The 230,686-nt window shown below is 67.4% G+C and carries 181 protein-coding genes and 2 pseudogenes (1 of these 183 cut by a window edge); 75 read left to right on the top strand and 108 right to left on the bottom strand.

From position 1 onward, the window contains the following. The 19 genes from pcaF to pcaQ form a co-directional block, all read right to left on the bottom strand. Positions 1–542, bottom strand: partial view of a 3-oxoadipyl-CoA thiolase gene (pcaF, locus tag BLT78_RS08200; protein ID WP_090348502.1) — the 5' end (the start) only. 664 nt of this gene lie to the left of the window's left edge; only the first 542 of its 1,206 coding nucleotides appear in the window; its start codon is at positions 540–542; its stop codon lies off the left edge, out of view. Beyond that, positions 539–1,324 carry a CoA-transferase subunit beta gene (locus BLT78_RS08205; protein WP_090348503.1) on the bottom strand — a complete coding sequence of 262 codons (786 nt, stop codon included), beginning with the start codon at positions 1,322–1,324 and terminating at the stop codon, positions 539–541. The genes pcaF and BLT78_RS08205 overlap by 4 nt, the downstream gene beginning before the upstream one ends. Then, positions 1,321–2,178, bottom strand: coding sequence for a CoA transferase subunit A (locus tag BLT78_RS08210; RefSeq protein ID WP_090348504.1), 858 nt, complete (start codon positions 2,176–2,178; stop codon positions 1,321–1,323). Before BLT78_RS08210 ends, BLT78_RS08205 begins: the two co-directional genes overlap by 4 nt. A gap of 333 nt (positions 2,179–2,511) precedes the next feature. Then, entirely contained in the window at positions 2,512–3,738 is a 1,227-nt protein-coding gene (locus BLT78_RS08215; RefSeq protein WP_231975797.1) for an OprD family porin, read from the bottom strand. A gap of 182 nt (positions 3,739–3,920) precedes the next feature. Further along, positions 3,921–5,126, bottom strand: coding sequence for a benzoate/H(+) symporter BenE family transporter (locus BLT78_RS08220; protein WP_090348506.1), 1,206 nt, complete (start codon positions 5,124–5,126; stop codon positions 3,921–3,923). A 187-nt stretch (positions 5,127–5,313) separates the two neighbouring features. After that, positions 5,314–6,261, bottom strand: coding sequence for a catechol 1,2-dioxygenase (gene catA / locus BLT78_RS08225; RefSeq protein ID WP_090348507.1), 948 nt, complete (start codon positions 6,259–6,261; stop codon positions 5,314–5,316). Between the two features lie 52 nt (positions 6,262–6,313). Next, positions 6,314–6,604, bottom strand: a complete 291-nt coding sequence (catC, locus tag BLT78_RS08230) for a muconolactone Delta-isomerase (RefSeq protein WP_090348508.1) — start codon at positions 6,602–6,604, stop codon at positions 6,314–6,316. Positions 6,605–6,623: 19 nt separating this feature from the next. Continuing rightward, positions 6,624–7,745, bottom strand: a complete 1,122-nt coding sequence (locus BLT78_RS08235) for a muconate cycloisomerase family protein (RefSeq protein WP_090348509.1) — start codon at positions 7,743–7,745, stop codon at positions 6,624–6,626. Between the two features lie 31 nt (positions 7,746–7,776). Then, the gene (locus tag BLT78_RS08240) at positions 7,777–9,117 is read right to left on the bottom strand and encodes an MFS transporter (protein WP_090348510.1); all 1,341 of its coding nucleotides are present in this window, start codon (positions 9,115–9,117) and stop codon (positions 7,777–7,779) included. A 119-nt stretch (positions 9,118–9,236) separates the two neighbouring features. After that, positions 9,237–10,013 carry a 1,6-dihydroxycyclohexa-2,4-diene-1-carboxylate dehydrogenase gene (locus BLT78_RS08245; protein ID WP_090348511.1) on the bottom strand — a complete coding sequence of 259 codons (777 nt, stop codon included), beginning with the start codon at positions 10,011–10,013 and terminating at the stop codon, positions 9,237–9,239. Between the two features lie 73 nt (positions 10,014–10,086). Then, positions 10,087–11,097 carry a benzoate 1,2-dioxygenase electron transfer component BenC gene (gene benC, locus BLT78_RS08250; protein ID WP_090348512.1) on the bottom strand — a complete coding sequence of 337 codons (1,011 nt, stop codon included), beginning with the start codon at positions 11,095–11,097 and terminating at the stop codon, positions 10,087–10,089. Between the two features lie 126 nt (positions 11,098–11,223). Then, on the bottom strand, positions 11,224–11,712 hold the full coding sequence (gene benB / locus BLT78_RS08255) for a benzoate 1,2-dioxygenase small subunit (protein WP_090348513.1): 489 nt from the start codon (positions 11,710–11,712) through the stop codon (positions 11,224–11,226). Beyond that, a complete protein-coding gene (gene benA, locus BLT78_RS08260) occupies positions 11,713–13,074 on the bottom strand; it encodes a benzoate 1,2-dioxygenase large subunit (RefSeq protein ID WP_090348514.1) in 1,362 nt (453 codons plus the stop codon). Positions 13,075–13,296: 222 nt separating this feature from the next. Then, positions 13,297–14,247 (bottom strand): helix-turn-helix transcriptional regulator, encoded by a 951-nt coding sequence (locus tag BLT78_RS08265; RefSeq protein ID WP_090348515.1) that lies wholly within the window; start codon positions 14,245–14,247, stop codon positions 13,297–13,299. Between the two features lie 369 nt (positions 14,248–14,616). After that, positions 14,617–15,456: an IclR family transcriptional regulator gene (locus BLT78_RS08270; RefSeq protein WP_090348516.1), complete on the bottom strand. Its 840-nt coding sequence runs from the start codon at positions 15,454–15,456 to the stop codon at positions 14,617–14,619. Positions 15,457–15,507: 51 nt separating this feature from the next. Further along, positions 15,508–16,584, bottom strand: a complete 1,077-nt coding sequence (gene zapE, locus BLT78_RS08275) for a cell division protein ZapE (protein WP_090348517.1) — start codon at positions 16,582–16,584, stop codon at positions 15,508–15,510. A 226-nt stretch (positions 16,585–16,810) separates the two neighbouring features. After that, positions 16,811–17,401 (bottom strand): protocatechuate 3,4-dioxygenase subunit alpha, encoded by a 591-nt coding sequence (pcaG, locus tag BLT78_RS08280; RefSeq protein WP_090348518.1) that lies wholly within the window; start codon positions 17,399–17,401, stop codon positions 16,811–16,813. A 14-nt stretch (positions 17,402–17,415) separates the two neighbouring features. Further along, positions 17,416–18,135, bottom strand: a complete 720-nt coding sequence (gene pcaH / locus BLT78_RS08285) for a protocatechuate 3,4-dioxygenase subunit beta (protein ID WP_090348519.1) — start codon at positions 18,133–18,135, stop codon at positions 17,416–17,418. 133 nt (positions 18,136–18,268) lie between these two features. Beyond that, on the bottom strand, positions 18,269–19,198 hold the full coding sequence (gene pcaQ, locus BLT78_RS08290) for a pca operon transcription factor PcaQ (protein ID WP_090348520.1): 930 nt from the start codon (positions 19,196–19,198) through the stop codon (positions 18,269–18,271). 261 nt (positions 19,199–19,459) lie between these two features. On the opposite strand from pcaQ, the gene BLT78_RS08295 reads away from it, so the two are divergent. Next, positions 19,460–21,031: a hypothetical protein gene (locus tag BLT78_RS08295; RefSeq protein WP_157719507.1), complete on the top strand. Its 1,572-nt coding sequence runs from the start codon at positions 19,460–19,462 to the stop codon at positions 21,029–21,031. 46 nt (positions 21,032–21,077) lie between these two features. On the opposite strand, the gene BLT78_RS08300 is transcribed toward BLT78_RS08295, so the two are convergent. The 5 genes from BLT78_RS08300 to BLT78_RS08320 all read right to left on the bottom strand — a co-directional run bounded on the left by BLT78_RS08300 (position 21,078) and on the right by BLT78_RS08320 (position 25,660). Continuing rightward, the gene (locus BLT78_RS08300; RefSeq protein ID WP_090348522.1) at positions 21,078–22,082 is read right to left on the bottom strand and encodes an ArsJ-associated glyceraldehyde-3-phosphate dehydrogenase; all 1,005 of its coding nucleotides are present in this window, start codon (positions 22,080–22,082) and stop codon (positions 21,078–21,080) included. Positions 22,083–22,261: 179 nt separating this feature from the next. Further along, the gene (gene arsJ, locus BLT78_RS08305; protein ID WP_090348523.1) at positions 22,262–23,491 is read right to left on the bottom strand and encodes an organoarsenical effux MFS transporter ArsJ; all 1,230 of its coding nucleotides are present in this window, start codon (positions 23,489–23,491) and stop codon (positions 22,262–22,264) included. A 245-nt stretch (positions 23,492–23,736) separates the two neighbouring features. Beyond that, positions 23,737–24,741 carry an ArsJ-associated glyceraldehyde-3-phosphate dehydrogenase gene (locus tag BLT78_RS08310; RefSeq protein ID WP_090348524.1) on the bottom strand — a complete coding sequence of 335 codons (1,005 nt, stop codon included), beginning with the start codon at positions 24,739–24,741 and terminating at the stop codon, positions 23,737–23,739. Between the two features lie 30 nt (positions 24,742–24,771). Beyond that, a complete protein-coding gene (locus BLT78_RS08315; protein ID WP_090348525.1) occupies positions 24,772–25,269 on the bottom strand; it encodes a phosphatase domain-containing putative toxin in 498 nt (165 codons plus the stop codon). 34 nt (positions 25,270–25,303) lie between these two features. Beyond that, complete coding sequence (locus BLT78_RS08320) at positions 25,304–25,660, bottom strand: metalloregulator ArsR/SmtB family transcription factor (RefSeq protein ID WP_090348526.1); 357 nt, start codon at positions 25,658–25,660, stop codon at positions 25,304–25,306. A gap of 226 nt (positions 25,661–25,886) precedes the next feature. Here BLT78_RS08320 and arsB point away from each other — a divergent pair, with 226 nt between their 5' ends. Continuing rightward, positions 25,887–26,966, top strand: a complete 1,080-nt coding sequence (gene arsB / locus BLT78_RS08325) for an ACR3 family arsenite efflux transporter (RefSeq protein ID WP_090348527.1) — start codon at positions 25,887–25,889, stop codon at positions 26,964–26,966. Between the two features lie 14 nt (positions 26,967–26,980). Further along, positions 26,981–28,744 (top strand): arsenical pump-driving ATPase, encoded by a 1,764-nt coding sequence (gene arsA / locus BLT78_RS08330; protein WP_090348528.1) that lies wholly within the window; start codon positions 26,981–26,983, stop codon positions 28,742–28,744. A 93-nt stretch (positions 28,745–28,837) separates the two neighbouring features. On the opposite strand, the gene BLT78_RS08335 is transcribed toward arsA, so the two are convergent. After that, on the bottom strand, positions 28,838–29,515 hold the full coding sequence (locus BLT78_RS08335; RefSeq protein ID WP_090348529.1) for a phenylalanine--tRNA ligase beta subunit-related protein: 678 nt from the start codon (positions 29,513–29,515) through the stop codon (positions 28,838–28,840). Between the two features lie 347 nt (positions 29,516–29,862). On the opposite strand from BLT78_RS08335, the gene BLT78_RS08340 reads away from it, so the two are divergent. Next, positions 29,863–31,698: a sulfatase-like hydrolase/transferase gene (locus BLT78_RS08340; protein ID WP_090348530.1), complete on the top strand. Its 1,836-nt coding sequence runs from the start codon at positions 29,863–29,865 to the stop codon at positions 31,696–31,698. Between the two features lie 40 nt (positions 31,699–31,738). Here the strand turns inward: BLT78_RS08340 and BLT78_RS08345 are convergent, their stop codons facing one another. Together BLT78_RS08345 and BLT78_RS08350 are read right to left on the bottom strand one after the other, a co-directional pair. Then, complete coding sequence (locus BLT78_RS08345; RefSeq protein WP_090352213.1) at positions 31,739–33,109, bottom strand: heavy metal sensor histidine kinase; 1,371 nt, start codon at positions 33,107–33,109, stop codon at positions 31,739–31,741. Further along, positions 33,109–33,786 (bottom strand): heavy metal response regulator transcription factor, encoded by a 678-nt coding sequence (locus BLT78_RS08350; RefSeq protein WP_090348531.1) that lies wholly within the window; start codon positions 33,784–33,786, stop codon positions 33,109–33,111. Before BLT78_RS08350 ends, BLT78_RS08345 begins: the two co-directional genes overlap by 1 nt. A gap of 199 nt (positions 33,787–33,985) precedes the next feature. On the opposite strand from BLT78_RS08350, the gene BLT78_RS08355 reads away from it, so the two are divergent. Then, positions 33,986–37,636 carry a CHASE domain-containing protein gene (locus BLT78_RS08355; RefSeq protein ID WP_090348532.1) on the top strand — a complete coding sequence of 1,217 codons (3,651 nt, stop codon included), beginning with the start codon at positions 33,986–33,988 and terminating at the stop codon, positions 37,634–37,636. A 16-nt stretch (positions 37,637–37,652) separates the two neighbouring features. Further along, complete coding sequence (locus BLT78_RS08360) at positions 37,653–38,843, top strand: EAL domain-containing response regulator (protein WP_090348533.1); 1,191 nt, start codon at positions 37,653–37,655, stop codon at positions 38,841–38,843. A 22-nt stretch (positions 38,844–38,865) separates the two neighbouring features. Here BLT78_RS08360 and BLT78_RS08365 read toward each other — a convergent pair whose 3' ends face one another. Next, complete coding sequence (locus BLT78_RS08365) at positions 38,866–39,258, bottom strand: hypothetical protein (protein WP_157719508.1); 393 nt, start codon at positions 39,256–39,258, stop codon at positions 38,866–38,868. Between the two features lie 208 nt (positions 39,259–39,466). Between BLT78_RS08365 and BLT78_RS08370 the strand changes: the two genes are divergently transcribed. The 6 genes from BLT78_RS08370 (at position 39,467) to nadE (ending at position 44,505) form a co-directional block, all read left to right on the top strand. Beyond that, the gene (locus BLT78_RS08370; protein ID WP_090348535.1) at positions 39,467–39,706 is read left to right on the top strand and encodes a DUF2933 domain-containing protein; all 240 of its coding nucleotides are present in this window, start codon (positions 39,467–39,469) and stop codon (positions 39,704–39,706) included. Continuing rightward, positions 39,703–42,072: a heavy metal translocating P-type ATPase gene (locus BLT78_RS08375; RefSeq protein WP_090348536.1), complete on the top strand. Its 2,370-nt coding sequence runs from the start codon at positions 39,703–39,705 to the stop codon at positions 42,070–42,072. Before BLT78_RS08370 ends, BLT78_RS08375 begins: the two co-directional genes overlap by 4 nt. A 91-nt stretch (positions 42,073–42,163) precedes the next feature. After that, a complete protein-coding gene (locus tag BLT78_RS08380; protein WP_090348537.1) occupies positions 42,164–42,433 on the top strand; it encodes a heavy-metal-associated domain-containing protein in 270 nt (89 codons plus the stop codon). 16 nt (positions 42,434–42,449) lie between these two features. Next, positions 42,450–42,896 (top strand): DUF411 domain-containing protein, encoded by a 447-nt coding sequence (locus tag BLT78_RS08385; protein WP_090348538.1) that lies wholly within the window; start codon positions 42,450–42,452, stop codon positions 42,894–42,896. Positions 42,897–42,997: 101 nt separating this feature from the next. Beyond that, a complete protein-coding gene (locus BLT78_RS08390; RefSeq protein WP_090348539.1) occupies positions 42,998–43,417 on the top strand; it encodes a VOC family protein in 420 nt (139 codons plus the stop codon). A gap of 260 nt (positions 43,418–43,677) precedes the next feature. Next, positions 43,678–44,505 carry an ammonia-dependent NAD(+) synthetase gene (nadE, locus tag BLT78_RS08395; RefSeq protein ID WP_090348540.1) on the top strand — a complete coding sequence of 276 codons (828 nt, stop codon included), beginning with the start codon at positions 43,678–43,680 and terminating at the stop codon, positions 44,503–44,505. A gap of 11 nt (positions 44,506–44,516) precedes the next feature. On the opposite strand, the gene BLT78_RS08400 is transcribed toward nadE, so the two are convergent. After that, positions 44,517–45,581, bottom strand: a complete 1,065-nt coding sequence (locus BLT78_RS08400) for an HD domain-containing phosphohydrolase (protein WP_090348541.1) — start codon at positions 45,579–45,581, stop codon at positions 44,517–44,519. Between the two features lie 348 nt (positions 45,582–45,929). Beyond that, positions 45,930–46,418 carry a cupin domain-containing protein gene (locus BLT78_RS08405; RefSeq protein WP_090348542.1) on the bottom strand — a complete coding sequence of 163 codons (489 nt, stop codon included), beginning with the start codon at positions 46,416–46,418 and terminating at the stop codon, positions 45,930–45,932. A gap of 380 nt (positions 46,419–46,798) precedes the next feature. Here BLT78_RS08405 and BLT78_RS08410 point away from each other — a divergent pair, with 380 nt between their 5' ends. From BLT78_RS08410 to queD, 5 genes are all read left to right on the top strand, one after another. After that, positions 46,799–48,619 carry a copper resistance system multicopper oxidase gene (locus BLT78_RS08410; RefSeq protein WP_090348543.1) on the top strand — a complete coding sequence of 607 codons (1,821 nt, stop codon included), beginning with the start codon at positions 46,799–46,801 and terminating at the stop codon, positions 48,617–48,619. Positions 48,620–48,633: 14 nt separating this feature from the next. Beyond that, a complete protein-coding gene (locus tag BLT78_RS08415; protein ID WP_231975757.1) occupies positions 48,634–49,023 on the top strand; it encodes a hypothetical protein in 390 nt (129 codons plus the stop codon). Beyond that, positions 49,013–50,122: a copper resistance protein B gene (locus BLT78_RS08420; protein WP_172830775.1), complete on the top strand. Its 1,110-nt coding sequence runs from the start codon at positions 49,013–49,015 to the stop codon at positions 50,120–50,122. The genes BLT78_RS08415 and BLT78_RS08420 overlap by 11 nt, the downstream gene beginning before the upstream one ends. A 9-nt stretch (positions 50,123–50,131) precedes the next feature. Further along, positions 50,132–50,857, top strand: a complete 726-nt coding sequence (locus BLT78_RS08425; protein ID WP_090348544.1) for a c-type cytochrome — start codon at positions 50,132–50,134, stop codon at positions 50,855–50,857. 188 nt (positions 50,858–51,045) lie between these two features. Beyond that, a complete protein-coding gene (gene queD, locus BLT78_RS08430) occupies positions 51,046–51,402 on the top strand; it encodes a 6-carboxytetrahydropterin synthase QueD (protein ID WP_090348545.1) in 357 nt (118 codons plus the stop codon). A 221-nt stretch (positions 51,403–51,623) separates the two neighbouring features. On the opposite strand, the gene BLT78_RS08435 is transcribed toward queD, so the two are convergent. Both BLT78_RS08435 and BLT78_RS08440 read right to left on the bottom strand, forming a co-directional pair. Beyond that, entirely contained in the window at positions 51,624–52,535 is a 912-nt protein-coding gene (locus BLT78_RS08435; RefSeq protein WP_090348546.1) for a general secretion pathway protein GspB, read from the bottom strand. Between the two features lie 4 nt (positions 52,536–52,539). Beyond that, entirely contained in the window at positions 52,540–54,405 is a 1,866-nt protein-coding gene (locus tag BLT78_RS08440; protein WP_157719509.1) for an ExeA family protein, read from the bottom strand. Positions 54,406–54,611: 206 nt separating this feature from the next. Between BLT78_RS08440 and BLT78_RS08445 the strand changes: the two genes are divergently transcribed. The 3 genes from BLT78_RS08445 (at position 54,612) to BLT78_RS08455 (ending at position 59,165) form a co-directional block, all read left to right on the top strand. Continuing rightward, entirely contained in the window at positions 54,612–55,973 is a 1,362-nt protein-coding gene (locus BLT78_RS08445) for a sigma-54 dependent transcriptional regulator (RefSeq protein ID WP_197673166.1), read from the top strand. 135 nt (positions 55,974–56,108) lie between these two features. Beyond that, positions 56,109–56,345 carry a hypothetical protein gene (locus BLT78_RS08450; protein WP_090348548.1) on the top strand — a complete coding sequence of 79 codons (237 nt, stop codon included), beginning with the start codon at positions 56,109–56,111 and terminating at the stop codon, positions 56,343–56,345. A gap of 516 nt (positions 56,346–56,861) precedes the next feature. Then, entirely contained in the window at positions 56,862–59,165 is a 2,304-nt protein-coding gene (locus BLT78_RS08455) for an Ig-like domain-containing protein (protein WP_157719510.1), read from the top strand. A 116-nt stretch (positions 59,166–59,281) separates the two neighbouring features. Here the strand turns inward: BLT78_RS08455 and BLT78_RS08460 are convergent, their stop codons facing one another. Next, entirely contained in the window at positions 59,282–62,302 is a 3,021-nt protein-coding gene (locus tag BLT78_RS08460; protein ID WP_157719511.1) for a DUF7507 domain-containing protein, read from the bottom strand. A 908-nt stretch (positions 62,303–63,210) separates the two neighbouring features. On the opposite strand from BLT78_RS08460, the gene BLT78_RS08465 reads away from it, so the two are divergent. Further along, positions 63,211–65,475 (top strand): Ig-like domain-containing protein, encoded by a 2,265-nt coding sequence (locus BLT78_RS08465; protein ID WP_090348551.1) that lies wholly within the window; start codon positions 63,211–63,213, stop codon positions 65,473–65,475. 86 nt (positions 65,476–65,561) lie between these two features. On the opposite strand, the gene BLT78_RS08470 is transcribed toward BLT78_RS08465, so the two are convergent. The 12 genes from BLT78_RS08470 to gspE form a co-directional block, all read right to left on the bottom strand. Further along, entirely contained in the window at positions 65,562–67,835 is a 2,274-nt protein-coding gene (locus BLT78_RS08470; RefSeq protein ID WP_157719512.1) for a hypothetical protein, read from the bottom strand. A gap of 872 nt (positions 67,836–68,707) precedes the next feature. After that, the gene (gene gspD / locus BLT78_RS08475; protein WP_197673156.1) at positions 68,708–70,912 is read right to left on the bottom strand and encodes a type II secretion system secretin GspD; all 2,205 of its coding nucleotides are present in this window, start codon (positions 70,910–70,912) and stop codon (positions 68,708–68,710) included. 19 nt (positions 70,913–70,931) lie between these two features. After that, positions 70,932–71,510: a hypothetical protein gene (locus tag BLT78_RS08480; RefSeq protein ID WP_157719513.1), complete on the bottom strand. Its 579-nt coding sequence runs from the start codon at positions 71,508–71,510 to the stop codon at positions 70,932–70,934. Continuing rightward, a complete protein-coding gene (gspM, locus tag BLT78_RS08485) occupies positions 71,507–72,100 on the bottom strand; it encodes a type II secretion system protein GspM (RefSeq protein ID WP_090348555.1) in 594 nt (197 codons plus the stop codon). Before gspM ends, BLT78_RS08480 begins: the two co-directional genes overlap by 4 nt. Next, on the bottom strand, positions 72,097–73,263 hold the full coding sequence (locus BLT78_RS08490) for a PilN domain-containing protein (protein WP_090348556.1): 1,167 nt from the start codon (positions 73,261–73,263) through the stop codon (positions 72,097–72,099). Before BLT78_RS08490 ends, gspM begins: the two co-directional genes overlap by 4 nt. A gap of 41 nt (positions 73,264–73,304) precedes the next feature. Further along, complete coding sequence (locus BLT78_RS08495; protein ID WP_090348557.1) at positions 73,305–74,201, bottom strand: type II secretion system minor pseudopilin; 897 nt, start codon at positions 74,199–74,201, stop codon at positions 73,305–73,307. Then, the gene (locus tag BLT78_RS08500; protein WP_090348558.1) at positions 74,179–74,841 is read right to left on the bottom strand and encodes a prepilin-type N-terminal cleavage/methylation domain-containing protein; all 663 of its coding nucleotides are present in this window, start codon (positions 74,839–74,841) and stop codon (positions 74,179–74,181) included. Before BLT78_RS08500 ends, BLT78_RS08495 begins: the two co-directional genes overlap by 23 nt. Further along, on the bottom strand, positions 74,838–75,230 hold the full coding sequence (locus tag BLT78_RS08505; RefSeq protein WP_090348559.1) for a type IV pilus modification PilV family protein: 393 nt from the start codon (positions 75,228–75,230) through the stop codon (positions 74,838–74,840). Before BLT78_RS08505 ends, BLT78_RS08500 begins: the two co-directional genes overlap by 4 nt. Continuing rightward, positions 75,223–75,804 carry a GspH/FimT family pseudopilin gene (locus BLT78_RS21580; RefSeq protein WP_090348560.1) on the bottom strand — a complete coding sequence of 194 codons (582 nt, stop codon included), beginning with the start codon at positions 75,802–75,804 and terminating at the stop codon, positions 75,223–75,225. Before BLT78_RS21580 ends, BLT78_RS08505 begins: the two co-directional genes overlap by 8 nt. Continuing rightward, the gene (gspG, locus tag BLT78_RS08515) at positions 75,785–76,240 is read right to left on the bottom strand and encodes a type II secretion system major pseudopilin GspG (RefSeq protein WP_408003098.1); all 456 of its coding nucleotides are present in this window, start codon (positions 76,238–76,240) and stop codon (positions 75,785–75,787) included. Before gspG ends, BLT78_RS21580 begins: the two co-directional genes overlap by 20 nt. Before the next feature lie 10 nt (positions 76,241–76,250). Beyond that, positions 76,251–77,471, bottom strand: coding sequence for a type II secretion system F family protein (locus tag BLT78_RS08520; RefSeq protein ID WP_090348562.1), 1,221 nt, complete (start codon positions 77,469–77,471; stop codon positions 76,251–76,253). Position 77,472: 1 nt separating this feature from the next. Beyond that, complete coding sequence (gene gspE, locus BLT78_RS08525; RefSeq protein WP_090348563.1) at positions 77,473–79,200, bottom strand: type II secretion system ATPase GspE; 1,728 nt, start codon at positions 79,198–79,200, stop codon at positions 77,473–77,475. A 181-nt stretch (positions 79,201–79,381) separates the two neighbouring features. Between gspE and BLT78_RS08530 the strand changes: the two genes are divergently transcribed. From BLT78_RS08530 to BLT78_RS08540, 3 genes are read left to right on the top strand one after another with little or no spacing between them, the layout of a single operon-like run. Further along, a complete protein-coding gene (locus BLT78_RS08530; protein ID WP_157719514.1) occupies positions 79,382–80,182 on the top strand; it encodes a TraX family protein in 801 nt (266 codons plus the stop codon). 20 nt (positions 80,183–80,202) lie between these two features. Beyond that, positions 80,203–81,426 (top strand): exonuclease SbcCD subunit D C-terminal domain-containing protein, encoded by a 1,224-nt coding sequence (locus tag BLT78_RS08535; protein ID WP_090348565.1) that lies wholly within the window; start codon positions 80,203–80,205, stop codon positions 81,424–81,426. Further along, positions 81,423–85,058, top strand: coding sequence for an AAA family ATPase (locus BLT78_RS08540; protein ID WP_090348566.1), 3,636 nt, complete (start codon positions 81,423–81,425; stop codon positions 85,056–85,058). Before BLT78_RS08535 ends, BLT78_RS08540 begins: the two co-directional genes overlap by 4 nt. A 251-nt stretch (positions 85,059–85,309) precedes the next feature. Here the strand turns inward: BLT78_RS08540 and BLT78_RS08545 are convergent, their stop codons facing one another. The 5 genes from BLT78_RS08545 to BLT78_RS08565 all read right to left on the bottom strand — a co-directional run bounded on the left by BLT78_RS08545 (position 85,310) and on the right by BLT78_RS08565 (position 95,623). Next, positions 85,310–85,531 carry a formate dehydrogenase subunit delta gene (locus BLT78_RS08545; protein ID WP_090348567.1) on the bottom strand — a complete coding sequence of 74 codons (222 nt, stop codon included), beginning with the start codon at positions 85,529–85,531 and terminating at the stop codon, positions 85,310–85,312. Further along, positions 85,528–88,401, bottom strand: coding sequence for a formate dehydrogenase subunit alpha (gene fdhF / locus BLT78_RS08550; protein ID WP_090348568.1), 2,874 nt, complete (start codon positions 88,399–88,401; stop codon positions 85,528–85,530). Before fdhF ends, BLT78_RS08545 begins: the two co-directional genes overlap by 4 nt. Continuing rightward, entirely contained in the window at positions 88,398–89,957 is a 1,560-nt protein-coding gene (locus tag BLT78_RS08555; RefSeq protein WP_090348569.1) for a formate dehydrogenase beta subunit, read from the bottom strand. The genes fdhF and BLT78_RS08555 overlap by 4 nt, the downstream gene beginning before the upstream one ends. Further along, complete coding sequence (locus BLT78_RS08560) at positions 89,951–90,433, bottom strand: formate dehydrogenase subunit gamma (RefSeq protein ID WP_090348570.1); 483 nt, start codon at positions 90,431–90,433, stop codon at positions 89,951–89,953. The genes BLT78_RS08555 and BLT78_RS08560 overlap by 7 nt, the downstream gene beginning before the upstream one ends. A 339-nt stretch (positions 90,434–90,772) precedes the next feature. Beyond that, entirely contained in the window at positions 90,773–95,623 is a 4,851-nt protein-coding gene (locus BLT78_RS08565; protein WP_090348571.1) for a DUF4011 domain-containing protein, read from the bottom strand. Between the two features lie 284 nt (positions 95,624–95,907). On the opposite strand from BLT78_RS08565, the gene BLT78_RS08570 reads away from it, so the two are divergent. Further along, positions 95,908–96,825: a LysR family transcriptional regulator gene (locus tag BLT78_RS08570; protein ID WP_090348572.1), complete on the top strand. Its 918-nt coding sequence runs from the start codon at positions 95,908–95,910 to the stop codon at positions 96,823–96,825. 146 nt (positions 96,826–96,971) lie between these two features. On the opposite strand, the gene BLT78_RS08575 is transcribed toward BLT78_RS08570, so the two are convergent. Both BLT78_RS08575 and BLT78_RS08580 read right to left on the bottom strand, forming a co-directional pair. Beyond that, on the bottom strand, positions 96,972–97,385 hold the full coding sequence (locus BLT78_RS08575; RefSeq protein ID WP_157719515.1) for a hypothetical protein: 414 nt from the start codon (positions 97,383–97,385) through the stop codon (positions 96,972–96,974). A 192-nt stretch (positions 97,386–97,577) separates the two neighbouring features. After that, a complete protein-coding gene (locus tag BLT78_RS08580) occupies positions 97,578–98,069 on the bottom strand; it encodes a hypothetical protein (protein WP_090348574.1) in 492 nt (163 codons plus the stop codon). A gap of 201 nt (positions 98,070–98,270) precedes the next feature. Between BLT78_RS08580 and BLT78_RS08585 the strand changes: the two genes are divergently transcribed. After that, the gene (locus tag BLT78_RS08585) at positions 98,271–98,666 is read left to right on the top strand and encodes a DUF6306 domain-containing protein (protein ID WP_090348575.1); all 396 of its coding nucleotides are present in this window, start codon (positions 98,271–98,273) and stop codon (positions 98,664–98,666) included. 57 nt (positions 98,667–98,723) lie between these two features. On the opposite strand, the gene cysS is transcribed toward BLT78_RS08585, so the two are convergent. Both cysS and BLT78_RS08595 read right to left on the bottom strand, forming a co-directional pair. Next, a complete protein-coding gene (gene cysS / locus BLT78_RS08590) occupies positions 98,724–100,109 on the bottom strand; it encodes a cysteine--tRNA ligase (protein WP_090348576.1) in 1,386 nt (461 codons plus the stop codon). Further along, on the bottom strand, positions 100,110–101,780 hold the full coding sequence (locus BLT78_RS08595; RefSeq protein WP_090352218.1) for a glutamine--tRNA ligase/YqeY domain fusion protein: 1,671 nt from the start codon (positions 101,778–101,780) through the stop codon (positions 100,110–100,112). A 141-nt stretch (positions 101,781–101,921) separates the two neighbouring features. Here BLT78_RS08595 and BLT78_RS08600 point away from each other — a divergent pair, with 141 nt between their 5' ends. Continuing rightward, complete coding sequence (locus BLT78_RS08600; protein WP_090348577.1) at positions 101,922–102,419, top strand: peptidylprolyl isomerase; 498 nt, start codon at positions 101,922–101,924, stop codon at positions 102,417–102,419. Between the two features lie 4 nt (positions 102,420–102,423). After that, a complete protein-coding gene (lpxH, locus tag BLT78_RS08605) occupies positions 102,424–103,149 on the top strand; it encodes a UDP-2,3-diacylglucosamine diphosphatase (RefSeq protein WP_090348578.1) in 726 nt (241 codons plus the stop codon). A gap of 149 nt (positions 103,150–103,298) precedes the next feature. Here lpxH and BLT78_RS21380 read toward each other — a convergent pair whose 3' ends face one another. Then, complete coding sequence (locus BLT78_RS21380; RefSeq protein ID WP_157719516.1) at positions 103,299–103,490, bottom strand: hypothetical protein; 192 nt, start codon at positions 103,488–103,490, stop codon at positions 103,299–103,301. A gap of 13 nt (positions 103,491–103,503) precedes the next feature. Here BLT78_RS21380 and BLT78_RS08610 point away from each other — a divergent pair, with 13 nt between their 5' ends. The 5 genes from BLT78_RS08610 to BLT78_RS08630 all read left to right on the top strand — a co-directional run bounded on the left by BLT78_RS08610 (position 103,504) and on the right by BLT78_RS08630 (position 126,685). Further along, positions 103,504–105,024, top strand: a complete 1,521-nt coding sequence (locus BLT78_RS08610) for a TolC family protein (RefSeq protein ID WP_090348579.1) — start codon at positions 103,504–103,506, stop codon at positions 105,022–105,024. 2 nt (positions 105,025–105,026) lie between these two features. After that, entirely contained in the window at positions 105,027–105,797 is a 771-nt protein-coding gene (locus tag BLT78_RS08615) for an efflux RND transporter periplasmic adaptor subunit (RefSeq protein WP_090352220.1), read from the top strand. Positions 105,798–105,877: 80 nt separating this feature from the next. Further along, entirely contained in the window at positions 105,878–123,211 is a 17,334-nt protein-coding gene (locus tag BLT78_RS08620) for an Ig-like domain-containing protein (protein ID WP_090348580.1), read from the top strand. Positions 123,212–123,221: 10 nt separating this feature from the next. Next, positions 123,222–124,583 (top strand): efflux RND transporter periplasmic adaptor subunit, encoded by a 1,362-nt coding sequence (locus BLT78_RS08625; protein ID WP_090348581.1) that lies wholly within the window; start codon positions 123,222–123,224, stop codon positions 124,581–124,583. 2 nt (positions 124,584–124,585) lie between these two features. Beyond that, positions 124,586–126,685 (top strand): efflux RND transporter periplasmic adaptor subunit, encoded by a 2,100-nt coding sequence (locus tag BLT78_RS08630; RefSeq protein ID WP_090348582.1) that lies wholly within the window; start codon positions 124,586–124,588, stop codon positions 126,683–126,685. Positions 126,686–126,696: 11 nt separating this feature from the next. On the opposite strand, the gene miaE is transcribed toward BLT78_RS08630, so the two are convergent. Next, positions 126,697–127,299, bottom strand: coding sequence for a tRNA-(ms[2]io[6]A)-hydroxylase (miaE, locus tag BLT78_RS08635; protein ID WP_090348583.1), 603 nt, complete (start codon positions 127,297–127,299; stop codon positions 126,697–126,699). 141 nt (positions 127,300–127,440) lie between these two features. Here miaE and BLT78_RS08640 point away from each other — a divergent pair, with 141 nt between their 5' ends. Then, positions 127,441–128,325: a universal stress protein gene (locus BLT78_RS08640; protein WP_090348584.1), complete on the top strand. Its 885-nt coding sequence runs from the start codon at positions 127,441–127,443 to the stop codon at positions 128,323–128,325. Here BLT78_RS08640 and BLT78_RS08645 read toward each other — a convergent pair. Further along, positions 128,313–128,789, bottom strand: a complete 477-nt coding sequence (locus BLT78_RS08645) for a DUF1289 domain-containing protein (RefSeq protein ID WP_090348585.1) — start codon at positions 128,787–128,789, stop codon at positions 128,313–128,315. The two genes, BLT78_RS08640 and BLT78_RS08645, sit on opposite strands and share 13 nt — an antisense overlap. Before the next feature lie 331 nt (positions 128,790–129,120). Between BLT78_RS08645 and acnB the strand changes: the two genes are divergently transcribed. The 3 genes from acnB to BLT78_RS08660 all read left to right on the top strand — a co-directional run bounded on the left by acnB (position 129,121) and on the right by BLT78_RS08660 (position 133,743). After that, positions 129,121–131,730 carry a bifunctional aconitate hydratase 2/2-methylisocitrate dehydratase gene (gene acnB / locus BLT78_RS08650; protein WP_090348586.1) on the top strand — a complete coding sequence of 870 codons (2,610 nt, stop codon included), beginning with the start codon at positions 129,121–129,123 and terminating at the stop codon, positions 131,728–131,730. Between the two features lie 207 nt (positions 131,731–131,937). Then, the gene (locus tag BLT78_RS08655) at positions 131,938–133,149 is read left to right on the top strand and encodes a CmpA/NrtA family ABC transporter substrate-binding protein (protein ID WP_090348587.1); all 1,212 of its coding nucleotides are present in this window, start codon (positions 131,938–131,940) and stop codon (positions 133,147–133,149) included. Between the two features lie 15 nt (positions 133,150–133,164). Then, positions 133,165–133,743, top strand: coding sequence for an ANTAR domain-containing response regulator (locus tag BLT78_RS08660; protein ID WP_090348588.1), 579 nt, complete (start codon positions 133,165–133,167; stop codon positions 133,741–133,743). A 102-nt stretch (positions 133,744–133,845) separates the two neighbouring features. Here the strand turns inward: BLT78_RS08660 and BLT78_RS08665 are convergent, their stop codons facing one another. Further along, positions 133,846–134,145 carry a hypothetical protein gene (locus tag BLT78_RS08665; protein ID WP_090352222.1) on the bottom strand — a complete coding sequence of 100 codons (300 nt, stop codon included), beginning with the start codon at positions 134,143–134,145 and terminating at the stop codon, positions 133,846–133,848. Between the two features lie 197 nt (positions 134,146–134,342). On the opposite strand from BLT78_RS08665, the gene alaC reads away from it, so the two are divergent. The 12 genes from alaC to cobA all read left to right on the top strand — a co-directional run bounded on the left by alaC (position 134,343) and on the right by cobA (position 151,622). Beyond that, positions 134,343–135,566, top strand: a complete 1,224-nt coding sequence (gene alaC / locus BLT78_RS08670; protein WP_172830776.1) for an alanine transaminase — start codon at positions 134,343–134,345, stop codon at positions 135,564–135,566. 348 nt (positions 135,567–135,914) lie between these two features. Continuing rightward, on the top strand, positions 135,915–137,285 hold the full coding sequence (locus BLT78_RS08675; RefSeq protein WP_090348590.1) for a CmpA/NrtA family ABC transporter substrate-binding protein: 1,371 nt from the start codon (positions 135,915–135,917) through the stop codon (positions 137,283–137,285). Positions 137,286–137,344: 59 nt separating this feature from the next. Continuing rightward, positions 137,345–138,337, top strand: coding sequence for an ABC transporter permease (locus BLT78_RS08680; RefSeq protein ID WP_090348591.1), 993 nt, complete (start codon positions 137,345–137,347; stop codon positions 138,335–138,337). A 10-nt stretch (positions 138,338–138,347) separates the two neighbouring features. Further along, positions 138,348–139,142: an ABC transporter ATP-binding protein gene (locus BLT78_RS08685; protein WP_090348592.1), complete on the top strand. Its 795-nt coding sequence runs from the start codon at positions 138,348–138,350 to the stop codon at positions 139,140–139,142. A 113-nt stretch (positions 139,143–139,255) separates the two neighbouring features. Beyond that, positions 139,256–139,741 carry a cytochrome C gene (locus BLT78_RS08690; protein ID WP_090348593.1) on the top strand — a complete coding sequence of 162 codons (486 nt, stop codon included), beginning with the start codon at positions 139,256–139,258 and terminating at the stop codon, positions 139,739–139,741. 850 nt (positions 139,742–140,591) lie between these two features. After that, on the top strand, positions 140,592–141,206 hold the full coding sequence (locus BLT78_RS08695; RefSeq protein WP_090348594.1) for a helix-turn-helix transcriptional regulator: 615 nt from the start codon (positions 140,592–140,594) through the stop codon (positions 141,204–141,206). A gap of 455 nt (positions 141,207–141,661) precedes the next feature. Beyond that, the gene (locus BLT78_RS08700; protein WP_090348595.1) at positions 141,662–142,873 is read left to right on the top strand and encodes a nitrate/nitrite transporter; all 1,212 of its coding nucleotides are present in this window, start codon (positions 141,662–141,664) and stop codon (positions 142,871–142,873) included. Between the two features lie 118 nt (positions 142,874–142,991). Beyond that, entirely contained in the window at positions 142,992–144,662 is a 1,671-nt protein-coding gene (locus BLT78_RS08705) for a bifunctional protein-serine/threonine kinase/phosphatase (protein ID WP_090348596.1), read from the top strand. A 322-nt stretch (positions 144,663–144,984) separates the two neighbouring features. After that, entirely contained in the window at positions 144,985–147,450 is a 2,466-nt protein-coding gene (nirB, locus tag BLT78_RS08710) for a nitrite reductase large subunit NirB (RefSeq protein WP_090348597.1), read from the top strand. Positions 147,451–147,562: 112 nt separating this feature from the next. Beyond that, on the top strand, positions 147,563–147,880 hold the full coding sequence (gene nirD / locus BLT78_RS08715; protein ID WP_090348598.1) for a nitrite reductase small subunit NirD: 318 nt from the start codon (positions 147,563–147,565) through the stop codon (positions 147,878–147,880). An 83-nt stretch (positions 147,881–147,963) separates the two neighbouring features. After that, entirely contained in the window at positions 147,964–150,666 is a 2,703-nt protein-coding gene (locus BLT78_RS08720) for a nitrate reductase (RefSeq protein WP_090348599.1), read from the top strand. Positions 150,667–150,851: 185 nt separating this feature from the next. Then, positions 150,852–151,622, top strand: coding sequence for a uroporphyrinogen-III C-methyltransferase (cobA, locus tag BLT78_RS08725; RefSeq protein ID WP_090352224.1), 771 nt, complete (start codon positions 150,852–150,854; stop codon positions 151,620–151,622). A gap of 404 nt (positions 151,623–152,026) precedes the next feature. On the opposite strand, the gene BLT78_RS08730 is transcribed toward cobA, so the two are convergent. Next, entirely contained in the window at positions 152,027–152,914 is an 888-nt protein-coding gene (locus BLT78_RS08730; RefSeq protein WP_090348600.1) for an AEC family transporter, read from the bottom strand. 100 nt (positions 152,915–153,014) lie between these two features. Between BLT78_RS08730 and BLT78_RS08735 the strand changes: the two genes are divergently transcribed. Both BLT78_RS08735 and BLT78_RS08740 read left to right on the top strand, forming a co-directional pair. Continuing rightward, positions 153,015–153,815: a c-type cytochrome gene (locus BLT78_RS08735; RefSeq protein ID WP_090348601.1), complete on the top strand. Its 801-nt coding sequence runs from the start codon at positions 153,015–153,017 to the stop codon at positions 153,813–153,815. Positions 153,816–153,898: 83 nt separating this feature from the next. Continuing rightward, positions 153,899–154,282: a rhodanese-like domain-containing protein gene (locus BLT78_RS08740; RefSeq protein WP_090348602.1), complete on the top strand. Its 384-nt coding sequence runs from the start codon at positions 153,899–153,901 to the stop codon at positions 154,280–154,282. A 21-nt stretch (positions 154,283–154,303) separates the two neighbouring features. On the opposite strand, the gene BLT78_RS08745 is transcribed toward BLT78_RS08740, so the two are convergent. The 6 genes from BLT78_RS08745 to selD form a co-directional block, all read right to left on the bottom strand. Then, positions 154,304–155,110 (bottom strand): BPSS1780 family membrane protein, encoded by an 807-nt coding sequence (locus BLT78_RS08745; protein WP_090348603.1) that lies wholly within the window; start codon positions 155,108–155,110, stop codon positions 154,304–154,306. Between the two features lie 117 nt (positions 155,111–155,227). Beyond that, complete coding sequence (locus BLT78_RS08750) at positions 155,228–155,512, bottom strand: hypothetical protein (protein WP_090352226.1); 285 nt, start codon at positions 155,510–155,512, stop codon at positions 155,228–155,230. A 78-nt stretch (positions 155,513–155,590) separates the two neighbouring features. Beyond that, entirely contained in the window at positions 155,591–156,703 is a 1,113-nt protein-coding gene (modC, locus tag BLT78_RS08755; RefSeq protein ID WP_090348604.1) for a molybdenum ABC transporter ATP-binding protein, read from the bottom strand. 20 nt (positions 156,704–156,723) lie between these two features. Further along, a complete protein-coding gene (gene modB, locus BLT78_RS08760; RefSeq protein ID WP_090348605.1) occupies positions 156,724–157,404 on the bottom strand; it encodes a molybdate ABC transporter permease subunit in 681 nt (226 codons plus the stop codon). A 539-nt stretch (positions 157,405–157,943) separates the two neighbouring features. Beyond that, positions 157,944–159,044, bottom strand: a complete 1,101-nt coding sequence (gene mnmH, locus BLT78_RS08765) for a tRNA 2-selenouridine(34) synthase MnmH (protein WP_090348606.1) — start codon at positions 159,042–159,044, stop codon at positions 157,944–157,946. Further along, complete coding sequence (selD, locus tag BLT78_RS08770) at positions 159,044–160,078, bottom strand: selenide, water dikinase SelD (protein WP_090348607.1); 1,035 nt, start codon at positions 160,076–160,078, stop codon at positions 159,044–159,046. The genes mnmH and selD overlap by 1 nt, the downstream gene beginning before the upstream one ends. A 186-nt stretch (positions 160,079–160,264) precedes the next feature. Here selD and BLT78_RS08775 point away from each other — a divergent pair, with 186 nt between their 5' ends. After that, on the top strand, positions 160,265–161,248 hold the full coding sequence (locus tag BLT78_RS08775; RefSeq protein ID WP_090348608.1) for a patatin-like phospholipase family protein: 984 nt from the start codon (positions 160,265–160,267) through the stop codon (positions 161,246–161,248). A 60-nt stretch (positions 161,249–161,308) separates the two neighbouring features. Here the strand turns inward: BLT78_RS08775 and BLT78_RS08780 are convergent, their stop codons facing one another. The 7 genes and pseudogenes from BLT78_RS08780 to BLT78_RS08810 form a co-directional block, all read right to left on the bottom strand. Beyond that, positions 161,309–162,901: a YdgA family protein gene (locus BLT78_RS08780; protein ID WP_090348609.1), complete on the bottom strand. Its 1,593-nt coding sequence runs from the start codon at positions 162,899–162,901 to the stop codon at positions 161,309–161,311. Between the two features lie 44 nt (positions 162,902–162,945). Then, positions 162,946–164,016, bottom strand: coding sequence for an AI-2E family transporter (locus tag BLT78_RS08785; RefSeq protein WP_090348610.1), 1,071 nt, complete (start codon positions 164,014–164,016; stop codon positions 162,946–162,948). Positions 164,017–164,071: 55 nt separating this feature from the next. After that, positions 164,072–164,839 carry a DUF4892 domain-containing protein gene (locus BLT78_RS08790; RefSeq protein ID WP_090352227.1) on the bottom strand — a complete coding sequence of 256 codons (768 nt, stop codon included), beginning with the start codon at positions 164,837–164,839 and terminating at the stop codon, positions 164,072–164,074. A 158-nt stretch (positions 164,840–164,997) separates the two neighbouring features. After that, on the bottom strand, positions 164,998–165,861 hold the full coding sequence (locus BLT78_RS08795) for an alpha/beta hydrolase (RefSeq protein ID WP_090348611.1): 864 nt from the start codon (positions 165,859–165,861) through the stop codon (positions 164,998–165,000). A 6-nt stretch (positions 165,862–165,867) separates the two neighbouring features. After that, positions 165,868–166,335 (bottom strand): phosphohistidine phosphatase SixA, encoded by a 468-nt coding sequence (sixA, locus tag BLT78_RS08800; protein ID WP_090348612.1) that lies wholly within the window; start codon positions 166,333–166,335, stop codon positions 165,868–165,870. 158 nt (positions 166,336–166,493) lie between these two features. After that, positions 166,494–166,838 (bottom strand): annotated as a pseudogene (locus BLT78_RS21710) (DUF4389 domain-containing protein); the annotation flags it as partial. A 12-nt stretch (positions 166,839–166,850) separates the two neighbouring features. Beyond that, entirely contained in the window at positions 166,851–167,873 is a 1,023-nt protein-coding gene (locus tag BLT78_RS08810) for an NAD(P)H-dependent glycerol-3-phosphate dehydrogenase (RefSeq protein WP_090348614.1), read from the bottom strand. A 146-nt stretch (positions 167,874–168,019) separates the two neighbouring features. Between BLT78_RS08810 and BLT78_RS08815 the strand changes: the two genes are divergently transcribed. From BLT78_RS08815 to BLT78_RS08840, 6 genes are all read left to right on the top strand, one after another. Further along, a complete protein-coding gene (locus BLT78_RS08815) occupies positions 168,020–170,170 on the top strand; it encodes a TonB-dependent receptor plug domain-containing protein (RefSeq protein WP_090348615.1) in 2,151 nt (716 codons plus the stop codon). Between the two features lie 20 nt (positions 170,171–170,190). Continuing rightward, entirely contained in the window at positions 170,191–171,084 is an 894-nt protein-coding gene (locus BLT78_RS08820; RefSeq protein WP_090348616.1) for an ABC transporter substrate-binding protein, read from the top strand. Further along, entirely contained in the window at positions 171,084–172,991 is a 1,908-nt protein-coding gene (locus tag BLT78_RS08825) for an ATP-binding protein (RefSeq protein ID WP_408003111.1), read from the top strand. Before BLT78_RS08820 ends, BLT78_RS08825 begins: the two co-directional genes overlap by 1 nt. Before the next feature lie 203 nt (positions 172,992–173,194). After that, positions 173,195–173,710: a 3-hydroxyacyl-[acyl-carrier-protein] dehydratase FabA gene (gene fabA / locus BLT78_RS08830; RefSeq protein ID WP_090348618.1), complete on the top strand. Its 516-nt coding sequence runs from the start codon at positions 173,195–173,197 to the stop codon at positions 173,708–173,710. 11 nt (positions 173,711–173,721) lie between these two features. Then, a complete protein-coding gene (gene fabB, locus BLT78_RS08835) occupies positions 173,722–174,939 on the top strand; it encodes a beta-ketoacyl-ACP synthase I (RefSeq protein WP_090348619.1) in 1,218 nt (405 codons plus the stop codon). Between the two features lie 135 nt (positions 174,940–175,074). Then, positions 175,075–175,509 carry an OsmC family protein gene (locus BLT78_RS08840; RefSeq protein WP_090348620.1) on the top strand — a complete coding sequence of 145 codons (435 nt, stop codon included), beginning with the start codon at positions 175,075–175,077 and terminating at the stop codon, positions 175,507–175,509. A 50-nt stretch (positions 175,510–175,559) separates the two neighbouring features. Here BLT78_RS08840 and BLT78_RS08845 read toward each other — a convergent pair whose 3' ends face one another. From BLT78_RS08845 to BLT78_RS08855, 3 genes are all read right to left on the bottom strand, one after another. Continuing rightward, on the bottom strand, positions 175,560–176,024 hold the full coding sequence (locus tag BLT78_RS08845; RefSeq protein ID WP_090348621.1) for a DUF3859 domain-containing protein: 465 nt from the start codon (positions 176,022–176,024) through the stop codon (positions 175,560–175,562). A 147-nt stretch (positions 176,025–176,171) separates the two neighbouring features. Beyond that, complete coding sequence (gene htpG / locus BLT78_RS08850) at positions 176,172–178,091, bottom strand: molecular chaperone HtpG (RefSeq protein ID WP_090348622.1); 1,920 nt, start codon at positions 178,089–178,091, stop codon at positions 176,172–176,174. Positions 178,092–178,179: 88 nt separating this feature from the next. Next, entirely contained in the window at positions 178,180–179,424 is a 1,245-nt protein-coding gene (locus BLT78_RS08855) for an MFS transporter (protein ID WP_090348623.1), read from the bottom strand. Positions 179,425–179,810: 386 nt separating this feature from the next. Between BLT78_RS08855 and BLT78_RS08860 the strand changes: the two genes are divergently transcribed. Next, positions 179,811–180,110, top strand: a complete 300-nt coding sequence (locus BLT78_RS08860) for a hypothetical protein (protein ID WP_090348624.1) — start codon at positions 179,811–179,813, stop codon at positions 180,108–180,110. Positions 180,111–180,189: 79 nt separating this feature from the next. Here BLT78_RS08860 and BLT78_RS08865 read toward each other — a convergent pair whose 3' ends face one another. From BLT78_RS08865 to sdhC, 11 genes are all read right to left on the bottom strand, one after another. After that, positions 180,190–180,924: a DUF599 domain-containing protein gene (locus BLT78_RS08865; protein WP_090348625.1), complete on the bottom strand. Its 735-nt coding sequence runs from the start codon at positions 180,922–180,924 to the stop codon at positions 180,190–180,192. 53 nt (positions 180,925–180,977) lie between these two features. Continuing rightward, on the bottom strand, positions 180,978–182,276 hold the full coding sequence (brnQ, locus tag BLT78_RS08870; RefSeq protein WP_090348626.1) for a branched-chain amino acid transport system II carrier protein: 1,299 nt from the start codon (positions 182,274–182,276) through the stop codon (positions 180,978–180,980). A 101-nt stretch (positions 182,277–182,377) separates the two neighbouring features. Further along, a complete protein-coding gene (gene sucD / locus BLT78_RS08875) occupies positions 182,378–183,259 on the bottom strand; it encodes a succinate--CoA ligase subunit alpha (RefSeq protein WP_090348627.1) in 882 nt (293 codons plus the stop codon). Then, on the bottom strand, positions 183,259–184,425 hold the full coding sequence (gene sucC, locus BLT78_RS08880; RefSeq protein ID WP_090348628.1) for an ADP-forming succinate--CoA ligase subunit beta: 1,167 nt from the start codon (positions 184,423–184,425) through the stop codon (positions 183,259–183,261). Before sucC ends, sucD begins: the two co-directional genes overlap by 1 nt. A gap of 208 nt (positions 184,426–184,633) precedes the next feature. After that, positions 184,634–186,070: a dihydrolipoyl dehydrogenase gene (gene lpdA, locus BLT78_RS08885; protein WP_090348629.1), complete on the bottom strand. Its 1,437-nt coding sequence runs from the start codon at positions 186,068–186,070 to the stop codon at positions 184,634–184,636. A 69-nt stretch (positions 186,071–186,139) separates the two neighbouring features. Beyond that, the gene (odhB, locus tag BLT78_RS08890) at positions 186,140–187,360 is read right to left on the bottom strand and encodes a 2-oxoglutarate dehydrogenase complex dihydrolipoyllysine-residue succinyltransferase (RefSeq protein ID WP_090348630.1); all 1,221 of its coding nucleotides are present in this window, start codon (positions 187,358–187,360) and stop codon (positions 186,140–186,142) included. An 82-nt stretch (positions 187,361–187,442) separates the two neighbouring features. Then, positions 187,443–190,274 (bottom strand): 2-oxoglutarate dehydrogenase E1 component, encoded by a 2,832-nt coding sequence (locus BLT78_RS08895; protein WP_090348631.1) that lies wholly within the window; start codon positions 190,272–190,274, stop codon positions 187,443–187,445. Positions 190,275–190,526: 252 nt separating this feature from the next. After that, on the bottom strand, positions 190,527–191,246 hold the full coding sequence (locus BLT78_RS08900) for a succinate dehydrogenase iron-sulfur subunit (RefSeq protein WP_090348632.1): 720 nt from the start codon (positions 191,244–191,246) through the stop codon (positions 190,527–190,529). 11 nt (positions 191,247–191,257) lie between these two features. Continuing rightward, positions 191,258–193,030 (bottom strand): succinate dehydrogenase flavoprotein subunit, encoded by a 1,773-nt coding sequence (sdhA, locus tag BLT78_RS08905; RefSeq protein ID WP_090348633.1) that lies wholly within the window; start codon positions 193,028–193,030, stop codon positions 191,258–191,260. A 3-nt stretch (positions 193,031–193,033) separates the two neighbouring features. Then, positions 193,034–193,402: a succinate dehydrogenase, hydrophobic membrane anchor protein gene (gene sdhD / locus BLT78_RS08910; RefSeq protein ID WP_090348634.1), complete on the bottom strand. Its 369-nt coding sequence runs from the start codon at positions 193,400–193,402 to the stop codon at positions 193,034–193,036. Then, positions 193,396–193,782: a succinate dehydrogenase, cytochrome b556 subunit gene (gene sdhC / locus BLT78_RS08915; protein ID WP_172830777.1), complete on the bottom strand. Its 387-nt coding sequence runs from the start codon at positions 193,780–193,782 to the stop codon at positions 193,396–193,398. The genes sdhD and sdhC overlap by 7 nt, the downstream gene beginning before the upstream one ends. Positions 193,783–194,145: 363 nt before the next feature. On the opposite strand from sdhC, the gene gltA reads away from it, so the two are divergent. Continuing rightward, positions 194,146–195,432: a citrate synthase gene (gene gltA / locus BLT78_RS08920; RefSeq protein WP_090348636.1), complete on the top strand. Its 1,287-nt coding sequence runs from the start codon at positions 194,146–194,148 to the stop codon at positions 195,430–195,432. 89 nt (positions 195,433–195,521) lie between these two features. Here the strand turns inward: gltA and BLT78_RS08925 are convergent, their stop codons facing one another. Next, complete coding sequence (locus BLT78_RS08925; RefSeq protein WP_090348637.1) at positions 195,522–195,773, bottom strand: YkgJ family cysteine cluster protein; 252 nt, start codon at positions 195,771–195,773, stop codon at positions 195,522–195,524. Between the two features lie 125 nt (positions 195,774–195,898). On the opposite strand from BLT78_RS08925, the pseudogene BLT78_RS08930 reads away from it, so the two are divergent. Continuing rightward, positions 195,899–196,240: pseudogene (locus tag BLT78_RS08930) on the top strand (DMT family protein). Between the two features lie 9 nt (positions 196,241–196,249). Here BLT78_RS08930 and BLT78_RS08935 read toward each other — a convergent pair. Then, positions 196,250–197,128: an NAD(P)-dependent oxidoreductase gene (locus BLT78_RS08935; protein WP_090348638.1), complete on the bottom strand. Its 879-nt coding sequence runs from the start codon at positions 197,126–197,128 to the stop codon at positions 196,250–196,252. A gap of 97 nt (positions 197,129–197,225) precedes the next feature. Between BLT78_RS08935 and BLT78_RS08940 the strand changes: the two genes are divergently transcribed. Continuing rightward, complete coding sequence (locus BLT78_RS08940) at positions 197,226–197,813, top strand: exonuclease domain-containing protein (protein ID WP_090348639.1); 588 nt, start codon at positions 197,226–197,228, stop codon at positions 197,811–197,813. Between the two features lie 65 nt (positions 197,814–197,878). Continuing rightward, positions 197,879–198,160 carry a pyrimidine/purine nucleoside phosphorylase gene (ppnP, locus tag BLT78_RS08945; protein ID WP_090348640.1) on the top strand — a complete coding sequence of 94 codons (282 nt, stop codon included), beginning with the start codon at positions 197,879–197,881 and terminating at the stop codon, positions 198,158–198,160. 94 nt (positions 198,161–198,254) lie between these two features. Here ppnP and cysB read toward each other — a convergent pair whose 3' ends face one another. The 4 genes from cysB to BLT78_RS08965 all read right to left on the bottom strand — a co-directional run bounded on the left by cysB (position 198,255) and on the right by BLT78_RS08965 (position 201,766). Then, complete coding sequence (gene cysB, locus BLT78_RS08950; protein WP_090348641.1) at positions 198,255–199,229, bottom strand: HTH-type transcriptional regulator CysB; 975 nt, start codon at positions 199,227–199,229, stop codon at positions 198,255–198,257. 119 nt (positions 199,230–199,348) lie between these two features. Continuing rightward, the gene (locus tag BLT78_RS08955) at positions 199,349–199,849 is read right to left on the bottom strand and encodes a universal stress protein (protein ID WP_090348642.1); all 501 of its coding nucleotides are present in this window, start codon (positions 199,847–199,849) and stop codon (positions 199,349–199,351) included. A gap of 51 nt (positions 199,850–199,900) precedes the next feature. After that, positions 199,901–200,797, bottom strand: a complete 897-nt coding sequence (locus BLT78_RS08960; RefSeq protein ID WP_090348643.1) for a 5'-nucleotidase — start codon at positions 200,795–200,797, stop codon at positions 199,901–199,903. An 18-nt stretch (positions 200,798–200,815) separates the two neighbouring features. Continuing rightward, a complete protein-coding gene (locus BLT78_RS08965) occupies positions 200,816–201,766 on the bottom strand; it encodes a putative 2-dehydropantoate 2-reductase (protein WP_090348644.1) in 951 nt (316 codons plus the stop codon). A gap of 266 nt (positions 201,767–202,032) precedes the next feature. On the opposite strand from BLT78_RS08965, the gene BLT78_RS08970 reads away from it, so the two are divergent. Beyond that, positions 202,033–203,109 carry a 3-deoxy-7-phosphoheptulonate synthase gene (locus BLT78_RS08970; protein WP_172830778.1) on the top strand — a complete coding sequence of 359 codons (1,077 nt, stop codon included), beginning with the start codon at positions 202,033–202,035 and terminating at the stop codon, positions 203,107–203,109. 67 nt (positions 203,110–203,176) lie between these two features. On the opposite strand, the gene BLT78_RS08975 is transcribed toward BLT78_RS08970, so the two are convergent. Next, on the bottom strand, positions 203,177–203,461 hold the full coding sequence (locus tag BLT78_RS08975) for a GNAT family N-acetyltransferase (RefSeq protein ID WP_090348646.1): 285 nt from the start codon (positions 203,459–203,461) through the stop codon (positions 203,177–203,179). Positions 203,462–203,830: 369 nt separating this feature from the next. Between BLT78_RS08975 and BLT78_RS08980 the strand changes: the two genes are divergently transcribed. Beyond that, a complete protein-coding gene (locus BLT78_RS08980; RefSeq protein ID WP_090348647.1) occupies positions 203,831–204,082 on the top strand; it encodes an Lpp/OprI family alanine-zipper lipoprotein in 252 nt (83 codons plus the stop codon). 152 nt (positions 204,083–204,234) lie between these two features. Here BLT78_RS08980 and BLT78_RS08985 read toward each other — a convergent pair whose 3' ends face one another. The 3 genes from BLT78_RS08985 to BLT78_RS08995 form a co-directional block, all read right to left on the bottom strand. After that, positions 204,235–205,191 (bottom strand): L,D-transpeptidase family protein, encoded by a 957-nt coding sequence (locus BLT78_RS08985; RefSeq protein WP_090348648.1) that lies wholly within the window; start codon positions 205,189–205,191, stop codon positions 204,235–204,237. A gap of 64 nt (positions 205,192–205,255) precedes the next feature. Continuing rightward, the gene (locus BLT78_RS08990) at positions 205,256–205,537 is read right to left on the bottom strand and encodes a hypothetical protein (RefSeq protein WP_090348649.1); all 282 of its coding nucleotides are present in this window, start codon (positions 205,535–205,537) and stop codon (positions 205,256–205,258) included. 60 nt (positions 205,538–205,597) lie between these two features. After that, on the bottom strand, positions 205,598–206,203 hold the full coding sequence (locus BLT78_RS08995) for an arylesterase (RefSeq protein WP_090348650.1): 606 nt from the start codon (positions 206,201–206,203) through the stop codon (positions 205,598–205,600). 10 nt (positions 206,204–206,213) lie between these two features. On the opposite strand from BLT78_RS08995, the gene BLT78_RS09000 reads away from it, so the two are divergent. The 3 genes from BLT78_RS09000 to greB are packed head-to-tail and all read left to right on the top strand — an operon-like array spanning position 206,214 to position 209,928. Next, entirely contained in the window at positions 206,214–206,894 is a 681-nt protein-coding gene (locus tag BLT78_RS09000; protein ID WP_090348651.1) for an ABC transporter ATP-binding protein, read from the top strand. 1 nt (position 206,895) lies between these two features. Further along, positions 206,896–209,400: an ABC transporter permease gene (locus BLT78_RS09005; protein WP_090348652.1), complete on the top strand. Its 2,505-nt coding sequence runs from the start codon at positions 206,896–206,898 to the stop codon at positions 209,398–209,400. 30 nt (positions 209,401–209,430) lie between these two features. Continuing rightward, a complete protein-coding gene (greB, locus tag BLT78_RS09010; protein WP_090348653.1) occupies positions 209,431–209,928 on the top strand; it encodes a transcription elongation factor GreB in 498 nt (165 codons plus the stop codon). Here greB and BLT78_RS09015 read toward each other — a convergent pair. From BLT78_RS09015 to BLT78_RS09025, 3 genes are all read right to left on the bottom strand, one after another. After that, complete coding sequence (locus tag BLT78_RS09015) at positions 209,919–210,242, bottom strand: hypothetical protein (RefSeq protein ID WP_090348654.1); 324 nt, start codon at positions 210,240–210,242, stop codon at positions 209,919–209,921. The two genes, greB and BLT78_RS09015, sit on opposite strands and share 10 nt — an antisense overlap. Before the next feature lie 188 nt (positions 210,243–210,430). Next, on the bottom strand, positions 210,431–210,871 hold the full coding sequence (locus BLT78_RS09020; protein WP_090348655.1) for a DoxX family protein: 441 nt from the start codon (positions 210,869–210,871) through the stop codon (positions 210,431–210,433). Positions 210,872–210,968: 97 nt separating this feature from the next. Next, on the bottom strand, positions 210,969–212,396 hold the full coding sequence (locus BLT78_RS09025) for an MltF family protein (RefSeq protein WP_090348656.1): 1,428 nt from the start codon (positions 212,394–212,396) through the stop codon (positions 210,969–210,971). Positions 212,397–212,473: 77 nt separating this feature from the next. Here BLT78_RS09025 and BLT78_RS09030 point away from each other — a divergent pair, with 77 nt between their 5' ends. Next, positions 212,474–213,277, top strand: a complete 804-nt coding sequence (locus BLT78_RS09030; protein ID WP_090348657.1) for a TatD family hydrolase — start codon at positions 212,474–212,476, stop codon at positions 213,275–213,277. A gap of 19 nt (positions 213,278–213,296) precedes the next feature. Here the strand turns inward: BLT78_RS09030 and BLT78_RS09035 are convergent, their stop codons facing one another. From BLT78_RS09035 to BLT78_RS09050, 4 genes are read right to left on the bottom strand one after another with little or no spacing between them, the layout of a single operon-like run. Next, positions 213,297–214,058: a CHAD domain-containing protein gene (locus BLT78_RS09035; RefSeq protein WP_090348658.1), complete on the bottom strand. Its 762-nt coding sequence runs from the start codon at positions 214,056–214,058 to the stop codon at positions 213,297–213,299. Positions 214,059–214,105: 47 nt separating this feature from the next. Beyond that, a complete protein-coding gene (locus BLT78_RS09040; protein ID WP_090348659.1) occupies positions 214,106–216,133 on the bottom strand; it encodes a transglutaminase TgpA family protein in 2,028 nt (675 codons plus the stop codon). Next, positions 216,130–217,110 carry a DUF58 domain-containing protein gene (locus BLT78_RS09045; protein WP_090348660.1) on the bottom strand — a complete coding sequence of 327 codons (981 nt, stop codon included), beginning with the start codon at positions 217,108–217,110 and terminating at the stop codon, positions 216,130–216,132. The genes BLT78_RS09040 and BLT78_RS09045 overlap by 4 nt, the downstream gene beginning before the upstream one ends. Next, complete coding sequence (locus BLT78_RS09050) at positions 217,110–218,027, bottom strand: AAA family ATPase (protein ID WP_090348661.1); 918 nt, start codon at positions 218,025–218,027, stop codon at positions 217,110–217,112. Before BLT78_RS09050 ends, BLT78_RS09045 begins: the two co-directional genes overlap by 1 nt. Before the next feature lie 420 nt (positions 218,028–218,447). Here BLT78_RS09050 and BLT78_RS09055 point away from each other — a divergent pair, with 420 nt between their 5' ends. Together BLT78_RS09055 and BLT78_RS09060 are read left to right on the top strand one after the other, a co-directional pair. Beyond that, on the top strand, positions 218,448–219,212 hold the full coding sequence (locus BLT78_RS09055; protein WP_090348662.1) for a 4-hydroxy-tetrahydrodipicolinate reductase: 765 nt from the start codon (positions 218,448–218,450) through the stop codon (positions 219,210–219,212). A 66-nt stretch (positions 219,213–219,278) separates the two neighbouring features. Next, complete coding sequence (locus tag BLT78_RS09060) at positions 219,279–221,957, top strand: HAD-IC family P-type ATPase (protein ID WP_090348663.1); 2,679 nt, start codon at positions 219,279–219,281, stop codon at positions 221,955–221,957. Between the two features lie 184 nt (positions 221,958–222,141). On the opposite strand, the gene BLT78_RS09065 is transcribed toward BLT78_RS09060, so the two are convergent. The 4 genes from BLT78_RS09065 to BLT78_RS09080 form a co-directional block, all read right to left on the bottom strand. Beyond that, positions 222,142–222,948 carry a transglutaminase family protein gene (locus BLT78_RS09065; protein WP_090348664.1) on the bottom strand — a complete coding sequence of 269 codons (807 nt, stop codon included), beginning with the start codon at positions 222,946–222,948 and terminating at the stop codon, positions 222,142–222,144. Beyond that, positions 222,945–223,889, bottom strand: a complete 945-nt coding sequence (locus BLT78_RS09070; RefSeq protein WP_090348665.1) for an alpha-E domain-containing protein — start codon at positions 223,887–223,889, stop codon at positions 222,945–222,947. The genes BLT78_RS09065 and BLT78_RS09070 overlap by 4 nt, the downstream gene beginning before the upstream one ends. A gap of 13 nt (positions 223,890–223,902) precedes the next feature. After that, positions 223,903–225,342 (bottom strand): circularly permuted type 2 ATP-grasp protein, encoded by a 1,440-nt coding sequence (locus tag BLT78_RS09075; protein WP_090348666.1) that lies wholly within the window; start codon positions 225,340–225,342, stop codon positions 223,903–223,905. Between the two features lie 262 nt (positions 225,343–225,604). Then, the gene (locus tag BLT78_RS09080) at positions 225,605–225,943 is read right to left on the bottom strand and encodes a ribonuclease E inhibitor RraB (RefSeq protein WP_090348667.1); all 339 of its coding nucleotides are present in this window, start codon (positions 225,941–225,943) and stop codon (positions 225,605–225,607) included. A gap of 775 nt (positions 225,944–226,718) precedes the next feature. Here BLT78_RS09080 and BLT78_RS09085 point away from each other — a divergent pair. The 4 genes from BLT78_RS09085 to BLT78_RS09100 all read left to right on the top strand — a co-directional run bounded on the left by BLT78_RS09085 (position 226,719) and on the right by BLT78_RS09100 (position 229,504). Then, positions 226,719–227,342: a DUF922 domain-containing protein gene (locus tag BLT78_RS09085; protein WP_090348668.1), complete on the top strand. Its 624-nt coding sequence runs from the start codon at positions 226,719–226,721 to the stop codon at positions 227,340–227,342. Between the two features lie 175 nt (positions 227,343–227,517). Beyond that, complete coding sequence (locus BLT78_RS09090) at positions 227,518–228,000, top strand: GNAT family N-acetyltransferase (RefSeq protein ID WP_090352228.1); 483 nt, start codon at positions 227,518–227,520, stop codon at positions 227,998–228,000. 39 nt (positions 228,001–228,039) lie between these two features. Further along, entirely contained in the window at positions 228,040–229,104 is a 1,065-nt protein-coding gene (locus tag BLT78_RS09095) for an NAD(P)H-dependent flavin oxidoreductase (protein ID WP_090348669.1), read from the top strand. Between the two features lie 181 nt (positions 229,105–229,285). Beyond that, positions 229,286–229,504: a DUF1059 domain-containing protein gene (locus BLT78_RS09100; RefSeq protein ID WP_090348670.1), complete on the top strand. Its 219-nt coding sequence runs from the start codon at positions 229,286–229,288 to the stop codon at positions 229,502–229,504. A gap of 155 nt (positions 229,505–229,659) precedes the next feature. Here BLT78_RS09100 and speE read toward each other — a convergent pair whose 3' ends face one another. Continuing rightward, positions 229,660–230,520, bottom strand: coding sequence for a polyamine aminopropyltransferase (gene speE, locus BLT78_RS09105; protein ID WP_090348671.1), 861 nt, complete (start codon positions 230,518–230,520; stop codon positions 229,660–229,662). Between the last annotated feature and the right edge of the window lie 166 nt (positions 230,521–230,686).

A 230,686-nucleotide genomic window follows, 5' to 3' on the forward strand; every position in this document is an offset into this window, starting at 1 on the left:
TCGGCGCGCGAGATGCCGAAGTCCTCGGCCACGTTGTCGGCGGTCTGCGGCATGGCCTCGACGCCGTACTGGGCTTTCAGCAGCGGGTTGACGAAGCGCCAGCCCATGGTGGTGTCTTCGATCTTCTGGCTGCGGCCGAAGGCGCTGTCGGCCTTGCCCATCACATAGGGCGCGCGGCTCATCGACTCGACGCCGCCAGCGATGGCCACCTCGATCTCGCCCAGGGCGATGGCGCGGAAGGCGCTGCCCACCGCGTCGAGGCCCGAGGCGCACAGGCGGTTGAGGGTCACGCCCGGCACGCTGGCCGGCAGGCCGGCGAGCAGCAGCGACATGCGCGCGACGTTGCGGTTGTCCTCGCCGGCCTGGTTGGCGCAGCCGTAGAACACGTCGTCGATGGCCGCCGGATCGAGCTGCGGGTTGCGCTCGAGCAGGGCCTTGAGCGGAATCGCACCGAGGTCGTCGGCGCGCACCGCGGCCAGTCCGCCGCCGAAGCGGCCGATGGGCGTACGGACGGCGTCGCAGATGTAGACGTCGCGGCTCATGCCTCACCTCCGACCTGGCCGCCGTGGGCGGCCGCGGTGCGGGCTTCCAGGGCGCGCAGGGCGTCGAGCTCGACGGCGGTCGGCTCCGGGGTGACGGTCACGTTGTCGGCGAAGCGGATCGCCCAGCCGGTGTTCTCGATCACCTGCTCGCGGGTCACGCCCGGGTGCAGCGCGGTGACGATGAACTCGTTGGTGCCGGCTTCCGGCTCCATGATGCACAGGTCGGTGATGATGCCGACCGGGCCCTTGCCCGGCAGGCCGAGCTGCTGGCGATGGTCGCCGCCCTCGCCGAAGCCGACCGAGGTGATGAAGTCGAGCTTGTCGACGAAGCTGCGATGACCCTGCTTGAGGATGATCAGCACCTCTTTCGCCGAGCCGGCGATTTCCGGGGCGCCGCCGGCACCGGGCAGGCGCACCTTCGGCGAGAAGTAGTCGCCAACCACGGTGGTGTTGATGTTGCCGTACTTGTCGACCTGCGCCGCGCCGAGGAAACCGACGTCGATGCGCCCGCCCTGCAGCCAGTAGCGGAAGATCTCGCCGGTGGGCACCACGGTGTCGGCGGTCTCGGCCAGCTCGCCGTCACCGATGGACAGCGGCAGCACGCTCGGCTTGGCGCCGATCGGGCCGGATTCGTAGATCAGCACCACGTCCGGGGACGAGGTCAGGCGCGCCAGGTTGGCGGCCTTGGACGGCAGGCCGATGCCGACGAAGCATACGGCGCCGTTCTTCAGGCGGCGGGCGGCGGCCACGGTCATCATTTCGTTGGTGGTGTAGCTCATCACTGGGCCTCCTGCTGCGCGGCCAGCTTGGCCTTGAATTCGGTGAAGTCGGCGGTGCCGCGGATGTAGGTGTCGATCCAGGCGGTGAAGGTGTCGCGGTTGCGCGCGATCGGATCCCAAGCCTGGTAGAAGCGGTTGTCGCGCTCGTAGTAGCCGTGGGCGTAGGACGGATGGGCGCCACCCGGCACCACGCAGACCGCGGACAGCGCCCAGGTCGGCAGCACGCAGGCGTTCATCGGCGCGTTGAGGTCGTCGACGATCTCCTCGACGGTGACGATGGCGCGCTTGGCGGCCAGCACGGCTTCCTTCTGCACGCCGAGGATGCCCTGCACCAGCACGTTGCCCTTGCGGTCGGCCTTCTGCGCGTGGATCACGGTGACGTCCGGGCGCACGCTCGGCACGGCGGCCAGCTGCTCGCCGGTGAACGGGCAGTTGATGAACTTGATCAGCGGGTTGACCTTGGGCAGGTCGGAGCCGGCGTAGGCGCGCAGCACGGCGAACGGCAGGCCGGAGGCGCCGGCGACGTAGGCGTTGGCCAGGTCGGCGTGGCTGTGCTCCTCGATCTCCAGGGCGTGCGGCCACTGCTTCTCCACCGCATCGCGCAGGCGGTGCAGCGAACCGACGCCGGGGTTGCCGCCCCAGGAGAAGATCAGCTTCTTCGCGCAGCCGGAGCCGATCAGCTGGTCGTAGATCAGGTCGGGGGTCATGCGCACCAGGGTCAGCTCTTTCTTGCCCTGGCGGATGATCTCGTGACCGGCGGCGGTCGGAATCAGGTGGGTGAAGCCTTCGAGGGCGACGGTGTCGCCATCGTTGACGAAGCGCTGGACGGCTTCGCGCAGGGTGAGGATTTCGGCCATTGTTTCTGCTCTAGCTCGTTGACGGTGCCCGACGCTGTGGCGCCGGCCAGTGCGTCAACATTAGGACGCGGGCCGAAGCGAAACAATCCGATAATCGAATCTTAGTTCGATAATCGAACATTAACGCATGCACGAATCCGCCGCTCGGAGCCGGAAAAAAATACCGCCCGTACCGAAAGGTGACGGGCGGCCAAAGGGGAGGAAGGTTGCCCACCCCCACCAGCGCAGAAGTGAGGGCGGACTCTCTCTGTAGAGGCGAATTCATTCGCCAGCGCGGCCCGGTCAGGCGAATGAATTCGCCCCTACCGGGTTACGCCGGCGACACGGGAAGACTCAGAACAGGGTGACGGTGTAGCTGAGGATCAGGCGGTTCTCGTCGATGTCGGTGCGGTAGTTGGAACGCGCGGTGACGTTGCGCACGCGGATGCCGAAGTTCTTCAGCGGGCCGCTCTGCACCACGTAGGCGAGGTCCAGGTCGCGCTCGAACTCCTCGCCTTCGAAGCCGCGGCCGGTGTCGACGTTGTCGCCCTCGATGTAGCGCACGGTGGCGGTCAGGCCGGGCACGCCGAGGGCGGCGAAGTCGTAGTCGTAGCGCAGCTGCCAGGAGCGCTCGTCGGCATAGGCGAACTCGTAGGTCGGCACCTCGTTGCCCAGCGGCGAGACGTTGGCGAACACGCGCGGGAAGGCGTCGTCGCCGTAGATGCCCTGGTAGCCGACGAGGAAGGTGTGGCCGCCGCGCTTGGCCGAGAACTGCGAGTAGAACGCCTGGTTGTCGATGTCGCCGATCAGCGCCTCGCCGTCCTCGGCGGAGTCGAAGTAGCCCAGGTTGGCGCCCAGGGTCCACAGGCCCAGCGGCTCGCTGTGCTTGAGGCTGAAGAAGCGCTGGTTGTAGATGTCCTCGAGCTGCGCGTACCAGACCCCGACACTGGTGCGGTTCTGGTTGAACGCGTAGTCGGCACCGGCGTAGTTGAAGCGGTCCGTGCTCGCCGCCAGCTTCGGCACGTGGCCGAGCATGGCCGACATCTCGCCGTCGCCCGCCTCGTTGCGCAGGTGGCTGGAGCGCAGCTGGCCGCCCTGCAGGGTCAGGCCGGCGATCTCGGCCGAGGTGAGCGAGGCGCCCTGGTAGGTCGGCGGCAGCAGGCGAATGTCGGAGAAGGTCAGCACCGGCAGGTTGGGTTGCAGCTCGCCGACCTTCAGCTCGGTCTTCGACACGCGCACCTTGGCGGCGACGCCCAGGCGGCTGTACTCGTCGGCGGCCTCGCCATCCTGCTGCACCGGCAGCAGGCCGGTGCCGGTACGATCCGGGCTGGAGTCGAGCTTGATGCCGAGCAGGCCGATGGCGTCGACGCCGAAGCCCACGGTGCCCTGGGTGTAGCCGGACTTGTAGTTGAGGATGAAGCCCTGCGCCCATTCCTCGGCCTTGGATTTGCGCTGCGCCGCCGGCGGGCCGACGATGTCGGAGAAGTCGCGGCTGAAGTAGTAGTTGCGCGCGCTCAGGGTGGCGGTGGAGTCCTCGAAGAAGCCCCCTTCGGCTGCCAGGGTGGTCAGCGGAATGGCCATGGTGATCGCGGTGGCGAGGGCCAGACGCTGGAAGTGCGGATACTGATTCATGCGGTTTCTCTTGTTGTTATCGTTGCTGAGAGCACCCTCGCCGCCTCGCTTCTCCGGCGGGCACGCAGGCAGGGTGAGACTTACCGCCGCCCTGCCCGGCCCACGGCTGGCAAGGCGGCAATAACGGTTGGTCAGCGCGCCACCGGCTGGGCCGCAGGCGCAGCGACCGGTGGCCGGCGGGCGCTTATCACCCAGTGGGTGACCAGGCCGAACAGCAGCCCCCAGAAAGCCGCCGACAGACCGAGGAAGGACACCCCCGAGGCGGTGACCAGGAAGGTGAACAGCCCGGCGTCGCGCTCGGCCGGTTGCGCCGTGCTGCGCGCCAGCGCCTCGCTGATCGCGCCGAACAGGGCGAGGCCGGCCAGCGCGGCGACCAGCTCGGCCGGGAAGGCGGCGAACAGCGACACCAGGGTGGCGCCGCCGACGCCCAGCACCAGGTACAGCACGCTGCCGGCCAGCGCGGCGACATAGCGGCGACCCGGCTCCTCATGGGCCTCGCGGCCGGTGCACAGGCTGGCGGTGACCGCGGCGAGGTTGAGGCCGTGACAGCCGAACGGCGCGAGCAGCGCGCTGCCCACCGCGCTGGCACTGACGATGGGGCTGGCCGGGGTCTGGTAGCCGGCGGTGCGCAGCACCGCCATGCCCGGCATGAACTGGCCGGTGAGCGCCACCAGCACCAGCGGCAGGGCCAGGTTGAGGGTGGCGGCGAGACTGAATTCGGGGACGATCCACTGCGGGGTGGCGAGGCCGAGCACCAGGGCGTCGGCGCGGAAGTCGCCGCCGGCGATGGTCAGCGCGGTGCCGACCAGCAGCACCATCATCACCGCGTAGCGCGGCAGCAGGCGGCGGAAGATCACGTAGGTGGCGAACATCGCCAGCACCAGCAGCGGCTTGGCCGGCAGCGAACGGAACAGCGCGGCGCCGAAGGAGAACAGGATGCCGGCCTGCATGCCGGCGGCGATGGAGCCCGGCAGGCGGGCGATGATGCGGTCGAAGGCGCCGCTCAGGCCGATCAGCAGGAGGATCAGGCTGGCCACCAGATAGGCGCCGATTGCCTGGTTGAGGCCGATCTCGGGGAGCTGGGAGACCAGCAGCGCGGAGCCGGGGATCGACCAGGCGATCACCACCGGCACCCGGTAGCGCAGGCTGAGCAGGATGCCGAGCACGCCGCTGCCGATGGCGATGGCCCACACCCAGGAGGACAGCGCCTCATGGGACAGATCAGCGCTTTCCGCAGCCTGGAAGATGATCACCAGCGGGCCGGCGAAGGAAATGATGGTGGCGATGCAGCCGGCGACGATGGCCGACAGCGAGAGGTCCCTGAACAGGTCTTTCATGGTGCCTCGCAAGGTATCGATGGCGCCCGTCGAGGGACGCTCTTGTTGTGGGTGACCGCGGGGCGCCGACCGCCCGCGCGGTTACAGCTCGCCGCCTCGCCGCCGAGGCGCGCACGGGGGCGTTCGTGCGCGATCCGGCGGTGACGCAGCGGCGGGCCTGCCCTCCCGGCAAGCCCGCCCAGCCCGCTTAGGCGCCTTGCACCTGCAGGGCGCGCGGACGCAGGCTGCGCAGCTCGGCCTCGGGGCTGACGGCGTTCTGCAGCTGGAAGTCGAAGTCCAGCTCGGCGAAGCGGCTGCCTTCCACGCCGCGGGCGCGGGCGGCGGCGGCGTCTTCGACGAAGCGGATGTCGCCGACCAGGCCATCACGGGTGGCGTAGGCGAAGTCGTCCCACAGGTACTGATCGCCGGCCAGGTTGATCTGGGTGGTCAGCAGGCGGTAGCCCGGTGCGGAGATGAAGAAGTGGATGTGCGCCGGGCGCTGGCCGTGGCGGCCGAGCAGGTCCAGGCATTCCTGGGTCGGGCCCTGCGGGTCGCAGCCGTAGCCGGACGGCACGATGCTGCGCGCGCGGTAGCGGCCTTCGGCGTCGGTGACGATGCGGCGGCGCAGGTTGTACTCGGACTGGCTCTTGTCGAAGTACGAGTAGTTGCCCTTGGTGTTGGCGTGCCACAGGTCGACGGTGGCGCCGGCCACCGGCTTGCCCTCGGCGTCCAGCACGCGGCCCTGCAGGAACATCACGGTGGCGACGTCCAGCTCGGTGCCGTCGTCCATGCGGGTCTCGCCCTGGCTGATCGGCGCGCCGGCCACGTACAGCGGGCCTTCGATGGTGCGCGGGGTGCCGCCGGTCAGGCCGGCCTGCTCGTCCTTGGCGTCCTGCAGCAGGTCGAGGAAGTGCTCGAGGCCGAGGCCGGCGACCAGCAGGCCGAACTCGTGGCGGCCGCCCAGGCGGTTGAGGTAGTCCACCGCCAGCCAGAACTCGTCCTGGCTCACTTCGAGGTCTTCGACGATCTTCGCGATGTCGTTGACGATGCGCAGCATCAGCTGCTTCAGGCGCGGGCTGCCCTGGTCGTTGTTGAAGCCGCTGACTTCCTCGAAGAACTTCTGGACTTCGGCAGTTTGGGAGACTTTCACGGTCATGGTGATCAACCTCGGATTTCGGATTGTTGTTATCGAATGAAGCGGCTGGCGATCAGCGATCGTCGGCGTGGATGGACGAGGGATGGCGGCACAGGCCGTTGACCTCGATATCCATGTAGGGGAACAGCGGCAGCTGCATCAGGGTGTCGTGCAGCTCCTCGACGCTGGCCACGTCGAACACGCTGTAGTTGGCGTAATGCCCGGCGATCCGCCACAGGTGGCGCCACTTGCCCTCGCGCTGCAGGCGCTGGGCCAGTTCCTTCTCGTCAGCCTTGAGACGGGCGGCCTGGGCCGGGTCCATGTCGGCCGGCAGCTTCACAGTCATCTTCACGTGGAACAGCATCGGAACTTCCTCCTCGGTATCACTGGCGGGCGAAGCGCTTGACGCGCTCTTCGTCCAGGGTCAGGCCCAGGCCCGGGGTGCGCGGCACTTCCAGGTGGAAGTCGCGGTACACCGGCGCCTCGGTGACGATTTCTTCGGTGAGCAGCAGCGGGCCGAACAGCTCGGTGGCCCAGGTCAGCTTGTTCAGGGTGACGAAGGCGTGCGCCGAGGCCAGGGTGCCGACCGAGCCTTCCAGCATGGTGCCGCCGTACAGGGCGATGCCGGCCGCCTCGGCGATCTGCGCGGTGCGCAGCACGGCACGCGGACCGCCGTTCTTGGCGATCTTCAGGGCGAACACGCTGGCGGCGCCGTCGGCGGCCAGGCTGAAGGCGTCCTCGACGCTCTCGATCGACTCGTCGGCCATGATCGGCGCCGGGCTGCGCTGGTTGAGGCGCACCTGGCCGCCGCGGTTGATGCGCGCGATCGGCTGCTCGATCAGGTCGATGCCGTTGTCGCCGAGCACCCGGCAGCCGCGGATCGCCTGCGACTCGTCCCAGCCCTGGTTGACGTCGACGCGCACGCTGGCACGGTCGCCGAGGGCCTGCTTGATCGCCACCACGTGCCTGAGGTCCTGCTCCAGCGGGTTGGCGCCGATCTTCAGCTTGAAGATGCGGTGGCGGCGCAGGTCGAGCATCCGCTCGGCCTCGGCGATGTCCTTGGCGGTGTCGCCGCTGGCCAGGGTCCAGGCCACTTCCAGGCTGTCGCGTACGCGGCCGCCGAGCAGCTCGCTGACCGGCAGGCCGAGGCGCTTGCCCTGGGCGTCGAGCAGCGCGCTCTCGATGCCGGACTTGGCGAAGGTGTTGCCCTTGGCGATCTTGTCCAGGCGCAGCATGGCGGCGTTGATGTTGGCCGCGTCCTGACCGACCAGCACCGGGGCGAGATGGCTGTCGATGTTCTGCTTGATGCTCTCCGGGCTTTCGTTGCCGTAGGAGAGCCCGCCGATGGTGGTCGCCTCGCCGATGCCCTGGATGCCGTCGCTGCAGTGCAGGCGGATGATCACCAGGGTCTGGTGCTGCATGGTGTGCATGGCCAGTTTGTGCGGGCGGATGGTCGGCAGGTCGACGATGACCGTCTCGATGCGTTCGATCAGGGCGTGGCTCATATCAGTTTCCGAAAGTTGCTGGGCGATGGGCTCAGGCCTTGGCCGGCGCCATGGCGACAGCCGGGGCGCTGGCGCGCTGGCTGCTGACGGCGAACACGGTCATGGCGAGGGCGGCAATCGCACCGGGGATGGCGAAGGCCATGAAGTTGAGTTGCAGCGGCAGCTCGATGCCGAGCAGCGCGCCACCGAGCAGCGGGCCGACGATGGCGCCGTTGCGGCCGACGCCGGAGGCCCAGCCCAGACCGGTGGAGCGGATCGCCAGGCCGTAGAACTGCGCGGCGCAGGCGTACAGCAGGATCTGCGTGCCGATGGTGGTGGCGCCGGCGATGGCGATCAGGGTGTAGAGCACCGGCGTCGGGGTCTTGAAGCCGAGCAGGCTGATCGACACGGCGGCGATGACGAAGAACGCCACCAGCACGCGCGGCAGGTTCATGCGATCGCCCAGCCAGCCGCCGAAGATGGCGCCGACCACCGAGCCGCAGTTGAGCGCGACGAGGAAGGTCAGGCTGGAACCCAGGCTGTAGCCGGCGTTGGCCATCAGCTTCGGCAGCCAGGAGCTCAGCGCGTAGACCATCAGCAGGCAGCAGAAGAACGCCACCCAGATCGCCAGGGTGCGCACCGCGCGGCCCTCGCGGAACAGTTCCAGGACGGCGACGCCCTTGCCCTTCACGTCGGCCATTTCCAGCTCGTCGTCGGCCTGCAGCGCACGGCCCGGTTCGACACGGTTGAGCAGCGCACGAGCCTCGTCAGCACGACCCTGGCGAACCAGGAAGCCGATCGACTCGGGCAGGTAGAGCATGATCACCGGCAGCAGCAGCAGCGGCACGGCGGCGGCGTAGAACATCGCCTTCCAGCCGAAGGCCGGCAGCATGTAGATGCCGATGCCGGCGGACAGCATGCCGCCCACGGCGTAGCCGCTGAACATGATGGCGACCAGGGTGCTGCGCAGGCGCTTGGGCGCGTACTCGTTCATCAGCGCCACGGCGTTGGGCATCAGGCCGCCGCAGCCGAGGCCGGCGATGAAGCGCAGGATGCCGAACTCAGTCGGCCCGCTGGCGAAGCCGTTGAGCACGGTGGAACCGCTGAACAGCACGAAGCAGATGGCGATGCCCTTCTTGCGGCCGATCTTGTCGGCCAGGCTGCCGAAAATCAGGGCGCCGAACATCATGCCGAACAGCGCGTAGCTGCCCAGGGCACCGGCCTGCAGCGGGGTCAGGCCCCACTCCTTCATCAGCACCGGCAGGACCACGCCGTAGATGAACAGGTCGTAGCCGTCGAAGATCAGCAACAGCGCGCACAGGCTCATGACCATCCAGTGGAAGTTCGTGAAGCGCGCGTTGTCGATGATCTGGTGAACGTCGATTTTTCGCATGGCGTTTCTCTCTTGTTGTTGTTGTGAAGACTCGTATGCATTGCTAGTGGCCCGTAGGAGCCAGCTTGCTGGCGATGCCGTTGCTGATCGCCAGCAAGCTGGCTCCTACGCACGCGGTGTCAGCCCAGGTCGCCGCCGCCCACCGGCAGGGTCACGCCGGTGATGTAGGAGGCCTCGTCCGAGGCGAGGAACAGGATGGCGCCGACCTGCTCGTCGATGGTCCCGTAGCGCTTCATCAGGCTGCTCTGGATGGTCTGGTCGACGATCTGCTGGTACCAGACCTTTTCCTGCGCGCTCTGCTCGGCGGCGTTGCGCGGGATGCGCCGCGGCGGGGCTTCGGTGCCGCCCGGCGCGGTGGCGTTGACGCGGATGCCGCGCTCGGCGGTCTCCAGCGCCAGGCAGGCGGTCAGCGCGTTGACGCCGCCCTTGGCCGCGCCGTAGGGCACGCGGTTGACGCCGCGGGTGGCGATGGAGGAAACGTTGACGATGGCGCCGGCGCCCTGCTCGAGCATGTACGGCAGCGCGGCGTGGCAGCACCACAGGGTGGGGAACAGCGAGCGGCGCACCTCGGCCTCGATCTCGTTCTCCTGGTAGTGCTCGAACGGCTTGGCCCAGATGGTGCCGCCGACGTTGTTGACCAGGATGTCGAGGCGGCCGAAGCGTTCCACTGCGGCGGCCATGACACTCGCGCAGTCGGCGTGCTGTTCGAGGTCGGCGGTCAGGGTCAGCACTTCGGCGACGCCGGCCAGCTCGCCCTGCAGCTCGTGGACCAGTTCGGAGCGGTCGACCAGCACCAGGCGACCGCCTTCGGCGGCCATGCGCAGGGCGACGCCGCGGCCGATGCCTTGGGCCGCGCCGGTGATCACGGCGACCTTGTCTTGGAAACGCTTGTACATGGCGAAGAATCCGTTAAAAAGGGGCCCGCAGGGCGGGCCCAAGGCCTCTCATGCTTGCATCAGGAACCAGGCGTCAGGCGCTGGCGGCGAACTTCTCGTAGTAGAAATTCGCCGGCTGGATGCCGCGCTGGCGCAGGTCCTGGCTGACCGCCTCGACCATCGGCGGCGGACCGCACAGGTAGATGTCGACGTCGCCGTCGTTGAGCTGGCCGGGGGCGATGTGCTGGGTGACGTAGCCCTTGTTCGGGTAGCTGCTCTCGGGGTTGGCCACACAGGCGGCGAAGGTGAAGTTGGGGATGCGCGCGGCGAAGGCTTCGAGCTTGTCCATCTCGACCAGGTCGAAGTCGTTGGTCACGCCGTAGATCAGGTGCACCGGGTGGGAGCTGCCCTCGGCGGCGATCTTCTCGAGCATGGCGAGGAACGGCGCGAGACCGGTACCACCGGCGAGCAGCAGCAGCGGGCGCTTGATGTCGCGCAGGTAGAAGCTGCCCAGCGGGCCGGTCAGGGTCATGGCATCGCCGGCCTTGGCCTGGTTGCCGAGGAAGCCGCTCATCAGGCCGCCCGGCACGTTGCGGATCAGGAAGCTGACCACGCCGCCGCTCTGCAGCGAGCTGAACGAGTAGGCACGGGTTTCGCTGGTGCCCGGCACCTGCAGGTTGACGTACTGGCCCGGCAGGAAGGCCAGGCTCTCCAGTTCGGCGCCGGCGATGGTCAGGCCGATGGTGCTGGCCGACAGCGCGCGGACTTCGCGGATCTCGGCATTGAAGCTGGCCTGCTGGGTCTTGCACACGGCGGAGGATGCCGGCACGCGCACCACGCAGTCGCTCTCGGCGCGCATCTGGCAGGTCAGCACATAGCCCTGCTGCAGCTCGTCGTCGCTCAGCGCGTCTTCGATGAAGTTGTCACCCATGTCATAGCTGCCGGCCTCGGCGAAGCACTTGCAGGCGCCGCAGGCGCCATCACGGCAGTCCAGCGGAATGTTGACGCCCTGGCGGTAGGCGGCATCGGCCACGGTCTCGCCGACCTTGGCGTCGATGAAGCGGGTAACCCCGTCTTCGAAATTCAGTGCGATCTTGTGCGACATGCTGCACCTCGCTTGGAGCAATATTCAGCGCATGGCCTGGGCCACACGCGCACGCAGGAAGGAAGTGGCGCCGGTGGCGCCCTTCCGGCCCAGCCTGGGGCGCCAGTGGCGCCCCGGCCGAGTCGATTAGATGTGGTACACGTCGATGACCTGGCGGACGTAGTCGTTCTTCAGCACGACCTTCTTCTCCTTGATCACCGGGTTGGAACCGCGGGTGTCGAGGGTGTAGAAGCTGGTGCCGTAGAAGTGGTCGACGGTCTTGTAGCGGAAGCTCAGGGTGTGCCAGTTGAAGCGCACCTTCACGAAGCCCACGCCCTGCTCGACGATTTCCAGGTTGCTGATGTTGTGCGAGGTGCGGGTGTCCGGGATGGTGGCACTCGAACGCTCGGTCTTGATGCGGAACACGCGGTCTTCCAGACCACCGCGGTTGCCGTACCAGATCAGCGAGATTTCGCGCTGCGGGTCCTGGGTCAGCTGGTCCTGGTCATCCCAGGCCGGCATCCAGAAGCTGGCGTCCGGGGCGTACAGCTCCAGCCACTCGTCCCACTGCTTGTCGTCCAGGAGGCGCGCTTCGCGGTAGAGGAAGTCGCGCACTTGCTCGTAGGTCATGCTCATTTACGCGCCCTCCACGTGGATCAGCTGGTCCTTTTCCTTCTTGAGTGCCTTGATCATTTCCTGCTGCCAGTAGTGGTGCTGCAGCACGAACAGGCCTTCGTCCTCGGTGCGCACGCCGCTCAGTTGCGGCTGCAGGTCGATTTCCTTGGCGGCGTCATCGGCGCCGTCGACCCAGTGCTTGGCACCGCGGGACATGTCGTTCCACGGCATGGCGCGGCCCTGGAAGCCTTCCTGGCAGGCGCGGAACTCTTCCAGATCGTCCGGGGTGGCCATGCCGGAGACGTTGAAGAAGTCTTCGTACTGGCGGATGCGGCGGGCACGCGCTTCGGCGTTCTCGCCCTTGGGCGCGATGCAGTAGATGGTCACTTCGGTCTTGTCGACCGACAGCGGACGGGCGATGCGCAGCTGCGAGCCGAACTGGTCCATCAGGTACAGGTTCGGGTACAGGCACAGGTTGCGCGAATGGCCGATCATCCAGTCGGCGCGGGCCTCGCCGAACTCGCTGACCAGGCGCTCGCGCTGGGCGAACAGCGGACGGTCTTCCGGGTTGTCCCAGCGGGTCCACAGCAGCAGGTGGCCGTTCTCGAAGGAGTAGAAACCACCGCCCTTCTTGCCCCAGCCGCCGGCGCTCATGGCGCGGATGTCGTCGCCAGCTTCCTTGAGCTTGCGCTGCTGCTGGGTGGCGGCGTAGTTCCAGTGCACGGCGGTGACGTGGTAGCCGTCGGCGCCGTTCTCGGCCTGCAGCTTCCAGTTGCCGTCGAACACGTAGGTGGAGGAACCGCGCAGTACTTCCAGGCCGTCCGGCGACTGGTCGCAGACCATGTCGATGATCTTCTTCGACTCGCCGAGGAACTCTTCCAGCGGGGCGACGTCGGCATTCAGGCTGCCGAACAGGAAGCCGCGGTAGGACTCGAAGCGGGCGACCTTCTTCAGGTCGTGGGAGCCGTCGCAGTTGAAGCTGTCCGGATAGCCGGCTTCGGCCGGGTCCTTGACCTTGAGCAGCTTGCCCGAGTTGTTGAAGGTCCAGCCGTGGAACGGGCAGGTGTAGGTGGCCTTGTTGCCGCTCTTGAAGCGGCACAGGGTAGCGCCGCGGTGGCTGCAGGCGTTGATGAACGCATTCAACTCACCATCCTTGTTGCGCGCGATGAAGATCGGCTGGCGCCCCATGTAGGTGGTGTAGTAGTCGTTCTTGTTGGGGATCTGGCTCTCGTGGGCCAGGTAGATCCAGTTGCCCTCGAAGATGTGCTTCATCTCCAGGTCGAACAGGCGCGGATCGGTGAACATCTCCCGCTTGCAGCGGTAGACGCCCTTTTCCTTATCTTCTTCCAGCAGGCTTTCGAGGTATTCGAATTCCAGGGTCATCGCCTTGGCCTCCGTTGTTATTGTTCGTTGCAGTGAGATGAAGGCTAAGGCTCGGACGGCGTCGGCAATATCCACTTTGCGCGCGAGCTTTATCCGTTTTTTGCAATGTGACAAAAACGCGCAGGCAGCCGAACGCGCCCCGCGCCGCCAGGCGGCGCGAGGTGGGTCAGCGGGGACGGGAAAGCAGGTGGGGACGCCGGGCGCGAGCCGCCCGGCCGGGAATCAGACGCGGCGACGCAGGGTGTCGGAGGGCAGCTCGCCGAAGGCGTTCTTGTAGGTTTCCGAGAAGCGGCCAAGGTGCAGGAAGCCGTAGTCGAGGGCGATCTCGGTGACGTTGCGTACCGTGGTGCGCGGATCGCTCAGGCGCTGGCGGATGGATTCCAGCTTGCGCTGGCGGATGTAGTTCTTCGGCGTGGTACCGGTGCTCTTCTCGAACAGCGCGTACAGCGAGCGCGGACTCATGCGCGCCAGTTGGGCCAGTTGCTCGAGGCTGATGTCCTGCTTGAGGTTGTCCTCGATGAACTGGGCGATGCGCTCGAACGACGGGTTGCCGGAGAGCGGGTCGAAGCTGATGTTGTTCTTCAGCAGGGCAAGCAGCTTGCTGGCGATGATCCGTGCGTACTGCTCCTGGATCTGCGGGATGGCGTGCTCACTTTCCGCCTCGTCGCAGACCAGACCGAGCAGGCCGGTGAAACCCTCGAGTTCGCTGAGCGCATGGCGCGGGGTGAAGCGGATGCCTTCGCCGGGCCGGCGCCACTGGTTGTCGCTGCAGGCCTTGTCGAGAAACGCCGCCGGCAGCTTGACGATGAACTTCTCGCAGTCGTCCGAGTAGGTCAGGTCGACCGGATCGTCCGGGTTGATCAGCAGCAGCTCGCCGGGGGTGAAGTGGTGCTCCTCGCCACGGCCACGCCACAGGCAATGGCCCCTGAGCAGGATCTGCAGGTGGTAGATGGTTTCCAGCGCCGGCGAGGTGACCCGCACGCTGCCGCCGTAGCTGATGCGGCACAGGTCGAGGCTGGCGAGGGTGCGATGGCTGAGGCTGGCCGCCGGCGTGCCGGTGTTCGGCAGGCGGATGCAGTGGGAGCCGACGTGCTGGTTGACGTACTCCGATACCGCATAGGGATCGGCATTCGCGAAGATGCGGCTCTTCTCGTTCAGCAGACGACAGTCCATGACTCTGGGTGCTCTTGTAGTTGTTTTTGGCAACTGGCGGTGGAGCGCACACAAGGCATCCACCGTCGTTTCCCCTCTATTGATGCACAACCGCCGGCCGGGCAGAAGGGGGTTGCGGATCAACGGTCATGCCCGATTCGCGCGCCGTCTTCTTGTCGAAGATCTGGATTGCGCGGCAAATCCGAGCGAACCGATAAGATATTCACCTTTTCCAGAATAGGGGATTCGACCAAGGCCGGACACGCTGGCGCGCGATAACCGCCCACATTTTCTGCGCCCCACTTGTCATGCAGGCCCGCGAAAAGTGCCGGCCGCCGCTCTGCGGCGCGCCTTGCAGGCCACTCATCGGGTAGCACAACGCCATCAGGTTCAGTGGAACAACTGCAGGCTCAGCTCGCGGCTGGCGGCGAGCAATGCGGGCAGGTAGCGGGTCTCCAGCTCCTGGCGACTGACCCGCCCGGCGTGGGTGCTGACGTTCATCGCCGCCAGCACGTGGCCGGCGGCGTCGCGCACCGGCACCGCCACCGAACGCAGGCCCTGCTCCAGCTCCTGGTCGACGATGCACCAGCCCTGCGCGCGCACCTGCTGCAGGCATTCCCACAGCGCCTCGGGGGTGTGCAGGGTGCGGCTGGTCTTGGGCAGCAGCTCGGCGTGCGCCAGGTAGTCCTGCAGGCTGGCGTCGTCGAGGGCGGCGAGCATGATGCGGCCCATCGAGGTGCAGTAGGCCGGCAGGCGGCTGCCGACGCTGAGGTCCACCGAGATGAGCCGCTGCGGGATGGCCGAACGGGCGATGTACAGCACCTCCTCGCCTTCCAGGGTGGCCAGGTTGCAGGCCTCGTGCAGCTGCTCGCTGATGCGGTCGAGGAACGGCTGCGCCGATACCGCCAGCGGCGTGGACGACAGGTAGGCGTGGCCGAGGGTCAGCACCTTGGGCAGCAGCGAATAGGTGCGCCCGTCGGTGGTGGCGTAACCGAGCTTCATCAGGGTGTGCAGGCAGCGGCGCACGGCGGCGCGCGGGATGCCGGTGCGGTGGCTGATCTGGGCGATGGTCAGGTGGCGCTTGCGCTCCTGGAAGGCGTTGATCACCGCCAGGCCGCGGGCCAGCGAGGTCATGAAGTTGGGGTCGCCGCTCAGCTCCTCGATGCGCTGGGCCGGCGAGATGTAGGGCGGTGGAGCGAGGGGCGAAGGCGTCGGTCGGGCGTCGGTCATGGGAGCTTCCCTGGCGGTGATGGGCCATCCCCGGGCGGAGCGGCGATCCGATTATCGAACCGAAGTCCGATTATCGCAATCCTCCGCGCGCAGCTGCGCTAGCCGGCTGCGGGTGCGGGCGAAGTCGGCCGGCGCGTGCGCCACGCACAGCTCGTCGAGAGCCACCGCGCTGCCGAGCAGCAGCTGCACGCCGCTGTCGTAGGCGATGTCGACGAAGTTGAGGAAGCGCTGCTGCACGTCCAGCGAGCGCTGGTCCAGCGGCGGGATGCCGCTGATCGCCAGGCAGGCGAAGTGCCGGCACAGCCACAGGTAGTCGGCGGTGGCGCTGGGCACCTCGAACAGCTCGGCGAACTCCAGCCACAGGCAGTCCTGGCTGCGCGCCAGCGGCCTCAGGCGCAGGCGGTTGACCGCCAGTGTCTCCCCTGCCCCGTCCTTCGCCAGGCCCAGCGCCGCGGCCAGATGCGCCTCGGCGCCGGCGGCCGGCCAGCAGTAGCGGCCCCAGTCGCGCGCACTGAGCGGCCGGTAGTCGCGGCCGCCGTCCAGCTCGATAACCGTGAGGCGTTGCTGGAGGAGCCGGATGAACGGCTTGAAGCGCTCGTGATACAGCGGATTCGGGCAGAGCGCGGCGGGCGCGTAGTTGGAAGTGAGCACCACGCCGACCTGCTCGTGGAGCAGGTGCTGGAGCAGGCGGCCGAGCAGGATGGCGTCGCCGATGTCGTGGACGTGGAATTCGTCGAAACACAGCAGGCGCACCTCGCCGGCCAGCTCGCGGGCGACCAGCGCCAGCGGGTCGGGCTGGCCGGTGAAGCGCAAGAGGCGCTGCTGCACGTCCTGCAGGAAGGCGTGGAAGTGAACGCGGCGCTTGGCCGCCAGCGGCGCGGCGGCGAAGAAGCAGTCGAGCAGCAGGCTCTTGCCGCGCCCTACCCCACCCCACAGGTAGACCTCGCCGCTGTGCCGGCGCAGCCAGCCGCGGCGGCCGTCGAGCTGGCGTTGCAGCCAGTCGGCCAGGAGGGCGAAGGCAGTCTGCTGGGCGGGGTCGGCGCTCAGGCCACGTTCGGCGAGCTGCTCGGCGAAGCGCTGGCGCAGGGTGGCGGCGAGGTTGGCGGGAATGGGCTGGACGGCGGACATCGGCACGGAGTTCTCGACATGACGAACCCGCGCTGTGGGGCAGCGCGGGTATGGCACTCGCATGAAACCAATTTTCCGGTCCGTAGGGGCGAATTCATTCGCCTTGGCGGGGCACTTTTGGCGAATGAATTCGCCCCTACAGCGGATTGATCAGGCCCGGAAGCCATTCATGCGAATGCCCTGGCAACGCGGGTTTGGGTGGGCAACGACAGGGCGAAACCTTCGATCAGAAGTCGAAGAACACCGTCTCGCCTTCACCCTGGATGCGGATGTCGAAGCGGTAGGCGGTCTGGCCGTCCACCTCGCAGCGCTTGGCGATCAGGGTCTGCCGGCGCTCCACCGCCTCGATCAGGTTGAGCACCGGATCGGCGGCGTTGGCTGCCACTTCGTCGTCGAAGTAGATGCGCGTCTGCAGGTGGATGTTGATCCCGCGGGCGAACAGCGACACGTTGATGTGCGGCGCCTGCTTGCCCACCGCGCCCGGCTTGACGGTCTTCACCGTCCACTCGCCGGCATCGAAGGTGGTGGCGGTACGGCCGAAACCGTTGAACGGCTTCTCCAGATCGTAGGCGCAGTCGTAGACGCCTTCGTGGTTGGCCTGCCAGAGCTCGAGGAAGGAGTCGCGCACCAGGTGGCCGTTGCCGTCGAACACGCGGCCGATCAGCAGGATGTGCTCGCCGGCGGCGCCCGGCTTGGCCATCTCGTTCCAGACTTCCTGGTCACGGGTCGGGTTGCCGGCGGCGGCCAGGGCCAGGCCGATGTGCACGTAGGGGCCGGCGGTCTGCGAAGGGGTTTCCGGCAGCAGGTCGAAATTCATGGTCGGCTCCTCTCTCACTGGTTCTCGAAGTGGGTCTTGCGCTGGCCGCGCAGGACGATGTCGAAGCGGTAGGCCAGGCTGTCCATGGGCGTGCCCATGCTCATGTCCAGGCGACCGATCAGGGTCTGCACGGCGTCCGGGTTGGCGATGGTGCGGACGATCGGGCACTTCGGAATCAGCGGATCGCCCTCGAAGTACATCTGGGTGATCAGCTTGGTGGAGATCGACGGGCCAGCGATGGACACGTGGATGTGCGACGGACGCCACTCGTTGGGGCCGTTGCGCCACGGGTAGGGACCCGGCTTGATGGTGCGGAAGAAGTAGTTGCCGTTGGCGTCGGTCAGGGTACGGCCGACCCCGCCGAAGTTGGGGTCGAGCGGCGCCAGGTAGCGGTCGTTCTTGTGGCGGTAGCGGCCGCCGGCGTTGGCCTGCCACATCTCCACCAGGGTGTGCGGGATCGGCTGGCCGTACTGGTCGACCACGCGGCCGAACATGATGATGCGCTCGCCCACCGGCAGACCGCCGTTGTTGAAGTTGAGCAGCAGGTCGTTGTCGTACTTGCCGAGCTTGAGGTGCGAGAAGTCCGGGCCGGTGGTCTCGGAGATCGACTGCGGGATGCTCACCAGCGCCTGGCGCGGCGAGCGCGGCACGGAAGTCTTGTAGTCGGGGGTGTAGGCCTTCGGCTGCCAGTTGCGGTCACGGGTGACGAACCGGCTGTTTTCCGCGTCGTGCATGCTGCGTTCCTCTTGTTGGAGTTGTCGGAGCGGATCTGAGTGAGGTCAGTCTGCCCGGCTCCTTGCCTCGAGGAAATTGAATTGTACTGCTTGGTCCATAACCATTCAGTTATGGATTGCCACCCTGCTCGCCCTACCCTTGCTCGGCCGCACGCTCGCCGCCCACCTCGCGCAGCGCCGCGCAGAACCATTGCGCCGCCGCCGGCAGCGGCCGCGCACTGCTGGTGCAGATGCCGATGGAGCCGCCCGGCTCGCGGATGCCGAGAGCCAGCTCGGCGAGCAGCCCGGCGGCGAGGTCATGACTCACCGCGTCCTGCGGCGCCACCCAGATCGCTTCGCTGTCCAGCACGTAGCGCCGGCCGAGGGCGATGGACAAGGTTTCCAGGCGCTGGCTGGCCGGCGGGATGCCCCACTGCACGAACAGGCCGTCGGCGTACTTGCGGATGGTGGTGCCGGCCGGCGGCAGCACCAGCGGATAGTCGGCCAGCCGCGCCAGCGCCTCCGTGCCCAGCGCCAGCAGCGGATGGCCAGCGCGGACCACCAGGGTCATGGATTCGCTGTACAGGTGCTCGAAGATCAGCCCCTGGATCTCCGGACTGTCGGTCATCCGGCCGACCACCAGGTCCAGCTCGCCAACCTTGAGCTGGGCCAGCAGCTGGGCGCTGGAGCCGCCGGCCACCTGGATCGCCAGCGCCCCGTGGCGACGGTGCAGCCGGGCGATGACCTCGGGCAGCAGGCGGCTCTCCACGGTGGACAGCGCGCCGACGCGCACCTCGCCGCCCAGCGGCTCGCTGCCGCGCACCACGCTCACCCCGTCGCGCAGCGCCTGCACGCAGGGCCCGGCGTAGCGCAGGAAGGTCTCGCCGGCGGCGGTCAGCGTCACGCCGCTCTTGCCGCGCTCGAACAGTGGATGGCCGAGGATGTCCTCGAGCTCCTTGAGGGTCTTGGAGATCGCCGGCTGGGTCACCGCCAGGCTGTCGGCGGCGCGGGCGAAGCTGCGCTGGCGGGCGATCTCGAGGAAGCACACCAGATGGCGGAACTTGATGCGATTGTCGATGTTCATCGGGGCTATGGATTCGAAACGGAGCAGAAGTCAGGGCGGAGCGCAGGCATCCGGCGCCTGTCTCAAGGGTAGCTCCGGGCGGAGCGGCGTGACGGCAGCTCGGCCGGCGCCGGGAAGCCTGGGTGGAAAATCAGGCCACGCCCCCCGCGCAACGGCGGTCAATGACCCATACTCTGCGGGGACTTTCGCGCGGGAGAGTTTCCCGCGCCCTCGGACAAGGATGTATTTCAGACGCCCTCTGACCATATCACGAGGTGTTAGATGAAATGCATTACCACATGCGCCGTGGTACTCCTCGGCGTACTTTCCACCCACGCCAGCGCGGCGACCGATCCCCTGAGCAAGGCCAACCGGCTACCGCCTTCGCTGGAGCAGAAGGTCCAGCAGTTCAGGGCCAGCCTCGAAGCCAGCGGCTACGAGGTGGCGCGCGGCTACTGGCAGCTGTGGTCGGCCGATGACTGCAAGTATGCCCTGCAGACCGTCGGCTACTGCTACGGCAACAATCCGACCGCGCCCTACGTGATGGCCTTCCTGCCGCGCTGGGGCGACGAGTTCGTCGACCGCAGCCTGCACCATGCGATCGCCGCCGGACGGCGCAACATGGCGCCCAACTACCGGCTGGGCGAGCGGGAGGCGCTGGTGGTCCTCGCCGAGATGCCGCCGCCGGCGCGCTACTTCGGCATCGGCACCAACGTGTACACCCGCCAGGCGAGCCTCAACACGGAGGATCCGGTGTACGAGATCCTCGAAGATGCCAAGGACCTGCAGGAGATCGTCTTCGCACCGTCGCCCAACCCCGAGCGCAGGCTGATGGTCGCCAGCATCGGCGACAGCACCAACAACCTGGTCATCGAGGAGCAGAGCCAGACGAGCTGGGGGCAACAGCGCTACTTCGTGATCAGCCCCGACCAGGACATGGCCGCCAGCATGACCGCCGCGCTCGCCGGGGTACCGGGCATCGAGGCCACCCAGGTGTTCACCGAAGCGGTCGCCCCGGGTCTGGTCAACGTGGGCTACGGCGCCGAAGCCGACGATCTGATCACCTATATCCGCTATTCGATGCCGAACGACGAGGTGCTGGGCGAGCAGTGGCGCCAGCGGCTGCCGCTCACCATCCTGCGCGTCCGCGCCACCGGCGACGACATCCCGGCCAAACCGTTCGATATCCCGGCGTACGAGACCAAGACGGCGAATTTCGACGAACACACCCTGGAGACGGATCTCGCCAACCTGGTGGCGGCCGTGCAGGAGGAGTGGCAACAGAACGGCGTGATCAGCGACTTCCGGAGCCTGTCGCAATGGGTCGACCTGGTCGGCCAGCATTGCCTCGGCCACGACGGTCCCCCGCAACCGGAGCCGCCGATCACCCTGCCACGCGGGCCGATGAACTGCCTCGGCGACACCCAGGATGCCGATTACCAGATCAGCTCGTCGCACCATATCGACCGGGGCGAAGTCGTCGCGGTGGTGGGCACCCTCGGCACCATGACCGGCAACGCCACCTACACCAGCCTGTCGGTCAACTGGTTCCCGGCGCTGGTCGGCCTGCTGAACCGCGACGACCCGCTGCTGGAAGGCAGCGCACAGCGCTTCCAGGGCAAGCTCAGCGCCTCGCATAGCAACTTCTACGTGTACTACTTCGCCCGCGACTGCACGGGCCTGACCCCGTGGTGCGCCGAGATCCCCAAGACCCTGCTGTCGCCCGGCGAGGCGCTGAAGATCATCCAGCGCAACTACATCAACCCCGGCACGCGGCGCGGCCCCGCCCCGAGCATGGTGCTCAACCCGGTGTCCCTGGAGTTCGACGGCAACCACCGGCCACAGGCGAACTGAAACCCGGCCGACTCCCGCGCAGCGGCGCGGGAGTCGCGCTGGCGAGTCAGCCCGCCGCACCGACCAACCGCGCCAGCTCCATGGCGCGGTTGGCGTAGCCCCATTCGTTGTCGTACCAGGCGTACAGCTTCACCTGGGTGCCGTTGACCACCATGGTCGACAGCGCGTCGACGATCGACGAGCGCGGATCGCCGCAGTAGTCGCAGGACACCAGCGGGCGCTCCTCGAAACCGAGGATGCCGGCTAGCTCGCCGGCGGCGGCGGCCTTGAGCAGGCCGTTGACCTCCTCCACCGTGGTGGCGCGCGCCACCTCGAACACGCAGTCGGTCAGCGAGGCGCTGACCTGCGGCACGCGCACGGCGTGACCGTTCAGGCGGCCGCGCAGCTCGGGGAAGATCTCGGCAATGGCGCTGGCCGAGCCGGTGCTGGTGGGGATCAGGCTCAGGCCGCCGGCGCGGGCGCGGCGCAGGTCCTTGTGCGGCTGGTCGAGCAGGCTCTGGTCGTTGGTCAGCGCGTGGATGGTGGTGATCGAGCCGTGGCGGATGCCGAGGTTCTCGTGGATGACCTTGACCAGCGGCGCCAGGCAGTTGGTGGTGCAGGAGGCGGCGGTGACGATACGGTGCTCGACCGGATCGAAGCGCTGCTGGTTCACCCCCATCACCACGTTGAGCACGCCCGGCGCCTTGACCGGCGCGCTGACCACCACACGCCTGACGCCCTGGTCGAGGTAGGCCTGCAGCAGCGCCGCCTGGGTCATCCTGCCGCTGGACTCGAGCACCAGGTCGCAGTCGGACCAGTCGGTCTCGGCGATGGTGCGGCAAGCGGTGACGCGGATGCGCCGCTCGCCGATCAGCAGGCCGTCGCCGTCGGCGCGCGTCTCGTGCCGCCAGCGACCGTGCACCGAGTCGAAGTTGAGCAGATGGGCGTGGGTCGCCGCGTCGGCGCCCGGGTCGTTGATGTGCACGAACTCGATTTCCGGCCAGCCCCAGGCGGCGCGCAGGGCCATGCGGCCGATGCGGCCGAAGCCGTTGATCCCTACCTTGATGGTCATGGTGATGCCCTCTTCTCGACGGAGGTTGTGCAGCGTCGAGCCGTGCACTGCGCGGCGGGCGGTCCCGGTGCCGACTTTTCCCCCGGCACGGGGCGAGGATCAGGCAGCGCCGCGAGCGGCAACGGCTCTCGTCTCCAGTCTGGCAGATCCGCGAACGGACGGCAGCAGGCGCACCCGCGTCAGGGGGCCGGGGCGGTCACCGCATGCCGCGGCAGGGCCACCGAGATCAGCGCGGCGAGCGCGACGAAGGCGCTGGACACCCACAGGCAGGCTTCGAGGCCCCAGGCCTGGAACACCCAACCCGACAGCAGGGTGCCGATCAGCCGGCCGAGGGCGTTGGACATGTAGTAGAAGCCGACGTCCAGCGACACGCCGTCCTCCTTGGCGTAGCTGACGATCAGGTAGCTGTGCAGCGAGGAGTTGACGGCGAACAGCGCGCCGAACAGCAGCAGGCCGCCGATCAGCACGCCCTGCGCCGGCAGGTCGCTGCCTAGGCCGAGGGCGATGGCCGCCGGCAGGCCGGCCAGCAGCAGCGCCCAGACGCAGGCGGCGCGCCCGTCCGGCACCCGGCCGCTGCGCTTGCCGGTGAGGTACGGGGCGAACGACTGCACGAAGCCGTAGCCGATCACCCACACGGCGAGGAAGCCGCCGACCTGCCAGAAGTCCCAGCCGAAGCTGGCGGACAGGTACACCGGCAGGGCCACCACGAACCACACGTCGCGGGCGCCGAACAAGAACAAACGGGCGGCGGAGAGGATGTTGATTGCCCGGCTCTTGGACAGCAGGTCGCGGAACTTGGGTTTGCTCTTGGCCTTGCCCAGATCCTTCTTCAGCGTCACCAGGCTGGCCAGCCAGATCAGCGCCAGCGCCACGGCCATCGCCAGCACCGCGCCGGTGAAGCCGAGGGTGCTCAGCAGCGCGCCGCCGAGGAAGAAGCCGACGCCCTTGAGCGCGTTCTTCGATCCGGTCAGGAGCGCCACCCACTGGTACAGGGTGCCCTGCCGGGAATCGGCGACCAGCAGCTTGATCGAGCTCTTGGCGCTCATCTTGTTGAGGTCCTTGGCGATGCCGGACAGCGCCTGCGCCGCCATCACCCAGGGCACGGTGAGCATGGCCGCCGGCACGGTCAGCATCAGCAGCGCCGCCACCTGCAGGCCGAGGCCGAGGTTCATGGTGCGGTTCAGCCCCAGGCGCGCGCCCAGCCAGCCGCCGACCAGGTTGGTGACCACGCCGAAGATCTCGTAGAACAGGAACAGCGCGGCGATCGCCAGCGGGCTGTAGCCGAGCCCGTGGAAGTGCAGCACCACCAGCATGCGCAGGGCGCCGTCGGTGAGGGTGAAGGCCCAGTAGTTGCCGGTGACCAGCAGGTACTGGCGGACTTCGGGGGCAAGGCGGGACAGGGCGTGCATAGGGGAACCCGTGTGGCAGATCGTGTAGGGGCGAATTCATTCGCCTGACGGAGCCGCGCCGGCGAATGAATTCGCCCCTACTGGTCAACCGACCAGCCTCGCCTGCCCGACAGGAAACCGTAGGGTGGGTTAGCCGCGCAGCGGCGTAACCCACCAGGGATGCCGCAGGCATCCGCGTTGCCGGCCTCTCGGCCGGGTGGCGGGTTACGGCCTGCGGCCTGGCCCGCCCTGCGCAAAGCGACCAGTTAGCCGGCCAGACCGACCTTGCGCGCCAGCTCGACGGTGCGATTGGCGTAGCCCCACTCGTTGTCGTACCAGGCGTAGATCTTCACCTGGGTGCCGTTGACCACCATGGTCGACAGCGCGTCGACGATCGACGAGCGCGGGTCGGTGCGGTAGTCGATCGATACCAGCGGGCGTTCCTCGTAGCCGAGGATGCCTTGCAGCGGGCCGGCGGCGGCGGCCTGGAGCAGACCGTTGACCTCCTCCACCGTGGTCGCGCGCTCCACCTCGAACACGCAGTCGGTCAGCGAAGCGTTGGCCAGCGGCACGCGCACGGCGTGGCCGTTGAGGCGGCCGCGCAGCTCGGGGAAGATCTCGGCGATGGCGGTGGCCGAACCGGTGGTGGTCGGGATCAGGCTCATCCCCGAGGCGCGGGCACGGCGCAGGTCCTTGTGCGGCTGGTCGAGGATGCTCTGGGTGTTGGTCAGGTCGTGGATGGTGGTGATCGAGCCGTGGCGGATGCCGAGCGCCTCGTGGATCACCTTGACCACCGGGGCCAAGCAGTTGGTGGTGCAGGAGGCGGCGGTGACGATGCGATGCTGCGCTGGGTCGAACAGCTGGTCGTTGACGCCCATGACGATGTTCAGCGCGCCCGCCTCCTTGACCGGCGCGCTGACCACCACGCGCTTGACCCCCTGCTCCAGGTAGGCCTGCAGCACGGCGACGGTCTTCATCTTGCCGCTGGCCTCGATCACCAGATCGCAGCCGGACCAGTCGGTGTCGGCGATGGCCTTGTTGGCGGTGACCCGGATGCGCTGACCGTCGATCACCACGCAGTCGCCGTCGCTGCTCGCCTCATGCTGCCAGCGGCCGTGCACCGAGTCGAAGTTGAGCAGATGGGCGTGGGTCGCCGCGTCGCCGGCCGGGTCGTTGATCTGCACGAACTCCAGCTCCGGCCAGCCCCAGGCGGCGCGCAGGGCCAGTCGTCCGATACGGCCGAAGCCGTTGATGCCTACCTTGATGGTCATGGTCTGGTTCTCTCCGTTTCCGCTGAAGGTTTATTCGGCGTCGAACTGGCCGAGCCAGGCGACGTGCGCCGGATGCTGGATGGCCTTGGGGCGCAGGGCCTGGACCATGGCCACCGCCTCGACGCGCGGCAGACCGCGGTCGATCAGGATGCGCGCGGCGATCAGCCCGGTACGGCCGGAACCGCCCTTGCAGTGGATGGCGATGCTGCGGCCGGCGCCGAGCAGGCCGGCGATGCGCTCGCGGGCCTGCGTCCAGGCGCTGTCGAAATCGGCCAGCGGCACCTGCTCGTCGGCCACCGGCAGGTGGAACCACTCCAGATCGCGCGCGGCGCACAGCGCCGGCAGCTCGGCGGCCTGGTTCTGCTCCAGCTCGACGGCCGGCATCAGGGTGATCAGCGCCTCGGCGCCGGCCGCCCGCAGGGTATCGAGGGCGTCAGCCACGCTGGTGTCCTTGCTGCCCGGGCAGGGAGTGAAGATCAGGCGGCCGGAGCAGCCGGGGACGCCGAGGATGTCGTAGGGATGGGACACGGTATCGTTCCTTGGGTAAATGAGGGCGACGGGCTCAGCAGCAGGCGGCGCTGCGCGCGGGCCGTTCGCCCATGGCCGCCAGGCGCGTGGTTTCCGGGCTCAGCCAGTGGCGGTTGGAGTCGAGCATCAGCCGGAGCAGGTCGTGGACCCAGTCGGGCAGGTCCGGATGCAGGCGATAGAACACCCACTGGCCCTGGCGGCGGTCGGCGAGCAGGCCGCTGCTGCGCAGCTGGGCCAGGTGGCGGGAGATCTTCGGCTGGCTCTCGCCCAGGGCGCAGACCAGCTCGCAGACGCACAGCTCGCCCTCCCGGGCGATCAGCAGGGCGATGCGCGCGCGAGTATCGTCGGCGAGGCTCTTGCACAGCAGCGGCGGGGTCAGGTGTTCGGCCATCGGAGGCACTCGCGGGCGGTCGGGATCGAAAACATATGCCAGAACGAATATCCCGTAAAGCCGTTCTGCTCGCCAACTGACCTGGATCAGCTCCGGCAGGATTTTCACCGCCGATCATGAATATTCGATTTTCCGCATGTTATGGTTCGCGCAGATTCTGCCCTGTCCCCGATGACGATCCGATGACAGGCCGCCTACACGTCGCACGAGAAGGAACCCACCCCCGATGTCCAGCCCCTGTGAAGTGGCGGCCAAGCAGGCCGCCGGCGCCCCGCTCGGCTTCTTTGAGCGCTACCTGACCCTCTGGGTGTTCCTCTGCATCGTCGCCGGCACCCTGCTCGGCCTGTCGGTGCCGGGGGCGGCCCAGGCGGTCGGTGCGCTGGAGGTGGCCCAGGTCAACATCCCGGTCGGCGTGCTGATCTGGGTGATGATCATCCCCATGCTGATGAAGATCGACTTCGGCGCGCTGCACGAGGTACGCCAGCAGAAGGCCAGCATGGGCATCACCCTGTTCGTCAACTGGGCGGTCAAGCCGTTTTCCATGGCGCTGATCGGCTGGCTGTTCGTCAAGGTGCTGTTCGCCGACGCCCTGCCGGCCGGCGAGCTGGACAGCTACATGGCCGGGCTGATCCTGCTCGGCGCCGCGCCCTGCACGGCGATGGTGTTCGTGTGGAGCAACCTGTGCAACGGCAACGCCAACTTCACCCTGACCCAGGTGGCGCTCAACGATCTGGTGATGGTGTTCGCCTTCGCGCCCATCGTCGCCCTGCTGCTCGGCGTGTCGTCGATCCCGGTGCCCTGGGACACCCTGCTGCTGTCGGTGCTGATGTACATCGTCATCCCGCTGGCCATCGCCCAGTTCTTCCGCGCCCGACTGATGAAGCGGGGGGAAGCGTCCTTCCAGGCCGCGCTGGCCAGGATCTCGCCGTTCTCCATCCTCGCCCTGCTGGCCACCCTGGTGCTGCTGTTCTCCTTCCAGGGCGAGGCCATAGTCGCGCAGCCGCTGGTCATCGGCCTGCTCGCCGTACCGATCCTGCTGCAGACCCTGTTCATCGCCGCGCTCGGCTACTGGCTCAATCGCTCGTTCCGGGTACGCCACGACGTGGCCGGCCCGTCGACCATGATCGGCGCCTCCAACTTCTTCGAGCTGGCGGTGGCGGTGGCCATCGTGCTCTATGGTTTCGATTCCGGCGCCGCGCTGGCCACGGTGGTCGGCGTGCTGATCGAGGTGCCGGTGATGCTGTGGCTGGTGCGCATGATCAACAACAGCCGCGCCTGGTACGAGCGCGGCCTGAGCCAGAAATGATGGAGGCAAGTCCCATGGAGTTTCTCGAACAACCGCCGCGCTTCCTGTTCTTCACCGGCAAGGGCGGCGTGGGCAAGACCTCGCTGGCCTGCGCCAGCGCCATCCGCTTGGCCGAAAGCGGCAAGCGGGTGCTGCTGGTGAGCACCGACCCGGCCTCCAACGTCGGCCAGGTGTTCGACATCGCCATCGGCAACCGCATCACCCCGGTGCCGGCGGTGGCCAACCTGGCGGCGCTGGAGATCGACCCGCAGGCCGCCGCCGCGGCCTACCGCGAGCGCATCGTCGGCCCGGCCCGCGGCAAGCTGGCGGAGGACGAGGTGCGCGGCATGGAGGAGCAGTTGTCCGGCGCCTGCACCACCGAGATCGCCGCCTTCGACGAGTTCACCGCGCTGCTGGTCGACTCCGCGCTGACCGCCGACTACCAGCACATCCTGTTCGACACCGCACCGACCGGCCACACCATCCGCCTGTTGCAGCTGCCCGGCGCATGGAGCGGCTTCCTCGACGCCGGCATGGGCGACGCCTCCTGCCTCGGTCCGCTGGCCGGGCTGGACAAGCAGCGCAGCCAGTACCGCGAGGCGGTCGAGGCGCTGGCCGATCCGCAGCGCACCCGCCTGGTGCTGGTGGCGCGCGCCCAGCAGGCCACCCTGCGCGAGGTGGCACGCACCCACGAGGAGCTCGCCGCCATCGGCCTGCGCCAGCAGTATCTGGTAATCAACGGCGTGCTGCCGCCGCTCGAGGCCGCGCAGGACGCCCTGGCCGCCGCCGTGTGCCAGCGCGAGCAGGCGGCGCTGGCGGCCATGCCCGAGGCACTGCGCGCGCTGCCCTGCGACCGTATCGCGCTCAAGCCGTTCAACCTGGTCGGCGTCGCGGCGCTGCGCCAGCTGCTCGACGGCGAGCCCGACGCGCACCTCGAGCCGGTGCCGCCCGCCCCCGCGCCGCAGGCGCCGAGCCTGGCCGGGCTGGTCGACGACATCGCCGCCGACGGCCATGGTCTGGTGATGCTGATGGGCAAGGGCGGCGTGGGCAAGACCACCCTCGCCGCCGCGGTGGCGGTGGAGCTGGCCCGGCGCGGCCTGCCGGTGCACCTGACCACTTCCGACCCGGCCGCGCACCTGGCCGAAACCCTCGCCGGCTCGCTGGACAACCTGACGGTGAGCCGCATCGACCCGCACGCCGAGACCGAGCGCTATCGCCAGCACGTGATGGCGACCAAGGGCGCCAGGCTCGACGAGCACGGCAAGGCGCTGCTGGCCGAGGACCTGCGCTCGCCGTGCACCGAGGAGATCGCCGTGTTCCAGGCCTTCTCGCGGATCATCCGCGAGGCGGGCCGCAAGTTCGTGGTGATGGACACCGCGCCGACCGGCCACACCCTGCTGCTGCTCGACGCCACCGGCGCCTACCACCGCGAGATCGAGCGGCAGATGAGCGGCAGCAACATGCGCTTCACCACGCCGATGATGCAGCTGCAGGATCCGCAGCAGACCAAGGTGCTGCTGGTCGCCCTGGCGGAGACCACGCCGGTGCTGGAGGCCGCCAACCTGCAGGCCGACCTGCGCCGCGCCGGCATCGAGCCCTGGGCCTGGGTGATCAACAACAGCGTCGCCGCGGCCCATACCGACTCGCCGCTGCTGCGCCAGCGGGCCTGGAGCGAGCTGCGCGAGATCGAGACGGTGGCCGACCGGCATGCCCGCCGCTACGCGGTGGTGCCGCTGCTCAGCGAGGAGCCGATCGGCGTGCGACGCCTGCTGCAGCTGTGCGGCCAGCCCGCGCGCTGAAGCCCCGCTCCGCCAGCGCGCCGAACCGGCCGGCACTGCCGAGGGGGTTGCCGTCCGGGCCGCGGCCCGGGCGAGCGATTGCGCCGACCGGGTTCAGGCGACCGCGCGCCGACGCGGCTGACGCACATTGGCGCTCTCGCCGCAGCAACAGGCCCGCAGGTCCATCTTGAGCCCCTCGGCCACCGCGTACAGGTAGTCGCTGTCGGTCTGCGCGTGGCCCTGGATCACCAGCAGCGCCGAGCGGGTCGCGGCGCTCACCGCGGTGGCCGCCGACTGCAGGTACTCCATGCGACACAGCACCTGGCCATCGCCGTCGAAGTAGGTGTACTCGCCGGCCGGCAGGCGCACCGGCGGCAGCCCGCGGCGCACCAGGAAACGCTCGCCGCCGCGACTCAGCGCCAGGCTCACCGGCAGGCGCAGGTGCTGCAGGTCGTGGGCCCAGATCGACAGACCGCTGTTCAGCGACCACTGCTGGTAGAGGTCGACCAGTGGGGAGACGGCGGGCAGGCTGCCGTGGGCCAGGTAGCGCTCGAACAGCGCCTGCGGCAGCGGCGGGAAGGCACTCGGCGTGCGCCCGATCAGCTCGCGCAGGGCATGGAAGCCCTGCTGGCCGCTCAGGCTGTGCTCGGCGTCGAAGGCGGCGCGCAGGCTGGCCAGGCGCTCCAGCAGGCGCGGCAACGGCGCCCGGTTATCCAGGCCGTGCACGCTGAACGCGATGGCCTTGAGGCCCAGGTCGGCCGGGGTATCGAGCTTGAATACGGGAATCAGCATCGCGCGCTCTCCGCTGGGGAACACTCCACACAAGTCACCTGCCGTCGCGTGCGCGGCAGCGACTCGAGGCTGCCCCTGGCGGCGATGGCAAGGGATCGCCTACACGATTTGTGCCAATTGAAATTTCCCTTCCACTTCAATGACCTGGGAATGATCGACAGCGCGCCGGGAACGACAGGCGGGGCGACAATGTCCACTTTCTGTCGCAATAGCGACCAGCGTGCGGTGGGCTGGCGGCTGCCTTAAGCCTCGATTAAGCCTGCCACGGCAGACTGAGAACCAGTTGGCATATGCCATCGATCTGGCACACTCGCCCCACCACAAGAAAACCAACAACGAGCTCCATCATGTCCCTTGCCCTTTCCCGGCGCATCGACGCCTTCTACTGGCTGCTGACCTGGCTGGCCGTCGCCCTGCATCTGGGGCGCTTCTTCGACCTCGCCGCCACCCCCCTGGTGCTCGGCTACCAGCTGGTGCTGATCGGCAGCTATGCCCTGTTGTTCATCGCCCCGGCCTGGGCCCTCAGCCGCCTGGCCGGCCGTTTCGCGCCGCGCGCCGGCACCGTGCTTGCCGTGCTGCTGGCCGGCCTGGTGCAGCTGGCGCTGTACGGCGATCACCTGCTCTGGCAGCTCTACGGCTTCCACCTCAACGGCTTCGTCTGGAACATCCTCACCACCCCGGGCGGCATCGAGGCGCTGGGCTCCTCGGCGTCCACCGAGCGCGAGGTGGCGCTGCTCGCCGCCGCCATCTTCGCCGGCCAGGGCGTACTGCGCCTGCTGGCCCGCGGCGTGGCCCGCCTGCGCCTGCCGGCGCCGCGGCTGGCCTGGGTGCTGCCACTGTTCCTGGTCGCCACCCTGGGCGAGCGGGTCAGCTACGGCGTCGGCCACTTCTACGGCTACAGCCCGGTGCTGGAGAGCGCCCAGCGCGTGCCCTTCTACCAGCCGCTGACCATGCGCCGGGTGCTGGAGAAGCAGTTCGGCCTGGAGCGCCCGCAGCGCATGGAGGTCGCCAGCGCCGAGCTGAAGGGCAAGCTGCGCTACCCGCAGGCGCCGCTGCGCATCGAGGCGCCGGCCAGGCCGCTGAACATCGTCTGGCTGGTCGCCGAATCCTGGCGCGCCGATACCCTGAATGAGCGGGTGATGCCGCAGACCCACGCCTTCGCCCAGCGCGCGCAACACTTCGTCAGCCACTTCTCCGGCGGCAACGGTACGCGCATCGGCATGTTCAGCCAGTTCTACGGCCTGCCGGCCAACCTGTGGTTCCCGGTGCTCGACGCCCGCGTCGGCAGCCCGCTGATCGACGTGCTGCAGCAGCAGGACTACCAGATCAAGCTGTTCACCAGCGCGCGCTTCAGCTATCCGGAATTCGACAAGACCCTGTTCGTCAAGGTGCCGCGCGCGCAGATGGTCGAGGACGACCAGGGGGACACCTGGGCGCGCGACCGTCGCAACGTCGACCGGCTGCTCGAGTTCGTCGACCAGCGCGACCCGGCCAAGCCGTTCATGACCTTCCTGTTCTTCGAGTCGCCGCACGCCAACTACAACTTCCCGCCCGAGTCGGTGCTCGAGCCGGACTACCTGCCGGACTTCAGCTATGCCAGCATGGACCTGTCCCGCGACATCAAGGGCATCCACAACCGCTACCTGAACGCCGTACATCATCTGGACAGCCAGCTGGCGCGGGTCACCGCGCACCTCGAGGCCAAGGGCCTGCTCGACGACACCCTGGTGGTGATCACCGGCGACCACGGCGAGGAGTTCATGGAAAAGGGCCGCTGGGGCCACAACTCCACCTTCGTCGACGAGCAGCTGCGCGTGCCGCTGGTGCTGTGGATTCCCGGCCGCGCGCCGCATCAGGAAAGCCTGCGCACCAGCCACGTCGACCTGCTGCCGACCCTGCTGCCGCTGCTCGGCGTGCACAACCCGAGCAGCGACTACGCCATCGGCCACAGCCTGTTCCAGCCGCAGAGCGACCGCCTGCTGCTGGCCGGCGACTGGGACCGCCTGGCCTTCCTCGGCGAGGAATACAAGCTGGTGCTGCCGTTCAGCAGCGGCAGCTTCGTCGGCATGGATGTCAGCCATGCCGACGACCGTCAGGTGCCCGACATCTCCAGCGTGCTGCAGAGCAAGCTGCCGCGGGTGCAGAGCGAGATGGGCAGCCTGCGCCGCTTCCTCGCCCACTGACCACCGCCCTCCCCGCGCGCCCGCCAGCCGGCGGGCGCTTTCACTGGCAGGCGGGAAAGTCCAGCTCGAAACGGGTGACGCCACCCGCCGATTCGCAGCGGATGCTGCCGCGATGGGCCTCGACGATCGAACGGGTGATCGCCAGGCCGAGGCCGGCATGGTTGCCGCCCTCGCGGCGCGCCGGGTCGGCGCGGTAGAAGCGGTCGAACAGTCGCCCCAGATGCTCGGCGGGAATGCCCGGCCCCGGGTTCTCCACCGCCAGCGTCACCTGCCCTGCCCGCTCGGCGATGCGCACGCGGATGCAGCCGCCGGTCGGCGTGTAGCGCAGCGCGTTGGCCAGCAGGTTGGACAGTGCGCGGCGCAGCATGCCGGCGTCGCCGGTGATGGTCCCCGCGCCCTCCTGCTCCAGCTCCACCCCGGCCTCCTCGCCGAGCAGGCGGTAGTAGTCGAGCAACTGCGCGGTCAGCTGCTGCAGGGCCACCGGCTGGCGCTCGGGGACGATCAGGCCGTTGTCGGCCTTGGCGAGGAACAGCATGTCGTCGATCATCCGCGCCATGCGCTTGAGGTCCTCGAGGTTGCCGTACAGCGCCTCCTGGTACTCCTCCAGGCTGCGCGCGCGGCCGAGCACCACCTCGGTGTGGGTCATCAGCTGGGTCAGCGGCGTGCGCAGCTCATGGGCGATGTCGGCGGAGAAGTTGGACAGGCGCACGAAGGATTCGTCGAGGCGCTCGAGCATGCCGTTGAACGAGGACACCAGCGGGCGCAGCTCCACCGGCAGCGCCTGCTCCGGGATGCGCTCCTTGAGCGAGCGCGCCGACACCGTGGCGGCCACCTGGGTGACCTCGCGCAGCGGGCGCAGGCCACTGCGCGCCACCAGCCAGCCCAGCCCGGCGCTGAGCAGCGCGCTGATGCCCAAGGCGATCCACAGCCAGCGCTCCAGCTCGGCGAAGAACGCCTCGTGGTGGGTGACGTCCAGCGCCAGCAGCAGGGTCAGGCCCCGCGCGCGGCCCACCAGCGGCACCCGGCTGGTCATCCCGCGCAGCAGGTGGTCGCCGTCCTGCCACAGCCACAGACTGCCGCTCGCCTCGCGCAACGCCTCGGGCAGGCTCGCCCCCTCCGGCTCGGCGAACAGCACCCGGCCATCGGCATCGAGCAGCAGCGCGCGCAGCTCCTGGTGCGCGCCGAGCAGGGCATGCAGCTGCGGGCGCACGCTGTCCAGCTCGCCGGCATCGCCCAGCGCACCGAGCACGCCCTGGGTGGCGTGCAGCTTCTCCAGCAGGGCATGACGGTCGATGCTCTCGAAGTGCTGGCGGCTGAGCTGCTGGACGACCAGGCCGGTGGCCAGCAGCACGCCGGTCAGCGCCAGCATGAACAGCACGCCGAGGCGCGCGGTGAGCGACAGGCGCTGGATCACGTCGGGGTATCCAGCAGATAGCCCATGCCGCGCACGGTGTGGATCAGCTTGGGCTCGAAGCCGTCGTCGATCTTGGCGCGCAGGCGGCGGATGGCCACCTCGATGACGTTGGTGTCGCTGTCGAAGTTCATGTCCCACACCTGCGAGGCGATCAGCGACTTGGGCAGCACCTCGCCCTGGCGGCGCAGCAGCAGCTCGAGCAGGGCGAACTCCTTGGCGGTCAGGTCGATGCGCTGGCCGCCGCGGCTGGCGCGGCGCTTGAGCAGGTCCACCTCGAGATCGGCGACCTGCAGGCGGGTCGGCACCGTGCTGGCCTGGCCGCGGCGCAGCAGGGTGCGCACCCGCGCCAGCAGCTCGGCGAAGGCGAACGGCTTGACCAGGTAGTCGTCGGCACCCAGCTCCAGGCCCTTGACCCGGTCCTCGACGCGGTCGCGCGCGGTGAGGAACAGCACCGGCAGCGCCTGCCCGGCACCGCGCAGCCGACGCAGCACCTCCCAGCCGTCCAGTCCGGGCATCATCACGTCCAGCACCAGCAGGTCGTAGTCCTCGGCCAGCGCGCACTGCAGCGCCTCGTTGCCGTTGTCGACACGCTCGACGGCGAACCCCGCCTCGCTCAGGCCCTGCTGCAGGTAGACGCCGATCTTGGGATCGTCCTCGGCCACCAGGATTTTCATGGCTTGCTCTCCTTTACCAGGCAAGCGATTGTGACGCCACGGCCCCGCCGGCGACCAGTCACTGACAGAAATGTAATCCGGCCGGCATGCGCCGACAGCCACGGCCAACCGAACTACCTTGATATGATCCACACAGATCCACTCCCCGGTCGGCGCCGTATCTCCTGGCCGGTCACCGCGCGCGAAGGGCCGTAGCCGCATGACAGACAGCAAGGAGACCATGGGCGTGGACGACAGCCCCTCCCCGATCCGCCGGCTGGAGCTGATCCGGAAAAGCCTGACCATCGCCGGCCTCTATGCCCTGGCCGGCTTTGCCGCCCTGCTGCTGACCCACAGCTCCGGCTATGCCTCGCCGATCTGGCCGGCGGCCGGCATCGCCGTCGCCGCGCTGCTCGCCTGGGGGCCGCGCTGCTGGCCGGGCGTCTGGCTCGGCAGCCTGCTGGCCCACCTGTGGCTGTATCCCTCGCTGCCGGGAGCCGGTATCGGCGCCCTGCTGGCCACGGCCACCACCCTGCAGTGCCTGCTCGCCACCGCCCTGGCGCGGCGCTACCTGGGCGGCAGCCTGATGCTGGCCGGCGACCGGGGGCTGGCGACCTGCCTGCTGGCCAGCGGCCCGCTGAGCTGCACCGTGGCCCCCACCCTCGGCAGCGCGTTGATGCTCGCCGCCGGCCGCATCGAAGCCGACAACCTGCTCAACGAGTGGCTGTTCTGGTGGACCGGCGACACCCTCGGCGTGCTGCTGTTCGCCCCGCTGGCTCGCCTGCTGTGGCCGGGCGCGCAGCCGCTGCGGATCACCGGCGTCGGCAACTACCGCTTCGCCCTGCCGCTGCTGATCACCGCCATCCTGCTGGTAGTCGGTCATCTCGGCCTGTCGCAGCTGGAGGAACTGCGCGCCCGCAGCGAGGCACGCAAGCTGATGGAGGTCATCAGCGACAGCGGCTCGCGCGAGCTGGCCGAGACGCTCTACCCGCTCATGGGCCTGGCCCACTTCATCGCCGCCAGCCAGGAGGTGACCCGCGATGAGTTCCGCTACTACACGCGCAGCTTCATCAGCCGCCCGGCGATCCTCTCGGTGGACTGGGCGCCGCGCATCACCGGCGCGCAGCGCCCCGCCCTCGAGGCCGCCGCCGCCCTGGGCGGCTTTCCGGCCTTCCGCATCAGCGATCTGGACAGCGCCGCCCGCCTGCGCCCGGCCGGCGACCGTGACGAGTACTTCCCGGTGCTGTTCAACGAACAGGTGGAGATGAGCGAAACGGTGCTCGGCCTCGACCACGCCTTCGAGCAGCCGCGACGCGAGGCCATGCGCCTGGCCCTCGACCAGGGACTGGCGATCGCCACGGACCGCATCCGCCTGGCGCGCACCCAGCGCCGCGCCTCGCTGGTGTTCATTCCGGTGCACCAGCTCGGCCAGAGCACCGACCCGGGGCCGCCGACCGGCTTCGTGGTCGGCGTGCTGGACATCGAGCAACTGTTCGCCCCCCTGCTCGCCATGGCCCGGGAAAGCCAGCTCGCCCTGCGCATCACCGACATCACCCCCGGCGCAGCGCCCAGCAACCTCATCGGCGCGCTGAGCGCGGGCACGCACAGCGACTGGCGCCACGACTTCGAGATCGGCGGACGCACCTGGCGCCTGGAGATGGAACCGGAGATGCCGCTGTGGCAGCCCGGCTCGACCACCGAGGGGCGCCTGTTCCTCGGCTTCTCGATCTTCACCGCGTTCCTCGCCGTGTTCGCCACCCTGAGCAGTGCCGAGCGGCACAGCCTGGTGTCCAGCCAGGTGGCCGTGCAGACCGCCCAGCTGCACCAGGCCGCCAGCCAGCTCGGCACCCTGAACAGCGAACTGCAGCAGCGCATCGAGGAGCGCAGCCAGGCGCTCGCCGAGCTGCATGCCAAGCAGGAAGAGATTCGCGCCGTCCTCGACCATCTGCTCGAATGCGTGATCACCATCGACAGCCGCGGCATCGTGCACAGCGTCAACCCAGCCATCGAGCCGCTGCTGGGCTACCGCCGGGAGGAACTGCTCGGACGCAGCGTATCCTGCCTGCTGACCTCGCCACAGCGCGACCAGCACAACGGCGATATCGAGCACTACCTGCGCACCGGCGATCAGCGCATCATCGGCACCACCCGCGAGGTCAGCGTGCGCCACAAGGACGGGCATGCGGTCGATCTGGAGCTGAGCGTGTCCGAGTATCGCGCCCACGGCGAGCGCTTCTTCATCGGCACCCTGCGCGACATCCGCGAGCAGCGGGCGCTGATCGCCAGCCTGACCCAGGCGCGCGAGGACGCCGAACAGGCCAGCCGCGCCAAGTCGGCCTTCCTCGCGGCGATGAGCCACGAGATCCGCACGCCGATGAACGGCGTGGTCGGCCTGATCGATGTGCTGGCCCAGGACCAGCTGTCGCCGCACCAGGCCGACCTGATCAAGGCCATCCGCGACTCCTCGGGCAACCTGCTCGGAGTGATCGACGACATCCTCGACTTCTCGAGGATCGAGGCCGGCAAACTGGAAATCGAGCACGAGCCGCTGCAACTGGCCGAACTGGTCGACAACCTGTGCAACACCCTCCGGCCACTGGCCAGCTCGCAGGGGGTGACGCTCATCCACACGCTCGCCGCGGACCTGCCGGCGTGGGTGGCCAGCGACGCGATGCGCCTGCGGCAGATCCTCTACAACCTGATCGGCAACGCCATCAAGTTCTCCGGCGGGCGCAGCGCACGGCCGGGCCGGGTGGTGGTGCAGGTCCGCACGGTCGGCCGCAAGCCGCTGCGGGTGGCCATCAGCGTCGCCGACAACGGCATCGGCATCGCCCCGGAGCATCTGGGCAACCTGTTCACCCCCTTCACCCAGGCGGAAACCTCGACCACCCGTCGCTTCGGTGGCAGCGGCCTGGGCCTGGCCATCTGCCAGCGCCTGGTGGAGCTGCTGGACGGCGAGATCCGCGTCGCCAGCACCCAGGGCAGCGGCACGCTGTTCAACGTCGAGCTGCCGCTCGAGGTGGTCGAGGCGCCGCAGGCGGCGGGACGCCCCGCTGCGGCCGGCGAGGAGCCCCTGACCCCGCTGCCGGAACCGGACGCGCCATCGCGCCGGCACATCCTGGTGGTCGAGGACGACCTGCTCAATCGCAAGGTCATCCAGCAGCAGCTCGCCCTGCTCAGCTACCGCTTCGACATGGCCGGCAACGGCGCCGAGGCGCTGGCCATGTGGCGTGCGGGCGACTACGACCTGATCCTCACCGACCTGCACATGCCGGAGATGGACGGCTACCAGCTGGCCGAGCGGATCCGCAGCGAAGAGGCCGGCCAGCGGCGCATCCCGATCCTAACGCTGACCGCCAACGCCCTGCGCGGCGAGGCCACCCGCGCGCAGGAGGCCGGCATGGACGAGTACCTGACCAAGCCGATCCGCCTGGCCACGCTGCGCGCAGCGCTGCAGCGCTGGCTGCCCGGCCCGGAGGCCGCCGCAGCGGAGACGCCGGCCTGCGCCACGGACGCAACGCCAGCGCTGCTCGACCCGACGGCGCTGGCTGCCCTGGTCGGCGAGGATCGCCAGTTGATCCGCGAGATTCTCGGCGACTACCGCAATGCGTTAGGCTCTCTGCAGGAGCAGGTGCTGCACGCCTTCACACAGGACGACCTGGCGGCCGTCGGCGCCCTCGCCCATCGCCTCAAGTCCTCGTCCCGCGCCGTCGGCGCCGCGCGCCTGGGGCAGCTGTGCGAGACACTCGAACAGGCCGTCAAGCACGGCGACCACGCCGCCCTGGAGCGCGGCATCGACGAATTCAGGTCGCTCTGCGCCGCCACCGGGGCAGGCATCGAACGGTTGTTGGAAGCCGGTGATACGGCATGAGCAGGAGGCACCCCCGATGAGAGTTCTGATAGTCGACGACGACACCTTCATCTGCCGACTACTGGGGCGACAGCTCAAGGCGCTGGGCCTCGATGACGTGGTCGCCTGCGACCGCGCGCGCGCCGCGGTCGACCTGCTCGAGCAGGCCGGGACCGAGGTCGACCTGATCCTCTGCGACCTGCAGATGCCGGAGATGGACGGCATCGAGTTCATCCGCCACCTGGTGCGCCTGGCCTACCGCGGCGCGCTGGTGCTGGTCAGCGGCGAGGACGAGCGCATCCTGCAGAGCGCCGAGCGGCTGGCCCAGGCCCATCGCCTGCGCGTGCTCGGCACCCTGTTCAAGCCGGTGTCCAGCGAACAGCTGGAAAAGTTGCTGGAGCAGACCGCGGCGCACTGCGCCAGCCCGCAGGACAGCGAGGCGCGCAGCTACAGCGCCGAGGAACTGGAGCTCGGCATCGCGGCGGGCGAGCTGGTCAACCACTACCAGCCCAAGGTCGACATGCACAGCGCCCGGGTCATCGGCGTCGAGTCGCTGGTGCGCTGGCAGCACCCGCAGGATGGCCTGGTCTACCCCGACCGCTTCATCGAGCTGGCCGAGGACAGTGGGCTGATCGATGCGCTGATGCGCGCGGTGCTGCGCAATGCCCTGCGCGACAGCCACCACTGGCGCGATGCGGGTCTCTCGCTGCACGTGGCGGTCAACGTGTCGATGGACAACCTGCAGGGGCTGGACTTTCCAGACTTCGTCGAGCGGGAAGCGCAGCTCGCCGGCGTGCCGCTGTTCAGCCTGATCCTCGAGGTGACCGAAAGCCACCTGATGAAGAACCGCCAGGCCGCGCTGGACATCCTCACCCGCCTGCGCCTGAAGCGCATCGGCCTGTCCATCGACGATTTCGGCACCGGCCACTCGTCGCTGGCGCAACTGCGCGACATTCCGTTCAACGAGCTGAAGATCGATCGCAGCTTCGTGCACGGCGCCTGGCGCGACGCCGCGCTCGGCAGCATCCTCGACGCCAGCCTGGGGATGGCGCGCAAGCTGGGCATGAAGACGGTGGCCGAGGGCATCGAGGACCGTGCCGACTGGGACTGCCTGCGCGCCGCCGGCTGCGACGTGGCGCAGGGCTGGTTCATCGCCCGGGCCATGCCGGCGCAGGAGCTGCCCGCCTGGCTGCAGGGCTGGGAGCGGCGGCGGGGCGAACTGGTCTGAGCCACCCCGCGCCACCCGCGACTCAGGGCTTGGCCAGCATCTCCCGGTGCGCGCGCAACTGCTCGATCATCTGTTCCATGTGCTGGATACGCAGGTCGACCTGTTCCACCGTATCCATGCGCATCCAGCCGCCGCCCATTCCCATCCCCATGCCTTTGTTCATGCCCATGCCCTGGCCGCCAGCCATGCAGCCGCCCATGTTCTGCATGCCCCGGCCCATGGCCTGCCAGTGCTGCTCCATGAGCTTCTGGCGCTCCTCGGGCGTCTTGCCGGCCATCCAGTTCTGGTGCAGCTGACGCATCTCGGTAATGTGCTGCTGCCACTGCTGTTCGGGCGTCGCCGCCTTGTCTTCCGCCCAGGTGGCGCCGCTGGCCGCCAGCAGCAAGACGCCGGCGCAAAGGATTGATCTGTTCATTTGCATGCCCTCTTCTAGGCTGGTGAGAACTTCACTCTAGACCGGCCCGCCGCCGCCGATGGCCAGCTGACGGAAATGTAATCCGCCGCTCAGCCTGCGGTAAGGAACCGCCGGCTAGGCTGGAAGTGTGAAGTTCTCTGTCTGGGCATTGCCCCTTCCGGACAAGCGGCGTCCGCTGGACGCCGTTTCTTTCAGGAGATCCCTCGTCATGCGCGAAACCAGCCCCCATGGAGAATCCTCCCCGTCCTTCTGGCGCGGCAGGCCCGGCATCGTCCTCGGCATGCTCGCCGTCATCGCGCTGTTCTACCTGGCCCGCGAACACTACGCCCACGCCCTCGGGCTGTTGCCCTACCTGATCCTGCTGCTGTGCCCGCTGCTGCACCTGTTCGGCCATGGTCACGGCCATCGCCACCGCCACGAGTCGGAGCAGCGCGGGGAACGGCGATGAGTGCAGGCGAGCGCCTCAGCGGGGAAAGCCTGCGCGATCCGGTGTGCGGCATGGAGGTGGCGGCGCATGGTCCGTTCCACACCGAGCATGAAGGGCAGACTGTGCACTTCTGCAGCCAGCGCTGCCTGGACCGCTTCAACGCCGAACCGCAGCGCTACCTGCCCGCCCCCCCCCTGCAGTCGGCGGAACACGCCGGCCACCATCACCATCCGCCGGCCGCTGACGCCATGCCCCAGCCACCCGGCATGCCGGGTGACGCGAGCGGCGTCGAATACACCTGCCCGATGCACCCGGAAGTCCGCCAGCTCGGCCCCGGCAGCTGCCCCAAGTGCGGCATGGCGCTGGAGCCGGTGCTGCCGGCGCTGGAGGAGGAAGCGAGCCCCGAACTCAAGGACTTCACCCGGCGCTTCTGGTGGTCACTGCCGCTGACGGTGATCGTCACCCTGCTGGCGATGGCCGGCCACCAGCTGATGCTGTTCCACGGCGCCACGCAGAACTGGGTGGAGCTGGTCCTGGCCAGCCCGGTGGTGCTGTGGGCCGGCTGGCCGTTCTACGTGCGCTGCGCGCGCTCCATCGCCACGTTCAGCCCCAACATGTGGACGCTGATCGGCCTGGGCACCGCCGCCGCCTACCTGTACAGCGTCGCCGCCACCCTGGCGCCCGGAGCCTTCCCGGCGACCTTCCTCCAGGACGGTCGCATCGGCGTGTACTACGAGGCGGCGGCGGTGATCATCTCGCTGACCCTGCTCGGCCAGATGCTCGAACTCAAGGCGCGCTTACAGACCTCCGCGGCGATCCGCGCACTGCTCGGCCTGGCGCCGAAGACCGCACGGCGGCTGAATGCCGACGGCAGCGAGGAGGACATCCCGCTGGCCCACGTGCACATCGGCGACCGCCTGCGCGTGCGCCCCGGCGAGAAGGTGCCGGTGGACGGCCGGGTGCTGGAAGGCGAAAGCTCGGTGGACGAATCGATGCTCACCGGCGAGCCGCTGCCGGTGAGCAAGCGCACCGGCGACGTGCTGATCGGCGCCACCCTCAATGCCCACGGCAGCCTGGTGATGGAGGCGCAGAAGGTCGGCAGCGCCACCATGCTCGCGCAGATCGTGCAAATGGTCGCCCAGGCGCAGCGCTCCAAGGCGCCGCTGCAGCGCCTGGCCGACCTGGTGGCCGGCTGGTTCGTGCTGGCGGTGATCGCCATCGCCCTGCTCACCCTGCTCGGCTGGGGGCTGTGGGGGCCGCAGCCGAGCTGGGTGTACGGCCTGATCAACGCGGTGGCGGTGCTGATCATCGCCTGCCCCTGCGCCCTCGGTCTGGCCACGCCGATGTCGGTGATGGTCGCCACCGGCAAGGGCGCCGGCAGCGGCGTGCTGTTCCGCGACGCCGCCGCCATCGAGCAGCTGCGCGACATCGATACCCTGATCGTCGACAAGACCGGCACCCTCACCGAAGGCCGCCCGGCCTTCCACAGCGTCGTGGCAGCGCCGGGCTTCGCTGCCGATGCGGTGTTGCATCTGGCCGCCAGCCTCGACCAGGGCAGCGAGCACCCGCTGGCCCACGCCATCGTCGAACAGGCGCGCGCCCGCGGGCTGGCGTTGAGCGCGCCGCAGGCCTTCGAGTCGGCCTCCGGCATCGGCGTGCGCGGCCAGGTCGACGGCCGCCACCTGCTGCTCGGCAACACCGTACTGCTGCAGGACGCCGGCGTCGCGCTAGCGCCGCTGCAGGCGCAGGCCGAAGCCCTGCGCGGCGAGGGCGCCAGCATCATGTACCTGGCGGCGGACGGCGTGCTCGCCGGCTTGCTGGCGGTGGCCGACCCGCTCAAGCCGACCTCGCGGCAGGCGGTCGAGCGCCTGCAGGCGGACGGGGTACGGGTGATCATGGCCACCGGTGACGGCCTCACCACCGCCCGCGCGGTGGCGCGCCAACTCGGCATCAGCGAGGTGCACGGCGAGGTCCGCCCGCAGGACAAGGAGCGCCTGGCCGCCCGCCTGCAGCAGGAAGGGCGCCGCGTGGCCATGGCCGGCGACGGCATCAACGACGCCCCGGCGCTGGCCCGCGCCGACGTCGGCATCGCCATGGGCACCGGCACCGACGTGGCGATGAGCAGCGCCCAGGTCACCCTGGTCAAGGGCGACCTGCTCGGCATCCTGCGCGCACGCAGCCTGTCGCTGGCCACGGTGCGCAACATGCACCAGAACCTGACCTTCGCCCTGCTCTACAACGCGATGGGCATTCCGCTGGCCGCCGGCCTGCTCTACCCGCTCACCGGCCACCTGCTGTCGCCGCTGATCGCCGCGCTGGCCATGAGCCTGAGCTCGGTTTCGGTGGTGGGCAATGCCTTGCGCCTGCGCAACGCGCGCATCGAGTGAGGCACGCAGAATGTCGCTTGACCTTGCCACGACGGCAAGGTCGAAGATAGTTTCAAGGCCGCAAATGGCGGCCACCTGAAGGAGCTACTCCATGAGCACCATCGAACTGAACGTCCAGGAAATGAGCTGCGGCTCGTGCGTCAAGCACGTCACCCAGGCCCTGAGCCCGCTGCCCGGCGTCGAGGCGGTCGAGGTGGATCTGCAGGCCGGCCGCGTGCGCGTCAGCGGCACCCCCGACAGCGCGGCCCTGCTCGCTGCCCTGGATGACGCCGGCTACCCGGCGCAGCTGGCTACGCCGGCTGCCGCGCCGAGCCCCGGCAAAACCGGCGGCTGCGGCGGCAGTTGCGGCTGCCACGGTTAACCGAAGGAGACTTTTCATGCAGGCCAAACTGCGTATCGCGGCCCTCGCCGCCCTGTTCCTCACCGGCGCCGCCCAGGCCGCCGATGCCCTGACCATCGACGTGCACCGCGACGCCAACTGCGGCTGCTGCAAGGACTGGATCAAGCATCTGGAAGCCAACGGCTTCACCGTGCGTGACCACGTCGAGCCGGACATGAGCGCGGTCAAACAGCGCCTCGGCGTGGCGCCGCGCCTGGCCTCATGCCACACCGGGGTGATCGACGGCAAGTTCGTCGAGGGCCACGTGCCGGCCGCGCAGATCCTCGAACTGCGCCAGCGCCCCGACCTGCTCGGCCTCGCCGTGCCCGGCATGCCGCACGGCTCGCCGGGCATGGACCATGGTCCGCACAAGCATGCCTACCAGGTCATCGGCCTGAGCAAGGATGGCAAGGACGAGGTGGTGGCGGAGTATCCGGGGGACTGAGGCCCGGCGCTCGCTTTCCGGGCTATCCTGTCGCGCAGACCAACCCAGGCGCGCGGCAGGCTGGCACTGCACGCCCAGGCCGCGCTATTTGCGGAGAGACCATGAAATACCTGCACACCATGGTGCGCGTCACCGATCTGGAGGAGTCGCTGCGCTTCTACCGTGACGCTCTCGGACTCGAGGTGCTGCGCCGCAGCGAGCACCCCGGCGGGCGCTTCACGCTGGTCTACCTGGCCGCGCCCGGCGACCATCAGGCGCAGATCGAGCTGACCTGGAACTGGGACCCGGAGCAGTACACCGGCGGGCGCAACTTCGGCCACCTCGCCTACCAGGTCGACGACATCTACGCCGCATGCGAGCGCCTGCAGGCCCACGGCGTCACCATCAACCGTCCGCCGCGCGATGGCTTCATGGCCTTCGTGCGCTCGCCGGACAACATCTCCATCGAGCTGCTGCAAAAGGGCCATCCTCTGCCGCCGGCCGAGCCGTGGCAGTCAATGGCGAATGTCGGCAGCTGGTGAGACGCCCCAGGACTGGCGTGAGCGGCTGGGCGATCGAACGGCAGAACCGCCGCCCACTGCCTTGCACGTCTGCCAGCCCCGCTCTGCGCCTTCCAGCCTGGCGTTGTGCGGCAGCAAGCGTGGCGAGCCGTGCATCTGAGGCGCCCGGAGCATGCCGGGGGTGACATCGGCCGGCAGGCTGGTCAAGATTGCCGACTGAAACGGCCCGACGGTTGCGCGCATGCCCCCGTTGCGCCCCAACGCCTCACATGGAGCCTGAGATGAACGAACTGCAACAACGGATCGCCGCCGAACTCGAGGTGGTGCCGCCCTTCGCCGATGCCGCCGCCGAGCTGGCGGAAATCGAACGACGCAAGGCCTTCATCAAGAACTGCCTGCGCGAGACCGGCCTCAAGGTGCTGGTGCTCGGCATCAGCGGCGGGGTCGATTCGTCGACCGCCGGCCGTCTGGCCCAGCTCGCCGTCGAGGAGCTGCGCGCCGAGACCGGCGATGAGAGCTACCGCTTCATCGCCGTGCGCCTGCCCTACGACATCCAGCACGACGAGGCCGACGCCCAGGCGGCGATGCGCTTCATCCGCGCCGACGAAGAGCAGACGGTGAACATCGGCGGCGCGGTGCGCGGGCTGGCCGAGCAGGTCGAGGAACTGGATCCGCTGGAGCCGGCTCGCCGCGATTTCGTGGTCGGCAACATCAAGGCGCGGGTACGCATGGTCGCGCAGTACGCCATCGCCAACGCGCGCAACGGTCTGGTGATCGGCACCGACCACGCCGCCGAGGCGGTGATGGGCTTCTTCACCAAGTTCGGCGATGGCGCCTGCGATCTGGCGCCGCTCAGCGGGCTGGTCAAGCATCAGGTCCGTGCCATCGCCGCCCGCCTCGGCGCGCCGCAGGATCTGGTGATCAAGGTGCCGACCGCCGACCTCGAGGAGCTGCGCCCCGGCCGTCCGGACGAGGACGCCCACGGCGTCAGCTACGCCGAGATCGACGCCTACCTGCATGGCCTGCCGGTCTCGGAGCAGGCTGCCGCGATCATCGAGCGCACCTACCGGATCACCGCGCACAAGCGCGCGCTGCCCAAGGTACCCTGAGGGCTCGCCGCTCAGTCGCTCCAGATCATCCGCAGGTTCTCGAAACCCTCGAACATCCGCCGGTCCATCAGCCCGACCAGCTCGGGATCGAAGTGCCGGCCGGACTGTTCGCGGATGTACAGCTGCGCCTCCTTGGCGCTCCACGCCGGCTTGAACGGGCGCTCGGCACGCAGCGCGTCGTAGACGTCGCAGAGCGCGACGATGCGCGCCGACAGGGGGATCTCCTCGCCCTTGAGGCCCTGCGGATAGCCGCTGCCATCCCAGCGTTCGTGGTGGTAGCGGGCGATCTCGGCCGCGAGCTTGAGCAGCGGATTGCCCGAGGAATCGCTGAGGAACTGATGGCCCAGCGCGGTGTGCTGCTGCATGACCTGCGTCTCCTCCTCGTCCAGAGGGCCGGGCTTGAGCAGGATGCGGTCGGGAATGCCGACCATGCCGACATCGTGCATGGTCGCCGCCAGGCGCAGCTGCTTGACCCACTGCGGCGGGCAGCCATAGGCGCGGGCCAGCAGGGCCGCGGTCTCGCCGATGCGGATCATGTGGTGGCCGTTCTGGTTGTCACGGTACTCGGTGACCCGCACCAGGCAGCGGATGACCATCTCCGTGGTGCGCTGCACTTCCCGGGTGCGTTCCTCGACGCGCTGCTCGAGCAGGCGGCGCTCGTTGTCCAGCTCGATACGGGCGAACCACAGGCTGAGGTGGTTGCGCACACGCAGGAGCAGTTCCTGGGGATCCACCGACTTGTTCAGGTAATCACTGACGCCAAGGTCCAGGGCGCGGCGGCGACTGTCGACATCATTACGGCTGGCAACCGCGATGATCGGCTGGCTCTCCGGCAGGTACTTGCGCAGCAGGCTGAGGATCTCGAGGCCGCCGGGGCGGGCGATCTCGAGGTCGAGCAGCAGCAGGTCCCAGGGGTTTTCCAGCAGCCAGGGCAGTCCCTGGGTGGGGCCGCTGAAGACGCGCGCATTCTTCAGGCCGGCAGCGTGGAGGGCAGTTGCCAATTGGGCCAGGTCACCGTCGACCGCTTCCAGCAGAACCACGTTGGCTTTGCGCAGGTGTTCGGGAATGTCACGCATGGGCTTCCGTCCTTTGAAATCGACCGCCGTTCTCTGCGCGCAGGTTCCGGTTTTTTCCGGGGGCGGGTCAAGCCAAGAGGGAAGTTCCGTTGAGCTGCTCGACACTTTTGGCCCTGACGATCACGCCGGAGCGACACCGGGCGCCAAGGCATGCGGCTGGTCGAGACGCTGCGGCAGGATGGATAGGCGGATGCGCGCAGGCTGATGCCCGTGTTGAAACCGGGCTGCCCGCCGCCAGGCGGGGACGCTCATGGCGCTGAGGCCGTCGGCCACGGAGCGTCGCTGGCGGCGCTCCAAGGTCGAGTCACGCGGGACGACGTGGATCGAGGCGTGGCTCGGTGCACGGCACTAATTTTTTACAGGGGCATCCTTCGGGTCGAGGAAACTGATCCCCCATGGACCGGTGCCATGGATCTGGAGAATCGCACCCTCCTTCCTGGTCTCGGCGTACATCGGCATTCCCGGGGGAATCATGACCGCATCACCTGCGGTATACGCCTTGGCCGTCATGGCATCGAACTTGTCTCCGGTGGCGAAGTAGAAGGTCCCCGACAGGACGGTCACCCGCTCGAACACTGGATGCGTGTGGACGCCGATCTTGAAGTCCGGCGGGAGCTTCAGGCGGAACGTGATGGGTACCGCCGCTTTCAGATCGCCCTCGATGACGGCGATCTGCGCACCGGGTCCGACCGAAGGCGCGTCGACCCACTTGAGTTCGGACGCCGAGACCGAAATGAAACCGGGCCCGGCGCTCTGCGTATCCGCCCAGGCGATGGGGGCGGCAAGCGATCCCGCGGTGAGGGTTACCGCGATCGCCACACTGTTGATGATGTTCATTTTTTTACCTTTCGCTCGCGTTGAACTGAGTTGGTTGGGTGCCACAGGAGCATTGCTCCGGCGTGGCCACCGGCCCCGGGTTGGTCCGTCAACGATTAAGCTAACCGGCGATGAAAAGCGTAGCTTTCTCAAGTCCGCCGGGCAAAGCACCGGCGGTTGCGCGCGGCATCCTCGGGGCAACGCTTGCGCGGTGGATTCATTCGCCCCGACAAGCCCCGCTCCCCAGGTCCCAGCCCTTTCCGAGCTGACAAAACTGTAATCTCCCCCTCAGCTTCCCGACAGCTCGTCCCCGCTATGGTGCTATCCATACCAAAGGAGTTCCGCCCAGGGCGGACGGCATGAGGCGGCTCGGGCTGCCTCGACTGACGGGATATGAGCGCATGCAATCTCTGACTTCGCGACGAACCTTCATCAAGGGCCTGGCCGCCGGCGGCGTGCTCGCCGGCCTCGGCCTGTGGCGCCAGCCGGTCTGGGCGCTGACCAGCCCGGGCCAGCCGACCGTGCTGGCCGGCACGCAATTCGACCTGACCATCGACGAGCTGGCGGTCAACTTCACCGGCCGCGCGCGCACCGCGCTCGCCGTCAACGGCAGCCTGCCCGCACCGCTGCTGCGCTGGCGCGAGGGCGATACCGTGACCCTGCGGGTGCGCAACCGCCTGAAGGAGGACACCTCGATCCACTGGCACGGCATCCTGCTGCCGGCCAACATGGACGGCGTGCCCGGCTTCAGCTTCGCCGGCATCGCCCCGGACGGCATGTACGAGTACAAGTTCAAGGTCAAGCAGAGCGGCACCTACTGGTACCACAGCCATTCCGGCTTCCAGGAGCAGCTCGGCGTCTACGGCCCGCTGGTGATCGATCCGCTGGAGCCGGAGCCGTTCCAGTACGAGCGTGACTACGTGGTGATGCTCTCCGACTGGACCGACGAGAACCCGGCCCGGGTGCAGGCCAAGCTGAAGAAGCAGGCCGACTACTACAACCAGCACCGCCGCACGGTCGGCGACTTCATCCGCGACGTCGGCGACAACGGCTGGAGCGAGACGGTTTCCGAGCGCTGGGCCTGGGCGAAAATGAACATGACGCCCACCGACCTCGCCGACGTGACCGGCGCCACCTACACCTACCTGCTCAACGGCCAGGCGCCGGATGGCAACTGGACCGGCGTGTTCCAGCCCGGCGAGCGCATCCGCCTGCGCCTGATCAACGCCTCGGCGATGACCTACTTCGACTTCCGCATCCCCGGCCTCAAGCTCACCGTGGTGGCGGTCGACGGGCAGAACGTCGAGCCGGTGGAGGTCGACGAGATCCGCCTGGCGGTGGCGGAAACCTACGACGTGATCGTCACCCCCGATGGCAGCCAGCAGGCCTGGACCCTGTTCGCCCAGGCCATGGATCGCAGCGGCTACGCGCGCGGCACCCTGGCCGTGCGCGAAGGCCTCGCCGCGCCGGTGCCGCAACCCGATCCGCGCCCGGTGCTGAGCATGGCCGACATGGGCCACGGCGATCATGGCGCCCACGCCGGGCACAGCGGCGCAGCGCCGGCAATGGACCATTCCGCCATGAATCACGCGGGTATGAACCACGCCGGCGTGGCCGGAATGGATCATGGGCAGATGGCGGGCATGGATCACGGCAACATGGCCGGCATGCAGCACGGCGCCGCCGCTGCCACGGCGATGCAGAGCCACCCGGCCAGCGAGACGGGCAACCCGCTGATCGACATGCAGACCATGACGCCCACCGCCAAGCTCGACGATCCGGGCATCGGCCTGCGCGACAACGGCCGCCGCGTGCTGACCTACGCCGACCTGCGCAGCCGTTTCGCCGATCCGGACGGCCGCGAGCCGGGGCGTACCATCGAGTTGCACCTGACCGGCCACATGGAGCGCTACTCCTGGTCGATGGATGGCGTCGAGTTCGCCAATGCCGAACCGCTGCGCTTCAAGTACGGCGAGCGCCTGCGTATCGTGCTGGTCAACGACACCATGATGCACCACCCCATCCACCTGCACGGCCTGTGGAGCGACCTCGAGGACGAGAACGGCAACTTCAAGGTGCGCAAGCACACCGTCGACATCCCGCCGGGCTCCCGCCGCAGCTACCGCGTCACCGCCGACGCCCTCGGCCGCTGGGCCTACCACTGCCACCTGATGATGCACATGGACCTCGGCATGTTCCGGGAAGTCCGCGTGGAAGAATGAAGAGGAAATTCGCCATGACCACCCGCCACCACCGCTCGCCCCTGCTCGCCACAGCCCTGGCCTTCGCCCTGCTGACCACCCTGCCGCCGGCAATGGCGCAGAGCGAGCATGACGGACATCACCCGCAGAACGCCCCGGCCGCCGCGGCGGCAACGCAGAATGCCCCGCAGAAGAACGGCATGCCGAGCCAGGGCAACATGGGCGCCGGCCAGATGCCGCAAGGCGGCATGATGGATCACAGCCAGATGAACCATGGGCAGATGATGGATCATGGTTCGATGGACCATCAAAAGATGATGCAGCAGATGCACGAACAGCATATGGGCCAGGGGCAGATGAACCCCGGCAACATGCCGCCAGCCAAGGCGGCCCCCAGCACCAAGGACGGGAAAAATGGCCAGTAAACTGCCTCTCGCCCTGGCCCTCGGCCTGGGCCTGATCGCCACCGCCCAGGCCGCGGAACCGGTGGATCACTCGAGCCATGCCGGCCATGAAACGCCCGCCCCGGCACCCGCCGCGACCGACGAGCACGGTGCCCACCACCCGCAACCTGCGGCAGCCGCCCCGGCGCCGGCTCCCAGCCAGGGCATGCCGATGATGGATCACGGCGGCATGAGCCACGAGCAGATGATGCAGATGCACCAACAGCACATGCAGCAGATGCAGGGCCAGCAGATGGACCACGGTGGCATGAGCCATGAGCAGATGATGCAGATGCATCAGCAGCACATGCAGGCCCAGCCGCAGACGACTCCGCAGGCGGACCATCAAGCCCACCACCCGGCCGGCTACCCGGCGGCCCCGGTTCCGCCGCTCACCGACGCCGATCGCGCCGCCGCCTTCCCCGACCTGCCGCCGCATGCCATGCACCAGGGCGGCATCAACTACCTGTTCGTCGCCGACCAGCTGGAGTGGCAGGACGCCGACGAGGGCAGCGCGCTGAGCTGGGACCTGAACGGCTGGGTCGGCGGCAACATCGACCGCCTGGCCTTCCGCTCCGAAGGCGAGCGGGTCAACGGTCATACCGAGGAGGCCGAGCTGCAATTGCTGTGGAGCCACGCCATCGGTCCCTGGTGGGAAAGCGTCGCCGGCGTGCGCCAGGACTTCAAGCCGGGCTCGCCGCAGACCTGGGCCGCCTTCGGTGTGCAGGGCATGCCGCTGTATGGCCTGGAAACCGAAGCCACCGCCTTCCTCGGCGAAGCCGGCCAGAGCGCCCTGCGCCTGGGCGCCGAATACGACATCCTGCTGACCAACCGGCTGATCCTGCAGCCGGCGGCCGAGATGAACCTGTACGGGCGCAACGACGAAGAACGCGGCGTCGGCTCGGGCTTCAGCGATCTCGAGCTGGGCCTGCGCCTGCGCTACGAGATCCGCCGCGAGTTCGCCCCCTACATCGGCGTGAACTGGACGCGCGCCTACGGCAATACCGCCGACCTGCTGCGCGAAGAAGACGAGGATGTCAGCGAGGCCCGCCTCGTCGCCGGCGTGCGCTTCTGGTTCTGAGACAGATAGATGAAAAGAACAATAACCACCCTGACGCTGGCCAGCCTTGCGGCATCTGTCGTCGGTGCCGGCGTCATCTGGTCGGGCCTGATCAACGTGGGTGCCGACGATCCGCATCTGGAAAGCGTACACGCCCTGCTGAGCGCCGCCCGCGAACGCTCGATCGCCGTGCGCGCCGCCGGCATCCCCGTGCCGGACCTGAACGATCCCGAGCTGATCCGCCGCGGCGCCGGCAACTACCACTCGATGTGCATCGGCTGCCACCTGGCACCGGGCATGGCGGCGACCGAGCTGAGCCAGAACCTCTATCCGGCGCCACCCAATCTGGCGCAGATCGGCGCCAACGGCAGTCCCTCAACGGCCTTCTGGATCATCAAGCACGGCATCAAGGCCACCGGCATGCCGGCCTGGGGCAAGAGCATGGGCGACGAGCATATCTGGGGCATGGTCGCCTTCCTGCAGCGGCTGCCGAACCTCGATGCCACGCAGTATCGCCAGCTGGTCGCCGCCAGCGATGGCCACTCCCACGGCGGCGGGGAAACCGACATGCACGACCACAGCCAGCAGCACGGTCAGACTGCGGCGGGCGATGCCCTGCAGCCCCCGGCGGCGTCACACCACGGCGGCGAGCATGCCCACGGTCACTCGGGTGAAGTCTCCAAGGCCGCCGGGCCGAAGCAGGAGAACAAGTCGGTCCACATCCATGCCGACGGCAAGGAGCACGTGCATCACTGACGGCGTCAGGGAAAGCGCACCAACATGGCAGGAGCCCGCGTGCTGGCGATCCGGCTCGTCCAAGAGCATCGCCAGCACGCTGCCCCCTACGCAAGGCAATCCGTGCTCCGGCCCGGATGCCGGCCCGGCGGGGGGACAAAGCTGGTAGACTGTCGCGGTTTTTTCAGCCCGAGTCGCGAGTAACGCCAGTGGAACTGTTCAAGGAATTTACCTTCGAAGCCGCCCATCTCCTGCCCCACGTGCCGCAAGGGCACAAGTGCGGGCGCCTGCATGGCCATTCGTTCCGCGTGGCGATCTACATCGAGGGCGAGGTCGACCCCTATACCGGCTGGATCCGCGACTTCAGCGAAATCAAGGCGATCTTCAAGCCGATCTACGATCGTCTGGACCACTACTACCTGAACGACATCCCCGGCCTGGAGAATCCGACCAGCGAGAACCTGGCCAAGTGGATCTGGCAGCAGCTCAAGCCGCTGCTGCCCGAACTGTCGCGGGTGCGGGTGCATGAGACCTGCACCAGCGGCTGCGAATATCGCGGCGACTGAGCCGCAAGGCAGCCCCCCCGCTCTCCCGAACGCGCCGGCACTGACCGGCGCGTCGCATTCAGGCCATCGGCGCCTTTTCACGATCTCGCAAGCCAAGACCGGTCTGGCGTCGGACGGACCCGCGAATCTATCGAGGGCGCGGAGTTCAACCGCCGCAAGTCGCACCCGAATCCGCGCTCTACGCCGCATGGGCGACGCACAGCAGCACTGTGTACAGGCTCTCAGCTCAGGCGCATCCAGTACTTGCCGCCTTTGTAGCCGACGATCATCCCGTCGCGGGTGATGTGCAGCACCTTCAACTCAGCATTGATCGCATCGCCCTCGCGCAGAGTACGCCCGCCCGTCTTGACGAAGCGCAGCTTGGGGTCCCTGGCGTAGATGTGCACGTTGAACGGCATCTCGCGTAGCTGCTGCTGGACCTGTGCCGGCAACTGCTTCCAGTGCTCCACTGCACCGTACTCGGCGAGCTGCGGGCCAGGTGCGGGTACGGCCTGGGGAACAGACAAGGCCGGCACCAGCGGCTGCGGTTTGGGTGCCGGCGCGGCAACCGGCGGGCGCTCCACCGGTAGCTCGAGCTTCTGCACGATCGGCGGTGGGCCGTCCGGCGCAGCGGCGGGTGTCGGCGGTGACGCCGGCTTGGGCTCGTCGACGCTGACCCGCACCCCGGCCAGCTGCTGCAAGGCGGCCAGCCCCGGAGCCTGCGACTCGACCGGCGCCGCAGCCTGGGCGAGTGCAGGGGCGGCCGGTTCGGGAGCTGCGGATGGCAGGCCAGGCGCCCCAGCCTGAGCCGTGCTGGCGACCGACTCCGTGGCCGTCGCCGCAGGCGGCTGGACTGCGGTCTGCGGCGCAGCGGTGGGCGCAGTGCCTGGCGGAGCGGCGACTGGCGCCGACTGCTCGGCCAGCGGCGGCGCCAGCTGCGGGTCCACAACCGGCGGGGCCAGCCAGCGCTGCCAGCCCAGCACGGCCAGCACCGCGAGCAGCAGCAGTACCGTGGCCAGCGCGACCATGCGCCAGATGCGCTCGCTGCGCGTCGGCCCAGGGCGGGCGGCGGCCATCTGGCTGGCGAGGTCGGGCACCGCGCCGCGGCTGCGGCTGTCCTGGGAGTTCTTCAGGGCATCGAGGATGTAGGACATGAGCTTACTCCCGAGCCGTACTGCTCAGCAGCGGAATCCCCGACTCGGTCAGGGCACTCAGCTGGATGATGGTCTGCGGCCCCACCACGCCATCGGTCTGCAGGCGGTTCTGGTGCTGGAAGGCCAGCACCTGCAGCTGCAGCGGCTCGTCGTAGCGCTGGCGGCTGGCGGCTGGCATCGGTTTGCCCTGCAGACGCGCCAGGTTGTTCTCCAGCCAGGGCACCAGCGGACCGTAACCTTCGGGCCGCAACGGCGCGCTGTAACCGGGCGGCATGCGCCACAGCAGCAGGCGCGTACCGCTCATCCAGTTGCGCAGCTCGTTCAGTTCGACCCAGCGCTGCTCGCCGGCGATCTCCAGCCGGGCCAGCCCCCTGGCGCGGTCGATGCCGATCAGCGCCGCCTGGAAGTCCTGGCCACGGGCATTGAACAGGTTGACCACCGCCGGCAGGTTGTACTGCAGCAGGTCGTCCAGACCGCCCGGCTGCAGCAGGCAGGACAGGTTGTGCGCGCGCGCGAAGCTGCACAGTTGCGGCGCCATCTGCGGGTCGTAGCTCAGCCCCCAGCTGCGGAACAGCGCGCGATAGGCCAGCGCCTCGGTGGCGCCCAGGTCGGTACCCGCCGGCCATTGCCAGTCGCCCGGCGAGGACACCTGCGGAGCAGCGTCGACCGGCACTGCCGCGACCGTGGCCGCCACGGCAGGGGCCGGCTCTTCATCCAACGGCTCCACGACACCTTCCGGCAGCAGCGCTTCGCCGGTCGAGGTCGGCGCGGCCTGCTCGATCGGCTGGGCCGCCGGTGCCGCGACTGCCGTCGCGGCGGCGGCCGGCTCGGCACTGCCAGTCGCGGACTCGGCCACAGGTTTCTGCTCGGTCGCCACCGCCGGGGTAGCCAAGCTGCTGGCCGGCGTCGGCGTGGGCTGCAGCATGGCCTGCAGACGTGGCCACCCGCCATCGCCAGCCATGCCCGGCAACCACACCCCCAGCGCCAGCAACAGCAGCGCCGCCGCTGACCAGCTCGCCCAACGCGGCAACCGCCCCAGTCGCCCACCCACGGCCTCGCCCCCCCGCCCCAGCACCTCGGCAGCGGCGCGGCGCAACACCCCGCTGTCCACCGCGCGCCGGCGCTCGACGTAGGCACCGAGCAGCGCCCGGTCACAGATGATGTTGACCATGCGCGGCACGCCACCGGTCAGCCGGTGCAGGGTGCGCAGCGCGCCGGGGGTGAACAGTGGCGCCTCGCAGCCGCTGACGTTAAGGCGGTGGCTGACGTACTCGCGCAGCTCGGTCGGATTGAGCGCGTGCAGGTGGTAGCGGGCGGTGATGCGCTGGTTGAGCTGGCGCAGCTGCGGGCTGGACAGCTTCTCCAGCAGTTCGGGCTGGCCGATCAGGATGATCTGCAACAGCTTCTCGCTGCTGGTCTCCAGGTTGGTCAGCAGGCGGATCTGCTCCAGCGCATCGAGGCTCAGGTTCTGCGCCTCGTCGATGATCAGCACGGTATTCACGCCGCGCGCATGGCTTTCCAGCAGGTGGCCGTTCAACGCATCGATGTAGCCCTTGATGCGGTTCTCGCTGCGCTCGTAGCGGATCTTCAGCTCGTCGCAGATCGCCTCCAGCAACTCGCTGATGCTGTATTTCGGATTGAGGATGAAGGCGATTTCCGCAGTTTCTGGAATCTGCTCGAGCAAACAACGGCAAACCGTTGTTTTTCCAGTACCAATCTCCCCCGTCAACAGCACGAAGCCGCCATTGCAGTTGATCCCGTAGAGCAGGCTGGCGAGCGCCTCGCGGTGCTCGGCGCTCAGGTAGAGATAGCGGGGATCGGGCGCGATGGTGAACGGCAGTTCCGACAGTCCAAAGTATTTTTTGTACATGGTCATCAAGCCTCGCAACCTTCAATGACTATAGAAGTCCCCGAGGCGGTTTCCAGTGCCATACATCCACCCCCGGATGTAATGGCTCCTTGCCATCTCCTTTCGTCGGATTAACAGAAATTTATGTGACCTTGTTCTAGGTTTTTACAAAGGCGCAGTAACGGTATGGAGAAGTAGTAAAACCCCGTCGTTCCAGGTGTTCCGCGATGGCCTCAATGATCCCCCCCACCTCTGACTCACCTCGCCGCGCATTGCTGCTCGACCTCAGCCCCAACGAGACGCTTCCCGACTCGCTGCAGCTGAGCGATTGGTTCTTCGACCGCGCCACTTCGGTGGACGACGCCCAGGCCATGCTCAAGCAGCAGACCTATCGCGTCGGCGTCGCCCGGCTGACCGGCAACATGAAGGAAAGCCATGAGCGCGTCGAAACGCTGCTCGGCGCCAACGAACACCTGGCCTGGGTCGCGCTGGTGCGTCCCGGCGATCTCGAACGCCAGGACTTCCGCCAGCTGATCTACGAACACTTCTACGATTATTTCTCGCTGCCGCTGGGCGACAACCTGATCCACCTGCGTTACGCCCTCGGCCACCTCGACGGCATGTCGCGCCTGCGCGACCTGGAAAAAGCCACGCTGATGCCGGTCGAGGAGTTCCAGATGGTCGGCGGCAGCAAGCAGTTTCTCAGCATCTTCGAGCAGATCCGCCGGGTGGCCGGGGTCGATGCTCCGGTGCTGATCCGCGGCGAGACCGGGGTCGGCAAGGAGCTGATCGCCCGCGCCATCCACCAGCGCTCGCAGCACAGCGACGGCCCGTTCGTCGCGGTCAACTGCGGCGCCCTGCCGGAAACCCTGATCCACGCCGAGCTGTTCGGCTACGAGAAGGGCTCCTTCACCGGCGCCTACAAGCGCAAGATCGGCCGCATCGAAGCGGCGCAGAACGGCACCATCTTCCTCGACGAGATCGGCGATCTGCCGCAGCAGATGCAGGTGTACCTGCTGCGCTTCCTCGAACAGAAGACCATCGAGCGCCTCGGCGGCAACCAGAGCATCACCGTCAACGCGCGAGTCATCGCCGCCACCCACGTCAACCTCGAGCAGGCGGTGGCCGAAGGTCGCTTCCGCGAGGATCTGTATTACCGGCTTAACGTTCTCACCATCACGGTGCCGCGCCTGGCCGACCGCGGCACCGACATCGAGCTGCTGGCCCGCTACTTCCTGCACAAGTTCGGCAAGGAGTACGGCAGCACCAGCCGCGGCTTCACCCGCCAGGCGGTGGCGGCCATGCTGCACTACAGCTGGCCGGGCAATGTTCGCGAACTGATCAACTGCGTCCGCCGCGCCTTGGTGATGAGCGAGAACCGCATGATCACTCCCAAGGACCTCGGCCTGAGCGAGGCCGACGCGCTCGAGGCGCCAATGCCGCTGGAGGAAGCGCGGGCCCACGCCGAGGAGCTGGCGGTGCGCAGCAGCCTCAGCCACTGCATGAACAACGTCTCCAACGCCGCCAAACTGCTGGGGGTATCGCGGGTGACCCTGTACCGCATGATGGACAAATACGGCATCCGCTAGAGGTTTTGTAAGACATGTGGAACATTCGGCCCTCCGCGCGGGCAGAGGGCCGAATAAAATTCCTTGCCGATCAGCGACATGGATCTTTGGCGCGAGATTTGCTGCTATTCCATACGCACAGGAGGAATGGCAACCATGCTCGAGCCAGACCCAGACCTGTTCCGCGTCATGGCGCCAGTCGACAGCGGACGCAGCAGCACAGCCCACGGGCCGGAGACCGGTCAGACAGGCTTCCCGTTGTTCAGCGACGCGCCCTTCGTCGTCTGGTACCACCAGCACCGCAAGTCCCGTAGCCAGGGTCATATCCACCCCACCTGCCTGCCACCGATCCGTCTGTGGGACGAAGCCGAGGATCACGACCGCAAGTCTTGACCCGAAATCGACATCCCGCCCTGCCCACCGCCTGTTTGCGATAAGTGGTCATCATCGACACGCTGCGACCGCCTGTCAGCGCCCCGCTCTAACTCGTAGCCTTTCGGATCGCTCCGGAAAAGTTCCAGATCATTTCTTGATCAAAAACCACATTCCTTATGCCGGCTCTGTATAAAAAACGAGCAACTCGCGTGCTAGATTTCGCCCGCTTAACGCATGTACCAAGAATTGAACAGTGAGTGCATGTGGCGATTTACAGGAAATTCCCCGTTGCACAAGCAACGAACAGGGAGGTTGCGGGGCTGCTCGCTGGCGTTACAGCCATGCGGTCACGAGGGCTTTAACCGGGTAAGCACACCGACCCGATTTACCGATACCGACAGGCAGAAAGATTCCTCGCCGTGGCATTCCCCGGCCCCGCACTTCGACATCCCCCGGATGCCGCACCGCCAAGGGAGCAGTCTCCTCAGGGAGCGCCGTGCAGAGGATCTTTCTGACTGAATTCAGGAGAGATTCGTGCGCGTTTTCCGGCCCCGTTCCGTAACGTTCCTCGCCCTCGTGGCCCTCATCGGCAGCCTGACGCCGAACCTGCTGCTGGCCGACACCAGCCACACCCACGGCAGCGAGCAGAGGGCCGTCACACCCGCCGCCCGTCAATCCGCCAGCACCCGCACCGAAGAACTGGTGAGCCTGGTCAAGCGCTTGAAGAGCGCCGATGCCAGCCAGCGCGGCGCCTTGCGCTCGCAACTGCAGGCCAAGGTCGAGCAACGCCGCAGCCTGCTCGAGGAGCTGATCCAGACCCAGCCGTCCGAAGTGCTGCGCGTGGCCATTCCGGAGGACAAGCAGAAAGGCATGCCGCCCGAGGTGATCGCCCGTCTGGAGCAGCGTCTGGATCTGGAAGGAGAACTGGAAGTCTTCTACGAGGATTACGATGACGGCTCGCACAAGCTGCGCCATCTCATCAAGACCAGCTTCGGCGAACGCTTCGAGCTGCACTTCGCCGAGTCGCGCCGCGAGTGGCGCAGCGGCCTGAAGGTGCGCGCCCAGGGCTGGATGCTCGAGCGCCGCGGTAGCCAAAGCATCCAGGGCGACATCGCCCTGACCGACGATGACAACGGTCTGATGCTGGCCGATGGCGGCACCACCACCGCTACCACCCTCGCCGACATGCCCAATACCAAGGGCGCGCAGCGCACCCTGGCGATCCTGGTCAATTTCCAGGACGCGCCGAACGTCAAGCCCTGGACCGCCAGCGAAGCCAACAGCCTGATCTTCGGCAGCGTCAGCGACTTCTTCAAGGAAAACTCCAGCCAGCAGACCTGGCTGACCGGCAACGTCGCCGGCTGGTACACCATTCCGGTCAGCAGCACCTCGTGCGACGGCTTCACCATCCAGAACTATGCCAAGTCGTCGGCCCAGGCCAACGGCTTCGTACTCAGCAACTATGATCGCTTCCTGTTCATCTTCCCGCAGAACAGTGGGTGTAGTTACAGCGGCATGGGCCAGGTCGGCGCCTTCCCGTCCAGCGCCTGGATCCACAACAGCATGACCCTGCGCACCATCGGTCACGAGATGGGCCATAACCTCGGCCTGTACCACGCCCATGCCCGCGATTGCGGCAACACCACCCTGGGCAGCAGCTGCACCAGCCAGGATTACGGCGACACCGTCGACATCATGGGCTACAACGGCACTGTCGGGCACTTCAACGGCTTCAACAAGGAGCGTCTGGGCTGGCTGGCCAGCGGCAACATCATCAATGTCGCCAGCAGCGGCAGCTTCTACATCAAGCCGAACAGTGTCGCGACCAGCAGTGCCAAGGTACTGAAAATTCCCAATGGCACCGACTCCAGCGGCGCAGCCAGCTACTACTACGTCGAGTACCGCCAGCCGGTCGGCTTCGACGCCAAGATCACCGAGCGCGGGGTGATCGACACCACCAACATGTTCAACGGCGTGACTATTCGCCAGGCGAGCCCGAGCAACGGCAACAGCGGCTACCTGCTGGACATGACCGCCGGCAGTGACTTCATCGATATGAAGGACGCAGCCCTGACCGGCGGGCGCAACTTCACCGACAACGGCATCAGCATCACCACCCAGTCGACCGACTCCAGCCAGGCGCTGGTCACCGTCGATCTCGGCGCCTCCTCCGGCAGCGGCCAGACCTGCACCCGCAGCGCGCCGACGGTCAGCCTCAGCCCTGGCCAGAGCAGCTGGCTGACTGCCGGAAGCAGCTACACCTACACCGTATCGGTGACCAACAAGGACAGCAGCGGTTGCGCCAGCAGCAGCTTCAGCCTCGCTGCCAGCAAGCCGAGCGGCTGGAGCGCCAGCCTCGGCAGCGCCAGCCTGAGCCTGGCTCCGGGTGCCAGCGCCAGCACCACGCTGAAGGTCACCTCGCCGATCACCGCCACCGACGGCTTCTACACCATCGGCGCCAGCGCCACAGCCAACGCCCTGACCGGCAGCGGTAGTGCCAGCTTCGTGGTGGACAACCCGACCACCGCGACCAACCAGCCGCCCAAGGCAGTGAACGACAGCTCGCTGCTGAGCAGCGTCACTACGGTCAACGTCCCGGTACTGTCCAACGACAGCGACCCGGAAGGCGACAAGCTGAGCATCGTGTCCTTCACCCAGGGCAGCAAGGGCAGCGTCAGCCTCAACAGCGACGGCACCCTGCGCTACAGCCCGGCCAAGTCGTTCAAGTCCGGCGACCAGTTCAGCTATACCATCAGCGATGGTAAGAACAGCGCCAGCGCCACCGTGAGTGTCAGCCTGAACGTCACCACCACCGCCAGCAAAGGCAACGGTCGCTAAAAGCAACGAAGCGAAGCCACAAAAACCAAGCCACAAAAAAGGCGCAGGGTCACACCCTGCGCCTTTTGTCTTTCATCCGGGCCTGGCGCCATCCCTGGCGCCAGACGCTTCACTGCTCAGAACGAGTTGTCGTTCGGCAGATCGCAACCCAGGTTGTTGTAGCCATCCAGCGTCGAAGCCAGCGCCAGGATGGTGCCACGGTCCTTGGTGGCCAGAGCCGCGTTGACCTGCGTGATCACTTCCGAGGTCGTCAGCGGGAAGTCCACATCAGGATGGCCGGCGTTGAGCAGCGAGGCCACTGCAGCGCGCAGGAGAATCTGCGCAGCACCGACCAGGTTGGTGCCGCCCGGATAGCCCAGTGCTTCCATCAGGGTATCGTCGCCCAGTTGGTTGTTCAGCACGCCACTCGGCAGGCTGAAGACCGAACCGACCAGCTGGTTCGGGCTGTAGCCTACCCAGCTACCGGGGCTGTTCTTCCAGAAGCCGGGAGTGCAACCCTCGAACTCCGGCGGCGGCGGCGGCACATCGCAGGTAGCGCTGGCGGTGGCCGTGAAGGAGCCAGTCTCAAGGGCCCCGTTGGCGTTGGCTTCCACAGTGTTGGTCCAGGTACCGGTACCCGGGCTGTAGCTGCCGTTGTAGTTGGCGGAAGCTCCCGGAGCCAGATCGCCAAGGTTGAAGGTCTGGTCATCCAGCGGATCAGCCGGAGTACCGTTGTCGTCCACCACAGTCACACCCAGCAGGGCCACGTTGCCGGTGTTGCTCACCGTACCGTTGAACAGGATCGGCTGATCGTGGGCCATGGCGTCGGTGCACTGCTTGGTCACTGCGATCGACGGATTCAGGTCTGCGGCGCAACTGGCCGTTTCGGTATCCGACACAGCCTGGCTGGTCAGCATATCCACACCCGTTGCCGTCACCACATCCGTGGAGCTGGCACTGCTGCTGCTGAAGTTGCCGTTGAAGGGCAGCGAAGCACCGACCCCCAGGGTGGCATTGCTGATCAATGTCACGTCATCGCCGGAGTTGCCCGGGGTGCCGTTGTCGTCCACCACATTGACGTTCTGCAGCACTACATTACCGGTGTTGGTTACCGAACCAATGAACAGCACGTCGATAGCCGTACCGGCGCTATTGACGGTAGCCGTGCACTGCTTGCTCACCAGGATGGCCGGGTTCACATCGGCGGCGCAGGTGGCCGTCTCAGTGTCCGACACGACATCGCCGGTCAAGGCATCGGAAGCCGTAGCCGAAACCACATCCGTCGAGCTGGAGCCACTGCCACTGAAGTTGCCGCTGAAGGGCAACGAAGCCCCCACAGCCAGGGTGGCATTGTCGATCAGCGTCACGTCATCACCGGTGTTGCCCGGGGTGCCGTTGTCGTCGATCACGGTGACGTTGTTGAGGATCACGTTACCGTTGTTGGTCACCGAGCCGGTGAAGCTCACATCGATGCCGTCACCGCTGCTGTTCACGGTAGCCGTGCACTGCTTGGCCAGCAGGATGGACGGATTGGTATCCGCCAGGCAGGTGGCTTCGGCAGTGTCGCTCACTTCGACATCGGTCAGCACATCGGTACCGCTGGCCACCACATGGTCAGTGGAGGTGTTGCTGCCGGTTACCCCGAAGCCGCCGTTGTAGGGCATGGAAGCCCCGGCGTTGAGAGTGACCGGGCCAAGCACCGTCACATCGTCGCCCGGATCAGCCGTACCGTTGTCATCGACCACGGTGACGTTTTCCAGAGCCACGTTGCCGGTGTTGGTCACGGTGCCGTTGAACAGCACGTCGACGCCCGAGCCATCTTCCTTGAGGGTCGCGGAGCAGAACTTGTCGACTGTGATGGCCGGGCTGACCGTCGGCGAGCATGTGGCATCGGCGGTGGCCTCAACCGTGGCGGTGCCGCGCGAACCCGTGGCGGTTACCTGATCGGTGGCCGGAATCGCCGTGGTCTCGTAGCTGCCGCTGTACGGCTGGGTCTCACCCGGTTGCAGCGTGGCCGGTCCGAAGACCACCTGGTCGTCGCCGGTGTCGCCCGGGGTACCCATGTCGTCGGTCACAGTGACGTTGTTCAGCGCCAGACCGCCGTCGTTGGTGACCTCGCCGCTGAAGTTGACCACGACGCTGTTGCCGCCGTCCTGATCGTTCACCTCAGCTTCGCAAGTCTTGGTCACGGCGATGCTGCACAGGTCGAAATTGCCCAGCACGAAGTCCTTCAGCTGTGCGGTTTCCGAACGCGACGAACGGGTTTCAGCCAGGAAACTGCTGAAACACGGGGTTGCACCACCCAGCAGCCGGGTCACGTTGATGCCGCCCTCGAAGAAGCTCTCCTTGGGCAGGTCCGAAGCTGGACCGCTCTTCGGCGTGTAGTCCCAGGCCGGCTCATTGGTCAGGTTGTTGACGTTGGTGATGGCGCAGGCCAGCTTGTTGCCGGCGCCATCGCACTTGGCGTTGGTAGAGCTGTAAATCTCGTCGAGGTTGTCGGCCACGTTGTCGTTATCCGCGTCCGCCGGATCCCACTCGTAGACCTTGATTTCCGGCTGGGCGTTGGCGCCCTGGGGATACTCCACCAGGACCAGCAGGTCGCCCCGCTGATCGCCGTCACGCGCGGTATGCACGCCCTGGAAGGTGCCGTTTGGCCCCAGTCCCACATCGTCCTGGAAGAACCAGAAGCCGGCGAAGGCGTCGCCGTTGTTGGCATAACGGTCGAGACCGAAGTAGATGATCAGGTCACCGGCCTGATGTACGACCTGGCCGTTGTGGCTGACGTTGTTGGGGTTGATGTAGCCGGCAGCGTAGGCATTGGTGATGTCGTCCTTGTCCGGCACGTTGCCGTTGGTATGGCGCCACTCGCTGACGTCGTTGATGTCCTTCGAACCACCCTGGGTGTAGATGGTCAGCGGTGCCGGGTCAGCCAGGATGCCGGTCGAGGCGGCCGGAGTTCCCAAGTTGGTGCCCGTAAAAATGGAACCCCAGTCGTCACCAGGAGTGCCGCCAACATCCACCGTGTTGCCGTCCAGCTCAAACAACCCCGGAGGGTTGCCATCCACGGCGAACACTCCGGCCGCCGTCACTATTCCCGCTACCACGGCCGCGCTGAGCAGGCTTCGAGGTAGCGTGCGCAGGAACTTGTGCGTGTGCATCGCATCTTTCCTCCCTCCCGGCCAGCTCCTTGCCAGCGGAAGTCGCAGCAACCCCGTCGCAACTGGACCTGGTTATCCCTTACCCGCCAACTACTGTGCAGCGTCGGGGCACGTTTGCCATCGGTTCCCGCTCTCAGATGCACCACGTGTTTCGCACCACCGAGCAGCGACCGAAACCGGAGGTCCGCAAACCCCCTCGCACCCCTATATTCAATTATCGGGCCATGTCATTAAGCGCTTGATTAATCTGAACTATTTTGTCGCGACGAGGTCGATTGCTAGTTTCGGGGGGTGTGCGCCGGTCATGGCAGCGCTTTCCTGTCCCAGCCCTGAAACAGATCGCGGGGCTTGGCGGCCGGAAATCGGGCCGGAACCCAGTGAACATGCGGTCCGGCGGCCCGGGGGGCATCGAGTGCGCTTGTTCATTCGATGTAACAAAAGGTTGCCAAAGCTGTATCGCACGACCATTGGTCGACTAACAGCAAAGTGCCATCACCCCATCCCCAAGCGCGGAACCGCCCTGGGACGGGCATTCCATGCGGCTATTGGGCCATGGGCTGGATATAGCGTCTTGCTTATGACCGAACTGTATAAAAAACAGTCAACCGCCGTGGTACCGTCTCGCCCGATTTACAGGCTTATCAGAAACTGAACAGTCAGGTTCAGAGCCGAAACAGGACCATCGCTGATGCTGTACGCGCCAGTAGACAGGGAGTACTCCGCAGGCTGAGCGCCATTGCGCCGGCAACTGTTTCTGCGGGCATTCGCCGGCGTTGCGGCGGCCATCAGCCACAACGCCCAACGCCGAAAGCACCTCCCTCCTCTCCAGGCCGATAGCGACGGACAGGCATGCGCATGCCTGCGGTTGCCGGGCAGAGGGCTTTCGCTGGATTTCAAGCGAGGACTTCATGCTGCACTTCTTCGCGTCGGCCGTGCGCCGCGCCCCCCTTACCCTGGGCCTGCTGTTCGGCGGCCTGAGCATCCTTTCGGCCCCCCACGCCAGCGGCGCCGAAATCAGCGAGCGCCAGCAGGCCGCCGCACTGACCCAGCAGCTGCTGCAACTGCAGAAGCGCCTGGACCACGCCGCCAGCGCCGAACGCCCGCAACTGCTGCAGCAACTCCAGCAGCAGGCCGCTCGCCGGCAGAGCCTGCTCGCCGAACTGGCCGAGCGCGACCCGGCCTCCGCCCTGCGCGCCAGCCTGCCCGAGCGCGTGCAAAGCAACCTGGCCCGCGAGGTGCTGGCCCAGGTGGAGCGCCCGCTGAAGGTGGAAGGCACCCTGGAGGTGTACTACGAGGACTACCCCGACGGCAGCAATCGCCTGCGCCACTTCCTCAACACGCCCTTCGGCGAGCGCTTCGAGGTGAGCTTCGCCAAGGACGCCCCCCCCTACGGCAACGGCAAGCGGGTAAGCCTGGATGGCGTGTTGTTCGACCAGCCGGAAGCCTGCCGCAACGACGTGCTCGCCCTGGAGGACGGCGACAGCAATGTGGTGTGGCTGGACAACGCCGGCACCAATACCACCCTCAGCGGCGACATCGCCCCGGCCGTCGAGTACAGCCTCGGCGAACAGAGGACGCTGATGATCATGGTCAACTTCAGCGACAAGCCGGAGCAGCCTTGGACCATGACTGAAGCGCGGGGCATGTTCGACACCCTGGATGCCTATATCCGTGAGAACTCGGCCGGACGCACCTGGCTGAGTGGAGAAGTGGCCGGCTGGTACACCATTGCCCAGAGCAGCACCGTATGCGACTCCTACACCCTGCGCAATCAGGCTCAGGATGCCGCCAAGCGAAACGGGTACACCCTCGCCAACTACGATCGTCTGCTCTACATATTCCCGAAGAACGCCTGCGGCTACGTCGGCTCCGGCTCGGTGGGAGGCAAGCCGACCGATACCTTCATCAATGGCCTGTTCGACCTGCACAACCTGGCCCATGAGTTCGGCCACAACCTCGGCCTCGACCACGCCCGCGCCCTTGAATGCGGGACCAGCACCCTGGGCAGCAGTTGCTCGAGCATCGTCTACGGCGACAGCATGGACGTGCTGGGCAAGAACAACGGCAGCGAAGGCCACTACAACCCCTTCAACAAGGAGCGCCTGGGCTGGCTGAAAAGCAGCGAGGTGGTGACCGTCGGCAGTTCAGGGCGCTTCGACCTGCTGCCCTACGCCAACCTTACCGCCAGCGGCGTACGCGTGCTCAAGGTGGCCAAGCCGGACGACCCGAACAACTGGTACTACCTGGGCTTCCACCAGCCGGTCGGCTTCGAAGCCCGGTTGCTCGACGGCAGCACGGTCAACGTCGCCAACGTCACCAACGGCGTGGTAGTGCACCGGGCCGGCGGCAACAGCTACAGCGAACTGCTGGACATGACTCCCGGTACCGGCGGCTCGGTGAGCGACTGGCTTGACCCGGCCCTGGAGCAAGGTAGCTCGTTCAGCGACAGCAGCGCCGGTGTGACCCTCACCACCAGTTGGGTGGACGCGCAGAAGGCGCAGGTCGACGTGCAGTTCGGCGGCAGCGCCAGTTGCGTGCAGAGCGCCCCGAGCGTGCAGGTCGGCGCGCCTGTCACCCAATGGGGCAGCGCCGGGCAGACCCTCACCTACCAGGTACAGTTGACCAACAACGACAGCGGCGCCTGCAGCGGCCGCAGCTTCGAACTGCAGGCCAGCCAGCCGAGCGGCTGGAGCAAGCAGTTCGCCAGCGCCAGCCTCAGCCCGGCTCCCGGGCAGACCGCTACCACCAGTCTGGCGGTCACCTCGGCCAGCAGTGCCGCCGCGGATTATTACGACCTCAGCGTGAACACCAGCCAGGCGCCGGCCAGCAGTGCCACGTTGACCTATGTGGTAGAAACCGCGGCCGGCAACAGCGCCCCCGTGGCGATGGACGACCAAGTCGTCCTGACCAGCATCGCCCCAGCGACCATCGCAGCACTGGCCAACGACAGCGACCCGGACGGCGACTCGCTGAATATCGTGGCCTTCACCCAGGGCAGCAAGGGCACAGTCAAGCTCAACAGCGATGGCAGTCTGACCTGGAGTCCGGCCAAGGGCTTCAAGTCCAGCGACCAGTTCAGCTATACGGTCAGCGACGGGCAGATCACCGCCAGCGCCACCGTCTACCTGAGCCTGCAAAGCACCAGCGGCGGTGGCAGCAAGGGCAATCGCTAAAGTGGATGAGCACAAGAAAAAGGCGATGGGGATTTCTCCCCATCGCCTTGGTCCTTGTGGCGGATCAGTCGATCCGAACTACTACATCACTGGGCCGACGGCGGGCACAGCGGGCAGTCGGCATCGTCGCTATCCGAGGCGGTCGCTCCGCTGAAGGCGCCGGTGGCGCTCACGCTGGCGGTATCCGGGAAGCTCAGGTCGGTGAGCGGCCCGCTGATCTCGGTGGGCGAGGACGGGAAGTAGTATCCCTCGATCTCCACCGGGGTTCCTCCTGCCGGCAGGGTAAACGGGGTTGCCTGGTCGAAGACCACGGCCGGATCGTCGGTGAGCGAGGTCACCGTCAGATCCTCATCGCCAGTGTTGCTCACCGTCACCGTGACCTTGGTTTTCACCACCAGCTTGCCATTCTCCGGAACGAGGACGACTTCGTCGCACTCCTTCTGGATATCGATGTCACGGGTGAAGGTGTCGTCGCAGGTTGCGCCATCCGAGTGTTCGGCGCTATCCAGCACCGTCGTACCGGACAGTACATCGCCCTCAGCGGTCACCGTATCGCTGTGGTTCAGGGTCACGGTCACTTTGCCGTTGTCGTCCGGATCGGAGACGCTCGGATCCAGGTTCGCATAGGCTACCGACACCGTCTTGCTGAAGGTTTCCTTCGCTCCGACGGCCAAAGTGGTCGGGAAGGTCAGCGAGCCGAAATCACTGTCCACCACGGTCACGTTGCTCAGCGGCACGTCGCCGGTATTCTCCACCGAGCCGGAGATGGTCACCTCGGCCGAGTCGCCATTGAGGAAGGCCACAGTGCAATCCTTGATTACTTCCAGCGCCGGGTTGACGTTGAAGGAGCATTCCGCATCGTCGCTATCGTCGACGACCACCAGCTCCAGGTCCGGATCCTCGTTGGGCCCGGGAACGTCCTCTACCTCCTGGAAGGCCAGAGCCATCACTTCGTCGGTCATGGTGAAGCTGGACGGCAGACTATTTACGCTGTAGCTACCCTCGAAGCGCACCGTCGTATTGGGCGGCAACGGGAAGTAAGCACTGCCGTCAGCCTGCAACACCAGTCCGGTAACGGGACCATCATCGGCACAGCCTGCGGCATTGGTATCGATGCACACGTCATCGATGCTGGCGCCAGTCTGGTCGTCCTTCAGATAGGCGATGTAACCCGAGCCGCCGGTGTTTTCCAAGGTGCCGAAGAAGTTCACATCGACGCCATCGCCATTGTCGTTCAGGTCGGCCGTGCAGTCCTTGGCTACCTCGATGCCGCAAACCGGGAAGGCCCCGAATACATAGTCCTTCAACTGGGCAGTCTGCGAGGAGGAGGAACGGGTCTCGGCCAGGAAGCTGGCGAAGCACGGGGTGCTCCCCAGCAGCTTGGTCACGTTGATGCCGCCCTCGAAGAAGCTCTCCAACGGCAGATCCGTAGCCGGACCACTCTTGGGTGTATAGGGCCAGGCAGGAGTGTTGGTCTGAGTGGTGACATTGGTGATTGCGCAAGCCAGCTTGTCACCGGTGCCATCACACTTGGCGCTGGTTTCGGTGATCACCAGATCCAGCGGGCTCTGCAGGTTCTTCGGTGGTTTCGCCGACTCATTGGGATCCCAGTTCACGTCGCCGTCCACGTCGTTCGGGTCCCACTGGTAAACCTTGATGATCGGCTGAGCATTGGCGCCCTGCGGATACTCGACGATTACGAACATGTCTCCGGGGAGAAATTCGGGCTCTCCAGGCTGGCCAAAGTCCGGATTATCGCGCATCTCCACATGGTTGCCGGTGAAATTACCGCTGCCCTGAGTATTTGGCGTGGTCTGACCTATATCACCCTGGAAGAACCAGAAACCGGCGAAGGCATCGCCATCGTTGGCAAAGCGGTCCAAGCCGAAGTAGACGATCAGGTCGCCCTGCTCATGAATGGGGTTGCCGACCGCACCCGGGGCGGAGCACAGCACCGGAGCGCCCAGATTATTCAGGCACACGTCTGCCGCAACATTGTAGGCCGCCGCGTAGGCGTTGGTGATGTCGTTCTTGTCGGGCGTCGAGCCAAGGGAATATCCCCAGTTGGGGACGTCATAGACGTCCTTCGACCCGCCCTGGAAGAACACAGTGTCGCCCGCCCCGGAATCGGGGACGATTCCAGTGAAGGCGAACGAGTTGGCGCCAGTATTGGCCCCACCGGCCCAAAGATCTTCCCAGTCGTCACCGGGCGTTCCCTGACCTACGGTATTGCCCTCCAGCTCGAACAACCCCGGAGGGTTGCCATCGACGGCGTATACCGGCACCGATGTGGCCGTCGATGCCGCAATCACAGCGCCGAGCAGACAGCTCGGCAACTTCTTGAACAATGGACTACGCATATCGCTGCTCCCGCACCAGGTTCCGAATCCCGCGGAGGTCTGGTGCTCTCAGCCACCCGCCCCTCGTGAGCGGTAACCCCGGCGGCAGCGGGTGTTGGCCCGGATACCGGCTGGACGGCTGTGGATCTGTGCGGTTATATCGGGGTCGCGACCTGTTTTTCAGGTTTCACGCTACGGTCTGGCCCACTTTCCGGAGGACGGCTCTCTCTCCTCGGCACCAGCTATATCAAGCTCCGTGCCACCCAAAGCAGAGCATTGTTTTACAAGGATTTTTCTTCGATCGCCCGGGGAATGTGCCGCCACAAGCGATGGCCCGATGCAATTACTGTTGCGGCAATGAAACAGCTAGGGAGCCCCCACCGACAGGGATAGGCTCCCGCAACCAGCAAATTGGGGCTTTTGCCGCGCAAGACGCTGTTTTCCGGCCCGTACAGGAGGATTAACAGTGTTTCCGATGGCTGTTACAGAAGATTGCGCGCAGGCCATGCCGCCTGTAGCCGCAGGCGCTACAACCAAATCTGCTTGATGCCCGTCCTCGGGACTATCTGGCCGGAAAACGCTTTGCCGGGCAGCACGCCGCCCGCCAGGAAAGCCAGGGCAGCGCTCCAAGCTGCAGATATGAGACGGAGGCATTACGGTATGGGGCGGTAACGCGTAGGAGCGGCGCTGGTCCAGCACCGAGGCTAAGATGTCCCAGTGCGGCCCGCCCGCACAGATCCCTCTGGTGAGCCGCGCATCGTGGCAGCCCCGTCAGAACTGAAAATGGGCGTTGCTCGCGCAGCGCCCATTTCGGTGACAGAGCGAAAGCCTCCGGTTTCGACCGGGGGCGCAGCCATGGGAAGCGCCGCGAGAAGGCGGCGCAGTCGCGATAATTACAGCTGCCGCCCCTGCTCCAGCCACAGATCGTTCGGCAGGGTCACATCCTTGAGCTTGTTGCGGTATTCGCGGGTAACCTCGCGGGCCTCGCTGAGCTTGGTGACCGCCGTCGGGGTGAGCATCACCACCAGTTCGGTACGGCTCTGCTGCTTGCCCTGACTACCGAACAGCCAGCCCAGCACCGGTATGTGGCGCAGGTAGGGCAGGCCCTCGCTGGCGCGGCCCTCTCCCTCCTTGATCAGCCCGCCGAGCACCAGGGTCTCGCCGCTCTGGATGGCCACGTTGGTGGCGATGCGCCGCTGGTTGATGGTTGGCGAGTCGATGCCGGAAGTCTGGGTGTCGCTGACGTCGTTGACTTCCTGGGTGATCTCCAGGGTGATCATGCCGCCGGCGTTCACCCGCGGCGTCACCTCCAGCAGCACGCCGGTATCGCGGTACTGGATGGTGCTGGTGACCAGCGCCGAGGTGTCGTCCGGCTCGTCGATGATGCCGCTGGTGTTGGTGGTTTCCGAGGTGCGGATCGGCACCTGGTCACCGACGCGGATCGAGGCGGTGCGGTTGTCCAGCACCATCAGGGTCGGCGACGACACTACGTTGAGCTTGGAGTCCGAAGCCAGCAGGTCTAGCAGGACCCGTGCCTCGCCGCCCTCGAAGAGGGTGAAGGAACCGGTCGGAGTCAGGGTGGATGGAGTCTCCAGGGGCACTCCCGGCCCCAGTACACCACGCAGGGTCTTGCTGCCGATGGAACTCTTGAAGAACCACTGCAGACCGTAACGCAGCTCGTCCTCCAGGGTGACCTCGACAATGGTGGCCTCGACCAGCACCTGCAGCGGCAGGATGTCGACCTTCTGGATCGCCTTGAGCACCTTTTCGTAATCGCCGGGCGTGGCCATGATCAGCAGGGCATTGTTCTCGTCGTCGGCGATGATGCTGACCTCGCCGACGGCCAGGCTGGCCCCTTCGCCGCCGGGGGTGACCAGCACCGGCTCGCGCCCGACGGGGGCTTCGCCCTCTCGCGGCTGCGGCTCCGTCCCGCTGGTGGTCGCCAGAGGAGGTGGAGCATTGGTGTCCATGCTGTTGGCGTTCTTCTCGCCTTCGGTCTTCGGCTTGGCCTTGCCCTCGAACAGCTGGGTGAGGATCTCGGCCATGTTCTCGGCCTTGCCGTTCTGCACGTAGTAGACGTACATGCTCGGTCCCTGGCCGCCTTCGGCACGGTCCAGGCGCTCGATCCAGCTGCGGGCGTCGTCCAGGTACTTGGCTTGCGGGGTGATCACCAGCAGGGCGTTGAGCCGCTCGATGGGCAGGAAGCGCACCATCCCCGCCAGGGGGCCTCCGGAAGCATCGCCGAAGATGGCTTCCAGCTCCTTGAGCACCACGCCGGCTTCCACCGACTGCAGGCGGAACAGGCCGACCGACATGCCGCGCAGCTGGTCGACGTCGAACAGCTGCACGGTTTCGCGGATGTTGTTCAGCTCCTCCTGGGTACCGGCGACCATCAGCAGGTTGCGGCGCTCGTCGATGTTCATCACGCCCTTGGCCGGCTTGAGCGGTTCGAGAATCTTCATCAGCTCGGCGGCCGAGATGTAGCGCAGCGGAATGACCAGCAACTGGTAGCCGCGCATCTGCGCGGTATTCAGCCGCGGCACCAACCCCGCCGAGGGCGCGGCCTCGATCGGTACTATCTCGTAGAAGTTCTGCGAGCGGACCAGCGCCGCACCGTTGACCTGCAGCAGGGTCTCCAGGGTCGGCAGCAGCGCTTCGCGGGTCAGCGGGCGACTGGTCTGCAGGCTGACGGTGCCGCCGACGTTCTTGTCCAGCACGTAGTTGAGGCCGAGGATCTCGCCCATGATGACCTTGACCACCTCGGCAATCTCGGTCTGCTGGAAGTTGAGGGTGATGTCGCCCTCCTCCTCGCGCGGCTCGGCAGCGCCGGCGGCAAGGTTGACCACGCTGCCGGTGCCCCGGTAGATCTCGGCCCGGGGGCCGAAGTCGGGCGTTTCGATGGGCTCGGACGTGTCCTGGCGCAACATCAGCGGCTTGTCATCGGATGCTGGCCGGGGCGCCGCCGCTGCTCCGTAGGGCTCGGACTTCTTGCCCCATGGGTTGTCCAGCGTGGCCCGGTCTCCTCCCGGAATCGCCGAGCAGGAAGCCAGCGCCATGTAGCCAGTGAACAGCAAGGGCCAGCCGAATCGTCTGAGCATCATCATATCCATTCTCCTTTTATCCCCTGCGGGCCGGCTCGATGACGGCCGTCCGGCCCTTCGGCGGCGACATGCTGGATGGCGCCTCCGGCGCGGCCGGCTTGCCCGGCTTCTCCCCCGCCGCTGGCGCGGTGGCCGGCTTGCCGGTCTTTTCCGGTGTCCCCGTGGCCGACTGCGGTTCGCGCAGGAGCAGTTCGACCTCGGTGCCGTTGTTGCCGAGCCAGACCCGGTCACGCTCGATACGCTGCAGGCGCCACTCGTCGGCGAGGACCATGCCCACTTCCAGCTGCAGGAGTTTCTCGCCCTGGCGCTGGCTGAAGATGGCCAGTTGCTGGCTGTTCTCCAGCACGATACCGCTCAGGCGCCAGGCCTCGCGCAACTGCTGGGCATCGAGGTTCTCCGTCGGCGCTTCGAGCAACGCCGGCGGGCGGCGGGTGTTGCTGAACAGCGGCCGCTCGATCATCGGGGCGAACACGCTGAAGTCCGGGCGTGGCGGTGGCGCCTGCGGAGCATCCTCGGCGCGGGCCGGTAGCCACAGGAGCAGCAGGAGCAGCCCCGCCAGCCAGCCGGTCATGCCTGAGCGTGCCTGGCGACTCATGGCGTCCCCCCCGCGGCGATGAAGCCCTTGAGATCGAAGGTGACGTCCAGCGACGGTACTGCCTTGAGGTCCTCGGCGCGGCGGAAACGCTGCATGTCCACGCGCGGATTGCTCAGCACCACCACGTTCTCCACCAGTAGCAGCGGCTCGTGCCAGGCCAGGGCATACAGCAGGCGAACCATCTGGTCGGTTTCGCCGCGCATGTGCACCTTGAGCCCCACCGAAGGAACCGGCGCACCGCCATCGCTGGTGGTGACGATCTGGGTGCTGACCAGTTGTGCCCCCGTCTCGCCGACCAGCCGGCCGACCAGTTGCTGCAGCTCGGCCCCGGCCAGTGCCGGCCGGCTCTCGGCAAGCAACAGACGGCTCAGCGGATTTTCGCGCTTGAGTTCGGCCAGGCGCTCTTCCTGGGCCGGTAATTCGGCGATCAGCCGCTGGTACACCGCCAGACGCTGCTCCAGATCGTCGATCTGCTCCTGTCCGCTGCGGAACTGGCCGAGCAGCGGGCCGACCACCACCCCGAGGAGGAGGAACACCAGCGCCACGAGAATCGCGACCGCCAGCAACTGGCGCAGGCGCAGGGGCATCATGGCGTCTCCTCCGTCGCTTCGACCTGCGGAGACTCCTGGGCGTCGGCAGTGGCGACCTTGCGCTCGGCCATCAGGCTGAAGCGGTCCTTCTGGGTGCGCGGGTTGCTGGTGATCGGCGAGGCGAAGCTGACGTTCTGCAGGGTTTGCGACCGTTCGAACAGCGCGATCAGTGCCGAGGCCTCGGCGGACTCGCCTTCCATCCGTACACGATTGCCGCTCAACTCGAAGCGGCTGAGCCAGGTGGTGTCCGGCAACAGGTTGGTCAGCTCGTCGAGGGTCAGCAGGATCGCCGGGGCCCTGGCCTGCTGCTCGCGCAGATATCCGCTGCCGGCTTCCAGGGTCTTGAGTTCGTCGCGCACCCTGGCGGCCCGTTCGGCGGCCGCCTTGGGCTTCTCGAGCTCCTCGGTCAGGCGACCGATCTCGCGCTGCTGTTCGAGCAGCGGAAAGGCCACCAGCAGCCCCAGCATCACCACCACCGCCACGCCCTGCAGGCGGCGGTCGGTACGCCAGCCGCGCCGCCGCTCGCGCTTGTGGCTGCCCGGCAGCAGGTTGATGCCGTTGCCGCTCCAATCGTCCTCGCCTCCAGCCAGACTGGCCAGCGCCGGATGCACCCCCAGTTCGTCCAGACGTCGCAGCAGACCGTCCAGGTAGTCGCGCAATACCACCAGCAGCTCGACCTGCAGGCGCTGGTGCGCGCGATCGCGCTCGATGACCCGGTAGCCGAAATAGACTTGCTCGCTGCTGAACGGCGTATGGCGGTCCATCTCGAAGCGCAGGACGTTATCCAGGCCGGCCTCGGTCGCCGAAGGCAAGCTGACGACCTTGCGCAGCACCTTGGCCGGGGGCAGCAACAATACGACCTTGTCAGCCTTGGGCGCGCGCGCCATCAGCGGTTCGGTGACGAACGACGGCCACTCGCCGCCGTCATTCACCTGGGCGCTGGCCACCGTCTCGATCTGGTTGAAGTTGCCGTAGCCGATACGGCACTGCTCGTCGTCCATGGCGATGCACAGCAGGGTGCCGCGCTGGTAGAATCGTTGCCGCCAACGCGGCGGGATCAGGCCGATCAGCTCCGCGCTCCACCATTGCCAGAAACGCTCCGCCAAACCGCCCAGCGTCCCGGCCAGCTCGCCCAGCCTCTCCAGCTGCAAGCGGTTGTTCATGGACTCCCCCTTCCCGAAAGGATTGCGACCACGACCGGCACTCACTCCGGCGCAGAGCTGTCGAGGACCTCCAGTCCCTGTCCCCCGCCCCGCAAATGAACCAGAAGCTGTTGCCTGATCTGAACAGTCGGACTCACCGTTGTCCGGGTAACGATAGAGTAGTTCACGCCCGGAGCATTAGGAGACAGAAAGCGCGAATCCACGCCACCCAGCATCGGCGGCCGTTCGCCACTCTCGTAGTTGCGCCGGCGTTCCTCGATGAAGCGCTCGATGCCGCCGGGGTCGACGCCCGGCAGGGCCAGCAGCACCTCGCGCGGTGCCACCAGCGGATTGATCTCGGCCTTGTTGGAATCGATGGTCAGCGCCGGGCGCACCTTGCGGTACAGCTCCTCGCTCATGCCCAGCACCTTGCGCAGCTCCTTGACCTCCTCGAATGGCGAGTTGCCCGGCCCTATGAGGCCGGCGGCCTCGTACTCCTCCTCTTCGGCGCCCAGGGGCGTGCGCACCCCGTCATCGTCACGCCAGTCGACGATGGCCGCCGCCAGCGCCTCGGCCACCTTGCGGTCCTCGCCCACCGACTCGAACAGCCCCTGCAGCAGCGGCGTCTCAGCCTCATTGAGATCGATCTTGCCCTGTTCGTCGAACAGCGCCACTTCGACTGCGATGCCATCCAGCTCCAGCGTCCGAGTGCTGCCATCGGCCAACCAGCCGGCGGTGTTGGCCTGCATCAGGCTCCAGGCGCCCCAGTTGATCCCGGCCTCGGCGACGTGCCGGGCGGCGGCGGCCTGGCGCAGGTTGCCCGCCAGCCGCAGCTCGGTGCGGCTGCCGGTGGACAGGTTGAGCACCAGCATGGACAGCAGCACCAGCAGCCAGAGCACGCTGACCAGCGCGACCCCGGCGCTACGCCGCGAACGCTCATTTCCCGCTGAGCACGGCATAGGCCATGTTCCTCGGTGCCACCACCAGTTCCGCCAGCGCACCCTGCTTGCGTCGCGCCGGGGTGATGCGGATCAGCGCCGGCAGGCTCTGGCGTTGGCGCCACTCCCGCTGCCACTCGACGCCACCCTCGGACAGTTGCTCCAGGTAGGCGAAACGCAGGGCGCGCGGCTGGTCCTCGAGGAGCACCTTTTCCTCGCCATCCTTCTCCAGGCTGTCGATCAGCAGGCCCCAGTCCATCTCGCTCATTTCCAGCATCGGCATGTAGCGCATCAGCAGCTGCCAGCTCTGCCCCCCGGTCGAGAGCTGCTTGTCCTGCAGCAGTTGCACCCAGTAGAGCTGCTCGCTGTCGTCCAGCGCCGACAGTTGGGCGACGAAGATCAGCCCCTGCTCGTCGCCCCGGAAAGCGACCTGCTCCACATCCTCCTCGTCGCGCACGCTGGCGACTTCCGGGCTCTCCAGCAGGCGACACAGCAGGGACTGCGCCAGAGAGCTGCTCTCCATCTCGCGCTGGCGCTGGTCAGTCGCGTGCCAGGCGCCCATCGCCACCTGCAGGCCGCCGTAGGCCAGCAGCGACACCAGGGTTGCCAGGCTCATGGCGATCAGCAGCTCGATCAGGGTGAATCCCGCCACGCGCTTCATCGCTGCTCCCGCATCAGACGGATGGTGCTCAGGCTGACCTGCTCGTTCGGCTGCCGCCCCCAGCTGACGGTGACCCTGACCAGCCAGGGCGTGACGCTGTAGTTCTGGCCGGCCTCCTGATTCTCGAACTGATAGCGCTCCACCTCGCTCTGCCAGCGGTAGCGGCCGCTGAGCCGTCCCTCGTCCTTGCCGCGGCTGTCCCAGCGCAGTTGGGCGAGCACTTCCACCAGCTTGGACTCGGCCAGCTGCAGGGCGACCTGATGCTGCTCGGCGGTGTCCAGGGAGCGGATCGATTGCGAGACGATGCGCATCAGCGCCCCCATGCTCAGGGTGAGGATAAGGAAGGCGACCAGCACCTCCAGCAGGGTGAAGCCACGCTGGCTACGCACTGAATCCCTCCCCGGTGCCGAGCTTCCTGCGCTCGCGCTCCTTCTCCCGGGCCCGTTCGATCCTCTCCCGCTCCTCCTTGAGGCGTTCCTGCTCCTCCTCGGTGCTGCGCTCCACCCGCCCGCTCAGCCAGTCGACCACGATGACCCGGCTTTGCCCCTCCTTGGCCTCGGCGGACTCGCCTTTGAGCTTGATGGTGATGCTGCCACCGGACGAATCGCCACGGGGGTAGAACAGGATCTGCGCACCGCCATCCGCACCGCCGCCATTGGGGCCCCCTTCCATGCTCACCGCCAGCCCCTCGGGAAGGACGTAGGGGGCGTTGCGGTAGCTGAGCCGCAGGCCGCCGGTATCGGCATCCGTGCTGATGCTCACCTGCGCGCCGGAGAGAATCGCCTGACTGCGCGCATGCCGCAGCATGGCCGCCAGGGTGCGCGTTTCGGCCTCCAGCCCGACCCCCGGCAGCATGCGCTGGAACGCCGGGCCGACCAGGCTGACCGCCAGGCCGGCGATCACCAGGACCACCAGCAACTCCATCAGGGTGAAGCCGCGGGCCTCACTCCCAGCTGCGCACATCGCGATTTTCCCCGTCGCCGCCTTCGCGGTTGTCCGCGCCCAGGCTCCAGAGATCGAAATCGCCGTACTGGCCGGGCGAGCGGTACTGGTAGTCGTTGCCCCACGGGTCCTTGCGGATCACGCTCTTCTTCAGGTACGGACCGTTCCAGTTGTCGGCGTTGCGCGGCTTGGTGATCAGCGCATCCAGGCCTTGTTCGCTGCTGGGGTAGCTGCCCAGCTCGAGGCGATAGAGATCGAGCGCCGAACTCAGCTCCTGGATCTGCAACTGGGCGGCCTTGGTCTTCGAACCGGCCAGCTGCTTGAACACCTGGGGACCGACCAGGCTGGCCATCAGCCCGAGGATCACCAGCACGACGAGGATTTCCAGCAGGGTGAAGCCCCTGCCGCGCCGCACCGGGCGGCTGTTGCGGAACGCGCTTGCAGTGTGCATTTCCATATCTCCTGCTTCAGATCGGTAGTTCGGTGATGCTCATGATCGCCACCAGCACCGAGAGGATGATCCCCGCGATCAATACCCCCAGGCCGACGATCAGCAGCGGCTCCAGCACCGCCAGCAGGCGCTGGATGGCGTTCTCCACTTCGCGGTCGTAGGTATCGGCGACCTTCATCAGCATCTCGTCGAGATGCCCGGTTTCCTCGCCCACCTGGATCATCTGCATCGCCAGCGAGGGAAACATCCCGCTGGCCAATAGCGGCGGCGCCAGCTGGCGGCCCTGCTTGAGGCCTTCGGCGGCGATACCGACCTGCTCGGCCAGCAACTGGTTGCCGATGGTCTGGCGGGCGATGCTCAGCCCCTGCAACAGGGCCACTCCGCCGGTCAGCAGCGAACCCAGGCTGCGGGCGAAGCGCGCGGTCTCGACCCGCTGCAGCAGCCCTCCCACCAGCGGCAGGCGCAGTTGCAGGCGGTCCCACTTCTTGCGGTACTCCGGCTGGCGCAGCAGTTGGCGCCACGCCACGCCGGCGCCGAGCAGCGCCAGCAGCAGCCAGGGGCCGAAGGTGCGAATCCCTTCCGCAGCGCCGATGACGATCTGGGTGGACAGTGGCAGGCTGGCGCCCATGTCGTCGAACAGCTGGCGGAACTGCGGGATCACGTAGACCAGGATGATCAGCAGCGAGGTCACCGAGACGCCGAGCAGGATCACCGGGTAGATCAGCGCCGAGACCAGGCGGTCGTGCAGCGTCTTGCTGCGCTCCATGTAATAGGCCAGGTTGGCCAGTCCCTCGGCGAGGTTTCCGGAAACCTCCGAGGCCTGGATCATGCTGATATAGAAGCCGGAGAACAGATCCGGGCGCTCGCCCATCACCCTCGAGAGGCTGGTACCGCGGCGCACGCCTTCCTGGATCGGCGCGATCAGCTGCTGCATCTGCTGGTCCGGATTCACCCGCAACATGATGTCCAGCGAGCGGTCGAGGGCCACCCCGGAGTGCAGCAGCGAGGCAAGGTTCTGGGTGAAGTGCAGGACCAGCTTGCGGGTGCGCGTCTTGCCCAGCAGCTCGTTGACGTCGACCTGCAGCAGCGCCTGCCAGCCCTGGCGGGTAGCGATCTCGATGGGGATCAGCCCCTTGGCCCGCAGTTGCAGCAGCACGCTCTGCTCGTCATCGGCGTCCAGATACCCGGTCTGTACCTCACCATCGTCGCTCACCGCCCGATAATGAAAGCGCGTCATCTCAGCCCTCCTGGGTGACGCGGATCACTTCGTCGATGCTGGTGACGCCGTTGATCGCCTTCAGGCAGCCGTCCTCGTACATGGTCAGCATCCCCTCCTCGCGCGCGGCGCGCATCAGGGCGCCGGCGTCGGCGTGCTGGAGGATCAGGCGGCGGATGCCGTCGGTGACGGTCAGCACCTCGATGATGGCGATCCGCCCGTGGTAGCCGGTGCCATTGCACTCCGGGCAGCCCCTGGCCTTGTACAGGGTCACCGGCTTGCCGCCGGACAGCTGGTCGAGGCGCATCTCGCGGACCATCTCCGGCAGCGGCGTCCACGCCTCGCGGCAGTGCGGGCAGAGCTTGCGCACCAGGCGCTGGGCCAGCACGCCGTTCAGGGTGGAGGTCAGCAGGTAGTCCTCCACGCCCATCTCCATCAGGCGGGTCACGCTGCTCGGCGCGTCGTTGGTGTGCAGGGTGGACAGCACCATGTGGCCGGTCAGCGCCGACTGGATGCAGATGCGCGCGGTTTCCAGGTCGCGCATCTCGCCGACCATGATGATGTCCGGATCCTGGCGCACGATCGAGCGCAGGGCGCTGGCGAAGGTCAGGCCGATGCTCGGTTTGACCTGGATCTGGTTGACCCCCTCGAGCTGGTACTCCACCGGGTCTTCCACGGTGATCAGCTTGCTCTCGCTGGTGTTGAGCATGTTCAGCGCGGTGTACAGGGTGGTGGTCTTGCCGCTGCCGGTCGGGCCGGTCACCAGCAGCACGCCGTAGGGGATGCGCAGGATGCTCTGCAGGCGCTGGTAGGGCTGCTCGCTGAAGCCCAGGGCGGAAAAGTCGAGCACCACGCTCTCGCGGTTGAGCAGGCGCATCACCACGCTCTCGCCGTGCATGGTCGGCACGGTGGACACGCGGATGTCGAGGTCGTTGCCCTGCACGCGCATCTCGATGCGTCCATCCTGCGGCAGGCGGCGCTCGGCGATGTTGAGGCGCGCCATCAGCTTGATCCGTGAGATCACCGCCGCCGACAGGTTGACCGGCGGCGACTCGGTTTCCTGCAGCACGCCGTCGACCCGGTAGCGCACCTTGAGGCGGTTCTCGAAGGGTTCGACATGGATGTCCGAGGCGCGCATCTCCACCGCGCGCTGGATGACCAGGTTGACCAGGCGGATCACCGGCGCCTCGCTGGCCATGTCGCGCAGCTGCTCGACGTCGTCGCTGCTCTCCGCCTGGTCGGCCGAGCTGACCTTGGAGAGGATGTCGCCCATCTGGCTGCGGCCTTCGCCGTACAGCCGCTCGATGGCCGACTCGATCTCGCTGGCCAGCGCCACCCGCGACTCGACCCGGCAGCCGGCGGCCAGCGCCAGTGCGGAGATCACGTAGGCGTCCTGCGGATCGGCCAGCGCCACGCGCAACACGCCACCCTCCTGGGCCAGCGGCAAGGCGCGACACTCCTTGAGGAAGCGGTAGGACAGCCGCTCGGCCAGCAGCGGCTCGCCGGGGAACTCGCTGGCCGGCACCAGCGGCAGGCCCAGGGACGTGGACAACAGGCGGGCGATGTCCTGCTCGGACACCAGCCCCATGCGCATCAGCAGGGTCTGCTGCGAGCAGGGCTCGGTCTGCGCCGCCTGCATGCGCAGCAGGCGCTGGTATTCCGCGTCCGTCAGCTTGCCGGCCTGCAGCAGCTCGCGGCCCAGATCCACCTGCGCGGCACTCGCCGAGTCGATGACTGCCGAAGCGACCATCCGTCCCCCCTTCCCCATCCGGCGTCCAGCGGCGGGCCACCTGGCCCGCTGGAATGCCGAATCCAAGCGGTCTGGAAAAACTATAGACGCTCCGTTCGAGGACGACCGGGTTTGCCGCCGACCGGAGCAGCCGCCGATAATGACCGCCCTCGCCCCGCGCGATGGCCGCCACAGGACCTCCATGATCGAACCACCGAAGCACTCCACCCCGGCTGCTGCCCATGTCTTGCCCGGCGCGGCTGCCCGCAGCCAGTCGCGCGAGCGTGGTCTCGACCTGGTCAAGTGGCTGGCGCTGGTCAGCATGGCCATCGACCATCTGCGCTTCGTGTTGCCCGGCCATCCGCTGCTGGGCTGGAGCTTCGTCCCCGGCCGGCTGGCCTTCCCGCTGTTCTGCCTGGCGCTGGCCGCCAACCTGGCACGCAGCCGGCCCGGCGTGTTCGGCCGCTCGGAACAGCGCCACATCGGTTGGCTGCTGCTGTTCGCCGTGCTCAGCGAGCCGGCCCACGACCTGATGCTGGGCAACGCCGCCAAGTTCAACATCCTGGTCAGCCTGGCCATCGGCTGGGGCATCGCCTGGGGCTGCAGCGCCCTGCAGCGCGGGCCGCTGCTGCTCGCCGGCCTGCTCGCCGCCGGCGCCGCCTGGCAGCACGCCAGCCTGACCTACGGGATGCTCGGCGTGCTGCTGCCGAGCCTGTGCCTGCTCGCCCTGCAGCGCGGCGGCCCGTGGCCGGCGCTGGCCACGCTGACGGTGCTGCTGGCCAATCTCACGCCGCGCCTGTCCACCGCCCTGCTCTCCGGGCAGCTGCGCGACTGGCTGATCGCCTTCGCCTGCCTCGGTGCCCTGCCGCTGGGCCTGTGGCTGCTGCGCACGCCACTGCCCGCCGGCCTGCCGGTCTCGGCGGTCGGTCGCTGGGCCTACTTCTTCTATCCGCTGCACATGCTGGCGATCGCCGCGGCCGCCGCGCTGCTGCGCATCTCCTGAGGCACATTGAGGGACCAACCATGCGCCTGATCCACACTTCCGACTGGCACCTGGGGCAGACCCTGCACGGCCAGGACCGCGACTACGAGCACGCCGCCTTCCTGACCTGGCTGCTCGACATCCTGGTGGAGCAGCGGGCCGACGCCCTGCTGATCGCCGGTGACATCTTCGACACCGTCAACCCGCCGCTGAAAGCCCAGGAGCGCCTGTACGACTTCATCGTCAGCGCCCATCAGCGCCTGCCGCAGCTGGACATCGTGATGATCGCCGGCAACCACGACTCCGGCGGACGGATCGAGCTGCCGGCGCCGTTGATGCGCCGCCTCAACGCCCACGCCCTCGGCCGCGTCGAGTGGCTGGACGAGGACGCGCTGGACAGCGACCGCCTGCTGCTGCCGCTCCATCGCGAGAACGGCGAGATCGGCGCCTGGTGCCTGGCGCTGCCGTTCCTGCGCCCGGCCGAGGTCACCGGCGGCGCGGTGGGCGACGACTACCTGGCCGGCATCGAGCGGGTGCACCGCGAGCTGATCGCCGCCGCCGAGAGGCGGCGCGCGCCGCAGCAGGCGCTGGTGGCGGTGAGCCACGCGCACATGGCCGGGGCGGCGGTATCCGAGGATTCCGAGCGCAACATCGTCATCGGCAACGCCGAGGCGCTGCCGGCCAGCCTGTTTCCCGAGGCGGTGGCCTACGTCGCCCTCGGCCACCTGCACAAGCCGCAGCAGGTCGCAGGTCAACCACGCATCCGCTACAGCGGCGCGCCGCTGCCGCTGTCGTTCGCCGAGGTCAACTACCCGCACCAGGTGCTGCGCATCGAGCTGGACGGCGCGGGTCTAGGCAGCGTCGAGCCTCTGCGCGTGCCGCGCGCGGTGGAGATGCTGCGCGTCGGCCCGGCGAGCCTCGCCTCGGTGCTGGAACAGCTCGCTGCCCTGCCCGCTTCCGATGTGCCGCGCGAACGCCAGCCCTGGCTGGAGGTGCGCGTGCAGCTGGAGCAGCCGCAGCCCGACCTGCGCCAGCAGATCGAAGCGGCGCTGGACGGCAAGGGCTGCCGGCTGGTGCGCATCGCCAGCGAATACCTTGGCCGCGGCGAGGAAGCCGCCCCGCTGGTCGGCCTCGACCAGCTCGACCCGCAGGAGCTGTTCCGCCGCAGCTGGCAGGCCGAATACGGCAGCGAGGCCGACGCCCAGGTGCTGGAGGATTTCCTGACCCTGCTGCAGACCGTGGAACTCGAAGGAGAGCCGGCATGAAGATCCTCGCCATCCGCCTGAAGAACCTCGCCTCGCTGGCCGGCGAGCAGCAGGTCGACTTCACCAGCGAGCCGCTGGCCAGCGCCGGGCTGTTCGCCATCACAGGGCCGACCGGCGCCGGCAAGAGCACCCTGCTCGACGCCCTGTGCCTGGCGCTGTTCGGCGAGACGCCGCGCCTGCAGCACGCCCGGGCCGCCCTCAAGGTGCCGGACGGCAGCGACAACGAGGCGCTCGGCAGCGACGACGGGCGCAACCTGCTGCGCCGCGGCGCCAGCGGCGGCTTTGCCGAGGTCGATTTCGTCGGCGTCGACGGCAAGCGCTACCGCGCGCGCTGGGAAGTGCGCCGCGCCCGCGACAAGGCCAGCGGCAAGCTGCAGAACAGCCAGCAGAGCCTGCGCGACCTGGACGGCGACCAGCTGCTGGCCACCGCCAAGCGCGAGTTCGCCGAGCAGATGGAGCAGCGCCTGGGCCTCAACCTGCAGCAGTTCACCCGCGCCGTGCTGCTGGCGCAGAGCGAGTTCAGCGCCTTCCTCAAGGCCGACGACAACCAGCGCGGCGAACTGCTGGAGAAGCTCACCGACACCGGCGTGTACAGCCGCATCGGCAAGGCCGCCTACGCCGCCGCCAAGCGCGCCCGCGAAGCGCTGGAAGTGCTGGAGCGCGAGGCCGGCGGTATCCGCCCGCTGGCCGTGGACGAACGCACGGCGCTGGAGCAGCAGCACGCTGAGGCCGCGAGCCGGCTCAAGGCCGAGCAGGCCGCCCTGCAGCATCTGCAGCAGCAGCGCCAGTGGCTGGTCGAGCGCGAGCGCCTGCAGGCCGAGCAGCAGGCCGCGCAGGGCCAGCTCGACGCCGCCCGCACCGCGCAGGAAAACCTCGCCGGCGAACGCCAGACCCTCGCCCTGCTCGAACAGCTCGCCCCCGAACGGCACCGCTTCGCCCGCCAGGCCGAGCTGGGACCGCTGCTGGCCGGGCTGGACAGCGACCTGCAGCGCCATGGCGAGCAACAGCAGGCGCTGCAGCAGCGCCTGGGCCAACTGGAGACGGCCGCCAGCGCCAGCCACGCGCAGGCGCAGGCCGCCGAGCAGGCCCGCCAGCAGGCCGCGCCGCTGCTCGCCCAGGCGCATACCGAAGAACAGCGCCTGAGCGAACTGCAGCAGGAACTGGCCCGAGCCCGGCAGGCCGAGCAGCAGGCGCACGGCGAAGCCACCGAGGGCGAACGGCAGCTGACCGAATTGCAGGCTCGCCAGCACGCGCTGGCCAGCCAACAGACCGCGCTGGCCGGGCGCCTGCAGCACAGCGCCGCCCTGCACGCTCTGTGCGCCGCCTGGGACGGCCATCGCCCGCGCCTGCAGCAGGCCGTGCAGCTGGCCAACCGTCTGCAGCAGGGCCGTGGCGAGCTGCCGGCGCTGGAGCAGGCGGCCCACGACGCGCAGGAACTCCGCGCCGCCGCACAGCGGCAGCTCGCCGAACTGCAGCAGCGACTGGGCGGCGACAGCCCCGCCGAGCAGCTCGAGCGCCTGCAGCCACAGCTCGACGCCTGGCGCCCGCGCCTGCACAGCCTCGACCAGACACAACGCCACTGGCAACGCCGCGAGGAACTGGCCAGCGGCCTGGCCGCCGTGCAGGCGCACAGCGCCAAATGCCAGGCCGAGCGCGAGCGGTGCGTGGCCAACGGCAAGGCGGTCGCCACCCAGCTGCAGGGCGCCGAGCAGGCGCTCAAGCTCACCCTCGAACTGCTGGAGCGTCAGCGCCTGGCGCGCAGCGCCAGCGTCGAGGCACTGCGCGCGCAGCTGCAGGACGGCGAGCCCTGCCCGGTGTGCGGCAGCGCCGAGCATCCCTGGCACCACGGCGATGCGCTGCTCGCCGCCCTCGCCAGCCAGGACGAGGCCGAAGCCACGCGGGCTGGCCAGCAGGTCGACGAACTCAAGGAGCAGCGCGCCGGGCTGGCCGCCGAATACAAGGCGCTGGAGCGCCAGCTGGGCGAAGCGGAGCAGGAACGGGCGCGCATCGGCGCCGAGCTCGAGCGCCTGGACGCCATGCTCGCCAGCCAGACCGAACTGCTGGCCCAGCCGGTCGCGCAGCGCAGCGCCTGGCTGAGCGGGCAACTGGCCGAGCTGCGCCAGTCCATCCAGCAGGCCGAGCAGCACCAGGGCGAACTGCTGGCCCAGCAGCGGCGCAGCGAACAGCTGCAGGAGCAGCTACGGGCGACCGAGAAGGCCGACGAGACGGCGCGCCAGCAACTTGAGCAGCAGCGCCAGCAACTGGCCGACGACCAGCAGCGCCTGGACGCCGAACTGCAGGCCTTCGCCGCCCTGCTGCCCGGCGACTGGCTGAGCCGCTGGCAGGAGGAGCCGGCGCGCACCTTCATGGAGCTGGATCGCCAGGTCGCCGAGCGCCTGCAGCAGCTGGACGAGCAGCGCGAACTGAGCGAGGAGCACCAGCAGCGGCAGACTGTGCTGGAGCAGGAGCGCCTACGTCAGGACCAGCGCCAGCAGCAGCTGCAGGCCACTGGCGAGCGCCTCGCCGAACTGCAGACCCGCCGCCAGCAGGCCGAGGCCAACCTCCTCCAGTGCCTGGGCGAGCAGCCCAGCGCCACCGCCTGGCAACACCAACTGGAGCAGGCGGAAAGCCAGGCCCGCGCCACCGCCAACGCCGCCGGCGAGGCGCTGCAGCAGGCCCGCCAGCAGCAGATCCGCCTCGCCGGCGAGGAACACAACCTGCGCCAGCGCCAGCAGGCGCTGCACACCGAGCAGACCGAACTGGCGCGCGAACTGGCCGCCTGGCGCGCCGGCCATCCGCAGCTGGACGACGCCAGCCTGGCCGCCCTGCTGGCCCGCCCGGCCGGCGATCTTGCCCTGCTGCGCGCGCAGCTCAAGGCCGCCGAGGACGCCGTCACCCAGGGCCGGGTGCGCCTGGACGAACGCAGCCAGCAACTGGCCGCGCACCTGGCCAAGGTAAGCGAAGCGCCCGAGCCGGCTGTACTGGAGCAGGCGCTGGACCAGCAGCACCAGCGCTGCGAGCAGGCCGAGCAGCAGGCCACCGACCTGCGCGCCTCGCTGGTCGAGGACGACCGCCGCCGCCAGCAGAGCCGCGAGCTGCTCGAACGCATCGCCGCCGCGCAGGCCGAACACCTGCGCTGGGGCCGCATCAGCGCGCTGATCGGATCGGCCGACGGCGCCACCTTCCGCAAGATCGCCCAGGGCTACAACCTCGACCTGCTGGTGCAGCACGCCAACCTGCAGCTGCGCCAGCTGGCCCGGCGCTACCGCCTGCAGCGCGGCGGCAGCGCGCTGGGCCTCTTGGTGCTGGATACCGAGATGGGCGACGAGCTGCGCTCGGTGCACTCGCTGTCCGGCGGCGAGACCTTCCTGGTCTCGCTGGCGCTGGCGCTGGGCCTGGCGTCGATGGCGTCGAGCAAGCTGCGCATCGAGTCGCTGTTCATCGACGAGGGCTTCGGCAGCCTCGACCCCGAGTCGCTGCAGCTGGCCATGGACGCGCTGGACAACCTGCAGGCGCAGGGGCGCAAGGTGGCGGTGATCTCCCACGTGCAGGAGATGCACGAGCGCATCCCGGTGCAGATCCGCGTGCAGCGCCAAGGCAACGGGGCGAGCACGCTACGCGTGGTCTCGTAGCGCCAAGGGCAGGAAGGTAGGATGGGAAACTGCCGCAGGCATTTCCCACCATGCGCGTCCGACGGTTGTGGAAATCGCTGCGCAAGTTTTCCACGGGGTAGCCATCCACCTCGTGGTTCTGCTGTAGGGGCGAATGAATTCGCCTCTACCAAGAGCCCCTGGCCTCCATGCCCGGGCCATGGCCCGCGAGAAAGCCGCCACCGCGCTCCCGCCTGGGCGGGAGCGACGGGGCACGGCCTCTGCCGGGCGCCCTAGACCTTCGCCCCCGCCCCCGTCAGCGCCGCCTGCACCAGCGGGTGCAGGTCGGCGCCGTGGTGTTCCTCCTGCCAGACCGTCAGCTCGCGGCGCATCGCCGGGGTCCAGAAGCTCTGCAGGTGCTGGCGCACGCCCTGCACGGCCAGGTCCTTGTCCGGTTCGCTGGCGAAGTACTGGGCGATCTGGTTGGCCATCTTGATCAGGTTGTCGGTGCTCATCGGCGTCCCTCCGCTTTCTCGGCGCGGCGGCGTTCCTGCAACAGGCGCCGCTGTTCGTCACTGAACTCCTGGTAGCGCTTCTGCCACTCGGAAGGCTGGTAGACCCGCGTGACTTCCACCGCCGTGACCTTGTATTCCGGGCAGTTGGTGGCCCAGTCGGAGTTGTCGGTGGTGATCACGTTGGCTCCCGATTCGGGGAAGTGGAAGGTGGTGTACACCACCCCCGGCGCCACCCGCTCGGAAACCTTGGCGCGCAGCACCGTCTGCCCGGCGCGGCTGCCCACGCCGACCCAGTCGCCGTCGTGGATGCCGCGGCTCTCGGCGTCGCTGGGGTGGATCTCCAGGCGGTCCTCCTCGTGCCAGGCGACGTTGTCGGTGCGCCGGGTCTGCGCGCCGACGTTGTACTGGCTGAGGATGCGCCCGGTGGTCAGCAGCAGCGGGTAGCGGCTGTTGACCTTCTCCTCGGTAGGCACGTAGCCGGTAAGCATGAAGCGCCCCTTGCCGCGCACGAACTCCTCGATGTGCATGGTCGGCGTGCCATCCGGCGCGGCGTCGTTGCACGGCCACTGCAGGCTGCCATGGCGATCGAGTTCGGTGTAGCTGACCCGGGTGAAGGTGGGGGTCAAGCGCGCGATCTCGTCCATGATCTCCGACGGATGCCGGTAGTCCATCTTGTAGCCCAGGGCATTGGCCAGCAGCTGGGTAGCTTCCCAGTCGGCCAAGCCACCCAGCGGATCCATCACCTTGCGCACGCGCGAGATGCGTCGCTCGGCGTTGGTGAAGGTGCCGTCCTTCTCCAGGAACGAGCTGCCCGGCAGGAACACGTGGGCGAACTTGGCGGTTTCGTTTAGGAAGATGTCCTGCACCACCACGCATTCCATGGCAGACAGCGCCGCTGTGACGTGCTGGGTGTTGGGATCGCTCTGGGCGATGTCCTCGCCGTGGCAGTAGAGGCCCTTGAAGGTGCCGCCCAGGGCCGCCTCGAACATGTTGGGGATGCGCAGGCCCGGATCGGGTTGCAGGGTCACGCCCCAGGCCTGCTCGAACTGGTCACGCACGGCGTCGTTGGAGACGTGGCGGTAGCCCGGCAGCTCGTGGGGGAAGGAGCCCATGTCGCAGGAGCCCTGGACGTTGTTCTGGCCGCGCAGCGGGTTCACCCCGACGCCCTCGCGGCCGATGTTGCCGGTGGCCATGGCGAGGTTGGCGATGCCCATCACCGCGGTACTGCCCTGGCTGTGCTCGGTGACGCCCAGGCCGTAGTAGATCGCCGCGTTGCCGCCGGTGGCGTACAGCCGGGCGGCCTCGCGGATCTGCTCGGCGGGCACGCCGCACACCGGGCCGAGGGCCTCCGGCGAGTTCTCCGGCAGGCTGACGAAGTCGCGCCAGTGGGCGAAGGCTGCCGCTTCGCAGCGCTCCTCGACGAAGCGCTGGTCGACCAGTTCTTCGCTGACGATGACGTGGGCCAGGGCGTTGAGCATGGCCACGTTGGTGCCCGGACGCAGCTGCAGGTGCAGCTCGGCGCGGGCGTGGGGCGAATCCACCAGGTCGATGCGCCGCGGATCGATGACGATCAGCCGCGCGCCCTGCCGCAGGCGCTTCTTGAGCAGGGAACCGAACACCGGGTGGGCGTCGGTGGGGTTGGCGCCGATCACCAGGATGACGTCGGCCTGCAGCACCGAGTCGAAGCTCTGGGTGCCGGCGGACTCGCCGAGGGTCTGCTTGAGGCCGTAGCCGGTGGGCGAGTGGCAGACGCGGGCGCAGGTATCGACGTTGTTGTTGCCGAAGCCGGCGCGGATCAGCTTCTGCACCAGGTAGGTTTCTTCGTTGGTGCAGCGGCTGGAGGTGATGCCGCCGATGGAGTCGCGCCCGTACTTGAGCTGGATGCGGCGGAACTCGCCGGCCGCATAGTTGACCGCTTCTTCCCAGCTGACTTCCTGCCAGGGGTCGTCGATGCTCTTGCGGATCATCGGCTTGGTGATGCGGTCGGGGTGAGTGGCATAGCCCCAGGCGAAGCGGCCCTTGACGCAGGCGTGGCCGTGGTTGGCCTGGCCGTTCTTGTCCGGGACCATGCGTACCAGTTGCTCGCCCTTCATCTCGGCGCGCAACGAGCAGCCCACGCCGCAGTAGGCGCAGGTGGTGACCACGCTGCGCTCGGCCTGACCGATCGCCACCACGCTCTTTTCCATCAGCGTCGCGGTCGGGCAGGCCTCCACGCAGGCGCCGCAGGACACGCACTCGGAGTCGAGGAAGTCCTCGCCGCCGGCCGCCTTCACCCGCGAGTCGAAGCCGCGACCTTCGATGGTCAGGGCGAAGGTGCCCTGGATTTCCTCGCAGGCGCGCACGCAGCGGCTGCAGACGATGCACTTGCTCGGGTCGTACTCGAAATACGGGTTGGAGACGTCCTTGGCCTCGTCCAGGTGGTTGGCGCCCTCGTAGCCGTAGCGCACCTCGCGCAGGCCCACCTGGCCGGCCACGGTCTGCAGTTCGCAGTTGCCGTTGGCCGGACAGGTCAGGCAGTCCAACGGGTGGTCGGAGATGTACAGCTCCATCACGTTGCGGCGCAGGCCGGCCAGTTTCGGCGTCTGGGTGCGCACTACCATGCCTTCAGCCACCGGCGTGGTGCAGGAGGCCGGGTAGCCGCGCATGCCCTCGATTTCCACCACGCACATCCGACAGGAGCCGAAGGCCTCCAGGCTGTCGGTGGCGCACAGTTTGGGAATGCTGGTACCGAGCAGCGCCGCGGCGCGCATCACCGAGGTGCCGGCGGGCACGCTGATTTCGCGGCCGTCGATGCTCAGGCTGACCTGCACCTCGCTGTCGCGGGCGGGGGTGCCGAGATCGTCGGTGGCGGGGTCGAAGATGTTGATCATTGGTCGGCCTCCGGGGTCTGCAGACCGAAGTCGGCGGGGAAGTGCTTGAGGGCGCTGGTCACCGGGTAGGCGGTCATGCCGCCCATGGCGCAGAGCGAGCCGTAGGTCATGGTGTCGCAGAGGTCTTTGAGCAATTCGGCCTGCTCCTCGCGGGCGGTGATGTCGGTGGCGGCGATCAGCCGCTCCACCACTTCCACGCCACGGGTCGAGCCGATCCGGCACGGCGTGCACTTGCCGCAGGATTCCTCGGCGCAGAACTGCATGGCGAAACGCGCCATCTGCGCCATGTTCAGGGTGTCGTCGGCCACCACCACCCCACCGTGGCCGAGCATCGCACCCATCGCGGCGAAGGCCTCGTAGTCCAGCGGGGTGTCGAACTGCGCTGGCGGCACCCAGGCGCCCAGCGGGCCGCCGACCTGCGCGGCCTTCAGCGGTCGGCCGCTGGCGGTGCCGCCGCCGTAGCCTTCCACCAGCTCACGCAGGGTCAGGCCGAAGGCGCGCTCCACCAGGCCGCCATGACGGATGTTGCCGGCCAGCTGGAAGGGCATGGTGCCGAGCGAGCGGCCCATGCCGAAGTCGCGGTAGAACTGCGCGCCGCGGGCAAGGATCACCGGCACCGAGGTCAGGGTGAGCACGTTGTGCACCAGGGTCGGCTGGCCGAACAGGCCCTGCAGCGCCGGCAGCGGCGGCTTGGCGCGCACCAGGCCGCGCTTGCCTTCCAGCGAATCGAGCAGCGCGGTTTCCTCGCCGCAGATGTAGGCGCCGGCGCCGACGCGCACCTCGAGGTCGAAGGCGCGGCCGCTGCCGGCCACGTCGGCGCCGAGATAGCCGGCGTCACGGGCGATGTCGATGGCCGCGCGCAGGGTTGCCACCGCCTGCGGGTATTCGGAGCGCACGTAGATGTAGCCGAGGGTCGCGCCGACGGCGAGGCCGGCGATGGTCATGCCCTCGATCAGCAGGAAGGGGTCGCCCTCCATCTGCATGCGGTCGGCGAAGGTGCCGGAGTCGCCTTCATCGGCATTGCACACCACGTACTTCTGAGAAGCGGTGGCTCCGCGCACGGTGCGCCACTTGATGCCGGCCGGGAAGGCCGCACCACCGCGGCCGCGCAGGCCGGAATCGAGCACGGCGGCGACGATGTCATCGCCGTCCAGGGCGATGGCGTTGGTCAGCCCTTCGAAGCCGCCATGGGCACGGTAGTCGTCCAGGGACAGCGGGCGGGTGATGCCGGCGCGGGCGAACAGCAGGCGCTGCTGGCTCTTCAGGTAGGGAATCTCCTCCACCGGCCCCAGGGCCAGCGGATGGGCGCTGGCGTCGCCTTGCAGGGCATCGAGCAGGGACGGCACGTCTTCCGGGGTGACCGGGCCGAAACCCAGGCGGCCGGCAGGGCTGTCCAGCTCGACCAGCGGCTCCAGCCAGAACAGGCCGCGCGAGCTGGTGCGCTGGATGTCCAGCGGCAGATTGCGGCGCGCAGCTTCGCGAGCCAGGGCGTCGGCCACGTCGTCGGCGCCGACCGCGCGGGCGACGGAATCACAGGGGATGCACAGCTTCAGCATGACTCGTCCTCCAGGCAGCCCTCGACCAGCGCACGCAGGCGCTCGGGGGTGAGCCGCGCGTGCACGCGGCCATCCAGTTCCAGGGCCGGCGAGCAGGCGCAGGCGCCCAGGCAGTAGACCGGGCGCAGGTCGATCGCCCCGTCGGCGCTGGTGCCGTGGTCGTCCACCTGCAGCTGCTCGCGCAGCTGCGCGGCCAGGGCCTCGGCGCCCCGGCTCTGGCAGGACTCGGCGCGGCACAGGCGCAGGGTGTGGCGCGCCGGCGGCGTGGTGCGGAAGTCGTGGTAGAAGCTGATCACCCCGCGCACCTCGGCCTGGCTGAGGTTGAGTGCATGGGCGATTTCGGGAATGGCGACGTCGGGGACGTACCCGGCGCCGTCCTGGATGGCATGGAGGATCGGCAGAAGGGCTCCGGGAGAATCCTTCTCGCGCTCCAGCACGCGGTGAATCAGAGGCAGGTGAAGCGTCTCATCAGGCATACAGCGTACCTCGGCATCACGAACGAGGCTGCCGCCTACCGGCAGCTGTCCGGAAATCTTCGCTGCGGCGAACCCATCTTGTCACGCATGCGTGATCGTGCTGGTCGCCGCCCTTGCGCTCCGGGCGAGCGTCTGCGCGCACCTGGTCCGGAACATTCGCAAAGCTTGCCATCCCCGCCGCCAGGACATTGCACCTGAGCGACATTGTGCATCCTGAATCCGACCGGAGTGGCAGGGCCATCACAGAAAGCCAATTTCCCGGCCTGTAGGGGCGAATTCATTCGACGACGCGGCCCGGCCGGGCGAATGAATTCGCCCCTACAGGAGGTCTCCTTCGACCTACCCCTGAGCCTTGGCCCGGCGCCGCTCCAGTAGCTTGCGCAACTGCTGGTCGAGCTTGTCGAGGGTGCCGGCGGGGTCGAGCCAGTAGTCGGTGGACCACAGGCGGACGATCTCCCAGCCAAGGCCGCGCAGCACGCTCTCGCGGATCTTGTCGCGGTCGCGCGCGGTGGCCGAGCGGTGGTAGGTGGCGCCGTCGCACTCGATGCCGGCGAGATAGCGGCCCGGCGCGTCGGGATCGACCACGCCCAGATCGATGCGAAAGCGCGACACGCCGACCTGCGGGTGCAGCGTCCAGCCCTTCTCGGCCAGGGCGCGCGCCACCGCCTCCTCGAATGGCGAGTCGAAGCCGCCCACCGAGCCGTGCACCGCCTCGTCCAGCGCCCGCGCGCCGCGCTCGGCGAATTCGAGGAAGTGCTTGAGGTCCTTCACCCCCTCGGCGGCGCTGCGCGACAGGTCGATCTGCTCCGGGCGCAGGCTGGTGAACACCTTGAGCTCGCTGCGCGCGCGGGTGATCGCCACGTTGAGGCGCCGCTCGCCGCCGCTCTTGTTCAGCGGGCCGAAGTTCATGCTGACCAGACCGAGGCTGTCCGGGCCGAAGGTGGTGCTGAACAGGATGACGTCGCGCTCGTCGCCCTGCACCGATTCGAGGTTCTTGACGAACACCGGCTCGATCAGCGCCTCGTCGAAGTGGCGATCCAGCGCCGGGTTGGCCCGCCGCGCGGCGTCGAGCAGGTCGAGGATCAGGGTCTGCTGCTTCTGGTTGAAGGTGACCACGCCGAGGGTCAGCGCGCCCGGCTCGACGTCCTGCAGGCGCTGCTCGATCTCCGCCACCACCGCGTCGGCCTCGGCGCGGTTGGTCTGGCTGCCGCCGCGGTCGTAGCTGCCGGCGACGTACTGCAGGTTGACCGCGCGGTCCTCGGTGGCCGGCGACGGGAAGGTGATCAGCCCGCCCTTGTAGTAGCGGTGGTTGGAGAAGGCGATCAGGCTCTCGTGGCGCGAGCGGTAGTGCCAGGACAGGCCCATGGTCGGCAGGTTGGCGCCGAGCAGTTCGTCGAGGATGCTTTCCAGATCCTCGTCGTCGCTGCCCTCCTCCTCGCCGGCCTGCGCCGCGCTGAAGAAGCTGGTCGGCGGCAGCTGTTTCGGATCGCCGACCACCACGGTCTGCCGGCCACGGGCGATGGCGCCGATGGCGTCCCACACGGTGATCTGCGAGGCCTCGTCGAAGATCACCAGGTCGAAGGCCTGGCCGGCCGGCAGGTACTGGGCGATGGACAGCGGCGACATCAACAGGCATGGGGTCAGCGCACCGATGGCGCTGGGCGCCTCGGCGAGCAGCTGGCGCAGCGGCTTGTGGCGGGTCTTCTTCTCCAGCTCGCGGCGGACGATGCCGAACTCGCTGGACTTCTGCGCGTCCTCGCGGTCGACCAGACCCTGGCGGATGCGCATGCGGATGCATTGCGCGGTGATCTCCCGTACGCGGTCGTCGAGGGCGCGGAAGCTGGCGATCTTGCGCTCGTGCTCGACCGCGACGAAGTTGCGCAGCGCCGGGGTGGCGTCGATCTTCTGCACCAGCCACCAGCGCGCATAGTTGACCTCCAGGGCGCGCTGCGCCTGGCCGGCCGCCACGCGGCCCTGTTCGAGGGCCTCGACCAGCGGCAGCAGGCCGAGCGCCAGCGCCTCGCCGCGCACGCGCAGCCAGGCGCACCAGGCGTGCAGGCGGCCGTGGCCGGCCTGCAGGCGGGCGGTCAGCTCCAGCAGGCTGTCCAGGCCGGCGAGGCCGGGGCTGTACAGCTCGTCGACGCTGCGCCCGGCCAGGCCGGCGAACGCCTCCAGCGCCTCGGCGAAGTTATCCTGCAGTTCGATATAGCGGCTGCACAGGCGGCCGACCGGCGCGTCGGCGGCGAGCAGCTCGTTGGCGTCGACCACCAGCAGGCGCAGGCCGCTGCGCAGCGCGGCGAGCTGTTCGGGGTCGGTGGCCAGCGCGGCAAGCAGCTGGCGCAGGCGCCAGGCGGTGTCGGCCAGCGCGCGCAGCTGCTGCGGGTCGGAGTCCAGCCCGCGCCAGCCGGGCAGGCCGTCGAGGCGGGCGAGCAGCGGCTGCAGCTCGGCGTGCACCGCCTGCAGCTCCTGCAGGTGCGGCAGGTCGGCGGCCACTTGCACGGCCTCGCTGACGCCGGCCTGCTCGTGCAGCCAGCCGTGGAACTGGCGCAATTTGAGAATCTTCAGCGGCCACCAGCAGTCGCTGGCCTCGCGCCAGCGCCGCTGCAGCGCGGCCAGATCGAGCGCCAGCAGGCGCTCGCGCGGCCAGGGCGTCGACAGCTCGTCCTCGGCGGCGGCGAAGCGTTCGAGCAGGCCGACCGCGCGGTTGAGCGCGTCGAGACGCTCCAGCACGTCGGCCTGGAAAGCGAAGCCCAGCGGCTTGCCGATGGTCTGCGGCAGCAGGTCGAGCAACTGGCCGAGCGCGGCGAGCTGGCCGCGACCGTTGAGCGGGCGGATCAGGCCGAGGCGCTGGCTCAGCTCGATGAGCGCATCGCGCAGGGTACGCGCGCGCGCCGCCAGGGTCTCGGCCTGCTGCTGCAGATCCTGCTGCCAGGCCAGGCTCCACTCCTCCTGCTGCACGAAGGCCAGCGAATGCCCGGCGATATCGCCCAGCTCGGCGGCGTTGAGGTCGATGCGCTCGGCCACCGCCAAGAGCTGCTCGCGCGCCGCGGCGTCGTGCTGGTCGGCGCTGGCCCAGCGCAGGCGCACCTCGGGAACCTGCGCACCGGCCACCGCGGTGGCCAGTGCCTGGCGGATGCTCAGGCCGTTGCGGCGCGGCTCGTGCAGGGCTTTGACCAGCTGGTTGAGTTCGTCGCGCAGCAGGCGCAGGCGCTGGGTCTCGCGCTCCCACTCGCCCGGACCCAGCTCGGCGCCGGCCTGCCAGGCCGCGCCGAGCTGGCGGATCACGTCCTGCTTGCGCGCCTTGTTGGAGTGCAGCTCCAGGCAGAACTCGCCGAGGCCGTGCTCGCGCAGGCGGCGATAGACCACCTCCAGCGCCGCGGCCTTCTCGGCGACGAACAGCACGCTGCGGCCCAGCGCCAGGTTGTGGGCGATCATGTTGGCGATGGTCTGCGACTTGCCGGTGCCCGGCGGGCCGATCATCACGAAGTTGCGCCCCTCGGCGGCGGCCACCACCGCGGCGAGCTGCGAGGAGTCGGCGGACAGCGGGGCGAACAGCTGCTCGGGGCTGAGGCGGCGGTCCAGCTCGCCCGGCGCGACGAACTCGCCGCTCTGCGCGAACGGCTCGCGCGGGGTATCGAGCAGATGGCGCACCACCGGGTTGTCCTTGAGCTGCTCGACGCGGTCGACCAGGTCCTTCCACATCAGGTACTTGGCGAAGGAGAAGGTACTCAGCAGCACCTCGTCGAGCACCTCGAAACCGTCCAGTTCGAGCACTTCGCGACGCAGGCGGGTGAGGATGCCGGCGATGTCCAGGCCGCGTTCGTCGGTCGGCAGCAGGGCGTCGAAGCCCTGGATGTCGAGGGCGAAGTCCTGGCGCAGCATCTCCAAGAGGGTGGTGTTGAAGCGCGGCTCGTCGTCGCCGAGGCCGAGGCGGATGCCGGCGTTGATCGACTTGCGGGTCAGGCTCACCGGCACCAGGATCAGCGGCGCGCGGTAGCTGCGTTCCGCCTCGCCGGGACGCCGCCAGCGCAGCATGCCGATGGCGAGGAACAGGGTGTTGGCGCCGCCCTCCTCCAGGTCGGTGCGCGCCTTGCGGTACAGCTCGACCAGGGTGGCGTCGAGCCTGTCGGCCTCCAGCGGCGCGAACAGCCGGCCCCTGGCCAGCGCGGCGAGCGCCGCCTGCGCCTGGCCGGCGGCCTCCTCGGGATTGGTGGCCTTGGGCAGCGCATCGACGGCGAAGCTCTTGCCGTCGGCCAGCAGGTCCTCCAGCGCCGCCGGATCGGGCGCCAGCAGCGGGATGGCGACCTTGCTGTCGCGCAGGTTGAGCAGCGGATTGCGCAGGGACAGGTCGAGCAGGCGGCGCTGCCACTGCGCCAGGCGTCCGCCGGGGCCAGCGGGCAGCTCGTCGTCCGTCGCGGCCGGTACGGCCAGCTCCGGCGCCTCCAGCACGTGCAGGTCGGCGGCCGCCACTGCGGGCGCATCCAGCGGACGGATCTGCGCGGCGCGCGCCTGGGCCACGTCGAGCACCAGCACGAAGCGCGCGTCGTCGTTCAGGCGCTGCTGGGCGGCGCGGATCGCTTCCTTGAACGGCACGCCCTGGCCGACCAGCCCCGTGTCGAACAGCAGCACCTCCTTCAATTGCACGCGCTTGCGCAGGGCCAGCGCGTCGCTGCTGCAGATGCACGGGAAGCCGCCTTCGGCGTTCAGCCACAGGCCGGCGTAGGCGTGCCGGTCCTCCAGCACGATCAGCGGGTGCAGGCCGAGGCGCTCGAGCAGCGCGGCGGCCAGCAGTGCAACGTCGAGGGCGCTGGCGCTGCGACCGCGGACGATCTGCGCCGGGCTGCGCAGGCGTTGCGCCTCGGCCAGCGGCGCACCCAGCGGCAAACCATCGAGGCGCAGGCCGAGCAGCACGTTCCACAGCGCCGCCGCCTGCAGGCCTAGGCGTGCGCCATCGGCGCCGGCGTAGCCGTGCAGGGCGGCGTCGTGGCCATTGCGCCCGAGCAGCTCGCCGGCCAGTTGCAGCAGCCTGTCGAGCACGCCCTGGTCGGGCCGGCAGAAGGCCGCCAGACGCTCGGGGGCTTCGCGATAGCCGGGCCACGGGTGACGCTCGGAACCGGCGATGTCCGTCGCTCCCGGCGCGGCGTTCTCCGCACGGCGGCTCTGCTCCGAGGGAAGGGCGTGTTCGGACATCCGGGGGTCTCCAGCGATGGGCCGCGCTATAGCGACCCGCTGCTGACGCCATGGCGTCGGCAGCAGTGTTCATGAGGGGGAAAAGGCGCCTGGCGCTGCCAGCCTTTGGCCATGCACCTGTACGTGCGAACAGTATCCGCGGCTGCCCGGCAGGTAAAGGTTTTTCCAGTAAAGTCAGGCAGTTGGACCGCACTGTCGGGGAGAAAGTGCAGAGGCGGCGATGGGCGGGCAGGTTCGCCCGGATTGCGGCACAATCGACGCCACCGCCGCCGCCGAAACCGACCATGCAGATCGACGAAGAACTGACCTTCAAGAAGCTGGAAATCTTCCTGGCCTTCATGCGTAGCGGCAACCTGTCGCGCGCCGCTGCCGAGCTCGACACCAGCACGGTCAGCGTGCACCGCGCCATCCACTCGCTGGAGAGCGCCCTGCGCTGCCCGCTGTTCAAGCGCGAGGGGCGCAAGCTCACCCCGCTGGAGAGCGCCCACGTGCTGGAGGACCGCGCGCAGAAGCTGGTCGCCGACATGCTCGACACCGTGCGCCTGACCCGCGAGGCGGCCGGCTTCTCCGCCGAGCGCTTCAAGCTCGGCGCGCTCTACTCGCTGACGGTGAGGACGGTGCCGCAGCTGATCATGGGCCTCAAGCTGCGGCGCAGCGAGCTGAACATCGACCTTATCCTCGGCTCCAACGTCGACCTGCTGTACAAGCTGAAGAACCTGGAGCTGGACGCCATCCTGGTGTCGCTCAACGACAGCGTGGCCGACCCGGACTGCGAGTCGCTGCCGCTGTTCCGCGACGACATCTTCCTCGCCGTGCCCACCGACTCGCCGTTCGCCAGGCAGGCCGAGGTGGACCTGGCCGATCTCAGCGAGGCCACCTTCATCACCCTGACCCAGGGCTTCGCCACCCACCAGGACGCCCAGCGGGTGTTCCAGCAGGCCGGCTTCGCGCCGAAGGTGGCGATGCAGGTCAACGACATCTTCACCCTGCTCAGCATGGTCAGCTCGGGGGTCGGCTACGCTCTGCTGCCCGGGCGCATCGCCGCGGTGTACGAGAACCGCGTGCGGCTGATCCCGCTGCAGGCGCGCTATCGCCTACAGCAGCAGATCGGCGTGGTGTTCCTCAAGAGCCGCGAGCGCGACCCCAACCTGCTGGCGCTGATCGCCGAATGCCGGATGTATGCCAAGCGGCATGATGGCTGAGGGAGCGATCGTGCGGTGCGCGGATGACGGGTACGCCCGTCCGGACACTTGCCGATGCGTCGCCTACGCAGTGCCGCCCCGGCACTGACGCGGTCGGGGAATCGGCACGGCAAGCCCGGCATCCGCGCCCGGCCCGGCTGCCGATATCAGGAGTAACGCGCAACCACGTCCCTGGGCTCGATCATTTCCCCCGAGTCGACCAGCCTCACCAGGCCACGCACCTTGCTCCAGGGGAAAGAGAGCATTTCGCCACTGCGCGGACACAATCCGTGGAAAGCCCTGTCATCGAGGCGAACGACCCCGAGCACGGTATGGCCAGGCGAGCCATTCGCGCCGTCATAGCTGAACTCGACAATGCAGATGACATCATTCTGCGGCCCCGTCTGTGGCGGGATGGGCGAGGGATCGCGCTTGCGGCCATTCTCATCGAGCCCCTGCTCGGCCATCAGCTCCTTGAGGGTCTTGTCCGGCGCCCAGCGCAGGCCGGTCGAACGTGCCCCTCCGAACCGCCGCTGCCACCAGTTCCGCGCATTGCCCACCAACATCGCCACCCGATTCATGGAAATCGCGCCCCATGCTTCCCTGTCACATAGAGCACGAGCATAGCAGCCAGGCTCGAATCCACCGTTCACAGGCGGAGGGAGGCGGCGACAGTCGTCGGAAAGGCTCCGGCCGAGGGCGCTAACCTGGATGCCGCGCAGCTGGCGGATGAACCCTGCCAGGCATGCAGCAGACGCAGCAGGCCCGCCGCTTCAGACATGAATCACCTTGCCACGATAGACGATGCGCTTGCGTCCCAGCCCATCGACTGCCGTCTGGTTCCCGGCCGGTACGGGAGTCGCCGGCTCACTGGCGTCGACGACCTTCGCGCCGCGGTAACGCAGTGCGTCCACCTCCTCTCGCGGCAGCGCCACGTCGGCAACCTCCTCGCCGACTCTGGCGCCGCGATAATAGCGTTGCGCCGGGCCTTCGCCTGCGCCGACCGGCCTCTCGCCAGGCTCCGCCAGCAGCCCGCGGCCGCTCAACAGCCGCTGCATGCCCGGCGAGACAACCTGCAGGAAATCATCCTTGCGGCGACGAATTTCCGCATCGACACTCGCTTCGGCAGCTTCCAGCAGGCCAACGATTTCATCGACCGCCTTGCGAAAGGCGAAACGCTTGCCGCAATCCAGCTCCACGGCCATCGCCAGCTTGCCAAGGCACAGCCAGGCCGCTTCGGACAAATCCAGATTACCGATATCCATCTCAGGTGCTCCCTCACGTGCCAAATCAGGAATCCCCCGGCATGACCGGCCCGGGGCGCGCAGCGGCGGGAGCAAGAACCGCACCATGGACATGGATGCCTGGCAGGAGCGATGTTCATGCACCCGGCAGAGAGGCATCAGCGCGACTATCGAAGCGGGCAAAAGCCGCTACCATCGAGTAAAACGACCGGAGTCCCGCCCATGTCCGCATCACTCGAAGAACTGCTGCAAACCCTGATCAGCGCCGAGCGCGCGGGGGTTCAGGTGGCCTCGGCCAGCCTGCGCGAATGCACGGGCCCGAGCCTCAAGCCACTACTGGAGCGGATCCTTGCCGGCGAGGGGGAAAGCTGCCGGCGTCTGCTCACCTGCATGAAGCATCTGGACGTGGAACCGAACCGCGAGACGGGGAGCTTTCACGACAAGGCGATGGCGATAGCCGACATGCAACAACGCCTGGCATTCATCGACCGCGGCCAGCAATGGGTGATCCGCAAGCTGCGCGAGCATCTGCCGCAGTGCAGCGACCCGCTGGTGCGCGACGAACTGGAAGCGGTACTGCGCATCCACGAGGAGAACAGCGCAGCCGCGCAGGCCTGAGCCCGCCAAACGAAAAGGGCCGCCTCGCGGCAGCCCCTTTCGCTACAGCGGGTCAGATTACTCGGCCAGGCGCCAGGTGGTGCCGCCCTTACCGTCCTCCAGCACCACGCCCATGGCGGTGAGCTGGTCGCGGATGCGGTCGGATTCGGCCCAGTTCTTCTCGGCGCGTGCCTGCAGGCGCGCAGCGATCAGCGCATCGACCTCGGCGGCGTCGACCTTACCCGCGGCGCCGGCCTGCAGGAAGGCGTCCGGCTCGAGCTGCAGCACGCCGAGCACACCGGCCAGTTCCTTGAGGCGCGCGGCCAAGCCGGCGGCAGCGTTCAGGTCGCTCTCGCGCAGGCGATTGACCTCGCGGATCATCTCGAACAGCACCGCGCAGGCTTCCGGCGAGTTGAAGTCGTCGTCCATCGCCGCGCCGAAGCGCAGGGCGAACTCCTCGCCACCGGCAGGCGCCGCGTCCGGCAGGCCCTTGAGGCCGTTGTAGAAGCGCTCCAGCGCGCCCTTGGCCTCGCGCAGGCTGTCCTCGGAGTAGTTGATCGGGCTGCGGTAGTGGCTGGACACCAAGAGGTAGCGCACCACCTCGGGATGGTACTTCTCCAGCACCTCGCGGATGGTGAAGAAGTTGCCCAGCGATTTGGACATCTTCTCGCCGTCGACGCGCACCGCGCCGGCGTGCATCCAGGCGTTGGCGTACAGCTTGCCGGTGGCCGCCTCGCTCTGCGCGATCTCGTTCTCGTGGTGCGGGAACACCAGGTCCGGACCGCCGCCGTGGATGTCGAAGGTCTCGCCCAGGCAGCAGGTGGACATCACCGAGCACTCGATGTGCCAGCCCGGACGCCCGGCGCCCCAGGGCGATTCCCAGCTCGGCTCGCCCGGCTTGGCGCCCTTCCACAGCACGAAGTCGAGCGGATCTTCCTTGGCCTCGTCGACCTCGATGCGCGCGCCGATCTTCAGGTCCTCGATCTTGCGCCGCGACAGCTTGCCGTAGCCCTCGAACTTGCCGACCCGGTAGTAGACGTCGCCGTTGCCCGGGGCGTAGGCGAAGCCCTTGTCGATCAGGGTCTGGATCATCGCGTGCATGCCGGCGATATGGTCGGTGGCACGCGGCTCGATGTCCGGACGCAGCACGTTGAGGCGCGCCTCGTCCTCGTGCATGGCGGCGATCATGCGCCCCACCAGATCCTGGAACGACTCGCCGTTCTCGTTGGCGCGCTTGATGATCTTGTCGTCGATGTCGGTGATGTTGCGCACGTAGGTCAGCTCATAGCCGCGATGGCGCAGCCAGCGGGCGACCACGTCAAACGCCACCATCACCCGCGCGTGGCCGATGTGGCAGAAGTCGTAGACGGTCATGCCGCACACGTACATGCGCACCTTGTTGCCTTCCAGCGGCTTGAACTCGTCCTTGCTCTTGGACAGGGTGCTGTAGATGGAGAGCGTCATTTACTGCCCCCAGGAGTCGCGCAGGGTGACGGTACGGTTGAACACCGGGGCGCCCGGCTTCGAATCCTTCAGGTCGGCGCAGAAGTAGCCCTCGCGCTCGAACTGGAAGCGTTCTTCCGGGGCGGCATTGGCCAGCGACGGCTCGGCGCGGCAGCCCTTGAGCACCACCAGCGATTCCGGGTTGATGTTGTCGAGGAAGCTGCCGCCCTCCTCGTCGGTCTTCTCCGGGTTGGCGGCCTTGAACAGGCGGTCGTACAGGCGCACTTCGCACTCGACGCTCTCTTCGGCCGGCACCCAGTGGATCACGCCCTTGACCTTGCGGCCTTCCGGGTTCTTGCCCAAGGTGTTCTCGTCATAGGAGCAGCGCAGCTCGACGATGTTGCCGGCTTCGTCCTTCACTGCCTCGTCGGCGCGGATCACGTAGCTGCCGCGCAGGCGCACTTCGCCGCCGGGGATCAGGCGCTTGTAGCCGGCCGGCGGGACTTCCTCGAAGTCGCTGGCGTCGATGTAGATCTCGCGGGAGAACGGCAGCACGCGCACGCCCATGTCCTGCTTGGGATGGCGCGGCAGCTCGAGGTTCTCCACCTGGCCTTCCGGGTAGTTGGTGATCACCACCTTCAGCGGCTTGAGCACGCACATGGCGCGCGCGGCGTTGGCGTCCAGGTCCTCGCGGATGGCGAACTCCAGCATGCCGATGTCGACCAGGCCGCCGGCGCGGTTGACGCCGATCATGTCGCAGAAGGCGCGGATCGACGCCGGGGTGTAGCCGCGGCGACGGTAGCCGGACAGGGTCGACATGCGCGGGTCGTCCCAGCCATTCACGTGGCCTTCATCGACCAGTTGCTTGAGCTTGCGCTTGCTGGTGATGGTGTAGTTCAGGTTGAGGCGGGCGAACTCGTACTGGCGCGGCTGGGCCGGCACCGGCAGGTTGGCGAGGAACCACTCGTACAGCGGGCGGTGATCCTCGAACTCCAGGGTGCAGATCGAGTGGGTGATGCCTTCCAGGGCGTCCGACTGGCCGTGGGTGAAGTCGTAGCTGGGGTAGATGCACCACTTGTCGCCGGTCTGGTGGTGATGGGCGTGGCGGATGCGGTAGAGGATCGGGTCGCGCAGGTTCATGTTCGGCGAGGCCATGTCGATCTTGGCGCGCAGCGCACGGGCGCCATCGGGGAACTCGCCGGCCTTCATGCGCGCGAACAGGTCGAGGTTCTCCTCAACGCTGCGCTCGCGGAACGGGCTGTTCTTGCCCGGCTCGGTCAGGTTGCCGCGGTAGGCGCGCGCCTCCTCGGGCGACAGGTCGCAGACGTAGGCCTTGCCATTCTGAATCAGGTGCACGGCCCAGGCGTACAGCTGGTCGAAGTAGTTGGAGGCGTAGCGCTCCTCGCCGGCCCACTGGAAGCCCAGCCACTCGACGTCGGCCTTGATCGCGTCGATGTACTCCTGGTCTTCCTTGGCCGGGTTGGTGTCGTCGAAGCGCAGGTTGCACTCGCCACCGAACTCCTCGGCCAGGCCGAAGTTCAGGCAGATCGACTTGGCGTGGCCGATATGCAGGTAGCCGTTGGGCTCCGGCGGGAAGCGGGTGATGATCTTGGCGTGCTTGCCGGCTTCCAGGTCGGCCTGGACGATCGGACGCAGGAAGTTCGCGGCTTTTTCGACGGTGGGCTTGCTCATGGTGTCCTTGAACATGTCGGTGCCGGCCAGGGTAGGCCAGCCAATGCAAAGGGCTTATCATAGCGAACCCGTCAGGCACCCGACAGACCACCTGCCACGGCAGGTGCCGGATGCCCTCATCCATTCAGCGGAATTCCCTCCATGATCAAGCTGCACACCAACTTCGGCGTCATCACCCTCAAGCTGTTTGCCGACAAGGCCCCGGAAACCGCGGCCAACTTCGAGCAGTACGTGAAGGACGGCCACTACGACGGCACCATCTTCCACCGCGTGATCGGCAACTTCATGATCCAGGGCGGCGGTTTCGAGCCGGGCATGAAGCAGAAGAGCACCCGCGCGCCGATCAAGAACGAGGCCAACAACGGCCTGTCCAACAAGGTCGGCACCATCGCCATGGCCCGCACCATGGACCCGCACTCGGCCAGCGCGCAGTTCTTCATTAACGTCGCCGACAACAGCTTCCTTGACCACACCGCGCCGACCACCCAGGGCTGGGGCTACGCCGTGTTCGGCGAAGTGGTGGAAGGCATGGACGTGGTCGACAAGATCAAGGGCGTGGCCACCGGCAACCGCATGGGCCACGGCGACGTGCCGGTGGACGACGTGATCATCGAGAAGGCCGAAGTCGTCGCCGAGTGATTCGATGAGCGTCCTGTTCATCGCGGACCTGCATCTCGAAGCCGAGCGCCCGGACATCGTCCGGGCGTTTCTGCATTTCCTGGACACCCGCGCCGCCGATGCCGAAGCACTGTACATCCTCGGCGATTTCTTCGAGGTATGGATCGGCGACGATGGCATGGACGACTTCCAGCGCTCCATCGCCAGCGCCCTGCGCCGCCTGAGCGACAAGGGCACGCGCATCTACCTGATGCACGGCAACCGCGACTTCCTGCTCGGCCGGCGCTTCTGCCGCGAGGCCGGCTGCACCCTGCTCAAAGAGGGCAGCGTGGTCGAACTGTACGGCGAGCCGGTGCTGCTGCTGCACGGCGACAGCCTGTGCACCCGCGACGAGAGCTACCAGCGCCTGCGCAAGCGCCTGCGCAACCCGTTCTCTTTATGGCTGCTGCGCAACCTGCCGCTGGCCACCCGCCACAAGCTGGCGCGCAAGCTGCGCGACGCCAGCCGCATGCGCACCCGCGAGAAGGCCGCCGACATCGTCGACGTCACCCCCGAGGTGGTGCCGCAGGTGATGGCCGAGCACGGCGTACGCACCCTGATCCACGGTCACACCCACCGCCCCGCCGTGCACAAGCTGCTGGTCGACGGCCAGAATGCCCAACGCATCGTCCTCGGCGACTGGGACCGCCAGGGCTGGGCGCTGGAGGTCGACGAACTCGGCTATCGCCTGGCAGCCCTCCCCCTGAACTGACCCTCCGCACGCCACCCGCTCTACTACGCGATTTTCCGCCCTCCCCCAGGCTGGCACCTGTCTGACGTGCCAGCCCGACCGCCCATTGCCGCCCAAAATTGGTGCACGGTTTTTTGACGCTAGACAAACAGGCGTTGAAATACTGCTTATTAGTCAATCGCACTAGTTACCTCGGTCACATTTTTTTGCATAATTGCGTCACAAAAAACAAGCGAATCCGGCAGCAAGACATAAAAACGACAGCCGGTTTTTTGACGTAATGTCGGATTGATGCCCTGCCTGAACCCGCCCTCCTCAACAACACAGGCTTCCCCTGCCGGCCCGGCCGGAGCGATCGTCAAGGACTTCCTTCCCATGCCCTGCACTTTGCCCAAGAAAAGCACGCTTGCCATTCTGGTTGCCCTGACTCTTTCCGCCTGCACCACCATCAAGCCCGAACAGATCCCCGAGCAGACGCTGATCGAGCAAGGCCAGGCAGACCGCGCCGCAGCGGCCGCCGATGTCGAGCCGATCACCGGCATGCTGACGCTGGAACAGGCCATGGCGCGCGCGCTGAAGTACAACCTCGAGCGCCGCAGCCACCTGCTCGAGGAGGCGATGGCCTTCCGCCAGCTGGAAGTCAGTCACTACGACATGCTGCCCGAACTGCTGGCCCAGGCCGGCTACAACTGGCGCGACAACGACGAGATCAGCCTCAGCCGCAACAGCGAGACCGGCGAGCTGTCGCCCTCGCAGTTCATCTCCCAGGAGCGCACCCACACGCTGAGCAACCTGGGCGTCAGCTGGAACCTGCTCGATCTGGGCGCCGGCTACTACAACACCCGCCAGCAGGCCGACCGCCTGCTGATCGCCGGCGAGAAGCGCCGCAAGGCCATGCACGTGCTGATGCAGGACGTGCGCACCGCGTTCTGGCGCGCTGCCAGCGCACAGAAGCTGCGCGACGAGGTCAGGAACACCATCGCCATGGCCGAACAGGCGCTCGTCGACTCCCGCCAGGCGGAAAGCGAGCGTCTGCGCAACCCGCTCGATGCGCTGCGCTACCAGCGTCAGGTGCTGGAAAACCTGCGTCTGCTCGAGGCGATCGACCAGGAGCTGTCGACCGCCACGACCGAGCTGGCGGCGCTGATCAACGCTCCGCTCGGCCAGCCCCTGGAGATCGCCGAGCCCGAATTCCGGGTCAATCGCCAGGCCCTGCAGATCCCGGTCGAGCGCATGGAAGAAATCGCCATGACCGCCAACGCCGACATCCGCGAGCAGCACTACAACGCGCGGATCGCCCGCGAAGAGGCGCGCAAGACCCTGGTTCGCCTGTTCCCCAACCTCAGCTTCAACTACAGCGTCAACTACGACACCGACAGCTACCTGATCAACAACCAGTGGAACGAGGCAGGCCTGCAGCTTTCCTTCAACCTGTTCAACCTGTTCACCGGTCCCGGTCAGCTCAAGCTGGCCGAGGCCGGGATCAAGCTGGCCGACCAGCGCCGCGTCGCCATGCAGATGGCGACCCTGGCCAAGACCCACCTAGCCCGCCAGCAGCTGGCCAACGCCCTCAAGCAATTCGAGCGCGCGGACGATATCTGGCAGACCGACCAGCGCATCAGCGGTCACATGAACAACCGCCAGAGCAGCCAGATGCAGAGCCAGCTCGACATGGTCGCCAACCAGACCACCGCAATCCTCAGCCTGCTGCGCCGCTACCAGGCGCTCGCCCAGGTGCAGGCCGCCGAGGCGCGCCTGCAGTCGACCCTGGGCGTCGAGCCGCGGATCGGCGGCGTCGACGACATGCCGCTGCCCCAGCTGACCCGCGCCCTGATCGATGGCCAGCACGACTGGTTCGACCTCGGCCAGCCGGGCCGCCAGGGAGATCGTTCGTGATCATGCGCAGCATCCGCCTGCTGCCGCTGGTGGCGCTGCTGGCCCACTCTGGCCTCCTCCAGGCCGAAGACGGTCTGCCGGCGCCGGCGCGCACCGGCATCGAGCGCCAGGAGATCCGTGCCCAACTGATGCCGCGCCAGTTCACCACCATTGCTGCGGAGATCGGCGCCAAGATCAGCCAGTTGCCCCTGCGCGAGGGTGAGCAGTTCAAGGCCGGACAACTGCTGGTGCGCTTCGACTGCTCGATGCAGCAGGCCATGCTGCAGAAGGCGCGGGCCGAACTGGCCGCAGCCGAGTACACCCACAAGGCCAACAAGCGGCTGGCCGAACTGGACTCCATCGGCCAGGTGGAACTCAACCTGTCGCAATCGGCGGTGCAGAAAGCCGCCGCCGAGGTCGGGGTGCAGCAGTCGGTCCTCGACAAGTGCAGCATTCCCGCGCCTTTCTCCGGCCGCATCGCCGAGCAGAAAGTACGCAGCCAGCAGTACGTCCAGCCCGGCCAGGCGATGCTGGAGATCATCGACGACAGCGTGCTGGAACTCGAGTTTCTCGTGCCATCGGCCTGGCTGGGCTGGCTGAAGCCGGGGCTCGGCTTCGAGGTCGAGATCGACGAGACCGGCAAGGTCTACCCGGCACGCTTCACCCGCTTGGGGGCGCGCATCGACCCGGTTAGCCAATCGATCAAGGTCGCCGCCGCCATAGACGGCAGCTTCGCGGAACTCATTACCGGCATGAGCGGGCGCGTTCGCGTCACGCCGCCCAGCCAACCCTGACCACTCGGCACACGACTCCCACCTCGGGATCGGACAGCCTGCAGAACGCCACCGGCAGCACACACGGAAGACAAGCAGACATGGGCGACAACAAGACTCAAGACCGCAACGTCAGTTCGGAACCCTCCACCGCTTCCCCGGCCACCAGTCGTCTGGTGCGCCGCAGTCCCAGGCCGATGGCACTGGAGCAGCGCTTCGTGTTCGACGGTGCGGCAGCGGCCGAGGTGACGGATACCGCGAGTGGAGCCGCCGAGCGGCATGCCGACACTACCACGGTTGAAACGGCGAGCCTCATGGCTGCCTACGCCCCGGTCGATGAGCAAAGCCCCGCCGTGGCCAGCGACACACCGGCGACCGGCACGTCGCCCAGTGAGACCGCTGCCGAAGCAGGCAACCTTTTCCATGTCGATGCGCAGACCCCACCCCTCGAAGAAGCAAGCACGCGGGCCAGCGAACTGATCAAGGACTATCTGGCCAACGCCACCGACGAGCAGCTGTTCGCCCTGTTCAACGGCGGGCAAGCCAGCCCGGATGCCCAGTGGTCCGACAACCTCGGCCAGCTGCGCGATGCCATCGCCAGCGGTGAGTTCGCCATCGAGGTCCAGCTGCTGGACAACGCGCAGATGAAAGGCGCCCTGGCCGCCTACGCCGCGCAAGGTCCGGATGGCGAGGCGACCATCTACCTCAACAGCGACTGGTTGCCCGCACTCGACAGCCAGCGGCTGACCAGCCTGCTGGTCGAGGAGTACGGCCACCATATCGATCGCCTGCTCAACCGGACGGCGGATACCGCAGGCGATGAGGGCCAGCGCTTCGCCGCCGAACTCACCGGCAGCGACAGCAGCACGCCGGGCTTCGCCAGCGACGACGACCACGCCACGCTGCAGCTGGAGGGCGAAGCGATCGAGGTCGAACTGGCCAACTTCAGCTTCAGCAACGCCTACGCCGTCAATGTGGCGACCACTCCGGCAGGCAAGGAGTCGAACAGCCACGACTTCGCCTTCACCAGCCTAGGCGCCGCCACCATCAACGACGACACCGCCAGCAACCTGTTCAGCGGCAACGACGTCGCCGCCATCGGCATCAACATCGGCGGCCAGCAGTACTACGGCTGGATCAGCCGACCGATCAAGAGCAATGGCGACGTCAAGGGCTTCTATTTCTGGACCGACCGGGACTTCAACTCGCTCGCCACCGCCCAGGCCGACGGCAACATGGATGGCGACGGCAACGTGGCCGACAACATCGGCTTCATCCTGGTGGTCGACCAGAGCTACTTCGACAGTCTCGGCTGGAAGAACCAGGCCGCCAACATGAAGAACGTCGGCTCGTCCTCCGACCGCGTCGACTCCGCCCTGAACGCGCTGCTGCCACGCAACGTGGCGCCGGTGGCCGGCAGCGACAGCGGTACTGCGGTGGAAGCCGGCGGCCTGAACAATGCCACTTCCGGCAGCAATGCCGGCGGCAATGTGCTGGGCAACGATACCGACGCCAATGCGGATCAGCTGACCGTCACCAAGGTCACCAGCAACAGCACCGCCAACACCGGTACCGCCAGCAGTTCGAGCGCAGCGGTCGTCTCCGGCCAGTACGGCCAGCTCACGCTGGCGGCCAACGGCACCTATACCTACGTCGTCGACAATGGCAACGCCAGCGTCGAGGCACTGCGCAGCAGCAGCAACACCCTGAGCGAGACCTTCACCTACACGGTTTCGGATGGCAAGGGCGGCTCGGCGACCACCACGCTGACCATCACCATCCAGGGCGCCAACGATATTCCCGTCGCCGCCGACGACTACAACACCGCCAAGGAGTCGCTGCGCACCGACGCCACCGCCTACGCCAGCGACGACCCGTTGGGCAGCAAGGCCACTGGCAACGTTCTGGGCAATGACACGGATCCGGATCGCTACGGAGAGAGCAAGACGATCACGGGCGTGGGAATCGACGGAACGGCGACAGCCACCACCAACAGCACCGTTACCTTCACCACCACCGTCACCACCTCCGGTGCAAGCTCGGTAAAGGTCACAGGCACTCAGTACGTATACAAGCTCAATGACGATGGCACGCGAACCCAGCTGTTCCATGCCGATGGCACCACTCCCGTCACGATTCTGACCAAGAACGGCAGCGGCACCAACCTGTCATTCACGTTCTCAGATACCAGTGCATTCAAGGGCGTAACCAAGTTCAGCTTCATCGACGGTACCAAGTACTACGACGGCACCATCGATGGAACGACGGTCAACAGCTCGACCAGTGTGCTGGTTTCGGCCCCCAGCGGCACCATCGCCGTCGGCATGAGCGTTGGCGGTACCGGGCTGGCGACAGCCCCCACGGTCACCGCCGTCAATTACGACGCCAGCGGCAAGATCACCTCCGTGACTCTGAGTTCGGCAGTCAGCATCACCAACCAGACGCTGACCTTCAGTGCCGGCGCCACCGCCGGCAACAATCTGACCGGTCAGTACGGTACCCTCGTGCTGAACGCCGATGGCAGCTACACCTACACCCCGACGGCCAACAATCCCGCCCTGAGCGCCGGCCAGTCGGCAGTCGAGCGCTTCCAGTACTCGATGCGCGATGCCAGCGGCGAGACCAGCACCGCCACCCTGTACATCACGGTGACCGGCTCCGGCGCCAACGACCCGAATGCGGTGGCCGATACCGCAACCGCCACGGAAAAGGGTGGCGTGGCCAATGCCAGCGGCGGCAGCGACCCCAGCGGCAACCTGCTCGGCAACGACACGACCCCCGCAGGCAGCAAGACCGTGGTGGCTGTGCGGGCCAGCAGCGCAGCCAGCAACACCGCCATCGGCGCGAGCGACAGCCAGATCGCCGGCCTGTACGGCACCTTGACCCTGCGCGCCGACGGCACCTACAGCTACAGCCTCAACAATGACAATGCCGACGTGCAGGCGCTGCGCGGCAGCACGGACACCCTGAGCGACAGTTTCATCTACACCATCGAGAACGGCCAACTGGCGGCCGATGGCACCACGCGCCTGAAAGATTCGGCCACCCTCACCATCACCATCCAGGGCGCCAACGACTCGCCGGCCGCAGCCGACGACAGTGCCAGCGCCACCGAGGCCGGCGGCATCGGCAACGCCACCGCGGGCTACAACCCCGTCGGCAACGTGCTCACCAACGACCGGGACGTGGACGACACCGCCGCGGAGCTCAAGGTGAGCGCGGTCAGAACCGGCGGCGCCGAAGGCTCCGGCACCGCCGGCACGGTCGGCAGCGCACTGGCCGGCAGCTACGGCTCGCTGACGCTCAATGCAGACGGCAGCTGGAGCTATGTCGTCGACAACAGCAACAGCACCGTCAATGCGCTCGCCCCGGGACAGACGCTGACCGAGCGCTTCAACTACACCGTGACCGACCGCAACGGCACGGGCCTGTCGGATACCGCCGTCCTCACCATCACAATCCAGGGGGCCAGCGACACCGTCGCCGTCAACGACATCTTCGTCAACGAGGGCTCGCCATACGCCATGTTCACCGTCAGCGGCGGCACGGGGGTGCGTGTCGCCCTGAGCCTCAGCAATTCGACGGGACTGGCAGTCAGCGATGCCCGGGCCACCCTCAGCGGAACCGGCGCGGACATCGGCAGCCAACTCGAATACTTCAACGGCAGCAGCTGGGTCGCCTACGACGCCGGCAATCTGCCGGCCATTCCGGCCGGCGGCAAGCTGCTGGTTCGCGTGGCCGTCAATCAGGATGGCACCCACGAAGGCAACGAGTCCTTCAGCCTGATCGCCACCACCAGCGACGGCAGCTCGAGCACCGGCATCGGCACCATCAACGACGAAGGCGAAGGCGCCATCTACCTCGCCGGCAATACCAGCGGCACTCCCGACAGCGCGACACTGGATGATGATCGCCCGACCCTCAGCGTCGCCAACATCAGCGTGAACGAGGGCCAGCCGGCCGAGTTCGTCGTCAGTATCGACAAGCCGGCCACGGCACCGATCAGCTTCTCGCCGACGCTCGCCAGCGGCTCGGCGATTCTCGGCAGCGATACCGCGGCCGCCTCCGAACTGCAGTACTACAACGGCTCGGCCTGGGTGACCGTCAGCGGGCCGGTGACCATCGCCGCCGGCGAACTCTCGGTGAAGCTGCGCATCGCCACGGTGGACGACAGCGAGGTCGAAGCCGACCAGAGCTTCACCCTGTCCACCGGCAGTGTCTCCGGGACCGTGACCAATCCGCTGGGCGTCACCGGCAGCGCGACCATCGTCGACAACGACGTTCCGGTCGCCAATGCGCCCGAACTCGATCTCGACGGCAACAACTCCTCCTCCGCTACGGGTGCCGACTACCGCACCAGCTACACCGAGAACGGCAGCGCCGTGGCCATCGCCGACAGCGACGCGCTGATCGTCGACGTCGACAGCATCAACCTGGCCTCGGCAACCATCGTCCTGACCAACGCCAAGGCGGGCGACACACTGAGCGTCGGCAGCCTGCCCACCGGCATCACCGCCACCATCGACACCAGCGTGACCGGCCAGATCACCGTCAGCCTGAGCGGCAGCGCGAGCAAGGCCGACTACCAGACCGCGATCCGCGCGGTAGCCTTCAGCAACGGCAGCGACGCTCCCGACACCAGCGACCGTCTCGTCGTGGTCAAGGTCAGCGACGGAGTGAACCAGTCCAACAGTGCGTTGACCACCATCGCGGTTATCGCCACCAACGATGCTCCGACCATCAGCAGCTCCGGCACCGATGACACCGGTGGCGTCACCGAGCGCGCGGACGGCTCCAGCAACGAGAATATCGGCAACCTCACCGACAGCGGAACGATCGGCTTCGCCGACCTCGACCCTGCCGACACGCATACCGCCAGCGTCAGCGCCACCGTCAAGGACGGCAGCGGCAACACCCTGGCCGCTCCTCTGGGCAGCCTGACGCTCGACCCGCTGAACCAGACCGATGACACCCTGGGCTGGCGCTACAGCGTCGCCGCCAGTGCCCTCGACGGCCTCGCCCAAGGCGAGGTGATCACGCAGGTCTATACGGTAACCATCAGTGATGGTAAGGGCGGCAGCGTCGAACAGACCGTCACCATCACCATCACCGGCAGCAACGATGCCCCCACGATCAGGAGCGTCAGCGCTGCAGAGCTGACGCTGGCCAACACCACCATCGACACTTCGCAGGCCTTGGCCTGGGAGGGGGCGACCCTCTCGATCGCCCCGGGCACCATCATCGCCTATGGCCGGGATGGCTACAGCGGCTGGTCCTTCAGGATCGTCGACAGCTCCGGCAGCATCGCCATCACCAATGCAACCTTCGGCGACCCGCTGCCTGGCGTGCAGAAAGCAGCGTACTTGGCGACCAGCTCACTCATCTCGGTAGTCAGCGCGGAGCTGAGCGAGCGCACCGATGGTGCCGCCGATGAAAATACTGGCAGCCTCAGCCGAACCGGCAGGATCGTATTTGCCGATGTGGATCTGGCCGACAGCCACACGGCACAGCTGAACTCAGTGGTGAAGGACAGCAGCGGCAACACCATCGCCAGCCCGCTGGGCAGCCTGGTACTGGGCTCAGTCGATCAAAACGCCAACAGCGTCGGCTGGACATTCAGCGTCGCCGCGAGCGCGCTCGACAGCCTGGCCGAGGGTGAAGTCCGCACGCAGGTTTATACCGTCACTATCAGTGACGACCATGGTGGTACGTTCGATCAGACGGTGACTATCACTCTGACCGGAACCAACGACGCTCCGGTCGCCGACGACAGCGCCATCAGCGTGGCCGAGGAGTCCACCGGCACCGACCTGGGCCTCGCGGCCCCGAGCGATGTCGATGGCGACAGCCTGACCATCACCGTGACCGGCCTGCCGACCCTGGGCAGCGTCACCCTGGCCGACGGCACTCCCGTCACCAACGGCCAGACCCTGACCAGCGCCGAACTGACCGGCCTCAAGTACAACGCCCCGGCCGACTACAACGCCGGCGATGTGGTCGGCAGCTTCACCTACTCCGTCGACGACGGTCAGGGTGAGGCCAACAGCGTGGTCACCGGCACCGTCACCCTCGTGGTCACCCCGATCAACGACGCCCCGGTCGCCGACGACAGCGCCATCAGCGTGGCCGAGGAGTCCACCGGCACCGACCTGGGCCTCGCGGCCCCGAGCGATGTCGATGGCGACAGCCTGACCATCACCGTGACCGGCCTGCCGACCCTGGGCAGCATCACCCTGGCCGACGGCACTCCCGTCACCAACGGCCAGACCCTGACCAGCGCCGAACTGACCGGTCTCAAGTACAACGCCCCGGCCGACTACAACGCCGGCGACGCGGTCGGCAGCTTCAGCTATAGCGTCAGCGAGGGCACCACCTCGGTCACGGGCGGCACCACCATCGTGGTCACCCCCGTCAACGACGCTCCGGTCGCCGACGACAGCGCCATCAGCGTGGCCGAGGAGTCCACCGGCACCGACCTGGGCCTCGCGGCCCCGAGCGATGTCGATGGCGACAGCCTGACCATCACCGTGACCGGCCTGCCGACCCTGGGCAGCGTCACCCTGGCCGACGGCACTCCCGTCACCAACGGCCAGACCCTGACCAGCGCCGAACTGACCGGCCTCAAGTACAACGCCCCGGCCGACTACAACGCTGGCGACGCGGTCGGCAGCTTCACCTACTCCGTCGACGACGGTCAGGGTGAGGCCAACAGCGTGGTCACCGGCACCGTCACCCTCGTGGTCACCCCGATCAACGACGCCCCGGTCGCCGACGACAGCGCCATCAGCGTGGCCGAGGAGTCCACCGGCACCGACCTGGGCCTCGCGGCCCCGAGCGATGTCGATGGCGACAGCCTGACCATCACCGTGACCGGCCTGCCGACCCTGGGCAGCGTCACCCTGGCCGACGGCACTCCCGTCACCAACGGCCAGACCCTGACCAGCGCCGAACTGACCGGCCTCAAGTACAACGCCCCGGCCGACTACAACGCCGGCGACGCGGTCGGCAGCTTCAGCTATAGCGTCAGCGACGGCACCACCTCGGTCACGGGCGGCACCACCATCGTGGTCACCCCCGTCAACGACGCCCCGGACGCCGACGACAGCGCCATCAGCGTGGCCGAGGAGTCCACCGGCACCGACCTGGGCCTCGCGGCCCCGAGCGATGTCGATGGCGACAGCCTGACCATCACCGTGACCGGCCTGCCGACCCTGGGCAGCGTCACCCTGGCCGACGGCACTCCCGTCACCAACGGCCAGACCCTGACCAGCGCCGAACTGACCGGCCTCAAGTACAACGCCCCGGCCGACTACAACACCGGCGACGCGGTCGGCAGCTTCACCTACTCCGTCGACGACGGTCAGGGTGAGGCCAACAGCGTGGTCACCGGCACCGTCACCCTCGTGGTCACCCCGATCAACGACGCCCCGGTCGCCGACGACAGCGCCCTCAGCGTGGCCGAGGAGTCCACCGGTACCGACCTGGGCCTCGCGGCCCCGAGCGATGTCGATGGCGACAGCCTGACCATCACCGTGACCGGCCTGCCGACCCTGGGCAGCATCACCCTGGCCGACGGCACTCCCGTCACCAACGGCCAGACCCTGACCAGCGCCGAACTGACCGGCCTCAAGTACAACGCCCCGGCCGACTACAACGCCGGCGATGTGGTCGGCAGCTTCACCTACTCCGTCGACGACGGTCAGGGTGAGGCCAACAGCGTGGTCACCGGCACCGTCACCCTCGTGGTCACCCCGATCAACGACGCCCCGGTCGCCGACGACAGCGCCATCAGCGTGGCCGAGGAGTCCACCGGCACCGACCTGGGCCTCGCGGCCCCGAGCGATGTCGATGGCGACAGCCTGACCATCACCGTGACCGGCCTGCCGACCCTGGGCAGCGTCACCCTGGCCGACGGCACTCCCGTCACCAACGGCCAGACCCTGACCAGCGCCGAACTGACCGGCCTCAAGTACAACGCCCCGGCCGACTACAACGCCGGCGACGCGGTCGGCAGCTTCAGCTACTCCGTCGACGACGGTCAGGGTGAGGCCAACAGCGTGGTCACCGGCACCGTCACCCTCGTGGTCACCCCGATCAACGACGCCCCGGTCGCCGACGACAGCGCCATCAGCGTGGCCGAGGAGTCCACCGGCACCGACCTGGGCCTCGCGGCCCCGAGCGATGTCGATGGCGACAGCCTGACCATCACCGTGACCGGCCTGCCGACCCTGGGCAGCGTCACCCTGGCCGACGGCACTCCCGTCACCAACGGCCAGACCCTGACCAGCGCCGAACTGACCGGCCTCAAGTACAACGCCCCGGCCGACTACAACGCCGGCGACGCGGTCGGCAGCTTCAGCTACTCCGTCGACGACGGTCAGGGTGAGGCCAACAGCGTGGTCACCGGCACCGTCACCCTCGTGGTCACCCCGATCAACGACGCCCCGGTCGCCGACGACAGCGCCATCAGCGTGGCCGAGGAGTCCACCGGCACCGACCTGGGCCTCGCGGCCCCGAGCGATGTCGATGGCGACAGCCTGACCATCACCGTGACCGGCCTGCCGACCCTGGGCAGCGTCACCCTGGCCGACGGCACTCCCGTCACCAACGGCCAGACCCTGACCAGCGCCGAACTGACCGGCCTCAAGTACAACGCCCCGGCCGACTACAACGCCGGCGACGCGGTCGGCAGCTTCAGCTATAGCGTCAGCGACGGCACCACCTCGGTCACGGGCGGCACCACCATCGTGGTCACCCCCGTCAACGACGCCCCGGTCGCCGACGACAGCGCCATCAGCGTGGCCGAGGAGTCCACCGGCACCGACCTGGGCCTCGCGGCCCCGAGCGATGTCGATGGCGACAGCCTGACCATCACCGTGACCGGCCTGCCGACCCTGGGCAGCGTCACCCTGGCCGACGGCACTCCCGTCACCAACGGCCAGACCCTGACCAGCGCCGAACTGACCGGCCTCAAGTACAACGCCCCGGCCGACTACAACGCCGGCGATGTGGTCGGCAGCTTCAGCTATAGCGTCAGCGACGGCACCACCTCGGTCACGGGCGGCACCACCATCGTGGTCACCCCCGTCAACGACGCCCCGGTCGCCGACGACAGCGCCATCAGCGTGGCCGAGGAGTCCACCGGCACCGACCTGGGCCTCGCGGCCCCGAGCGATGTCGATGGCGACAGCCTGACCATCACCGTGACCGGCCTGCCGACCCTGGGCAGCGTCACCCTGGCCGACGGCACTCCCGTCACCAACGGCCAGACCCTGACCAGCGCCGAACTGACCGGCCTCAAGTACAACGCCCCGGCCGACTACAACGCCGGCGACGCGGTCGGCAGCTTCACCTACTCCGTCGACGACGGTCAGGGTGAGGCCAACAGCGTGGTCACCGGCACCGTCACCCTCGTGGTCACTCCCGTCAACGACGCTCCGGTCGCCGACGACAGCGCCATCAGCGTGGCCGAGGAGTCCACCGGTACCGACCTGGGCCTCGTGGCCCCGAGCGATGTCGATGGCGACAGCCTGACCATCACCGTGACCGGCCTGCCGACCCTGGGCAGCGTCACCCTGGCCGACGGCACTCCCGTCACCAACGGCCAGACCCTGACCAGCGCCGAACTGACCGGCCTCAAGTACAACGCCCCGGCCGACTACAACGCCGGCGACGCGGTCGGCAGCTTCACCTACTCCGTCGACGACGGTCAGGGTGAGGCCAACAGCGTGGTCACCGGCACCGTCACCCTCGTGGTCACTCCCGTCAACGACGCCCCGGTCGCCGACGACAGCGCCATCAGCGTGGCCGAGGAGTCCACCGGCACCGACCTGGGCCTCGTGGCCCCGAGCGATGTCGATGGCGACAGCCTGACCATCACCGTGACCGGCCTGCCGACCCTGGGCAGCGTCACCCTGGCCGACGGCACTCCCGTCACCAACGGCCAGACCCTGACCAGCGCCGAACTGACCGGCCTCAAGTACAACGCCCCGGCCGACTACAACGCCGGCGATGTGGTCGGCAGCTTCAGCTATAGCGTCAGCGACGGCACCACCTCGGTCACGGGCGGCACCACCATCGTGGTCACCCCCGTCAACGACGCCCCGGTCGCCGACGACAGCGCCATCAGCGTGGCCGAGGAGTCCACCGGCACCGACCTGGGCCTCGCGGCCCCGAGCGATGTCGATGGCGACAGCCTGACCATCACCGTGACCGGCCTGCCGACCCTGGGCAGCGTCACCCTGGCCGACGGCACTCCCGTCACCAACGGCCAGACCCTGACCAGCGCCGAACTGACCGGCCTCAAGTACAACGCCCCGGCCGACTACAACGCCGGCGATGTGGTCGGCAGCTTCACCTACTCCGTCGACGACGGTCAGGGTGAGGCCAACAGCGTGGTCACCGGCACCGTCACCCTCGTGGTCACCCCGATCAACGACGCCCCGGTCGCCGACGACAGCGCCATCAGCGTGGCCGAGGAGTCCACCGGCACCGACCTGGGCCTCGTGGCCCCGAGCGATGTCGATGGCGACAGCCTGACCATCACCGTGACCGGCCTGCCGACCCTGGGCAGCATCACCCTGGCCGACGGCACTCCCGTCACCAACGGCCAGACCCTGACCAGCGCCGAACTGACCGGCCTCAAGTACAACGCCCCGGCCGACTACAACGCCGGCGACGCGGTCGGCAGCTTCACCTACTCCGTCGACGACGGTCAGGGTGAGGCCAACAGCGTGGTCACCGGCACCGTCACTCTCGTGGTCACCCCGATCAACGACGCCCCGGTCGCCGACGACAGCGCCATCAGCGTGGCCGAGGAGTCCACCGGCACCGACCTGGGCCTCGTGGCCCCGAGCGATGTCGATGGCGACACCCTGACCATCACCGTGACCGGCCTGCCGACCCTGGGCAGCGTCACCCTGGCCGACGGCACTCCCGTCACCAACGGCCAGACCCTGACCAGCGCCGAACTGACCGGCCTCAAGTACAACGCCCCGGCCGACTACAACGCCGGCGATGTGGTCGGCAGCTTCACCTACTCCGTCGACGACGGTCAGGGTGAGGCCAACAGCGTGGTCACCGGCACCGTCACCCTCGTGGTCACCCCCGTCAACGACGCCCCGGTCGCCGACGACAGCGCCATCAGCGTGGCCGAGGAGTCCACCGGCACCGACCTGGGCCTCGCGGCCCCGAGCGATGTCGATGGCGACAGCCTGACCATCACCGTGACCGGCCTGCCGACCCTGGGCAGCGTCACCCTGGCCGACGGCACTCCCGTCACCAACGGCCAGACCCTGACCAGCGCCGAACTGACCGGCCTCAAGTACAACGCCCCGGCCGACTACAACGCCGGCGATGTGGTCGGCAGCTTCAGCTATAGCGTCAGCGACGGCACCACCTCGGTCACGGGCGGCACCACCATCGTGGTCACCCCCGTCAACGACGCCCCGGTCGCCGACGACAGCGCCATCAGCGTGGCCGAGGAGTCCACCGGCACCGACCTGGGCCTCGCGGCCCCGAGCGATGTCGATGGCGACAGCCTGACCATCACCGTGACCGGCCTGCCGACCCTGGGCAGCATCACCCTGGCCGACGGCACTCCCGTCACCAACGGCCAGACCCTGACCAGCGCCGAACTGACCGGCCTCAAGTACAACGCCCCGGCCGACTACAACGCCGGCGACGCGGTCGGCAGCTTCACCTACTCCGTCGACGACGGTCAGGGTGAGGCCAACAGCGTGGTCACCGGCACCGTCACTCTCGTGGTCACCCCGATCAACGACGCTCCGGTCGCCGACGACAGCGCCATCAGCGTGGCCGAGGAGTCCACCGGCACCGACCTGGGCCTCGTGGCCCCGAGCGATGTCGATGGCGACACCCTGACCATCACCGTGACCGGCCTGCCGACCCTGGGCAGCGTCACCCTGGCCGACGGCACTCCCGTCACCAACGGCCAGACCCTGACCAGCGCCGAACTGACCGGCCTCAAGTACAACGCCCCGGCCGACTACAACGCCGGCGATGTGGTCGGCAGCTTCACCTACTCCGTCGACGACGGTCAGGGTGAGGCCAACAGCGTGGTCACCGGCACCGTCACTCTCGTGGTCACCCCGATCAACGACGCCCCGGTCGCCGACGACAGCGCCATCAGCGTGGCCGAGGAGTCCACCGGCACCGACCTGGGCCTCGCGGCCCCGAGCGATGTCGATGGCGACAGCCTGACCATCACCGTGACCGGCCTGCCGACCCTGGGCAGCGTCACCCTGGCCGACGGCACTCCCGTCACCAACGGCCAGACCCTGACCAGCGCCGAACTGACCGGCCTCAAGTACAACGCCCCGGCCGACTACAACGCCGGCGACGCGGTCGGCAGCTTCAGCTATAGCGTCAGCGACGGCACCACCTCGGTCACGGGCGGCACCACCATCGTGGTCACCCCCGTCAACGACGCCCCGGTCGCCGACGACAGCGCCATCAGCGTGGCCGAGGAGTCCACCGGCACCGACCTGGGCCTCGCGGCCCCGAGCGATGTCGATGGCGACAGCCTGACCATCACCGTGACCGGCCTGCCGACCCTGGGCAGCGTCACCCTGGCCGACGGCACTCCCGTCACCAACGGCCAGACCCTGACCAGCGCCGAACTGACCGGCCTCAAGTACAACGCCCCGGCCGACTACAACGCCGGCGATGTGGTCGGCAGCTTCACCTACTCCGTCGACGACGGTCAGGGTGAGGCCAACAGCGTGGTCACCGGCACCGTCACTCTCGTGGTCACCCCGATCAACGACGCTCCGGACGCCGACGACAGCGCCATCAGCGTGGCCGAGGAGTCCACCGGCACCGACCTGGGCCTCGCGGCCCCGAGCGATGTCGATGGCGACAGCCTGACCATCACCGTGACCGGCCTGCCGACCCTGGGCAGCGTCACCCTGGCCGACGGCACTCCCGTCACCAACGGCCAGACCCTGACCAGCGCCGAACTGACCGGCCTCAAGTACAACGCCCCGGCCGACTACAACGCCGGCGATGTGGTCGGCAGCTTCACCTACTCCGTCGACGACGGTCAGGGTGAGGCCAACAGCGTGGTCACCGGCACCGTCACTCTCGTGGTCACCCCGATCAACGACGCCCCGGTCGCCGACGACAGCGCCATCAGCGTGGCCGAGGAGTCCACCGGCACCGACCTGGGCCTCGCGGCCCCGAGCGATGTCGATGGCGACAGCCTGACCATCACCGTGACCGGCCTGCCGACCCTGGGCAGCGTCACCCTGGCCGACGGCACTCCCGTCACCAACGGCCAAGTGCTGACCAGCGCCGAACTGACCGGCCTCAAGTACAACGCCCCGGCCGACTACAACGCTGGCGACGCGGTCGGCAGCTTCAGCTATAGCGTCAGCGACGGCACCACCTCGGTCACGGGCGGCACCACCATCGTGGTCACCCCCGTCAACGACGCCCCGGTCGCCGACGACAGCGCCATCAGCGTGGCCGAGGAGTCCACCGGCACCGACCTGGGCCTCGCGGCCCCGAGCGATGTCGATGGCGACAGCCTGACCATCACCGTGACCGGCCTGCCGACCCTGGGCAGCGTCACCCTGGCCGACGGCACTCCCGTCACCAACGGCCAGACCCTGACCAGCGCCGAACTGACCGGCCTCAAGTACAACGCCCCGGCCGACTACAACACCGGCGATGTGGTCGGCAGCTTCACCTATAGCGTCAGCGACGGCACCACCTCGGTCACGGGCGGCACCACCATCGTGGTCACCCCGATCAACGACGCGCCGGTCGCCGACGACAGCGCCATCAGCGTGGCCGAGGAATCCACCGGCACCGACCTGGGCCTCGTGGCCCCGAGCGATGTCGATGGCGACAGCCTGACCATCACCGTGACCGGCCTGCCGACCCTCGGCAGCGTCACCCTGGCCGACGGCACTCCCGTCACCAACGGCCAAGTGCTGACCAGCGCCGAACTGACCGGCCTCAAGTACAACGCCCCGGCCGACTACAACGCTGGCGACGCGGTCGGCAGCTTCAGCTATAGCGTCAGCGACGGCACCACCTCGGTCACGGGCGGCACCACCATCGTGGTCACCCCCGTCAACGACGCCCCGGTCGCCGACGACAGCGCCATCAGCGTGGCCGAGGAGTCCACCGGCACCGACCTGGGCCTCGCGGCCCCGAGCGATGTCGATGGCGACAGCCTGACCATCACCGTGACCGGCCTGCCGACCCTGGGCAGCGTCACCCTGGCCGACGGCACTCCCGTCACCAACGGCCAGACCCTGACCAGCGCCGAACTGACCGGCCTCAAGTACAACGCCCCGGCCGACTACAACGCTGGCGACGCGGTCGGCAGCTTCAGCTATAGCGTCAGCGACGGCACCACCTCGGTCACGGGCGGCACCACCATCGTGGTCACCCCCGTCAACGACGCCCCGGTCGCCGACGACGACAGCCTGACCGCCAGCGAAGACACTCCGGTGACCTTCACCGCCGCCCAGCTGCTCGGCAACGACAGCGATATCGACGGCGACAGCCTCACCATCGCCAGCGTCACCAGCGGCACCGGCGGTACCGCCGTGCTCAACGCCGACGGCACCGTCACCTTCACCCCGAACGCCAACTTCAACGGTGTCGCCGACTTCACCTACACGGTGACCGACGGTGCCCTGACCTCCAACACCGCCACCGTCACGGTGAGCGTGGCGGCGGTCAACGACGCCCCGGTTGCCCCCGACCAGACGGTCAGCACCACCGAGGACACCCCGGTCAGCGGTCAGCTGACCGCCAGCGATGTCGACGGCGATCGTCTGAGCTACGCCAAGGGCAGCAATCCGGCGCACGGCACCGTCACCATCGCGGCCGACGGCCGCTGGACCTACACGCCGAGCCCCGACTACCACGGCAGCGACAGCTTCACCGTGGTGGTCAGCGACGGCCAGGGCGGCAGCGACACGATCACCGTCACAGTCACCGTCACCCCGGTCAACGACGTCCCGGTTGCCCCCGACCAGACGGCCAGCACCACCGAGGACACCCCGGTCAGCGGTCAGCTGACCGCCAGCGATGTCGACGGCGATCGTCTGAGCTACGCCAAGGGCAGCAATCCGGCGCACGGCACCGTCACCATCGCGGCCGACGGCCGCTGGACCTACACGCCGAGCCCCGACTACCACGGCAGCGACAGCTTCACCGTGGTGGTCAGCGACGGCCAGGGCGGCAGCGACACGATCACCGTCACAGTCACCGTCACCCCGGTCAACGACGCCCCGGTTGCCCCCGACCAGACGGCCAGCACCACCGAGGACACCCCGGTCAGCGGTCAGCTGACCGCCAGCGATGTCGACGGCGATCGTCTGAGCTATGCCAAGGGCAGCAATCCGGCGCACGGCACCGTCACCATCGCGGCCGACGGCCGCTGGACCTACACACCGAGCCCCGACTACCACGGCAGCGACAGCTTCACCGTGGTGGTCAGCGACGGCCTGGGCGGCAGCGACACGATCACCGTCACAGTCACCGTCACCCCGGTCAACGACGCTCCGGTTGCCCCCGACCAGACGGCCAGCACCACCGAGGACACCCCGGTCAGCGGCCAGCTGACCGCCAGCGATGTCGACGGCGATCGTCTGAGCTACGCCAAGGGCAGCAACCCGGCGCACGGCACCGTCACCATCGCGGCCGACGGCCGCTGGACCTACACGCCGAGCCCCGACTACCACGGCAGCGACAGCTTCACCGTGGTGGTCAGCGACGGTCAGGGCGGCAGCGACACGATCACCGTCGCTGTCACCGTCACTCCGGTCAACGATGCGCCAGTCGCTGTCGACGACACGGTGACCGTCACCGAGGACGTGCCGTTCAGCTCGGTGATCGAACTGGATGCCAACGATTCCGACCTCGACGGCGACAGCCTGTCGGTGGTCGCCGGCACCTTTACCACCGCCCAGGGCGGTACCCTGGTGCTGGCCGCCGACGGCAGCTACACCTACACCCCGCCGGCCGACTTCAACGGCACCGACAGCTTCGACTACACCGTCACCGACGGCAGTCTCACCGATACCGGCACCCTCACCTTCTTGGTTACCCCGACCAGTGACGCTGCCGTCATCTCTGGCGACGCCAGCGGCGCAGTGACCGAGGATGCCAGCACCCCGACCCTCACCGACTCCGGCAGACTGACCATCCGCGATGCCGACGCCGGCGAGGCCAGGTTCCGGGCCACGGTCAGCGCCGCACCCGGCACCCTCGGCAGCCTGAGCATCGACGCAAACGGCGCCTGGACCTACAGCGTTGCCAACAGCGCCGTGCAGTACCTCAAGGCCGGCGAGACCAAGCTCGAGACCTTCACCGTCAAGGCCCTCGACGGCACCGAGCACCAGGTGCAGGTAACCATCACCGGTGTCAACGACGCTGCCGTGATCGGCACAGGCGAGCAGGCACGCGGCTCTGTCAGGGAAGACACCAGCCTGACGACCGGTGGCAGGTTGTCGATCAGCGATGCCGACAGCGGGCAGGCCAGTTTCGTCGCACAACCGGCAGTCAGCGGCGGCTATGGCACCTTCAGCGTCGATACCAACGGCAACTGGACCTATGTGCTGGACAATGCCGCCAGCCAGGTTCAGCGCCTGACCAGCAGCGAGAGCATCGTCGAGCGCTTCACCGTCCAGGCCCTGGATGGCACCAGCAGCATCGTGGAGGTGACCGTCCGCGGACTGGACGATGCCCCGCCGGCGCAGCCGACACCGAGTGCACCACTGCCGCCTTCACCGCCGGCAGTCAACCCGCCAGCGCCCGACACCTCTTCCGGCCCGGCGCCCGTCACACCGGTGGCCAGCAATGGCGGCAGCACGCCTCTGGACGCGGCGCTGTCGGACTCGAGGCAGCAGGTCACGGCCGGCGGCCCGCTCTCGTCGGAAATGGATCCGATGCGCAGCGCGGTGTTCAGCGACGTCTACACCAGCAGCAGCGGCTTCCGCGTGGTGGTGATGGAGGCGCCCGAGCCGACCCTGACCCTCTACCGCGGCATGGGTGACCAGTACGCCGATGCCGGCGCGGTCAGCAGCTTCGCCATCCCCTACGACGCCTTCGTGCATACCGATCCGCAGGCGCGGGTGGCGCTGTCGGCGATGCAGGCGAACGGCGAGCAGTTGCCGGAGTGGCTGACCTTCAACCCGATGACCGGCAAGTTCGAGGTGGTGGCTCCGCAAGGCTTCCGTGGCGAGATCGCCATCAAGGTAACCGCCCGTGACAGCCAGGGGCGCGAGGTGAGCACGATGTTCCGCATCTCCATCGGTGAGAAGCGCAGCGCCAGCACCGGCAGCGGCCGCCCAGGCCTCAGCGAACAGTTGCGCATGGCGGCCAAACGCCCGACATTCGCCTTCGCCGAACTGCCTGTCGGCAAGGTGGCCGCCAAGGCCCGGGTTCTCTGAGGAGTAAGCAGTGCAGGAAACCAATCCGCTGGCCGCATTGCTCGAGCTTGGACGCCGGACGCGGCATGCCGCGTCCTTGCCCGAGCTGGAGTACATCGCGGTCAACGATAGCCACCAACTGGTGCCCTATCGCCAGGCAGCGCTATGGACGACGACTCATGGTGTCGTCGCCCTGTCCGGCGTGATCCAGGTCGAGGCCAACGTGCCCTATGCGCAATGGCTGGGCAAGGTCTGCCGGCAACTCGCAGACAACGGCCAGAGCATCGCGCGCGTCGCGGCGGACAGCCTTCCCGAGGCGCTGGCCGCGGAGTGGGCGGAATGGTTGCCTGCCCATGGCCTGTGGCTGGGCTGGACGAGCGCTGCGAGCGAAGCGGCGGAGGCACCGGGCGCCCTGCTCGGCGGCCTGCTGCTGGCCCGCGACCTGCCCTGGACGGACCGGGAGCTGGCCGTGCTGGCCGAGTGGCTGGACATCTGGCGACATGCCTGGCAGGCTCGGCAGCCCGCCGCACGCTGGCCGTGGCAACGGCGCCAGCCCGCCCCCCGCGCACCGGTTCAGCGGCGCTGGTGGCAGGCGCGCGCGCTACGCTGGTCGCTGGCCGTCGCCGTGCTGGCGGTGCTGCCCGTACGCCTGAGCGTGCTGGCCCCGGGCGAGCTGGTGCCGGCGCATCCGGCGGTGATCCGCGCGCCGCTGGAGGGCGTGATCGACGCCTTCCACGTCCAGCCCAACGAGGAAGTCGAGAAGGGACAGCCGCTGTTCGGCTTCGACGAGCTGCTGATCCAGTCGCGTCTGGAGGTCGCACGCCAGGCACTGGCGACCGCGGAAACCGAATACCGGCAGACCATGCAGCAGGCGCTGCTCGATCCCAAGTCCAAGGCCCAGCTAGCCGTGCTCACCGGCAAGATCGAGGAAAAGCGCGCCGAGGTGGCCTTCATCACCGATCAGTTGAACCGCGCCCGGGTGATCGCCCCGCGCGACGGTATCGTCCTGTTCGACGATCCTTCGGAGTGGATCGGCCGGCCGGTCGAGGTGGGCGAGCGCATCATGCGCATCGCCCCGCCCGGCGACGTCGAGGTCGAAGCCTGGGTGCCGCTGGCCGACGCCATCCCGCTGGCCGACACCGCCGCGGTGAGCCTGTACCTGAATGCCAATCCGCTCGACCCGGTGCAGGCACATCTGCGCTATCTGGCGCACGAAGCAGTGCAGCGTCCGGACGGCAGCTATGCCTATCGTCTGCGCGCCACTCTCGAGGAGCCGACCCACCACCGCGTCGGCCTCAAGGGCAACGCCAAGTTGCGCGGGCGCTGGGTGCCGCTGGTCTACTGGGTGCTGCGGCGCCCCATGGCGAGCATTCGCACCACGATCGGATTGTAGACATGGGCCTGCCGCAACTACGCGAAGAGCTCGACCTGCTGCCGGGGCCGGTGCTCGCCGATGGTCAGCCGAGCTGGACGCTGCACGACCCGGTACGCAACCGCTTCTTCAGCGTCGACTGGCCGACCTTCGAGATCCTGCAGCGCTGGTCTTTCGACGACCCGGAGGCGATTGCCGCCTCCATCGCGGCCGGCACCACCCTGCACCTCACCGCCGATGACGTGCAGCAGGTGGTGCGCTTCCTGCTGGACAACCAGCTGCTCAAGCCGGCCGGCCGGGATAGCGCCCGCCAGCTGGCCGAGCGCCGTGCCCGCATGGAGGGCAGTCGCTTCAAGTGGCTGCTGCACCACTACCTGTTCTTCCGCGTACCGCTGTGGCATCCGGATGCCTGGCTCGACCGCTGGCTGCCGTTCACCCGACTGTTCGCCAGCCGCGGCTTCGCCGTGCTGACGCTGCTGGCCCTGGCGGCAGGGCTGTCCCAGGTAGCTCGCCAGTGGGACGGTTTCCTCGCCTCGCTGGTCGACACCTTCAGCTGGCAGGGCCTGGCGGCCTACGGGGTGGCGGTGGTGGTGGTCAAGCTGCTGCACGAACTGGGACATGCCTTCACCGCCAAGCGTTTCGGCTGCCGGATTCCGAGCATGGGGGTGGCCTTCCTGGTGCTCTGGCCGATGGCCTATACCGACACCAACGAGACCTGGCGACTGACCAGCCGCTGGCAGCGCCTGCAGGTCGCCTCGGCCGGCATCCTCACCGAGCTGGTGATCGCCGCCTGGGCCACCCTGGCCTGGGCTCTGCTGCCCGACGGCGAGCTGCGCTCGGCAGCCTTCGTGCTGGCCACCACCAGCTGGGTCGCCACCCTGGCGATCAACGCCAGCCCGTTCATGCGTTTCGACGGCTACTTCATCCTCTCCGACTGGCTGGACCTGCCCAACCTGCACGAACGCAGCTTCGCCCTGGCGCGCTGGAAGCTGCGCGAGTATCTGTTCGACCTCGGCGAGGAGCGCCCCGAACACTTCCCCCCGCGGCGCGAGGCCTGGCTGATCGCCTTCGCCTGGGCCACCTGGATCTACCGCCTGGTGGTCTTCCTCGGCATTGCCGTGCTGGTCTATCACTTCTTCATCAAACTGGTGGGGATCTTTCTCTTTCTCGTGGAAATCGTCTGGTTCATCGCCATGCCCATCCGCCATGAACTGCAGGGCTGGCGCGCACGCTGGCCACGCATCCGCAGCCGTCGCCGCAGCCTGATCAACCTGCTGCTGCTCGGCGGCCTGCTCGTCCTGCTGCTGGTGCCCTGGCCCGGTCGCCTGCACACCAGCGGCGTGCTGCGCGCAGCCGAGATCTGGCCGGTGTTCGCCCCCGGTCCGGCGCAGGTCGAGCGCCTGCCTTTCGCCGAGGGCGCGCGGGTACCGGCCGGCGCCGAGCTGCTCGGTCTGGCCACGCCCGAACTGCGCCTGCGCCGCGAGGGACTGCTGGCGCGGATCGCGGCACTGCGCTGGCAGGCTGCCTCGGCTGGCTTCGACAGCGAATCGCGCGCCCTGCTGCAGAGCCGTCAGGAAGAGCTGGCCACCGCCATGGCCGAGCTGAGCGGCCTCGACGAGGAGCTGAGCCGTTACACGCCCAAGGCCCCCTTCGCCGGCCGGCTACGCGATCTGGACCCTGACCTGCATGCCGGGCAATGGCTGGCGGCCAAGGAACGGATCGCCCTCCTGGTGGGCGAAGGCAGCCTGGTGGAGACCTATCTCGACGAGGAGCAGGTCAAGCGTATCCGCGTCGGCGATCGCGGCGCCTTCGTCAGCGACGCCGGCGAGGGGCCGCTGCTGCGGCTGCGGGTCACCAACATAGACGCCGATGCGACCCGCGTGCTTGCCGACGGCATGCTCGCCGTCCAGGCCGGCGGGCACATCCTGACCCGCCAGCGCGGCGAGCAGCTGGTGCCCGAACATGGCGCCTACCGTGTCAGCCTGGCCGTGGAGTCGCCACTGGAGAGCCTCGCCGGGCAGTCCTGGCGCGGCCAGGTGGTGCTGCACGCCCGCTGGGAGGCGCCGGCCTGGCGCTACCTGCGCAGTGCGCTGGCCGTGCTGGTGCGCGAGACGAGCTTCTGAGAGCGGCGGCCTCAGGCCGCCACGCCGCTGTGGAAGCGGAACTCCGTGTCGGGAGTGAGGATCGCCTGGCGCTCGATCTCGGCGAAGAAGGCCACCCGCTCGTCGATCGGGCCGTCGGCGTACTGGCGGGCCATGTTCAGGTAGTCCTGGTAGTGGCGCGCCTCGGACTTGAGCAGCGAGACGTAGAACTTGCCCAGCTCCTCGTCGAGGAACGGCGCCAGGCGGTAGAAACGCTCGCAGGAGCGTGCCTCGATGTAGGCACCGACGATCAGGGTGTCGACCAGCTTGCCCGGCTCGCTCTTGCGGATGTGCGCGTGCAGGCGCTGCGCGTACAGCGAGGCGCTGACCGGCCGGTAGGCGACGCCGCGCTTCTTCATCAGCTCGGCCACCTGTTCGAAATGCCGCAGTTCCTCGCGCGCCAGGCGCGACAGCTTGTACTGCAGGTCTTCCTTCTCCACATGGCGGAACAGCAGGGTCAGCGCCGTGCCGGCGGCCTTCTTCTCGCAGTTGGCGTGGTCGATCAGCAGGATCTCTGGATGCTGCAGCGCCTGGTCGATCCAGGCCTGGGGGGTCGGGCAGAGCAGGAAGCTCTCGATCTCGGGGAGCAGGGACATGGCAATCCGGCTAGTCTTGGGAAGCCGGGCATTATACGACCGCCGTCGCCAGGCGGCATGCCCACCGCTTGACGCGCATCAAGCGGCAAGCGCCCCGACTGCGCCTAGAGTTGAAGTCGTAAGCCGCCGAGGGAGAAGACCATGCAAGAGATCCGCAGCATCCTGGTAGTACTGGAACCCGAAGACACCCAGGGACTGGCGCTCAAGCGGGCCAGGTTGATCGCCAATGCCACCCAGTCCGAGCTGCACCTGCTGGTCTGCGACAAGCTGCACGATCATTCGGCCTTCCTCGACGAGATCGCCGAGGAACTGCGCGTGGACGGCTATACCGTGACGGCGCGCCAGGACTGGCAGGAAAGCTCGCACCAGACCATCATCGCCGCCCAGCAGGCCGAAGGCTGCGGACTGGTGATCAAGCAGCACCTGCCGGACAACCCGCTGAAGAAGGCGCTGCTCACCCCGGATGACTGGAAGCTGATGCGCTTCTGCCCCTGCCCGGTGCTGCTGGTCAAGACCGACCGCCCATGGAGCGGCGGCAAGGTGCTGGCTGCCGTGGACGTCGGCAGCGACGACCCCGAGCATCGCGACCTGCACGCCGGCATCGTCTGCCATGCCTACGAACTGGCCCATCTCGCCAAGGGCGAGCTGCACGTGCTGAGCGCCCACCCGGCGCCGGTGCTGTCCGCCGCCGACCCGACCTTCCAGCTGCGCGAGACCATCGCCGCGCGCTACCGCGAGGCCTGCCAGCGCTTCCAGGACGAGTACGGCCTGAGCAACCGCCAGCTGCACGTTGCCGAGGGGCCGGCCGACATCCTGATCCCACAGCTGGCCCTGCAGCTCGATGTCGGAGTGACCGTGATCGGCAGCGTGGCGCGCACCGGCCTGTCCGGCGTGCTGATCGGCAATACCGCCGAGGTGGTGCTGGACACCCTGGAAAGCGACGTGCTGGTGGTCAAGCCGGACGATATCTGCGAGCACCTGGAAGAGCAGCTGCTGCAGGCGGAAAAACGCGGTCAGACGCGATAGTCGACGCCATCGACCAGGAAGCGCGGCGCGATGTAGCGCTGGTAGTGCGCCTCGGAGAGCAGGAAGTACTCGCGATCGATGGCGTCGCGCAGCTCCGGCAGACCGCTGTCGCGAAACTCCGGCAGCAGCACGATGCCGTAGGCCTCGACCTGCTGGATCACCCGTGCCCCGCGGGTGATCAGCTGATAGGCCCAGCAGTACGGTGACTGCTGGGGCGCGTAGCGGATCTGCCGCTGCTCCAGCTGGCGACGCAGCAACTGCGCATCGAACACCTCCAGCTTGGCCGCCACCACCTGCACCAGCAGCGCCTCCAGGCGCTGCCACACCGCCCGCTTCTCCTCCTCGCCGTACAGGTTCCAGTTCACCACCTCGTGGTGGAAACGCTTGCAGCCGCGACACACCAGGTCGCCGTAGACCGTTGAGCAGAGGCCGATGCAAGGAGTCTTGATGCGCTGATTGGGCATGGGAAAAGCAGGGGCGATGCGGGTACGGGGACGCATCTTAGCCCTTTGTCTAAGCCGGGTCACCCGCCACCGGCCGGGCGTATTGCTTAACTTATCGGACCGATTCCATTAGAATCCGCCTGCCTTGTTACAGGCGCGAATGTCCGATCGAAGCTGTTTTCAAAGCGTCACGAGCACAGTAATACCCGGCAGGAAGCGGTTGGTGAGACGAGCTTCGTCAGGCGGCTCCCTCACCGACATGCCTCCGTCACAGTCCGGCGTAAAACTTTGAAAACAGCTTCTGGACGCGAGTCCCGGACTCCCGCATGGGACCACTGATGAGGGTAATACTGTGCTTGAAGCCTACCGCAAACACGTAGAAGAGCGTGCCGCCCTGGGCGTCGTGCCCCAGCCGCTGAACGCCGAGCAGACCGCTGCTCTGGTCGAGCTGCTGAAGAATCCGCCGGCTGGCGAAGAAGAATTCCTGGTTGACCTGATCACCAACCGTGTTCCGGCTGGCGTGGACGAAGCTGCCTACGTCAAGGCCGGCTTCCTGACCGCCCTGGCCAAGGGCGAAGCCAGCTCCCCGCTGCTGACCAAGACCCGCGCCGTCGAGCTGCTGGGCACCATGCAGGGCGGCTACAACATCGCCACCCTGGTCGAGCTGCTGGACAACGCCGAGCTGGCCACCGTCGCCGCCGAACAGCTCAAGCACACCCTGCTGATGTTCGATGCCTTCCACGACGTCGCCGAGCGCGCCAAGAAGGGCAACGAAGCCGCCAAGGCCGTGATGGCCTCCTGGGCCGAGGGCGAGTGGTTCACCAGCCGTCCGGCCGTCGCCGAGAAGATCACCCTGACCGTGTTCAAGGTGACCGGCGAAACCAACACCGACGACCTGTCCCCGGCTCCGGATGCCTGGTCGCGCCCGGACATCCCGCTGCACGCCCTGGCCATGCTGAAGATGGCCCGCGACGGCATCAACCCGGACGTCCCGGGTTCGGTCGGCCCGATCAAGCAGATGGAAGAGCTGAAGGCCAAGGGCTACCCGGTCGCCTACGTCGGCGACGTGGTCGGCACCGGCTCCTCGCGCAAGTCCGCCACCAACTCCGTGCTGTGGTTCTTCGGTGACGACATCCCGAACGTGCCGAACAAGCGCGCCGGCGGCTTCTGCTTCGGCACCAAGATCGCCCCGATCTTCTACAACACCATGGAAGACGCCGGCGCCCTGCCGATCGAATTCGACTGCACCAACCTGGCCATGGGCGACGTCATCGACGTCTACCCGTACGCTGGCAAGGTCTGCAAGGCCGGCACCGAAGAAGTCATCACCACCTTCGAGCTGAAGACCGAAGTCCTGCTGGACGAAGTCCGCGCTGGCGGCCGTATCCCGCTGATCATCGGCCGTGGCCTGACCGAGAAGGCCCGCGCCGAGCTGGGCCTGGCGCCGTCCACCCTGTTCAAGAAGCCGGAAGCTCCGGCTGACAGCGGCAAGGGCTTCACCCTCGCCCAGAAGATGGTCGGCCGCGCCTGCGGTCTGCCGGAAGGCCAGGGCGTGCGTCCGGGCACCTACTGCGAACCGAAGATGACCACCGTCGGTTCCCAGGACACCACCGGCCCGATGACCCGCGACGAGCTGAAGGACCTGGCCTGCCTGGGCTTCTCCGCCGACCTGGTGATGCAGTCCTTCTGCCACACCGCCGCCTATCCGAAGCCGATCGACGTCAAGACCCACCACACCCTGCCGGACTTCATCATGAACCGCAGCGGCGTGTCCCTGCGTCCGGGCGACGGCATCATCCATAGCTGGCTGAACCGCATGCTGCTGCCGGACACCGTCGGTACCGGTGGTGACTCGCACACCCGTTTCCCGATCGGCATCTCCTTCCCGGCCGGTTCCGGCCTGGTCGCCTTCGCCGCCGCCACCGGCGTGATGCCGCTGGACATGCCGGAATCCGTGCTGGTGCGCTTCAAGGGCAAGATGCAGCCGGGTATCACCCTGCGTGACCTGGTCCATGCCATCCCCTACTACGCGATCCAGGCTGGCCTGCTGACCGTCGAGAAGAAGGGCAAGAAGAACATCTTCTCCGGCCGCATCCTCGAGATCGAAGGCCTCGAAGGCCTGACCGTCGAGCAGGCGTTCGAGCTGTCCGACGCCTCCGCCGAGCGTTCGGCTGCCGGTTGCACCATCAAGCTGCCGGAAGACGCCATCGCCGAGTACCTGAAGTCCAACATCACCATGCTGCGCTGGATGATCGGCGAAGGCTACGGCGATGCCCGTACCCTGGAGCGTCGCGCCCAGGCCATGGAAGCCTGGCTGGCCAACCCGCAGCTGCTGAGCGCCGATGCCGACGCCGAATACGCCGCCGTCATCGAGATCGACCTGGCCGAGATCAAGGAGCCGGTTCTCTGCGCGCCGAACGATCCGGACGATGCCCGCCTGCTGTCCACCGTAGCCGGTCAGAAGATCGACGAAGTGTTCATCGGTTCCTGCATGACCAACATCGGTCACTTCCGCGCCGCCGGCAAGCTGCTGGACAAGGTCAAGGGTGGTATTCCGACCCGTCTGTGGCTGGCTCCGCCGACCAAGATGGACGCCCACCAGCTGACCGAGGAAGGCTACTACGGCATCTACGGCAAGGCTGGCGCGCGCATGGAAATGCCGGGCTGCTCGCTGTGCATGGGTAACCAGGCTCGCGTGCAGACCGGTTCCACCGTGGTCTCCACCTCGACCCGTAACTTCCCGAACCGTCTGGGCGACGCCACCAACGTGTTCCTGGCTTCTGCTGAGCTGGCGGCTGTCGCCTCCATCCTCGGCAAGCTGCCGACCGTCGAGGAGTACATGGAGTACGCGAAGAACATCGACAGCATGGCTGCCGACGTCTATCGCTACCTGTCCTTCGACCAGATCGCCGAGTACAAGGATGCCGCCGCCAAGGCCAACATCCCGGTGCTGCAGGCCTGAGTCCGGTAAGCGCTAGACCGCTGTAGGAAGAAGCCCCGCCCCGTGCGGGGCTTCTTCTTTTCTGCCTCCTGGCACAGCGCTTGCTTTGCTCGAGTCAGCAGAACGCTCCAACGGCGGAGCCGTTCCCCGACAATGGCGTCGTACCCGACTGTCGCCCCGCGCGATGGCCGGTACGGCGCTTTTTTGTGCAGCGATGGAACACACGCGATGACCGACCACCACGCAATGCCTCGCACCGACGCCCTGGCCTGGGTCGCCGGCTCGGATGCCCCGGAAAAGAACGTCCTCGAACTCGGCTTCATGGCCCTGGCCGACTCGGCGCCGCTGATCGTCGCCGCCACCCAGGGCTTCGCCCAGCCCTACGGCCTGACCCTCAACCTGCGCCGCCAGGCCTCCTGGGCCGGCCTGCGCGACAAGCTGCTCAGCGGCGAGCTGGATGCCGCACAGATGCTCTACGGCCAGGTCTACGGCATCCATCTCGGCCTCGGCAGCCCGGTAACGCCCATGGCCATCCTCATGGGCCTCAACCAGAACGGTCAGTCGATCACCCTGAGTCAGGCCCTGCGCGCGGCCGGCGTGACCGACGGCGAAGCACTGCGCGCGCGCACGCACCAGAGCGGTGCACGCCTGACCCTCGCCCACACCTTCCCCACCGGCACCCACGCCCTGTGGCTGTACTACTGGCTGGCCAGCCATGGCATCCACCCGCTCACCGACGTGCACAGCGTGGTGGTGCCGCCGGCGCAGATGGTCACCCACCTGCGGGCCGGACGCATCGACGGCTTCTGCGCCGGCGATCCCTGGGGCGCCCACGCGGTGGACGAGAACCTCGGCTTCACCGTCGCCACCAGCCAGTCGATCTGGCCGGATCACCCGGAGAAGGTCCTCGGCGTCACCCGCGCGTTCGTCGATCAGTGCCCGAACAGCGCCCGCGCCCTGACCATGGCCCTGCTCGAAGCCTGCCGCTTCATCGACCAGGGCCTGGAGAACCGCCGCAGCACCGCCCAGCTACTCAGCGCCACCGAGTTCGTCAACGCCCCGGTGGCCACCCTCGAGCCGCGCTTCCTCGGCCAGTACCAGGACGGCCTCGGCCATGCCTGGCTGGATGCGCATCCGTTGCGCTTCTTCGCCGACGGCGCGGTGAACATGCCCTACCTGTCCGACGGCATGTGGTTCCTCACCCAGTTCCGCCGCTGGGGTTTCCTGCGCGACGATCCGCAGTACCATGAGATTGCCAGCCAGGTGCACCAGCTCGCGCTGTACCGCGAGGCCGCCGGCGCGCTGGGCATCGCCATCCCCGAGGCCATGCGCCGCTCGACCCTGCTGGACGGCAAGGTCTGGGACGGCCGCGAGCCGGCCGCCTACGCCCACGGTTTCGACCTTCACGCGCTGGCCGAACGCCAGTCGCTGGCCCTCTGAGCCCGGAGTCTGCCCATGCTGCGCATCCTCCTGATCAACGACACCGCGAAGAAGGTCGGCCGCCTGAAGAGCGCGCTGAACGAAGCCGGCTTCGAAGTGATCGACGAGTCCGGCCTCACTGTCGACCTGCCGGCGCGGGTGGCCGCCGTGCGCCCGGACGTGATCCTGATCGACAGCGAATCACCCGGCCGCGACGTCATGGAGCAGGTCTGCCTGCTCAGCCGCGACCAGCCCCACCCGATCGTCATGTTCACCGACGAGCACGACCCCGGCGTCATGCGCCAGGCCATCCGTTCCGGAGTCAGCGCCTACATCGTCGAGGGCATCCACGCCCAGCGCCTGCAGCCGATCCTCGACGTGGCCATGGCCCGCTTCGAGAGCGACCAGGCCCTGCGCGCCCAGCTCAACGCCCGCGACCAGCAACTCGCCGAACGCAAGCGCATCGAGCTGGCCAAGGGCCTGTTGATGAAGATGCGCCAGTGCAACGAGGAAGAGGCCTACACCCTGATGCGCCGCCAGGCGATGAGCAAGCAGCAGAAGCTGATCCAGGTGGCCGAGCAGATCATCTCGATGCACGAGATGCTCGGCAACTGAGTTCGGCGAGGGCGCCCGGCGAGGGGCGCCCGATAGATGTAGCGACTCCGACAAGGCGTGCCTCGCACGCCCGTCCGGGTTCGACACCCGACACAGCGTCCCTCAGCCCAGGCCGAGAAACTTCAGCGTCGCCCGGTACAGCCTTTCCCCGCCGCACACCAGCAGGAGCACATCGCCCGTCTTCGCCGAGCCGAGAATGTTGGTCAGGTCGCGGACCAGGCGGAAGGGGTTGTCCAGCGTGGCCAGCTGGACGTCGGCCCCCTCCGGCAGCGCCCGGTCGGCGACCAGCCGGTCCGGGTTGCGGATCACCGTGATCCTGAGCTCCTTGCTGCCGAAGCGGGTATCGAGAAATTCGCTGCCGGGCGAAACCTGCGTCCCGGTCCTGAGACTGACTGCCTTCATGAGCTGCACCATGGCTAGGGAAAAACCAGTGGTGCAGCACTAACCGGGCCAGCTCCCACCGCCCGCCCTGACGACACAAAGCTATCTCTGCGCCGCTTGCAGGCGTCGGGCGGCTGGCGTATGTTCCTTCGCGCAGGCCAGCGCACTGGCCAACGTCGCTCGGACGGTTCCGGGCGCTTACGTACTCCGAGGAAATCATGGCCGAACACGGCAAGCGCCGCTTTGCGCGCATCGATCGTCTCCCCCCCTACGTCTTCAACATCACCGCCGAGCTGAAGATGGCCGCCCGCCGCCGTGGCGAGGACATCATCGACTTCAGCATGGGCAACCCCGACGGCGCCACCCCGCCGCACATCGTCGAGAAGCTGGTGCAGGTCGCCCAGCGCGACGACACCCACGGCTACTCGACCTCGCGCGGCATCCCGCGTCTGCGCCGCGCCATCTCGCGCTGGTACCAGGAACGCTATGAGGTCGAGATCGACCCGGACAGCGAAGCCATCGTCACCATCGGCTCCAAGGAAGGCCTGGCGCACCTGATGCTGGCCACCCTCGACCACGGCGACACCGTGCTGGTGCCCAACCCCAGCTACCCGATCCACATCTACGGTGCGGTGATCGCCGGCGCCCAGGTGCGTTCGGTGCCGCTGGTGCCCGGCGTCGACTTCTTCGCCGAGCTGGAGCGGGCGATCCGCGAGGCGATCCCCAAGCCGAAGATGATGATCATCGGCTTCCCCTCCAACCCCACCGCACAGTGCGTGGAGCTGGACTTCTTCGAGCGCGTGGTGGCGCTGGCCAAGCAGTACGACATCCTGGTGGTGCACGACCTGGCCTACGCCGACATCGTCTTCGACGGCTGGAAGGCGCCGTCGATCATGCAGGTGCCGGGCGCCAAGGACGTCGCCGTGGAATTCTTCACCCTGTCGAAGAGCTATAACATGGCCGGCTGGCGGATCGGCTTCATGGTCGGCAACCAGGAGCTGGTCAGCGCCCTGGCGCGGATCAAGAGCTACCACGACTACGGCACCTTCACCCCGCTGCAGGTGGCCGCCATCGCCGCGCTGGAAGGCGACCAGCAGTGCGTGCGCGACATCGCCGAGAAGTACCGCGAGCGCCGCGACGTGCTGGTCAAGGGCCTGCACGAGATCGGCTGGATGGTCGAGAAGCCCAAGGCGTCGATGTACATCTGGGCCAAGATCCCCGAAGCCTACGCCCAGCTCGGCTCGCTGGAGTTCGCCAAGAAGCTGCTCGCCGAGGCCAAGGTCTGCGTCTCGCCGGGCCTCGGTTTCGGCGATTACGGCGACGACTACGTGCGCTTCGCGCTGATCGAGAACCTCGACCGCACCCGCCAGGCGATCCGCGGCATCAAGGCGATGTTCCGCGCCGACGGCCTGCTCGAGGCCAAGCCCCGCAAGGAGCCCTGAAACTGACCATCGACGCCCGCCAAGCGGGCGTCGATGCCCCTTCCGGTGCGCCGCAAAAGCGCACCAACCTGCCCCATGCCGCCTCACCCCGCTCCATCACGGCCACCGCCCACCCCAAACACACCCCCAAGCCACTGATTTAGCAGAGCATTTTTCCTTTCCCCAGCACACCAAGCCTCGCGCCGAAAAACTGGCAAGCCCCTTGCAGAGGTAACCGCACATCCGTCTTCGGATCGCCAACGGCGGTGATCGGGACGAACTGACAAAGACGTCAAAAGCCAGCTGATCCCCACAGGATCGGCGCGCTTGCGACGTCTTTTTTCGTTTCTGACCTCAGGAAAAATCACCATGCACGATCGCCGTCGCTCCATCCAACGCACCCTGGCCAGGCTGACCTGCGCCGCCGGCCTGCTGCTCGGCAGCGCCACCGCCCTGGCCGCCGATCCGGAGAAGGAAGAACTCAAGCTCGGCTTCATCAAGCTCACCGACATGGCGCCGCTGGCCATCGCCTACGAGAAGGGCTTCTTCGAGGACGAGGGCCTGTACGTCACGCTCGAGGCCCAGGCCAACTGGAAGGTATTGCTCGACCGGGTGATCACCGGCGAGCTGGACGGCGCGCACATGCTGGCCGGTCAGCCGCTGGGCGCAACCATCGGTTTCGGCACCAAGGCCGAGGTGGTCACCGCCTTCTCCATGGACCTCAACGGCAACGGCATCACCGTGTCCAACGCCGTGTGGGAGGAAATGAAGAAGCACGTGCCGATGGCAGACGGCAAGCCGGTGCACCCGATCAAGGCCGACGCCCTCAAGCCGGTGATCGAGCAGTACAAGGCGCAGGGCAAGCCGTTCAACCTCGGCATGGTGTTCCCGGTCTCGACCCACAACTACGAGCTGCGCTACTGGCTGGCCGCCGGCGGCATCAATCCCGGCTACTACGCCCCGGCCCAGGGCGACATCACCGGCACCCTGAGCGCCGACGCCCTGCTCTCGGTCACCCCGCCGCCGCAGATGCCGGCGACCCTGGAGGCCGGCACCATCCATGGCTACAGCGTCGGCGAGCCGTGGAACCAGCAGGCGGTATTCAAGGGCATCGGCGTGCCGGTGATCACCGACTACGAGATCTGGAAGAACAACCCGGAGAAGGTGCTCGGCGTGTCCAAGGCCTGGGCCGAGGCCAACCCGGAGACCCACAAGCGCCTGGTCAAGGCGCTGATCCGCGCCGCCATGTGGCTGGACGCGGACAACAACGCCAACCGCGCCGAAGCCGTGCAGATCCTCGCTCGCCCCGAATACGTCGGCGCCGACGCCAAGGTGATCGCCAACTCGATGACCGGCACCTTCGAGTACGAGAAAGGCGACAAGCGCGAGGTCCCGGACTTCAACGTGTTCTTCCGCCACCACGCCACCTACCCCTTCTACTCCGACGCCATCTGGTACCTGACCCAGATGCGCCGCTGGGGCCAGATCGCCGAGACCCAGCCGGACAGCTGGTACTTCGAGACCGCCAAGCAGGTCTACAAGCCGCAGACCTACCAGGCGGCCGCCGCCGAACTGGTCGCCGAGGGCAAGGCCAAGGCCTCCGACTTCCCGCCGGCCGATGAGGAAGGCTTCCGCGCGCCGAGCAGCGACTTCATCGACGGCCTCACCTACGACGGGCGCAAGCCGAACGCCTACATCGAGCAGTTCAAGATCGGTCTGAAGAAAGACTCCTCCCTGTGACGTCACTGCCGCCCCGGGAGCCGGCCACGCCGGCTCCCCTCAGCCCCGAGGACCAGACGATGAGCAATCCCGCCGTCGCCAAGCCGATCCAGGACACCATCAAGTCCGCCCGCAAGACCGCCGTAGTGCAACGCTGGACGCCCATCCTGCTGCTGCCCGCCGCCGGCATCCTGGCCTTCCTGCTGTTCTGGCAGGTCGTCGCCGGCAGCATCGACACCAGTCTGGGCAAGTTCCCCGGCCCGACCCAGGTGGTCGGCCAGTTCTCCAGCCTGGTGCAGGAGCATGTCTCCGAACAACGCAAGGCAGACGAGTTCCACGCCCGCCAGGAAGCGCGCAACGCCGAGCGCCTGGCCAGGGACCCCGACGCCAAGGTCGTCGTGCGCCCGTACACCGGCAAACCGACCTTCTTCAAGCAGATCCTCACCAGCCTGTACACGGTGCTGACCGGCTTCGCCATCGCCTCGCTGCTGGCCATCCCGCTGGGCATCGTCTGCGGCCTGAGCAAGCCGATCTACAGCGCCGTCAACCCGCTGATCCAGGTGTTCAAGCCGGTCTCGCCGCTGGCCTGGCTGCCGCTGGTGACCATGGTGGTCAGTGCCGTCTATACCAGCGCCGATCCGCTGCTGGCCAAGTCCTTCGTCACCTCGGCCTTCACCGTGGCGCTGTGCTGCCTGTGGCCGACGGTGATCAACACCACGGTCGGCGTCGCCAACCTCGACAAGGACCTGCTCAACGTCAGCCGCGTGCTCAGCCTGTCGCCGCTCGAGCACGTGCGCCGCATCGTGCTGCCGGCCGCCATCCCGATGATCTTCACCGGCCTGCGCCTGTCGCTGGCCACCGGCTGGATGGTGCTGATCGCCGCCGAGATGCTGGCGCAGAACCCGGGCCTCGGCAAATTCATCTGGGACGAGTTCCAGAACGGCAGCTCCAACTCCCTCGGCCGCATCATGGTCGCCGTGATCGTCATCGGCCTGATCGGCTTCGTCCTCGACCGTCTCATGCTCGGCCTGCAGCGCCGCGTCAGCTGGGACAAGAACGCCGACCTGCGCTAAGGAGATCGCCATGAAGAATGCACACCTCGAACTGAGCGGCGTCGGCATCAGCTTCCCCACCGACAAGGGCCTGTTCTGTGCCCTGCAGAGCGTCAACCTGAAGATCGCCAGGGGCGAGTTCGTCTCGCTGATCGGTCACTCCGGCTGCGGCAAGTCCACCGTGCTCAACATCGTCGCCGGCCTCTACCAAGCCAGCACCGGCGGGGTGATCCTCGACGGCAAGGAGGTCAACGCTCCCGGCCCCGAACGTGCGGTGGTGTTCCAGAACCACAGCCTGCTGCCCTGGCTGACCTGCTACCAGAACATCGAGCTGGCCGTGCAGCAGGTGTTCAAGGGCCGGAAGGGCAAGGCCGAGATGCGCGAGTGGATCGAGCACAACCTCGCCCTGGTGCACATGACCCACGCCCGCGACAAGCGCCCAAGCGAGATCTCCGGTGGCATGAAGCAGCGCATCGGCATCGGCCGCGCGCTGGCCATGCAGCCCAAGGTGCTGCTGATGGACGAGCCGTTCGGCGCCCTCGACGCCCTCACCCGCGCCCACCTGCAGGACTCGCTGATGGAGATCCACGCCGAACTGGGCAACACGGTGATCATGATCACCCACGACGTCGACGAGGCGGTGCTGCTCTCCGACCGCATCGTGATGATGAGCAACGGCCCGGCGGCCACCGTCGGCGACATCCTCGACGTCCGCCTCGCCCGCCCGCGCGATCGCATGGCCCTGGCCCACGATCCGCGCTACCACGAGTACCGCGCCGCGGTGCTGGAGTTCCTCTACCAGCGCCAGCGCCGGCCGGCGGCCTGACCTGCACACGGCACCCGGTCGATGGCCATCCATCGCCCGGGCACTGCCGGGGCAGCGAACTGCGCTGGCCATGCGCTATACCTGTTGCGGACAGTCCATGACAGGAGAAGGCCATGCGGCCGCTGCGAACCCTGCTCCCTGCCGCCCTGCTGGCGGCAACGCCCCTCATTCCCCAAGCCCAGGCAGATGAACAACTGATCGAGCGCGGCCGCTATCTGGTGCAGATTTCCGGCTGCAACGACTGTCACACCTCCGGCTACCTGATGGCCCCGGACAAGGTCCCGGAAAGCGACTGGCTGAAGGGCGACAGCCTCGGCTGGTACGGCCCCTGGGGCACCACCTACCCCAGCAACCTGCGTCTGGTGCTGCCCAGGCTCAGCGAGAGCGACTGGCTGACCCTGGCGAAGAACGCCAACTACCGCCCACCGATGCCCAACCAGACCCTGCAGCGCATGACCGACGACGACCTGCGCGCCATCTACCAGCTGGTCAAGCACCTCGGCCCGGCCGGCCAACCGGCGCCCATGGCATTGCCCCCCGGCGACATGCCCGAAGGGCCGGTGGTGATGTTCCCCATGCCGCGAGCCGATAGGAAATAGGTTTGCCGCACTTTCCGAGCCAGGGCGGCCCTGGTTTGCGGGAAACGTAAATCCGCGCCTTGCGGCTAAACGCGTTGCGATAGTGCTGCGGGTGACGAGAGCCCTGCGAAGACCGCCCCTGTCGCCGGCTACAACCAGCAGCTGCCGACACACGGCTCCTCTTCAGCCCGCGATACACCTGAGGGGCATGGCATCCGACAGTTAACGGAAGTCATCATGAGCAGCACCGTACCCTGCTAAATAGCAGGGTACGGTGCATCAGCCGAATTCAATAACATGCGCTCGGTTGCGCATGCACCAAGAACCCGCAATACGGGCATGGACTTACATTGGGGCAATGCTACCACCTACCAAGTACACGAGCGTGCTTGAGTTGGCAATCACAACAAGGCAATGGAAGAGGCCTATCACCATGTCAAAATCACCAAAGGACCAAAACCTTCAAAACAGCTCAGGCAGCCACCGGGGAATACTCAAGAGATGGCGCTGGGCATATCAGAAGATCCGCTCCATGGCCTGCAGCAAATCGACTGCTACCTGGCAGGCGACCCGTTATGCGATTTTCAGAGAGACTGGTCGCTTCTACAGCTCCCGAGGATGGATCAAGCTCTCCTGCTCCCGTGACTGACCGGTATGTCCTCCTCGCCGGACAACAGCAGCAATACGACCAGCGGAGCAATGCATACTAGCTGGCAGGACTTCTCGGACCTCACTGGGTCTCTCCAGCCGGGAGAGATGGATGTCACATTGACACCACGAATGCCAGCGCACAGAATGAAAAACTTTTTTAAAGCCTAGGAATAGCAACTCAATATCCGGCTGAGGAATTTAATTCAGCCCGAAAACCATCATGACCGGCACACTTGACCTCAATGAACTGAAGCGCCCGAATCTGCAAAAAGACATATCGAGGCTTGCTGATTTATTGCTGGACGCAGTGTTCATTGTCGATCTCAACGGCCGGATAACCTACGCAAGCGCCGCCTGCGCAAGCATCTTCGGCTACACGCCCGAGGAAATGGTCGGCAACGCCATGATCGATTTCGTGATCCCTGAGGACCGCGAAAAAACCATGGCCGAAGCCAGGATTGTCACAACCGGATGGCAGCGGATCGGGTTTGAAAACAGATATCGCCACAAGGACGGCCGCGTGGTGCATGTGATGTGGTCCGCGCGCCTGCTGGAGTCGGAACAGGTACGCATTGGAGTTGCCCGCGACGTTACCGATCTGAAGCAGGCACGGATGCTCAACCAGGGCCTGCTGCTCTCCTCGACACCATTGGCCCCGCACGAGCTCAAGGTCTTGGAGCTGCTCCTGACCGACGCGACAGAGAAACAGATCGCCCAGCGCTTGGGGCTGGCAGTTTCCACCACCCACTCGTACGTGACGAACATATTCCGGAAGTTCGGCGTACGCAGCCGGGCTGGCTTGATGAGCTTGTGGTTGAGCCACACTGTGGCCTGATTGCCCATCGAAAGACGCCCTTCTCACCTGCCCACAGAGGCCCGTCACATAGGCGCCCCATCGCAGAGCAGAAGCGCCTGCCACGCTCCATTTTGAATCACTCTCCACGCCAACAGCCGGCCGTCGAAGCCTGAATCAGCGCTCCAGCGACCTTGGCACAGCTCTTGCTGACACTATGTCATCGGCAGCCAACGGCGGCTGCTCCACCACGACAAAGGCGTCGCACCACCCAGCTCAGGCTGCGGTGATGCGACGCCTTTTTTGTTTGCCCCAACGCCCGGGGCCGAACGCCACGGCGCGATCCGCCCGACGTTCACGGTGTCCTGTCCCTGAGGTGGCTCTGCCACCAGCGCCCAGCCACAAGCCGAGCGCCTCCGGGCCGCGGATGGAGCAGCCAAGCCGCCCATCCGCGCCCGGTCTTTTTTTCGCGAACCTTGCCAAGAGGTGCCAACAAGATGAACACGAGTTTCTGGAAAGCCGGCCATACACCGACCCTGTTCGCCGCATTTCTCTATTTCGACCTGAGTTTCATGGTCTGGTACGTGCTCGGCCCGCTGGGCGTGCAGATCGCCGCCGACCTCGGCCTGACCACCCAGCAGCGGGCGATGATGGTCGCCACACCCATCCTCGCCGGCGCCGTGCTGCGCTTCCTGATGGGCCTGTTCGCCGACCGTACCTCGCCGAAGACCGCCGGCCTGGTCGGCCAGGTGATCGTCATCGCCGCCCTTGCCGTGGCCTGGACGCAGGGCGTGCACAGCTATGAGCAGGCCCTGCTGCTCGGCCTGTTCCTCGGCTTCGCCGGCGCCTCCTTCGCCGTCGCCCTGCCGCTGGCCTCGCAGTGGTATCCGCCGCAGCACCAGGGCAAGGCCATGGGCATCGCCGGCGCCGGCAACTCCGGCACCGTGCTGGCTGCGCTGTTCGCGCCGGGTCTGGCCAGCGCCTTCGGCTGGGGCAACGTGTTCGGCCTGGCGCTGATCCCGCTGGTGCTGACCCTGATCATCTTCGCCAGCGTAGCGAAGAACGCCCCCGAGCGCCCCCAGCCCAAGGCCGTCGGCGACTACCTGAAGGCACTGGGCGACCGTGACAGCTGGTGGTTCATGCTGTTCTACAGCGTCACCTTTGGCGGCTTCCTCGGCCTGGCCAGCACCCTGCCCGGCTACTTCCACGACCAGTACGGCTTCGACCCGGTCAAGGCCGGCTACTACACCGCCGCCTGCGTGTTCGCCGGCAGCCTGCTGCGCCCGCTCGGCGGCGCCCTGGCCGACCGTATCGGCGGCATCCGCACCCTACTGGTGATGTACACCGTGGCCTCGCTGTGCATCGCGGTGGTCGGCTTCAACCTGCCCAGTTCGACCGCCGCGCTGGCGCTGTTCGTGGTCGCCATGCTCAGCCTGGGCGCCGGTAACGGCGCGGTGTTCCAGCTGGTGCCGCAGCGCTTCCGCCAGACCATCGGCGTGATGACCGGGCTGATCGGCATGGCCGGCGGCATCGGCGGCTTCGCCCTGACCGCGGGCCTCGGCGCGGTCAAGCAGTCCACCGGCGACTATCAGCTCGGCCTGTGGCTGTTCGCCTCCCTCGGCGTGGTCGCCTGGATCGGCCTGCACAGCGTCAAGCTGCGCTGGCGCACCACCTGGGGTTCGGCCGCGGTGACCGCCGCGCGGGTCTAAGACTGTAGGATGCGCCTGCGCACCGGGACGCCCCTCTGGTGCGCACGGCGCACCCTACTGGCCGGCCCGCGTAGGGTGCGCCATGCGCACCGTGCCCCCAACCTGACAGGACTGTCCCATGCCCCTGCAGCTGACCATCGGCGAAGCCACCGCCACCGGCCCGCGGGCCGAGAACCAGGACGCCATCCGCGTGGTGACCCCGGCGCCGGCGCTGGCCGCCAGCAAGGGCCATCTGCTGGCGCTGGCCGACGGCGTCAGCCAGTGCGCCGACGGCGGCCTGGCGGCGCGCGCCACCCTGCAGGCGCTGGCGCTGGACTACTACGCCACCCCGGAAACCTGGCCGGTGGCGCAATCGCTGGACCGCCTGCTGGTGGCGCACAACCGCTGGCTGCACAGCGCCGGCAATGGCCAGCCGCTGCTCACCACCCTCACCGCGCTGGTGCTGCGCGGCCGGCGCTTCACCCTCGCCCACGTCGGCGACTGCCGCGCCTACCGCTGGCACGCCGGCAAGCTGCGGCGCCTGACCAGCGAGCACGTCTGGGAGCAGGAAGGCATGCAGCACGTGCTCAAGCGCGCCCTCGGCCTCGACCAGCACCTGGTGATGGACTACCTGGACGGCGACCTGCAGGCCGGCGAAACCTACCTGCTGCTGTGCGACGGTATCTGGGCGAGCCTCGACGACGGCGTGATCGGCGACATCCTCGCCGCCGAGCACGAACCGCAGGCGATCGCCGACGCCCTGGTCGCCACCGCGCACCACGCCGGCAGCCAGGACAACGCCAGCGCCGTGGTGGTGCGCGTCGACGAGCTGCCGGAAACCAGCCTGGCCGACACCCTCGCCAGCCTGCCCGAGTGGCCGCTGCCGCCGCGCCTGCGCGACGGCCAGCAGTTCGAGGGCTGGCAGGTTGCGGGCCTGCTCGCCGAGACCCGCCAGTCGCTGCTCTACCGGGTGCGCGACGGCCAGGGTCGCGCCTGGCTGCTAAAGACCCTGCCGGCCGGCCGCGCCGACGAGCCCGGCGCCCAGCAGGCGCTGCTGCAGGAAGAGTGGTTCCTGCGCCGGGTCGCCGGCCTCGGCTTCCCCGAGGTGCACGGCCTGCCGCAGCGCCAGCACCTGTACTTCGTGATGCGCGAACACCCCGGACAGACCCTGGCCGCACGTCTAGAGCAGCAGGGGCCGCTGCCGCTGGCCGACTGGCTACAGACCGCGCGCAGTCTGCTGCGCGCGCTGAGCCAGCTGCACCGGCGCAACATCCTGCACCGTGACATCAAGCCGGAGAACCTGCTGGCCGGTGCCGGCGGCGAACTGCTGCTGCTCGACTTCGGTCTGGCCTACTGCCCCGGACTGTCCAGCGACGAAGCGCACAGCCTGCCCGGCACACCCAGCTACATCGCCCCGGAAGCCTTCGCCGGCGCCGCCCCGGAGCCGCGCCAGGACCTGTTCGCCGCCGGCGTCTGCCTGTACCGCCTGCTTACCGGCCAGTATCCCTACGGCGAGCTGGAGCCCTTCCAACAGCCGCCGAACAAGGCGCCAACCCCGGCCAGCCGCTACCGGCCTGACCTACCGGCCTGGCTCGACGAGCTGTTGCTCAAGGCGGTCGCCGCCAACCCGGCGCAGCGCTTCGAGACCTGCGAGGAATGGCTGCTGGCGCTCGACCAGGGCGAACGCCGTGCCCGCGATCTGCCGAACCGCCCGCTGCTCGAACGCGAGCCGCTGAAGTTCTGGCGCGGTCTGGCGCTGGTTTCGCTGCTGGCCAACCTGGTGCTGCTGGTACTGACACTCAAGGCGTAAGCCCTGCACTGCGCCCGAATATCGCCTGCAGCCTGGCGCCGACGCACCACAACGAGGCGAACCGCATCAAAGCGGTGCCAGCAAACCCCGGCCATCACGCCCGACTCCCGCAAGACGCCCGCCGAAGCCCCGCAAAAAGCCATATTCAGAAACCTGGCACGCAATATGCTTTGTTCGATCCAACAATTCATCGGGCGTAACCCTCAACGGCGAGGGGCGCGCTCCCCGAGCGATTCGGGAATCGGACAAAGGCGTCCTGCTGGCAACGGCGGGACGCCTTTTTTGTTTTTCGCAGGTCGGTTTCCGCGACGGGAGAGAAACCATGAACAAGCTCAAGCTGGTGATGGTCGGCAATGGCATGGCCGGGGTGCGCACCCTGGAGGAGCTGCTCAAGCTCGCGCCGGACCTGTACGACATCACCGTCTTCGGCGCCGAGCCGCATCCCAACTACAACCGCATCCTGCTCTCCCCGGTGCTGGCCGGCGAGCAGACCTTCGCGGAGATCGTGCTCAACGACCTCGACTGGTACAAGGACAACGGTATCGACCTGCGCATCGGCTGCAAGGTGGTCGACATCGACCGCCGCAACCGCAAGGTGATCGCCGCCGATGGCAGCGAGGCCGCCTACGACCGCCTGATCATCGCCACCGGCTCCAATCCGTTCATCCTCCCGGTCCCCGGCAACGATCTGGCCGGCGTGATCGGCTACCGCGACATCGCCGACACCGAGATGATGATGGAGACCGCCAAGACCCACCGCCACGCGCTGGTGATCGGCGGCGGCCTGCTCGGCCTGGAGGCGGCCAACGGCCTCAAGCTGCGCGGCATGGACGTCACCGTGGTGCACATCGGCGACTGGCTGCTCGATCGCCAGCTGGACAGGACCGCCGGCCAGCTGCTGCAGACCGCCCTGGAAGCGCGCGGCATCCGCTTCCGCCTCAACACCCACACCGCCGCCCTGCTCGACAACGGCGAAGGCCGGGTGTGCGCCGCCCAGTTCAAGGACGGCGACGTGATCCCCGCCGACCTGGTGGTGATGGCCGCCGGCATCCGCCCCAACACCGAACTGGCCGAGCGCGCGGGCATCGCCTGCAACCGCGGCATCCTGGTCAGCGACACCCTGCAGACCTTCGATCCGCGCATCTACGCCGTCGGCGAGTGCGCCAGCCACCGCGGCATCGCCTACGGCCTGGTCGCCCCGCTGTTCGAGCAGGCCAAGGTCTGCGCCAATCACCTGGCCCAGTTCGGCATCGGCATGTACCAGGGCTCGGTGACCTCGACCAAGCTCAAGGTGACCGGCATCGACCTGTTCTCCGCCGGCGACTTCATGGGCGCGGACGGCACCGAGACCATCACCCTCTCCGACCCGATCGGCGGCGTGTACAAGAAGCTGGTGATCAAGGACGACGTGCTGGTCGGCGCCTGCCTGTACGGCGACACCGCCGACGGCGGCTGGTATTTCCGCCAGGTGCGCGAGCGCGCCAACATCAGCGAGATCCGCGACCACCTGATGTTCGGCGCGGCCGGCTTCGGCGAGAACGCCATCGGCGACGTCGGCCACCAGGGCCAGCACAGCGCCGCGAACATGCCCGACGACATGGAGGTGTGCGGCTGCAACGGCGTGTGCAAGGGCGCCATCGTCAAGGCCATCCAGGAAAACGGCCTGTTCAGCGTCGACGAGGTGAAGAAGCACACCAAAGCGGCCAGCTCCTGCGGCTCCTGCGCCGGCCTGGTCGAGCAGATCCTGATCAGTACCGTCGGCGGCGCCGCCGACGTCAAGCCCAAGAGCGAAAAGGCCATCTGCGGCTGCAGCGACCTCAATCACGGCCAGGTGCGCAAGGCGATCCGCGATCATCACCTGACCTCGATGGCCGCTGCGATGGCCTTCATGGACTGGCGCACCCCCAACGGCTGCGCCACCTGCCGTCCGGCGCTGAACTACTACCTGATCTCCACCTGGCCGGGCGAGGCCAGGGACGACGCGCAGTCGCGCCTGATCAACGAGCGCGCCCACGCCAACATCCAGATGGACGGCACCTACTCGGTGGTGCCGCGCATGTGGGGCGGGGTGACCACCCCGGCCGAGCTGCGCCGCATCGCCGACGTGGCCGAGAAATACAACGTGCCGATGGTCAAGGTCACCGGCGGCCAGCGCATCGACCTGCTGGGCATTCGGAAGGAGGACCTGCCGGGCGTCTGGCAGGATCTGGACATGCCCTGCGGCCACGCCTACGGCAAGTCCATCCGCACCGTGAAGACCTGCGTCGGCAGCGAGTTCTGCCGCTTCGGCACGCAGAACTCGACGCAGATGGGCATCGACCTCGAGCACGCACTGTTCGGCATGTGGTCGCCGCACAAGGTCAAGCTGGCGGTCTCCGGCTGCCCACGCAACTGCGCCGAGTCGGGCATCAAGGACGTCGGCATCATCGGCGTCGACTCCGGCTGGGAGATCTACATCGGCGGCAACGGCGGCATCAAGACCGAAGCCGGCGAGTTCTTCGTCAAGCTCAAGAGCGCCGAGGAAGTCATGGAGTACAGCCTGGCCTTCCTCCAGCTGTACCGCGAGGAGGCGTTCTACCTGGAGCGCACCGTGCACTACCTGCACCGCGTCGGCCTCGAGCACATCAAGAAGGCGGTGCTGGAGGACGAGGCGCGGCGCAAGGAGCTGCACCAGCGCCTGCTGTTCGCCCTGTCCTTCGAGCAGGACCCGTGGCAGCAGCAGGTCGCCACCCCGGCGCTGCAGAAGGAGTTCGCGCGTATCCCGGTCAGGCTGATGGAACCCACCTGACCCCGACATGCCAGGGGCAGGTCCTGCCGGGCGGCGCCCAGGAAAACGCCCACCGGCAGGACCGGCACCTGTCACCCGATGCCGCAAGCGACCGAGACTGAGGAGAAACGACATGAACTGGCTGGACATCTGCGCCCTGGACGAAATCAACGTGCTCGGCGCGCGCATCGTCGCCGCGCCCCAGGGTGACATCGCCCTCTTTCGTACCGCCGACGACGAGGTGTTCGCCCTCGACGACCGCTGCCCGCACAAGGGCGGCCCGCTGTCCCAGGGGCTGATCTACGGCAAGCGCGTCGCCTGCCCGCTGCACAACTGGCAGATCGACCTGGCAAGCGGCCAGGCGCTGGAGCCGGATATCGGCTGCGCGCACCAGTACCCGGTCAAGGTCGAAGGCGGCCGCGTGCTGCTGGCCCTGACGCCTGCCCCGTAGGGTGCGCCGTGCGCACCCCGAACACCAACGCCCATCGGTGCGCACGGCGCACCCTACGCCTGAACCACGACGGAGCGACTGCCATGACCCGGCCGACCCAGACCACCGCCTCCACCTGCTGCTACTGCGGCGTCGGCTGTGGCGTGCTGATCGAGCACGACGGCGAGCACATCACCGGCGTACAGGGCGATCCGGCGCATCCGGCCAACTACGGCCGCCTGTGCAGCAAGGGTTCGACCCTGCACCTGACCGGCGATCTGGCCGCCCGCGCCCTGTATCCCGAGCTGCGCCTCGGCAAGGAGCTGGCGCGCGCCCGCAGCGACTGGGACAGCGCGCTGGAGCACGCCGCCAACGTGTTCGCCGAAACCATCCGCGAGCACGGCCCGGACAGCGTGGCCTTCTACATCTCCGGCCAGTTGCTCACCGAGGACTACTACGCCTTCAACAAGCTGGCCCGCGCCCTGGTCGGCACCAACAACATCGACAGCAACTCGCGGCTGTGCATGTCCTCGGCGGTGGTCGGCTACAAGCGCAGCCTGGGCGCCGACGCCCCGCCCTGCTCCTACGAGGACATCGAGCAGAGCGACTGCCTGCTGATCGCCGGCAGCAACATGGCCTACGCCCACCCGGTGCTGTTCCGCCGCCTGGAAGCGGCCAAGGCCGCCCGCCCGGAGATGAAGATCATCGTCGTCGACCCGCGGCGCACCGACACCTGCGACCTGGCCGACCTGCACCTGGCCATCCTGCCCGGCACCGACGTGGCCCTGTTCCACGGCATCCTGCACATCCTGCTGTGGGAAGGCTGGATCGACCGCGCCTACATCGACGCCCACACCGAAGGTTTCGACGCGCTGAAGAAGCTGGTGCGCGACTACAGCCCGGCGGCGGTGGCCGACATCTGCGGCATCTCCGCCGACAGTCTGCAACTGTGCGCCGAACTGATCGGCCAGGCGCCCAGCTTCATGAGCCTGTGGTGCATGGGCCTCAACCAGTCGAGCAGCGGCAGCGCCAAGAACAGCGCGCTGATCAACCTGCACCTGGCCACCGGGCAGATCGGCAAACGCGGCGCCGGCCCCTTCTCGCTCACCGGCCAACCCAACGCCATGGGCGGGCGCGAGACCGGCAGCCTGGCCAACCTGCTGCCTGGCCATCGCGAGGCCGGCAATGCCGAGCACCGCGCCGAGGTCGCCGGCTACTGGGGCGTCGACAGCCTGCCGGAAACCACCGGCCTGTCCGCCGTCGAGCTGTTCGAGGCGGTACGCGTGGGCAAGGTCAAGGCGCTGTGGATCGCCTGCACCAACCCGGCGCAGTCGATGCCCGACCAGCAGAAGATCCACGAGGCGCTGTCCAACTGCCCGTTCGTGGTGGTCCAGGAGGCCTACGCCACCACCGAGACCTGCCGCTACGCCGACCTGCTGCTGCCCGCCGCCGGCTGGGGCGAGAAGGAAGGTTCGGTGACCAACTCCGAGCGCCGCGTCAGCCATGTGCGCCGCGCCGTACCGGCGCCGGGCGAGGCACGCGCCGACTGGGCGATCACCTGCGACTTCGCCCGCCGCCTGGAGCAGCGCCTGCGCCCCAACCTGCCGAGCCTGTTCGACTTCGCCAGCCCGGCGGCGCTGTTCGAGGAGTACAAGCTGCTCACCGCCGGCCGCGATCTGGACCTGTCCGGTCTCAGCCACGCGCTGCTCGACGACCTCGGCCCGCAGCAGTGGCCGTTCCCGGCCGGCGCCATCGCCGGTACGCCGCGCCTGTATGCCGATGGGGTGTTCCCCACTGCCAGCGGTCGCGCCCGCTTCCACGCCGACCCGTACCGTGCGCCGCAGGAGCCGCGCGAGGCGCGCTATCCGCTGACCCTCAACACCGGCCGCCTGCGCGACCAGTGGCACGGCATGAGCCGCACCGGCACCGTCGCCCGCCTGTTCGGCCACGTCGAGGAAGCCGTGCTGTCGCTGCACCCGGACGAGCTGCGCCGCCGCGGTCTGGCCAGCGGCGAACTGGTCAGGCTGCGCAGCCGCCGCGGCGCCCTGATCATGCCGGTGCAGGCCGACGAGGCCGTGCGCCCCGGCCAGGCCTTCCTGCCGATGCACTGGGGCGACCGCTTCCTCAAGGGGCTGGGCACCAACGTGCTGACCCTGCCGGCCTATGACCCGCTGTCCAAGCAGCCGGAACTCAAGCACGCCGGGGTCGAGGTGGACAAGGTCGAGCTGCCCTGGCAGCTGTTCGCCTTGGTCGAGGGCGAGGTGCAGCAGCGCTTCGCCGCGCTGCGCCCGCTGCTGGAAGGCTTCGCCTACGCCAGCCTGACCCTCACCGGCCGCGAGCGCCCGGCGCTGCTGCTCAAGGCCGCCAGCGCCGTGGCCCCCGAGGGCGGACTGCTGGAAAGCATCGACGCCCTGCTCGGCCTCGACGCAGGCCCGGTGCTGGCCTACGACGACCCGCGGCGCACCGTCGGCAAGCGCGTGCGCATCGAGGACGGCCGCATCACCGCCATCCGCCTGGCCGGCGAGACCGCCGCGCGCGACTGGCTGAAGGCGCTGTGGGAGGAAGGCAAGGCCGACGTGGAGCTGCGCCGCTGGCTGCTCGCCCCGCTGAGCGCCCCGCCGGGCAACGCCGGCGCCTGCAAGAGCAAGACGCTGTGCAGCTGCATGAACGTCAGCGAGGCAGCGATCCGCGAAGGCATCGAGCGCGGCCTCGACCTCGACGGCCTCAAGCGGGAACTCAAGTGCGGCACCAGCTGCGGCTCCTGCGTACCGGAAATCAAGCGGATGCTGACCAAGGCCCCGGCCTGAAACGAACCGTAGGGTGGGTTAGACCGCAGGTCGTAACCCACCAACCGGCCGCAAGGCCGGCAATCACGATGCCTGGCGGCATCGTCGGTGGGTTACGCCGCAAGCGGCTAACCCACCCTACGCAGATCGATGAATGCCCCACCGGCGTGGCAACGCCGGCCAGCGACACGAGAGAGGTGGTGAACATGAGCGCAAAAGTCTGGCTGATCGGTGCCGGTCCCGGCGATCCGGAACTGCTGACCCTCAAGGCGGTGCGCGCCCTGGGCGAGGCCGAGGTGGTGCTGATCGACGACCTGGTCAACCCGGCGGTGCTCGAACACTGCCCCAAGGCCCGCGTCATCGGCGTCGGCAAGCGCGGCGGCTGCCGCTCCACGCCGCAGGAATTCATCCACCGCCTGATGCTGCGCTACGCCCGCCAGGGCAAGTGCGTGGCGCGCCTGAAGGGCGGCGATCCGTGCATCTTCGGTCGCGGCAGCGAGGAGGCCGACTGGCTGGCCGCCCGCGGCGTCGCCAGCGAGATCGTCAACGGCATCACCGCGGGCCTGGCCGGCGCCACCAACTGCGGCATCCCGCTGACCCTGCGCGGCGTGGCCCGCGGCGTGACCCTGGTCACCGCCCACACCCAGGACGACAGCAGCCTCAACTGGCCGGCGCTGGCGCAGAGCGGCACCACCCTGGTGGTGTACATGGGCGTGGCCAAGCTGGCCGACATCCGCGACGGCCTGCTGGCCGGTGGCATGCGCGCCGACCTGCCGGTGGCGATGATCGAGAACGCCTCGCTGCCGCAGCAGCGCGAGTGCCGCAGCACGCTGGGCGCCATGCAGCAGGACGCCGCCGCCTTCGCCCTGAAGAGCCCGGCGATCCTGGTGATCGGCGAAGTGGCGGCGCAGGCGGTCAACCTCGGGCTGTCACGGGAAGACGCGACCGCCCTGCGCGCCGTGGTCGGCCTGGGCTGAAGCCCATTTGCCGGAATGAATCCGACGAACGGCACTGCATTGCCCGACAACCATTGCGGAACACCCACCCCCTCTGGCGCGGGCCTCGCGGACGAAAACTCGCCGCCGCGCACGGCCGGCGCCGGAGCCGGTCGTCATTTTTCGTAAAATGCCGCTAACCCTTTGCCGTCGGGGCTTCTAGATTAGGAAAGCAGCTGGCGGCGGCCCTTCTTGACCGCATAGACCCGACTGCCAGCAGCTTACCAATGGGAGGCAGAGTCCTCTCCAGCGCCAACAACAAGAAGAAGGCGTCCGAACATGATCAAGTCCACCCAGAATCCGAAATGGCGGCAGGCCGCATTTGCCGTGCTGGGCATCACCCTCCTGCTGGTGCTGCCCAACCTCACCCGGCTGATCGGCTGACCTCAGCGCACCGCCGGTATCCACCAGGCCAGCAGCAGCGGCACCAGGACGAACGCCAGCAGCGTCGAGCACATCACCAGGCTCGCCACCGCTTCCGGCGAGCGGTTTGCGCGCACGGCGAACAGGTAGTTGAACACCGCCACCGGCATCGACGACTGCAGCACCAGCACCCCCTGCGCCAGCGGCGGCAGGCCGAGGGCCGCGCCGACCAGCCAGCCCAGCGCCGCGCCGCAGAGGATGCGCAGGCCGCCGAGCAGCATGCCGTGGCCGAGGTGCTGCACGCGAATGCTCGCCAGCGACACGCCGAGGGTGATCAGCATCATCGGGATAGCCATGCCGCCGAGCAGGCTGGTGGTGTTGGCCAGCCAGCGCGGCAGCTCGAGATCGAACATCCGCACCAGCAGGGCCACCACCAGGCTGAGGATGATCGGGTTGACCAGCAGCTTGCGCCAGGAGCGCTCGGCACCGGAAAGGATCATGCCGAGGCTGAAGTGGCCGACCGAGAGCATCAGGAAGAAGGCCACCGCCAGCGCCAGACCGTGCTCGCCGAAGGCGTACAGGCTGATCGGCAGCCCCATGTTGCCGGTATTGGGGAACAGGTAGGCCGGCACCAGCACCTTCCAGTCCTGCGCCATCAGCCGGCTGAGCAGCAGGCCGAGGGCGCCCATCAGCACCGACACCGCCACGCAGGCCAGCGCCATCTGGCCGAAGGCCTGCATGTCCAGCTGGGTACGGCTCAGGCTGGACAGCACCAGGCAGGGCGTCGCGATGTTCAGCACCAGACGGGCGACGAAATCGGTGGGATAGGCCTGACCGGAGCGGACCCAGGCGTAGCCGATACCGGCGACGATCAGCACCGGCGCCATCACGGCGAACAACTCGGCGAGCATGACCCTTCCTTGCGCAAAAGAAGCCGATGCTACGCGGCCGGGACGCCCCCTGCCAAGTTTGCTAGGCTGCGCCCCATCGCCCTTGCCCGGAAGCCCTGCCATGCGTGTCCTGCCGCTCCTGCTCGCCCTCCTCGCTCCGCTCGCCAGCGCCGGCGACCTGCTGGTCGAGCTGGCCGACGGCAGCCACCGCTACAGCAGCGCCGAGCTGCTCGCCCACCCGGCCAGCCGCGCAATCGAGATCCCCGCCGACGTGGCCTACAAGCAGCCGATGCGCTATCGCGCCCTGCCGCTGGCCGAACTGCTCGAGGGGGTACAGCCGGGGGATCACCTGCAGGCTGTGGCCGACGACGGCTTCGCCGCCGAACTGCCGGCCGCCGCCCTGCTCGACGCCCCCGGCGCACGTGCCTGGCTGGCGGTGGAGGACCCGGCCCACCCGTGGCCGGCGCTGGGCAAGACCGGCCGGAGCGCAGGGCCCTTCTATCTGGTGTGGACCGACCCGGAGGCCGAACAGATCGGCCCCGAGCAGTGGCCGTTCCGCATGGTGCGCCTGCGCGTGCTGGCAGCGGTGGCCGAGCGCTTCCCGGCGCTGCGCCCCGATCCGGCGCTGGCGGCGGACGACCCGGTCAACCTCGGCTTCGCCCAATTCCAGAAGCACTGCCTGGCCTGCCACCGCCTGAACCGGCAGGGCGACGCCGCCTTCGGCCCCGACCTCAACCTGCCCTACAATCCCACCGAATACCTGCGCGCCGACCTGCTGCGCCGCTACATCCGCGACCCGCAGGCCCTGCGCCACTGGCCGCAGGGCCGCATGCCGGGCTTTTCCGAGGCGGCGCTGAGCGAGGCGCAACTCGACCACCTGCTCGCCTACCTGCGTCACATGACCGGGCGCAAGGCCGACTGACGGCAGGCCGCGCGCCGCTCTGCCGCACTCACGCGGGAGCCCCGGTCTGTTAGGGTATTGGCAGATCGAAGAGGAGTTTCCCGATGCGCCGCCTGCTGCTTGCCCTGGGCCTGATCCTGCCGCTGTCCGCCTGCCAGGCCGACACCCCGCCGCAAACCCTGGCCGCCATCCGCAGCGGCGCGCACCTGCTGATCGACGTGCGCACGCCGAGCGAGTTCGCCGAAGGCCACCTGCCGGGCGCACGGCAGATCGCCTACGACCGGATCGGCGAGCTGATCGGCAACGTCGCCGCCGACAAGGAAACCCCCATCGTCCTCTACTGCCGCAGCGGCCGCCGCTCGGAGATCGCCCGGCAGACCCTGGTCGAGATGGGCTACACGCAGGTCATCGATGCCGGCGGCTACGAGCAGCTGCAGAGCGACCTGGCCGCCGCGCCCGCTTCAGGCTGCGACAAGGCCAGCTGCTGACGCCGGCCCGGTCGCCGCCGCTCAGCACCAGAAGATGTCGCGATAGGCGCAGTACAGCGACGCGGCCGACAACGGCATCAGCAGCAGACCGGCGGCCAGCAGGAGCAGCGGCCCCACGAAGGGCACGATGCTCAGCAGGCTCAGCAGACCGAAGCCCAGCAGCAGCGCCAGCCCCCACAGCAGGAACGGCAGCCAGTTGCGCACACAGGCGACGAAACTCAGGCGGATCGCCTCGATCGCCGGCAGGCGCTGCTGGTGGACCAGGATGGGGGCGAAAACGAACCCCATGGCCACCAGGGTCAGCAGGGCGGCGAGCAGCAGCCCGGCAAGCAGAAATGCCGGCATCATCGACATCATCGCATCCATGTGACTGGCGCTACCTTCGGCCATCGCCGCCAGCAGCCCCGCGGCCACCAGCGTGCCGAAGACGATGACGAGGGGCAGCAGCAAGGCCAGCAGGTAGCAGGCTCCCAGCGTTATCAGTCCTGCGAGGTTCGCGAAGGGCTCGAACAGATCGGCGAAGGTCACCGACCGGCCTTCGTCGGCATGGCGCAGGGCCAGGAACAGACCGGCGGCGAGCGCCGGCCAGAACAGCAGGCTGGCCAGGCTGCCCACGAGCGGAATCAGCGACACCAGCCCGTAGAGGATCAGCAGCAGCAGCGACATGCCCAGCAGCATGCCGGGAGCACGCAGGAACAGCCGCCAGCCGTCGACGAGCCAGTCGATGCCACGCCCGGCGTTGCAGCGCGCGGGCTCGCCCAGCCGGCGAGAGCCTTCGCCGGCAGCGGGTTGCAGCTCGGCGGCGGGTGGCTGATAGGGGTTGGACATGACAGCGCTTCCTTTCGCAGTGGGTCGGTACATCCCCACGGGCCACCGGCGTGACTCCGCAGGGCAGCTGGCGAGGCAGATCGGCGGCGCAACCTGCCCGATGCCGCGGGCAATCCGTCAGCGCCCGGCGCGCGACTCGCGGATATAGAAACGCGCCCGCTCGGCCTTGCTGACGCAGCCATCGTAGGCCTCGAACTGCTGCTGGGTCTTGGCCGCGGTGAGCAGCGACAGGGCCTTGGAATAGCTGACCGTACCGGCGAAACCTTCGGCCTTGGCGATATCCAGCTCCTTCCAGGCGGCATCCAGCGAATAGGCACAGCCATCGCGGTTCTGCGTCTTGCCGGCACAACCGGCGAGCACCACGCCCAGGGCGAGCACCGGCAACACCATCCAGCTCTTCATCATCGAAGTCTCCTTGCAGGGAATTTCCACAATTCTAGTGACCGACGCGAAAAGTGGTTAGTTCGAACGCAGCTGCCGTCAGCTTTCGCCCAGCAGCGCCACCGCCTTGATCTGCGCCCACACCGCCAGCCCCGGAGCCAGCTGCAGATGATCGCTGGAGCGGCGGGTGATGCGCGCGAGCAAGGGCGTGCCTGCCGCATCCAGGCGTACCAACACGTGGGCCGGCGTGTCGGCCTCGACCAGCGCCCATACCGTGGCGGCGATCACGTTGGTGATGCTGCTGTCCTCGCTGCGCGACAGCGCCAGGCTGACATCGCGGGCATGCACGCGAAAGCGCAGGCGCTGGCCGATCGCCGCGGCACGACGCGCCACCAGCACCTCGCCGCCGGCAAAGTCCAGGCGGCTCAGGTGGTAGGCATCGTCGTGCGCGGCCACCCGCGCCTCGATCACCACTCCGGCGTCCTCGCTGAAGGCGGTGGGCAGGTCGAGACGCGCCAGGGTTTCCTGCAGTGCCCCCTGGGCGACCACCCGGCCCTGGTCGAGCAGCACCACGTGATCGGCCAGGCGCGCCACCTCGTCCGGCGAGTGGCTGACATAGAGCACCGGGATGTCCAGTTCATCGTGCAGGCGCTCCAGATAGGGCAGGATCTCGTTCTTGCGCTTGAGGTCGAGCGCCGCCAGCGGCTCGTCCATCAGCAGCAGGCGCGGACTGGTGAGCAGTGCCCGGGCGATGCCCACGCGCTGGCGCTCGCCGCCGGACAGCCGCGCGGGCATGCGCTCGAGCAGGTGGCCGATGCCGAGCAGCTCCATGACGTTCGCCCAGGACACCCGCCGGCTGGCCGCATCGACCCGGCGCAGGCCGAACTCGAGGTTGCGCCGCACGCTCAGATGGGGGAACAGGCTGGCCTCCTGGAACACGTAGCCCAGCGCGCGCCGGTGCGGCGGCACGAACACCCCGGCGGCGCTGTCCTGCCAGAGCTCGCCGTTGACCTCCAGACGCGCCTCGGCCGCGCGTTCCAGGCCGGCGACGCAGCGCAGGCAGGTGGTCTTGCCCGAGCCGGAGTGACCGAACAGTGCGGTGACGCCGCGGCCAGGCAGATCGAGATCGACATCCAGGTCGAAGCCCGCCCAGGCCAGGCGAAAGCGCGCCCGGATGCGGTCAGCCAGATCAGGTTCAACAGCGGCATTCATGCGCGGGACTCCCCGTCCGTTCAGCCCAGGGCCGGCCTGGCGCGCCGGCTGGTGTAGAGCGCCAGCAGCACCAGGAAGGAAAACACCACCATACCACCGGCCAGCCAGTGCGCCGCGGCGTACTCCATGGCCTCGACATGGTCGAAGATCTGCACCGACACCGTGCGGGTGCGCTCGGGAATGTTGCCGCCGATCATCAGCACCACGCCGAACTCACCGACGGTATGGGCGAAACCGAGGATGGCGGCGGTGACGAAACCGGGCCGCGCCAGCGGCAGCACCACGCTGAAGAAGGTGTCCCAGGGACCGGCGCGCAGGGTCGCGGCGACCTCCAGCGGGCGCTCGCCGATCGCCTCGAAGGCGTTCTGCAGCGGCTGGACGACGAAGGGCAGCGAGTAGAACACCGAGCCGACCACCAGACCGGCGAAGGTGAACGGCAGGGTACCGAGACCGAGTGCTTGGGTGAGCTGGCCGACCGGGCCGTGCGGCCCCATGAGCACCAGCAGGTAGAAGCCCAGCACGGTCGGCGGCAGCACCAGCGGCAGCGCCACCACGGCGCCCACCGGCCCCTTCAGGCGCGAGCGGGTCCGCGCCAGCCACCAGGCGATCGGCGTGCCGATCAGCAGCAGCAGCACGGTGGTCAGCGAAGCCAGCTCCAGCGTCAGGCGCAGGGCGGCGAAATCCTGTTCGGTCAGCGGCATCGGCCGGGGTCCTCCTCACAATCTGTCTGGTACCACGGCGCCCGAGTGCGCCGAGGGCTGCACCCGTGCAACCACTCGGCCAGCGACGAATCGCAGCCCGCGCGGAATAGTGTGACCCGCGCCGATCGCCGCTGCCAACGCCAAACCCCGCCTGGCGGCGGACGTGACGTTGCGGATCGCCCATGGCGCCGACCTCAGTCGTAGACGGCGAGGATGACGCTGGACGACCTGCAGAAGGCGCAGGCCTGCACGCCCAGGGCGATGCCGATGGCCGCGCTCGGTATCCAGCGGCATGCGTGCGAGAAAACGGGTGGCGGTCATCAGCCCAGTCCCTGCCTGATTCATCTGTAGCGATGGCTTCACCTGAAGCAAGCCTCATACCAGCGACGACTGCCGCTGGTTGCGACACGCCCGGGCCGCATGCCGGAGCCGCGCGCCACTGCGCCATCACGCGATCCACGACGCTCCGGCCTGAGCGAGCAGCAAAAAGGGGACGTGCCCGGCCGGGCACGCCCCCTTGTCGTTGCGCTGCGAAAGCCTCAGCGCCGGGCGCGCTGGCGCAGGTACTCGACCACCGCCTGCTGGTCGCCACTGAACTCGATGCGCGCCGCCTTGCTCTCGCGCTGATAGGCGTACATCGGGTCGTAGTACTCGCCGAGCAGGCCCTCGATCCAGCCACGGTGCAGGTCGACCTTGCCGCTGCGCAGCTGCTCTTCCAGCGCCTCGTCCATGATCGCCGCCAGGCGCTGGTAGCGCTCGCCGCCTAGGCGCTTGACGATGTTCCTGAGGCTCTGCCGCAGGCGCTCGGCGAAGGCCGGCAGGCCCTGCTCCGCGCCGTGCAGGGCGACGAACTCGGCGGACAGGTCGATCACGTAGTCGCCGAGGATGCGCTCGACGCGCCCTGCCAGGCTGTCCTCCAGCCACACCAGCGGGTATTCCTGCATGCCGTGGTGCAGCGGCAGCGGCAGCGAGCAGCTGCCGATCAGCCGGCTCTCGTCCTCGACCACGAACGCGTTGATGCCCTGCGCGCGCTTCTTCAGCAGGTCGATGGCCAGCAGGTTCTCGAAGTCGATCTGCCCGGGCTGCGGCGTGGCGTGCTTGCCGAAGCTGGAGCCGCGGTGGTTGGCGTGTCGTTCCAGATCGATGGCGTTGTCGAGCTGGGCCAGCACCTCGGTCTTGCCGGTGCCGGTCATGCCGCCGACGATGACGAAGTCGCACTCGGCCACCGCCGCCTCGGTGGTATCGATGAGGAAGTTGCGCAGCGCCTTGTAGCCGCCGATCACCCGCGGATACTCGATGCCAGCCTCCTCCTTGAGCCACTGCTGGGTGATCTGCGAGCGCAGGCCGCCGCGGAAGCAGTACAGGTAGCCCTCGGGGTTGGCACGCGCGAAGGCGGCCCAGGCCTCGATGCGCTCGGCCTTGAGCTGGCCGCGAACCAGCTGGTGGCCCAGCTCGATGGCGGCGTCCTGGCCGTGCTGCTTGTAGCAGGTGCCGACCTTCTGCCGCTCGACGTCGTTCATCAGCGGCAGGTTGAGCGTGTTGGGGAAGGCGCCCTTGATGTATTCCACCGGGGCGCGCACGTCCATCAGCGGCACGTCGTTGAGAAAGATGTCGCGGTAATGGGCACTGTTGGGACGCATCAGAGCACCTCTACCGCGTGGCTCTGTCGGGCCACCAGCGCGCCGATCGGCGCCAGCTCCAGGCCCAGCTCGGCAGCCACGGCGAGGAACTCGGCCTCGCCTTGCGGCTCCACGGCGAGCAGCAGGCCACCGCTGGTCTGCGGGTCGCAGAGCAGCAGCTTCTGCACTTCCGGCAGCGGCGCGATGCGCTCGCCGTAGCTGTCGAAGTTGCGCAGGGTGCCACCGGGCACGCAGCCCTGGTCCAGGTAGTAGTCGACGCTGGCGATGCGCGGCACTGCGGCATAGTCGATGCGCGCGGTCAGACCGCTGCCGTCGGCCATTTCCACCAGGTGGCCGAGCAGGCCGAAGCCGGTGACGTCGGTCATCGCCTTGACTTGCGCCAGCTTGCCGAAGCGCGCGCCGGGCTTGTTCAGCGTGCACATCCAGTCGCGGGCGAGGCCCACGTCCTCGGCGCGCAGCTTGCCCTTCTTCTCGGCGGTGGTGAGGATGCCGATGCCCAGCGGCTTGGACAGGTACAGCTTGCAGCCTTCGGTCGCGGTGTCGTTGCGCTTCATGAAGCGCTTCTCGACGATGCCGGTCACCGCCAGGCCGAAGATCGGTTCGGGGGCGTCGATGGAGTGGCCACCGGCCAGCGGGATGCCGGCAGCGTCGCACACCGCGCGGCCACCGCGCACCACCTCGCGCGCCACTTCCGGCGCCAGCAGGTTGACCGGCCAGCCGAGGATGGCGATGGCCATCAGCGGGTCGCCGCCCATCGCGTAGATGTCGCTGATCGCATTGGTGGCGGCGATGCGGCCAAAGTCGAAGGGATCGTCGACGATGGGCATGAAAAAGTCGGTGGTGGAGACCACCCCGCGCTCCTCGTCGATGGCGTACACCGCCGCGTCGTCACGCGAGGCGTTGCCGACCCACAGTTTCGGGTCGAGGTTCTGCGCGCCACTGCCGGCGAGGATCACTTCCAGCACCTTGGGGGAAATCTTGCAGCCACAGCCGGCGCCGTGGCTGTACTGGGTGAGGCGGATCGGTTCGCTCATGGAGGCACTCCGGGGTCATTCTCGAGGCCGGGGATTCTAGCAAAGGGCGCGGGGCAACACCCACAGCCCGGCCGGCGAGGTCCATACTGAAACCATGGGCGTGGAGGATACGCAGATACGCGGCCGATACACCCGGCCGGCAGGCATGTAGCGCCAGGGCCGGCCAACTTTGCAGGGGGAAACATCATGGGCAAAAGTGTCGCGCTGGTGCTGGGCTCGGGCGGCGCCCGGGGCTATGCGCATATCGGCGTGATCGAGGAGCTGGAGGCGCGGGGCTACCGGATCGCCTGCATCGCCGGCAGCTCGATGGGCGCGGTGATCGGCGGCATCTACGCCGCCGGCAAGCTGCCGGTGTACCGCGACTGGGTGGAAACCCTCGACTATCTGGATCTGCTGCGCCTGCTCGACGTCAGCTTCTCGCTGGGGGCGATTCGCGGCGAGCGGGTGTTCGGGCGGATTCGCAAGTTCCTCGGCGACATCAACATCGAGGACCTGCCGATCCCCTACACCGCAGTGGCCACCGACCTGACCAACCAGCAGGAGGTGTGGTTCCAGGAAGGCTGCCTGCACCAGGCGATGCGCGCCTCGGCGGCGATCCCCAGCCTGTTCACCCCGGTGGTGCAAGGCTCGCGGGTGCTGGTGGACGGCGGCCTGCTCAACCCGATCCCGATCGTCCCGGTGGTGTCCAGTCGCTGCGATCTGATCGTCGCGGTCAACGTCAACGCCAGCAACCAGCTGCAGTACGAGCTGCCGGTGCTCGAGCGGCCGCAGGCGATGAAGGGCCGCCTCGACCAGCTGATCGGCGCACTGGGCTCACATCTGCCGTTCCGCCGCCGTGACGACGGCGAACTACCCGCCCTGCTCGGCGGTTCGGTGGAGCTGGAACCGACCCACTCGACCCACGGCGTCGCCGCGGCCAAGGCCAGCCATCTGCACGTAGTGGAGAACGAAGCCCCGGACAGCCTGCTGGAAATGATCAACCAGAGCATCGAGGTGATGCAGAACTCGCTGGCCCAGTACAAGATCGCCGGCTACCCGCCGGACATCCTGGTCAACGTGCCCAAGCGGGTGTGCCGCTTCTTCGAGTTCTACAAGGCGCCGGAGCTGATCGCCCTGGGCCGGCAGATCGCCAGCGACTCGCTGGACAAGTACGAACTGCATCACCGCTGAAACGACAGCGGCGGGAGGCTTGCGCCTTCCCGCCGCGTGCCGGCCGGCGGAGCCAACCGGTCATTCGCTCGCGCTGGCGTCCATCCCCTGCTCCGCCTCCAGAACCGCATCCGCCTCCGGCTCGAGCAGCCCGCGCATCTCGACCGGCTCTTCGCCGAGGCCGCCCATGCCGCCCGCCTCCGCCGCGCCCGACATCAGGCCCATGGCCTGCGGCGGCGCCATGGCCATCAGCAGGCCGGCGAACTCCTCGACCGGCATGACCTGGCCATTGAAATCGACCTGGCCGTCGGCGTAGCTCAGGCTGGTGACGATGTTGTCGCCCTCCACCCGGCCCACCTGCATCGAGGTAGCCATCATCCCGGCCATTTCCGCCGCCTCGGCGGCCTGACGGGCCACGGCGACGGGGTCGGCCTGCGGCTCGAGGGACGCCTGGTAGGTGATCAGGTCGCGGATCATCGGCTTGGCCAGCACCAGACGTGCATCCAGCCGGCTGACGAACTGGCGGGCCAGCTCCGGCGGCGGCAGCTCGAAGGACTGCGGCCTGGCCAGGTCGAAACGCAGGTTGAAGCTGCTCTCGCCGTTGGCGGTCTTCAGCGACAGGCGATCCAGCGACAGGCTCGGCTTGCCGGCGAGCAGCGCCTCGAGGCTCTGGCGCAGACGGGCCTCGTCGGTGTCCGCCAGCGCCGCGCTCGCCTCCGCCGTCTCGAGGCGGGCGAGGAACTCCTTGTACCAGCCCTCCAGCTGCTGCAAAGCCGCCACGTCGAGGTTGGCCACGCTCATCCCCAGCCGCACCGAACCCAGCGGCTTGCCGGCGTAGCTGAGCGCGCCGACCGTGTAGTCGACGCTGCCGCCCAGGCTCTGCCCGCGCTCCTCGATCCGGTCGGTCTGCACGAAATCCTGCATCAGCAGCGCCGGCTGATCCTCGGCGAGCACCTCGGCCCTGGCCAACGCCAGGCGACTGCCGCCCACGTAGAAGCCCGAGGCGCCCAAGCGGTGATCGGTGCTCAGGGTCAGACCGGACAGGCGGATCTGCACCGCGCCCTCGGGACGGGCCAACTCGAAGCTCAGGTTGTCCATGCCGCCGTTCAGGCGCACGCTGGCGGCTTGCGCGCCCAGCGCCACGTCCAGGTCGAGGCCGGAAAAGCGCATGTTGCCCTCGGCGGAGGCGACCTCCAGCGGCTGCAGCCTGATCCGGCCGGTGACGCTCTCGTCGTAGCCCAGAGCCAGCGTGCCGGTCAGCGGTGCCGCGCCGCCGCTGCTGGTGAACCACGGCAGCACGGCGTCGGTCAGTTCCAGATTGAAGCGGCTGGCGGCCATCACCGGCTGGAACTGCATGGCCTGCAGGCGCGACAGCGGCAGCGGACCGTGTTCGATGCGGTCGCTGAACAGCAGCTCGACCGGTGTACCGTCGTCGGACAGTGCATCCCCCAGATTGATCCGGTAGCGGGCCGTGCTGGAGAAGATGCCGCGCTCGAGCGACAGCAGCTCCATGCTGGCTCCCGCGCCGGGCAGCGCCTCGCGCAACTGTGCGTTGCTCTGGCTGATCGAGGCCTGCAAGGTGCCTTCCAGCTGGGTGCCGGTGTACCAGGGGGCGATCACGCCCAGCGCGCCCGCCGCGATCAGCAGGCCAAGGGCAATTCCTGTCTTGTGCATTTCGACTCTTCCGTTGAGTGAGGTAGAAAGGGCGCCGCGGGGCCTCAGCCGGCATCTCTGGAATGCGGCGAATGTCGCTGGGGCGGCTGGTTGGCGAGCCAGTCGCCGATCAGGCTGTAGGCCACCGCCAACAGGGTCGGGCCGAGGAACAGGCCCATGAAGCCGAAGGCGAGAATGCCGCCGAACACGCCGAGCAGCACCACCACCAGCGGCAGGTTGCCTCCTCGACTGATCAGGTAAGGCTTGAGCACGTTGTCCACGCCACTGATCACCAGCAGCCCCCAGACCGCGAGGAACAGCCCCATGCCGTACTGGCCCTGCCAGAACAGCCAGGCGCTGGCCGGCATCCACACCAGCGGCGGCCCCATGGGAATCAGGCTGAGGACGAAGGTCAGGATGCCCAGCACCAGCGCACCGGGCACCCCGGCGATGAGCAGGCCGATGAAGGCCAGCAGTGCCTGGGCCGCCGCCGTGCCGATCACCCCGTTGACCACCCGCTGCACGGTGCCGGCGACCAGCTCGAGGTAGTGATCGGCCCGCCCGTGCATCAGCCGCTCCAGCAGCTGCCGGGCGTAGTCGGCCAGCCGCGGGCCATCGCGATAGAAGAAGAACACCAGCACCAGACTCAGGGCCAGTTCGAGCACGCCACCACCGATCTGCGCGCTGCGCGCCAGCAGCCAGTTGCCGACCTCGCCCATGTACGGCTTGAGAGTGGCGAACAGGGCCGCGCCCTGCACGTCCACGGTATTCCACAGCTCCAGCAGTTGCTCGCCGAACAGCGGCAGTTCGCCCAGCCAGGTCGGTGGATCGGGCAGACCGTCGACCTGCAGGTCACGCAGCAGGTCGAGGGTGTTGCGCACGCGGTCGGCCAGGTTGAAACCGAGCCAGGTCAGCGGCACCGCCACCAGCAACATCCAGCCGAGGGTCAGGATACCGGCCGCCGCCGACACCCGGCCACGCAGCAGGTAGGTGAGGCCACGCATCAGCGGCCAGCTGGCGAAGGCCAGTACCGCAGCCCAGAACAACGCCGACCAGAACGGCGCCAGCACCCACAGGCAGGCACCGAGCAGGCCCAGCATGAGGATCTGTACCAGCAAACGGTCGTGCTCGATCATCGGGCCATCCCTAGCGAACTGGCGACAGTGCAAAGCGGAAGAACGGTCGTCGGCATCAACGCAGCCGCTCCAGGCGCAGAGCTGGCGCCTCGGCCGCCGCACTTTCCAGGCGGGCCGCGCGGGTACCGCGCTCGATCAGCGCCTCGCGCCAGGCCGGCGCATCCTGGCCGCTCAGCTGCACACGCAGACCGGTATCCAGACGCAGGACCTTGGCCAGCAAGGCCAGCCAGGGATCGTCCGGCTCGCTGGGCAACCCGCTCAGGGTGAGCTCGCCGACATCCTTGAGCTGGCGCAGCAGGGTTTCCGCGTTGGGCAGGTGCTCGCCCAGCGGCGCCGCCGACTCCAGCAGCTCGACATGCAGGTAGGCGCGACGGGTGCCGCGGGTAACCGCGTAGAGCGCCACCAGGCTGTCCTGGCGCGGGGCGGCAAGCTGCAGGAGCAGGTAGGCCTGCTGCTCGTCCGGTCCGTAGAGTCGGGCGTTGCCGAACACGTTGTTGGCCCACAGGCTGCTGGCACCGCACTCGCGGCCCTCGCACCAGTGCAGGGCCCGTGCGCCCTGTTCCAGCAGGGTGGCGCGCACCTGGGCGAAGGCCTCGCCGCTGCCGTGACCCGGGGAGAGCTCGTAGGTCAGTGCGGTGAGCCGGCCGACGGCGTCGATCTCGGCATCCACGCGCAGGCGGCCGCTGATGCGGCGCAAGGCGCTCTGCGGATAGAGGCGCTCGACACTGTCCTGTACCCGGTAGTCGACGATCTCCGCACGCGCCGGGCGCGGCAGGATGTCCAGATCCGCGCTACCCGGCACTTCGGCGTGGGCGGGCAGCATGGCCAGGGCCGCCAGGCCAAGGACGGCGGCCGCGCCTCGGCGCAGGATGTTCGGCGGGCGGGCGGGGGACCGTGGCGAGCGGAAGCGCGCGCGGTACAACTCGATCATGCGGATTCTCCGTGCAATGACGTCCAGCCTCGGCAGTTGCCGGGAGCAAGTCAAGGTGCCGCGAACAAGGCTTTGAAACAGTCTGCAACGGCGGCGGCGCCGTGCTCGTCGTCCAGGTGCAGATGGTGCCCGCCGGGCAGTCGATGCAGGGTGATCGGCAGGCTCTCCAGCACGGCCATCCAATGGGCATCGCGGATCGGCAGACCCTGCTCGGCCAGCACCAGGCTGGTCGGGCAGCGCAGCGCACGCGCGAAGGCCTCGGCCTGGGCCGGACTCAGGCGCAGCGGCGAAGGCAGGGTCAGCCGCGGGTCGGTACGCCAGGTGTATCCGCCGGCGTGTGGCACCAGGCCGCGACCGGCGAGCAGCTCGGCCGCCTCCAGGCTGAGCGGGTAGCCGCCGCGCAGACGGGCCTCCACGGCCCGTTCGGCACTGGCGTAGACCGGCTTGCGCTTGCGCCCCGCGGCCAGCTGGGCGGTCAGCGCCTCGCCGAGCTTGGCCGGCGCCAGTTCGGGCTCGTGGGTCAGCGGGAACAGGCCGTCGATCAGTGCCAGACGCGACACCCGTTCGGGCAGGGCGGCGGCCAGCAGCGTCGCGACTATGGCGCCCAGCGAGTGGCCAAGCAGGGCGAAGCGTTGCCAGCCCAGCTCCTCGGCCACCAGCAGGGCGTCCAGAGCGTAGTCCCACAGCTGGTAGCCGGCGCCCGCGGCGCGGTGGCCGGAATGACCATGCCCGGCCAGGTCGAGGGCGACGATGCGCAGGCCGGGCAGCCTGGGCGCCAGGCGGGCGAAGCTCATCGCGTTATCCAGCCAGCCATGCAGGGCCAGCACCGGCTGACCGTCCTCGGGACCATAGAGGTGGGCGGCCAGCTCGATGTGCGGCAGATTGAAACGGACTTCCTCGACCTGAACGCTCATCTGGGATCAGTGGCTCGGCGGATGATGCAGGGCGCGCAGGTCCATCAGCCCGGCGAGCGGCATCTCCCCCTCGAGCAGCGCCAGGGTCGCGGTGTTGAACACCACCGGCTGCTGCAGATGACCATGGACCAGCAAGCCGGCCAGCGCCCCCAGCAGCGGCTGGTGGCTGACCACCAGCAGATTGCGCTCGCGCCGCTCGGCCAGCACGCGCAGGGCCTCGCGCGGATCGTCGTCGGGGGTGATGCCGTCGAGGGTGATCAGTGCCGCCGCACGCCCCAGCGCCCCGTGCACCAGGTCGGCGGTCTGCTGCGCGCGCACGTAGGGGCTGACCAGGATGGCATCCAGCTCCTCGCCGAGCAGATGCCCGGCGGCATGCAGGGCCTCCTGGCGGCCGCGCTCGGTCAGCTCGCGCAGGTGATCCCCGGTGTGTACGTAGGGGCCGGCCTGACCATGGCGCAACAGCCACAACCTCACTTCTTGGGCTCCGCCGGGGTATCCGGACCGGCCTCGGGCTTGCTCGTGCCCTCGGGGGCCGGCGCGGCATCGGGCTGCGGCGCTGCGACCGGCGGCTCGGCAGCAGGAGCGCTGGCGGTGGCATCAGGCGTGCCGGACGGCGTGTCCTCGACCGCAGACTCGTCGCGCGGCGCGGCCGGCTCCGGCGGGCGCACGTCGGCGGCGCTCACGGCCGCAGCCCCCTCCCCCTGCGGCTCGCGCGGGGTCGGCCAGTCGGAGAACGGCCAGGGCTTCTCGTCGCTGTGGAAACTGCCGAAGCGGCCGATCTGCGCCAGGTACTGGCTCAGGCTGTCGCCGAAGTTCATCACGTCGACATGCGGCCGGCCCTTGAACAGGCGATAGACCAGCTGCACCAGCACCACGGCCAGCAACACCAGCTCGGCGACCCGCCAGACGAGTACGAATACCGCTGTCCACAGCACTCGCAAGGCGAGGTTCTCACAGCTCTGTTTGTTCTCGGTCATGCAACGCTCTCCCTAGAAATCGCCGGCGGCGATGAAGTCGACGTCGGTCTTCGGCTCACCCGACATCAAGAGGCCGATCACCTGCTCGAGGGTGCGGCCTTCGAAAAGTATGGCATGCAGGCCGGCGACCAGCGGCATGTACACGCCGAGCTGGTCGGCACGCGCCTTGAGCACGCGGATGGTGTTGACCCCTTCGGCCACTTCGCCGAGGCGCTCGACCGCCGCCTCCAGACTCATGCCCTGCCCCAGGGCGAAGCCGACCTGGTAGTTGCGGCTCTTCGGCGAGGAGCAGGTGACGATCAGGTCGCCGACCCCGGCCAGACCGAGGAAGGTCATCGGATTGGCGCCCATGCGCACGGCGAAACGGGTCATCTCGGCCAGCGCGCGGGTGATCAGCATGCTCTTGGTGTTCTCACCCATGCCCATGGCGACGGCCATGCCGGACATGATGGCGTAGACGTTCTTCAGCGCGCCGCCCAGTTCGACGCCGAAACGGTCGCGGCTGGCGTAGACGCGGAAGGTGCGCCCGTGCAGGGCCTGCTGCACGCGCCGGCAGAGTTCCTCATCCTCACTGGCGATCACCGTGGCGGTGAGCGCGTGTTCGGCGATCTCGCGCGCCAGGTTCGGCCCGGACAGCACGCCGATGCGCGCCTGCGGGGCGATTTCCTCGAGGATCTGGCTCATCAGCTTGAAAGTCTGCGCCTCGATGCCCTTGGTGGTGCTGACCAGCAGCTTGCCGGCGAGCAGGCCGGCCACCGGCTGCAGGGCCGCGCGCAGGGCCGAGGACGGCAGGACGACGAACACCAGATCGCAGGCCTGCACGGTGGCGGCCAGGTCGGTGACCGGCTCGACCGCCGGATGGACCTTGATGCCCTTCAGATAGCGCGGGTTCTCGCCGGTGGTGCGGATCGCCTCGGCCTGCGCCGCATCGCGCATCCACAGGTGCACGCGTCGGCCGTTCTCTGCCAGCAGGTTGGCCAGGGCGGTGCCGAAGCTGCCGCCGCCGAGCACGGCAATGGGTTGCTGCTCAGTCATGATGAGTCCATAGCGCGCCGCATCGCGCGGCAATCGTTGCATTATACGAGGCGACCGGCGGTCGACCAGTCCAGTGTGACCCGGTCGTACTGGCAGGTCGCCCCCTCTCGGGTAACATGCGCGCCAGCTAGAGCCGGTTTGGAGAAATACCCGTGTCGCCCCCTTTGCGCAATTCACTGGCGCTCTGCATTGGTCTGCTGGCCGGCGCGGAGGCGTCGGCAGATGACCTGTTCGTGGGCTCGACCGACCTCCCCCCGGTACTCACCGCCACGCGTCTCAAGCAGTCGCCGGCCGAGGTCCCCGGCAGTGTCAGCGTGCTCGACCGCGAGCTGATCCGGGCCAGCGGCGCCCGCGAACTCTCGGAACTGCTGCGCCTGGTGCCGGGCATGCTGGTGGTGTCCGACGGCAACCTGACCACGGTCAACTACCACGGCAGCAACGCCGCCCAGGCCCGCCGCCTGCAGGTGCTGGTCGATGGCCGCTCGGTCTATCACCCGGGTTTCGCCCGGGTCGACTGGAGCGACATCCCGGTCGCCATCGAGGACATCGAGCGCATCGAGGTATTCCGTGGCCCGAACACGGTCAGCTACGGCGCCAACGCCCTGATGGCGGTGATCAACATCATCACCCGCGCGCCGCGCGATGCCCACGGCACTCGCCTGAAGATCACTCGCGGCCAGCGGGGCATCGCCGACTGGTACGCCAGCCAGGGCGAAGGCTGGCAGACGGGCGACCTGCGCCTGTCCCTGTCGGGCTGGCAAGATGACGGCTTCGACCGTGACCGGGACGGCGAGGAGGTCCGCGACGACCGTCGCCTCAACCGCCTCAACCTGCGCGTGCAGCAGGAACTCGGCCACAGCCAGTCGCTGGACTGGCAGCTGGCCCTCAAGGAGGGCACCAGCCAGGCGCCCAACAGCTACGAGAAGTCGGTGTTTCCGATCGCCGCCCAACCCGCGGAACAGGATGACGCGGCGGACGTCAGGGCCCGCGACTACGCCACCAGCCTGCGCTGGAACCTCGACCTCGCCCCCGACCATCGCCTGTACGTGCAGAGCTCGCTGCAGCACTGGGAGCGCCTGCGCGAATGGCGGGCCTGCGAGGCGCAGATCGCCTTCAGTCCGCAGCTGCACCAGCTCTGGTCGCTGTCGCCGGACTACGTCCGACGCCTGGGACGCAACCTGCGCCGCGGGATCATGACGCCCCCGGACGGCAGCGCCGAACAGGAAGCGCTGGCCGGCCAGGTCATCGACCAGGCCCTGGCCACCGTCGACCCGCGCACCGGCACGCTCGCGCACTCCTGCGGCCTGATCAACGAGGATACCCGCGAGGACCGCTTCGACCTCGAGCTGCAGGACACCCTCAGTCTGTCCGACGACCTGCGCCTGGTCAGCGGCCTCAGCTACCGCCACGACCGGGCCGACAGCGAAACCTATCTGGGCGGCAACCTGAGCAAGGACATCGGCCGGGCCTTCGGCCAGTTCGAGTGGCATCCGGACCGCCACTGGCTGCTGCAGGGCGGCGCCATGCTGGAGCACGACAGCAGCGCCGGCGAGTCGCTGTCACCGCGCCTGGCCCTCAACTACCTGCTCACGCCGGCACACAGCCTGCGCGCGGTGTATTCCGAGGCGGTTCGCTCGCCGGACATGTTCGAGAACGACGCCGACTGGGGCTACCGGGTGCGCGACCTGCGGCCGGCCGCGCTGGGCCAGGGCGAGGCCTGGTACTTCGCCCATGCCCGCGGCCGCGGCGACCTCGAGCAGGAGCACATGCGCTCCCGCGAGTTGGGCTACAACGGCCACTTTGCCGACATCGGCCTGCGGGTCGATGTCAAACTGTTCCACGACGAGATCACCAATCTGATCAGCGAGACCCTCACCCTCGAGGAATTCATGCCCAGCAACGCCAACACCTTGCGCCTGCGCGGTGCGGAAACCGAGGTGGACTGGCGACTGACCGCACGGGACCGCCTGCGCCTGGGCCATGCCCGCCTCGAGCTGGATGCCTCGTACCCCAAAGATCAGGACGTCAGCCCGCGCCACAGCGGCTCCGCCGGCTGGCTGCGCGACTGGGGCCGCGGCTGGTCGAGCACGCTGTTCTACTACGGCGCCGATGCGCTCAACGAGTACCGTTTCGAGCGACTCGACCTGCGCCTGGCCAAACGCCTGCCCCTCGCCAGCAGCCAGCTGGAGCTCGCCGGGGTTCTGCAGCAGCGTCTGGATGACGAGCCACTCGGCTGGTCAGACAACAATTACGACGCGCGTCAGGTATTCTGGCTGACCGCCGAGCTTGAATTCTGACCATGCCGACTCTCTCAAGGATGAGATACCTGGCCGCGTGCCTGCTGCTCTGCCTGATGGCAGCGGGCAGTCGCATCGATGCGGCGGAGATCATGGTCGCCGCCCACCAGGACAGCCCGCCCCTTCGCCAGTTCGTGGCCGACCTGGCGGCGCGCCGCCCCCACGACCGGGTGCAGTTCATGCTGGCCGCCCAACTGCCATCACCGGCCGCACTGCCCGCCGACAGCCGCCTGATCCTGCTGGGCGCCGACACCCTGGACTGGCGCCTGCAGGACAGCAACGGTCCGCCGACCCTGATCCTGCAGGTCAGCCGGGTACAGGCCTCTCGCCGTCTGGGCGAAGGCCGTCCGCCACACCTGACCCTGCTGTGGAGCGACCCACCGCCGCTTCGCCAGCTTCGCCTGATCCGCCAGCTGCTGCCGCGCGCCCAGCGGGTCGGTCTGGTCTACAGCAACGACAGCCGCTTCCTGATCCGGGAGATCCGTCGGGAGGCGGCTGGCATGGGCCTGGCCGTGAGCGCCTGGTACTGGCCCGATCCCCGCGACAGCCGCCCGCTCAACCGCATGCTCGAGGAAAGCGACGTGGTGCTCGGCCTCGACGATGCCGCCCTGTACAACCCGGCCAGCATCAAGGGCGTGCTGCTGGCCAGCTACAGCCGCCGCCTGGCCCTGATCGGCCCGACCGCCGCGTTCATCCGCGCCGGCAGCCTGGCCAGCAGCTACAGCGATCAGGCGAACTGGCTCGACGAACTCGACCGACTGCTCTCGCAGCCGCCACAGGACTGGCCGCGCGAGGCCTACCCGGCCGCCTTCAAGGTGCTCAGCAACCCGCAGGTGGCCCGCTCGCTGGGCATCGACACTGGTGACGACCAGGAGCAGGCCCGCCGTCTTATCGATTGGGAGCAACGTCCATGATGCTGCGCTGGTGCAATAGCGACATTCGCTCCCGGACGCTGGCCATCAGTCTGGGACCGGCGCTGCTGCTGACCCTGTTGCTGACCGTCTATCTGACCTATACCCGCCTGCAGGACCTGGGCAAGGAGCTGACCCAAACCGGCCAGTTGATCGCCAACCAATTGGCGCCGGCCGCCGAATACGGGGTGATTTCCGGCAACGGCGCGATCCTCGACGGCCTGCTGCGCGCCAGCCTGAACACCCCGAACGTGCGCTTCATCGAGGTGCGCGATCCCGAGCAACGCACCCTGGCCTACGTCGAGCGCCCGCACAGCGTCAGCGATACCCGGGTCGAGGTGTTCCGCGCGCCCATCCTGCGCCAGCAGATCAAGCTCGACACCAGCTTCCTGCTCAGTCCGCCGCAGGTGCAGGCGGGTGACATCGAGGAAGAGATCGGCCAGGTGGTGGTCGGCATGAGCGACGAAGCCTTCCGCGCGCGCCAGAAGCAGATCCTGCTGCGCGCCGCCGGCCTGATCGTGGCGGCCCTGATCCTGACCCTGCTGCTGGCCTATCGCCTGGCGCGCAGCCTGTCGCAGCCGATCCGCGAGATGGGCAAGGCAGTGGAAGCGATCCAGGCCGGCAATTACCACACCAAACTGCCGGTCAGCGACAGCAGCGAGATCGGCGACCTCGCCCGCCACATCAACCACCTCGCCACGGGCCTGGAGCAGGCCCAGGCCGAACAACAGCGCAGCATCGACCAACTGGTCGCCGCCCGCGAGGACGCCGAGAAGGCCAACCGCGCCAAGTCGGATTTCCTCGCCATGATGAGCCACGAGCTGCGCACGCCGATGAACGGTGTGCTGGGCATGCTGCAACTGCTGGAGACCACCGAGCAGAGCAGCGAGCAGACCGAATATACGGCGCTGGCCACCGAGTCCACCGAGCACCTGCTCAAGGTGATCAACGACATCCTCGACTTCTCGCGCATCGAACGCGGTTCGCTGGAGCTGGAGAACATTCCCTTCCGCGCCGACGAGCTGATCGCCAGCTCGGTGCAGGTGTTCCGCCCCAGCGCCCAGCAGCGCGGCCTGCAATTGCTCAACGACACCCAGCCCGGCCTGGAGAACCTCGAGGTGCGCGGCGACCCGACCCGCCTGCGGCAGATCCTGGTCAACCTGATCGGCAATGCCCTGAAATTCACCGAAGAGGGGCAGGTCAGCGTGACCACCCGCTGGCAGCTCCTCGACCAGCAACAGATGCTCTGGCTGACCATCGCCGTACAGGACACCGGCATAGGCATCGCCCCCGAACGCCTGCAGCACATGTTCGACGCCTTCGAGCAGGCCGACACCTCCACCTCGCGGCGCTACGGCGGCACCGGCCTCGGCCTGTCCATCGCGCGCACCCTGGCCGAACGCATGGGCGGCGGCCTGCATGCCGAGAGCAACGTGGGGCATGGCTCGACCTTCACCCTCGAACTGCCGTTGCCGTGGCGCTACCGCCAGGAAGGCGAGCAGGCCCTGCTGCCCGACGAGCTGGAGCCGGGCGGCGGACACACCGTCCTGCTGGTGGAGGACAATCCCGTCAACCAGACGGTGATCGAGGCGATCCTGCGCAGCCTGGGCTTCAACGTCCTGCTGGCCGGCAACGCCCGGCAGGCTCTGCAGGCACTGGCCGAGCAGCACTTCTCGGCGATCCTGATGGACTGTCAGCTGCCGGATCTCGACGGACTCAGCGCCACCCGGCAGATCCGCCGCAGCGATGGGCCCAACCGCTATGCGCCGATCATCGCCCTGACCGCCAACGCCCTGCAGGGTGATCGCGAGGCCTGTCTCGCCGCCGGCATGAACGACTATCTCGCCAAGCCGTTCAAGCGCTCCGACCTGCGCGCCATCCTGCAGCGCTGGGTGCAGAACAGACCATAGACGGGTAGCGTTCCGGCAAGAAATACGGCACCCTTGCACCCGCACAGTCATGGCCGGGGGGCCGCGCTGCGGGACACCCCCTGTCGGGCTGTGACTTTCACCAACTGGCCATAGTCTATAACCAAACCATTGCCATGCTCCCGCCGGGAGGGGCACGGCCAGAAAGATCTGCCCCTGCGCTCAGGGACCGTCGAGGAGCTCGCATGACCAAACAAAACGCCTTCACTCGGGAAGAACTGCTCAGCTGCAGCCGCGGTGAACTGTTCGGCCCGGGTAACGCGCAACTGCCCGCCCCCAACATGCTGATGATCGACCGCATCGTTCACATCAGCGAAACCGGCGGCAAGTACGGCAAAGGCGAAATCGTTGCCGAGCTCGACATCAACCCGGACCTGTGGTTCTTCGCCTGCCACTTCGAGGGCGACCCGGTGATGCCGGGCTGCCTGGGCCTGGACGCCATGTGGCAGCTGGTCGGCTTCTACCTCGGCTGGCAGGGCAATCCCGGCCGCGGCCGCGCCCTGGGTTCGGGCGAAGTGAAGTTCTTCGGTCAGGTATTGCCGACCGCCAAGAAGATCACCTACAACATCCATATCAAGCGCACCATCACCCGCTCGCTGATCCTCGGCATCGCCGACGGCACCGTTAGCGTCGATGGCCGCGAGATCTACAGTGCCGAAGGCCTGCGCGTCGGCCTGTTCACTTCCACTGACAGCTTCTAAGGGTTACCCGCATGCGTCGCGTCGTAATCACCGGGATGGGCATCGTGTCCTGCCTCGGCACTGACAAAGAGACCGTTTCCGCCAACCTGCGTGCCGGCAAGTCCGGTATCCGCTTCAACCAGTCGTACGCCGACATGGGGCTGCGCAGCCAGGTTTCCGGCTCGGTCAACCTCGACCTCGAAGCCCTGATCGACCGCAAGGTCTACCGCTTCATGGGTGACGCCGCCGCCTTCGCCTACCTGTCCATGGAGCAGGCGATCAAGGATGCCGGCCTGTCCGAGGAACAGATCTCCAACCCGCGCGTCGGCCTGATCGCCGGCTCCGGTGGCGCCTCCACCTTCAACCAGATGGAAGCCCTGGACACCCTGCGCGAGAAGGGCGTCAAGCGCGTCGGCCCGTACCGCGTGCCGCGCACCATGGGCAGCACCGTGTCGGCCTGCCTGGCGACCCCGTTCAAGATCAAGGGCGTCAACTACTCGATCTCCTCCGCCTGCGCCACCAGCGCCCATTGCATCGGCAATGCCATGGAGCAGATCCAGATGGGCAAGCAGGACATCGTGTTCGCCGGCGGCGGTGAAGAAGAACACTGGAGCCAGAGCTTCCTGTTCGACGCCATGGGCGCGCTGTCCACCCAGTACAACGCCACTCCGGAACAGGCCTCCCGCGCCTACGACGCCAAGCGTGACGGCTTCGTCATCGCCGGCGGCGGCGGCATGGTGGTGGTCGAGGCTCTGGATCACGCCCTGGCCCGCGGCGCCAAGATCTATGCCGAGATCGTCGGCTACGGCGCCACCTCGGACGGCTACGACATGGTCGCGCCGAGCGGCGAAGGCGCGGTGCGCTGCATGCAGCAGGCGCTGGCCACCGTCGACACCCCGATCGACTACCTGAACACCCACGGCACCTCGACTCCGGTCGGCGATGTGGCGGAAGCCAAGGCCGTGCGCACCGTGTTCGGCGACAAGGCCCCGCTGATCAGCTCGACCAAGAGCCTGTCCGGCCACTCGCTGGGCGCCGCCGGCGTGCAAGAGACCATCTACACCCTGCTGATGATGGAAGGCAACTTCGTCGCCGGCTCGGCCAACATCGAGGAGATCGACCCGGCAGTGGCCGATCTGCCGATCGTCACCCAGAGCCGCGACTTCACCATCAACACCGCGATGAGCAACAGCTTCGGCTTCGGCGGCACCAATGCCACCCTGATCCTGAAGCGCTGGACCGGCGCGTAAGCCGCTCCCGCTCCATCCACGACGGCACCTTCGGGTGCCGTCGTCGTTTCTGCCCTCCTCCGCCTGTTCGCCGCTGGCAGCACATACCCCGCCGGGTATAGAGTGACAGCTCACCTCCGACCGCAAGGACATCCCATGGCCCTGAAGACCATCCGCGCCAGTGGCAGCCTCGACCAGGCCTTCACCATCACCGTGGAGGCCGGCAACCACGTGATCCGCATGGACCAGCCGAAGAACGCCGCCGGCCAGGATCTGGGGCCGACGCCGCTGGAGATCATCCTCGCCGCGGTGGCCGGCTGCTTCGGCACCATCGGCCGCTTCATCGCCCACCAGCGCAAGTTCGAACTGCGCGGCATGCAGTTCGAGATCGAAGCGGACTACGATCCGGACGGCCTGCTGGGGCGACGCGAAGATGTGCGCCCGGGCTTCCAGGCACTGCGGGTGAAGGTGGCGATGGATTGCGACCTCGGTCGCGAGGAGCAGCAGGCAGTCCTCAAGGAGATCGAACGGCGCTGCCCGCTGGCCGACAATCTGGTGCATGGCACCAGCCTGCTGACCAGCCTGGCCTGATCCGTGGAGATGCAGCAGCCCGGCGCTTGCCGGGCTGCGTGCTGCCGCGCTCAGCGCACCTGGAAGCGCTGCTCGGCCAACTTGCGGTCGCCCTGGAACACCAGGAAATGCCACTCGCCCGGCACCACTTCGTGATGCTCGGTGAACTCGAAGGCCATCACGTCCTGCACCGCGCCAGGCGCCAGCTTCTGCACCACCTCGAAGCGGTCGTGGCGCTGGCCATCCGGCGTGACCACGCCTGGGGTGAGGTACAGCAGGGTCAGCGGCACGTCATCCACCTGCTTGCCGGCCAGGCTCAGGCGCAGGCCGAACTTGGTGCCCAGCCTGGCGGGAATCTCGGTGGTCGAGTGGATCCGCTGATTGCTGCGCAGCAGTACCCGCTCGCCCGGCTGGGCATCGCGCTGGGACGTCTCGAACACCCCGAACTCCACCGGCCCCTCGACCCGCACCTCGGCCATCGCCAGAGCCGGCATCAGCCACAGCGCCGCCAGCGCCCCCGTCTTGAACAGTCGCATATCGCTCTCCTTGTTGAGATGGCGCGAGCCTATGACCTTTTCATGACGAAGCGATGACGATCGCGAGCGAGCAACGCAATGAAAAATGCCGCCCACCCCGGAAGGCGAGCGGCATCTTCAGGACAGCCGCGGGAAAGCCTCAGCCGTTCAGGCCGACAGCTCCACCAGCAGCTTGTTGAGGCGCTGCACGTAGGCGGCCGGGTCCTTGAGGCTGTCGCCGGCGGCCAGTGCGGCCTGGTCGAAGAGGATGTGCGACAGATCGGCGAAACGGTCCTCGTCGGCCTCGGCATCCAGCTTCTCGATCAGCGGGTGCTGCGGGTTGATCTCGAAGATCGGCTTGGACTCCGGCACCTTCTGCCCGGTGGCCTCGAGGATCTGGCGCATCTGCAGGCCGAGATCCTGCTCGCCGATGGCGAGGATCGCCGGCGAGTCGGTCAGGCGATGGGAGACACGCACCTCGGCGACCTGCTCGCCAAGGGTGGCCTTGAGACGCTCGATCAGCCCTTCCTTGGTCTTGGCCACCTCCTCCTGGGCCTTCTTGTCCTCCTCCGAGTCCAGCTTGCCGAGGTCGAGGTCGCCTCGAGCGACATCGACGAACTGCTTGCCGTCGAACTCCGGCAGGTAGCTCATCAGCCACTCGTCGATGCGGTCGGTGAGCAACAGCACCTCGATGCCCTTTTTGCGGAACACTTCGAGGTGCGGGCTGTTCTTGACCTGAGCGTAGCTTTCGCCGGTCAGGTAGTAGATCTTGTCCTGACCTTCCTTCATGCGGCCGAGGTAGTCGGCCAGCGCCACGCTCTGCTCGCCGGAAACGTCGCTGGTGGAGGCGAAGCGCAGGAGCGCTGCGATCTTCTCCTTGTTGGCGAAGTCCTCGGCCGGACCTTCCTTGAGCACCTGGCCGAAGGTCTTCCAGAAGGTCTTGTAGTCTTCCGGCTTGTCCTTGGCCAGCTTCTCCAGCATGTCGAGCACGCGCTTGGTCAACGCCGACTTCATCGAGTCGATCACCGGACCCGATTGCAGGATCTCGCGGGAAACGTTCAGCGACAGGTCGTTGGAGTCGACCACGCCCTTGATGAAGCGCAGGTAAAGCGGCAGGAACTGGTCGGCCTGATCCATGATGAACACGCGCTGCACGTAGAGCTTGAGGCCCTTGGGTGCTTCGCGGTGGTAGAGATCGAACGGCGCGCGTGCCGGCACATAGAGCAGCGAGGTGTACTCCAGCTTGCCCTCGACCTTGTTGTGGCTCCAGGCCAACGGGTTCTCGAAGTCATGGGCAGTGTGCTTGTAGAACTCCTGGTACTCCTCGTCCTTCACCTCGCTGCGCGGGCGGGTCCACAGCGCGCTGGCGCGGTTGACGGTCTCCCACTCGATCTCAGCCGACTTGTCCTGCTCCTCACCACTCTCCAGAGAGGACAGGGACTCCTTGGGCAGTTCGATGGGCAGGCCGATATGGTCGGAGTACTTCTTGACGATGTTGCGCAGGCGCCAGCCGTCGGCGAACTCCGCCTCGTCGGCCTTCAGGTGCAGGACGATGCGGGTGCCGCGCTCGGCCTTGTCGACGCTGGCGATGTCGAACTCGCCCTCGCCCCTGGAACTCCAGTGCACGCCCTCGCTGGCCGGGCTGCCGGCGCGGCGGGTGTAGACGTCGACCTGATCGGCGACGATGAACGCCGAGTAGAAGCCCACGCCGAACTGGCCGATCAGCTGGGAGTCCTTCTTCTGATCGCCGGAGAGATTCTTCAGGAAGTCGGCGGTGCCGGACTTGGCGATGGTACCGAGGTGGGCGATCACCTCGTCGCGGCTCATGCCGATGCCGTTGTCCTCGATGGTGACGGTGCGCGCCTCCTTGTCGAAGCCGACGCGGATCTTCAGCGCATCACCGCCCTCGAGCAGCTCGGGCTTGGCCAGCGCCTCGAAACGCAGCTTGTCGGCGGCGTCGGAGGCGTTGGAGATCAGCTCGCGAAGGAAGATCTCCTTGTTCGAATACAGGGAATGGATCATCAGGTGAAGCAACTGCTTCACTTCGGTCTGAAAACCCAGGGTCTCTTTGCGAGTCTCCACGCTCATGAATGCGAACTCCACGGATGACGACAGGGCCGCTAGGCGGCGAATGCCATGGATATGGAGACTTCGCTCGGGATTTCAAGGGCTTGTCTCAGGGCTCGAGGAGCTCAATCGCCACCACTTCGCTCGGACGCAGGATGAAGTTCGCCTCGCCCTGGCCACCGAGGGCGTGCTGGATGACCAGCCGGCCATCGGCGTTGAGACCGGCGAAACGCCCTTCGGCACTGCGCCCGCGCTCGGTGTGCACCCTGATCATCGCGCCGAGGAATCGGCTGGGCGAACTCAACAGACGCTCGAGGGTGAAACCGATGCGGCGGTCCACCGGGCGTTCCTCGCCGCGCACGATGGTGGTCGGCACTGGTGCCGTACGCTGCAGCTCTTCAGCACTGGGCGGCGGCAACTCCGGTGCGGCGTCGCCCTGGACGCGCCAGCCCTGGAGCTCGCTGCGGATCAGGCTGATCGATACCCGCTGGGTGGCGCCGGCGATGCGCGCACCGATCTCGAACGCCAGTTGCTGTGCATCCAGATCGAGCAGGGGCATGGGCTCCAGTTCGACCGCCCGGGTGCGAAACTTGCGCTGCAGGTAATCCCTGACCACCCAGGCCAGGGTCTCCTGGGAGTTGTAGCGGGTATCGACACGCTCGCCACGATAGCGCAGCCGGTTGGTGAACAGCTCCACCGTACCGCTCAGCGAAGTACGGTAGCCGGCCGGCAGGACCAGGTGAAAATCGCCGCGCAGCAGGTTGGGCGCTTCGGCGCGCAGCGCCAGATGCAGGGTGTAACCGCCATTGATCATCCGGCTCTCGGGGAAGTGCTGATCGGGCAACTGCCATTTGAGTTCGATCTGCGGCAGCTCGGCGAAGTCCTCCGGCAGCACGTCGACGTTGAGATCGCCACCGCGGTAACCGGGCAGACGGATGCTCAGCTCGCGATGGGTGAAGCTGTCACCCTCGCGCAGCACCAGGGTGCCATCGACCAGTTCGCCCAGCCTCGGCGCGAAGGGGTCGCCATTGAACTCACCGAGCAACCGGATCTCCAGGCCGCTGTCGTCCTTGGGCTCGGGCTCCAGCCAGCTGAGGCTGACGATGGCGGCGAGGCGCTCGGGGTTGTGGCTGGCCAGCATGGTCACCCCCACCACCAGCGGAATGAACCCCATGCCGGCCAGCAGCACAGGGCTGGCCGCCCGCCGCCAGTGGGCGACGATGAAGCCGAGGGTCAGCGGCGGCAGGAGGCTGCCACAGCCCCACAGCAGGCTGGTGGAGAAGGCACGGGCGACCAGCCAGACCAGGCCGGAAAGAATCAGCAGCAGGCCACCGACGATCAGCAGGGCATCCATTCGACAGGGTTCCGCAGGTTGGTGAAAAGGCCGGCCTCGGACGGCGGCCGGGAAAAGGCCAAGTCAGACGGACGCAGCGATCCGGCAACGGCAGACTCAGGCCCGTAATCCCGGTGGACAAGGATCGGCTCGAGGCGGGCAATCATACCCGCAGCCCCCGGCCGGCCAAAGTTGCAACCCGCACAAATCTCCGCAGCGTGGAACCTTTGCGCAGTGCAACACTCCAATTTGCAGACTGGATCATTCAGGGAGCGGGACAGGCAGCGTGCGAAGCATGGGCCGGCCAGCTCCCACAGGCACAATTCCGGCGACACGCGGCCAGGTGGCCCGGGCTGACCGGCATTGCCCCAACATCCGTGAATTGGACACTCCCAAGGAGCACCGAAATGCAAAAACCTCTGACCTATGCCCTTCTGCTGGCTGCCACTCTTGGCCTCGCCGCCTGTGGCGACAAGCCTGAAGAGAAGGCAGCTCCGGCGAGCGGCGCCGCGGCTCCCGCCACCCAGCCGATCACCGATGCGGCCAAGCAGGCCGGCCAGGCCGTCGAGCAGAAGGCTGCCGAAACCATGCAGCAGGCCGGCGAAGCCATGAAGGACGCCGGCACCGCCGTCGAGGAGAAGGCAGCCGAGATGCAGCAGTCTGGCGAGGAAGCCGGCAAGAGCAGCGAAGAACCGAAGCAGCAGTAAGCCTGCGCCAACGAGAGCCCGCCCCGCCCTGCCCGGAAGCTTCCGACAGATGCAGGGCGGGCTCTTGCGTTTCCGCCCCTTACTCCGCCTTGTCCCTGGCGGGCTCGGCCAGTGGTGTCGGGCTGTAGACCATCACCTTGAGCACGTCCGAGTGGAACTCGCGACGATACAGCACCAGCACCACGCCGGCGGTGGCCAGCATGTACAGCCAGGGGTTGATGAACCAGGCCAGGGTCGCAAGGCCGAAATAGTACGAGCGCAGACCGAGGTTGAACTGGTTAGCGGCCATCGAGATCACCCGCGCCGTGCGCTCGGCATAAGCGCGGCGCTCCTGCTCGGTGACGTGCCGCTCGGCAATCATCGGGGCAGCACCGACCAGCACCGCGGAAAAGTTGTACTGGCGCATGCACCAGCTGAAGGTGAAGAAGGAGTAGATGAACACCAGCGCCACGCAGATCAGCTTGATCTCGGAGATCTCCCGGCTGGCCGGCTGGACGAAAGGCAGCTCGGCCAGCACCGACACCGCCCGCTCCGTGGAGCCCAGCACGGTGAGAATGCCGGCGAGGATGATCAGCGTACTGGAGGCGAAGAACGACGCGTTGCGCTCCAGGTTGCCGATCACGTTGGCGTCGGCGATGCGGTTCTCGCGCATCAGCAGGCGACGCATCCAGTCCTCGCGATACAGGTGCAGGACACTCGCCAGACAGGGCGTCTCCTCTCCCTTGCGCAGGGCATAGCCGGTATAACCCAGCCAGCAGAACACGAACCAGCCCAGGGCGAGGACATGCGGCAGGTATTGTTCGTCGAACGACATGGCAACTCCTTGTAATAACCGGTCAGGCATGGGCGCCGGATGATCCCCTGCGCTCAGCGGCCGCCACGCAGGCGGTCATGGCCCGCCGCCAGCAGCAGGGTCACCAGCACCGGCAACAGCCAACCCAGACTATGCTCGGCCAGCGGCAACGCCGCGAGGGCGGCCGGCACCAGGCTGTCGAAGCCCGCCGTCGACAGCCCGCCGAACACGCCGAACACCAGGGTTACCGCCATCACCGGCACGAACACCCGCGACGGCCGGCGCCACAGACCATCGGCCAGGCTCAGCGCGACCAGCACGATGGCCAGCGGATACAGACCGACCAGGACCGGCACGGATATGCCGATCAGCTGAGTGAGCCCCAGGTTGGCCACCAGCAGGCTGAACAGGCTGAACAAGATCACCACCGTGCGGTACGAGACCGGGAACTGACTGCTAAAGAACTCGCCGCACGCGGTGATCAACCCCACCGCCGTGGTCAGGCAGGCCAGACCGATCACCACCGCCAGCAGCAGGCTGCCGGGGGCGCCGAAGGTATGCTGGACATACGCAGTGAGGATCTGCACGCCGTTCTGCGCGTCGCCGGCGATGCCCTGGCTGGTGGCGCCGAGGCGGAACAGCGCGAGATAGACCAGCGCCAGACCGGTTCCGGCGATCAGCACGGCAATGATCGAATAGCGGGTGACCCGATGCGCCATGTCGACGCCATGATCGCGGATGGCGGTGGCGATGACGATGCCGAACACCAGGGCGCCCAGGGTGTCCATGGTCAGATAGCCCTGCAGGAAGCCTTGCATCAGTGGCGCTTCGCGATAGTCCGGCGCGGTGACGCCGATGGCGCCCGCCGGAGCAAAGACCGCCGCCCCACCCAGCACCAGCAGGCCGGTGATCAGCACGGGGGTGATCAGCTTGCCGACGCGCTCGAGCAGACGTCCCGGATTGAGGGCCAGAAACAGCACCGCGGCAAAATAGACCAGGGTGTACAGCGCCAGCGGCGCTGCACCGTTACCGGTGAAGGGCGCGACGCCCATCTCGAACGAAACCACCGCAGTGCGCGGGGTGGCGAACAGTGGACCGATGGCCAGGTAGACCATCACCGCGAACAGCAGGCCAGCCGTCTTGCCCAGCGGCGCGGTCAGCTGGGCCATGCCCCCGCCCACCCGCGCCAGGGCCACCACGGTGAGCAGCGGCAGACCGACGCCGGTCAACAGGAAGCCCAGGGCGGCGGTCCACACGGCTTCGCCAGCGGCCATGCCGGCACTCGGCGGGAAGATGATGTTCCCGGCACCGAGAAACAAAGCGAAGGTCATGAAGCCGAGGCCCAGCACATCGGCGGTTTTCAATCGAGTCATGCATCAAACCAGAAATGAGTGTCGAAACCCGGCGAACGAACCCCAAAAAGAAAGAGCCACCATGCTTGGTGGCTCTTTCCCTGATGGCCTGAACCCGGAGGTTACTTAATGGACCAGCCAGTGGCCTCGGCCAGCGCCTTGCCGATATCGGCCAGCGAGCGCACCGTGGTCACCCCGGCATCCTGCAGTGCGGCGAACTTCTCGTCAGCGGTGCCCTTGCCGCCGGAGATGATGGCGCCGGCATGGCCCATGCGCTTGCCGGGCGGAGCGGTCACGCCGGCGATGTAGGACACCACCGGCTTGGTCACATTGGCCTTGATGAAGGCCGCCGCCTCTTCCTCGGCACTGCCGCCGATCTCGCCGATCATCACGATCGCCTCGGTCTGCGGATCAGCCTCGAACAGCTTGAGAATATCAATGAAGCTCGAACCCGGGATCGGGTCACCACCGATACCCACACAGGTGGACTGGCCGAAGCCGGCGTCGGTGGTCTGCTTCACCGCCTCGTAGGTCAGGGTGCCGGAGCGCGACACGATGCCGACCTTGCCGGGCAGGTGGATGTGGCCGGGCATGATACCGATCTTGCACTGTCCTGGGGTAATCACGCCGGGGCAATTCGGCCCGATCAGACGGACGCCCAGCTCGTCGCACTTGACCTTGACCTCGAGCATGTCGAGCGTCGGGATGCCCTCGGTGATGCAGATGATCAGCTTGATGCCGCCGAAGGCCGCCTCGAGGATCGAGTCCTTGCAGAACGGCGCCGGCACGTAGATCACCGACGCGGTGGCGCCGGTGGCCGCCACGGCATCCTTGACGGTATCGAACACCGGCAGGCCTACATGGGTGGTGCCGCCCTTGCCCGGGGTCACGCCGCCGACCATGTGGGTGCCGTACTCGATGGCCTGTACCGAGTGGAAGGTACCCTGACTGCCGGTGAAGCCCTGGCAGATGACCTTGGTGTCCTTGTCGATCAGGATGCTCATTACTTGCCCTCCGCGGCCTTGACGACCTGCTGCGCGGCATCGGTCAGACTGGTCGCCGCAATGATGTTCAGACCGCTTTCCGCCAGCACCTTGGCACCCAGCTCGGCATTGTTGCCTTCCAGACGCACCACCACCGGCACCTTGACGCCCACCTCCTTGACTGCGCCGATCACGCCCTCGGCGATCATGTCGCAGCGCACGATGCCGCCGAAGATGTTGATCAGCACCGCCTTCACGTTGGGGTCGGAGAGGATGATCTTGAATGCCTCGACCACCCGTTCCTTGGTCGCGCCACCGCCGACGTCGAGGAAGTTGGCCGGCTTGCCGCCATGCAGGTTGACGATGTCCATGGTGCCCATGGCCAGGCCGGCGCCGTTGACCATGCAGCCGATGTTGCCGTCCAGCGCCACGTAGTTGAGTTCCCACTTGGCCGCGTGGGCCTCGCGCGGATCGTCCTGCGACGGATCGTGCATCTCGCGCAGCTTGGGCTGGCGGTAGATGGCGTTGCCGTCGATGTTGAGCTTGGCATCCAGACAGTGCAGATGGCCGTCCTTGGTCACCACCAGCGGGTTGACTTCGAGCAGGGCCAGGTCGTAGTCCTGGAACAGCTTGGCGAGGGACACGAAGATCTGCGCGAACTGCTTGATCTGCTCGCCCTTCAGGCCGAGCTTGAAGGCCAGCTCGCGACCCTGGAACGGCTGGGCACCGACCAGCGGGTCGATGGTGGCCTTGAGGATCTTCTCGGGGGTTTCGTGGGCGACCTTCTCGATGTCCACGCCACCCTCGGTGGAGGCCATGAACACGATGCGCCGCGAGGAACGGTCGACCACCGCGCCGAGATACAGCTCACGGGCGATATCGGTGCAGGCCTCGACCAGAATCTTGCTGACCGGCTGCCCGTTGGCATCGGTCTGATAGGTCACCAGGCGCTGGTCCAGCCACTGCTGGGCGAAGGCCTTGGCTTCTTCCTTGCTACGAACCAGCTTGACGCCACCGGCCTTGCCGCGACCACCAGCGTGAACCTGGGCTTTCACCACCCAGGTATTGCCACCGATCTTGTCGCAGGCTTCGGCGGCTTCTTTCGGAGTATCGACTGCGTAGCCCCGGGACACCGGCAACCCATACTCGGCAAACAACTGCTTACCCTGATATTCGTGAAGATTCATGTTTCCATACCACTTTAGTTGTAAGTATTGGCGACCGAATCCTAACCGGGAAAACGTTGCAGTGACTAGAGCGTAACGCGCCGACTTCAGCGCGGCGCCGACATACCCGGAAACGACAACGGCCCCTGCCAGCAGGAGTGGAATACTCCAGCCGACAGGGGCCGCTGCTGGTGCCGGATGACCCTGTGATCATCCGGTCCCCGGCACGTTAGCGCTTCTTGCGGTTGGCGATGTGGATGGCGTGGCCATTCACCGCCAGGGCTGCTTCGTGCAGGCCTTCCGACAGGGTCGGGTGCGAGAACACCATCATGCCCAGGTCTTCGGCGCTGGAGCCGAATTCCATGGCGATGGCGCCCTGCTGGACCAGCTCGGCAGCGCTCGGGCCGATCACATGCACGCCCAGCACGCGATCGGTGTTGGCGTCGGCGATGACCTTGATCAGACCGTGGGTGTCGTTGGCAGCCATGGCACGACCGCTGGCAGCGAACGGGAACACGCCGACATTGACCGCAACGCCTTCGGCCTTCAGCTGCTGCTCGGTCTTGCCGACGGCAGCGATTTCCGGGTGGGTGTAGATCACCGACGGGATCAGGTCATAGTTGACCTGGGCCTTGTGACCGGCGATGCGCTCGGCAACCATCACGCCCTCTTCCGAGGCCTTGTGGGCCAGCATCGGGCCACGCACCACGTCACCGATGGCGTACACGCCCGGCACGCTGGTGGCGCACTGGTCGTCGACGAAGATGAAGCCGCGCTCATCCAGGGTCACGCCGCAATCGGCAGCCAGGACGTCCTGGGTAACCGGGCGACGGCCGACGGAGACGATCAGCTTGTCGAAGGTCAGCTGCTGTTCACCGTTGGCGTCGGTGAAGAACACAGTGACCTGCTTCTTCTTGACTTCCGAACCGGTGACGCGGGCGTTCAGACGGATGTCCAGACCCTGCTTGGTCAGCAGCTTCTGGGCTTCCTTGGCGACCTGCTCGTCGACGGCCGGCAGGAACTTGTCCTGAGCCTCGATGACGGTCACTTCGGCACCCAGGCGGGCCCATACCGAACCCAGCTCGAGGCCGATGACACCGGCGCCGATCACGCCCAGCTTTTTCGGCACGCTCTGGAATTCCAGGGCGCCGGTGGAGTCGACGATGGTGTCCTGATTGACCGGAGCCGGCGGGATGTCGATCGGCTTGGAGCCGGAAGCGATGATCACGTTGGCGGCTTCCAGCACTTCGACCTTGCCGTCTTCGCCGGTGACTTCCACCTGCTTGCCGGCCAGCAGCTTGCCGTGGCCTTCGATCAGGGTCACACCGTTCATCTTGAACAGGCTGGCGATGCCGCCGGTCAGGTTCTTAACGATGTTGGCCTTGCGGTCGATCATGGCCGGGACGTCCATGCTGACGCCCTTCACCTCGATACCGTGGACCTTGAAGCTTTCTTTTGCCTCGTGGTACTTCCAGGAGCTGTCCAGCAGCGCCTTGGACGGGATGCAGCCGACGTTCAGGCAGGTGCCGCCCAGAGCGGTCTTGCCATCCTTGCCCTTGTACTTCTCGATGCAGGCAGTCTTGAAGCCGAGCTGGGCTGCACGAATGGCCGCAACGTAGCCACCGGGGCCACCGCCGATCACTACCACGTCGAATTTCTGGGTCATAACTCTCGATCCTTTTGGGATGAACCGGACGGCCCCTTTGTCAGGGGCCGTCGTGGGAGAACAGCCGGATCAGACGTCCAGCAGCAGGCGAGCCGGATCTTCCAGCAGGTCCTTGATGGTCACCAGGAAGCTCACCGCTTCCTTGCCGTCGATCAGACGGTGGTCATAGGACAGCGCCAGGTACATCATCGGCAGGATGACGACCTGACCGTTGACCGCCATCGGGCGCTCCTGGATCTTGTGCATGCCGAGGATGGCGGTCTGCGGCGGGTTGACGATCGGGCTGGACAGCAGCGAGCCGAACACGCCGCCGTTGGAGATGGTGAAGGTACCGCCGGTCATCTCTTCGATGGTCAGCTTGCCTTCCTTCGCCTTGCGGCCGTAGCCGGCGATGGTGCCTTCGATCTCGGCCAGGCTCATCAGCTCGGCGTTGCGCAGCACCGGAACCACCAGACCGCGGTCGCTGGAGACGGCCACCCCGATGTCCGAGTAGCCGTGGTAGACGATGTCGTTGCCGTCGATCGAGGCGTTGACGCCCGGGAAGCGCTTCAGCGCCTCGGTGGCGGCCTTGACGAAGAAGGACATGAAGCCCAGGCGCACGCCGTTGTGCTTCTTCTCGAACAGGTCCTTGTACTTGTTGCGCAGGTCCATGACCGGCTTCATGTTGACTTCGTTGTAGGTAGTCAGCATGGCCATGGTGGACTGGGCTTCGACCAGACGCTCGGCGATCTTGGCGCGCAGGCGGGTCATCGGCACGCGCTTCTCGACGCGGTCACCCACGGCGAAGATCGGCGCTTCGGCAGCCGGAGCGACCGGCTTGGCGGCTGGAGCCGGAGCGGCCTTCTTGGCCTCGACGGCAGCGACGGCGTCTTCCTTGGTCACGCGGCCACCCTTGCCGGTGCCCGGAATGGCGTTGCGGTCCAGGTCGTTCTCGGCAGCGATCTTGCGCGCGGCCGGCGACAGGATGGCCTCCTCGGCGGCAGCCGGAGCGGCAGCAGCCGGGGCAGCAGCGGCAGGCGCCGGAGCGGCGGCCGGGGCAGCGGCGGCAGCGCCGCCCTCGCCCAGCAGGCCGAGCAGCTCGCCGCTCAGCACGGTGTCACCCTCGTTCTTGACGATTTCGGCGAGAACGCCATCGGCTTCGGCCAGAACTTCCATGACCACTTTGTCGGTTTCGATGTCGACAATCAGCTCGTCACGCTTGACGGCATCGCCCGGCTTCTTGTGCCAGGTAGCGACGGTGCCGTCAGCGACGGATTCCGGGAAAGTCGGGGCTTTGATCTCGATAGCCATTATCTGCGGTTTCCTATTGATTCGGGGTCTTCATTCGTGACGCTGCCGGACCACGTCCGGCAGCGTCACTTGCCTGAAGGCGTTAAACGGTGAAGGCATCCTGCAGCAGTTTTTCCTGCTGCTCGGCGTGCATCGATGCGTAACCACAGGCCGGAGATGCCGAAGCCTCACGACCGGCGTAGGCCAGCCCCAGGGTCTTCTTGTGCGCGGTGATGACACGACGCATGTGGTGCTGGCTGCAGTACCAGGCGCCCTGGTTCATCGGCTCGTCCTGGCACCAGACCACGTGCTTGAGGTGCTTGTAGGCAGCCATGACCTCGGCCAGCTCTTCTTCCGGGAACGGATAGAGCTGCTCGATACGGACGATCGCGATGTCTTCGCGGCCCTCGGCACGACGCTTCTCCAGCAGGTCGTAGTAGACCTTGCCGCTGCACAGGATCAGGCGCTCGACCTTCTTCGGATCGATGGCATCGATCTCCGGCAGCACCGGATGGAAGGAGCCCTGAGCCAGATCCTCCAGCGTGGAGATGGCAAGCTTGTGGCGCAGCAACGACTTCGGAGTGAGGGCCACCAGCGGCTTGCGCAGCGGACGGATCACCTGGCGACGCAGCATGTGGTAGACCTGCGCCGGAGTGGTCGGCACACAGACCTGGATGTTGTGTTCGGCGCACAGCTGCAGGTAGCGCTCCAGGCGAGCGGAGGAGTGCTCCGGACCCTGCCCCTCGTAGCCATGCGGCAACAGCATGGTCAGGCCGCACAGACGACCCCACTTGGTCTCGCCGCTGGTGATGAACTGGTCGATCACCACCTGGGCACCGTTGGCGAAGTCACCGAACTGGGCCTCCCAGATCACCAGCGCATTCGGCGTGGTGGTGGCGTAGCCGTATTCGAACGCCAGCACGGCCTCTTCCGAAAGGAAGGAGTCGTACAGATCGAATGCCGGCTGGCCTTCGTACAGGTTCTGCAGCGGGATGTAACGGCTGGCGTCCTTCTGGCTGTGCAGCACAGCATGACGGTGCGAGAAGGTACCACGACCGACGTCCTGGCCGGTGATACGCACCGGATGGCCTTCCTTGAGCAGCGTGGCATAGGCCAGGGTTTCGGCGAAGCCCCAGTTGATCGGCATGGCGCCGACACCCATGCGGCCGCGATCCTCGAGGATCTTGGCAACCTGGCGCTGGACCACGAAGCCTTCCGGAATCTGCAGCAGCTTGGCGTTCAGTTCCTGCAGGGTCTTCAGGTCGAAGCTGGTGTCGTGCTTGGCGGTCCAGGCATGGCCCAGATACGGGGTCCAGTTGACGAACAGCTCGGTGTTCGGCTCCTTGACCAGGCTCTTGACCACGTGCTGGCCATTATCCAGCGCGGTGCGGTAGTCCTCGACCTTGGCGTCGACCTGTTCCTGGCTCAGGGTACCGCTCTTGACCAGCGCTTCGGCGTACAGCTCGCGGGTGGTGCGCTGCTTGGCGATCTTCTGGTACATCAGCGGCTGGGTGCCGCTCGGCTCGTCGGCCTCGTTGTGGCCACGACGGCGGTAGCAGACCAGGTCGATGACCACGTCACGCTTGAACTGCATGCGGTAGTCGACGGCCAGCTGGGTCACGAACAGCACGGCTTCCGGATCATCACCGTTCACGTGCAGGATCGGCGCCTGGATCATCTTCGCCGGATCGGTGCAGTACTCGGTGGAGCGAGTGTCTTCCGGGTTGCTGGTGGTGAAACCTACCTGGTTGTTGACCACGATGTGGATGGTGCCACCAGTCTTGTAGCCGCGGATCTGCGACATCTGGAAGGTTTCCATCACCACGCCCTGACCGGCGAACGCCGAGTCCCCGTGGAGGGAGATCGGTACCACTTTCTCGCCGGCAAGGTCGCCGCGACGGTCCTGGCGGGCACGTACGGAGCCCTCGACCACCGGGGAGACGATTTCCAGGTGCGACGGGTTGAACGCCATGGCCAGGTGCACTTCGCCGCCCGGAGTCATGACGTTGGAGGAGAAGCCCTGGTGGTACTTCACGTCACCGGAGCCCATCTCGATCAGCTTCTTGCCGTCGAACTCGTCGAACAGGTCGCGCGGGTTCTTGCCGAGAGCGTTGACCAGCAGGTTCAGGCGGCCGCGGTGGGCCATGCCGATGACGATTTCCTTGGCACCGTAGGAACCGGAACGCTGGATGATCTCGTCGACCATCGGCACCAGGCTCTCGCCGCCCTCCAGACCGAAACGCTTGGTACCCGGATACTTGGTACCCAGGTACTTTTCCAGGCCCTCACCAGCGGTCAGGCGCTCCAGCAGATGGCATTTGGCCTCGGCGGAGAACTGCGGACGGCCGCGCACGCTTTCCAGACGCTGCTGGAACCACTTGCGCTGCTCGGAATCGACGATATGGGTGAACTCGGCACCGATGGTGCCGCAGTAGGTGCTTTCCAGCGCGTCGCGGATTTCACGCAGGGTGGCTTCCGGCTTGCCGATGAACAGCTCGCCGGTCTGGAACACGGTATCCAGGTCGGCGTCGGTCAGGCCATAGTGGTGAATCGACAGGTCGGCCGGAGCCTTGCGCTCCCACAGGCCGAGCGGATCGAGCTTGGATGCCTGATGGCCACGCATGCGGAAGGCCTGAATCAGACGCAGTACTTCGACCTGCTTCTTCTCGTGCTCGCTGCTGACGGTACCGGCGGACACCGGCTGGGCGCGACGCTGATTCTTGGCCAGCAGCACGAAGTGATCGCGGACCGTGGCATGGGAAACGTCGGGAGACTGGTTGCCGTCGGCCGGCAACTTCTGGAAGTAGGTGCGCCACTCTTCGGGCACAGCGTTGGGATCGTGCAGGAAGAGCTCGTAGAGCTCTTCGACGTAGGCAGCGTTTCCACCGGACAGGTGGGCACTGTTCCACATCCGCTGCATTACGCTTTCATGCATGCTAGGTCACCCTCGGTAAGGGGACACCACCTGACGAGGAGACCGTGTGGCCCAAAAGTCCAGAGCAGCGACTTGGGTAAAGCCACTTCGGATCCCGCAGATGTCCGGGTTCCAGCCCGGTTGCCCCTGCTGGTCATTTTTTAATCAAGAACCGGAGCTTTGTGAGCCCCGGCTGGTTCTGCATCGGCACGCAGCGGCGGGACAACCGCCGCTGCGTGCCGACTTCGTTGAATCACCGCACGGCGCGGGTCATCAGGTACCGCTTTGCAGCAGCATGTTACGCACGTGACCGATTGCCTTGGTCGGGTTGAGACCCTTCGGGCAGACGTTCACGCAGTTCATGATCCCGCGGCAACGGAACACGCTGAACGGGTCGTCCAGCGAAGCCAGACGCTCTTCGGTCTTGGTGTCACGGCTATCGGCCAGGAAACGATAGGCCTGCAGCAGTGCGGCCGGACCGAGGAACTTGTCCGGGTTCCACCAGAACGACGGGCAGGAGGTCGAGCAGCAGGCACACAGGATGCACTCGTACAGACCGTCCAGCTTCTCGCGCTGTTCCGGCGATTGCAGACGCTCGATGGCCGGGGCCGGAGTATCGTTCTGCAGGAACGGCTGCACCTTCTCGTACTGCTTGTAGAAGATGCTCATGTCGACGACCAGGTCACGAATGACCGGCAGGCCCGGCAGCGGACGAATCACCAGCTTGCCGTTCTTCACCACGCTGGAGATCGGGGTGATGCAGGCCAGGCCGTTCTTGCCGCTGATGTTCATGCCGTCTGAACCGCACACGCCTTCGCGGCAGGAGCGACGGTAGGAGAAGGTCACGTCCTGCTCCTTGATCAGCGCCAGGACGTCCAGGACCATCAGATCCTTGCCGTCGATCTCGACGTTGAAATCCTGCATGAACGGAGCAGCATCTTTCTCCGGGTTGTAGCGATAGACGCTGACTTGCAGAGTTTTACCAAGCGACATATCAGCCTCCCTTAGTAGGTACGCACTTTCGGCTCGAACGCCGGAACGGTCTTCGGCGAGAAGTTCACGCCGCGCTTGGCCACGCGCTTCTCACCCGGGAAGTACAGGGTGTGGCACAGCCAGTTCTCGTCGTCGCGCTCTTCGAAGTCTTCGCGAGCATGGGCGCCACGGGACTCCTTGCGGACTTCGGCAGCGATCGCGGTGGCTTCGGCCACCTCAAGCAGGTTCTGCAGCTCGAGAGCTTCGGTGCGCGCGGTGTTGAACGCCTGGCTCTTGTCGGCGATCTTGACGTTGGCGATGCGCTCGCGCAGCTCGGCCAGCTGGGCGATACCCTTCTGCATGTATTCGCCGGTACGGAACACACCGAAGTAGTTCTGCATGCACTGCTGCAGCTCTTTGCGCAGCGGAGCCACGTCTTCGCCGGTGGTACGCTCGTTGACGCCGGACAGGCGCTTGAGGGAAGCCTCGAGGTCGCTCTCGGTAGCACCGCGGTGCTCGATGCCTTCCTTGAGGGCCTTCTCCAGGTGCAGGCCAGCAGCACGACCGAACACCACCAGGTCGAGCAGCGAGTTGCCGCCCAGACGGTTGGCGCCGTGCACAGACACGCAAGCCACTTCACCTACGGCGAACAGACCTTCGATGATCTTGTCGTTGCCGTTGGCATCCTGGGTGATGGCCTGACCATGGATGTTGGTGGCAACGCCGCCCATCATGTAGTGGCAGGTCGGGATGACCGGAATCGGCGCGACGACCGGGTCGACGTGGGCGAAGGTCTTCGACAGTTCGCAGATACCCGGCAGACGGCTGTGCAGCACTTCTTCGCCGAGGTGATCGAGCTTCAGCAGCACGTGATCCTTGTCCGGGCCACAGCCGTTGCCGGCGATCACTTCCTTGACCATGGAGCGGGCAACCACGTCGCGGCCGGCCAGGTCCTTGGCGTTCGGAGCGTAACGCTCCATGAAGCGCTCGCCATGGGCGTTGATCAGGTAGCCACCTTCGCCGCGGCAACCTTCGGTCACCAGCACGCCGGCACCTGCGATGCCGGTCGGGTGGAACTGCCACATCTCGATATCCTGCACCGGAACGCCGGCACGCAGGGCCATGCCCACGCCGTCGCCGGTGTTGATCAGGGCGTTGGTGGTCGAGGCGTAGATACGGCCGGCACCGCCGGTTGCCAGCACGGTGGCCTTGGAGCGGATGTAGACGGTCTCGCCGGTCTCGATGCGAATGGCGATGATGCCGACGATGGCGCCGTCCTGGTTCTTCACCAGGTCGACGGCGAACCACTCGTTGAGGAAGGTGGTACCGTTCTTCAGGTTGGCCTGGTACAGGGTGTGCAGCAGGGCGTGACCGGTACGGTCAGCCGCGGCGCAGGTACGGGCAGCCTGACCACCGTTGCCGTAGTCCTTGGACTGGCCACCGAACGGACGCTGATAGATACGACCGGTTTCGGTACGGGAGAACGGCAGACCCATGTGCTCGAGCTCGAACACGGCTTCCGGGCCGACCGAGCACATGTATTCGATCGCGTCCTGGTCACCGATGTAGTCGGAGCCCTTGACGGTGTCGTACATGTGCCAGCGCCAGTCGTCGTTCGGGTCGGCCGAAGCGATGGCACAGGTGATACCGCCCTGGGCGGACACGGTGTGGGAACGGGTCGGGAAGACCTTGGTCACGCAGGCGGTCTTGTGACCGGACTGGGACAGTTGCAGCGCAGCGCGCATGCCGGCGCCGCCGCCACCGATGATGATGGCGTCGAAGGAAAGAGTAGGAATGCTAGCCATGGATCAGATACCCCAAAGAATCTGCACACCCCAGACGAAGAACGCGAACATGGCGATGCCGCAGACTGCCTGGAACAGGAAACGCACAGCGGTGGCCGACTTGCCCAGCGCCATCGGCGTCAGGTAGTCAGTGGAGATGGTCCACATGCCGACCCAGGCGTGCACGCTCAGGGCGACGACGGCCAGCAGGCTGAAGATGCGCATCCAACCTTGGGCGAACAGACCATGCCAGTCGGCGTAGGTCAGATCCGGAGTGGCTACCAGGTAGCCCAGCAGGAAAAGGAAGTAAGCCGCGAGAACCACAGCGGAAACCCGCTGGGCCATCCAGTCGTACAGACCCGAACGAGAGAAGTTAGTGACGTTGGTTACCATACCCACACCCCCGCAAGAACGATCAGCACCGCGGAAATGGCGATGACGATTTTGGAGCCCAGCTTGCCGCCTTCCAGCGTTTCACCAATGCCCATATCCATAATCAGATGGCGAATGCCGGCTACCATGTGGTACAGGAGCGCGGACAACAGGCCCCAGATCACGAGCTTGGCCAGAGGGCTGGTCAGACACGCCTTCACCTGCTCGAAACCGTCTTCGGACGCCAGGGACAGATCGAGTGCGTACAGCAGCACTGCAATACCCAGGAACAGAATGACGCCGGAAATACGGTGAGCGATGGACGTGTAAGCAGTGACTGGGAGTTGGATGGTCCTAAGGTCTAGGTTTACGGGTCGTTTGCTATTCACGGCTTTTTTCACACTGAGAGCCCCAACCAGCAGGGCAAGTTGTCGGGAAGTGCACTTGTCAGGTACCCATCACCAGGTCATGACAACAGCCAGAACCTAGGCCTGGCATAGCCTCTGGCGGTCGGCCACGCAGTATAGACAGTTAGGCCTAGCCTGACAACGCGCTGGCTTAGCCTAAAGGACTGATTGTCGCACCCCCATAAAAGGAGTAAATAGCCGCCAACTTGAGCGAACATGCGCAAGGTGAACGCGAGCCAACCGACTTTCGGACAAATTGACTTTCGGTTTTATAGCTCTATAGTGGCACGGGCCCTGCCTGGGGGGCCGTGTATAGAAAGATGATTTCAAGCCAAGCACAATTTTAGGAGGCCGGTTATGGCTGACAAGAAAGCACAGTTGATCATCGAGGGCGCCGCCCCCGTCGAGCTGCCCATCCTCTCTGGCACCATGGGTCCGGACGTCATCGACGTTCGCAGCCTGACCGGCCAGGGTGTGTTCACCTATGATCCTGGCTTCATGTCGACCGCCGCTTGCGAGTCGAAGATCACCTTCATCGACGGCGACAAGGGCATCCTGCTGCACCGCGGCTACCCGATCGAGCAGCTGGCCGAGAAATCCGACTACCTCGAAACCTGCTACGCCCTGCTCTACGGCGAGCTGCCGACCGCCGAGCAGAAGGCAGAGTTCACGGGCCTGGTGAAGAACCACACCATGGTCCACGAGCAGATGAAGTCGTTCCTCAACGGCTTCCGCCGCGACGCCCACCCGATGGCGGTGATGTGCGGCCTGGTCGGCGCCCTGTCGGCGTTCTACCACGACTCGCTGGACAACAACAATCCGAAGCACCGCGAAATCTCCGCGATCCGCCTGATCGCCAAGATGCCGACCCTGGCCGCCATGGCCTACAAGTACTCCGTCGGCCAGCCGATCATGTATCCGCGCAACGACCTGAGCTACGCGGAAAACTTCCTGCACATGATGTTCAACACCCCGTGCGAGGACAAGAAGGTCAACCCGGTACTGGCCAAGGCCATGGACCGCATCTTCATCCTGCACGCCGACCATGAGCAGAACGCCTCCACCTCCACCGTGCGCCTGACCGGCTCCACCGGTGCCAACCCGTTCGCCTGTATCGCTGCCGGCATCGCCGCGCTGTGGGGACCGGCTCACGGCGGCGCCAACGAAGCCGTGCTGACCATGCTGGACGAGATCGGCTCCGTCGAGAACATCGAGAAGTTCATCGCCAAGGCCAAGGACAAGAACGACCCGTTCAAGCTGATGGGCTTCGGTCACCGCGTGTACAAGAACTTCGACCCGCGCGCCAAGGTCATGAAGCAGACCTGCGACGAGGTCCTGTCCGAGCTGGGCATCAACGATCCGAAGCTCGAGCTGGCCATGAAGCTGGAAGAGATCGCCCGCAACGATCCGTACTTCAAGGAGCGCAACCTGTACCCGAACGTGGACTTCTACTCGGGCATCATCCTGAAGGCTATCGGCATCCCGACCAGCATGTTCACCGTGATCTTCGCCCTGGCGCGTACCGCCGGCTGGATCGCCCAGTGGAAGGAAATGTACTCGGGTGGCTACAAGATCGGCCGTCCGCGCCAGATCTACACCGGCCATGCGACCCGCGACTACCTGCCGCTGGATCAGCGCAAGTAAGCATCGCACTCCGGCAAAGGGGCTGCTTCGGCAGCCCCTTTGCTTTTCTGCATCCGCGGCAGACACGGCAACAACCCCGCCCCACCCACTCAGGCGGTCAACTGCTCCCACTCCGTCAGGAGCCGGATGGCATCCTCACGACAGCCGCCACACACCTGGGGATCGGCAGCGAACTGGCCGCACACCGGCGGCCGCTCCGGCAAGCCGAACAGACGACAGAGATTCCGCTCATCCAGCTGCGCGCAGCGGACGCCGGCCGGCTTGCCTTGCGGCATGCCGGGAATCGGCGAGGAAATCGACGGGGCAATGCAGCAAGCCCCGCAACCGGCTCGACACTCCATAGGCAAAGGCTCTCGATACGACGGAAATCATGGCTGCGCGTGACATTGACCACGCGGCGGGCGAGGATAGCCGCCCCTTTGATTGCCGCCAAGCGCAGCCCATCGTCAGCCGAGGCGAAAGCGCCATACCGGTTTGGATGCAGACCACCGCCCTGCTCGCCTATCCAACATTTTCATGACCTTTGTCTGGTACGGCACCTGAAGCCCCTCAACGGCAAGCCGTGGCTCGCCGCCGCCTTTCTCAGCCGGGCATCGCCCTGTTCAAGTATCTGCTGATGGTGCCGGCCAACCGCATCGGCCACACCGAACTGTCGGCCGGCCAGCCGAAGATCATGCAGGAAGTGATCACCCTGAGCATCTTCGTGCCGCTCAGCGTGCCGTACATGCAGCAGCCGCTGAGGCTGGACTATCTGCGGGCCGGACTCTGCCTGGTGGGCGCCGTGTATTTCATCTTCCGCAGCGCCTGAGCCGGCCCCTCAGACCTTCGCCGACGACCTGAGGCGGGTGATCAGACTGGAGGTATCCCAGCGCCCTCCCCCAGCGGCCTGCACCTCGGCATAGAACTGGTCGACCAGCGCGGTCACCGGCAGTTGCGCCCCATTGCGGCGCGCCTCATCGAGCAGGATGCCGAGATCCTTGCGCATCCAATCGACGGCAAAGCCGAAGTCGAAACGCCCCTCCAGCATGCTGGCGTGGCGATTCTCCAGCTGCCACGACTGCGCGGCCCCCTTGCTGATCACCTCCATCGCCGCCTTGCCATCCAGGCCGGCACGTTCGGCGAAATGCAGCGCCTCGGACAACCCCTGCAGCAGACCGCCGATGCAGATCTGATTGACCATCTTGGTCAGTTGGCCGCTGCCGGCATGCCCCATGAGCTTCACCATGCGCGCATAGCTGCGGATCACCGGCTCGGCGCGGGCGAACACGGCCGTCTCGCCGCCGACCATCACGGTCAGTTGGCCATTTTCCGCACCGGCCTGACCACCCGACACCGGCGCATCGAGGAACTCCAGCTCGCGCTCGGCGGCCAGCACCGCCAGTTCGCGCGCCACCGCCGCCGACGCGGTGGTATGGTCGACCAGCACGCTGCCCGGTGCCATGCCGGCGAACGCACCGTCCGCGCCGAGCACCACCGAGCGCAGATCGTCGTCGTTACCCACGCAGCTCATCACGAACTCGGCCCCCGCAGCCGCCTCTCGCGGCGTCGCCGCGCAGCGTCCGCCTTGCTCGGCAACCCAGCGCTGCGCCTTCTCGGCGCTGCGGTTGTAGACGCACACCTCGTGCCCGCTGGCTGCCAGATGCCGTGCCATGGGGTAGCCCATCACGCCCAAGCCAAGAAACGCGACCTTCGCCATCTTTCATCTCCATCGAACGAAAATCCGAGCCTAGCATGGCATTTGCCGGCACGGCAGGCTGGTTACATACTGGCGACACATGAACACGGAGCGACTCATGAGACACTGGCTGGTAATCGATCTGGAGGCGACCACCGACGACGGCGGCTGGCCCACCGAGGATATGGAGATCATCGAGATCGGCGCCGTCATCGTCGACGAGCAGGGATGCGAACTGAGCAGTTTCCAGAGCTTCGTGCGTCCGACCCGTCGCCCCCAACTCACGGCCTTTTGCCGCGAGCTTACCCACATCCAGCAGGCCGACGTGGACCATGCTCCCGCCCTCGCTCAATTACAGGCGCAATTCGACGACTGGCTGCACCCCCACCTGCCCCGCGTCCGGGGCTGGCTGAGCTGGGGCGACTACGATCGCCAGCAGTTCGAGGTCGAATGGCGCCAGCAGCGCCTGGACAGCTGCCTGGCCCGCCTTCCTCACTTCAACCTGAAGAAGCTGTTCCATCGCCAGTTCAAGTCCCTTGCCGGCCCCAAGCGCGTCGGCCTGAATCGCGCCCTGGAGCTCAGCGGCCTGGAGTTTCGCGGCACCCAGCATCGCGCCCTCGACGACGCCCGCAACATCGCCCGCCTGCTGCCGGGCACCCTGCCGGTACTGGCTGCCGCCCGCCTGGAACTCCACGCGGCGGATTAGTGACGAGCCAGTCGCTCTTCGGCATACTGACGCGCCTTTTTCCTCCCTTCTTCTGCGAGGCACGCATGTTCAAGGTCAACGAGTACTTCGACGGCACCGTCAAATCCATCGCTTTCGAGATGACCGAAGGCCCGGCCACCATTGGCGTGATGGCTCCCGGCGAATACGAGTTCGGCACCGCCAAGGCCGAGGTCATGCACGTCGTCGCCGGCGCACTGACCGTCAAGCTGCCGGGCAGCGACAGCTGGGAAACCTTCGCCGCCGGCAGCAAGTTCGACGTACCGGCCGACAGCAAGTTCCAGCTCAAGGTGGCTCAGGATACCGCCTACCTCTGCGAATACCGCTGATCTCGCTGGCGGCCGCGGAGCATGGGCCGCCTGCAGGCACAAAAAAACCCGACCAGTGATGGTCGGGCTTTTTGCTGCGCGATCGCCGGGAGATTCAGTAGGTCGGCAACTCGACGTCGGCGAACAGCTCGTCGAGCTCGGCCTTGTTGCGGCACTGGACCGCTTCGGCGACCCGCTCGCGCGTCAGGTGCGGTGCGAAGCGCTCGATGAAGTCCAGCATGAAGCCGCGCAGGAAGGTGCCGCGACGGAAGCCGATCTTGGTCACGCTGGACTCGAACAGCTCGCTGGCATCCAGCACCACCAGATCCTGATCCTGCACGGGATCGACCGCCATGCGCGCCACGATACCAACGCCCAGCCCCAGCCGCACGTAGGTCTTGATCACGTCGGCATCGGCTGCGGTGAACACCACCTTGGGCTCCAGACCATGATGGGTGAAAGCCTCATCCAGCTTGGAGCGCCCGGTGAAGCCGAACACGTAGGTGACTATCGGATGCTCGGCCAGCGCCTCCAGCGTCAGCTTGGGCAGACGGGCCAGCGGATGTCCCTGCGGGACGATCACGCAACGGTTCCAGCGATAGCAGGGCATCATCACCAGATCGCCGAACTGCTCCAGAGCCTCGGTGGCGATGGCGAAGTCGACCGTACCGTCAGCCGCCATTTCGGCGATCTGCGTCGGCGTTCCCTGGTGCATGTGCAAGGCCACTTCCGGGTACTGCTTGATGAAGGCGCTGATCACATCCGGCAGGGCGTAGCGGGCCTGGGTGTGGGTAGTTGCGATCGACAGGGTGCCCTTCTTCTCGTTGGAGAACTCCTGGGCGATCTGCTTGATGCTTTCCACCTTGCGCAGGATCTCCCCCGCGGTAGTGATGATCCGTTCGCCGGCGGGCGTCACGCGGGTCAAGTGCTTGCCACTGCGGGCGAACACCTCGACGCCCAGCTCGTCCTCAAGCAGACGGATCTGCTTGCTTATCCCCGGTTGCGAGGTATAGAGGCTCTGGGCGGTAGCCGAAACGTTCAGGTCATGGTGCGCCACTTCCCAGATGTAACGCAGTTGCTGAAGCTTCATGGAGGTTCCTCAAAGCGGGAATAGGCCAAGGGCTGCCTATGGCTGCCGTTTTTATAACCGATGATTCGGTATTTGCTGGAATATTAGATGAAATATTTTTTTTTGCATGCCCACCAGCATCAGCGCCGCGCGCCAACCCCCACCTGGAGCGGCACCAGATAGACGGGAACCCGCACCTGCTGCAACAACCTCTGGCAGGTACGTCCCACCCCCGCTGAACCGGCCGGCAAGCTCTGGCTGTGGGAGCCGAGCACGATCAGCTCCACCGCCAATTCCTCGGCCTGTTGCAGGATCACCAGCGGCGGATCGCCAAGCAGCACCCGCACACCACGAATCGGCGTGACCTCATCCGAATTCTCGCGCAGCTCATCGCAGAAGCCGTCGAAGACCTGGCGCTCGATGTTCGCCATCACGCTATCCAGGCCACCCGCGTGCAGCGCCTCGAGGGTCGCGGCATCGAGATAGGCCTGCAACACCGACTCGGCAAACACCCCCAGAGGCTCGACCACGTGCAGGACATGCAGGTCGGCGCCGTGGGTACGCGCCAGCGCCAGGGCATGCTGCAGCACGTAGGGCGCGAACAGGCCAAGGTCGGTGGCATAGAGGATGGAACGAATCATCGAGCCTCCGTCACGGCTGCTCCACGCTTCAAGCGTAGCAGCCCTGGCGGATCACTCGTTGGCGACCCCGTGCGGGACGTGCCCGGTCGGCACCACACTGCGCGCCCGCTCGCAATGGCCGGCCTGATCGTCGAAGAACACGTCGGCGGCAAACGCCTCGAGAAACGCCGACTTGTCCAGCCCGCCAAGGAACAGCGACTCGTCGAGACGGATGTCCCACTCGCGCAGCGTACGGATCACCCGCTCATGCGCCGGCGCCGAGCGTGCGGTGACCAGCGCCGTACGGATGGGACAGTCATCCTCTGGAAACTCGCGCTGCAGCTGGTTGAGTGCGGAGAGGAAGGGCTTGAACGGCCCGCCACCCAGCGGCTGGCGCGCCGCTTCACGCTCACGGGCCTGGAAAACATCCAGCCCGCCCTGCTGATAGACGCGCTCGGCCTCGTCGGAGAACAGCACAGCATCGCCGTCGAAGGCGATGCGCAGCTCGTGACTGGCCGCTCGCACCGCTCCGCCGGAGAGAATGGTTGCAGCCGCGAAGCCGGCCTCCAGGGCATGACGCACATCCTCGGCATGGGTGGAGAGAAACAGGTGCGATCCGAACGCCGCCAGGTAGGGATCCGGACTGCGCCCACCGACGAAGGCGGCGCGGGTGATCGGCAGGCCGTAGTGCTGGATCGAATTGAACACCCGCAGGCCGGTGTCGGCGCTGTTGCGCGACACCAGCACCACCTCGACCCGCGCCTGCCCGAGGCGCGCATTGAGCCCGAGCAGCTTTTCCACCAAAGGGTAGGCTTCGCCCTGTGCAAGCACCTCATCCTCGTGGTCGATCTGGTACTGACGATAGGCCGCGATGCCCTCCGTTTCATAGATGCAGTGGCTGTCGTCGAGATCGAACAGCGCCCGCGAGGAAATCGCCACCACCAGCTTGTCGCCCAGCGTACCCGCCATGCCCCCTCCCAGATGTCGTTACTGGTTGCTGGCCTGCAAGAACGCCAGCGCCTGATAGAGCATGCGCACCCGCGGCATGGACTGACCCGCCGCCTCGGCTGCCGCCAGCGGTGCGGCGTAGATGGCCGGCAACTCGGCCGGACGCGCCTGCGCGAAATCGTGATACATGCTCGGCAGATAATCCGGCATGCGGTCGGTATAGGCCAGCAGCTTCTGCGGGTAGTTGTCCGGCAGCCGGTAGCCGCAGGCCAGTGCACCATCCACCACTTCCTGCATCAGCGCCTCGAGCAACGCCCGACTGTCCGGGTTGGCCATCAGCGGCCGGGTGGAACTCCCGAGCAGCACCGACACCCCGTTGTAAGGCACGTTCCAGACCAGCTTCTGCCAGCGTGCCTGCCCGAGGTCGCCGATCACGCTGGACTCGATGCCAGCCTCGCGCAGCCAGGCCACGCCCTGCTCCAGCAGCGCCTGGCGTTCCTCGGCACCGGCCGGACCACTGTGGTAACCGAGATTGCAGACACCCTGAGATTGATGCACAACCACTCCCGGAGCCTCCCGGTGAGCGCAGATGAAGCACAGGCCTCCCAGCAGATGCAGCGAATCCGGCAGCAGCGGGCGCAGCTCATCCTCGACGCCGAGGCCGTTCTGCAGGAGCACGATCTTCGCCCCCGGGGCCGCCACCTGCGCGAGCAGCGGAGCCAATTCGGCGTTGCTGGTGGTCTTGGCCCCCACCAGCAGCCAGTCGCATGCCGGCATGTCCTGCACGCTGCGCCAGGCGTTGACCGGCGACAGCTGCAGCTCGCCCAGCTGGGCATGCCGGACCCGCAGGCCATCGCGGGCGACCGCTTCGTATTCGCTGCGCAGCAGGAAATGGACCTCGAAACCGGCGCGGGCCAGCATCAGCCCGTAGTAACCGCCGATAGCGCCGGTACCGATGATGCCGATACGCGGGCGAACCGATGTGCTCATGACAACGCTCCTCTACAGATGGACTGCGCACTATCGTGCGGGCACCGCCATCGCGGCAAGCCACTCCGCCGGCAAATGATCGCTGATCGCACAACACCTACCACTCGGAGCCGAAGCGAAATGCGGCCGGCACGCCCGCAAAACCCGCTTGTCTTATTGTGAAAAGACGGCCTAAAGCGTTAAGGTGCAGGCATCCCGTTGCCCCATTGCCGAACTCCGCCACGGGCCTAGCTGGCGGATGGCATCCGTGACCAATGAGTAACACGATGGCTGATTTACCGATCGACGACCTTAATATCGCCTCCAACGAGGCGCTGATCACCCCCGAACAGCTGAAGAACGAACTGCCCCTCACCGAAACCGCGCGCCAGACCGTCAGCGCCGGCCGTCAGGTGGTGCGCGACATCCTCGATGGCAACGACCATCGCCTGTTCGTGGTGGTCGGCCCCTGCTCGATCCACGACATCAAGGCCGCCCACGAGTATGCCGAGCGCCTGAAGGTGCTGGCAGCCGAGGTCTCCGATACCCTGTATCTGATCATGCGCGTCTACTTCGAGAAGCCGCGCACCACCGTCGGCTGGAAGGGCCTGATCAACGACCCCTACCTTGACGACTCGTTCAAGATCCAGGATGGCCTGCACATCGGCCGCAAGCTGCTCTGCGACCTCGCCGAGATGGGCCTGCCCACCGCCACCGAAGCCCTCGACCCGATCTCCCCGCAGTACCTGCAGGATCTGATCAGCTGGTCGGCCATCGGCGCACGCACCACCGAATCGCAGACCCACCGCGAGATGGCCTCCGGCCTGTCCTCGGCGGTCGGTTTCAAGAATGGCACCGACGGCAGCCTGACCGTGGCGATCAACGCGCTGCAGTCGGTTTCCAGCCCGCATCGCTTCCTCGGCCTGAACCAGCAGGGCCAGGTCTCCATCGTCACCACCAAGGGCAATCGCTACGGCCACGTGGTACTGCGTGGCGGCAACGGCAAGCCCAACTACGACTCGGTCAGCGTCGCCCTGTGCGAGCAGGAGCTGACCAAGGCCGGCATTCGCCCGAACATCATGGTCGACTGCAGCCACGCCAACTCCAACAAGGATCCGGCCCTGCAGCCGCTGGTGATGGAGAACGTCGCCAACCAGATCCTCGAGGGCAACAACTCGATCATCGGCCTGATGGTGGAGAGCAACCTCGGCTGGGGCAATCAGTCGATCCCGAAGGATCTCTGCGACCTCAAGTACGGCGTTTCGGTCACTGACGCCTGCATCGACTGGGACAGCACCGAGAAGACCCTGCGCAGCATGCACGCCAAACTCAAGGACGTGCTGCCCCGCCGCAAGCGCGGCTGATCGGCCAGAACAAAAAAGCCGGGCTCCAGCCCGGCTTTTTCATGCCCGCGAATCGCGGCGGCGGCCCCTAGCTCTCCCGCGCCAGATTGCGCTGGCGACGCTCCATGTAGCGCTCGACATAGGAACACGACGGAATCACGGTGTAGCCCTGATCTTCGGCGAAGCGCAGGGCCTGCTCGGTCAGCGCCGCCGCCAGACCTCGCCCACGCAGGGCGTCGGGAACAAAGGTACGGTAGATGTCGATGGTCTGCTTACCCAGGTCCATGTAGGACAGATAGGCCCGGCTACCGTCCACCAGCACTTCAAACTGCTTGCCAATCTGATCATGCCGGATGGTCAGAGACTCGGTCATGATGCTTCTCCCCTCACGCTGCGCTGCCACCCTGCAACAGGTCGGTGGCGACCATTGAATTATCTACCCGAGCCATTGACATTAGCAAAGCCGGTCACTCGCTGTCCAAGATCTCCAGCCCCTGCCCATGACGAAAGCAGATCGCAGAGTAAGACCAGGAAGGGGTCAGGGAGTGCCGTGACTGCTCGCCAAGGATAAGCCTGATTATTTTTTAGACAAACTCGCAATCAGATGCAGACTACCCCAAAAAATTCGTGCGCGACTTGCCCTTGGCACATTTACTTACTAGAACTTATGCGTACTATATGTGCCAGTCGATTTCCCTTGCGGGAAATTGCATTACGGAAAGTCCACCTTAAGGGGAACACGATGAACAACGTTCTGAAAATTTCCGCTCTGACCCTGGCCGCCATCCTGGCTACCGGTTGCAGCAGCATGTCCAAGGAAACCGAAGCCCGTCTGACCGCTACCGAAGACGCCGCTGCCCGCGCTCAGGCTCGCGCTGACGAAGCCTACCGCAAGGCCGACGAGGCTCTGGCTGCCGCTCAGAAGGCTCAGCAGACCGCTGACGAAGCCAACGAGCGCGCTCTGCGCATGCTGGAAAAAGCCAGCCGCAAGTAATAGGTCTCACGACCTGGCATTTGCAGAAAGCCGACCCTCAGGGTCGGCTTTTTTATTGCCCGGTCGCTCCGTTCACCGCGACGTGCGGAGCGCCTGCCAATAAAAAAGCCCGCCACAGCGCAGCTGCGGCGGGCTTCCTGTCCAGCGACGGCTCAGTGCGTTGCCGCGCTGGCTATCTCCTCGCGCGATTCGGCGATCTCGATCGGCAGGCCATCCTCGGCGGCGACCACTTCACGCACCACTTCCCAGTCCAGGCGCAGCCCCTGGTTGAGGTCTTCGCGCTTGAGCAGGGCATTGATCACCTCGGTATGCTTGTCGACCACCGACGGCTCGCCGGCATCGTTCAGCGGCGTGTGCGCCTCCAGATAGACCTTGCCGCCGGCCACACCGAACTTGTACGGCTGATTGATGATGCGCACCGGAGTCCCCACCGGCACCATCTTGGCCAGCTGCAACACGTTGTTGTTGAGCATGCGGAAGCAGCCATGGCTGACACGCATGCCGATACCGAACTTCTTGTTCGAACCGTGAATCAGGTAACCCGGCGTCCCCAGGGTGAACTTGAACGGGCCGAGCGGGTTGTCCGGACCGGCGGGAACCACTGCCGGCAGGATGTCACCTTCGGCCGCATGCTCGGCGCGGATCGAGGCCGGCGGCGTCCAGGTCGGATTCGGCGTCTTGGCGGTAATGGTGGTGGTGGTGATCGGCGAGCCCCAGCCCTCGCGGCCGATACCCAGCGGGAAGGTGTGCACCACGTTCTGCCCTTTCGGGAAGTAGTACATGCGGTATTCGGCCAGATTGATCACGATGCCTTCGCGCGGACCGGGCGGCAGGATGTAACGGGTCGGCAGGATGATCTCCGCACCCTCGCCGGGCAGCCAGGGATCGACACCGGGGTTGGCGGCGACCATCTCCAGATAGCCCAGGTCGTTGGCCGTGGCGATGTCGGCGAAGGTGTCCTCGTACTTGGCCTTGATCACCTGCACTTGGCCGACGACATCCTCGCCCGGCGGCGGCAGAGGCAGTTCCAGCGCACTGGCGGGTGCAGCCAGCAACAGTGCGGCCAGGCTGGCCAGCAAGGGGCGAACGGCAACAACACGCGTGAACATCACAGATACCCGAGAAAATTGAGTGATTGTCAATTGTACCCCGCCTCTTGCGGCAGGGGGAGCCTCAGCGCAGCGGCCAGTCGCGAGGCAAGCCGCGGCGGTCGGCGCGCAGGCGTTGCAGACATACCGAGCACAACCGGCCATCCTTGAGGACCGCCTTGTCCAGCGACTGCCAGAGCGGCTGCGCCGGCAACAGACTGCCGCACAGCGTATGGTCGCCGGCATCGTCCAGCTCCAGCTGCCGGGCGACCAGATGCAGACGCACTTCCTGGCAGGCGAACAGGTCCAGCTGCTCGGCAGGGATGAGCAGCCGGTAGGCATACAGGGACCAGGGTTGGCGCGGCATCAAGGGCTCCGGGTGGCGCGGCGCGCAACCTTAGCCGAAAGCCTCGACCGGGAAAAGGGCCTAGAGCAGTGGCTGCAGGGTCGGCCAGAGATTTTCCAGCAGAATCGGCTGGGCGGCCGCACCGGGATGGATGCCATCGGCCTGCATCAGGCTGCCCACCCCCCCCACTCCGTCCAGGAAGAAGGGCACCAGCGGCACCTGCCGCTCGCGCGCCAGGTCGACATACACCTGCTCGAAAGCCTCGGTGTAACGCGCGCCGTAGTTGGGCGGCAGCTTCATGCCCAGCAGCAGCACCTCGGCACCGGCCTGCCGGCTGTGATCGATCATCGCGGCAAGATTCTGTTGCAATTGCCCCGGGGGCTGGCCACGCAGGCCGTCGTTGCCGCCAAGCTCGATCAGCACCAGCGCGGGCTGATGCTTCTCGAGCAGCCCCGGCAGGCGGGAAAGCCCGCCGGCACTGGTGTCACCGCTCACTGAGGCATTCACTACCTGCCACTCCGGCGCCGTGTCGCGCAGCCGTTCGGCCAGCAGACTGACCCAGCCCTGGCGGGTTTCCAGGCCAAAAGCCGCGCTGATACTATCGCCGACGACCAGCAAGGTCCCCGCCGCCGCATTCTGAGCCAGCAACAGCAGCCCCAGACAGCCGCGCAACACCCATGTACGCATCGGATTCTCCATGAGTACCAGCATTCTCACTGCGCGAAACCTTAGCAAAGTGGTCAGCAGCACGGAAGGCGAGCTGACCATCCTCGACGACCTCAGCCTCGACCTCGCGCAGGGCGACAGCCTGGCCATCGTCGGCCGCTCCGGATCGGGCAAGTCCACCCTGCTCGGCCTGCTCGCCGGGCTCGACCAGCCCAGCGCTGGCGAAGTGCGACTGGCCGGCCATGCCCTCTCCCGGCTCGACGAAGACCAGCGCGCGCGCGTGCGCGCCGAGCATGTCGGTTTCGTGTTCCAGTCGTTCCAGCTGCTCGACAGCCTCACCGCACTGGAGAACGTCATGCTGCCGCTGGAGCTCGACGGTCGCAGCGACGCCCGGCAGAACGCCCGCGCGCTGCTCGAGCGGGTCGGCCTCGGCCAGCGCCTTAGCCACTACCCCCGCCAGCTCTCCGGCGGCGAGCAGCAGCGGGTGGCCATCGCCCGCGCCTTCGCCGGCGAGCCGGACATCCTGTTCGCCGACGAGCCCACCGGCAACCTCGACAGCCTGACCGGCGAGCGCATCACCGAGCTGCTGTTCGAACTCAACCGCGAGCGCGGCACCACCCTGGTGCTGGTCACCCACGACGCCCGCCTCGCCGGCCGCTGCCAGCAGCAATTGCGCCTGGAAGCCGGGCGCCGCATCGCCATGGAGGCCTGAGATGCGTGCGCTGCCGCTGCCCCGCCTGCTTCAGCTCGGCCTGCGCCAGCTGCTGCGCGAGGCCCGCTCCGGCGAGCTGCGCGTGCTGTTCTTCGCCCTGCTGATCGCCGTGGCGGCCAGCACGGCCATCGGCTATTTCAGCGGCAGGCTGAATGCGGCCATGCTGCTGCGCGCAAGCGAGTTTCTCGCCGCCGACCTGGTGCTGCACGGCACGGCAGCGGCCGAGCCCACGCAGATCGCCGCTGGCCAGGCGCGCGGCCTGAGCCACGCGCGCAGCGTGGAATTCGCCAGCGTCATCGCCACCGACCAGGGCGTGCAACTGGCAAGCGTCAAGGCGGTCGACGAGGGCTATCCGCTACGCGGCCAGCTGAAGAGCGCCGCGCGGCCGTACGGTCCCGAGATGCCCGGGGGACGACCCGCGCCCGGCGAGTTGTGGGCCGAGGCCCGCCTGCTGGTGGCGCTCGATCTGCAGATCGGCGACCTGGTCGAGATCGGCCGCCAGCCGCTGCGCCTCACCCGTGTGCTGACCTACGAGCCGGATCGCGGCGGCGACTTCTACAGCCTGACTCCCCATGTACTGATCAATCTGGCCGACCTCGAGGCCACCGGCGTGGTCCAGCCCGGCAGCCGGGTACGCTACCGCGAACTGTGGCGGGGTACGCCAACGCAGCTGGCCGACTATCGTGACGCCATCGCACCGACTCTGGCCGCCCACCAGCGCCTGCAGGATGCCCGCGACGGCAACCGCCAGGTGGGCAACGCGCTGGATCGCGCGGCCCGCTACCTCAACCTCGCCAGTCTGGCCGCCGTGCTGCTCGCCGGCGTGGCCGTCGCCCTGTCGGCCACGCGTTTCGCCCAGCGCCGCTACGACCTCAGCGCCATGCTGCGCTGCTTCGGCCTGTCGCGGCGCGAAGCGCTGCTGTTGTTCTGCGTGCAACTGCTGATCCTCGGCCTGCTCGCCAGCCTGGCGGGCGCCCTGCTCGGCTGGCTGGCGCAGTTCGGCCTGTTCCGCCTGCTCGCTGGCCTGCTGCCCGGCGAGATCCCCGCCGGCGACCTGCAGCCGGCGCTGGTCGGCATGGCCACCGGCCTGGTCGCCCTGACCGGCTTCGCCCTGCCACCGCTGGCGGCCCTCGGCCGGGTGCCGCCGCTGCGCGTGCTGCGCCGCGACCTGCTGCCACCGCCGCTGGCCATCTGGCTGGTCTACGCGATCGCCCTGCTCGCCCTCGGTCTGATCATGTGGTGGCTGAGCCTGGACATCCTGCTGACCCTGGCCCTGCTCGGTGGCGGCCTGCTCGCCGCCCTGGCGCTCGGCGGCCTTTGGCTGTGGCTGCTGCGCGGCCTGCGCCGCCTGCTGGCCGACGCCGGACTGACCTGGCGTCTCGGCCTCGGCCAGCTGCTGCGCCACCCGCTGGCGGCAGCCGGCCAGTCGCTGGCCTTCGGTCTGATCCTGCTGGCCATGGCCCTGGCCCTGCTGCTGCGCAGCGAACTGCTGGACAACTGGCGTCAGCAACTGCCGGCCCAGGCGCCCAACCACTTCGCCCTCAACATCCTGACGGGCGAGCGCGAAGCCTTCGCCGCGCGCATCGCCGAACTGTCGCCGCAGCCAGCCACCCTCTATCCGGTGATTCCGGGGCGCCTGGTCAGCATCAACGGCGCACCGGCCCGCGAGGTGGTGAGCACGGAATCGCGTGGCGAGCGGGCCGTACGCCGCGACCTCAACCTGACCTGGTCGAGTCACCTGCCGCAAGACAACCAGGTCGTCGCCGGTCACTGGTGGGACGCCCTGCCGACCGGCCACGGCCCCGCGGTTTCGGTGGAGGAGAAGCTGGCGGAAAGCCTCGGCGTCAAGCCCGGCGACCGGCTGGGCTTCGAGATCGGCGGCCAGCCTCTGGAAGCCGAGGTGACCAGCCTGCGCAGAGTCAACTGGGACAACTTCCAGCCCAACTTCTTCATGGTCTTCGCACCGCAGAGCCTCGCCGAGCTGCCCACCACCTACATGACCAGCTTCTATCTGCCGCCGGGCTCCGAGCGTAGCCTGGTCGAACTGGCGCGCGCCTTCCCGACCGTCACCCTGCTGCAGATCGACGCCGTGCTGGCGCAGCTGCGCGACATCCTCGCCCAGGTCACCTTGGCCGTCGAATACGTGCTGCTGTTCGTCCTCGCTGCGGGGCTGATGGTGCTGTTCGCCGGCCTGCAGGCCACCCTCGACGAACGTATCCGCCAGGGCGCCCTGCTGCGCGCCATCGGCGCCAATCGGCAACTGCTGGTACGTGCGCGACGCAGCGAATTCGCCGTGCTCGGCGCCGGCAGTGGCCTGCTCGCCGCCCTCGGCTGCGAGGTGGTCAGCGCCCTGCTCTATCGCCTGGTGTTCGACCTCGGCTGGCAGCCACACCCGCAGCTGTTGTTGCTGCCGCCGATCGGCGCCCTGCTGGTCGGCGCCGCCGGCCTGTTCGGCACCCGCCGCGCGCTGAGCGCCAGCCCGCTCGCCGTACTGCGCGAGACCTGAGTCCACCCCCTGTTATCGGATGCAAGATCAATGAGCCGCTACCGTCCGCCGCGCACCGCCGGCACTCCGCTGATCACTCCCGAAGGCGAGGCGCGGCTGCGTGCCGAGCTGCACGAGCTTTGGAACGTGCGCCGCCCCCAGGTCACCCAGGCCGTCAGCGAAGCCGCCGCACAGGGCGACCGCTCGGAAAACGCCGAGTACACCTACGGCAAGAAGATGCTGCGCGAAATCGACAGCCGCGTGCGCTTCCTGCGCAAGCGCCTGGAAAACCTCAAGGTGGTCAGCGAGCGCCCGGCCGATCCGGGCAAGGTCTATTTCGGCGCCTGGATCACCCTCGAGGACGAACAGGGCGAAACAGCGCGCTACCGCATCGTCGGCCCCGACGAGTTCGATCTCCGGCAGAACCTGATCAGCATCGACTCGCCCCTGGCCCGCGCCCTGGTCGGCAAGGCGCTGGACGCGGAAGTGCAGGTACAGACACCGACCGGCGTGCGCACCTGGTATGTGGTGGAAATCGACTATCCCTGAGCACAGCGCCGGGTGATCAGCCCCTGGCGCGCCACCCGCACCAAGGCGCTGATGGTCGGCTCGAGCTGCTCTCGATCGGGAGCATGGATCACCGCGAAGTCGAAACTGTTCGGGGCAAAGCGGCCGAGGTCAGCGGCCTCGCTGCGGGCGAAGCGGATCAGGAAGGTACGCGGACAGGCCCAGCGCTTGGGCCAGCCGTCGAGATAGCGCAGCAGGGCGGGCTGGTGCTGGCCTGCGAGGAGGACGCGGGGATTGCGTGCAAGCAGACCAGTGGTGATCGGTGCCAGGCGGACCAGGGGTTGCGGACAGTTCATTGTGGATTCTCCACCTCGCCAGACTTCACTGGCAACGGTGGGAGGTGACACCGAACCAGCGCTTTAGCGGTATTTCGGTCTGGTCGTCCATCGGGACGCCAGCCTGGCGCCCCGCAAGTTGCTGTTTTAAATCGGCGCCTGGCAAGGATCCTAAAGAGCGCCGGAAAGCACTGTCAACCCCGGCTGACTCACGGCTTACGGCACAGGCAACCATCCAGCGACCACTTGCCGGCGCCGTCGATCAGCAGGGCCACGTTCACCGCGAGCAACGCCAGGGCGTACTCGTAACCGTTGTTGGTGATGAAGAAACCATTCGCCCAGTGCACGCTGAACATGGCCACCAGCGACACCACCGCCAGCACCGCCGCCGCCGGGCGCACCAGCAGGCCGATCACCAGAGCCAGGCCACCGAAGAATTCGCCGCTGCCGGCGAGCAGAGCCATCAGGTAGCCCGGAGTCAGGCCGATCGACTCCATCCATTGGCCGACCCCGGCCAGACCATAACCGCCGAACCAGCCGAACAGTTTCTGTGCGCCATGGGCCATGAAGGTCAGGCCGATCACGATGCGCACCACGGCCAGGCCATAGCCACCGCGGGTCGACAACAGGGATGTGCAGAAGGCATTCATGAAGGGAGTCCTCTCCAGGTGAGTGATGAAGAGACTTTAGCCCAAATATTCGAAGCAAATGGCGCAAAAAACGCCGGTGATACATCGATAAAATCGATCACTCAGGCTCCAGGCGATAGCGCTCACGGCTCAGCGCCAGATGGTACTTGTTCACGCTGCTCACGTAGCTGACCACCCCCATGCCGATCCGCTCGGCCGCCAGTCGTTCGACCTGGAAAAACCAGCGATTGGGATCGAGTCCGCGCCGGCGCGCCTCCGCCCGCAGACTCTGCACCCGTTGCGGCCCCATGTTGTAGGCGGCCAGCACGAAGGCCATCCGCTCGCGCTCGTTGAGCTGCGAACTGGCGAAATAGCGCCGGCGGATCATCGCCAGGTACTTGGCGCCGGCCTGCACATTGCCGTCCAGGCTGGCCGCATTGCCGACGCCGACGCTGCGCGCCGCCGCCGGGGTGACCTGCAGCAGGCCGCGGGCGCCACCCGCACCACGGGCATTGGGGTTGAGGGTGGACTCCTTGAACGCCAGCGCCGCCAGCAGCAGCCAGTCCAGGGACTGGGCCCGGGCATGCCGCATAAGCGTCGGACGCACCCGCTCCAGACGCTGCCGCTCGGTCGGCCCGAGGGGCTGGCGGACCTTGTACAGGCGCCGGTAGACGCGCTGCAGCACCTGATCCTGATCGGCCGGCGGCCGGTACTCGCGCAGAAACAGATCGATGCCGGCACGCAGGCTGGGCGCCGCGCGATGGACGTACCAGCTGAGGTCGTCCTTCTGCGCCAGCACCAGATGACGGTCGATGCGCAGCTTCGGCATCACCTTGGCCCAACGCTCGGCGATCGGCAGTTCGACCGCGGTCATCGGCAGGATGCCGGCCTGCACCATCTCCAGCACATCCTCCACCGCCAGGGTCGGATCCTGCCAGTCGGCGACGATCGGCGTCTTCAGCCCAGCGTTGAGGCGCTGCAAGGCCTCGCGCGCGGCACTGCCGGCCGGCAGCGCGAGACTGCGCCCGGCCAGCTGCTCCAGGCGCTGGTAACGACGATTGCCCTGTCGGGCCACCACCACCAGCGGCACGTCATGCTGGATCGGCGCACTGGCGCGCACCGCCATACCGCGACGCACCGGCAGGAGTTCGCCGGGGGCGACCAGGTCGCCCTCCCCGCGCAGCAAGGCCGGCAGCAGCTGCTCCTTGGGCAGCGGGATCAGCCGCAGACGCACCTCGCGGCCATCGCGGGCGGTACGATTGAGGTACTGCTCGAAGGCGCGCAGACGATGGTACTCCACACCGATCGCTTCGCCGCGCACCATCCCGGAACTGTGCCGGCTCTGGTTGACCAGCACGCGCAACTGACCGCTGGCGCGGATCGCCGCGAGGTCGCGTACGCTTTCCGCCGCGCTCCAGCCCTCCGGCGGACCGGCCAGACGTGCCTGCGCAGGCAGAGGCAACAGCCCCAGAAGGCCCGGCAACAACACCAGCACGGCCAGCGCGCGCAGCCAGCGCGCGGGAAGAAGACTGCATTTGCCAGCCATTTTGCGGTTAAATACGCGTTTTTTCGTCAATCTCGAATTCCCTTCGGGGCATTCGGCCTGAATACGGGTGCAGCACCATGCAACTGATCGACATCGGCGTCAATCTGACTCATGGCTCCTTCGCCAGGGAGCGCGAGGCTTGCATCGCCCGCGCGCGAGAGGCCGGGGTGTGCCAGATGGTGCTCACCGGAACCTCGGTGGAGGACAGCGAGGCCGCTCTGCAGCTGTGTCGGCAGTTCGACCGCGAAGGCCAGCGGCTGTTCGCCACGGCCGGTCTGCACCCCCACGAGGCCAGCCAGTGGAACAGCGACAGCGCCCGCCAGCTGCGGGCGCTGCTGGCCGAGCCGCAGGTGCGCGCGGTGGGCGAATGCGGGCTGGACTTCAATCGCGACTTCTCGCCGCGCCCGGCCCAGGAACATGCGCTGGAAGAGCAGCTGGCCCTGGCCTGCGAGCTGGCAAAACCGGTGTTCCTCCACGAGCGCGAAGCCAGCGAGCACCTGCTGGCGATCCTGCGCCACTATCGCGACCGCCTGCCGGGCGCGGTGGTGCACTGCTTCACCGGCGAGAAGCGTGCCCTGTACGCCTATCTGGACCTCGACCTGCACATCGGCATCACCGGCTGGATCTGCGACGAACGGCGGGGCAGCCACCTGCACGAACTGGTTCGCGAGATCCCGAAAGGCCGCCTGATGCTGGAGAGCGACGCACCTTATCTGCTGCCGCGCACCCTGCGGCCACGCCCGAAGCACGGCCACAACGAACCGGCATTCCTGGTCGAGGTGCTCAACGAAGTGGCCCGCCATCGCGGCGAAACGGCGCAAAGTCTGGCGGCGCACAGCACCGCCAGCGCACGGGCCTTCTTCGGCCTGCCGGCAATCTGAGGGGCGTGCCTGCGCCGAGTCAGTCGCCGCCGGCCAGCTCCCGGCGGAGGATCAGCAGCGCCGCATCGGCCTCGACTTCGGCCGCCGCCAGCTCGCGTCGCCAGTGCGGCAGGCAAGGCTGCAGGTCTTGCTCGTCCGCGGCAAGCTGGCACCACACCACGCGGTCATGCCAGTCGCCCAGCGCCGATTGCGCCTGCTTGAGCGCCGCCATCGGCATCGCCAGCTGTCCCGGCCAGACCTCGGCGGCATAGCGCAGCCGCTTGACCAGCAGGCGCAGACGGTGGCGATCGTGGGCCGGATCGAGCAGCGCCTGCCGCAGGCAGGTTCGCTGGCGGTGCAGGCGCCGGTGCACCCTCTGCCGCCAGCCTTTGAGCACCCCCTCGCGCTGGCATTCGCGCAGCAGGGCGGGCAACTGCGCCAGGCCATGTTCGAGACGCAGCAGCACCGGATCACCGAGCAGGCGCGCATACCCCTGCTCCAGCCGCTGGCGGCGCACGGCGGCCGCCTTCACCTGGCCGACGCGCTCCAGTTCGGCGACCAGCACCTCCAGATCGCGCAGCGGCGTGCTCAGGCGTCCGAACTCGGCCGCCAGCGTCTCCAGGTTCTCGATGCCCGGCAAGCCACGCAGCGGTTGCAGACGACTGCGCAAGCGCCGCACCACGATGCGCAGGTCGTGCAGTGCCTCGCCGTCGGTGCGCGCCTGCAGGCGCGCACGGCTGGCCAGGAGTTCGATATCCAGCGCGATGAAATGCGCAATCAGCTGGCTGACCGGAGCGGACATGGGCAGATTCCTCGACTCGGCTCTGCGAGCATAGCAGGCACTAGGACTCAGCCCCGCGGCGCACCGTGGAGGGGCGGATTGCCGTTGCGCCACCACGGCCGCCAGGGCAACTGCCGGCGCAGCCGGGCGAGCAGACGGCGCAGGGCGGCAGGATCGGCGGCGGCCTCGGCATAGCGCTGTTGGGCGAAGCGTTGGGCGAACGCACGGATTACCGCGGCCTGGGCGGGCAACGACTGGGCGGCGCGTTCGGCGAAGGCCAGCGGCCCCTCCCCGGCCTGCCGGCATATCCCGTGGCGCGCCAGCAGGCGCTCGAAGCGCCGGTACTGGCGCAGCAGCGGATCGTGCTCGCGCTTCCACGGCTGGAACAGGGCCAGCGCCAGCACGCCGAGCAGGGTCGCAGCGCACGCCAGCAGCAGCAAGCCGATGCGGGTCGGATCCGCCTTGCCGAACCAGTCTTCCAGCAGCCGGAGCTGCTCGACGCCCTGGTAGCCCAGCACCCTGCGCTGCCAGGCGTAGTTGAGACTGTCCCAGGACAAGCGCAGATCGTTGATCCACTCGACATGCCGATAACGCAGCGGCGACAGCGGCGCATCGGCGAGGAAGACGTCCTCGGCCGGCAGGGCCTGCTCGAGGCCCTGCTCGATGCGCGTCGGCGCCACCTGGAAGGTGGGGTCGACGGTGAGCCAGCCACGTCCGGGCAGCCAGTACTCCACCCAGGCATGGGCATCGAACTGGTGCACCAGCACGTAGTTGCCGGCCGGATTGACCTCGCCGCCCTGGTAACCGGCCACCACCCGCGCCGGGATGCCCGCCGCACGCAGGACGAAGGTCATTGCCCCGGCATAGTGGGCGCAGAAACCGCGCCGGCTGTCGAACAGGAAATGATCGACCGTGTGCTCGCCGGCCAGCGGCGGCTTGAGGGTATAGAAGTAGTCCTCGCGGGCGAAATGGCCGAGCAGCTCATCGACCAGCGCCTGCGGATCCGCCGGGTGGCGAGCCTTGAGCTCAGCCGCCCACTGCCGGGCCCGCGGATTGCCCACCGCCGGCAACTGCAGGGCAACGCCCAGCCGCGGGCTGCCCTGCACCTCGCGGCGTGCCTGTGGCCAAGACTTCACGCTGTACAGCAGGCTCTGCTCCACCGGCTGGCGGCGCTGCAGGCGAAAATCGCCCATCTGCCGGGTCTGTTCGAGGCCGGTGGTCGCCGTGTCCAGGGCGAACAGCCACGGCTGGCCGCTGGCCTGCATGACGATGCTGTAGGAGATCGCAGGCCCCTCGGCCTGCCAGTCGGGGCGCCCGCGCGGCGGCTCGGGCAACTGCGACCAGCGCCGACCGTCGAACTGCTCGAAGGTCAGCGCGCGCCAGTACAGCTCGCGCCGCGGCGGAATGGCGCCGTCGAAGCTGGCGCGGAAGGCCAGCGCGGACGACTGGCCGAGTTCGGCGATATCGCCCGGCGTCATGCTCTCGGCCAGGCCGCGGCTGCCGCCTGGGCCGGGCATCGGCACCGACCACAGCGGCCCCACGCGCGGGAACAGCACGAACAGCACCAGCATCAGCGGCGTCGCCTGCAGCAGCAGGCTGCCGGCCAGGCGCAGGGTCGGCCACGGCCGCTCGCCCAGGCCGCTCTGCTGCAGGCCGATCAGCGCCGCCAGCAGCGCAGTGATCGGCAGCAGGCTGTACAGCGCCGCTGGCAGTCCGTCATCGAACAGATAGCTGGTGACCACCACGAAGAAGCCGAGGAACACCAGCACCAGGGCGTCGCGGCGGGTCTTGAGCTCCACCAGCTTGAGCAGGAAGGTCGACACCAGCAGCGCCACGCCGGCATCCAGGCCCATCAGCGAACCGCGCGAGGCATACACCCCCACCGCAGCGGCGACCAGCATGAAGGCCTTGGTCAGCCCACCGGGGTAGCTGGTGCGCTGACGGAACACCTGGATGCGCCAGGTGGCGCAGACCAGCCACAGGCCGCTGATCCATACCGGTAGGTGGGCGAGGTGCGGCAGGATCACCAGCACCTGCGCCACCAGCAGCCAGAGCAGGCTGATGCGCGGGATCGGCGGCGACAGCTTCTTCTTCATGACCGCCCTCCCTGCGGCGAGGCCGGCAGGCCGAACAGCGCCAGATCGCGCAGGCACAGGTCGCGCTGGGCGCCCCCGGAGGCCGGCGCCCGACTCACGCCGGGCAGACGCAGCCCGAAGGGCTGGGCATGGGCCGCCAGGTGCACCACCCAGTGACACAGCAGCGCCAGACGCGCCTCGCGGTCGCCGCCCAGGCTGTCGAAGTCCAGCCACAGGTCGTGACTGTGCAGCTCGCTGAATTCCTTGACCAGCAGGCCCTGGCCACGCGACCAGGCCTTCCAGTGCAGGCGGCGCCGCGAGTCGCCACTCTGCCACGGGCGCAGCCCCTGGAAGTCGTCGACCCCGCTCTGCTGCGCGGCCACACCTGGCTCGTCGTCGTCCTCGCCGGCCCCACCGGCCGGCGGCAATTCGCCGGGCACGGGGCGCGGGTAGACCAGCGCGGCCAGATCGAGGTCGACCCAGCTCCACGCCACCAGCAGGCCGAGCGGAAAGCGACTTTCGACGCGCAGACGCGGCGCACGCAACCAGCCACGCCGCTCGGCCGGCAGGAACAGCTCGACTTCGCCGTTGCCGCTGGCGTCGACGTCCAGGCGCTGCAGTTCCGCCGGCGACCAGCCGACGGCGATGCCGCTGTGCGCGCGACCGCCGCTCTGCAGGCGCACCCGGAAGCACGCCTGCTCGCCGGCGAACACCGGGGGCGCCTCGCCGGCGGCCAGCTGCAGACCAGCCAGATTGCGCCAGGTGTGCAGGATGGCCACCAGCCCCACCGACAGCAGCAGGAAGGTCAGGCCGTAGGCCAGGCTGTTCTGGTAGTTGATCGCCGCCAGCAGCATGAGCAGCAATGCCACGCCGAACACCAGCCCCTCGCGGGTGGGCAGGATGAAGATGCGCCGCTGGTCCAGGCGTACCTGGCGGGCCGGCGGGATGCGCTGGTCCAGCCAACGCTGCCAGCGCGAGGCGAACAGGCGGCCCGGCATCAGAACGGCGTCACTTCGCGCAGCAGCCACTGCACCAGCGCGCCGCCGCCGTGGCCGGCCGGATCGGCCGCATCGCGCAGACGGTGACCGGCCACCGCCGGCAGCACCGCCTGCACATCCTCCGGGATCACGTAGTCGCGCCCGGCGAGCATGGCCCAGGCGCGCGCCGCAGCGAGCAGCGCCAGGCTGCCGCGCGGCGACAGGCCGAGGGCGAAGGTCGGCTGGGTGCGGGTGGCCTCGACCAGACGCAGCACGTAGTCGATCACCGCCTCGCTGGCGTGGATGCCCGGCACCTCGGCCTGGATGCGCGCCAGGCCGGCGTGGTCGAGCACCGGCTCCAGGCGCGGCAGCAGGTCGCGGCGTGCCTCGCCGAGCAGCAGGGCCTTCTCCGCCGCCCGTGCCGGATAGCCGAGGGAGATGCGCATGAGGAAGCGGTCGAGCTGCGATTCGGGCAGGGCGAAGGTGCCGCCTTGGCTCACCGGATTCTGCGTGGCGATGACGAAGAACGGCTCCGGCAGCGGGCGGGTCGCCCCCTCGATGGTCACCTGGCGCTCCTCCATCGCCTCGAGCAGCGCACTCTGGCTCTTCGGCGTGGCGCGGTTGATCTCGTCGGCCAGCACCAGCTCGGCGAAGATCGGCCCCGGATGAAAGACGAACTGCCCGGTATCGCGGTTGAACACCGAGGTGCCGAGGATGTCGCCGGGCAGCAGGTCGGAGGTGAACTGGATGCGCTGGTAGCTGAGGCCGAGCACCCGGGCCAGGGCGTGACTGAGGGTGGTCTTGCCCATTCCCGGCAGGTCCTCGAGCAGCAGGTGGCCACGCGCCAGAAGGCAGGTCAGGGCCAGGCGCACCTGCCTGTCCTTGCCCAGCAGCACCTGGTTGACGGCGGCCAGACAGTTTTCCAGTTGGGTGCGCATGCGCATGCTCCGTTTGCGTAAATCCTTGATCCTAATGGCCGAACGCCACAACGCAAAGGCTGGTGCGGCAATTTGCCAACTGCGTGGCGGCTGCCATCCGCGCGTTTTATTTCCGGATGTTACGTCCCCGACAGCGCCACAGACCGCATATCACGGGGGCCGGTTCGCCCGCAGCACGCCACCGAGTCACACGGGAGCGCGCCATGGCGGCGCCGGCAAGTGGACACCCGGCGCCGCCAGCGGTTAAGGTCCGGCGGCGCGAACTTTTGCCGTGAGCAGGGAAACACGCTTGATCATCGGGTATCGGTCGACAACAGGCAGACTTCTCGACCCTCGCCCCACTGCCACATCACTGTCAAGCCTGCCGGGAGAACATCACCAAGCGGACCATAACAACCACAAGACGAGGACACAGAAAGAATGAAAGTAGGTCTCATCGGTTTCGGGCGCACGGGCAAGTCCGTCGCCACCGTACTGCTGCACAGCAGCGACACCACCCTGGAATGGGTACTCCGCGGCTCGGCCAACCCGCAGCGCCGCTCCGCCGCACAATACCTGGACATCGACTCCGACAACCCGGCAATGATCTACGGCCGCGACGAGATCGCCATGGCCGAACTGCTGGAACGCCATCCGGTCGACGTGATCATCGACTTCTCCTCCGCCGACGGCCTCGACCTCTATGCCGAGCTGGCCGGCGAGCGACGCATCGCGGTGATCAGCGCCATCTCCCAGTATCCGCAGGCGCGCATCGACCAGCTGCAGGCCATCGGTGAACGGACCCGTGTGCTCTGGTCGCCGAACATCACCCTGGGCATCAACTTCCTCATCCTCGCGGCGAAGATCCTCAAGCAGATCGCCCCGGAGGCCGATATCGAGATCATCGAGGAGCATTTCGCCGCCAAGCCGGAAACCTCCGGCACCGCCAAGGTGATCGCCGAAAACCTCGACAAGCCTGCCGAAGAGATCAAGTCGATCCGCGCCGGTGGCATCGTCGGCCGTCACGAGATCCTCTTCGGCTTCCCCTACCAGACGGTGCGCCTGAGTCACGAGTCGATCGCCCGCGAGGCCTTCGGCAATGGTGTATTGTTCGCGGCCCGCAACCTGCTCCAGCGCGGACCGGGCTTCTACAACATGCAGGACCTGCTGGAACCCTACGTGTTCGAACGCGCGGCCAGCGCCTGAGCCGCCATACTCTGAAGCGGCGGCCGCCCGGCCGCCTTCCCGCCGTTGGCAAGCAGGAGGAAGCCCATGCCGGCCGCGCCACAGGATTGGCACGCACAATCACCCCAGCAGTGCCTGCAACGACTGCACGCCCACGCCGCCGGCCTCGGCGCCGGCGAGGCCGCGCGACGACTGCTGCAGTACGGTCCCAACCGCCTCCCCGAAAGCAGCGGACCGGGCTGGCTGCGCCGCCTGCTGCGCCAGTTCCACAACCTGCTGATCTATGTGCTGCTGGCCTCGGCGCTGCTGGTCGGCCTGCTCGGCGAGTGGCTGGACTGCCTGGTGATCCTCGGCGTGGTGGCGATCAACGCACTGGTCGGCTTCATCCAGGAGGGCAAGGCCGAGCAGGCCATGCGCTCGATCCGCAAGCTGCTGACCCTGGACAGCCGGGTGCGCCGCGAGGGCCTGGTGCACTCGCTGCCGGCCGAGCAGCTGGTGCCCGGCGACATCGTCCTGCTCGAAGCCGGCGACCGGGTACCGGCCGACCTGCGCCTGCTCGAGTGCCGCGATCTCTGCATCGACGAGGCCATGCTCACCGGCGAGTCGCTGCCGGCCACCAAGCAGTGCACCGCCGTCGACAGCCAGGCCAGCCTCGGCGACCGCCATTGCATGGCCTATTCCGGCACCCTGGTCAGCGCCGGCAACGGCGCGGGCGTGGTGGTGGCCACCGGCAGCGACACCGAGCTCGGCCAGATCAGCGGCCTGCTCAACCAGGTGGAAAGCCTGCAGACCCCGCTGCTCGGCGACATGCAGCGCTTCGCCCGCCAGCTCACCCTGATCATCCTCGGCCTCGCCGTGCTGACCTTCGCCATCGGCACGCTGTGGCACGACTACGCCGCCAGCGACATGCTGATGGCCGCGGTGGGCCTGGCGGTGGCAGCGATCCCCGAAGGGCTGCCGGCGGTGCTGACCATCGTCCTCGCCCTCGGCGTGCAGCGCATGGCGCGCCACCGGGCGATCATCCGCCGTCTGCCGGCGGTGGAGAGCCTGGGGGCCGTCACGGTGATCTGCTCGGACAAGACCGGAACCCTGACCCGCAACGAGATGACCGTGCAGCAGGTGTTCACCACCGCCAGCAACTATCAGATCGGCGGGGTCGGCTACGAGCCGAACGGCTGCCTCAGCAGCCGGGGCTGTCCGCTCCAGCCGCAGCAGGCGACCGACCTGCTGGAGCTGGCGCGTGCCGGCCTGCTGGCCAATGGCGCCAGCCTGCGGCAGACCGCCGAGGGCTGGCAGATCAGCGGCGACCCCACCGAAGCCGCCCTGCTCACCCTGGCCGGCAAGCTCGGCCTCGATGCCCCCCGCGAGCTGGCGCTCCTGCCGCGCATGGACAGCATTCCGTTCAGCCCCGAGCTGCGCTGCACCGCCAGCCTGCATCACGACCACGCCGGTCACGGCCTGATCTACCTGTTCGGCGCGCCGGAGCGCCTGCTCGAACTGTGCAACCGCCAATGGCGCGACGGCAGCGCCGAAGCCCTCGATCCGCGCCACTGGCACGCCCGCCTGGAAGAAGGCGCCGCCCTCGGCCTGCGCATGCTCGGCGTGGCCATGCGCCCGCTCGACAAGCCGCAGGCCCAGCTGAACTACGCCGACCTCGACGGCGACTTCATCCTCTTCGGCCTGGTCGGCATGCTCGATCCGCCTCGCGAGGAGGCCGTCGCGGCCATCGCCGAATGCCGCAGCGCCGGCATCGCGGTGAAGATGATCACCGGCGATCACGCCGCCACCGCGGCAGTCATCGCCGCACGCCTGGGGCTGGATAGCGGCACGCCGCTGACCGGCGCCGAACTGGACCGCCTCGACGACGCCGAACTGGATGCACGTCTGCCGTCCACCGCGGTGTTCGCCCGCACCAGCCCGGCGCACAAGCTGCGCCTGGTCGAACGCCTGCAGGCACAGGGCGCGCGGGTGGCGATGACCGGCGACGGGGTCAACGACGCACCGGCGCTCAAGCGCGCCGACATCGGCATCGCCATGGGCATCAAGGGCACGGAGGCGGCCAAGGAAGCAGCGCAGATGGTGCTGGCCGACGACAACTTCGCCACCCTGACGCATGCGGTGGCCGAGGGGCGCACGGTCTACGACAACCTGAAGAAGTCGATCCTGTTCATCCTGCCCACCAATGGCGGCGAGGCGCTGGTACTGCTGGCGGCGATCGCCATGGGCCTGACCCTGCCGATCACTCCGCTGCAGATCCTCTGGGTGAACATGATCACCGCCGTGACCCTGTCGCTGGCGCTGGCCTTCGAGCCCCCCGAGGGCGACCTGATGCGCCGCCCGCCGCGCGACCCGGCCACCCCACTGCTGTCCACCTACCTGCTGTGGCGCCTGCTGCTGGTCGGCCTGCTGCTGACCGTAGCCAGCCTCGGACTGTTCCTCTACGCCCAGCAGATCGGTCTGTCGCTGGAGGCCAGCCGGACCCTGGCGGTGAACACGCTGGTCGCCGGCGAGATCGGCTACCTGTTCAGCGCCCGCCGCCTGCACGCTCCCGCCGCCTTCGGCCTGCGCGACAATCCGATGGTGTGGGCCATGGTGCTGCTGGTGCTGCCACTGCAACTGGCCTTCAGCTGCTGGGCACCGATGCAGGCCCTGTTCGGCACCGCCGACCTCGATGCGGCCGGCTGGGTCATGGCGTTTGGCGCCGGGATGGGCGTTCTGCTGCTCGTCGAACTGGAGAAGTGGCTGCTGCGCCGGCGGCGCGCCTAGTGGCCTGCGCGGTCGGTTGATTAGCTCGGGTTCGGATGAGCATGGCTCCGAGACAAGGCGCCGCTCCTCGCCATATCAGGGCTATGGCGAGGAGCGGCAACGCCGTATCGGGGCCATGGGCGCCGGAATTGACCAACTGCACCAGCCAGACCACTAGCCCGGCTACCGCCGGCCACGGGGCGGATCACTGCGCCTGGCAGGGCAGCTGGTTCTGCAGCAGCGGGGCGCTCTGCACCAGGGCGTGCATCTGCTCCTGGCCGCCGCGACGCATACCACGCACCGGACAGGCATCGAGGTAGTCGAGGCCCACTGCCAGCTTGATGTGCCGCCCGGGGCGGACCAGGCGGTTGGTCACGTCGAAGCTGTACCAGGCACCGTCCAGCCAGGCCTCGGCCCAGGCATGGCTGGCCAGCTCCGTGCTGCCGGCGGTGCACAGGTAGCCGGATACGTAGCGCGCCGGAATGCCCAGGCTGCGGGCACAGGCCAGAAACACGTGGGTATGGTCCTGACAGACGCCCAGACCGAGAGCGAAGGCTTCCGCCGCAGTGGTCTCGACCCGGGTGGCGCCCGGACTGAATGGCATGCGCTGATGCAGCGCCTCCATCAGCTCGATCAGCGCCGCACGGTCGCGCCGTTCGCCGCACACCTGGCGGGCGAACCCGCGCAGACCGGCATCCACCTCGGTCAGTGCGGTGCTGCGCAGGTAGGGCAGCGGCGAGGCCGCATCGCTCTCGCTCTCGCAGCTCTCGTCGATCTCGACCTGGCCGCGAGCGCCGATGACGATCGCCTGGTGCGGTTCGTCGAGGGTCAGCACGTGCAGGATGTTGCCATGGCCGTCGCGCTGGGCTCGGGCACCTTGCGGCAGGTCCAGCTGCCAGTCGAGCACCCGCTGGCGAACACTGTCCTGCGGCGTGAGGCGCAGGTACTGGATGCTGGCGCGCACCCGCTCGGCGTAGCGATAGGTGGTGTCGTGATGAATGGAAAGCCTCATGCAGCCTCCAGATATGCACTGTGAATTGCGTTGGCCAGCTGACGGATGAGCAGGATGTAGTCGTGGATCCAGGCCTTGAGCCCCTCCTCGAGCACCTCCTCGATACCGGTGTAGCGCAGGCGCGCCTCCAGCTCGGCGGCCATGCGCTGGGCCGGGCGACCGTTGGTACCGGGGATCTCGGCGAGGATCTGGCTCAGCGCCGCGATGCAGGTGCGCAGCGAACGCGGCACTTCGGCGCGCAGCAGCAGCAGCTCGGCCACCTGGGCCTGCTTGGGCGAACCACGGTACAACGCCGCATGCGCCTCGTAGGCCGACAGCGCGCGCAGCAGCGCACTCCACTGGAAGTAGTCGCGCGCGGTGGATTCGCACGGCGGCGCATCGCCCATCAGTTGATTGCGCGCATCGAGCAGGCGCAGGGTATTGTCGGCGCGCTCGAGATAGGTGCCCAGGCGGATGAAGCGCCAGGCATTGCCGCGCATGATGGTGCCCTCGGTGGCCCCGCGGAACAGGTGCGAGCGCTCCTTGACCCACTCGCAGAAATTGCTGGCGCTGAAGTTGGCCGGCGCCTGGTCGGCGATGTGGCGCATTTCCAGCCAGGTGGCGTTTATGTTCTCCCAGATGTCGGCGGTGATCCGCCCGCGTACCGCGTGGGCATTGGTGCGCGCCGCGCGCAGGCAGCTGTAGAGGCTCGCCGGGTTGTCGGCATCGAGGGCGAAGAAGTGCAGGATGCGCTCGGCGTCCAGTTCGCCGTGGCGCTCCAGATAGGCATCCAGCGTGCCGGTGATCAGCAGCGGCATGGCCAGCTCTTCCAGGCCGTCGCCACGTCCGCCCTGCGGCATCAGCGACAGCGAATGGCTGACATCCAGCATCCGCGCCATGTTTTCCGCGCGCTCCAGGTAGCGCGACATCCAGTACAGATCGGCAGCAGTACGACTCAGCATGACGGGCTCTCGCTCAGACTTCGCGTGATTCGGTGGCTACGGTCGAATCCTCGACCACCCAGGTGTCCTTGGTGCCGCCACCCTGCGACGAGTTGACCACCAGCGAGCCCTCGCGCAGGGCCACGCGGGTCAGGCCCCCGGGCACCAGACGCACCTGCTGGCCGGACAGCACGAACGGGCGCAGGTCGATGTGGCGCGGCGCGACACCGCTCTCCACGAAGGTCGGGCAGGTCGACAGGCTGAGGGTCGGCTGGGCGATGTAGGCCGCCGGATTGGCCTTGAGGCGGGCGCGGAAACTTTCGATCTCCGCCTGACTGGCGGCCGGGCCGACCAGCATGCCGTAGCCGCCGGAGCCCTGGGTCTCCTTGACCACCAGCTGCTCCAGATTGGCCAGCACGTGGGACAGCTCGTCCGACTTGCGGCACTGCCAGGTCGGCACGTTCTGCAGGATCGGCTCCTCGTCCAGGTAGAAACGGATCATCTCCGGCACGTAGGGGTAGACCGACTTGTCGTCGGCCACCCCGGTGCCGATGGCGTTGGCGAGGATCACCTTGCCGCTGCGGTAGGCGGCCAGCAGGCCGGGCACGCCGAGCATGGAGTCGGGGTTGAAGGCCAGCGGATCGAGGAAGGCGTCGTCGATCCGCCGGTAGATCACGTCGACCGGCTGCGGGCCGGCGGTGGTACGCATGAACACCCGCTCGTCGCGCACGAACAGGTCGGCGCCCTCGACCAGCTCGACGCCCATCTCGCGGGCGAGGAAGGCATGCTCGAAGTAGGCGCTGTTGTAGCGGCCCGGAGTGAGCAGCACCACGTTGGGGTTGTCGACCAGGCTGGCGCTCTTCAGGGTGTCGAGCAGCAGGTTCGGATAGTGGTTGACCGGCGCGATGCGCTGCCCGGCGAACAGCTCGGGGAACAGACGCATCATCATCTTGCGATTTTCCAGCATGTAGGAAACGCCGCTGGGGGTGCGCAGGTTGTCCTCCAGCACGTAGTAGGTGCCGTCGCCGTCGCGTACCAGGTCGACGCCGGCGATGTGCGCATAGAGGTCATGCGGCAGGTCGAGACCCTGCATGGCCAGCTGGTAGCCCTCGTTGGCCAGCACCTGTTCGGCGGGAATCACCCCGGCCTTGACGATGCGCTGGTCATGGTAGAGGTCGGCGAGGAACATGTTCAGCGCGCGCACGCGCTGGATGCAACCCTTCTCGACCTGCTGCCACTCGCGGGCCGGAATGCTGCGCGGGATGGTATCGAAGGGGATCAGCCGCTCGGTGCCCTGCTTGTCGCCGTACAGGGTGAAGGTGATGCCGGCCCGGTGAAACAGCAGGTCGGCTTCTCGTCGGCGCTGGGCGACCAGTTCTGCCGGGGTCGCGGCCAGCCAGCGAGCGAAGGCCTGATAATGCGCCCGACAATCGCCGCGGGCGTCGTACATTTCGTCGTAAGTGCTGCGAACCATTCTCGCACGCTCCCTGTTTGTGCCTCTGAACAGAGCCGATGCAAAGCCTGGGCCAACCAATTAAATCCTTTTAATTCAGCACCTTACGAAAAATAAAAAGCACGACAGCACCAATACGGTGCTGTCGCTGGCGATTGCCGTGCATTGAGTGCATCAAAAGAACGCAAGCTGCACCGCGGCAGCTCGCTGGTGAAGCCGGTGACGGATGCGTCGACCCTATCACCTCAAGACTGTGCGCGCGATCACGCGGCCGGCGCACCGATCAAGGTCGCTCGCCCTCCATCTCCTGGGTCACCCCCCAGCCATCGAGCACCCCGCCCAGGGGACCTACCAGCTCCTGCAGGTTGTGCTCGAAATCGTCGATACCGGAATGGGTGGCATACATCACCTTGCTGACCTGCAGGTGCCAGGCGCCGTCGCGATAGCTGACCTGGGCATTCAGCGACTCGCCGCGGAAATTCCTCGCGGCCTGACGCGCGCGCGCCTCGTCCGGAAAAATGGCATAGAACTCGATGGGGTGGACACGGGCGAAATCGAACCCCCCTTCCCTCATCCGGCGCAGCACGGTACTGCTGATATCTTCTGGAGCGATCGTAGCCATTGCACGCACTCCCGCCGTTGATATTGATCGGTTGCGGATCTACATCGCGCTCAGCCTAGCCCCAAAACACGCAGCCTGTACAGTCGGCAGTCTTTTCCCGACCGCCGGCCGGCATGTGTTGGCGCTGATGCAGCGACCGGGACTCGACGGGCACATGTTCGCGCCAGCTCCGTGCACGCGACTTGCCACGCCGGACTATCTCCCTGCTCTGCATACCGTTCGTCGCCTTGTCGACCGCAAACGCCTCGGGATTACCCACAAACCGCCATCCCACGCCAGCCCCTCCTGCAGCCGACGACGGAATATCGGCGAACCGATGCGTCAATAAAAATTCACCTGGCCACGACCAGACCGGGCTGGCTGCGGGGCCGGAAACAGGAACTCCGGGATGCTGGGCGACCAGGCGACATAGTGTTCTGCGCCGGGTGCGTTCGCCCCGGGAATTGCAAATGCAGTGTTCAAACTACAACCTCACCCGAATAACAGCAGTAATTTTCTACCGCTTGTTGAATTCTCAACCGACCATGAAACAAGCGAAATCCGCAAATAACAATTTATTGCCAATCCTTTATTGACGTTAAATCCAGCCAAACAAACAGATAAAAACCCTATCGCGAATCGGCATATATATCGCCTCATCACCCGCAACTTATCCCTCTGCTAAGTTCAAATCGCACACCGAACAACCCCCTCGAAAACCAGTGAATTCCCGCAGGCAGCAGTTCCTGCGGCGGGTTCGGCTTGCCCGGCGAAATGACGCAGGAGGCGCGAGGTCATGGATAACCGGCACGGCAATTCGGCCCAGCAACCACCGCGTGAAGGGCTGTCCAGAGGACTCTGCGCCGGCATGCTGATGGTGCTGTCGCTGGCGCTGCTCGCCCCGCAAGTTCGGGCCGAAATCAGCGAGAAACTCGATTACACCGACTATCCGGTTCCCGCCAGCGAGGAGGCCTCGCTGGGCAGATCGCTGAACCGCAACTCGCCGATTCGCCATGACGGACTGACCTACCACGCCTACACCACCTGGACGGTGAACTGGACCTATCGCTGGACCGATGCGGGCGGTTACTGCCGGATCAGCGAAGTCGCCACCCAGCTGCACGGGATCATCAAGCTGCCGCGTCTGGAAGGCGGCAGCGAGTCCCTGCGCGGGCAGTTCGACCGCTATCTGCAAGCCCTGCACCAGCACGAACTCGGGCATTACCAGATCGGTCGCAAGGCCGCCCTGGAGGTGGACCGTGAACTGCGCGCCCTGCCGGTCATGGCCAACTGCCAGCGCCTGAGTGCCGCCGCCAACCGCATCGCCCATCAGGTCGTCGATCGCCACAAGGAAGAAGAACGCACCTACGACCTGATCACCGTGCATGGCCGGCTGCAGGGCGCCCGCCTCGACCTGTGATGCGCGCGCCAGAGCGACGGTCGCCCAACCCGCCGGCAATCTGGGATAATGACGCCCCGCTCACCAGCGCCCGAAGTGGCTCACGCGCGCGCATCGAGCGCCGAGCCTGTCAGCCATACCCCGCATCATCCGCAAGTACGTTCTGCCCATCGTCATGACCCACCATCTGCGTCCCATGGCCGAGCACGACATTCCGGCCGTGCTGGCTATCCAGCAAGAGTCCTATGCCAGCGAACTGCTGGAAAGTGCCGAAATCATCCGCCAGCGTCTGCTGGCCGCCCCCGATCTCGCCTGGGTGGCCGAAGACGCCTCGGGCGTCTGCGCCTACCTGTTCGGCTATCGCTCGCACGCTGGCAAGGTGACGCCCCTGGACGGCGCCTTCGCCCAGCCGGCGGATGCCGACTGCCTGTACCTGCACGATCTGGCGGTGAGCGGCCGCGCAGCCGGCCGCGGCATCGGTCCGGGGCTGGTGCAGCGGCTGCTCGAGCGCGGCCGCTGCAGCCGCCTGAAGTACTCGGCCCTGGTCTCGGTGCAGGACTCCCAGGGCTTCTGGCGTCGCCAGGGCTATGCCGAACTCGCCGAACTGGACGCCCACCAGCAGCGCAACCTGGCGTCCTACGGCGTGCCGGCGGTGTACATGGTCAAGTCGCTGCATTGAGGGCAAACTGAGGCACCGTTTCAGTGCAGGAAGCCCGCCATGCCTTGCCCAGACAATGCCTTCACCGCCCTCGTCGGCGTCCGTCATCCGCTGATCCAGGCGCCCATGGCCGGCGGCGCGACCACCCCGGAGCTGGTCGCCGCGGTCAGCAACGCCGGCGCCCTGGGCTCCTTCGCCGCCGCCACCCTGGCGCCGGCGGCGATCCGCGAAGGCGTGGCGCGGGTACGCCAGCTCACCGACCGGCCGTTCAACGTCAACCTGTTCATCCTCGACGAGCCGGCGCCCAGCGACGAGGAAGTCGCCCGCGCCCAGGCACGCCTCGATCCGCTGCGCGCCGAACTGGGCCTGCCGCCGGGCGGGCGGCCGACGCGCTTCTGCGAGGACAACCGGGCACAGCTCGAGACCCTGCTCGAGCTGGCGCCGCCGGTGGTCAGCTTCACCTTCGGCATCCTCGACGCCGCCACCGTGGCGCGCTTCCACGCCGTCGGTAGCCTGGTGATGGGTACCGCCACCACGGTGGCCGAGGCCCGCGCGTGGCAGGCGGTCGGCGCCGATCTGGTGTGCGCCCAGGGCTGTGAGGCCGGTGGCCATCGCGGCAGCTTCCTCGGCGACCCGCAGCAGGCGTGCCTCGGCCTGCTGGCCCTGCTGCCGCAGCTGGCGGCTGCGGTGAACATCCCGGTGGTGGCGGCCGGCGGCCTGATGGACGGCCGCGGCATCGCCGCCAGCCTGCTGCTCGGCGCCCAGGCCGCGCAGCTCGGCACCGCCTTCCTGTGCTGCCCGGAGTCGGGCATCCCGGCCATCTGGAAGGAGGCGATCCGCGCCGCTCGCGACGACAGTACGCGCCTGACCCGCGCCTTCTCCGGCCGCTTCGCCCGTGGCATCACCAACGACTTCATGCGCCGCTTCGCCGCCGAGGAAGAGCAGATCCCGGCCTACCCGGTGCAGAACGCGCTGACCGCCGACATCCGCCAGGCCGCACTGCGCCAGGGACGCAGCGAGTACCTGTCGCTGTGGGCCGGCCAGGGGGCCGGCATGGCGCGCAGCCTGCCGGCCGCCGAGCTGGTGCAGACACTGATGGCAGAGCTGGGCGCCTGCCAGTCCTGAGGCGTATGCCGCTCGGCGGAAATACTGCGCCAGAGCCTGGCAAGGTCACCCGGCGACCTATACTTCAGACAGAGCCGGACGACTCCGGACCAACAACAACAAGCCCGGAATCGTCGTCTCGAAGGCCCTGCTTGCCGACTCGGGAGCAGGTGTCAGCCCTAGCGATCTGGAGGGCGCCATCATGTCCAGGTACTACATCGATTGCCGGGACTACCCGGGCGACGTGAAGTGCACAGTGGCACTGGCTGCCGACACCAAGGAAGAGCTGCTGGAAGCCGTTGTCGAGCACGGCCGCACCGTGCACGGTTACGCAGACACGCCGGAGTTCCGCGACCAGGTCCTGCAAGGGATGAAGGAAGGTACACCGCCTGTGGAGGCTGAAACGGCCAGGGCGGCGTGACCAGTGACCCACCGGGAAGCCAGCCGTCCTCCCGGGCCTGAACCCTCGGCAAAGCGAGGCATGGCCAACGCACAGACAGCCAGTGGCGGCAGCATCCCGTCCGCAAATGAGAAGGGGCCCTGATCGGGCCCCTTCTCATTTGACGCATCCGGACTTCAGTCGTTGCTCGGCTTGTGGATCGCCTGCAGCACGTACTGCGGCAGGGCGAAGGCCGCCTGGTGGATGTCGGCGTTGTAGTAGCGGGTGACGATGCCGCTGCCGGCGAAGCGCTGGCGCAGGGTTTCCAGCGGCAGCTTGCGGTAGTCGGCGTTGGTGCTGCCCCAGGCGAAGGTCATCGAGCCGCCGATGTAGGTCGGCACCGCCGCCATGTAGAAGTGCCAGTCGGCGAACAGGCCGTGCATGCGCGACGCGGTGGTCTGCACCTCGGAGAGTTGCATGAACGGGGTGCCGTTCTGGGTCACCAGGATGCCGCCGTCGTTCAGGCAGCGGCGGCAGGCCTCGTAGAAGTTCTCCGAGAACAGCACCTCGCCCGGACCGATGGGGTCGGTGGAGTCGGAGATGATCACGTCGAACTTCTCCTCGGTGGTGGCGACGAAGCGCATGCCGTCGTCGATCACCAGGTTCAGGCGAGGATCCTCGAACGCCCCCTTGGAGTGGTTGGGCAGGAACTGCTTGCACATGTCGACCACGGTGCCGTCGATCTCGACCATGGTGATGTGCTCGACGCTGGCGTGCTTGCACACCTCGCGCAGCATGCCGCCGTCGCCGCCGCCGATGATCAGCACGCGGCGGGCCAGGCCGTGGGCGAGGATCGGCACGTGGGTGAGCATCTCGTGGTAGATGAACTCGTCGGCCTCGGTGGTCTGGATCACGCCGTCCAGCGCCATCACCCGGCCCATGCGGGCATTCTGGAAAATCACCAGATGCTGATGCTCGGTGCGCACCTCGTGCAGCATCTGGTCGATGCGAAAGCGCTGACCGTAGCCGTCGTAGAGTGTTTCCTGATAATCGCTCATGGCGTTTTTTCCTTGTAAGTCATTGAAAAACAAAGAGGAGCCCGAGCTCCGCCGATAACCGAATTGTAGTTGCTGCACGGGATCGGGAACAGCGGCAGCCCAGTCTGCCCGCTGGGTGGGACAGGCGCATGACCTGCAGGTTGCAGACCGCCGCGCCGCCCGCATG

It is taken from the genome of Pseudomonas oryzae, assembly GCF_900104805.1.
GTDB classification, from domain to species: Bacteria; Pseudomonadota; Gammaproteobacteria; order Pseudomonadales; family Pseudomonadaceae; genus Geopseudomonas; species Geopseudomonas oryzae.

Excerpts from the sequence above, each read along its gene's own strand:
- lpdA (WP_090348629.1), bottom strand. The coding sequence starts at position 186,070 with ATGACCCAGAAATTCGACGTGGTAGTGATCGGCGGTGGCCCCGGTGGC.
- BLT78_RS09045 (WP_090348660.1), bottom strand. The coding sequence starts at position 217,110 with ATGCCGGGCCGCCTGTTCGCCTCGCGCTGGCAGCGTTGGCTGGACCAG.
- BLT78_RS08295 (WP_157719507.1), top strand. The coding sequence starts at position 19,460 with ATGAAATGCATTACCACATGCGCCGTGGTACTCCTCGGCGTACTTTCC.
- fabA (WP_090348618.1), top strand. The coding sequence starts at position 173,195 with ATGACCAAACAAAACGCCTTCACTCGGGAAGAACTGCTCAGCTGCAGC.
- BLT78_RS08820 (WP_090348616.1), top strand. The coding sequence starts at position 170,191 with ATGAGATACCTGGCCGCGTGCCTGCTGCTCTGCCTGATGGCAGCGGGC.
- BLT78_RS08370 (WP_090348535.1), top strand. The coding sequence starts at position 39,467 with ATGCGCGAAACCAGCCCCCATGGAGAATCCTCCCCGTCCTTCTGGCGC.
- BLT78_RS08865 (WP_090348625.1), bottom strand. The coding sequence starts at position 180,924 with ATGTCGTTCGACGAACAATACCTGCCGCATGTCCTCGCCCTGGGCTGG.
- BLT78_RS08450 (WP_090348548.1), top strand. The coding sequence starts at position 56,109 with ATGCTCGAGCCAGACCCAGACCTGTTCCGCGTCATGGCGCCAGTCGAC.
- BLT78_RS08615 (WP_090352220.1), top strand. The coding sequence starts at position 105,027 with ATGCGCAGCATCCGCCTGCTGCCGCTGGTGGCGCTGCTGGCCCACTCT.
- arsJ (WP_090348523.1), bottom strand. The coding sequence starts at position 23,491 with ATGCACGCCCTGTCCCGCCTTGCCCCCGAAGTCCGCCAGTACCTGCTG.
- BLT78_RS08705 (WP_090348596.1), top strand. The coding sequence starts at position 142,992 with ATGCCCCTGCAGCTGACCATCGGCGAAGCCACCGCCACCGGCCCGCGG.
- BLT78_RS08405 (WP_090348542.1), bottom strand. The coding sequence starts at position 46,418 with ATGAACATCATCAACAGTGTGGCGATCGCGGTAACCCTCACCGCGGGA.
- arsB (WP_090348527.1), top strand. The coding sequence starts at position 25,887 with ATGTCCAGCCCCTGTGAAGTGGCGGCCAAGCAGGCCGCCGGCGCCCCG.
- BLT78_RS08420 (WP_172830775.1), top strand. The coding sequence starts at position 49,013 with ATGGCCAGTAAACTGCCTCTCGCCCTGGCCCTCGGCCTGGGCCTGATC.
- BLT78_RS08680 (WP_090348591.1), top strand. The coding sequence starts at position 137,345 with ATGAGCAATCCCGCCGTCGCCAAGCCGATCCAGGACACCATCAAGTCC.
- lpxH (WP_090348578.1), top strand. The coding sequence starts at position 102,424 with ATGAGCGTCCTGTTCATCGCGGACCTGCATCTCGAAGCCGAGCGCCCG.
- BLT78_RS08720 (WP_090348599.1), top strand. The coding sequence starts at position 147,964 with ATGACCCGGCCGACCCAGACCACCGCCTCCACCTGCTGCTACTGCGGC.
- benC (WP_090348512.1), bottom strand. The coding sequence starts at position 11,097 with ATGTCGCACAAGATCGCACTGAATTTCGAAGACGGGGTTACCCGCTTC.
- BLT78_RS08675 (WP_090348590.1), top strand. The coding sequence starts at position 135,915 with ATGCACGATCGCCGTCGCTCCATCCAACGCACCCTGGCCAGGCTGACC.
- sucC (WP_090348628.1), bottom strand. The coding sequence starts at position 184,425 with ATGAATCTTCACGAATATCAGGGTAAGCAGTTGTTTGCCGAGTATGGG.
- mnmH (WP_090348606.1), bottom strand. The coding sequence starts at position 159,044 with ATGCGTCCCAACAGTGCCCATTACCGCGACATCTTTCTCAACGACGTG.
- BLT78_RS08220 (WP_090348506.1), bottom strand. The coding sequence starts at position 5,126 with ATGAAAGACCTGTTCAGGGACCTCTCGCTGTCGGCCATCGTCGCCGGC.
- selD (WP_090348607.1), bottom strand. The coding sequence starts at position 160,078 with ATGAGCGAACCGATCCGCCTCACCCAGTACAGCCACGGCGCCGGCTGT.
- BLT78_RS08810 (WP_090348614.1), bottom strand. The coding sequence starts at position 167,873 with ATGACTGAGCAGCAACCCATTGCCGTGCTCGGCGGCGGCAGCTTCGGC.
- gspD (WP_197673156.1), bottom strand. The coding sequence starts at position 70,912 with ATGCTCAGACGATTCGGCTGGCCCTTGCTGTTCACTGGCTACATGGCG.
- BLT78_RS09095 (WP_090348669.1), top strand. The coding sequence starts at position 228,040 with ATGCCTTGCCCAGACAATGCCTTCACCGCCCTCGTCGGCGTCCGTCAT.
- BLT78_RS08495 (WP_090348557.1), bottom strand. The coding sequence starts at position 74,201 with ATGCCGTGCTCAGCGGGAAATGAGCGTTCGCGGCGTAGCGCCGGGGTC.
- BLT78_RS08490 (WP_090348556.1), bottom strand. The coding sequence starts at position 73,263 with ATGAACAACCGCTTGCAGCTGGAGAGGCTGGGCGAGCTGGCCGGGACG.
- BLT78_RS08585 (WP_090348575.1), top strand. The coding sequence starts at position 98,271 with ATGTCCGCATCACTCGAAGAACTGCTGCAAACCCTGATCAGCGCCGAG.
- BLT78_RS08935 (WP_090348638.1), bottom strand. The coding sequence starts at position 197,128 with ATGGCGAAGGTCGCGTTTCTTGGCTTGGGCGTGATGGGCTACCCCATG.
- sucD (WP_090348627.1), bottom strand. The coding sequence starts at position 183,259 with ATGAGCATCCTGATCGACAAGGACACCAAGGTCATCTGCCAGGGCTTC.
- BLT78_RS08465 (WP_090348551.1), top strand. The coding sequence starts at position 63,211 with ATGCTGCACTTCTTCGCGTCGGCCGTGCGCCGCGCCCCCCTTACCCTG.
- sdhA (WP_090348633.1), bottom strand. The coding sequence starts at position 193,030 with ATGGCTAGCATTCCTACTCTTTCCTTCGACGCCATCATCATCGGTGGC.
- cysS (WP_090348576.1), bottom strand. The coding sequence starts at position 100,109 with ATGACGCTCTCCATCTACAGCACCCTGTCCAAGAGCAAGGACGAGTTC.
- BLT78_RS08860 (WP_090348624.1), top strand. The coding sequence starts at position 179,811 with ATGCAAAAACCTCTGACCTATGCCCTTCTGCTGGCTGCCACTCTTGGC.
- pcaQ (WP_090348520.1), bottom strand. The coding sequence starts at position 19,198 with ATGAACATCGACAATCGCATCAAGTTCCGCCATCTGGTGTGCTTCCTC.
- BLT78_RS08530 (WP_157719514.1), top strand. The coding sequence starts at position 79,382 with ATGATCGAACCACCGAAGCACTCCACCCCGGCTGCTGCCCATGTCTTG.
- BLT78_RS08785 (WP_090348610.1), bottom strand. The coding sequence starts at position 164,016 with ATGATCGAGCACGACCGTTTGCTGGTACAGATCCTCATGCTGGGCCTG.
- catA (WP_090348507.1), bottom strand. The coding sequence starts at position 6,261 with ATGACCGTGAAAGTCTCCCAAACTGCCGAAGTCCAGAAGTTCTTCGAG.
- BLT78_RS09065 (WP_090348664.1), bottom strand. The coding sequence starts at position 222,948 with ATGAGGCTTTCCATTCATCACGACACCACCTATCGCTACGCCGAGCGG.
- ppnP (WP_090348640.1), top strand. The coding sequence starts at position 197,879 with ATGTTCAAGGTCAACGAGTACTTCGACGGCACCGTCAAATCCATCGCT.
- BLT78_RS08740 (WP_090348602.1), top strand. The coding sequence starts at position 153,899 with ATGCGCCGCCTGCTGCTTGCCCTGGGCCTGATCCTGCCGCTGTCCGCC.
- BLT78_RS08340 (WP_090348530.1), top strand. The coding sequence starts at position 29,863 with ATGTCCCTTGCCCTTTCCCGGCGCATCGACGCCTTCTACTGGCTGCTG.
- BLT78_RS09050 (WP_090348661.1), bottom strand. The coding sequence starts at position 218,027 with ATGCGCACCCAACTGGAAAACTGTCTGGCCGCCGTCAACCAGGTGCTG.
- zapE (WP_090348517.1), bottom strand. The coding sequence starts at position 16,584 with ATGTCCGCCGTCCAGCCCATTCCCGCCAACCTCGCCGCCACCCTGCGC.
- BLT78_RS09090 (WP_090352228.1), top strand. The coding sequence starts at position 227,518 with ATGGCCGAGCACGACATTCCGGCCGTGCTGGCTATCCAGCAAGAGTCC.
- BLT78_RS08640 (WP_090348584.1), top strand. The coding sequence starts at position 127,441 with ATGCAAGAGATCCGCAGCATCCTGGTAGTACTGGAACCCGAAGACACC.
- BLT78_RS08210 (WP_090348504.1), bottom strand. The coding sequence starts at position 2,178 with ATGGCCGAAATCCTCACCCTGCGCGAAGCCGTCCAGCGCTTCGTCAAC.
- odhB (WP_090348630.1), bottom strand. The coding sequence starts at position 187,360 with ATGGCTATCGAGATCAAAGCCCCGACTTTCCCGGAATCCGTCGCTGAC.
- benB (WP_090348513.1), bottom strand. The coding sequence starts at position 11,712 with ATGAGCATGACCTACGAGCAAGTGCGCGACTTCCTCTACCGCGAAGCG.
- BLT78_RS09020 (WP_090348655.1), bottom strand. The coding sequence starts at position 210,871 with ATGAATGCCTTCTGCACATCCCTGTTGTCGACCCGCGGTGGCTATGGC.
- BLT78_RS08980 (WP_090348647.1), top strand. The coding sequence starts at position 203,831 with ATGAACAACGTTCTGAAAATTTCCGCTCTGACCCTGGCCGCCATCCTG.
- BLT78_RS08995 (WP_090348650.1), bottom strand. The coding sequence starts at position 206,203 with ATGCGTACATGGGTGTTGCGCGGCTGTCTGGGGCTGCTGTTGCTGGCT.
- pcaG (WP_090348518.1), bottom strand. The coding sequence starts at position 17,401 with ATGAATTTCGACCTGCTGCCGGAAACCCCTTCGCAGACCGCCGGCCCC.
- BLT78_RS08845 (WP_090348621.1), bottom strand. The coding sequence starts at position 176,024 with ATGCGACTGTTCAAGACGGGGGCGCTGGCGGCGCTGTGGCTGATGCCG.
- BLT78_RS08375 (WP_090348536.1), top strand. The coding sequence starts at position 39,703 with ATGAGTGCAGGCGAGCGCCTCAGCGGGGAAAGCCTGCGCGATCCGGTG.
- BLT78_RS08645 (WP_090348585.1), bottom strand. The coding sequence starts at position 128,789 with ATGCCCAATCAGCGCATCAAGACTCCTTGCATCGGCCTCTGCTCAACG.
- BLT78_RS08985 (WP_090348648.1), bottom strand. The coding sequence starts at position 205,191 with ATGTTCACGCGTGTTGTTGCCGTTCGCCCCTTGCTGGCCAGCCTGGCC.
- modC (WP_090348604.1), bottom strand. The coding sequence starts at position 156,703 with ATGAATGCCGCTGTTGAACCTGATCTGGCTGACCGCATCCGGGCGCGC.
- BLT78_RS09005 (WP_090348652.1), top strand. The coding sequence starts at position 206,896 with ATGCGTGCGCTGCCGCTGCCCCGCCTGCTTCAGCTCGGCCTGCGCCAG.
- fdhF (WP_090348568.1), bottom strand. The coding sequence starts at position 88,401 with ATGATCAACATCTTCGACCCCGCCACCGACGATCTCGGCACCCCCGCC.
- nirB (WP_090348597.1), top strand. The coding sequence starts at position 144,985 with ATGAACAAGCTCAAGCTGGTGATGGTCGGCAATGGCATGGCCGGGGTG.
- BLT78_RS08520 (WP_090348562.1), bottom strand. The coding sequence starts at position 77,471 with ATGACGCGCTTTCATTATCGGGCGGTGAGCGACGATGGTGAGGTACAG.
- BLT78_RS08900 (WP_090348632.1), bottom strand. The coding sequence starts at position 191,246 with ATGTCGCTTGGTAAAACTCTGCAAGTCAGCGTCTATCGCTACAACCCG.
- BLT78_RS09070 (WP_090348665.1), bottom strand. The coding sequence starts at position 223,889 with ATGCTGAGTCGTACTGCTGCCGATCTGTACTGGATGTCGCGCTACCTG.
- BLT78_RS08400 (WP_090348541.1), bottom strand. The coding sequence starts at position 45,581 with ATGCGTGACATTCCCGAACACCTGCGCAAAGCCAACGTGGTTCTGCTG.
- BLT78_RS08750 (WP_090352226.1), bottom strand. The coding sequence starts at position 155,512 with ATGAAGAGCTGGATGGTGTTGCCGGTGCTCGCCCTGGGCGTGGTGCTC.
- BLT78_RS08560 (WP_090348570.1), bottom strand. The coding sequence starts at position 90,433 with ATGCCTGATGAGACGCTTCACCTGCCTCTGATTCACCGCGTGCTGGAG.
- BLT78_RS08610 (WP_090348579.1), top strand. The coding sequence starts at position 103,504 with ATGCCCTGCACTTTGCCCAAGAAAAGCACGCTTGCCATTCTGGTTGCC.
- arsA (WP_090348528.1), top strand. The coding sequence starts at position 26,981 with ATGGAGTTTCTCGAACAACCGCCGCGCTTCCTGTTCTTCACCGGCAAG.
- BLT78_RS09025 (WP_090348656.1), bottom strand. The coding sequence starts at position 212,396 with ATGGCTGGCAAATGCAGTCTTCTTCCCGCGCGCTGGCTGCGCGCGCTG.
- BLT78_RS08780 (WP_090348609.1), bottom strand. The coding sequence starts at position 162,901 with ATGCACAAGACAGGAATTGCCCTTGGCCTGCTGATCGCGGCGGGCGCG.
- miaE (WP_090348583.1), bottom strand. The coding sequence starts at position 127,299 with ATGTCCCTGCTCCCCGAGATCGAGAGCTTCCTGCTCTGCCCGACCCCC.
- nirD (WP_090348598.1), top strand. The coding sequence starts at position 147,563 with ATGAACTGGCTGGACATCTGCGCCCTGGACGAAATCAACGTGCTCGGC.
- BLT78_RS08460 (WP_157719511.1), bottom strand. The coding sequence starts at position 62,302 with ATGCACACGCACAAGTTCCTGCGCACGCTACCTCGAAGCCTGCTCAGC.
- BLT78_RS08630 (WP_090348582.1), top strand. The coding sequence starts at position 124,586 with ATGGGCCTGCCGCAACTACGCGAAGAGCTCGACCTGCTGCCGGGGCCG.
- BLT78_RS08825 (WP_408003111.1), top strand. The coding sequence starts at position 171,084 with ATGCTGCGCTGGTGCAATAGCGACATTCGCTCCCGGACGCTGGCCATC.
- BLT78_RS08300 (WP_090348522.1), bottom strand. The coding sequence starts at position 22,082 with ATGACCATCAAGGTAGGGATCAACGGCTTCGGCCGCATCGGCCGCATG.
- BLT78_RS21580 (WP_090348560.1), bottom strand. The coding sequence starts at position 75,804 with ATGTGCGCAGCTGGGAGTGAGGCCCGCGGCTTCACCCTGATGGAGTTG.
- BLT78_RS08730 (WP_090348600.1), bottom strand. The coding sequence starts at position 152,914 with ATGCTCGCCGAGTTGTTCGCCGTGATGGCGCCGGTGCTGATCGTCGCC.
- BLT78_RS08410 (WP_090348543.1), top strand. The coding sequence starts at position 46,799 with ATGCAATCTCTGACTTCGCGACGAACCTTCATCAAGGGCCTGGCCGCC.
- nadE (WP_090348540.1), top strand. The coding sequence starts at position 43,678 with ATGAACGAACTGCAACAACGGATCGCCGCCGAACTCGAGGTGGTGCCG.
- BLT78_RS08555 (WP_090348569.1), bottom strand. The coding sequence starts at position 89,957 with ATGCTGAAGCTGTGCATCCCCTGTGATTCCGTCGCCCGCGCGGTCGGC.
- brnQ (WP_090348626.1), bottom strand. The coding sequence starts at position 182,276 with ATGACTCGATTGAAAACCGCCGATGTGCTGGGCCTCGGCTTCATGACC.
- BLT78_RS09060 (WP_090348663.1), top strand. The coding sequence starts at position 219,279 with ATGCCGGCCGCGCCACAGGATTGGCACGCACAATCACCCCAGCAGTGC.
- BLT78_RS08595 (WP_090352218.1), bottom strand. The coding sequence starts at position 101,780 with ATGAGCAAGCCCACCGTCGAAAAAGCCGCGAACTTCCTGCGTCCGATC.
- BLT78_RS08540 (WP_090348566.1), top strand. The coding sequence starts at position 81,423 with ATGAAGATCCTCGCCATCCGCCTGAAGAACCTCGCCTCGCTGGCCGGC.
- BLT78_RS09000 (WP_090348651.1), top strand. The coding sequence starts at position 206,214 with ATGAGTACCAGCATTCTCACTGCGCGAAACCTTAGCAAAGTGGTCAGC.
- BLT78_RS08855 (WP_090348623.1), bottom strand. The coding sequence starts at position 179,424 with ATGGATGCCCTGCTGATCGTCGGTGGCCTGCTGCTGATTCTTTCCGGC.
- BLT78_RS08565 (WP_090348571.1), bottom strand. The coding sequence starts at position 95,623 with ATGTCCGAACACGCCCTTCCCTCGGAGCAGAGCCGCCGTGCGGAGAAC.
- BLT78_RS08380 (WP_090348537.1), top strand. The coding sequence starts at position 42,164 with ATGAGCACCATCGAACTGAACGTCCAGGAAATGAGCTGCGGCTCGTGC.
- BLT78_RS08925 (WP_090348637.1), bottom strand. The coding sequence starts at position 195,773 with ATGGAGTGTCGAGCCGGTTGCGGGGCTTGCTGCATTGCCCCGTCGATT.
- BLT78_RS08690 (WP_090348593.1), top strand. The coding sequence starts at position 139,256 with ATGCGGCCGCTGCGAACCCTGCTCCCTGCCGCCCTGCTGGCGGCAACG.
- BLT78_RS08700 (WP_090348595.1), top strand. The coding sequence starts at position 141,662 with ATGAACACGAGTTTCTGGAAAGCCGGCCATACACCGACCCTGTTCGCC.
- BLT78_RS08655 (WP_090348587.1), top strand. The coding sequence starts at position 131,938 with ATGACCGACCACCACGCAATGCCTCGCACCGACGCCCTGGCCTGGGTC.
- BLT78_RS08440 (WP_157719509.1), bottom strand. The coding sequence starts at position 54,405 with ATGTACAAAAAATACTTTGGACTGTCGGAACTGCCGTTCACCATCGCG.
- gspG (WP_408003098.1), bottom strand. The coding sequence starts at position 76,240 with ATGGAAATGCACACTGCAAGCGCGTTCCGCAACAGCCGCCCGGTGCGG.
- BLT78_RS08895 (WP_090348631.1), bottom strand. The coding sequence starts at position 190,274 with ATGCATGAAAGCGTAATGCAGCGGATGTGGAACAGTGCCCACCTGTCC.
- BLT78_RS08365 (WP_157719508.1), bottom strand. The coding sequence starts at position 39,258 with ATGAACAGATCAATCCTTTGCGCCGGCGTCTTGCTGCTGGCGGCCAGC.
- htpG (WP_090348622.1), bottom strand. The coding sequence starts at position 178,091 with ATGAGCGTGGAGACTCGCAAAGAGACCCTGGGTTTTCAGACCGAAGTG.
- BLT78_RS08240 (WP_090348510.1), bottom strand. The coding sequence starts at position 9,117 with ATGCGAAAAATCGACGTTCACCAGATCATCGACAACGCGCGCTTCACG.
- BLT78_RS08940 (WP_090348639.1), top strand. The coding sequence starts at position 197,226 with ATGAGACACTGGCTGGTAATCGATCTGGAGGCGACCACCGACGACGGC.
- BLT78_RS08545 (WP_090348567.1), bottom strand. The coding sequence starts at position 85,531 with ATGAGCACCGACAACCTGATCAAGATGGCCAACCAGATCGCCCAGTAC.
- BLT78_RS08960 (WP_090348643.1), bottom strand. The coding sequence starts at position 200,797 with ATGGCGGGTACGCTGGGCGACAAGCTGGTGGTGGCGATTTCCTCGCGG.
- BLT78_RS08620 (WP_090348580.1), top strand. The coding sequence starts at position 105,878 with ATGGGCGACAACAAGACTCAAGACCGCAACGTCAGTTCGGAACCCTCC.
- BLT78_RS08965 (WP_090348644.1), bottom strand. The coding sequence starts at position 201,766 with ATGAGCACATCGGTTCGCCCGCGTATCGGCATCATCGGTACCGGCGCT.
- BLT78_RS09015 (WP_090348654.1), bottom strand. The coding sequence starts at position 210,242 with ATGAACTGTCCGCAACCCCTGGTCCGCCTGGCACCGATCACCACTGGT.
- BLT78_RS08695 (WP_090348594.1), top strand. The coding sequence starts at position 140,592 with ATGACCGGCACACTTGACCTCAATGAACTGAAGCGCCCGAATCTGCAA.
- BLT78_RS08265 (WP_090348515.1), bottom strand. The coding sequence starts at position 14,247 with ATGGACTGTCGTCTGCTGAACGAGAAGAGCCGCATCTTCGCGAATGCC.
- BLT78_RS08500 (WP_090348558.1), bottom strand. The coding sequence starts at position 74,841 with ATGAAGCGCGTGGCGGGATTCACCCTGATCGAGCTGCTGATCGCCATG.
- BLT78_RS09040 (WP_090348659.1), bottom strand. The coding sequence starts at position 216,133 with ATGAAGAAGAAGCTGTCGCCGCCGATCCCGCGCATCAGCCTGCTCTGG.
- BLT78_RS09080 (WP_090348667.1), bottom strand. The coding sequence starts at position 225,943 with ATGGCTACGATCGCTCCAGAAGATATCAGCAGTACCGTGCTGCGCCGG.
- BLT78_RS08435 (WP_090348546.1), bottom strand. The coding sequence starts at position 52,535 with ATGTCCTACATCCTCGATGCCCTGAAGAACTCCCAGGACAGCCGCAGC.
- fabB (WP_090348619.1), top strand. The coding sequence starts at position 173,722 with ATGCGTCGCGTCGTAATCACCGGGATGGGCATCGTGTCCTGCCTCGGC.
- BLT78_RS08480 (WP_157719513.1), bottom strand. The coding sequence starts at position 71,510 with ATGAGTCGCCAGGCACGCTCAGGCATGACCGGCTGGCTGGCGGGGCTG.
- BLT78_RS08390 (WP_090348539.1), top strand. The coding sequence starts at position 42,998 with ATGAAATACCTGCACACCATGGTGCGCGTCACCGATCTGGAGGAGTCG.
- alaC (WP_172830776.1), top strand. The coding sequence starts at position 134,343 with ATGGCCGAACACGGCAAGCGCCGCTTTGCGCGCATCGATCGTCTCCCC.
- BLT78_RS08735 (WP_090348601.1), top strand. The coding sequence starts at position 153,015 with ATGCGTGTCCTGCCGCTCCTGCTCGCCCTCCTCGCTCCGCTCGCCAGC.
- BLT78_RS08215 (WP_231975797.1), bottom strand. The coding sequence starts at position 3,738 with ATGGCCATTCCGCTGACCACCCTGGCAGCCGAAGGGGGCTTCTTCGAG.
- BLT78_RS08445 (WP_197673166.1), top strand. The coding sequence starts at position 54,612 with ATGGCCTCAATGATCCCCCCCACCTCTGACTCACCTCGCCGCGCATTG.
- BLT78_RS08235 (WP_090348509.1), bottom strand. The coding sequence starts at position 7,745 with ATGAGCCACGCCCTGATCGAACGCATCGAGACGGTCATCGTCGACCTG.
- BLT78_RS08470 (WP_157719512.1), bottom strand. The coding sequence starts at position 67,835 with ATGCGTAGTCCATTGTTCAAGAAGTTGCCGAGCTGTCTGCTCGGCGCT.
- catC (WP_090348508.1), bottom strand. The coding sequence starts at position 6,604 with ATGCTGTTCCACGTGAAGATGACTGTGAAGCTGCCGGCCGACATGGAC.
- BLT78_RS08660 (WP_090348588.1), top strand. The coding sequence starts at position 133,165 with ATGCTGCGCATCCTCCTGATCAACGACACCGCGAAGAAGGTCGGCCGC.
- gspM (WP_090348555.1), bottom strand. The coding sequence starts at position 72,100 with ATGATGCCCCTGCGCCTGCGCCAGTTGCTGGCGGTCGCGATTCTCGTG.
- BLT78_RS08955 (WP_090348642.1), bottom strand. The coding sequence starts at position 199,849 with ATGATTCGTTCCATCCTCTATGCCACCGACCTTGGCCTGTTCGCGCCC.
- BLT78_RS08795 (WP_090348611.1), bottom strand. The coding sequence starts at position 165,861 with ATGAGCGTTCAGGTCGAGGAAGTCCGTTTCAATCTGCCGCACATCGAG.
- BLT78_RS08355 (WP_090348532.1), top strand. The coding sequence starts at position 33,986 with ATGACAGACAGCAAGGAGACCATGGGCGTGGACGACAGCCCCTCCCCG.
- cysB (WP_090348641.1), bottom strand. The coding sequence starts at position 199,229 with ATGAAGCTTCAGCAACTGCGTTACATCTGGGAAGTGGCGCACCATGAC.
- BLT78_RS08665 (WP_090352222.1), bottom strand. The coding sequence starts at position 134,145 with ATGAAGGCAGTCAGTCTCAGGACCGGGACGCAGGTTTCGCCCGGCAGC.
- BLT78_RS08245 (WP_090348511.1), bottom strand. The coding sequence starts at position 10,013 with ATGTACAAGCGTTTCCAAGACAAGGTCGCCGTGATCACCGGCGCGGCC.
- BLT78_RS08360 (WP_090348533.1), top strand. The coding sequence starts at position 37,653 with ATGAGAGTTCTGATAGTCGACGACGACACCTTCATCTGCCGACTACTG.
- BLT78_RS08685 (WP_090348592.1), top strand. The coding sequence starts at position 138,348 with ATGAAGAATGCACACCTCGAACTGAGCGGCGTCGGCATCAGCTTCCCC.
- pcaH (WP_090348519.1), bottom strand. The coding sequence starts at position 18,135 with ATGCACGACGCGGAAAACAGCCGGTTCGTCACCCGTGACCGCAACTGG.
- BLT78_RS08415 (WP_231975757.1), top strand. The coding sequence starts at position 48,634 with ATGACCACCCGCCACCACCGCTCGCCCCTGCTCGCCACAGCCCTGGCC.
- cobA (WP_090352224.1), top strand. The coding sequence starts at position 150,852 with ATGAGCGCAAAAGTCTGGCTGATCGGTGCCGGTCCCGGCGATCCGGAA.
- BLT78_RS08310 (WP_090348524.1), bottom strand. The coding sequence starts at position 24,741 with ATGACCATCAAGGTAGGCATCAACGGCTTCGGCCGTATCGGACGACTG.
- BLT78_RS08575 (WP_157719515.1), bottom strand. The coding sequence starts at position 97,385 with ATGAATCGGGTGGCGATGTTGGTGGGCAATGCGCGGAACTGGTGGCAG.
- BLT78_RS08990 (WP_090348649.1), bottom strand. The coding sequence starts at position 205,537 with ATGCCGCGCCAACCCTGGTCCCTGTATGCCTACCGGCTGCTCATCCCT.
- BLT78_RS09085 (WP_090348668.1), top strand. The coding sequence starts at position 226,719 with ATGGATAACCGGCACGGCAATTCGGCCCAGCAACCACCGCGTGAAGGG.
- greB (WP_090348653.1), top strand. The coding sequence starts at position 209,431 with ATGAGCCGCTACCGTCCGCCGCGCACCGCCGGCACTCCGCTGATCACT.
- BLT78_RS08970 (WP_172830778.1), top strand. The coding sequence starts at position 202,033 with ATGGCTGATTTACCGATCGACGACCTTAATATCGCCTCCAACGAGGCG.
- BLT78_RS08580 (WP_090348574.1), bottom strand. The coding sequence starts at position 98,069 with ATGGATATCGGTAATCTGGATTTGTCCGAAGCGGCCTGGCTGTGCCTT.
- BLT78_RS08335 (WP_090348529.1), bottom strand. The coding sequence starts at position 29,515 with ATGCTGATTCCCGTATTCAAGCTCGATACCCCGGCCGACCTGGGCCTC.
- BLT78_RS08775 (WP_090348608.1), top strand. The coding sequence starts at position 160,265 with ATGGGCAAAAGTGTCGCGCTGGTGCTGGGCTCGGGCGGCGCCCGGGGC.
- BLT78_RS08350 (WP_090348531.1), bottom strand. The coding sequence starts at position 33,786 with ATGAAAATCCTGGTGGCCGAGGACGATCCCAAGATCGGCGTCTACCTG.
- BLT78_RS08745 (WP_090348603.1), bottom strand. The coding sequence starts at position 155,110 with ATGTCCAACCCCTATCAGCCACCCGCCGCCGAGCTGCAACCCGCTGCC.
- BLT78_RS09075 (WP_090348666.1), bottom strand. The coding sequence starts at position 225,342 with ATGGTTCGCAGCACTTACGACGAAATGTACGACGCCCGCGGCGATTGT.
- BLT78_RS08600 (WP_090348577.1), top strand. The coding sequence starts at position 101,922 with ATGATCAAGCTGCACACCAACTTCGGCGTCATCACCCTCAAGCTGTTT.
- speE (WP_090348671.1), bottom strand. The coding sequence starts at position 230,520 with ATGAGCGATTATCAGGAAACACTCTACGACGGCTACGGTCAGCGCTTT.
- BLT78_RS08320 (WP_090348526.1), bottom strand. The coding sequence starts at position 25,660 with ATGGCCGAACACCTGACCCCGCCGCTGCTGTGCAAGAGCCTCGCCGAC.
- BLT78_RS08385 (WP_090348538.1), top strand. The coding sequence starts at position 42,450 with ATGCAGGCCAAACTGCGTATCGCGGCCCTCGCCGCCCTGTTCCTCACC.
- gspE (WP_090348563.1), bottom strand. The coding sequence starts at position 79,200 with ATGGTCGCTTCGGCAGTCATCGACTCGGCGAGTGCCGCGCAGGTGGAT.
- BLT78_RS08975 (WP_090348646.1), bottom strand. The coding sequence starts at position 203,461 with ATGACCGAGTCTCTGACCATCCGGCATGATCAGATTGGCAAGCAGTTT.
- BLT78_RS09100 (WP_090348670.1), top strand. The coding sequence starts at position 229,286 with ATGTCCAGGTACTACATCGATTGCCGGGACTACCCGGGCGACGTGAAG.
- benA (WP_090348514.1), bottom strand. The coding sequence starts at position 13,074 with ATGACCCTGGAATTCGAATACCTCGAAAGCCTGCTGGAAGAAGATAAG.
- BLT78_RS08535 (WP_090348565.1), top strand. The coding sequence starts at position 80,203 with ATGCGCCTGATCCACACTTCCGACTGGCACCTGGGGCAGACCCTGCAC.
- gltA (WP_090348636.1), top strand. The coding sequence starts at position 194,146 with ATGGCTGACAAGAAAGCACAGTTGATCATCGAGGGCGCCGCCCCCGTC.
- BLT78_RS08570 (WP_090348572.1), top strand. The coding sequence starts at position 95,908 with ATGCAGATCGACGAAGAACTGACCTTCAAGAAGCTGGAAATCTTCCTG.
- sdhD (WP_090348634.1), bottom strand. The coding sequence starts at position 193,402 with ATGGTAACCAACGTCACTAACTTCTCTCGTTCGGGTCTGTACGACTGG.
- BLT78_RS08270 (WP_090348516.1), bottom strand. The coding sequence starts at position 15,456 with ATGACCGACGCCCGACCGACGCCTTCGCCCCTCGCTCCACCGCCCTAC.
- BLT78_RS08425 (WP_090348544.1), top strand. The coding sequence starts at position 50,132 with ATGAAAAGAACAATAACCACCCTGACGCTGGCCAGCCTTGCGGCATCT.
- BLT78_RS09030 (WP_090348657.1), top strand. The coding sequence starts at position 212,474 with ATGCAACTGATCGACATCGGCGTCAATCTGACTCATGGCTCCTTCGCC.
- BLT78_RS08840 (WP_090348620.1), top strand. The coding sequence starts at position 175,075 with ATGGCCCTGAAGACCATCCGCGCCAGTGGCAGCCTCGACCAGGCCTTC.
- modB (WP_090348605.1), bottom strand. The coding sequence starts at position 157,404 with ATGCCGCTGACCGAACAGGATTTCGCCGCCCTGCGCCTGACGCTGGAG.
- BLT78_RS09035 (WP_090348658.1), bottom strand. The coding sequence starts at position 214,058 with ATGTCCGCTCCGGTCAGCCAGCTGATTGCGCATTTCATCGCGCTGGAT.
- BLT78_RS08790 (WP_090352227.1), bottom strand. The coding sequence starts at position 164,839 with ATGCTGCCCGCCCACGCCGAAGTGCCGGGTAGCGCGGATCTGGACATC.
- BLT78_RS09055 (WP_090348662.1), top strand. The coding sequence starts at position 218,448 with ATGAAAGTAGGTCTCATCGGTTTCGGGCGCACGGGCAAGTCCGTCGCC.